Genomic DNA, 230,686 nt, shown 5'->3' with positions numbered 1-230,686 from the left:
AAACCAAACCCTTTAGCTAATTCTGCGGGAATTAGTCCACGCAGCGACACATCATTCACCAGCATGATCAAACGAATCGACTCCTGAGCCTCTGCAACACTTGCGCCCATCGGGACGTCACCAGTTACCACAGCAACTTCGCCTTCGAAATCAATACCCCATTCATCACTGGCAAACTCGATGTTGTCACAAGGACCAATAAAGGCATCAGAGCCTCCTTGGTACATCAACGGATCCGTCCAAAAACTTTCAGGCATTTCAGCGCCGCGAGCTTTTCGAACCAACTCAACGTGGTTTACGTAAGCACTGCCATCAGCCCACTGATAAGCGCGAGGAAGCGGCGACTCGCAGTAATGCGCTTCAAACTCTTCATACCCTGCGACCGTACCGTTGTTCAGTGCGACGTACAGCTCTTCCAGTTGCGGTGCTAGCGCATCCCAGTTATCAAGTGCCACCTGCATCGTCGCTGCCAAATTCATTGGGTGGAAAATTTCTGTCGCAGGTACGCAGCGCGTTAAGTCTTTGCTCACGACCATCAACAAACCGTCACGAGTGCCATTTTTCTTGGTTGCTAATTTCATCCTTGCCTCTTACTTCTCTTGCCAGCTATAGACGTATTCTTTGTTTTCTACTTTTTCCAGTTCATCCGAGAACTGAAGCGCGTGGCGCGTATCGATCATCACCGCGACTTCGTCGGTAAAAGTCTTCTTATGCTCTCGCCCTGCTTTGAAAGCTTTCGGGTGAGGACCATGTGTAAAACCTGCTGGATGGAATGTCACCATACCCGCTTCAATGTTGTCACGACTAAAGAAGTCACCTGCATGGTAGAACAAGACTTCGTCATAATCGTCATTGTTGTGATAGAACGGTACTTTGAGCGCTCCGGGATCACTTTCAATCGGACGAGGAACAAAGGTGCACACCACAAATCCTGCTCCTACAAATGTAGTATGTGCAGAAGGCGGTAAGTGGTAACGATGTGACATAAGTGGACGAATATCACGCCAGTTCACTTTTACTACCGCCAAATCACCATGCCAGCCAATCGCATCCAACGGGTTGAATGGGTAAGTGATAACACTGACTTTATCGTGGCGTTTCACCTGAACCTGTGTTTGATTCTCAGAATATTGATCACGGAACTGATCGTTGATCGACGGCGTTTCCAAAACCGCTGGATCAAACACCGCGTGGTTTCCAACCATGCCTTTTTCGGGCAATGTATAGGCCGCATCGGTGTTTTCGATCATCAAAATGAACATCGGCTCGCTTGGCTCTAAACGCCAGCTCGTTGAGCGCGGGATCATGACATAATCCCCTTCACTCACTTTCAAATGACCATAATCACAATACAGATCTGCCGTTCCTTGGTGGATGAACAGCAGTTCGTCGCCATCCGCGTTTCTCACCAAGAAGTCCATTTTTTCATCCATACGCCAGACACGAACTTTACAATTCGCGTTGTGTAATAGATGCGGGACTGCCCAAGGGGTAATATGGCTGGCTTTCTCGACTAGATTAAAATCGAACGCTCGTGGACGTAGCTCGCCCTCCCACTCAGACCATCCCGTTGGGGCATGTTGATGATGAAAATGTGTTGCGGGGCCAAAAAAACCACTTCGACCTGCCTCACGTTCATAAATTGCCTCTTCCGGGAAGTCAGCATGCGCTTGTTTAGAGCACACTCCCTCCCGGTGAGGGAATGTGATCCATTTATGCATCGCTCAATACTCCTCGGCGAATTTGGTCTTCTTCTATCGATTCAAACAACGCTTTGAAGTTACCCTCGCCAAAGCCTTCATTGCCTTTACGTTGGATGATTTCGAAGAACACAGGGCCGATAACGGTTTGAGTAAAGATTTGTAGCAAGATGCCATCTTTCGTTGGCGCACCATCAATAAGAATCTGCAAATCACGAAGCTTGCTTACATCTTCACCGTGGCCTTCAACACGCTGATCGACTTTCTCGTAATAAGTATCTGGCGTTGGCATAAAGTCCATGCCTCGCTCACGCAAGGTTTTGACCGTTTCGTAGATGTCGTCAGTGGTCAATGCGATGTGTTGAATACCTTCGCCATTGTATTCACGGATAAACTCTTCAATCTGTGATTTATCATCTGACGACTCATTGATAGGAATTCGGATTTTGCCGCAAGGTGCGGTCATCGCACGGCTGACAAGACCAGTCAGCTTACCTTCGATATCGAAATAACGAATTTCGCGGAAGTTACCAATGCGCTCATAGAAACCAGACCAGACATCCATGTTGCCTTGCTTAACGTTGTGCGTTAAGTGGTCGATTTCGTAAAGACCAACATTCGCTTTTGATAAACGCTCATCAGCATCATCATAAAAACGAAAATCGACATCATAAATACTCTGCTTTCCATAACGATCGACAAAATAAAGCAAGCTTTCACCGATGCCATAAATAGCAGGAATGCTTAGCTCCATCGGCCCAATTTCCGTTTTATATTCTTTACCGCCATTCTCTAACGCATGCGCCAGAGCAACGGTCGCGTCTTTCACTCGAAATGCCATGCCACAAACCGACGGACCGTGGACTTTGGCGAATCCCTCAGCTTGGCTATGCGGCTGCGCATTCACAATAAAGCTAATGTCACCTTGTCGATATAACCACGCTTCTTTTGAGCGATGCTTTGCAATTTCCGCAAAACCTAACGATATAAACAGATCTTTAAGCTGTTGAATGCCTTTGTTGTCAGCAGCGGTATATTCAACAAACTCAAATCCGTCTGTTCCTAGTGGGTTATATGCATCAACCATGACTTTCTCCTTGTCTCAGTAGCTTTTGTTTGGACTTATTTTTCTAACTTGGCGCAGGTCTTGAGAAATTGGAATACGTGGGGAGAAATCTTTACCTTGGCGATTTTTACGCACAATTGTAAAATATATGTTACACACAGTGGGCACATCGAACCCACTTTCGTAAACATCAAACAAACTACTTATTTTCAATATATTAGATTGATATTTTCGGCTTTACGCCAACACACAAAATGTAAACAAGTTGTTACCTTGGCATTTTATCTTGGCAACGTAGCTCAAAAAGTAAAAGGGGATGGAAAGTCTATTGCACCCTATCTCTATCCGATTTATTCATTTGATCCTGCAAAACATCAAAAGTAATGTTTCGTGACGCTTCATACAGTTCGAAAGACTCATCGGTCAGAATCGTGTCATGGATACCCCTTTATTGATTCACCTCAGTTTTATTCAAAAGTAACTGTGCCATAAGTGGTGCTCTGTTCCCTATCGAGCCCTAGCCACAGTGCTTCACGCTCGAACAGAAAAAGAGACATCTAATGACACACATCAATCAAGAACGCCTAGTTGAACACTTTTGCCAACTAGTACGTATCGACAGCGAATCAAAAAACGAAAAACAAATTGCAGAAACACTGGCAGAACAGCTAGGCGAGCTAGGCTTTACCGTGCACAAGCTTCCAGTGCCTGAGCACATTTCTAACGGTTTTAACGTGTACGCCCGTTTAGACGGCAAAAAAGACGGCTCTATCCTAATGAGCTGTCATATGGATACGGTCACTCCAGGTATTGGCATTGAGCCAATCATCGAAGACGGCATTATCCGTTCAAAAGGCAATACGATTCTTGGTGGCGATGATAAATCTGGTATTGCTGCCATTATGGAAGCCGTTCGTTGTATTCAAGCGGAAAACCGTGAGCACAAAACGTTAGAACTTGCTTTCACCGTGTATGAAGAAGGCGGTTTATTCGGTTCACAATACTTCGATATGTCACACGTCACTTCAACGGAAGCAATCGTGTTAGATACGGGTGGTCCTATTGGCACTATTGTGACCGCAGCCCCAGGCCAGCAAAAAATCGTGGCAACAATCAAAGGTCGACCAGCACATGCAGGGCTTGCGCCAGAAGAAGGCATCAGTGCGATCATGGTGGCGGCAAATGCCATCAACCAAATGAAGCTGCTTCGCATCGACGAAGAAACGACAGCCAACATCGGTGTAGTGAATGGCGGTCAGGCCACAAACATTGTCATGCCTGAATTAAAAATCGTGGCAGAAGCACGCTCCCTGAATGGCAATAAACTAGATGCTCAGGTCAATCATATGATCTCAACATTAGAGTCTGTCTGTGAAAAACACGGTGCAGAAGTCGACATTGAATCTAGCCGAGCCTACGATGCATTTGTTATTGAAGAAAACCACCCACACGTTAGCGCTATAAAAGCGGCGTTTGCAGAGTTGGGAATTGAGGCTTTCACAAAAGGCACTGGCGGCGGTAGCGATGCTAACAACTTTAACAAGAAAGGTCTCACAACGGTCAATCTTTCAACTGGCATGGCAAAAGTACACACGACAGAAGAGTTTATCGCGGTAAGTGATATGGTCAAAATCACTGAGTTCGTAAAACATTTCCTAGTCAGTTAACGTCGTACCCTTTGAAGAACAGACGAACTACCCTCCCCTTTTAGCGCGCGCTTGAAGGGGATTTTTTATTTGCGCGAAACAAAGCCTACCCCGTAATGCGGACTTAGTGCCGGCTCCATATCAATCCCCCAGCTCACTTTTTGAGACCAAATAGCCCAACATTTGGCACCCTGTTACAACATTGTTAAAACTCGATTGTGTGGACAATTTATACAATATACATTTCTAGCATCTTTCAGGATGAAAAGAGTGAGACAAGGATGAAATTACCTAAGTTGCTTTTGTTAGCGTCGATGATGAGTCCAATACTGGCAACATCAAGCTATGCCGCGCCGTATCCCGCAGGTGTGACCCTCGATGAGACACAAGAAATTACGCTAAACAATGGGGCTGAAGTTACTTCTATTGACCCAGCCAAGCAAGCCGCAGAGCCCGCTTTTAATCTCGGTCGAGACCTGTTTGAAGGTCTGGTCATTCAAGATAAGCAAGGTAAAACCATTCCTGGTGTTGCTGAGTCTTGGTCAGTCAATGACAACAATACGGTTTATACCTTCCACTTACGTGATGCAAAATGGTCAAATGGCGAAACGGTCACTGCGCAAGATTTTGTCTACAGCTGGCAACGCTTACTGAATCCGAGCACTGCTTCACCGTACGCTTGGTTTGCCGCCATTCCAAATATCGAAAACTCGCAAGCCATTATGAAGGGCGAATCCGATCCTGAGTCCTTGGGCGTGAAGGCGCTGGATGAAAAAACGTTCCAGGTAACACTCGAAGAGCCGATTCCCTTCTTTACGAAACTATTAAGTCATCCCGTGCTTGCACCCGTTCATAAAGCGACCGTAGAAAAACATGGCAACCGCTGGACCCAGCCTGAGCATATCGTTACAAATGGTGCGTTTACTGTCTCTGAATGGAAAGTTAACGAAAAAATGGTGATGGTTAAAAACCCACATTACTGGGACGCAAGCAATGTAGTGCTGGAAAAAGTCACCTGGCTACCAATTGGTGATGCAAACGTAGTGCTAAACCGCTACCTAGCCGGTGAGATAGACCAAGCGGTTTCAATTCCTGCCGCTCAGAAGAAAAAGTTAATTCAACAACGCCCACAAGAAGTGGCAAGCACCAGTGCGTCTCTTGGCTCCACATTCTATTACCTCAACACTCAACAAGGACCAACAAAAGACGTGCGGGTCCGTAAAGCCCTCTCATATGCCATTGACCGTCAACTGTTAACGAGTGCTATCTTGAGAAACGGTGGGGTTCCAATGTATACCCTTGTGCCACCTCAAACAGATGGTTTTAAATCTCACACTCCTGAGTTCGCAACTTGGAACCGTCATAAACGTATCGAAAAAGCGCAGCAATTACTGTCAGAAGCTGGATACGATAAAAGCAATCCGCTTAAGTTGACGTTTACCGTACCAACTTTCTCGATGGACGTAAAAATGGCAACGACCATGGCAGGTATGTGGAAAAGCCGTTTGGGTGCGCAAGTCACAATAAAACAGCTAGAACCGAAAGTGTTCTACGCACTTAAAGAGCCGACCGACATTACTCGCGGCGGCTGGACGGCCGACTACAATGAAGCCTCTACATGGTTAGATATCTTTGTTTCTAATGGCGAGTACAACGACTCTCGTTACAACAACCCGCAATACGACGAGTTAATGGCTCGATCAAAGACCATGAGCAATCCATCAGAACTGTATCTACAAGCAGAAAGCATGCTGATTGAAGACATGGCCATTATTCCTATTTATCGTCCGGGTAACGATCAATACCTCATCAAGCCTTACGTGGGCGGCTACGAACTGACAAACCCTGAGTCGTCGTACTACCGCAAGAATGTCTATGTAAAAGCCCACTAAAAGCATGTTTTCGGTCTGAGTCGGCAAGTTCAATGTTTACTTGTCGTTCCTCATATCTCTCGGTGGAGAAGGCAACCTGAGCTCAGACCATTTTTTATTCATAACCGTTCGAAGTGATTTCGGATGACCAAAGGATGATGGATCATGATTTGGTACATTGTTAAGCGATTAGCTATCGCTATCCCCACGCTTCTATTCATCGCACTCGTATCATTTTGGCTGATGCACATTGCACCAGGGGGGCCATTTGATATGGAACGGCCTATGCCAGAAGTGGTACGTGCGAATATCGAAGCAAAATTCCATTTGGACCAGCCCTTCCTTACTCAGTTTTGGATTTACATTGGTAATTTCATACAAGGAGATCTCGGTCCGAGCTTCGTTTATCAAGACTTCAGTGTTACACAGCTCGTCGCACAATCATGGCCAGTTTCAGCAGTATTAGGCGTACTCTCCTTTTGTATTTCCGTTCCACTTGGCATGTTGCTTGGCACCATTGCGGCATTGAACCGAAATAGCCGCCTAGATTACGGCCTGATGACACTTTCGATGACTGGAGTTGTGGTTCCGGCTTTCGTGCTTGCTCCAGTTTTAGTCATGATCTTCGCTATTCAGCTCGGCTGGTTCCCTGCTGGTGGTTGGGAAGGAGGAAAGCTGGCTTTTCTTGTTCTTCCCGTGCTCAGCCTGGCGATTGGCTCCATTGCGAGTATTGCACGCGTCATGCGTGGCGCAATGATTGAAACGCTCAACCAACCATACATTCGAACGGCAAAAGCCAAAGGTTTGTCCACAACCTACATTTTATTCCATCACGCTTTGCGACCATCCTTGATTCCCGTCGTTGCGATGCTCGGCCCTGCGTTTGTGTCTGTCGTGACAGGCTCGGTGATTATCGACATTTTCTTTGGTACAGGTGGCATGGGACAACACTTTGTGTCTGGAGCTCTCAACCGCGACTACGGCCTAGTAATGGGCATTACTCTGATTGTCGCTTCACTCACTATCTTCTTTAACCTTGTGGTCGACTTGCTATATACGATTATCGACCCTCGTATACGCGTTTAGGAGTCCGGCATGTTAACGATCAAAAAACTGGATACACAAGCTCTTCAAGATCAAGTCGTCGACAATATTGAAGCCGTCGAAGGTCGCAGTCTTTGGCAGGATGCATGGACTCGATTTCGTAAAAACAGAGCCGCGATGACATCAGTGTATGTTTTGGCGTTCATTACCTTATGCATCACTTTCGGCCCCTCTCTTGCCGCTTTTGGCCATGATGAAATTGACTGGGAAGTGCTCATCGATCCATACGAGCTAGGAAAACCTTCACTGAGCAGTGGTCATTACTTTGGTACCGATGATCTCGGGCAAGATGTCTTTGCTCGCACGATGCAAGGCGGCAGGCTCTCTATTTTGGTAGGTTTTGTTGGCGCCTTAGTCGCCGTTGTTATTGGTACGATTTGGGGAAGTATTTCCGGCTATCTTGGCGGCGTTGTCGATAGCGTAATGATGCGCATTATTGAGGTGCTCGATTCGGTGCCATTTATGTTTATGGTTATCCTGTTTGTTACCCTTTTTGGCAACAACATCTACCTGATTTTTATCGTGATCGGAATGGTATCTTGGCTGGGCATTGCCCGTGTTGTACGTGGTGTCACCTTCGGTCTCAAAAAGCGAGAATTCATCGAAGCCGCACACTCTATTGGGGTTTCTAAATTGACAATTGTCCGACGCCATGTTCTGCCTAATGTGCTTGGTATCGTGATGGTTTATTCCTCCCTAATGGTGCCTGGATTCATTATGTTCGAATCGTTTTTAAGCTTCTTAGGGCTTGGTGTTCAACCACCGGATACAAGCTGGGGGATCCTGATTTCCGAAGGCGCAAAAACGATTGACGTTGCATTGTGGATGCTGCTTTTTCCCTCTCTGTTTTTAGTTGCCACCCTCTTTTGTTTTAACTTCATCGGTGATGGCTTGCGTGATGCTCTTGACCCGAAAGACCGATAAGGACAAACCCATGCTATCTATTGAAAACATGAACGTGCGCTTCGATACGCCAGATGGGCAAGTGCAAGCGGTCAGTAATCTCTCCTACTCGATTAAAGCAGGCGAAACTCTTGGAATTGTTGGAGAGTCAGGTTCGGGAAAAAGCCAGTCTGTCTTCGCGTTAATGGGGTTAACCGCGGATAACGGCGCTGTGTCTGGCAGCGCGATGTTCCACGATGATGATTTACTCGCGATGTCGAAAAAACAGATCAACCGCATCCGAGCAGAGAAAATCGGAATGATCTTTCAAGATCCGATGACGTCACTCAACCCATTTATGAAAATTGGCAAACAGCTTTGTGAAGTTCTTATGATTCATAAAGGAATGACCCGAAAACAAGCAAAAATTGAATCGATTCACATGTTAGATGCGGTGCGTATTCCCTCTCCCGAAACTCGGATGAACCAATACCCTCACGAATTATCTGGCGGAATGCGTCAGCGAATCATGATAGCGATGGCCTTGTTGTGTAAGCCCGAGTTGTTAATTGCAGACGAACCAACCACCGCGTTAGATGTAACCGTTCAGGCTCAAATTTTGACGCTATTACGAGACTTGCAACAAGAGTTCAATACGGCAATTTTACTGATCACTCACGATATGGGCGTCGTCGCCGAGATGTGTGATCGCGTATTGGTCATGTATGGTGGTCAAAGAATGGAGCAATCAGATACCGAGACATTGTTCGCTCAACCTGCTCACCCCTATACTCAAGGCCTGCTAAAGGCGATTCCTTCTATCACTGAAGATATGCCACGTTTACCGACCATCCCAGGTAACCCACCAAGTGCGTTGATTAACCATCAAGAGTGTCCGTTTAGAGAGCGGTGCGAGCATCGAGAGACGCGTTGCCAATACGAAACCCCACGGTTTTCTCCATTAAACACGAGCCAGTCCATTGCCTGTCACGTTAACGCACCCAGTGTTATCACTCCTATTCAAATAAAAGCTTAAGGAGGCGTTATGAATAAAAAAGAAGTCCTCATGTCTGCTCGTGATTTAAACGTCCACTTTCCTGTGTCGCGTCACCTTATTCCAAGTCGACGTAAAATCGTGAAAGCGGTCAATGGTATCGACTTAGATGTTTATCGAGGTGAGACACTTGGCATTGTGGGGGAATCAGGCTGCGGAAAATCAACGCTTGCACGCGCCTTACTTCGCTTAATTGAACCTACACATGGCGAGTTGACTTGGAAAGGTCAAGACATGCTCGGGTTTAGTAAAAAAGAGCTTTCCTCTCGACGCAGAGAATTTCAGATGGTGTTTCAAGACCCATCCGCTTGTTTGAATCCGAGATTAACCATCTCAGAATGCATCGCCGAACCACTGCTCACCCACGAGCCACAACTTAAACGGGCAGAGGTAGAAAAGCGTGTCATCGCTATGATGGATAAAGTGGGTCTCTTGGCGAGCCAGCGAAACCGCTATCCACATGAATTTTCCGGAGGTCAATGCCAGCGTGTGGGCATTGCAAGAGCGTTAATTCTCAATCCAGATTTGGTCGTGTGTGATGAACCTGTTAGTGCGCTAGATGTATCCATACAAGCTCAGGTCATCAATCTTCTAGACGATCTTAAACAAGAAATGGGGTTAACACTGGTGATGATTGCGCACGACTTAAGCGTGGTGCGCCATATCAGCGACCGCGTTATGGTGATGTATCTTGGTAAACCTATGGAAGTAGGACGTTACGATCAAGTATTTGATGATGCTCAACACCCCTACACCAAAGCACTGTTATCTGCTGTCCCGATAGCTAATCCGCAATTAGCACGTGACCGTGAAATACAACTATTGCCCGGCGATCTTCCTTCTCCACTTAACCCACCGAGCGGTTGCGTTTTTCGTACTCGATGCCCAGAAGCCACAGAAGTATGCGGGCAACAGAACCCAATAAAAACAGGCTCGGAGCAGCATCATATCTATTGCTCAAATATGACTTTAGGAACCATTTAATGAACAATACTAACTCAGTAAACCAACGCCTTACGTTATTGCGTGAGGCAATGTCCTTTCACAACGTGTCTGCATATATCGTAACCAACAATGACCCACATAACAGTGAATACTCAGCGGATCATTGGTTAGCGCGAAGCTGGATTTCAGGTTTTACCGGCTCAGCAGGCGATGTCGTCATTACCCAACAAGGTGGTGGCCTGTGGACTGATGGTCGTTACTATATTCAAGCTGAAGAACAGTTACACGGCACAGGACTTGAACTGTTTAAAGCCAAACAACCAGAAACGCCGACAATTGCCAAATGGCTAGCTACCACGCTCCCTGAAAACAGTATTATCGCGGTTGACGGGCGCGCCATCAGTTACGCTTATTATCAAGGCCTCAAACAAGCCTTTGAAGCGAAAAACATTAAGATCATTCTCGACCTGGATTTACTCGCACCGATTTGGCTTGAAAGACCACCTCGCCCAAGTGCACCCGTATTCGAGCATCCCACCGCTTTTGCTGGCGTTGACACAGAAAATAAGTTAGCGAGAATCCGGTCTTGGTTAACCGAGAACCAAGTAGATAGCTTATTAGTGTCAACGCTAGATGATGTCATGTGGACAATGAATATTCGAGGTGGTGATACGAATTACTGCCCAGTTTCTGAAGCCTATCTAATCGTAGAGCAATCACTTGCGACACTGTTTATTGATAAAGCCAAACTGCCTCAAGACGTTGAAAAGTCGTTGACCGAGCAGAGTGTACACATTCGCCATTACAACTACGTAAGTCAGTATTTGAATCAGCAATGTGAGGGATTATCGCTCGCTTTTAGCCCGACCCACACAGATAGCTTATTGGTGAGTTCGATTGAACGGAATGTGAATCTAAAGCCAATGGCTTGCCCTGTAACGGCAATGAAGGCCATAAAAAATGCGACCGAGCTAACTAGCCTAGAACAAGCATTAACAGACGATGGTGTGGCAATCGTAAGGTTTATGAACTGGCTAGAAGAGCAAGTTCCAAGCGGACTCGTTACAGAATTATCTGCTGAGGCACAACTGAATCACTATCGCCGCCAAACCCGACATTATGTAAGTGACAGTTTCCGCACTATTGCAGGCTTCGCAGCTCACGGGGCAAAAATGCATTATGCCGCCGATGAAGAAAGCAATGCAGTAGTCAATGAAAGCAACTTCTTTCTCGTCGATTCTGGTGGTCAATACCTTGGCGGGACAACAGACATCACCCGTACTTTCCACTTCGGGTCACCGACCATTAAGCAGCGCAAAGATTATACCTTGGTGCTCAAAGCGGTCATCCGACTGACTCAGACTCGATTCATGAAAGGCTCTACGGGTGCCAATCTTGATATCATGGCGCGTGGCGTCTTATGGCAACATGGTATTGATTACAAGTGCGGCACTGGACACGGCGTGGGCATTTGCTTGAATGTTCACGAAGGCCCACAAAATTTCTCGCAAAGCCACCGCGAGGTTGAGCTAAAACCAGGTATGGTCATTACTAATGAACCAGGCGTTTATCGCGAAGGTGAGTACGGGGTAAGAATAGAGAACATTCTTAAAGTTGTAGAAGTAGAACAAAATGAGTTCGGCACGTTCTACGGTTTTGAGACCATCACTCTTGCTCCAATTGCGACCAACGCCCTTGATTTATCAATGCTAGATCAAGCAGAGCTAGACTGGCTCAATCATTACCATTCACGTGTCTATCAGGCGCTTAGCCCTTTTCTTGATGCGCAAGATAAAAACTGGCTGCAAAGCACAACCCAACTTATTGAGAAATAGGATATAAGCCAGTTTTATAACGTTTTCATTTTCATCTCAAACTCCTTGTTTGCCAGCCTTCGGGCTGGTTTTTTTATAGAGATAACGGCGTAAAAACAAAAACGCCCCGCGATGTTAGCGAGGCGCTCCACTTAGTTTAAATGACGTAGTTAAATTGCCCTACTGACGACACTTCTGAACATCAAAATCAACGACGATGGCGGCATTCTCAAAGTCACCAGAGACTTTAACGTAGCCCCAGTAGTTACTCTGATTTGACAACGTAATACACTCTCCATTACCAATATTATCTGACCATCCGTGAAGATTAGTATCATCCGGCCAACCAGAGTTACTGTATTCAAGCTTTAGGTTGCCCGTACCATTCCCCGTCGTTATCGCCAGGTTTGAGCTCTCATTCACCGCTGGTACGCTCAGCCAAATGGTTTGTTGATTTACCAAGCAAACTGGTTCTCCTGCTGTTAAGCGCCCACCGCTTACTTTACTTTGCACCGCGCAGTCTTGTGGCAATGTGTCATTACCGCCCAACGCTGAGATAACAACAGTATGAGTGGCGGTTGCCGTCAAGCCTTCACTGTCTGTCACACTTAAGCTGACCGAATACTCCCCTTCACTCCCATATTGGTGCGTCGGCTTGGTTTGTGCACTTGTCGAGCCATCACCGAAGTCCCATAAGACGCTGACGATCTTCCCGTTTGGGTCTGTACTGTTTTCACTGCTAAATGTAATGCTTTCACCGACTTTCCCCTTGTTGTTTGCGGTTATGACTGCATTAGGTGCACCATTTGAGACAAGGGCTTGCTGCCACTGCTCAAACTCACTTTGATATAAATTCGCCCATTGGGTGATCGTTGCTTTGTAATTGCTCCAATTCCCTTGGCGTGTTTCCACCAGCATTTGGTTTACGTCATCTTTATGATTTTCAAACATAAAACGTACAGCTAAGTACCCCCAACGATAAATTCGATCGACATCAAACCCATCATAAGTAGTCTCGAAAATCTCACTTAAGGTATACGTCGAGCCGTCTAAAATCGTCTCAAGTGCTGCTTGGTTGTCATTTTCTTGAGCGACATACTCTGCAATGCCTTCACTCCACCACACTATTTTTTCAGTTGGATGACTAAACCCTCCATAGAGATCAAATCGACCATCTAAGTAATGCACGTATTCGTGCTCTAGGTTCCAGACAAAGTGATCCGCGTTCGCATAAGAGGCTTCATAAGCAATAAAGTTGGGAATATTCCCCGGCTGGGAAGGGTCGCCCTCCAAGTACATACCGCCATTGTCAGTACTAATATCGAAGATTGGCCCTGCGTACTTACCATAATCAGTGCTTGAATCGAAGATATTGACTTGGAGCTGAGTGTTGTAGTCATCTTTTACTGGCTGTTCACCAGTTTCTAATGACTGATGAAAGTAACCCTCTTCGTAGCCCATTTTAGAACATGCGGCCACGTGTTGCTCTTGCGTCATATTCTGAGACAAAATTCGGATTGTCGGGCTACAAATATAAGTTTGCGATAGCACCAAGCCTTTTAGCTCAGTTTCGAAATTACAAATTCCGAACTCACTACAATCTGCGTAATATGAGGCGGTGTCCGCCGCCGCAAGCCAAACCGCGTCACCCCGACCATACATTTCATACTGTTCAAAGATTCTACTTAGCTGACTCTTCACCACAGAACTCGCGTTACCCGTATACTTGGTCAGACGCCCGAGCTCTCGCCCCGCATTCGCGGCCATAAACTCATCTTCAGCACCGATTGATGACGCCCTTAGAGCAAAATCGCCTAAAGCTTTGGCAAGGTCTGTTTGGTTACCAATTACTTGCACAAATTGCTCGTTCCACTGCCCACCAAACAAAATAGTGAAAACACCATTAACCGCATTGCGCATATACCAGTGCTGGGCGTATTGATCATTCCAACGTGTAAGCCACTGGGTCACTTGCGGTAAGTACGCGTGCTGCAAGCCGGCACTATCCATAGTGATGATGACCTCACTAAGCACTTTGCCGTGACGGTCGCTGTTCTCGTAGAAGTTTGCGTTATTAACAAACGCATCCACTGATTCTTTCACCGCTGGTGTGACCCATTCAATAAATGAGATGTTGTCATTGTAAAACTCGGCGTAATAACCCGCGCGTAAGTATAAGAACAACGTTTCGAGTTCATCGCTCCCGCCACCCGTATACCCCTTCGCCAATGTCGTAGTGTGCTTAGCGATGTTGTACATATGATCGGAGCTAAATACCGACTCTTGAATCCGACTTTCAGCAGAGAATAACTGGTTCACACACGTCGCGCCCTGACTTAAAATTTCGCTGATCAATTGGTTACTACTTTCGGTAATCAATGCCTCCAAATCACAAGCAGTGCTCGACTCATCAAGGCTTTCAAGTGACTGTACTCGAGTTGCCTTAGAGGGCTGAATTGGGAGAGTTGCGGTTGGTTGGTATTCAACTCGATTGGATTCAACACCGTGTGTATGAGCCGAATGTGCATGTTGCTCTGTAACTTGAGAAACTGGCTCGCTTAACGCAAATACGCCAGTGCTGGTTAATGTTGTCGCAATCGCGACACTCAAAATCTTCAGTTCCATCTAATTTCTTCTATATTGAGTTTTCCTTAGATGCATTACGTCTTTTGCATCGCCACTGCCCTTATTACTGCAAGAGCATCTCCATATAATCTACTCGCAAGACAAGTAGAAACATTTTGTTAACAACTGGGTGTGGTGGTATCAGTTTTTGGTACCAGAAGGAACACGGAGTGAGCTTTAAAAATTCGTATTTGTTAAAAAATAGAGATGAGCTAGAGAAGAAACGTGTAGTTAAACGGGTATACCCAGCACGTTAAATGGCTAGGTATACTCCAAAGCGGGTCGGTAAAAATTCGCGAATCAAAGCCCCTAAAGAAGGAATCGGACAATGGGCTAATACTCTGTAGGTTCTAGGCTGCTTTGTGGTCGAAGAGTGCGGTAATTTGTTCTTTTAACGCGTGCAAAAATTCGGTATTTGGTGTGTTTTCAAGGTACATTTCATACTCTTTAGAATTATAAAAGTACTCATGCGCTGATGCGTTAAGGATCTTACTAAAAGACAGTGTTTCCAATTCATCTTCAAGAGCACGGCAACTCAATTCACCATACCCTGAGTCGCTATCTTTAGCGAATTGGGTTTCAATGTTGCTGATATATAAAACACAATCCTTGATAAAGAGCTCAACGTTACTTATGCGCTGTTCGATATCTTTAAGCTGACCGCTGTTCCACTTAGACTTTTCTTGCTCGAGCTTATCAATAAGTCCACTTTCACGTAGTCTGGTATTGTTATCTTTAATTCTTAGTAACTCATCGAGCACTTTATTAAACTCAGACTCAGCCCTAAGTCTTAAGATTTCCAACTCCTTGGAGAACAGCTTTGCTTTTAACTCACTTGCTTGATACAAGCCAGATATAGCAGCATTTCTTTTAACTCCAAACATAAAAATCCACCCAAAAGATACTTACTAAAAAGTAGCACACAAAAAGCAAGATAGAAGACGCGAGGTTTTCGTCAGCACGCTACACATTACTACCTAATCTCGATTGTAACGTAATAAACAGAATTTTCATCACTTAGAACCACCAACTATTTGAATGAAAATCACACAGTTACTTTGATAAAAGTATTTATTTTAGAAAAGGCAATCCCAAGTATGTAACGGTATAAAATTGACACTATAAAAACAAAAACGTTCACACTCTACTACCAAAGTCAAATATCAATGTCAGAGATTGGACAAAACACTCACTATTTACAGTAATGAAAAGCCACTATTTCATTGAGAACCAAAATTTCAACATACTACATCGGACTATGCTGATCATAGACGGGGTTACTGATGAAACGTTAGAATGCCACTACTCTGGTAACCTAGCATAATATTTATGACCGACGCTGATATCGAGCTACAACACCTTTGGTTAGAAGTCCAAGCCGAACGCTGGCAAAACCTGCCACGCTTTTTATTCAGTTACTACTGCTACAAGCACAACCTTGTCAGTAAAACCAACAAAGCTTGCTGGGAGACGGCACGTGCAAGACTGCCCGCTTCAACATCAATAAAAGAGCGAAAAAACGCGGTGGTTGAACCGTTAGTCCCTGAGGAAGCCGTCGTTGGATTATTGAAAACCATCAGCAAAGATGGGGAAATGACGTTTGACGTGATGGGAACCACACTTGATGCGTTTTTACACTATGTTGTGATTAGCAAGGAAGAAAAAGCCCGACTTAAACCAAACATGCCAGCTAGTTGGTATCAGCAATCGAACAAGTCGCCTTTGGCACGTTTCGAGCAGGCTGGCATTAAGCTACAAGAGTGACATGTCAGTCATCGCTGACGATAAACACAAAAGACAAGCGCCTACAATGAGGCGCATTTGGTCAAAAATTGAGGAGCCCCTAAACAAAAGTGCATAGCGAGCAACAAAGAAAAAGTTTGGTTATTCTTGAATGCCTCGAATGCGTACATTACGCCTACGTAGAACTTCTAAAGTCACGAGCAAACACACCGACATAAAAATCAGCAACGTAGCGACCGCCAATATGGTCGGACTAATTTGCTCTCGAATTCCTGACCACATCTGCCTCGGAACGGTTTTTTGTTCTGCCCCAGTCAGGAATAACGCCACCACAACCTCGTCGAACGAGGTGCCAAAGGCAAACAAGCCGCCAGAAATCATCCCCGGACGAATCAGCGGAAAGGTAATGTGTCTGAAAGTATAAACAGGGTTTGCTCCTAAGCTAGCCGCCGCTTTTACCAGGCTATGATCAAAGCCGCTTAAGGTCGCAGTAACGGTAATGACAACAAAAGGCGTACCTAACGCGGCGTGTGCCAAAATGATGCCTAGATAAGTTTGTGATAAGCCAAGGCGTGTGTAGAAAAAGTACATCGCAGCAGCAGAGATAATGACTGGTACGATCATAGGTGAGATCAACAGCGCCATAATCGTATTGCGAAAAGGCAAATTACTACTGGCTAAACCCAACGCCGCCAGAGTTCCTAGCCCTGTTGCAACGAGTGTCGCCATAAAAGCAATGAACGTGCTGTTTTTCAGCGCCAACAGCCACTGATCACTAGTAAACATTTCTTGATACCAGCGAGTAGAATACGCTGCCGAATCAAGGTTTAGCATCCCCTCGGTAAAAGTAAAGTAAGGCGTTGCATTAAACGATAACGGGATGATGGTCAGAATCGGAGCGATTAAAAAGAACAGCACCAACCCACAAAAAACTAAGTAGCCTGCGTAAGCGACTCGCTCTACTTTTGATGCATAGTTTGGTAATGCCATGGTTATCCTCCTACCTTAAGGTTATTCATGCCAACCACACGGTTGAATATATAAAACAGAACCAGTACAACGAACAAAAGCAGTCCACCCAATGCGCCAGCCATCCCCCAGTTCAGTGATGTCTGCATATGATAGGCAATCATATTGGATATCATCTGTCCGCTTCTTCCACCAACCAAAGCGGGCGTAATGTAGAAACCAATAGAAAGAATGAAAGTGAGCAAGGCCCCCGCACCTATCCCCGGTAACGTAAGCGGCATATAAACTTTGATGAACGCAATGAAAGGCGTCGCGCCTAGAGAACGAGCGGCACGGAAATAAGTTGGGCTAATTCCTTTCATTACGCTGTACAGAGGCAGGATCATAAACGGCAGCAGAATGTGAACCATAGACACCACCGTTCCGAAGGTATTGTGAATCATCTGAATTCGTTCGGAAGTAAAACCCGACCAAATAAGGAGATCATTAATGACCCCTTGGTTTTGCAGCAGAACAATCCAAGACGTGGTTCTGACTAATAATGACGTCCAAAATGGCAGCAGCACAATGATTAAAAGTAAGTTCGCGCGCTTATCAGGTAAATTGGCAAGCAGGTAAGCAACGGGGTACGCCATCACCAAACAAATTAAGGTGATTGAAATAGACATCCAAAAAGTTTTAAAGAAAAGGTCGACGTATATTTGGCGTTTTTCTGGTTGGGGCTCAATGTCTCCAAACTCATTCACTTGCAAGTCTAGAGCAGCAAGATAATGACTGAATGTTAATGCGCCACTAAGATTCTTTAACGCCGCCCAATATTTAGGATTAGCCCATCGCTTATCCAGCTTAGCCAGCTGTGTCACCGAGCTCGGCAGCGACGCCAAACGAGACAACTTTCTACCTGTTTTCATCAATAAGCTGCGCATACCAGACACTTCAATATTCATTCGGCTGGCTATTTTCGGTAGCTCTTTGCTTTGATAAAGCGCAAGTACTTCAACAGAGAATGCCTCAATGACTTCTTGATGAGGATGACCTTGATAATCCCAACTTTCTAAGGCTTGAATAGTTTGTGGTAGTGACTGGGATATTTCTCGGTTATCCACGCTTCGATAAAGCATGTCGAGGATAGGAAAAGCAAACGTAAGCAGAATAAAACACACCAATGGCGTTGTGAGCATAATGGAGCGAAGCTTTTTTCGGCGCTCTGCCTTTTGCAACTGCGCTTTCAGATTGGTTTCTTGTTGATGAACTTGACGTTCGATTTCCAATACAGAATCTAATGCGGTTAGCTCTCGACTCATGCTGCTACCTCGCTACTTTGAGTTTGTGTCCCATCAAGAGCATGGCAATTGTCACTTTGCCAACCAATACGACAAATTGAGCCAGGCGTTAATTGCAAGTGTTTACGATTATCGTTAGGTACTTTAACGATGAAGTGACCAACGCTCTCTACTTCGACGACCAGACGGTAATGATCACCGTGATAAATCAATTCTCGTAGGACGCCTGAGACTTGGTTCTCACAAGACGCTTTCTCTGGTTGAATAACAATCTTTTCTGGTCGAATGGAAAGTGTTGTACTCTGCCCTTGCTCAGAGACTCTGACAGGTTTCGCAGTAAATAACTCTTTCCCAACGAGCACTTGGCAATACTTTCCGTTCCACTCTTTGACTAAACCTGAGAGTCGGTTGTTTTCTCCGATAAACTGCGCAACAAACGTATTACTCGGAGATTCATAAAGCTCGGTTGGTGTCGCGAGTTGTTGCACTTCGCCGTGATTAAAAACCGCAATACGGTCGGACATAGTGAGAGCTTCGTCTTGATCGTGCGTCACATACAAAATGGTGATGCCAAGCTTTTCATGCAAATGTTTAATTTCCATCTGCATTTGCTCACGCAGCTGCTTATCTAATGCGCCTAGCGGTTCATCCATCAACACGAGTTTAGGCTCAAACACTAATGCTCGCGCTAGCGCAACACGTTGTTGTTGACCGCCTGATAACTGCTTCGGGTATCGAGTCGCAACATGCTCAAGCTCGACCATTTCTAATACACTCTGAACTTTGCTTTGAATCGTGTCACTGTCGAGTTTTCGCACCTTTAAAGGAAACGCAAGATTCTCGGCAATGGTCATATGTGGAAACAACGCATAGTTTTGAAACACCATACCGATATCGCGCTTGTGTGGCGCGAGATGATTAACGGGAACGCCATCGATATAAATGTCTCCACCGGTCGCTGTTTCAAAGCCCGCTAGCATCATTAAGCAAGTGGTCTTGCCCGATCCTGACGGCCCCAACATAGTAACGAACTCTCCAGGAGCAATATCTAAGTTGAAGTCTTTCACCACCAAATTCGTGCCATCGTAGGTTTTCTTAACGTGTTGAAAGCTGACATAGTCCTTGTTTTCCGTGCTCATGACTTCCCTCTTCTCATTTTTTGAATATTACGAATGAGTAGAGCGTCAGTTAACGCTCTACTAAACAGCACAATTACAGATTGTATTTGGATAGGTCTAAGCGGGTTTCTAACGCATGTTCAACCATTTGAATGACTTGTTGACGCTCTTCATCTTGTAAAAGTTGGCGTGGCGCACGAACTTGTTCAGATCCACGTCCGCAGATTTGCTCGGCCAGTTTAATGCACTGAACCAGCGTAGGAATGGTGTCTAAACGCAGTAGCGGTAAGAACCAACGGTAGATTTCTAACGCTTCAGCATAACGACCTTGGCTTGCCAGTTTATAAATCGCGACGGACTCTTCTGGGAATGCGTTGGTTAAACCAGAAATCCAGCCGGTCGCGCCTAGCATCAATGATTCAAGAGCGATGTCATCAACACCACTGAACACGGTAAAGCGGTCATCAAATTTATTGTAAAGCTCAGTGATACGACGAGTATCAGTGGTCGACTCTTTAATAGCTACAATGCTTTCAAACTCAGCCAGTTTCGCCATGATATCGAGATTTACATCGACACCATAAGCAACCGGGTTGTTGTAAATCATGATTGGCATTTCTGGCGTTGCTTTTGCTAGCGTGCGGTAATATTCGAACGTTTCGCTCTCAGACGTGCGGTAAACCATGGCAGGCATCACCATACAACCATCGATACCAATTTTGTACGCATCCTGCATGTAATCAACAGCTGCTGTGGTAATAGACTCTGCTGTACCAGCAATCAAAGGCACACGGCCATTTACGACTTCGTTTGCCGCTTGCAAGACCTGGCGTTTCTCCTCCGGGTACAACGCGCAGTTCTCACCGACGGTACCCAAGCAGATAATGCCATTCACACCATCTTTAATCTGGTTGTCTATAACCGTTTGCGTTGCGTCTAAGTCGATTGACTGATCTTGACGAAATTGCGTACTGACCGCCGGATAAACACCTTTCCAATCAATTTTCATGAACTACTTTCCTTATGTGTATATTGTATGCAATTTAAATAAACGAGCAAAAATGCTCAGGCATGGCTATCTATGCCATTTTCTAACAACACCGCCTTTACAGCGGCCAAATCAGCCAAAGCACTGCCAACTGATTTGTATAAAGTAATGACCTCATCGTTTTGACGTCCTGAGATTTGTTGGGCGCAAAGCTGCGGTAATTCCCCTTTGATATCCTCTGAAGTGAACACACCCTCTTGAATTGGAATGAGAAGATCACCCGCTTCGGCTAATACGTTAATGCGGCTATCGACATACACCTGCGCTCGTTGCACTGCTTCAGAGTCGCATTCACGCTTGTCCAAGTCATGATTACCGACCAAATCAATATGGGTTCCCGGCGGCACGTCTGCGCCATTAAACAAAGGCTCTGCTGATGCGGTAATACAGCTGATGATGTCAACGTGTTTGATAACGTGGTCCACTTTTTCTACGACTGAAACGCGAAACCGACGCTCATCAGGAAGCGACTGATACTCTGAAGATGACACAATGGCATCTACCGTCGCCTCGGCTTTGTCTGAGTTACGCCCCCAAATATAAACCTGCTTAAGTGGGCGAACCGCAGCGTATGCCCACGCAAAATAAGGCGCAAGATTGCCCGTTCCGCAGATCAACAGACGATCAGCATCGGGACGCGCTAAATAGTCCGCTGCCAACGCAGAAGCTGCGGCGGTGCGCCAAAACGTTAAAACTTTACCGTCCACGAGTGCGAGCGGCTCACCATCGTTTCGTCTGAAAACAAGCAGCTTAGATGCAAGCGTATCTTTGCCGTGCTCAGGGTTATGCGGGAAATACGTAAAGGCTTTCACCGCAATCAACTCCTGGTTCCAAGCAGGAAGTAGCGCAAACGCCTCATATTCTCCCTCTTCTAAGGGCATAACTCGGCGTTGAGGTATTGTCGCTGGCCGCGAGTACATTTCACGCATCGTTTCAATAAGAGACTTCATTGTTAAACATTGCGCGACTTGCTGTGCTTCGATGACTTTCATCATTTCTCCGAAAACATAAATACAGTTGAGGAAAAGTACGGAACCTAGCTTATGGATGAAAACTCGGGCCCATACACAAATTAACACCTAGTTAAGCAGCCAAGTATTAAACTCTTCATTTAGTTCATCCGCGTAGTCTGACCACCATTCATCGTAAATCAGGAAGGCGGTTTGGAAGTTTTGAGGTGCGGTAGGAAGGTTCGCTAAAATGTCTGGGTTCACCTCCGCCGAAGACGATTTACGCGTAGGCCCATAGGCAACGTACTTAGCTTGATCAGCTAATGGTTTTGTTCCTGAAGAAAAAGCGATGAAGTCCAATGCAAGCTTTGTGTTCTCACTCCCTTTAGGTATCGCCCATCCATTCATGTAACCCATTTGACGGTCCCATATAATCCGAAATGGTTGACCTTCATCTTTACGGGCATTGTGAATTCGGCCGTTAAACGCCGAGGCGATCACCACTTCTTTGTCTGCAAGCATTTGAGGTGGCTGGGCACCAGTTGTCCACCACAGCACTTCTGATTTGATCGTATCCAACTTAGCAAAAGCACGCTCACGCCCCGCTTCGGTTTCGAGCAGGCTGTAGACCTCTTCTGGCTTTACACCATCAGCCAATAGTGCCCACTCAAGATTGCCCTGAGGTTGTTTTTGCAATGCACGTCGACCTGGAAAAGTTTTTAGGTCAAAAAGATCGGTCAACTTGCTTGGCAAAGCCTGACCTTTAAACGCGTCTTCGTTCACCGCTAATACTGTGGACACAACGATGGTATTGATTGCGCACTCGTGAATCGCACCATCAATGAAATCCTCTTGTGCTGGTGTTCCATCTGCGCCCGGAGGCAAAATACTTGGGCTCACTGGTTCTAATAGCCCTTCTGCACAACCACGAACAATGTCCGGCTTGTCGAGAGACACCAAATCCCAGCGCACGTTGTTCGCTTCCACCTGCGCTTTAATTTCGGCTAATCCGCCACTGAAATCCTCGGATACGATCTCAACACCTGTTTTTTAATGAAAGGCTTGTGATATGCCTCCACTTGGCTCTTGGTGAATGCACCACCCCAAGATACGACCGTCAATTTGTCTTCAGCATAAGCAAAAGTCCCCAACAGCATTCCTGAAATCAACAGTGCCAATGGTGCTTTGGTCATTCGTGACATGTATTACTCCTTTTGGTTGTTTTTCTGGAGGCATCCGAGTACGGCTGTTGGACACCAGTTTTTGTTAAAATTAAGTTAACATTAACATTTAATATATTTTATACAATATTTAATATTAAATTTTTCAGGCAAATCGTTGTAGTGAAAGAGGTGAAAGATCAATCGATGTCGGCTTTCCTTCGATAAGCTCTAAAAGGAGATCTGCCGTAATCGCCGCTTGAGTTAATCCAAGGTGCTGGTGACCAAATGCCAGTAATACATTTCCATCCCAAATGCTATCAATAACCGGTAACGAGTCGACTGTTGAAGGCCGATTCCCCATCCACTTTTCTCCTTGCTTGAGTGGATGTAACCCCGATTCAAACATCTCATCACCTAACTGAAAAAGCATTTCTGAACGTTTCATATTGGGTGGTGACTCTACATCGGCATACTCAACAGTGCCTGCCAAGCGTAACCCACCTGACATAGGAGTCATGATGAATTTTCTATCGGCAGAGCTAATAGGAAATGGCAATACATCACGCTTGTCATCCACCATTAGGTGATAACCACGCTCGGCTTGAATAGGCACTTTGACTCCGGTTAGTTGCCGTATCAAAGGCTTAGAATGTACACCTGCGGCAACAATGATTCGGTCAAATGAATGTGTTTGAGACTCAACCAGCACATCGCCATTTTTCGCCAACGCAGATACACCTTTTTGTAAAACCTTACCGCCAAGAACTTCAAAGGCTTCACTTAGCTCAGCACAGAGCTGATAAGGGTCTAGCGTATGACCTGTTTCGGGAAAAAAGACTCCGACACGAACCTTATGGCTGAGATCAGGTATCCGCTTTCGAATCGCCTCTTGCGTCCAAACTTGATACGCCACACCGTTTTTAGCCAGTGAGTTAAGCGTACTTTGATAATTCTGAAACAGTTTCTCGTTTTCAAAAGTGAGCAATGAACCATTCATTTTTATTAGATGTGCTTTTCCGATTGAATCAAGCACGCCACGCCAACTTGCCACTGACCGCTCGTTAAGACTCTTAATCGCGTTTTTTGCCCGCTCCGCAGCTGATGGCTTTGTTTGTAATAGAAAACGAATCATCCACCCGATTGTGTTTGGCATATCTTGCCAACGGATCGAAACCGGACTTTTGGGATCTAGCAGAATTTTAGGTAATTGTGGAAGCAGCGCTGGCGTTGCAAGAGGGAAGATTTGCTCAGTCGCGATATGACCTGCATTTCCCTTAGAGCATCCATTCCCCACGCCATTGGGATCAAAAATCGTGACTTGATAACCTTGCTGCTGTAATTTCAAGCCAATTGATAAGCCAATAATCCCCGCACCTATCACAGCGATCCTTTCCTTTTTAGTTTCATCCTTGACCAACATAAATATGCTCCGAGTCACACTTGAAAATGTAGATTGTATACAATATATTTTACATTACGTTAACATCACTATTGTTTAATTCAACCATTTTTTCAGCAAGGAGCGAAAAATGAGACAAGGAACTTTTTTCTGTATTGATGCCCACACCTGCGGCAACCCAGTTAGGCTGGTAGCAGGCGGTGTGCCTCCACTCGAAGGCAATACCATGAGCGAAAAGCGCCAATACTTTCTTGAGCATTATGATTGGATTCGCCAGGCACTCATGTTTGAGCCTCGCGGCCACTCAATGATGTCGGGGTCAGTTGTCTTGCCTCCTTGCAGTGATAACGCAGACGCTTCTATTCTGTTTATTGAAACCAGTGGCTGCTTACCAATGTGTGGCCACGGCACCATTGGAACCGTCACCACCGCTATCGAGAATCGCCTTATCACTCCCAAAAAAGAAGGTCGTTTGATACTTGATGTCCCAGCAGGACAAATCGAAGTGCACTACCAAACAAAAGGTGACAAGGTCACGTCGGTAAAGATATTTAACGTACCAGCTTACCTTGCCCACCAAGACGTAACCGTGGACATAGAGGGCTTAGGTGAGCTCACTGTCGATGTTGCTTATGGCGGAAACTATTACGTAATCGTCGATCCTCAAGAAAACTACGCCGGACTTGAACACTACTCTCCAGATGAAATTTTGATGCTTTCTCCAAAAGTTCGCGAAGCGGTATCTCGAGCGGTTGAGTGCGTACATCCAGAAGATCCAACAGTGTGCGGTGTTTCGCACGTGCTATGGACCGGAGAGCCTACTCAAGAAAACGCCACCGCTCGAAATGCTGTGTTTTACGGTGACAAAGCGTTGGATCGCTCGCCATGTGGTACGGGAACAAGTGCACGCATGGCGCAATGGCATGCAAGAGGCAAACTCAATCAAGGGGAAGACTTTGTTCACGAAAGTATCATCGGCAGCCTATTTCAAGGACGTATAGAAGGCATTACCGAAGTGAATGGCAAAGCCGCTATTTTACCAAGCATTGAAGGATGGGCACAAGTATACGGTCACAACACGATATGGGTAGACGATGAAGACCCATATGCGTACGGATTTGAAGTGAAGTAATAAGGATAGTAAGGAAGAATGATGAACCCACAAGAACCAACCACTTTTTACGCAGTCAACGCCTTTACTGGTGAGCCTCTACCCACAGCGTTTCCGGTACATGGAAAGCAAGAAGTTAATCAAGCGGCCTCAGCCGCCCAAAGCGTTGCGCGTGAGTTTCGCCAACTAAGCAATGCAAAGCGAGCGAGCTTACTTTGCTCTATCGCCTCTGAATTGGAAGTGAAGAGTGAAGAAATCGTTGCTCGTGCTCATTTGGAAACTGCCCTTCCCGAAGCACGTTTAAGCGGTGAAATAGGACGTACCGCGAACCAATTACGACTATTTGCCGAGGTCGTGAGCTCGGGCAATCACCATCAAGCAATTTTCGATACGCCAAACCCAGACCGTCAACCACTGCCAAAACCAGATATTCGCCGTCAGCAAATCGCAATTGGCCCTGTCGCCGTGTTTGGTGCGTCTAATTTTCCGCTCGCATTTTCCACTGCAGGTGGTGATACGGCTTCGGCACTTGCGGCTGGCTGTCCTGTGATTGTAAAAGGCCATACCGCCCACCCTGGCACCAGTCAACTTGTTGCTGAGTGTATTGAGGCTGCACTTGAGAAAGAGTGCTTACCGCAAGCCATCTTCACGCTATTGCAAGGCAACAAACGCGCACTTGGCCAGGCACTCGTTACCCATCCAAAAATTAAAGGGGTCGGGTTTACAGGCTCAGTCGGTGGTGGCCGTGCGCTGTTTAACCTAGCTCAGCAAAGACCAGAGCCAATCCCCTTCTATGGCGAACTAGGGGCGATTAACCCAACATTTATTCTCCCTTCAGCCATACGAGCAAACGCATCATTGGCTGAAGAGTTTGTGGCTTCTATGACTTTGGGCTGTGGACAATTTTGTACAAAACCAGGCGTTGTATTTGTCTTGAATAGCCCAGAAACGCAAGCCTTTATCGAAACCGCTCAAGGGTTAATTCGACAACAATCAACGGCCACTTTGCTAACGCAAGGAATCCGAGAAACATATGAATCCGAAGTGGATAAGCGAGCTTCCGAAACAGGCATTAACGTCACTCGCTCTGAACAAGCAGAAGTGACCAATGTCGCACCAGCACTGTTCGTGACGGACAGTAAAAATTGGCGTAAAAACCCGCAATGGGAGGAAGAAATATTCGGTCCTCAATCGTTAATCGTAATCTGTGAAGATTTCGATGACATGTTGAAACTGAGTGATTCACTGACTGGATCGCTCACCGCAACCCTCCACGCTACCGCTGAAGACGAAGAACAAGTCAAGCAACTGCTTCTTAGTTTGGAAGAAATCGCCGGACGCCTTGTATTCAACGGTTGGCCAACTGGCGTCGAGGTTGGTTACGCTATGGTTCATGGCGGACCATATCCGGCTTCAACCAATTCTGCCTCAACATCTGTCGGTGCGGAGGCTATTCATCGTTGGTTGCGTCCGGTCGCTTATCAAGCTTTGCCAGAATCTTTATTGCCGGATTCATTAAAAGCGTCGAACCCACTGGGTATTCAACGCGCCATAGATGGCAGTGTGTCCCAATAAGATCACCAAATGGCTCAAAAAGGCATCAACTGATGCCTTTTATTTCACTCTACTTCTCAAAACCTTCTTTCCTAGTTGGTTTGTGCCAGAAAAACAATAAACTACTAAAGTAAAATGGATTGGATACAATATTAATTTAACGGGAGACTTCAATGTCACAGAAACCTGTTTTTAAAACGCGCACTCAGCTCGTTGAGGAAGCAATTCGAACTCAGATCTTGAAGGGCGAGTTAAAAACTGGTCAACCTTTACGTCAAGATGCGTTAGCAAAAGAGTTTAATGTTAGCCGAATTCCTGTGCGTGAAGCGTTAGTTCAATTGGAAGCACAAGGACTCGTTAGCTTTGAACCTCACAAAGGTGCGACGGTCACCGAGCTATCTCCAGAGAAAATCAATGAGCTATTTGAACTGCGCGCTGTCGTGGAGTGCCACATTTTAGAGCGTGCGATTCAGAACATGACGGACGCTGACCTAGAACGCGCGCGAGAAGTTCGCGAACGTTTCGAGTCTGTAGTGAACAGTGGCGACGAAGTAGAAGAATGGAGCAACTACAACTACGAGTTCCACAAAGCCCTATATGCGCCAGCCAACATGCCTGAAACTATGGACGTCATTTACAACTTGAACACAAAGTGTGACCGATACATACGTATGCAGCTATTGTTCACAACAGGCATTAAAAAGGCAGAAGAAGAGCACTTAAGCTTGTTTGAAATGTGCAAAAATCGCGATATAGAAGGCGCCAAGTATCTGCTGAAAAAACACATTCTAGAAGCAGGCACAGCGATTCGAAACCTGCTGCTTGAAAGGCAAAATATCAGCCAGTAAACGGAATAACGAATAAGGTGATATTCAAGGATGAATGTTGGACCAAAGTTTTTACTCGCAGCGCTACGACAAAAGATTAAAGAAGAAGGGCTTTGCTACAATTCCTTGTCAGAGAAAAGTGGCATCCCTTTATCTAGTATTAAACGCCACCTACATAATCCTGCTTTAGGTTTGGATAAAGTACTTGTTTATCTGAACCACCTGAATACCGATCTCATCGAACTCGCAACCTTAGCCAACGAGCTTCAGCACCAAAACGAGCAAATGCTAACAGATGAAGAGAGCGCCCTTTTCGTTGAGCATCCTTATTTACTTGATTTTATTTATATGCTGACTTCTCGTGATATTAAACCGCAAGAGATAGCCCATACTTACGGACTTTCTGATACAAGCTTACGATTCTATTTGCGTATCGCGGAAATTCTAGGGTATGTGGAGAACTTCGGAGACGGCTTATTTTACCGTTCTGGTCGTCGATTTATTATGGAAGAAGGTACCGCATTGGACACCTTATTCAAAGAGCGATTTCAACAAGAGTCGCTTTCTCATAACATCAACCCAGATGTGTGTGTGGGTCGTATTAGGCTCACCGAAGAGCAAAAAGTGCAAATAGAGGACGAGCTTTGTAATAAATTAGCGAAACTTAACGCAGTTAACACTTCCAACAACGAAGGTGAACTAACAAATATATTAATGCGCTGCACTCCTGGCGCTCAGATATTTTTCGCAGATGACTTACCGGATATTGATGGAAGCCTGTTAAAGCACGTCGCCCAACTCACTAAATTAAGTTAAAGCATCAGATAAATAAATCAAACAAATCCCAGATAACATCATATATCCCTACCAAACTATTGATTCAAAGCGTTTCCTGAATCTAATTCTGATTTTTTATTTAGCGAACATCGCTTCGTCAACTAAGAGCTTGTCTTAATTTCACACTTACTAATGGTCTTGTTAGCTATTTTGAAATAGACAGAAAACTTAAGTAATGACTAATTTAGCTTAAGTATAAAAGACAACTTTTTTACGTTATTTACCTCACACTATTTAACTATAAATTTGCAGACGAACAAATTAAATTAATACATTCATCTAGCTAATAAAAAAGCAAAACAGATAATTATAATTCTATTATTTATAAGGACATAGAAAAGTGAAATTTAAGTATTCTTTAGCAACGGCAGTCACTCTCGCATTATTACAAGGTTGTGGCGGTGGCGGCGGTGATGGTTCATCTACTCCGTCAACTAGCAGCGCAACCGGACCAACATGGAAAGCCGGTGATTTTAGCCAACCATCAAGCTCGTTTGTCAACCAATGTGAAACCCCACGAGTGGGTCGAGACCCATATAACAATTATGCCGCCTATCCAGATGAATTAGGTTCTGCTTTACACGAAAAACTCTTTTTAAGAGCTTTTACTAACGAAACTTACCTTTGGTATGACGAAGTTCCTGATAATAATCCAGCAAACTACAAAACCGTGACGGATTACTTCAACACATTGGTCACCTCTGCTACTACCACGACTGGTAAACCGAAAGATCGCTTCCACTTTACCGTCCCTTATGAAGATGATATGAAATCATCGCAATCTGGTTTAGTCGCTGGGTTTGGTTTTAACTGGGCATTCCTACGCGGCGTACAACCTAGAGACGTTCGTATCTCCTATACTGAAGAAGCCTCTCCAGCGGATAGAAGCGGCATTGCTCGTGGTGATAAGCTTCTAAAAATCAATAATATTGATGTGGTTAACACCGGTAGTCAGTCCGACATTGATTTTATTAATAGAACGCTGTTTAACCCTGACATCAATCAAGATTACACCTTCACATTTGAGAGTGTTGACGGCCTAGAGAAAACCGTGACGCTTACCGCCTCTGATGTCATGACTTCTCCAGTTAAAAATGCCAAAGTGATCGCACACAATGGTATGCAGATCGGCTATCTACAATACAACTCATTTGAACCAAGCGCTCAAGCCCCACTTATTGAGGCGTTCAGTACGCTCTCGGCAGAGAATGTTGACGAGATCGTCGTTGATTTACGTTACAACGGCGGTGGCTTAGTACTTCAGTCCTCGCAAGTAGGCTACATGCTAAGCGGTGCTGGTCAGAACCGAGTCTTCAGTGAGTTGATTCACAACGACAAAGTGATGCGTACCATTAAAGATGGGGATAACATCTATCGCTTTACGAATCTAGCAATAGACTGGGCAGCACAAAAGTATTCGGACCAAATGCTGCCGACACTGAACAAAAAGCGGGTATATGTGCTGACTTCAGGAGGCACGGCTTCCTCAAGTGAACTGTTGATCAACGCTTTGCGCGGCATTGATGTTGAGGTTATCCAAATAGGCTCAACAACCACAGGTAAACCGTATGGGTTCTCAGCAGAACAAAACTGCGGCACTATGTACTACACTATTCAGTTCAAGTCAGCGAACGAGAAAAACTTTGGCGACTTCTCTGATGGTTTTATTCCTACTCCAAAGAGCCAAATCAATACCGAGCTAGGCTTAAACAATAGAGTGGAAGGTTGCTGGGTCAATGATGACCTAACAAAACCATTAGGCGATCCGTCTGAAGGTATGCTTTCTGCGGCACTAAACTACATGGAAACTGGAACCTGTCCGCCAGTCTCCTCTTCAAGTTTCAACGCCATGCCGCGTAACATTTCATCTCCGGAGTTAAGCGATCTTCGCTCTCCGCTACGAACAGAGGCAATTCATGTTGAGATCAACTAACTTTTTACGAATGCTGATTCGGGTTGCGCTTTTCTTAGGCACTTCGATTTCTTTGATAGGATGCCAAGCTATGTCACAAGAACCCGTTGAAGCATTGAGTAAAAAGAACTCTCCGGAAACAGTCATAGAGATTCAAAACGCGATCGCAGAAATCCAAGGGACACCAGCACCTAGAATCGCAAATAACGTATTTGAATCCTCACCGCATTTGTTGATTGAAAAAGGACGAGTAAAAGGGAACAACAATCAACTGTTGGATGGCAGCTATACGGATCTTCCAGACCAATATACGTTGCAGATAAGAGGTGAAACCTGTGGCTTGTACTATGCCAAAACAGATACTTTTGTCTCTCTCAGTTCACTAGATTGTGAGCCCATCATTAAGTTTTAGATCTCCCAAAATAGAAGCCCGCTGATATCAGCGGGCTTCCTACTTTATTGTTCAGTGTGAAACGGTCAACGTTACTTTAATTCCATCCATGCTTTACGCTGTTGTTTATCCATGTATGACCAAGCTACAAAGCGGCTCACTTTCTGTCCTTGGCTCATTTCAACCACACGAATGGCTTTCACACCCAATTTTTCAAGCTGCTTGCGCATCGGGCGAACGTTGTCTTTTTTGGATATGAGTGTTGTAAACCACAAGACCTGCGCGGCAAAAGCTTGGCTTTCATTCGCCATTTTTCGGATAAACGCCGCTTCTCCACCTTCACACCACAATTCAGCGTTTTGACCGCCAAAATTCAACGCCGGCTTACTTGTCTTTACTTGTGTGGTTTGAGGTTTTAGTCCTTTCTTACGCTGGTTTGCTTTTAGATTATCGATTTTACGCTGGCTGCCCATAGCGGCATCTTCCGCCGAACGGTGGAATGGCGGATTACATGTCGTCACATCATAACGATCATTCGGTTGAATGATACCTAGATAAATATTGGCATCATTGTGTTGCTGTACCAGTGCAATTTTTCCCGTCAAAACACGATTGTGCTCTACGATCGTTTGAGCCGATTGGATGGATTTTGGATCGACATCGCTGCCCGTATAGTGCCAACCGTATTTTGTTACACCAACAATCGGATAAATACAGTTTGCTCCCACGCCAATGTCCAACGCTTTCACTTTTTGGTGCGCGTACTGACCTTTTACTTCACTATCAAGTAGTTCTGCCACTCGGTGAATGTAATCAGCGCGGCCCGGAATCGGTGGGCAAAGGTAGGTGTCGGGAATGTCCCAGAACTCGATACCATAATACGCAGCAAGCAATGCTTTATTGAGCATTTTAACCGCGTTAGGATCAGAGAAGTTTATGGAATCTTCCCCTTTCGGATTTTTGATAACGAATGGCTTTAACTGTGGTTCACTTTCCACAAGTTTTTTAAAATCGTAACGACCTCGATGAGCATTACGCTCATGCAAACCATTCTTCGCTATTTTTATGAACTCGACTTCGCTCTTTCCTGCAGGCTGCGGGGATTTGCGCGCAACTTTTTCTTTAACACGCTTCGGCTTGGCTTTATTCGCGTCTTTATTCTGAGCCGCCTTTGAAGTCTTTGGCTTTGCTTGCTTCGCGTTGTGATTATTGTTCTTCATTCAAATTCGCTTTTAAATCGAGGTAAATCATAAACAAACGAGCATCAAATTCGAGTTGGTGATACTCAGGCTCCATGTAGCAACATAGCTGATAGAACGCCTTGTCGTGGTTTTTCTCACGAGTATGCGCCAACTCATGTACCACCAGCATTCTTAATAGTGGCTCGGGCGCATCCTTAAATACATTGGCAATGCGAATCTCGTTTTTCGACTTCAGCTTGCCGCCATGGTTTCTACTGATAACACTGTGCAAACCAAGCGCGTTGTTTACCGCGTGAATTTTCTTATCGTAGACAACTTTACTGATTGGCGCGGCTTTCTTCATGTAGCGGTTTTTGATTGCCATGGCGTACTCATAGAGCGCCTTTTCGCTTTTGATTTGGTGCCTATCGGGATAACGCTTTTCGAACCAAGGAACAAACTTGCCACTCGCTATCAATGAGCTCACCTGCTCTACGATGTTTTGTGGGTAGCCTTGAATGTATCGAAGTGACGGATGCATAGAATTAACGTCTGTTATGACAAAATAAAGGCGCTCAATATACCTGAGATAAAGGACAGTTTCACCTTAGCTTTCGCCTTTCATTTATGGTGAAAGGCCGTTAAACTTCGCCTCCCAATGATAATGGAGAGAAATTCAATGAAACGTGTCGTTCTTTATGTCAAAGACAAATGCCCTCACTGCAAAGATGCTCAACGTTATCTGGATTCGAAAAATATTAACTATCGTTTGTGCAATGCTAAGATGCAACGCGGTCGCAAAGAACTTGATGCGCTTGGTGCTCGTTCAGTGCCAGTTTTAAAAATTGGTGATCGGGTAATGATTGGCTGGAACCCAAAGAACTTCGAGAAGATGTACAAAGGCGACTAGTGCTCGGACGATGAATCTGCGCTGCGTTTAAACGTAGCGCTTGATAAAGTCGATAAACGTTCGATCTGCTATTGATAAGTACCCCTGCTTGCGCCAAGCAAGTGCCAGATCTAGCGTAACGGGTGGTTCAAACGGTAGGCCAACAACGCCCGACTCATGTTGAGTCACCAATTCCAGTAACGCGGTAATCGCAAACTCTTGTTTCACAATACTCAAAATCAAAGGCAGTAAGTTGGTTTCGAATGATGACTTCATGGTAAACCCATGCTCCTCACTCACCTGATCCAAAAATTCACGGTGAAAATAGCCATGCTGAAACATAACCAAATCGTGTTCAAAGAACTCATCAAAAGTAAGAGATTCTCGCTGGGCTAACTCATGCTCAGGTGAAACAACGGCGACCATTTGGCTAGTAAACAAATGGTCAGTTTCTAGGTCATCAGGCACGTTATCACAACTGATCACACCGATATCGAGTTGACCATTAAGCAGCATACGACGAATCGATTGAGTCCCAGCTTCGACCAAGGTCAATTTTAACTCCGGGAACTGGCTCTTAAACGCCATCACAATTCGTGGAAAGAAATAACTGCCCATCATTGATGGCGTCCCGAGTCGTACTTCGCCTTTCGCTAAACCTTTCAACTCATCAATCGCGAGCTGCGCGTCGTGCAACTGTTGAATCACCCGCTTGGCATGTACAAGTAGCGTTTCGCCCTCTTTCGTTAAGCTGATTTTTTTATCATCACGGCGAAATAGGGTAACGCCCAAAGACTGCTCAAACTTTTTGATAGAAATGCTTAATGCGGGCTGGGCAATATGCAGGGCTTTCGCCGCATGGGTAATGTTTCCGTGTTCAGCGACCGCCAGAAAATGTTTAAGTTGTTTCGATTCCATTAGATCAAAAATATATGGTGTCCATATTTTTAATATATTTTTTTAATTTATAACGAACTGATAGATTGATCACAGTCTCTCCATTTGCTCACATTAGGCAGGATTCATGGTCAGTTTTGGCACACCGGAATACAAACGCATTACGCTCTCGCTAGCGCTTGGTTCCTTCTTGGTTTTTTCAAATTTATACCTACTACAGCCAATGCTGCCCACTTTTGCTCAAATTTTCACGATCTCAGAAACGCAAGTGAACTGGTTATTTGCGGCCTCAACACTCGCTCTCTCTTTTAGCCTCGTTCCAATGGCTGTGTTGTCAGAATCAGTGGGACGAAAGCCAGTCATGATGGCCGGTCTGTTTTCGATTCCTACCCTTTCTGCTTTGATGCTGTTTGGTGACTCATTCCTGTTTTTGGTGGTATGTCGAGCACTGATCGGCGTCGCGCTCGCGGCTTTTGCTGCGGTCGCCGTGGCTTACATGGCAGAAGAGCTCGACAAGCACGCCTTCTCGATGGCAATTGGAACGTACATTGCGGCTAACTCATTAGGCGGTATCGCAGGACGTATTAGCGGCGGCTTATTGGCGGACAATTTCAGTGTTGATGTCGCCATTGAAGTTATGATGGTGTTCACTCTTCTTGGTGTCATTGGTGTTCACTATTTATTGCCAACACAGCGCAACTTCACCCCGTCATCAAGCAGTTTGCGCCATCAAAATCGTGCGCTTATTGGTCATTTTAAAAACCAACGCGTGTGGTTCGCGATGCTGATAGGAGGACTCAACTTTGCTTTGTTCGTAAACCTTTACTCCGTCATGGGTTTCCGTCTGGTGAGTGAACCTCACAATGTGCCCGTCGGGTTGGCCTCACTGATCTTTATTTGTTACTTGGGAGGGACTTTCTCCTCTCGTTGTGCAGGCCACTGGAGTAAACGTTATTCCTCAATCCTCGGTATGTTCTTGGGCGCGATAGTGAGCATGACGGGGATGTGGATTGCTGCGGTTGAAAGCTTGACTGCAATGCTAGTTGGATTGTTGCTGATAAGTTTTGGTGCCTTCTTTACTCATACCCTCGCCTACGGTTGGGTCGGTCAGAATGCCACTCGTGCCAAAGCCACCGCGACAGCGCTCTACTTAGTACACTACTACGTAGGCGGTAGTTTGGGAGGATTCTTACTTCTTTATTGTTGGCAGCATGGTGGTTGGTCGAGTGTTCTTATGGGGGGAAGCGCCGTCTACATAGCGATGTTTGCTGCGATTGCGTATTTGAAACACATCGCCGAAAGAAAGCATACTGACCAAACACCTGACGCTGCGAGTTTAAAGAGTAGCTAAGGTACGCTCATTTGTGTAATACCCTCTGGTTACTTGGATAACCAACTCTGCTATGCTTGCGCTACTTTAATAAAAACCAGAAAGTCGTATGTCAACGCGTTCAACACAAAACACAGATATCGAAGCGATCACTCAACAGGTCGATCAATGGCTCAACGATGTGGTAATCGGACTCAACCTTTGTCCGTTTGCTGCCAAACCGCAACGTAATAAACAAATCAAAATCTTTGTTAGTGAAGCGACTCAAGAAGAAGCGCTTCTTGAAGATATTTTATTGCAGCTGATTGAGCTGAGTAACACAGAGCCCGAACAACTTGAGACCACGTTGGTTGTGGTTCCCAACATGCTACAAGATTTCTGGGACTACAACTTTTATATCGATTGGGTTGAAGGATTAATTAAGCAGCAAAACTGGGAAGGTGTTTTCCAAGTAGCGACTTTCCATCCTGATTACTGTTTTGGCGGCGCAAGGCCTGAAGACGACGAAAACCTAACCAATCGTTCTCCTTACCCGATCTTCCATTTGATTCGCGAAGAGAGTATGGAAAAGGTACTAAAACACTATCCTGATCCTGAATCCATTCCCGATACGAACATCGCTCGTGTTTCCGCCCTTTCAGAGGAAGAACGTAAAAAGCTGTTTCCTTACCTATTTCGTTAAGCTCCACCATTACCCAAAGGCAGATTTATCACCAGTTGGATTCAATGCCCTTGGGGTTCAAAGTGCGGTTTGGTATCATTGCCGCTTCAATCGATTCAATGGAAATTAGAATGCAACTGTCAAAGCTAACCCAAGAGATTTTTGATCACTTATACCGTGATATCACCGAGTTCCGTAGTACGTTCGACTTACCAGTCGCAGACGCTGCAAGCCTTGATGCACAAGCAGATACACTACACACCTCTTTGGCGATCGAAGAGCTAACAGAGCTAGCAGAAGCAGATTGTAAAACTGAGCAAGCAGATGCCATCGTAGACAGCGTGTATGTATTAATGGGCCGTCTCGTTCATCTTGGCCACAGCAAAGTAGAAGACAACCTGGCGATCAGCTACTTAATTGATCTTCTATTAAACGTTGCGGTAAACCGTGGTATCGAATTTATTCCTTGCTGGGATGAAGTACATTCAAGTAACATGAGCAAAGTATGCCGTAACGAGCAAGAGTACTCAGAAACAGAAGCATTCTACGCGGAACAAGGCATCAAGTTGATGGCGGTGCAGAAAGGTGAATACATCATCGCGAAATGCGCCGAAGATTTCGTATCGGAAGGTAAAACCATTCGTAAAGGCAAAGTACTCAAATCTGTTTACTACCGCCCAGCAGATCTAAAACCGTTAACTCAATAAGCGTTGAGTTTGGCTATCTCGATTAAAAAAAAACGACCTCAAGTAGGTCGTTTTTTATTGTCCCTAAATACTAATCCTAATCAAAGATTAAATAAGGTTGTTCATCTACGATGACCTTTTTGACTTGAGTATTGAACACTTCCCCGAGAGCTTCTTCCGTTAGCACAGTATCGGCATTTCCTGATGAGTGCAGCACACCGTTGTTAAGCAGCAATACTTTATCTGCGTGCTTTAATGTGCGATTGAGATCGTGATTAGCAACCAATACTCCAATTCCCTGCGCCGCCATAGCGTTAATCAATTGATAGAGCAGACCCTCTTGCGCAATATCTAACGGTGCTGCTGGCTCATCCAAAATTAAAAACTGCGAAAAAGGATTAATGGTACGCCACACCTGCAAACATACACCTGCTAATCGGACACGCTGCCACTCACCACCGGATAATGTTTGAATACTGCGATGAAGCTTATCTTGCAGTTGTACCAGCTCCACCACCATATTGACGGCATCACGCACTTTGATATCCGCAATCTCAGCACCACTTGGCAGAGATAAAGCGAGATACTGAAACACATCAACATTAAACGCTGGGCGCGATTGCTGACACAAATAACCTCGAACATGAGCTTGCTCTGACAACGGTAAAGTAAGCAAGTTTTTGTTGCCAACGTACACTTCACCACTCATACCCTCTCGGTGACTTAACGTACCAGAAATCGCAGCCAATAAAGTACTCTTACCGGAACCATTAGGCCCAACGACATGTACGATTTCGCCAGCTTTGCACTCAAAAGAAAGAGGCAATAATCGACTACCAACCGACATATGTTTAACGTGCATCATGACTCTTCACCAGCATCCAGATGAAAATAGGTGCGCCAATCGATGTTGTCATGACACCCAAAGGTAACTCTGCGGAGTCCAATAACAGTCTTGCGCCGATGTCAGCAAATACAAGCAACGCAGCACCAGATATTGCAGAAAGTGGCAATAAATAACGGTTTTCCGTACCAAAAGCCAAACGCAACAAGTGCGGCACCACCAAACCAACAAAACTGATGATGCCACCCAAAGCGACTGAACTACCCACCAAAACAGAAATGGCGAGGATCAATTTCCAACGCATTTGATGCACGTCGACACCCAATTGGGTCGCATGAATCTCACCCAGCATCAATTTATCAAGCGACTTGCCTTTACAACATAACCAGATAAGCACCGGTAACATCACCAAAGTAACGGTATGTTGATACCAACTTGCACCGCCAATGCTGCCCATTAACCAATACATCAGTTGGCGTAAACTGAGATCATCACTAAAGTAAAATGCCCACGTCACAATCGCGCTCGATAAAATACCCAATGCGACCCCAACCAAAAGCAATCGAGCCGTCGTCAGGTGCATTGCCCTTGCTATCGCCACCAAAACAAACGTGAATAACATCGAGCCTGCAACCGCTGCCAACATAAAAACAATCGGGGTAGGAAGAACAGGTGACGCGAACATGATTAAGACCATTGCTAAGCTTGCACCACCAGATATACCGAGTACGCCTGGTTCAGCCAACACGTTCCCAAGCAACACTTGTAACGTCGCGCCAGATACCGCTAACGCAGCACCAATAATAGCCGCAGACACCAACCTCGGTAAACGCAAGTCCACCAGTAGCTTATGTTCAAATGCAGATAAAGATTGAAAAGGAGAAAGGAAAATTTCTCCGACCATCAAGTGGATGGCAGAGAGTACAGCGAGCACGATCGACATAACCATCAGGTTACGTTGCCAGCGTCGTTCCTTGTTCAGGATAAGTTGTTGAAAATCCATAGCGGCCGATAAAAACAAACGAGGCTTAACCTTACAGTTAAGCCTCGGTAAATTGCAATTAACTTCTCAAAGCAATGTTGGATTAATCGTAAACCAACTCGCCCTCTTCAAAACGGGTTTTCACTTCACAAACCATCAGAGCTGCACGTTGACCTATTGCGACATGGCGGTTCGGGAAGACAATCGCTTCGTTTTCGTTCTTCGCCATTAATGGTTTGTCGCCATCATGACCAAACACTTCGCCGTGAACAAATGAAGTGAAGTTTTCAACATTGTCGTCGAACATAAAGTCAAAGTCTTCGTTCAGGCGAACGATTGTGCGACTTACGCGATATTTAATGCATGGTTTTGGTAGGTGTTCTGGCTTCGTTTCCGCAATCAAATTACGTAAAGACAAATCAAACGCAGTCAATTTATCGAGGTCATTTTCACCAATACGAGCCACACGACCAAGCTCCATTGTCAGAGCCTGCGCACCAAAGTTCTCGGCACTGTACCAGCTAAACGTACTCGATGGTGAGTTTGACAAGAGCACAGCTTCAATGTGTGCACTGTCCAAGAAATCGATTAATGCCTTGCTTCGCACAGGATGACGAGTCTTAGGACTTACTGCAAACGTATAGTGCTTCGAACCTCTAATCGCGCAGTGTAAATCAAGATGCCAGCGTGTTGTCGGGTCGGTATCCTGATAGAAATCGCGAACAAGCAGCTTTAGCGTATCAGCGATGACAAGCTCTTTTGTCTGTTTGTGTTCTTTTTCGTCAAACAGACGGTTGAGGTTTTCTTCAAGGAATCGCGTGTGCGCCAGAGTGGATTCTGGATGAGCGATAATGAATAGACAACGGGTATCGACCATCTGGAACCCAGATTCTATGTCTTGAATAATGGAATCCACCAGCTCCATCGGTGCCGTTTCATCTCCGTGAACCCCACAAGAGATGATGACGTTCTTCGTATCCTGAGTATAGTTCTCAGGGATCACTTCTAGTACACCACGCTGATAGAGTTTAAGTTTTACACCGTTAGAAAGCACCTGCTCCGCTGGTGCAACATCGATATGAACATCTAACGTGTCAGTTAAAAACGATTGGCGAAAGAGAGACTTCGTCATGCGTTACTCCTTAATAGCACGGCGGGTATGTTAATAAATTGTACAAAGGATTTTTGTTGCTGCGATCTCACTTATGAGTAGAAATCACTATTTCCCTCGAAAATCCGATACCTTTTCGCGCAGGCACTCAAATCAAGCATTGAGGCGTTTAATTTTTAAACAATTACAAAGTGTTAGGGCTGTGAACTTTACCACAGCCCTGATTAAGATCATTATGATTTGATCAAATTTTTGTAGCTATAAAGCAGATTATGCATCAACAATGCGAAAAACTTAGCCGCGCTGTGCGAGCAAACGCTCAAACTCATCGACTTTTTCACGCACTAGCTCAACGCTCTGCTGCCAAAACGTTGGTTGGGTTAAATCCATCGACAGATGCTTTTCGACAACATCTTCCGCCATCATGCAGCCGGTATCGCGCAGCAAATTGATGTAATCGGTGTAAAACGCTTCGCCTTTGGTTTCTCGCTGTGCATAAATACCCTTGCTGAATAAGAAACCAAACAGGTATGGGTAGTTATAAAAACTCACACTATCGATAGAAAAGTGCAGCTTGCTTGCCCAGAAGTACGGATCCGGCTCGCTCATTACGTCGCCATACCATTCTTTCCAAGTTTCAGACATCAACTCACAGAATTCATCTGCGGTTAACTCTCCATCCTGGCGGCGTTCATAGAACGATTTCTCAAACTCGTAGCGAACCGGAATGTTGATCATTAAAGCTAGCGCAGATGACAACTCTTCCCACAACATCTCTAGCTTTTCATCGACGCTCTCCGCTTTCGAAATCAAATGATCACGAACGATGTTTTCTGCAAAAATAGAGGCGGTTTCTGCTAACGTCATTGGATAGTAAGTTTGGCAAAGTGGCAAATCGCGAATAACCCAGTTATGGAACGCATGGCCAAGTTCATGTGCCAGAGTCATCAGGTCTGAGCGGCTACCACTCCAAGTCATAAACACAAGTGGTGTTCGCGTTGCTGGTAGTTTGGTGCAGTATGCACCAAGGCGCTTGCTGGCATTTGGCGCGGCATCAATCCATCCGTTTTGTACCATCAAACGGACAAACTCCGACATCTCAGGGTTTACTGTTTCAAATGCTTCACAAATAACATCAATCGCTTCATCAAAGTCGTAAACCTTCGCTTCACCGCTCAAAGCAGGCATAGCCGCCAGATGATTCCAAGGTTTCATCTCATCCAGATCATGTACTTGCGCCATCAATAAACCCGCTTTCTGACCAATAGCTCGACTGTCTTTGGCTACTGTCATCATCGCATTTAAAGTTTCAGCTTGGATTCGGCTACCATGCAAACTCGGCTCGAGGAAGTGAACTTCACGCTTCGTCGAACGCTTTTTGTTTTCAGTTAAACGCCATCCTGCTAACGCATTCAAAATTGCAGCGAATGATTCTTGGTGCGTTTGCATTGCATCTTGTACGCCTCGCCACGCGGCTTCTTGACGCTCGAATTCAGAACCATAAAGAATGCTTGCCGCTTGAGAAAACCCAAGCTCTTCACTCTTACCATCTGTGTACTCAAGCTTCACTTTCAATGAGCCAGTCAGGTTATCATATAGGTTACCCCAAGCCGATTTACCATCCACACTCATCGCAGCCAGTAACTGTTCTTCTGCGTTGCTAAGACGAGTATCCGCCAACTTTCTGGAGTTCAAGATAGAAAAAGCTTGCCCACTGATATCAGGATTCTCATGATCTAACACGCGCAAGATAAACTCTTCGTCGGCATGCGTTAATGTCAAATCAAAGGGACTGAACGCTTGGGAAAGCTCCGAAAAGATGCGGATCATTTTACCAAGTAACGATTTCGCTTCGGCGTTTGTTGCATCAACAGAAGCATAACAACTCGCAAAATTTGCAACTGTGCCCGCTAAACGACTCGCGGCTTCATTGGTCAAAATCGCATTTTGCATGATCTCTACGTTGCCGCAATCTGCTGATTGTTTATTCAACAGATCAATACATTGTTCCACAAGAGCAATATCGTCTTGAATTCGTGGGTCAGAAAGATCGTTATAAACGATGGACAAATCCCAACTCGGCGTTGTCATTTCTATATTTCCTTTTTATGTAACTGAGTCAATTTTCGCTTCCTGCACCTAGCAGATGGGCTTCCACTGACATCTTCCGTGACTATGCCCATAAGCAGTATCGCTTTGGGCATTTTAATATTTATAAATTAACGAGTTAAAAGAGGTACGCCAATCGAACGAACCGAGGCGTAAATTTGCTCATCTACGGTAATTGTTATATGCGTGACAGAAGCGTTTCCTATCGACAACGTCGAATACCACTTTGGGTTACGCCAATCTAACTCCAATACATGAGCAAGAATCATACGAATGACGCCACCATGCGTGACGATAAGTAGATTGTCATTGATATCGTTGATGATTTGAGACCAAACGCGACATATGCGCTCAGAAAATGTGCTTAAGCTCTCAGCGTTCGGCAACGTATGTTGTGCTGGCGATTGCCAAAAAGCATCTAGCTTTTTCCACTGCTCAGTGAGCATATCAAAAGGCATACCATCAAAATCACCAAATGCCATCTCTTGTAAAGATTCATCCGTCATTACTGGTAATAATTGCTGTTCAGCAATTATATTTGCCAGTTCTTGACAACGTGAAAGAGGAGAACAAATCACTCCACCCACACCTCGTCCACTCTCGATCCAAGCCCGAGCAATGCTTTCTTGGTCAGCAGGCGTAACTTTTACATCTGTTTGGCCATGGAGTCCTGGTGGAGCGTCTACTTTTCCATGACGCACAAGATAGATGTTGAGTGTTTTCATTTCTTCCATCCTACTCTTTAAGAACCAACGGCAAACCAGCAGCAACAAAGGTAACACGATGGCAAACACTGGCTAGTTTTTGATTCATCCGTCCTGCATTATCCACAAAGTAACGACTAACCGCCCCCAAAGGCACAATACCCATTCCAACCTCGTTAGAGACGAATATTAACGTCGCATCTGAGCCACGTACCACCTGTATAAGCTTTTCAATTTCTGCTTCTAGCTTCTCATTGGAACATTCATCACCTAACTCAAATATCCAATTATTAAGCCACAAGGTTAAACAATCGACCAGTACAACATCGGTGTTAGCGAAACTTGTCAGTAACTCAGATAAATGAAGGGGGCATTCATGCTCTTGCCACTCGCCCCCTCGTTGCTTTTGATGATTCGCTATTCGCTCTCGCATTTCTTGGTCAAATGGCAGCGCGGTTGCAACATAATGTAATGAGTGTTGAGAAGTGGTCGATAATTGCTTGGCTGTTTTTTCCGCCAAATGCGACTTCCCAGAGCGCGCGCCACCGAGTATCAATTGCTTCATGAGATGTGATAAAACCCAATCATAGTGAGATAAACAAGCAGTTCCGATAGCTGCTGCGCTGCGCCAAGACAATCCCCCGTAAAGCCGCCAATTCGCTTGGTTAACCAACGTTTGAACATCAAACGAAATACCACGAGAACAAGCGATATAAAGATCGCCTGCGTAATACCAAGCACAAGCAATGTTATGCCACCAGTAAACAACAAAATGGAGACTTCTAGAGAAGACTGGCGACTTGCCAGCGGTTTACTTTTCGACGTATCACTGTCACTGACATAAGGCATGTCATAAATAAGCGTCGCGGCTAGTGCTCGGCTTGCGGTATAAGCGACGACAATGACCAACCAAAACTGCGGCAAGTTAGCCAGTTCACTCCAAAAAACATACTTAGCCAATAACGCCATAATGAGAGTGGCTGCACCATAAGTGCCAATGCGGCTGTCCTTCATAATAGAGAGGCGTCGCTCGACAGTCATGCCACCGCCAATGCCATCCGCCATATCAGTCAAGCCGTCTTCGTGAAATGCCCCTGTTAACAATAAGCTAAACACCATTGTTAATACTATGGCAACCGATTCTGGGAAAAGAATTGAGGTGAGCGAAAATACCAGAGCACAAAGCGCTCCAAGTACGAGACCAACTAACGCGAAATAACGTCCGGCCTGATTCATGCGTTCTTCACTGTATGGCAACGCTTGGGGTACGGGTAAGCGACTAAAAAAACTGATAGCTAATAGAAACAACTCCCACTGGTATCTTAACGATGACGGCGTGACGTTCTCAGAATAATCAGGGACTGACACTATACTGTAACTCCTGCACTCTCAAAGCTCGCCATCTTGTTGTAAAACTGGGCAGCAGCTTTTAACAAGGGTAAGGCAAGAGCGGCTCCGGTTCCCTCCCCTAATCGTAAACCAAGATCGAGTAGAGGTTCTGCTTTTAGGTACTCTAATACAAACTTATGTCCATTTTCTTCGGAGCGGTGGGCAAACAACATGTATTCGCGTGCTTCTTCGTCTAGCAACGTTGCAATATACGCAGCAACCGATACGATAAATCCATCCACTAAAACTGGGGTTTTAAGCCGCTTGGCTTCTAAAAAAGCGCCTACCATTTGTACGATTTCAAAGCCTCCAACCTGTGCGAGAATCGCTTTAGTATCAAGACCTCGACATCGGTTTACTCCCTGTGCAACCAGTTTATATTTGCGGCTCAACTGCTGTTGATTGATTCCGGTGCCAACGCCAACACAATAATCAATATCTAATGAACTCAGCGCCGATAACAGTGCGGAAGCCGAACTGGTGTTACCAATGCCCATCTCACCGAACATCAATAGATTTGAGCCAGACAAAATGGTTTGCTCAGCAATCTTCGCACCATACTCTAAACCTAGCGCCACTTGTTCTGGGGACATCGCTGATTGTTTAGAAAAATTAGCCGTACCGTTACCCAACCGTTGTTCAACCAAGTTTGGATGAAACTTAAATTCTGGAACCAGCACATCAATAGGTGCCAACATGCCGCAATCTATTACTTTGAGTTGGATGCCATTGATGTCGCAAAAGCAGTTGATGGCTGCGCCGCCGGCGAGAAAGTTAGCCACCATTTGCTGAGTGACTTCGCTTGGCGCAATGCTTACGCCTTCCTCTGCAACGCCGTGATCTCCAGCAAATACCAGCATGCTCGGTTTACAGATAGCGATGGAATCAACTGGCTGAGGTTTATCCTGACTTTGAATAAGAGCTAGCTGTAGTGCCACCTTTTCCAATAAGCCTAAAGAACCGACGGGTTTGGTTTTGTTATCTATGCGCGCTTGTATCTCCGCTGCAAAAGAGTCATCCATTTTTTACGTTCCTTTGATGTTGTCTGGGTGAGAGGTGTTCCATTGATTAAGAAATCTTACTCAGCCCCAGTTTTGAGCGTCCACTATTGTATACCCTTGCATCCGCTTGGGGCAGCGCTAATCAGATTTCTGTTAGGAAAGTCTACTGAGTTCGCAGAGCGTCTCACCTTTCGAGCATTCGATTATAAGTAACTCCTTGAAATCCGCTACAATAGCTTAGGCTATATTCCCATATAGGAGAAAGGACATGGATAACAACACCTGCGCCATCATCGCTGGGGCGACTGGCTTAGTCGGTTCAAAAGTCATTACAAACCTCATAAATCAATCAGGTGTTGGTACCTTATATTATCTTTCTCGCCGCCCACTCGATGGCGTCCTAGATGCGGACAATAAGCTTGTTCCTCTCATTGATGCCGACCTCTCTATCCACCAATGGGATGATAACCAACCAACACCGACCATCGGCTTTATCTGTTTAGGCACAACTCTTAAGCAAGCAGGCAGTAAGGATAATTTACGTAGAGTAGATGTTGATCTGGTGTGTAAAGTCGCCCAACAGATGAAAACGATCGGAGTCAAACGCCTTGCGGTTGTTTCTAGCCTTGGTGCAAATAGTAAATCACCATCCCATTACTTAGCCTGTAAAGGACAAATGGAACAAAGAATCGAAGCTATGGGTTTTGAGGAAATCGTGTTTGTTCGCCCAGGCCCGCTTGTTGGTCAACGTCAAAGTCCAAGAACGGACGAGAAGTTAGTGCAAATTCTGTTTAAGGTAATTCGCCCACTCATGCTTGGCAAACTGTCCAACTTTTTACCTATTCGAGCGGAAGATGTCGCCAAAGCGATGATTTATCAACTTTTCAGTTATCAAGAAGATTCGGTGGTTTACTTACAAAGGCAAGAAATGCGTGACTTACTGCATCACTACGAATAACCATTTTGTACATTTAACGTGCTAATTCACACTCTCACGCGACTTAGATCTCGTTTTTATATTCATTTTAGATCTAGCTAATACCCGTTTGTCATTTTTAAAGTTATATCGCGAGCGTTATCTTACGCCCCATAAACAAATCCGTATAAAACCCCGTATAAAAAACAACCGCCATTTCGGCAGGTTGATAAGGTCAGATTATGAATTTTGCAGTGATAGCCTCTCTAGCCGTCTTTGTTGGCATATTGTTCTTTCTATTTAACCAACAACAAAAGAAACACACACTCTCTCGTCTCGTTTTAATCGGTCTTGTTACTGGTTCTCTTTTTGGTCTTGCTTTGCAACTCATTCACGGTGAAGGCAACAGCGCAATTGCTCAAACACTTGAATGGGTAGGCATTGTAGGCAGTGGCTACGTTGGTCTACTGAAAATGGTCATCATGCCACTAGTATTGGTATCGATGATCTCTGCAGTTGTTAAATTGGAAAAAGGTGGATCATTAGGTAAAATTTCTGGCCTGACCATCTCTGTTCTTCTTGTAACGACTGCAATTGCTGCACTCATCGGTATCTTGGTGACAACGACATTTGGCCTTTCAGCAGAGGGTTTAACTGAAGGCGCGCGTGAAACCGCTCGTATCGCCGTTTTAGAAAGCCGTGCCGGTACAGTAAGTGACCTAACTATTCCTCAAATGCTAGTTAGCTTCATTCCAACCAACCCATTTGCTGATCTAACAGGTGCTCGCTCGACATCAATTATCGCTGTTGTGATTTTCGGCGTGTTAACTGGTATCGCCGCTCGTAAAGTGATGATGGAAAAAGCAGAGTTGGAATCACCGATTCGTACTTTCGTAGAAGCTGCTCAATCTATCGTTATGCGATTAGTGAAGATGATCATGGCCCTAACGCCATACGGCATCGCAGCACTGATGGCAAAAGTGGTTGCGACATCAAGCGCAGGCGACATCTTAAACCTACTTGGCTTTATTGTGGCGTCTTATGTTGCTATCGCACTGATGTTTGTTGTTCACGGCGTATTAGTCTCTTTTGTCGGCGTTAGCCCTGCGGAATACTTTAAGAAAATCTGGCCTGTACTGACCTTCGCGTTTACATCTCGTAGCTCAGCAGCAACGATCCCACTAAACGTAGAAGCGCAAATCACGAAGCTTAACGTTCCACCAGCGATTGCAAACCTATCAGCATCGTTTGGTGCCACTATCGGCCAAAACGGCTGTGCAGGTATCTATCCTGCAATGCTGGCAGTGATGGTAGCTCCGACAATGGGTATCAACCCTCTGGATCTTCACTTTATCCTGTCATTGATTGCGATTATCACCATCAGCTCATTTGGTATTGCAGGTGTCGGCGGCGGTGCGACGTTTGCAGCCTTGATTGTTCTTCCTGCAATGGGCTTACCTGTAACCATCGCGGCACTGCTTATCTCTATTGAACCATTGATTGACATGGCACGTACCGCACTAAACGTTTCAGGTTCAATGACTGCGGGTACGATTGCTAGCCGAGTGCTGAAGTCACCAGAAAGCGAAACAGCATTGGAAGAAACACGAGCATAGAACTCAAATTCCTTCCCAAGCAATAAAACGTAAAATATCAAGCCGATGGTTCGCCATCGGCTTTTTCATTTTCAAAAATTCAACTTGCATCTTTCGTTGCTAGTCAAGGCGTTGAATGGTCTAATACTGTTATCGGTTTTGTAAACGGTAAGCAGAATGCACCAAGATAATCAGCCCACTTTTTTCTTCTTTGATTATGAGACATGGGGAACAAACCCCGCGAAAGATCGCCCAAGCCAGTTCGCTGGTGTTCGTACAGATGAAAACTTTAATATCATCGGCGAGCCTTTAGTCATGTACTGCCAGCCACCTGCTGATTATCTTCCGTCTCCTGAAGCTGCGCTTATTACTGGTATTACTCCGCAAAAAACGGTTCAAGAAGGCCTTTCTGAGCCTGAGTTTATCGCTAAGATTCACGCTGAACTCGCGAAACCAAATACTACCAGTTTAGGCTACAACAGCATTCGCTTTGATGACGAAGTGACCCGTTATACTTGTTATCGCAACTTTATCGATCCATACGCATGGAGTTGGCAAAACGGTAACTCGCGCTGGGATTTACTCGATGTGCTACGCGCATGCCACGCCCTTCGCCCAGAAGGCGTAGAATGGCCAGAAAACGAAGATGGCTTCACTAGTTTTAAATTAGAGCACTTGTCTGTTGCTAACGGCATAGAACATAGTAACGCGCACGATGCGATGGCAGACGTGATTGCGACTATCGAAATGGCGAAAAAAGTCAAAGCAGCGCAACCAAAATTGTTTGACTACTTCTTTTCTATGCGCCAAAAGCGCAAGCTCAATGAATTAGTCGACATCGTCAACATGACGCCGTTGATGCACGTTTCAGGCATGCTAGGGCGCGAATGCCAGTACACTAGCTGGATTGTGCCTGTTGCTTGGCATCCAACCAATAACAACGCGGTTATCACTATCGATTTAGCGAAAGACCCTCAACCTATTCTTGAGCTATCCGCAGAAGAGCTACACGAAAGACTCTACACTAAGCGAGAAGATCTTGGTGAATTGCTACCAGTGCCAGTTAAACTAGTTCATTTGAACAAATGCCCTATTCTCGCCCCTGCAAAAACGTTAACGGCTGAAAATGCAGAGTCTATTGGCATTGATCGCCAGCAATGTCTCGCTAATCTCGCTTTGTTGCGCCAACATCCTGAAATTAGAGAAAAGCTGATTAGCCTCTTTTCAGTCGAGCGTAAATTCGATAAAAGTGATGACGTCGATACACAACTTTACGACGGATTCTTCTCTCCGGCCGATCGCGCAGCCATGGATATCATTCGAGAAACCGACCCGAACAATCTTGCCGCATTGGACATTGAATTTGATGACAAGCGCATTAAACCTCTATTGTTCCGCTATCGTGCGCGTAACTTCCCAGGCACATTAGACGAACAAGAACAGAGACGCTGGGCATTACACTGTCGAGAAGTGTTTGAAAGCCAAATTGAAGAGTACATGCTGAATTTAGAAAACTTAGTTCACGAACATGAAAGTGACGAAAAGAAGATTGCGATATTAAAATCCGTGTACCGTTATGTAGAGAGCTTAGCTTCTTAACTCCTCCTAATACAAGCGCACCTTATGGTGTGCTTGTTGTTTATATACTGTCAAAATGATTAAAGAACGATTCTTACAACTGATCCAACTGCTCATTTCAATCTTCCTCATCATGGGGGCACTTGGCATCGGAATTACCATTCAAAAGTTCACTGGCGTTTCCGTCCCAGGAAGTGTCATCGGTATGCTCGTACTGTTTTTCTCCATGACTCTTGGGCTTGTAAAGGTCGATTGGGTCAAACCGGGCGCCACGCTATTTATCCGCTACATGATTTTGTTGTTCGTTCCTATTAGCGTGGGATTAATGCAACATTTCGATATGCTACTCGCTAATGCCCTCCCTATCATTGCTAGCGCAGTTGGAGGCTCACTCATTGTACTGGTCAGCCTCGCTTGGCTGCTGGACTACTTGCTAAAGGAGAAGCACTGATATGTGGTTAGTTGTTACCATTGCGGTTTTTCTTGTCGCGCGCCAAATCGCAATCAAAGTGAATAATCCTCTAGCAAATCCTTTGCTAATCAGTATTGCAGTGCTCATTCCTTTGCTTACTTACTTAAATGTACCGTTTGAAACGTATTATGCGGATAACGAAGGGATCAGTTTTTTACTTCAACCAGCCGTAGTTGCTCTGGCTTACCCGTTATATGAACAACTACCACAGATTAAAGCAAACTGGCGAATCATCACTTTTGCTTGCACAGTAGGCAGTGTGATGTCGATGATGACAACCACCTTGATCGCAGTCGCTTTCAAAGCGGATATCAGTTTAATCGCAAGTCTAGTGGGTAAATCCGTCACTACGCCAATAGCAATGGAAATTTCGAGTCACCTCGGTGGTGAAGCTGCCGTTGCGGCGATCTTGGTTCTGATTGTTGGTTTATTGGGCGCGATTTTGGCATACCCAATTTACAACTTAATTGGAATTAAACACCCGATTGCACGTGGCCTAACAATGGGTACCGTGTCTCATGCCTTAGGCACCGCGACATGTGCAGAGAAACAGCCCATTGATGCCGCGTTCTCATCACTCGCATTGGTTTTATGCGGCATCATCACTTCTATTTTGGCTCCAAGCTTTTTTGCTTTGGCTGTCTGGCTATATCAATAGTTAAGCGCTCTCGGTCTGCCCTCCTTCCGGCAGGCCGTGGCCTTCCCGTTTCTTCCTTATCCCTTCCAGAATTCTGTATTACCTCATCTAACAACCCGTTCTAGTAAGATCGTTAAGGCACTCTGACGAGATACACACTAATAACTTTAACATTCAGTGCAATATTACTGACTCAACGTTGCTTAGATATCTAGGAATAACGTTGTGTGGACATGTAGGCATCGTAATTAACATATCCCAGCGTCTTGGTCATATGAATATATACTGATATGGTTAATTGTGAGACGGAGATAACGCTTCACGTCAGTGCAATCGAATACATGTGTGAGCTCACTCTAATTATGTAACAGAATTATCAATTGCATTATTTATCGTGATCTAACGCACGGAACATTTCTATCCTTCACATAGAATAACTGTCCATGCAATAACAAGGATTCAACATGAAAAGTCGCATTGAACAGGCGCTAGCAGGCGCTCCAGAAGCACTTTCCAAACAACTTGCTCCTATCATCCAAGCTGATGATTTTGATGCTACGCTTTCAGTTCAACAGTTTGAGCAGTTGCTTTCAGCTACCGGTCTATCAGATAAAGAGCTTCGTGTTGCTCTACTTCCTTTTGCCGCAGCATATTCCTATGCTCCTCTTTCTGAATTTTATGTCGGTGCTATCGTTCGTGGTCTCTCAGGTCGCCTTTACTTCGGTGCCAACATGGAATTCTTTGGTGTTCAGTTAGGTCAAACAGTTCACGCTGAGCAGTCTGCAATTAGCCACGCTTGGATGAAAGGTGAACGTGGTATTAAAGATATCACTATTAACTTCAGCCCATGTGGTCACTGCCGTCAGTTCATGAACGAGTTATCTACCGCAAACGAGCTTAAAATTCAGCTCCCAGAACGCGAAGAAAAGTCGCTGCATGAATACCTACCTGAAGCCTTTGGACCAAACGATCTCGGTATCGAATCCGGCTTAATGGCAGAAGTAAAGCATCAGTTCTCATGCGATGATGAAGACACTCTAATTCAAAGCGCTGTTGAAGCGATGAACATGAGCCACTCACCATATACCAACAACTTGAGTGGCTTAGCATTAGAAATGGCTAGCGGCCGTGTATTCCAAGGTGCTTATGCGGAAAATGCGGCGTTTAACCCTAGCTTGCCGCCATTACAAGTTGCGCTGATCCAAGTACTACTTGCGGGTGAAACTTTTGACAATATCAAAGCCGCTGCTCTGGTAGAAAACTCAGAAGGCAAGATCAGTCATTTGGCTGATACGCAATCAACGTTAGAAGCGTTGAATCCAGATATTCCACTTAGTTTTGTCAACGTATAAGCGACAATTTCAGTATAAAAAGCTCTACTGCATGTAGAGCTTTTTTATTGCCTAAAAACCAAAAGCAAACGTTTGCTTTGTCATAAAACTTCAGTATGATCTCCTGCAATTTCTGTCTCACCACTCTATTTTGTAAGGGAACACTATGTTTGGCACTGCAACCAGCGCAAATGCTACCCGTGTATTACTTTTAGGCTCTGGCGAACTCGGTAAAGAAGTCGCAATTGAATGTCAGAGACTTGGTTTAGAAGTGATTGCTTGTGATCACTATGCTAATGCTCCAGCGATGCAAGTTGCTCACCGTAGTTACGTCATCGATATGTTAGATGGAAGCGCCTTAGAAGAAGTTATTACGAAGGAACAACCTACTTACGTCGTACCTGAAATCGAAGCTATCGCAACCGACAAACTGGTAGAGCTTGAAGAAAAAGGGCTGAATGTTGTTCCAACCGCTAAGGCAACCAAGCTAACAATGAATCGTGAAGGTATCCGACGTTTGGCTGCAGAAGAACTAGAACTGACGACATCACCTTATCGTTTTGCAGATACTTTTGAAGACTTCAAAGCCGCGGTTGAGCATGTAGGCATACCGTGCGTAGTAAAGCCAGTTATGAGCTCTTCAGGTAAAGGGCAAAGTGTCATCAAGACCGAAGACGACGTTGCAAAGGCATGGGATTACGCACAGGAAGGCGGACGTACGGGTGCAGGTCGCGTGATCGTGGAGGGTTTTATCGACTTCGATTACGAAATCACTTTATTGACTGTAAGAGCCGTTGACGGTGTTCACTTCTGTGCTCCAATTGGCCATCGTCAGGAAGATGGCGACTACCGCGAATCATGGCAACCGCAAGCCATGTCAGAAAACGCAGTAAAAGCAGCAGAATACACGGCAGAGAAAGTAGTCAACGCACTCGGTGGCTACGGCATCTTTGGTGTAGAGTTATTTGTTAAAGGCGATAAGGTCATTTTCAATGAGGTCTCTCCTCGCCCACACGATACAGGCATGGTCACAATGATTTCGCAGGAAATGTCTGAGTTTGCTCTCCACGTACGTGCATTTACCGGAATGCCGATTAATAATATCGTACAATATGGTCCATCTGCGTCGGCCGTTATTCTTGGGCAAGGGACTTCCACAAACATTCGCTTTGACAACCTAACCAAAGCCTTAGCTCAACCTCAAACGCAAGTTCGTCTATTCGGCAAGCCAGAAATCGATGGTCGCCGTCGTTTAGGTGTTGTCCTTACGCGACGAAAAACCACCGAAGAAGCCGTTCAAGATGCTGTTGAAAGTGCAGCAAAAGTGAATATCACTTATTAAATACGAACCACTTATACAAAAATAGCGCAGCTCAAATTGCTGCGCTATTTCGTTTTACAAACCAAAAAAACCTATTCACTCTCGATTAGGTACACTTCTTCAGAGAAGCGACTTAAGCCTTTTTTCGCAATTTTAGGATGGTTTTCATCAGCTTCATCTACGTTCAAACAGGTAACTTTGTAACCTGAAAATAACTGCTCAATCTCTTCGACTGGCACGCTAAATGGAGGCCCTGCCATCTCTTCTTGAGGATAGTTGAGTGTAACAAGCAAAATACGACCGCCTGGATTCAAAAGTTGCTTGAGACGCTCTACATACTCCTCTCGCATATCTTTCGGTAAAGCAACCAACGCGGCGCGATCATAAATGATATCGGCTTGAGATACTGGTGCAGTGAAAAAGTCCCCAGTATAAATAGAGAGCTCATCAAATTGATAAAGCTCGTGCATACCATTAACAGGCGTCACGGTTGGCGTATAAAAATGTTCAGCAAAAAAGGCACGAACAGCGATATGGCTCAGCTCAACACCTTCAACTGAATCATGCTTCATCGCCAACCAAATCAAGTCTTCTGACTTTCCACACAAAGGCACTAACACTTTGTCTTCACGCTTTGGGTTTGTGTGTTGCCAATATGCAGGTAATAGCGGGTTTACATCTTCCAAGTGAAATCCGATTTGATTACTGGCCCATTTATTATGCCAAAACTCTTGGTCTCTCATTTTACTTTCTACTTGTCGGCTGATTTTCATTTTGAGAAGTAAGACTAACGATTTTTTTCAATTTGTCTATGCCGTTCATCTTTGGTTAATACAGCGGTGATAGGATGTAAACGTTCTTATAGGAACCACGCCTTTGTCTGATAAACAGAATAAAGAAAAGAGAAATGGTGATCTAACGCACGATTCCACTTCAAGACAAAACTGAAACCTTGGAATCTTTCGTAATGACCCCATTAATAAGTTAGTACCTGATTTGCCGAACTTAGCGACCTTTATGTTCCCTATTTTCTAAGTACAAGCAAGTTAAGGAGAGTGAATGAGCTTATTTCTTCGTACTACAGCATTGATGCTTTTGGTACTTAGCCGTGCACCGGCATTTGCCGCACTTCCAATTACCCCAGCGCCGAGTGGCGATCAAAATCGTTCAACAAGCCAAAACGAAGTTTGTTCGAAACTCTTTAAACATAGCCTTAGCGGCTTGTATGGTATTCAGTCAATCGACGCAACTCCAACTCAGCCATACACTGACTTCGACATTCTTTACAGCAAAGCTCACCAAGCACAATTTGAGCTTGAAACTATCTGTAAAAGTACCGCACTTCTTAATGATGCTCAGCCATACTTCGCAGGCGTAAAGTCCAAACAACGAGCAGAAGAAAAAATAGCTTTGGAGTTAGATGGAAAAGTCGAACGCATTACTGACCTAGCCCGTGCCACGATTGTTGCTGAAGACGTCGCGAGCTTAGTCTCCATTTATGAAACCTTAGAGCGTGAAACAACAATTGTTAAAGTAAAAAATCGCTTCAAAAAACCTGGTCCTTCAGGCTATAGAGACTTGAACTTACTCGTTCGTTTACCAAAGACAAATCTGGTTGCCGAAGTTCAACTGCACTTAAAAGCCATCGCAGATGTGAAAAGCGGTCCTGAACACGACCTATACGAAAAAATCCAGAAACTAGAACGCCAAGCGATGATGGAGAAACGCAAACTAAGCGAACTAGAACTCGCTTCTATTCGCAACATGCGTGCACAGTCTAAAAACTTGTACCAACAAGCATGGCAACCATACTTAACAACGCACCTAGAAGCAGCGTAATCCATATCATTAAGATATACTCAAAAACAGAAAAACCACCGCATTGCGGTGGTTTTCGTTTATATGCGACACAAGTTTTACGCAAAAAAAAGACCACGCCTTAGCGTGATCCATTTATTCGGCTTACTGTACTTTCTTCAGGTTTTCTACACGAGCTTTTAACTTCTGACCCGGGCGAAAAGTCACTACACGTCGAGCAGTAATTGGAATATCTTCACCGGTTTTCGGGTTACGACCAGGTCGTTCATTCTTGTCACGAAGATCAAAGTTACCAAAACCTGACAGTTTTACCTGTTCGCCACTTTCCAGTGCCTTACGAATCTCTTCAAAGAACACTTCCACCGTTTCCTTGGCGTCCCGCTTACTAAATCCTAATTTATCAAACAGGTTTTCTGCCAGTTCGGCTTTTGTGAGCGCCATAAAACTTTCCTCAAAGCTATGTTAAACAATGCTACGTTAGTGTAGCGCCAGAGCAGTTTTACCCTACCAATTCAACAACATATCGGGGTTACATCAGGAAGTGTATGACAAGCTTATGATTTTCGCCAACTTTTTTCTTGGCGAACAAAAGGAATAGCACTATGTAAATTATTGTTAAACGCCAACATTTTGATATTTTTGTTTTTGTTTTCTCTTTAATAGGAAAAATATCCAGCCGATAAAACTAAAAGTAGTTTAAATATCAACATTAATCACTATTTAATAAAAATATCAGAGATTGGTTATTTAACAGACACTTGACATAGAACTTGTCGTAAATTCAGTGATTTGTATGTAACTCGATACGTAACAATTGAACTAAATGGTATGACCACCTGGCTTTGTAACTGTGCTTAGAAAGCTTGATTAAACCCACGCTTCTCACTGTTCAGCGATGACGCAATATATAAAGGTTGATAATGTGGTTCTTCGTGTATCTCCACACTAGCTCCTTACACTTCATCTAGGCGACCATGATTAATCAAATCATAAATATTCTTTTCCCTGTTTTTGCTCTTGTCGGCGTCGGCTATTTGGTAGGTCGTTACATCAAGCCTGACTTTCGTCCAATCAACCGCATTAACATTGAGGTTTTCACACCTGCGCTGGTGTTTTCTTCGCTCGTTAGCATGCCGTTAGACTCGAATCAGGGACCACTCCTTTTTGCAGCAATTGTCGCGGTTTTGGTTCCCGCACTACTCATGATCCCTGTATGTCGATTGACGTCACTGTCGTTTAAAACCTGGGCACCACCACATATGTTTCGCAATAGCGGAAACCTTGCTATTCCTTTGTTTACCTATACGTTTGGAGAAATTGCGCTATCCTCAGCAGTACTGCTATTTGTCGTGTCAGCATGCTTGCACATTAGTTTAGGTGTAATGCTACTTAGTCATGGCAACCCTTTTAAGCAAATAGTCAAGATGCCAATCTTTTTAGCTGCGTCGTTGGCTCTGTTTCTCAACGTGTCAAATGTGGGGGCATGGGCACCTTTATACGAAGCGACTGCTCTACTTGGCCAAGCGGCAGTACCCGTGATGCTTTTATCCCTGGGGGCACAAATGTGTCATTTAAGAGTGGATGGTTTAAAGGTTGGTGTATTGTGTACCGTGCAGTCGCTTGCAACTGGGGCGGTTGCATTTGCACTTATTTATTGGTTAATTCCCCTTCCAACGATGCAATTGCAAATGATGGTACTCTTCACAATGCTGCCACCAGCCGTCATGAATTACCTATTTGCGGAAAGGCTGAATATAGAGCCCATGAAAGTGGCGTCAATGGTACTATTTGGCAACTTTTTCAGTATTCTTACGCTGCCTCTTCTGCTTAGCTATACCCTCTCACTCGCCGCCTAGCTGCCAATAAACTTGCGTTAGCGTCTGTTGGCGGAAAAACGATATATGCCAAATCTCGATTAAGCGCTACCTCAAGTTTGGTCCAGATTTTTGAGGTTGTGGGAGGTGACGTAAACGGCCTAGTACGTGAATCACAATAAGACAATGCTCAACATAAAAAACCCTGCCGATTTGACAGGGTTTTTAGTTTCTTAAGAGAGATAGTTCATCTAACGCTTAGTCACGTAGAGACGCACCAAACTTCTCAGAAACGTGAGCAACGATAGCGTCTACCGCACCTGCGATATCTGCATCTTCAAGCGTGCGCTCAACTGATTGTAGAGTCAAAGCGATTGCTAGGCTCTTCTTACCGTCTTCAACGCCTTTACCTACGTACACGTCGAACAGTTTCGCATCTTTAAGGAACTCGCCACCTTGCTCTAAACAAGCATTAACGATGTCACCAGATGCTACCGCTTCGTCCACAACTACTGCGATGTCACGACGGTTTGATGGGAATTTAGAAAGCTGAACCGCTTCTGGGATCACTTTACTGTTGATTGCAGACCATTCGATTTCGAATACGATAGTACGACCGTTTAGACCGAACTTACGCTCAAGCTCAGGGTGAACGGTACCGATCACGCCTACTTCTTTGCCGTCTACGATGATTGCCGCAGATTGACCTGGGTGAAGTGCTGGGTTAGCTTTTTTGCTTTCAGGTGACAGTGCTGCGAAAGAGTACGCTTTTTCGTTCGCAGATAGCTCTAGAATCGCTTCTAGATCGCCCTTAAGGTCGAAGAAATCAACAGTGTTAGTTTCGATATTCCAGTGCTCTTCACCGCGAGTACCAGCAATAACACCTGCAAGCATAGGCTCTTGGCGCATGCCGTTTTCTGCAGATTCACATGGGATGAAACGTAGGCCGTATTCGAATAGACGAACACGTGGCTGTTGACGCTTCTGGTTGTGAACAACCGTGTTCAGCAGACCTTGGATAAGACCAAGACGCATTGCTGACATGTCTGCAGAAATTGGGTTTGGAAGCACTAGAGGCTCAACACCAGGTACCACTAGCTTTTGTTGCTCAGGCTCAACGAAGCTGTATGTGATTGCTTCGTGGTAACCACGGTCAACAAGAAGATCACGAACGCGTTTCAGTGGAAGATCCGCTTCAACGTGGTTGTGCATCTTAAGTGCTGCAGCTGGGTGTTGGTTAGGAATGTTGTCGTAACCGTAGATACGGCCAACTTCTTCAATCAGGTCTTGCTCGATAGCGATATCGAAACGCCATGTTGGCGCTACTGCCATCCAACCTTCTTCTGAAGCTTCAACAGTCAAACCTAGGCGCTCTAGGATTTCTACTACGTCAGCATCAGCAATGTGGTGACCTAGTAGGTTGTCTAGCTTCGTACGACGTAGAGCAACTTTGTTTGGCTTAGGTAGGTCTGCTTCAGACTCTACTGCAACAACAGGTGCTACTTCACCGCCACAAATTTCAACAAGAAGCTGAGTTGCACGCTCCATTGCGCTCACTTGCAGTGCGTAATCCACACCACGCTCGAAACGCATTGAAGAATCAGTGTGCAGACCGTAGCTACGAGCGCGACCACGGATGTGGTCAGGTGCAAAGAATGCACACTCTAGTAGAACGTCTTTAGTCTCAGTTGTTACACCAGACTCTTCACCACCAAAGATACCTGCGATTGCAAGTGCTTTGTTGTGGTCAGCAACAACTAATGTATCTGCGTTTAGTTCTGCTTCGCTGCCGTCAAGAAGTGTTAGCTTCTCACCTTGCTCAGCCATACGAACTACGATGCCACCTTCGATCTTCGCTAGATCGAATGCGTGCATTGGTTGACCTTGCTCTAGAAGAACATAGTTAGTGATGTCTACAACAGGGTCGATAGAGCGAATACCACAACGACGCAGTTTCTCTTGCATCCATAGTGGCGTTTCAGCTTGAACGTTTACGTTCTTAACTACACGACCTAGGTAACGTGGACACGCTGCTGGCGCTTTCACTTCAATAAACACTTTATCATCGATTGAAGGCGCAACTGCTTCTACTGATGGCTCAGTCACGTCAGCACGGTTTAGTACGCCAACTTCACGAGCTAAACCACGGATGCTGAAACAGTCAGCGCGGTTTGCTGTTAGATCTACGTCTACCGTTACGTCATCTAGACCTAGGAATTCACGGAAATCAGTACCGATTACTGCGTCTTCTGCTAGTTCCATGATGCCGTCTGACTCAACATCAATGCCTAGTTCAGTGAACGAACAAAGCATGCCGTGAGATGGCTGGCCACGTAGTTTCGCTTTTTTGATTTTGAAATCGCCTGGAAGAACAGCACCAACTGTTGCTACCGCTACTTTCAGACCTTGGCGACAGTTAGGTGCGCCACAAACGATGTCTAGAAGCTCTTCTTCACCCACGTCAACTTTAGTAACGCGAAGTTTGTCTGCGTCTGGGTGTTGACCACATTCAACAACGTGACCCACTTTAACGCCAGTGAAAGAACCCGCTACAGGAAGAACGTCGTCTACCTCTAGGCCGGCCATTGTAATTTGATGAGTGAGTTCGTCAGTAGTAACCGCTGGGTTTACCCACTCACGAAGCCATGATTCGCTGAATTTCATGTTGATGAACCCTCTGGATTACTTGAACTGTTTTAGGAAACGAAGATCGTTTTCGAAGAACGCACGTAGATCGTTCACGCCGTAACGAAGCATCGTTAGACGCTCAACACCCATACCGAATGCGAAACCAGAGTATTTTTCAGGATCGATGCCTACACTACGTAGTACGTTCGGGTGAACCATACCGCAGCCTAGTACTTCTAACCATTTACCGTTTTTGCCTTTCACGTCTACTTCAGCTGAAGGTTCAGTGAATGGGAAGTAAGATGGACGGAAACGTACTTCTACTTCTTCTTCGAAGAAGTTACATAGGAAATCGTGCAGGATGCCTTTCAACTGTGCAAAGTTTACGTTCTCATCAACCAGCATACCTTCCACTTGGTGGAACATTGGGGTATGAGTTTGGTCGTAGTCGTTACGGTATACACGGCCCGGAGCGATGAAACGGAATGGTGGTTTACCATTTTCCATCGTACGGATCTGTACGCCTGACGTATGAGTACGAAGCATCAAATCTGGATTGAAGAAGAAAGTATCGTGGTCAGTACGCGCTGGGTGATCAGCGGCAATATTTAGCGCATCAAAGTTGTGGAATGCATCTTCGATCTCTGGGCCAGCTTCGGTGTTGAAACCAAGTTCGCCAAAGAACTTCTCAATACGCTCTACAGTACGAGTTACTGGGTGTAAACCACCGTTCTCAATACGACGACCTGGTAGTGTTACGTCGATTGTTTCTGCTGCTAGTTTCGCTTCAAGCTCTGCACGTTGTAGTGCGTCTTTACGAGCTGCGATAGCTTGCTGAACGACGCCTTTCGCTTTGTTGATTTCTTGACCAGCTTCACGGCGTTCTTCTGGTGGTAGTTTACCTAGGCTTTGAAGTTGAGCAGTTAGCTCACCTTTTTTACCCAGATACTGAACACGCACTTCATCAAGTGCGACTAGCGATTCGGCAGCTTCAATTGCAGTGCTCGCGCTAGCAATGATCTCTTCTAGATGTTGCATCGTTTCCTCATCTACCTGTTGGTAGTGTCCATAAGGGAGTGATTGGTTTTTTGATAGCTGTACATAGTAGCCAAACCGGGCACCAATGCCAAATTGAATTACGAAAAGAAGAGGTTATTGAATAAAAAGAGCACAAAAACGTCAAAAATGTCATCTTTCATTAATCTGACGTTAAGTTGTGCCCTTTTGTTTTAGAAATAGTATTGAATAGATAGCTCGATAAAATCGTCATCTCGGGCGAAATAGAGCAAATCGTTTGGCGTTTCATTTTTGAACAACCAAGCATCAATTTGCCACTTAAAGTTATTCGATATTCGGCTCGAGGCTTCTAACTTGGCATTGTAAACATCGGCGTTATCTAAATCCTTTGTGATTCCCGTCAATAATTCCGTTCCGTCCTCGTCGTTGAGCGCCCAACGAATGCCTGCAAACACATCATTTTGACCGATAGTTTGTGCGTTATTCCCACGACTGTCATAGAGGTACTCACCAATAACCCCCACATCCCAAACCGAGTCAAATGCACCGACGAAGGTATACTCAAAACCCGTCACAAGACCGACATGATTATCAGCACTATCTCGATAAACACTTTCCAGTTTCCATAACCAATCGCCAACGATTCCTTGTACATCGAAACCGACATGACTCATCAGAGCGTAGTAAGGCTTTAATTCCCCGTACTCAAAACGAAAGTAAGGATCCCGGTTTGTTCCATATAAATAGCTCAGGCCTACGTCCCAATCGCCAAGCATTTTCGAATATCGAAAAGCCACATCTACCTGCTTTTCTTCTCTGCTTGATTCATAGATAGCATCATCTGAGACAACAGGTTCGGTTCGCAAGCGCCCGTCAGTACCCGCAAACGTTCGCTCCCTAAAGTAAGGTAATAACATTGCATGGACGGTGCCCCAATCTTTGAATGAGGTAAAATGCAACATCGGCTGACCGAGCTTATCTTCACCATCGACGGCTTCAATGGCGTCTGTCTGGTTTACTACATCAACCAAATGGGCGGATTCCGTCACTCCCCAAAAAACCTTACTAATCCCAACTCGAAGCTCATAATCATCCCAGTACGTCAGATAAAGCGCCTCTCTTATGTCTCCATGACTTCGCTCATCGTCTAGACTATCCAAACGATAGAAAGGTGTGAGGGTAAAGCTCGCATCACCATTTTGCATCTCCCAGTAAAATTCTGGCTGCAAAACCAATGACGTTTGCGCTTTTCTCTGACCCTGAGAGCCAGAATCAAAAAACTGACGATGCTCAATATTGACTTGTCCTGCAAGCTCAATGGCGGCAAGAGACATCGAATAAAGAGAGGTTGCTGCGCTAAGCAACAACCCAACATTTGATTGCTTCATTTCTCCTCCACTACCTCACTCGCTTTAACACATTCTTATGAAAATCATTGTCTTCTAGCCCAGTGTTAAAGCGCATTTCACTTGTTGTTAGCTCAGTGCTTTTTCCTGTTTGATGATTTGTCATCGCCATGGTGTGCGCTCGCCAATATTGGTTGAGGTACTGCTTGTAATCTGAGAAAGAAAGCGTTTTTAACAACGACCCTTTGCGATCGTAAAACTCAACTTTCAGTGGGCGATAATGCGCTTTATCTAACCACACCGTTTGCTTGGTATAACCTGAATTTTTGTCTGTAGGGATTTGCTCTATGACGAAAACATCTTGCCCATTTATGGTGTCATCTTTTATGTAATTGAAACGATATTTTTCGATCTCAAAAGAACTGAGATCCTCATACGCAAATTCACTGCCCATAAAAGGGCCTGATTTGTTACGCGAGGAAATACGTTTCACACGCTTCAGTGCTGGAAGGTAAAGCCACTGGTCATCGGCACCCACTGTATGAGAGTGGTTGAGAAACGCGGTGCCTTTCACATCTCTTGGTTCATCAAATATTGTGAGTCCTTTGTCACCATCGTCCTCAACTTCGAGTGATTGGAGGCGCATTAAACGTGTGCTACTTTCTCCTTGTGCGTTCCGCAGAATCATTTTCATGGTAGCAACAGAATCCCCCCACCCTTCATCACGGGCTTTGCGCTCTTGAGCAATTTCTAATCCTTTCGCTTCATCCGCTAACACCGCATGACTCATAAAAAGCGAGACAGAAAGTGCAGATACTTTTAAGGCATTTTTTAGTAAATTCATGTTCAATCCTTTGATTCGTTATGACTGAGTAACAGCCGTGGTTTGAGAGTCAGTTGATTTAAGCTTGTTTCGGCGGTCCACCTCGTCGTAGACGCCTTTGTCAAACAACATCAGTAGAGTCGGTAGAAAGATGAAATCCACAACAAGAGCAATGAAGATAACAATGGCACTCAACTGCCCCATATCGGCATTTAAGCGGAAGCTCGACATCGCCAGAACGGAGAAACCAGCAACAAGCACGACAGTCGTAATCCAAAGCGCGCGCCCCACGGTGCGAAAAGCGTAACGAACCGCTTGTTCCGCGCTATGGCCATCTTTACGAGCGTGTTGGTATTTAGAGAGAAAATGAACGGCATCATCAACCACAACGCCAAGCGTCAACGTCACAACAACAGACAACCCCAAATTAATTTCACCAGAAACCAGCGCCCAAATACCAAAACCAATAAGCGCAGGGGCGATATTCGGGACCAGGCTGATTAAACCGAGCTTGAACGAGCGTAAGGCAAAGATCAGTAATGCCGAAATTAAGACCAGAGTGATAGGCAAGGTTGACAGCATGCTAGCCATATTCGTTTCGCCAATATGCGCAAACATCAGTGATGGACTAGAAGCAACAACATCATACTGAGGCGCGTTTTCGTTAAACCATTGGTAAATACGATTTTCCAAATCAACAAGCTCGACGCTGCCCAAGTTCTCCACGGTGAGAACCATCTTGATTGACGACTTATCAACATTGATTTGGTTGTTCAAATCTAAGCCATACGGTAGTGACATTTCATAAAGCAGCAGATATTGAGCCGCTAATTCTCTGTCTTGAGGGAGCGAGTAATAAGCCTGATCATCTCCATGCATGTTCTTGTTTAGGCGCTTATAAACATCGCTCAAGGTCGCAACATGGTCCGTTTCTGGCTGCAACCTTAGCCAGTCAGTAAATTTACCCACGGTATTGAGAAAATTAGGATCCGCAATACCCTGCGATTCGTTAGTTTTTATCGCGATACTGATGTTCGCCATGCCACTGATTCGCTCTTCCATAAAATCAGCCGCTCGACGAAATTCATTGCTATGACCAAAATATTCGACGGATTCATCGTTGACTTTATTCAGCGGAATCAAACTCGCACTCGCGACAATAACAAGCACAGACAACGGCAATAACGCATGTCGCTTTGACACCACGAAATCCCCTAAGTGATCCATAAAGTGCTTTCTTTCATCAGCAGTGTCTGACTTCATCCTAACAGGAAGGATATGAAGTAACGCCGGAAGTAATGTGATGGACAGGAAACAAGCAATCATGACGCCAAGGGCTGATAGGTTGCCGAAATCTCTCAGGATTGGAGAATCCGACATATTCATCATTAAAAAGCCGATCGCGGTGGTAATGGAGGTAATCAGGATGGGCATGAAATTGAGCGCAATACTTCGTTCAATAGAATGGGCTTTACTAAAGCCGTTTTGCATTGACTGACGCATCGTCGCTATGATGTGTACACAGTCGGCGACGGCAAGCGTCATCACCAAGGTAGGCACATTAACTGTCGCCGTGCTTAAGAACATACCAGCCCACCCTGATAAGCCCATTGTCACCATAACTGAGCCGATAATAACGATGAGTGTCGCGATGACGCTAAGCAATGAGCGCAACATAAGAGTCAGGAAAACCAATATCACTAGTAGCATGGTCGGCACTAGCGTCGCGCTGTCATCTTGAGCTGCGGTCATAAACGCGTAGTTCATTGCAATAATACCGGCTTTGTGGAAATCAGTATCCGGGTACACTTGCTGATAACGCTCAATCATTCCGTTTATGTAGGCAACCACTTCTTGTACTTCAGCGGTTTTATCGACCTCAGGGAGTTGGACCGTAATATTCACGACCGTGACATCCCCTTTTTCGGAAATCAGTGAACTTTTCAGAACCGGTTCACTCAACGCAATACTTTTGACTTTCTCGATTCGCTGAGGCGTCAATTCATATTCGCTATACAGTAAATCTTCGACAAGAAGATCATCTTCAAACGCTTCGGTATGCTGGTAGTTAGCAAGGGAATCAACACGGGTGGAGTATGGGACTTGCCACGCCTCGTCAGTGATCTGCTGAATAAGAGATAAGGTGTTCGGAGTAAAAACAGTGCCATTTTTTGGCGCTATGACCAAAGCAAGACTGTCAGATTTTGCAAAGGTAGTCTGAATTTCATCAAACGCAAGTAACTGCTCATTTGTTCCATCAAAAAAGATGTCGTAATCCCCTCTAAAGTAAAGATTTTTTCCTCCAATAGTTGCTATAACAATCAATAAAACGGTAGCAAGCACAACCAACACACTGTAATTCGTTGGTAGCTTGACCCAGCCAATTCGGGCTTGTTGTTGAACGTTGTGATGTGGCATCACACTCTCCTTTTGTGACGTTTCGTCAAATTTAAAAACTAAAAAAAAACAGCGAATGCTGTGATAACCAGATAACTTCAACATATAAAAATCAGATCGAATTTATTTGGTTATATAAGTTAGTTTTTGAGTAACTTCCTATACTTCTCGAGATCGGTAACTTGAGTACCAACCTCTACTTTTTGACGATTCGTCATAATGGTGTAATAAAAAAGCCAACTAAAATATTAGATGGCCTCTATAACGATTAGCGATTCACAGACTCTAAATAAGCAAGCTCTTCGCTGAACAATTCCTGTTCCACTCGACGCCACGTTTTACGGTAATCCCACTCTGTCGATAAAGGTGACCACCCTAAACCATCAAGTAACATATTCGCGTTATGCAGTACTGAGAATGGATCTTGAATTCGCTGAATACATCGACTGTTCGATGCATTTTGCGCTAGAGCGTTTGAACCGAAGGCAATAGACCAGTTAGCAAATACGATGGCATCAGAACCAATTGCGGGAGAGAACTTAAGGTCCCCACATTCCACCGCATTATTCACCAGCGCATCAGCACCATCTATTACTTGTTCTTCTAAGTTATTCAATTCATTCACACGCTTAGGCGAAGCTTTCTCTAGGACCCAAGGCGTCTTTGCAACAATCGCACAGGTTGATAGTACAGGCTCCATACGAGCGTAAATACGATAACCTACATGCATAGCAATGATTTTTTCTCTGGTATTGCCATTGAACTTAGCGGTACGTTCGAAAAATATTGCCTCGCTTCTCAGCGAGTGAATACAAAGCGCAAGAATCACATCTTCTTTGCTGCAAAAATGATTGTAGATCGTTCCCTTCGAGTAAGGGCTTGCCGCTGTGAGCTTGTCCATCGTTAAGTTGGCAAAGCCTTGCTCTTGAACCAGAGACTTAGCCAATTGAATAAGCTCTATTTCACGATCAGCAATCGCCTGTTGTTTTTTAGTTAGCCCTGAAGACGTACGACATCCGTCTTGCTTGCTATCTTTTTTACAGCGAAAGTTAAACATAATCCTTTGATCCGTATACCAACACACTCCCAATAATTGTAACACGATTCTTGAATACAGGAACGCCACTAAATTTGACGAACCGTCACAAATGACACTTCGTCATAATAGATCAAAAAACAAACATTGCAAGTATGAATTTATAGCTAACCGAAAAATAAGCTTTAATTATATATAACCAAGTAACATCAAGATGCTTGGTTCAGCGAGAATGATTTGATTGTAAGGAAAGGCTAGAGTGGAGTGCGGGGACATAACCCCAAAAATCAGAACCTTAAAAATTGGACAACGAGTGATATTGAAATGATGTTATTCAAAAAAGCCCAAAACACTTAAAGTTTGGATTCAAAACAGTAACTGATAGATGCTCTATTTACAAAGTGTGCTCTGTCTTGGGCTTTTCTTTTACTGCTTCCTTTCAATATTAGAGCTGCAAAACTCAATAACATAATGAGAAAAGCGATTCTCTTTAAGTAAAAGACTGAATTTCTAAATCGAGAGGCTTGGTTTATCACCTGCAGATGCGATGGCATAACGAATATCGTCAATAAATCGCCCTTCTGTCTCGATAATTCCATCAGAGAATGTGACTGGTTGATGTGGCCCTGCAAGTAGAACAATATTAGTAAAATCAGAGACGTTGAAGTTCTCTGCCACAACATTTTTGGAATGAAAATCGATAACCGTTTTTGCGACTTGATCTTCCAATTGCAAAAGCTGCTCTTCGGTAATTTTCATGCGTGCCAAAGCCACACGAACGCATTTATCGTGGGTTGTTGTCTGTTCTTTTATGATTTCCGTATATTTATCATTGAGCTTGGAGTTTTCTGCATAGCTGTAATATAACGGCCCGTGCAACGTTATATTTTTATCTTCATCAACGTAAACAAGATCCAATAACTCCAAAGCTTTTAGGTAATCAGACATGCTCTGCTCAGACAAATCATACTTTTTCTTTAAAATGGAATATCCATCTTTGCCTCGCAGCATTCTCAATTCACGATAAAAATCGTAAAGATGGGGAAATTGAAAAAAAACTTCATCTTGCGTACGGCTAAAGTAATCCTCGTCTTCGCCTTGTAATTGATTCGCAAGCTTTTGTAGTTCATCTAACGTGCAATCAACAGCTCTACAATATTCAAGCAGTTTATCCAAAGCGAGATTTGTGCTTGTTAAGTGTCTCTTAAAAGTGGACAGCGGCATGCCCATTTTCTCAGATAGCTCTCGATATGTTAGCCCTTTTGTTTTAATCGCTTGGCGTAATGCGGCTAGCAAGTATTCGGGAGTCAGATCTCTCATCTACAATTCCTTTTGGCAATGTTACAGCTGTATAGTATTTGTAACAATTTAGAACCGCTTGGCAAGGTATAAGTTCATATTTTTATAAGAAAAACATGAATTAATATACTGAAAGGAGAATTCACACAATAAATGAAAAATTCAATATGAATTCAATTTCATTATGAATACAAAATAATAAACGAAATAAAAGTGAAGCAATTACTCTAAATCATCGCAATTAATTTTAATAGTAACGTAGAGTTGAGAATATAAACCTATTCGCTCTGCAAAAATCTAGAATAATTAACCTAAAAGGAACAGAACGGTAAATGCATAATAATTCACCACTCTCTATTAGCATTTTTGCACTGCTATTCAAGTAGACTAGTCCGCCAGTTTCACTGCAGTACCAAATGCCAAAATTTCCGAAGAACCATCTACGATTGAGCTTGTGGTAAATCGAATCCCTACAATTGCATCGGCACCTTTAGATTCAGCGTCTGCTACCATGCGCTGTATAGCTATATCACGCGCGTCGGTCATCATTTCCGTGTAACCTCGAATTTCGCCGCCAACAATGCTTTTGATACCCGCCATGAGGTCACGACCGATGTGTTTTGATTGAACAACATTGCCAGTTACAACCCCTCTTATTTCAGAGATCTGCTTGCCCGGAATGCTTTCTGTCGTTGTGTAGATCATTTTTAGTCCCTTATAAACGTAAAATATATACCCAAGCCATTTTATTACCAACAGAGCAGCGATCACTAATCAAATCGGGAAGACTGATAGACAAGATTCTGAATGACAAAACTGAAAAATATTTGGGTATATATTTTAGCAATAAAAAAGGAGAGCTAATGCTCTCCTTCTCTTAATCCTAAACTGCTAATTAAAGAGCAGCTTTCGCTTTTTCAACTAGAACTGCAAATGCAGCTTTGTCGAATACTGCGATGTCCGCAAGGATCTTACGGTCGATCTCGATAGATGCTTTCTTAAGACCGTTGATGAAACGGCTGTAAGATAGACCATTTTGACGAGATGCCGCATTGATACGTGCAATCCATAGTTGACGGAATTGACGTTTCTTAGCGCGACGGTCACGGTAAGCGTATTGACCAGCTTTAGTAACTGCTTGGAAAGCTACGCGGTAAACGCGTGAACGCGCACCGTAGTAACCTTTAGCTTGTTTTAGAACTTTCTTATGACGTGCACGAGCTTGTACACCACGTTTTACGCGAGGCATTATGCTTCTCCTAAACTAAACGATTGATAACTAAAAAGAATTAAGCGTATGGCAACATACGGATTACTGCAGCCACTTCACATTTTGGAAGGATTGCATTCGGACGTAGTTGACGCTTGTTCTTAGTAGTACGCTTAGTCAGGATGTGACGTTTTGTAGCGTGCTTGTACTTAATACCACCAGCAGTTTTCTTAAAACGCTTAGCAGCACCTTTGTTGGTTTTCATCTTAGGCATGATGAATAACTCCGCATTGAGTAGGTTTAATAAACAACGTAATTAGGGCGAACAAAACCCAGCCGTTATGCCTTTATCGAAAGGAAAGCGGCTAGGTTTTAATTACTTGATGAGCCGTTAATTACTTCTTTTTAGGGGCTAGCACCATGATCATCTGGCGACCTTCAATCTTCTTAGGGAAAGATTCAACTACAGCAAGTTCTGCAGTATCTTCCTTAAGACGATTTAGAACGTCAACACCGATGTCTTGGTGTGCCATTTCTCGGCCACGGAAGCGAATTGTTACCTTCACTTTGTTGCCTTCTTCAAGGAAACGCGTCAGGTTGCGTAGTTTTACCTGATAGTCTCCAATATCAGTTCCAGGACGGAATTTTACTTCCTTGATCTGGACCTGCTTTTGCTTCTTCTTCTGCTCTTTAGCAGTTTTGCTCTTCTCGAAGAGGAACTTACCATAGTCCATCACACGACAAACAGGTGGCTCGGCGTTAGGACTGATCTCAACGAGATCCATACCAGCTTCTTCAGCAGCTGCAATGGCTTCTTGAATCGATACAACACCAACTGATTCACCGTCAGCGCCTGTTAGTCGAACTTCACGAATACCACGAATTTCACCGTTGATACGGTGCGGGTTTTGTTTTACCGGCTGTTGGCCACGTCTTCCGCCTTTAATAGCTTATTCCTCCAGATTGAGCTTACGGCTAGAGATCTCGTCTTGGATGTATGCAATAAAATCATCCACTTTAAATTTACCAAGATCTTTACCTTTACGAGTACGTACTGCAATTTCGCCAGCTTCCATTTCTTGGTCACCAACAACAAGCATATACGGTACACGCTTCAAAGTATGTTCGCGGATTTTAAAGCCAATCTTCTCATTTCTCAAGTCCGCTTTAGCTCTAATTCCACTTTTTTGTAGTTTTTGTACTATTTCTTGAACATAACCTGACTGTTTATCAGTAATGTTCATAAGAACTGCTTGTTCTGGCGCCAACCAAGTTGGGAAGAAACCAGCATATTCTTCGATAAGGATACCAATGAAGCGCTCTAGTGAACCTAGAATCGCACGGTGAATCATTACCGGTACAAGACGTTCGTTATTTTCACCTACATAAGTAGCGCCTAGGCGACCTGGTAGGTTGAAGTCTAGCTGGACAGTACCACACTGCCAAGCGCGGTCTAGACAATCGTATAGTGTGAATTCAATCTTAGGACCGTAGAACGCACCCTCACCTTCTTGAATTTCGTATGGGATATCCATCGATTCAAGAGACTGCTTCAATGCTTCTTCAGATTGATCCCAGATTTCATCTGAACCTACACGTTTCTCTGGACGAGTAGATAGTTTCACTACGATGTTGTCGAAACCAAATGTTTGGTACGTATCGTACACCATCTTGATGCAGTTTGTTACTTCTTCTTGGATTTGGCTCTCAGTACAGAAAATGTGAGCATCATCCTGAGTAAAGCCACGTACACGCATAATGCCGTGTAGTGCACCAGATGGTTCGTTACGGTGACATGAGCCGAACTCAGCCATACGTAGCGGTAGGTCGCGGTACGATTTTAGACCTTGGTTGAAGATCTGTACGTGACCTGGACAGTTCATTGGCTTAATCGCGTATTCACGGTTCTCAGAAGAAGTTGTGAACATTGCATCAGCGTATTTATCCCAGTGGCCAGAGCGTTCCCAAAGAACACGGTCCATCATTAGCGGACCTTTTACTTCTTGGTAACCGTACTCATCTAGCTTAGCGCGGATGAATACTTCTAGATCACGGAAGATAGACCAACCATTGTGATGCCAGAACACCATACCCGGTGCTTCTTGCTGCATGTGGAATAGGTCTAGTTGCTTACCAATCTTACGGTGGTCACGCTTCGCCGCTTCTTCTAGGCGAGTTAGATGCGCTTTCAGTGCTTTCTTATCGTGGAAAGCCGTACCGTAGATACGTTGAAGCATTTTATTGTCGCTGTTACCACGCCAGTAAGCACCTGCCACATTCAATAGAGTGAAGTGTTGACAGAAGCTCATGTTAGGAACGTGAGGACCACGACACATGTCGATGTATTCTTCATGGTGGTAAAGACCTGGACGATCATCACGAGATACGTTTTCGTCTAGGATTTCCACTTTGTATGGTTCGCCACGTGATTCAAACGTATCACGCGCTTCCTGCCAGCTTACTTTTTTCTTAACAACTTCGTACTTGGTTTTCGCTAGCTCTTTCATACGCTTTTCAATCTTTTCAAGATCTTCTTGCGTTAGAGACTCATCTAGATCGATATCGTAGTAGAAGCCGTTGTCGATGGTTGGACCAATCGCCATTTTAGCTTGTGGGTAAAGCTGCTTAAGAGCGTGACCAAGAAGGTGAGCACAAGAGTGACGAACGATTTCTAAACCGTCTACTTCATCTTTTACTGTGATGATTTCAAGGCTTGCGTCTTCTTCAATTAGGTCACACGCATCAACGCGGTTACCGTTTACACGACCAGCGATCGTTGCTTTTGCAAGACCAGGACCGATCGATTGCGCAACTTCCATAGTAGAAACTGGGTTGTCAAATTGACGCTGACTGCCGTCAGGAAGAGTAATAATAGGCATGCTATGTCCTTTACAGTGGTGTTGCACACCAAGCAACACATGTTATTCAAATTAGAAGCTATTTGTTGAAAATAGTTGAGAGTCAATAAAGGCCTCTCGGTAACACGAATACCGGACCGTTATCGAAAGTGGGATTGTACCTAGCTCACATTTAGATTGCAAAGCGCGATTTTGTTTTATCATAAGAACTTAACCTCAGGCCTCGTTGCGACAATCTGATGATTCTTCTTAAGGGCTCACATAACTTGTAAACGGAGTTACCCCCTCCCAATAGAACTTAAATACACAACTGGTATAATACTTCCTAATACCTATTAACTAACACAAGACCCTGCACACCTAGTTCCACCTCAAAGTGCAATTTAGGTATATAGTTGTTTTATTGAGTAGTTTGCATGTAGGTGTTCATCATGATCTATTTCAAATCGCGCTTTATGGGGCTTCTAAGCACTTCGATATGCTGTGTATCAGCCATGGCATCAAATGACCTGTATGGGCCGCTACGTTCTTACGCACAATCTCCGATGCAAGTGGTTAGCCATACCAATATACTGCGCTCAGGACATAGCCTTCCCTCTGATTTTGTCGAAACCTATGGCTCAGGAACCGTGGCAAGTGTTTGGGCTCATACTGATGAATACGCACTGGATTATTACCACAACCAAATCGAAATTGGCAGCAAGTGGCAAATCAATAGCCGTTGGCAATGGGAACTCAATTATCGGTGGGTTTTTGCCGCTGATAACCATTTAGATGGACTGACGAAAAGCTTCCATAACCTTTTCGGTATCGGACAGAATGGCCGAGACAAAGTAGACAGAGATCGTTTTTACATTTCAATGCCGCAATATGATGTGCTAGAAGATGATTTCGAAGGACAAACGCTTGCCAATAACTTATCTACTTATTTGCAGTATCAAGTGTTTCAGAATGAACATCACGGCCTATCTATCGGTGGCAGCTTATATTTTAATGATGTTGCTCACGGGACTTTTCAAGGCAGTAATTTCGAGCAAGGTTTCCAAATAAATTACAGTTATTTGAGTGACGCCCATGCATTTTACTCGATGGTTGGCATGACTTTTCGCTCAGATGATCGCGCCTTGCTGGATCTACCCTATCGGCATAATACGATTGCCGTTGCAGCTGGGTACCGTTATGCATTGGAAGATAACCACCACCTGATGTTTGAATACCATTGGTATCAAGGATCGACAGAAGGACCCGCAGAGTTTGCTGATGCCTCTAATGAACTGGTATTAGGCTATCGATATCTAATGGAAAACTCCGCGCTTGAGTTTTTAGCCGTAGAGAACGCACGAAACATGGATAACAGTACCGATATCGCTTTCACAATAGGATATCGGTACATATTTTCATCAAGTTGATGAGAGCTATAGATTTAGCGTTGGTGCAACTGCGGCAGCGACTTGAGCATCGGTTGCATTGATCGGCAACGTAAACGAGCGATATTGGTCACCAGCCAAGCTGAGCGAACGGTCAATCTCTGCCAAACAATGCATGACCTGCCCTTCCAGAATAAAAGAGAGCTCAATTTCTTTTGATGAGATAAAGCCGCTGTTAAGGAACTCTAGCTCTTGATAAATACCAGAGCGAGAGGCAAACGAGCCACCGCGCAAAAAGCCTTTTTCAACATCGGCTTTAACCATAGTGAAGCCAGCTTGCTCGATCGCTTGAATAACCCGAGATGCTACTGGTAGTGGTTTCACTTCAATATAGTCACGGTCACGCGGGTCAATCGCAAAATCAATATCTAACGTCGTCTCGACCCAAACATGACATTGATTCTTAAGTGCGCTAACCGCAGTAATTGGCGTTTCATCATGCAGTTTTAGCTCAAACGGAATCTGCTTCTCTTCATTAGGTTGAATCACAAAGGGGTCTACCGCCTTCAGCTGATCAATAGTGAAGGTTTGGTAACTTACGCTATCATCCACTTCGACTTTCATTTCCGTGTTCAATTTAATCGTAATAGCATCAATTTGTTGTTCGACGTCTCCGCCTTTGATATGAACATGCCCTTTCAGCGTCGCTCCTTGAAACACGCTCATTTCGTCTAAAATCGTATCTACTTTTGCAGAACCGATCCCCAGTGATGCTTTCAATTTTTTAAACATGTTTTTCCTTTTTAGCGACTTTTCTTCTCATAATCGTTTGTTTACACAATTGTTTTATACTCTGCAAGCAATAGACCACAAGAAAATGTTCGAATTCCATCATCAATCCAAATAATACTCAGCAGCAAGAGTCATTCAGCCCCACAATAGGATTGTTCTGTCACTAAGTCGGGCGTTCGTCTAGAAATGTTTGCAATTTGTACCTAAATTAAGCAGTATTTGTATAGTCAAATAAAAGGGAACCATTATGTCTGCACCACTCTACATTCAAATCAAACAATTTATCCTCGATAAAATTGATGCTGGAGAGTGGATAGTCGGTCATCGTATCGCCACAGAGATTGAGCTTACCGAGCAATTTGGTGTCAGTAGAATGACAGTGAACAAAGCAATTCGGGACTTAGTTAATGAGGGCCGATTACAACGTCGCCCACGCTTAGGTACGTTTGTGTGTGATCCTGGTGAAAAGTCAGAATCTCCTCTGTTAGACATTCGAAACATTGCCGAAGAAATCAGCGACCGAGGGCGACAATATAGCAGTAAAGTGCTCAAACAAGTTGCCATAAAAGCAGATGACAGCATTGCGACAAAACTCGGCGTCATGCTTGGCACAACGGTGTTTTACAGTGAAATCATTCACTATGAAGATCAAACGCCTATTCAATTAGAACTCCGCTGGGTGAACAGCCAATATGCCCCGAGTTATTTAAATCAAGACTTCACACAAATCACTCCGAATCAATACCTGTCAGATAATTGCCCACTCAACGCTATTGAACATACTGTAGAGGCAATTGTGCCTGACGGCCGTATTAAGCAAGACTTAAAAATGCAAGCTAATGAGCCTTGCCTTCTCTTGAATCGCAGAACGTGGAGCCAAGATAAGTTAGTCAGTACCGCCCTACTTTATCACCCTGGTAACAAATATAAGCTGAGCTCAAAAGTGCTCATTTAATGACAAGATTGGTCCTCTAGATCTACGTTTTGATCACATTTTAGCAACATCAATCTTGTCAGTGTTCTTATTTTGCTCTATTTATTTGTATATACATTTAATGATACAAATAAACACAGGGACACAAACATGGATTTGCTGATTGAAAACGCACGTCTGGTCACCATGCAACCGGGAGAGCGCGGTTATCTGCCAACGTCTCCTGCTCGTATTGGCATTCAATCTGGAAAAATCGTTGCGATCAGCACCTGTGCAATTGGTGAAGACGAACCGCCAACCGAGTCTCTGCTGTCTGCCCAACATTACGCTCAGAGTATCGACCTTCAAGGCAAGTTAGTTCTGCCAGGTTTGATCGACTGCCACACTCATCTTATTTATGCGGGCAATCGTGCCAACGAATTTGAAATGCGCTTAAACGGCGTGCCATATCAAGAAATTTCCAAACAAGGCGGTGGGATACTTTCAACGGTGCATGCGACGCGTTCAGCAACCGAAGCGCAATTAGTTGAGTTAGCGTTGCCACGTTTAGACGGGCTACTCGCGAGCGGCGTCACTTCTGTCGAAGTGAAATCAGGCTACGGATTGACACTGAATGACGAAGTAAAAATGCTCCGTGCAGCCAAAATGCTTGAACAAGAGCGCAAAGTTAAAATCACCACTACACTTCTTTCCGCTCACGCCATTCCGCCGGAGTTCCAAGGCCGTGCAGATGACTATATTGAGCACATTTGTCAGGACATAATCCCTGTCGTCGCAAAGGAAGAGTTAGCCACGAGTGTCGATGTTTTTTGTGAATCGATTGGCTTCAATCTTGAACAAACAGAAAAAGTGTTTATAGCTGCAAAACGCCACGGCTTAAAGGTTAAAGGGCATACAGAGCAACTTTCGAATCTCGGTGGTACAGCCCTCACTGCTCAATACAACGGTTTGTCAGCGGATCACATCGAGTTTTTAGATGAGCAAGGTGTTAAAGCACTTGCTCGCTCAAACACTGTCGCCACTCTACTGCCTGGCGCTTTTTATTTTCTAAGAGAAACTCAGTTACCACCGATTGAGTTGTTGAGAGAGTATAACGTACCGATGGCAATTGCTACGGACGTTAACCCAGGTACATCACCGTTTTCTGATCTCACACTCATGCTGAATATGGCGTGCACACTATTTCGCCTTACACCGCAAGAAGCACTGCGTGGTGTAACGCAACATGCAGCCAAAGCTCTGGGTTATCAAAACTCACGTGGCACCATCAAAGTAGGGTTTGATGCGGACTTCTCTATCTGGGATATCGAAAGCCCTGCAGATTTAAGCTATCAAGTCGGAGCAAAACGTCTGGTAGGTCGTATAGTAAATGGTGAATACATTTCACACGGAGGCCAATAATATGTCTCAATTCGACTTACACTCTCCCCTATTTCATTGGCAAGGCCGTCATGATGCCGAGGACGGCAAACTTGGTCAGCGAATTCATCACGTGGTTCAACGCCAGAAAGCAGATGAGTTAGGGGCAGTTGCGCATGGCGTCTCATTACTGGGTTTTGCTACCGACGCTGGCGTAGCCAGAAACAAAGGACGCATTGGTGCGAAAAAAGCGCCAGATTTAATCCGACGAGCACTCGCTAATTTAGCATGGCACCAAGACGTCCCACTATATGACTTAGGCACCGTGGTGTGCGAAGACGACTTACTGGAAGAGAGCCAATCTCTATGTGCGGCAACCATTTCAAGCGCACTACCTCATACGCCTGTCATCGTGTTAGGTGGCGGGCATGAGATTGCGTGGGCCTCGTTTTCCGGCTTAGCGGAGTATTTTAAAGCGTACTATCCAGAGAAGAAGCCTAAAATCGGTATCATAAATTTCGATGCGCATTTCGATTTACGCGCATTCGAGAGCAGCATCGCCGACATCAAACCAAGCTCTGGCACTCCCTTCAACCAAATTCATCATTTTTGCCAACGCAATGATTGGGACTTTCATTACGCTTGCATTGGCGTAAGCCGCAGTAGCAACACTAAAGCGCTGTTTGAAAAAGCAGATGCGTTAAATGTTTGGTATGTAGAAGACAATCAGCTTTGTTACCTAAACCACAGTTATCACTTAACTCAGCTTCAGCATTTTATTGACGACTGTGACTACCTCTATTTGACCATTGATCTGGATGTATTCCCTGCCGCAACCGCACCTGGAGTCAGCGCACCAGCAGCTCGGGGAGTGAGTTACGACACAGTTGCACCCTTTTTAGATCGAATTCTTCATTACAAAAATAAGTTAATGCTGGCTGATATCGCCGAATACAACCCAAATTATGACGTCGATAGTCAAACTGCACGATTAGCTGCCCGTTTGTGTTGGGATATCGCCAACGCGATGGCGGAAAAGCAACACAAACCATAACGCATCCTAGATGCCACTTATTATTACGACCAAGCAAGTACTTGGTCATCACGAGAAACTAAAGGAGTCTGAAATGACACAGCGCCAGGGACAAGATCCACGACTTGATACAAGCAGAACAATTCGTGCACCTCACGGAGATAAACTGCGCGCAAAATCTTGGCTAACCGAAGCCCCTCTTCGTATGCTGATGAACAACCTCGATCCTGATGTTGCAGAACATCCACATTCGCTGGTTGTATATGGCGGCATTGGCCGTGCAGCACGAAACTGGGAATGTTACGACAAGATTGTTGAAGTACTTGAAAGACTCGAAGATGACCAAACGCTTTTAGTTCAATCAGGCAAGCCTGTTGGTGTTTTCCCTACCCATAAAAACGCCCCACGCGTGCTTATCGCAAACTCAAACCTCGTTCCTCATTGGGCAAACTGGGAACACTTCAACGAGCTCGATAAACAAGGCTTGATGATGTACGGCCAAATGACCGCTGGCAGCTGGATATACATTGGCTCACAAGGCATCGTCCAAGGCACATACGAAACATTCGTATCTGTTGCGAAAAAGCACTTTGACGGCGAAGCAAAAGGCCGATGGATTCTAACTGGCGGTCTTGGTGGTATGGGTGGTGCTCAGCCTCTAGCTGGTACGATGGCGGGCTTCTCCATGATTGCGGTAGAGTGTGATGAATCGCGTATCGATTACCGCCTACGTACAGGCTATGTCGATAAGAAAGCGACGTCTTTAGATGAAGCGCTTGCTATCATCAAAGAATCAGACACACCAGTATCAGTTGGTCTACTAGGTAATGCAGCAGACGTTTTCTCTGAGTTGGTAGAACGTAATATCACGCCTGATGTAGTAACAGACCAAACATCTGCACACGACCCGCTCAATGGCTACTTACCACAAGGCTGGAGCATGTCTCACGCGGCAGAAATGCGTTTGCAAGATGAAGCAATGGTTGTTAAAGCAGCCAAAAAATCCATGGCAGTGCAAGTTCAAGCCATGTTAGAGCTACAAAATCGCGGCGCCGCAACACTCGACTACGGTAACAACATCCGCCAGATGGCCTTGGAAGAAGGCGTAAAAAACGCATTTGATTTCCCTGGCTTCGTTCCAGCCTACATTCGCCCTCTATTCTGCGAAGGTATTGGTCCTTTCCGCTGGGCCGCTCTCTCTGGCGATCCTGAGGATATCTATAAAACCGACCAAAAAGTAAAAGAGCTAATTCCAGATAATCCACACTTACATAACTGGCTAGATATGGCGCGCGAGCGCATTCAGTTCCAAGGTTTACCTGCACGTATTTGCTGGGTTGGTCTTAAAGATCGTGAGCGTCTTGGTCAAGCATTCAACGAAATGGTGAAAAATGGCGAACTTAAGGCGCCTGTTGTCATTGGTCGTGACCACTTAGACTCTGGCTCCGTAGCAAGCCCGAACCGAGAAACAGAAGGCATGATGGACGGTTCTGACGCCGTATCAGACTGGCCACTATTAAACGCACTACTCAATACGGCGGGCGGCGCAACTTGGGTTTCACTGCACCACGGTGGTGGCGTAGGTATGGGCTTCTCGCAACACTCAGGTATGGTTATCTGCTGTGACGGCAGTGAAGATGCCTCAAAACGTATTGCCCGCGTGCTGCATAACGACCCAGCAACAGGCGTGATGCGTCATGCTGATGCGGGATACGATATTGCTAAACAATGTGCAGCAGAGCAAGGGCTAGATTTGCCAATGCTCAACGAAGAACTGAAGAAGCTCAAGTAAGGATGAAAGAGATGTTAAATTTAACGCTAAAGCCAGGTCATATTAGCTTAAACGAACTACGCCAAGTGAGCCGTTCACCAGTCAACCTTACTTTGGATCCTGAAGCCATTCCGGCCATTGAAGAAAGCACACAGGTCGTAGACCGAGTCATCGCGGAAGATCGAACGGTTTACGGAATTAACACTGGTTTTGGACTATTGGCTAACACACGAATAGCACCAGAAGATTTAGAAACACTGCAACGCAGTATCGTTCTTTCTCATGCGGCAGGTATCGGTGAGTTTATGTCAGATGAAACGGTTCGTCTGATGATGGTATTAAAAATCAATAGTCTGTCTCGTGGTTTTTCTGGTATTCGCCTAAAAGTCATTAATATGCTGACCGACCTAGTTAACGCACAAGTTTACCCTTGCGTACCTAAAAAGGGCTCTGTCGGCGCATCAGGTGACTTAGCTCCTCTGGCCCATATGAGCACAGTATTACTAGGTGAAGGACAAGCTCGTCACAACGGTAACATCATTTCTGGGCAAGAAGCGTTAAAAATCGCTGGTCTAGAACCCATTACTCTGGCGCCGAAAGAAGGCTTAGCGCTGCTAAATGGTACCCAGGCATCAACAGCGTTCGCATTAGAAGGTCTGTTTATCGCGGAAGATCTTTTCGCTTCGGCTACAGTATGTGGCGCAATGTCTGTCGAAGCCGCTCTCGGCAGCCGACGTCCATTCGATCCGCGCATTCATCGTGTACGTGGTCATCGCAGCCAAATGGACGCTGCACTGGCCTATCGTCATCTATTGGATACATCAAGTGACATTGGTGATTCGCATACTAACTGTGAAAAAGTGCAAGACCCGTATTCTTTGCGCTGTCAACCTCAAGTAATGGGGGCGTGTTTACAGCAAATCCGCAACGCTGCAGAAGTATTGCAAGTAGAAGCAAACTCCGTATCAGATAACCCGTTGGTGTTTGCTGAAGATGACGACATCATCTCTGGCGGTAACTTCCACGCTGAGCCTGTTGCAATGGCAGCTGACAACCTAGCACTGGCGATTGCTGAGATCGGCAGCCTGTCTGAACGTCGTATGGCATTGCTTATCGATAGCGCATTATCAAAATTACCACCGTTCTTAGTCGATAATGGTGGTGTGAACTCTGGTTTCATGATTGCCCAGGTCACCTCTGCTGCGCTAGCAAGCGAAAACAAAACGCTCGCTCACCCAGCGTCAGTAGACAGCTTGCCAACATCAGCAAACCAAGAAGATCACGTTTCAATGGCAACCTTCGCGGCTCGCAGATTGAAAGAAATGGGAGAAAACACTCGCGGTATTCTAGCGGTCGAATACCTATCAGCAGCACAAGGCCTAGACTTTAGAGCACCAAACAAGTCCTCTGAGCGTATCGAGATTGCCAAACAAATGTTGCGTGAAAAAGTATCGTTCTACGATAAAGATCGCTACTTTGCGCCGGACATTGAACAGGCCAATACTCTGCTTAAGCTGGCTATTCACAACACGCTCATGCCAGAGAGCCTGTTACCAAGTGTTCAGTAATCCAGCATTACTAGCACTTAACCTAAAAACCGGATGATAATTTGAAGGCTCCACGTTTCGCGTGGAGCTTTTTTATCTCCTCATTAAACGTATTCCTAGCGATCTTTATGAACACTTGCATATTGTTATTGCTATACTTTTAAAAACAGCCGGCGTAATAAAGTCGCTGTTTATTGCTTTCACAAATAAAAGCGTTGCTAAAGTATGCGTTTTTAACGATTTATCCGCCGAAATAGTGTCTTATTGTTAGGATACGGTGAAGTTTTCACTGGATGGACCATTGCTACGCAGATATTCGCATATAATCCCACACAGTTTTGGTTACTACGTAAAAATTATGTTTCTAACACCTTATTTTTCAAACACTAATCACCAGTTTCAGTTCACTCGCGAACAAGCAAGCCACTTTGCAAAACGTGTCGCAGGTGACTACAACCCAATCCACGATGAAGATAACAAACGTTTTTGTGTCCCTGGGGACTTACTTTTCGCAGTGCTTCTTAGTAAAGAAGGCGTCAGCCAAAAGATGCGTTTTAACTTCTCTGGCATGGTAAACGATGGTGTAGCACTTCATATTGAAAATAAGTGTGAAAAAGAAAGCGCCGTTGTTGACGAGGCAGGTAAAGAATACTTACACATGTCCCGTGAAGGTGAGACTAACCACGATCCGGCATTTATTGAGCATGTCGTAACAAATTACGTGCAATTCTCTGGCATGAACTTCCCTCACATCATGGTTCCTCTTATGGAAGAGAAGCAAATGATGATCAACTGCCAACGTCCATTAGTTATTTATGAAAGCATGGAAGTTGAATTTTCACGCTTAGACCTTACGCATCCTGAAGTGGATTTCACTGGCGCAACGTTCGACGTGGAAGGCAAACGTGGGGTAGTCACCTTAAACTTTGCGTTCAAAGAAGACGGTGAAGTCGTTGGCAAAGGCATCAAGCGCATGGTTGCAAGCGGCTTGAAGCCATATGACCAAGAAGCGGTTGATGACCTTGTACGCCGTTTCAATGAACGTAAGGATTCATTCCTAGCAAAGTTCGTTAAGGCAGCCTAATCGACTGCCTCAACTCAAGAAGCGCAAAAACGTATTTAAATAAAGAAAGCCCAAAACTGATGTTGGGCTTTCTTTTTACTTCTTATCCAAATAAAACCGAACTCGACGCTCAAATCCAGCGGCGGACGTGGTTTTTATAATCCACATACTCTTCACCAAACAATCGCTCTAGCACACGTTCCTCTGGCTTGATTTGAAATCGATTCATATAACTGACAAATACAACGCTACAAAGCACCACACTCAAGTGCTGCCACCACAAACCAATTGCAATGATTAGAAGCAGTAGCGCCATATACATCGGATTGCGCGAAAAAGAAAATACGCCAGTTCTCACCACGGAAGAGGCCGTGTCAGGCTTTACAGGGTTAACCGTCGTTTTTACTTTATGGAATTCATACACACCAGCAATGCCCATATAACCAGAGAGCAAAGTTAACCCGCCAACCACAACCTCGACAAAGGGCACGCTAATATTCAGGCTCGGCACCAGAACTGTCAGTCCATACATGAGTAGTATGACCAACAAAAACACCGCAACAGGTGGGACTTTGAGTTCAAGTTTTCTCAAGATTCATATCCTTTGAAATTGTTGTATGTGACTTCTAAAAAAGCCCAGTAAAACTGGGCTTAATTTGATGTGATTATATCAAAGTTAACAGCGCCTGAACGGGATGTTTGGGCTTTGTTCCTTCAAAGCGTTTTACTTGGCTGCGGCAAGAGTAGCCAGTAATCAAACATCTCTCGTTATCTAACTTATCTAAGCTTGGCTTCCAGCTTAAATTGTAAATGTCTTTCGACATCGACAACTTATCGACCTCGTGACCAAACGTACCCGCCATACCACAACAACCAACAGGAACCGTATTTAAAACTGCACCAAAGTGAGCAAAAATAGCGCCCCACTCTTTTTCCGCATTCGGCATTTTGGTTTTTTCAGTACAGTGCGCAAACAGATACCAAGGTTCCTGCGCCTTATGCTCTCCGCTTTCAAACGCTTCTAGTCTTGGGTAAAGCCATTCGTGGGCCGTTAGTACATCGAAATCACCTCGCTTACTGCCAAGTACTTCAGCGTATTCATCTCGATAACACAGCACCAATGCAGGATCGACACCAACTAAAGGAATATCCAGATCCGCTACCATCGCCAAGAACTTCGCTGTATCGGCGGCTGTATCCTTAAACTGACGTAGAAAGCCTTTAATGTGTTGTGCTTTACCATTCGGCTTAAATGGCAGAAGCACCGGATGCATACCCAGCTTTTTCAATAATTTAACGAAGTCTTCTACGACATCGGCGTCGTAGTAGCTAGTGAATGGGTCTTGAACAATTAAAACATGCTTGCTCTTTTCAGACGAAGACAAACCGCTGAGCGCTTGCAGATCATAAGGCGTTGTCAGCGACTCTACTCGTTGTTTCAATGTAGGTACTGATAACAACGGCGCATCGACATACCCAACTGTTGAAGCCGTTAAGCTCTTGACCCACGACTGCTTCAAAACACCGTTTACGACACCTGGCGCTTTCGCCATCATCGGCAGCATAGTCTCTATGTTCGCAACCAGATAATCTTTTGCTGGACGTTGGTAACGAGAGTGATAAATGTTTAAAAAGCGTGAGCGGAAACTCGGAACGTCGACTTTAATCGGACACTGGCTCGCACACGCTTTACACGCTAAACAACCATTCATCGCTTCATACACTTCGTGGGAGAAATCGTATTCGTGACGACGATTGATAGAATGACGTACGCGGTCAATCATGGTTTTGATTGATGTTTTGTTTTCTAGCGTTTGCTTTTCTAAGTCAAGGATATCAATGCCTTGTTCAGTGAGCTGACGCAACCACTCGCGAACCAAACCCGCACGACCTTTCGGTGAATGACGACGATCGGCTGTTACTTTCATCGATGGACACATTGGCGAGCTGGTATCGTAGTTAAAACACAAACCGTTACCGTTACACTCCATCGCTTGCTTAAAGCTGTCACGTACTTGAACGTCAATCTGACGGTCATAGTAACCACGTTTGGTATCGGTAACTTTTACTAACTCTGCATCGCTATCAAGCGGCGTACAGATTTTGCCCGGGTTCATTTTGTTGTGTGGATCGAATGCCGCTTTCACACGTCTCAGTTCAGTAAACAACTCGTCGCCGAAAAACTCAGGGCCATATTCTGAGCGGAAACCTTTGCCATGTTCACCCCACATCAAACCGCCGTATTTCGCCACCAGCTTGACCACTTCATCAGAAACTTCGTGCATCAATGCTTCTTGGTGCGGGTCACACAAATCCAACGCAGGACGTACGTGAAGCACCCCGGCATCGACGTGACCAAACATGCCGTAATTCAGAGACTTGCTGTCTAACAGCTCTCGAAACTCTACAATGAAGTCCGCCAGGTTTTCTGGTGGTACACAGGTATCTTCAGCGAATGCGACCGGTTTCGCGCGGCCTTTTGCTGCGCCTAACAAACCCACCGCTTTTTTACGCATGTTGTAAATACGCCCGATACTCGCTACATCGTTACAGACTTGGTAACCGATGATGCCCGCTTCTTCTGTTTCCAGCATGGTATCGAGCTTGGCGGTCAGCGCTGCAACCTGATCAGCGACTTCCTCTTCGTCCTGACCTGCGTATTCCACCATATTGATGCCAAGCATCTCTTTATTTGGAACATCGGTAAGTAAATCGCTCACAGTGTGCCAAACGATATCTTGCTTCGCGAGATTAAGCACTTTTGAGTCAACGGTTTCTACAGATAGCGCCTTCGCTTCTACCATAAACGGTGCATTACGCAGTGCAGAATCAAAGCTGTTGTATTTAACGTTAACCAAAGTACGCGCTTTCGGGATTGGCGTCAGGTTAAGCTTTGCTTCGGTAATAAATGCCAATGAACCTTCAGCGCCGCACAGTACTCGTGTGATATCGAAACGGTCACCGTCTTCATTCAAGGCATTTTTTAAATCGTAGCCCGTTAAAAAGCGGTTAAGAGGAGGGAATTTATCTACGATCTGCTGGCGTTTTTCACGACATACGGATTCCGTTACTCGTAACGCCTTGGCAGCAAACTCGCCTTCTTTTGGGTAGCCGTTGGACAGATCTGATTCTAAAACTGAGCCATCAGCAAACACCGCTTGTAGCGACAAAACATGATCGGATGTTTTTCCGTATTTCAGAGAACCTTGACCAGAAGCATCGGTGTTGACCATTCCGCCAATTGTTGCACGGTTACTGGTAGATAAGTCTGGAGAGAAGAAGTAACCGTAAGGGCGAACCGCATCATTTAGCTGGTCTTTCACTACACCAGTTTGTACACGAACCCAGCCTTCTTTCTCATTAATCTCAAGCACTTTGTTCATGTGGCGAGACATATCCACCACAATACCTTTGGTTAGCGACTGACCATTGGTCCCTGTGCCGCCACCACGAGGTGAAAAGGTAATTCGTTCGTACTTTTCTTTATTGCTCAGTTTCCCGAGGAGAGAAACATCTTCTGTCGTTTTGGGATGAACGACAGACTGAGGAAGTTGCTGGTAAACACTGTTGTCAGTGGCAACCGCTAGTCGGCTTGAATATTGGCTTTCGATATCACCAGTGAATCCGGCGTGCTCAAGCTCTTTCAGAAAACTAAGAACAAGAGGATCGACATCAGTTTGCGAGTGTAATCTTGGTAACATTTGCTTCCTGCCCCTACGACGCTGAATCCGATCAGCTGCGGGTTATGTAATTATTTGCTCACTTCTCATACAAGTTGGCGTTCAACGAAACAAAACACCACAAAAGAGTAAGTGAAGTAATATTCTTTGAATTTCGTCACTTTACAACATTTAAAAAGACGAGCAAATCAGAATCTCGATACAATAATTAAACTTATGCTTTATTTTTTCACGCTTGATGCCTTACATTGGGGAACGAATCGCGTTTCTAGATGAGTTTTCAGAATGAAAAAAAATAAAATTGTGACCACTGAAGATATCCTTCTCAAACTTTGCCAGTCTGTTTCTGGCGTCCTTACTTCGGCGACATCTTCTCAAGTAAATTACTCTGCAATGGTGCAAAAAATCCACAAGACTAGCCTCAAGCCAGATTTTGGCTGTTTTGTTCTGTTTGATGGCGGGTTTACCGGGCTGGTCGTAATTAATTTTACGGCAAAAGCCGCATTAGAGATCTACACCAACTACATGCGTAATATGGGTATGCCAGAAGAAGAACTGGCAATATCTCATACTTCTGACGAGGTGGGAGATGTTCTGGGTGAACTAATGAACCAACTGGTTGGAGATTTCACCAATAAAATTCGTAAAGAGCTGCAAACGAACATCACACAAAACCAGCCAAAAATGATGGCGCTGAATAAGCAAGTCATCTTACAAGTGGATACCAACCTTGACCGCCCTCAAGCTCGCCGAGTGACGTTCTCCACCGAAAATAACAACATTTTCTACCTAGAGTTGGCAATGGACAAAACTGAGTTCATCCAACTAGAAGAGTTTGAAATCGCAGAAGACGAAAATCCAGACGATATTTTAGAAGCAACACGTAAAAATATGGCTGAGAAAGAATCTAAATCGTCGAGTTCAAACGATGACGCCGATGATTTACTCAACCAGCTCGGGTTGTAATTCCAACTAATCTTAATGAAGAATGGCTTCTTAGACACAAGTACGACTTCATACTGATTATGACGAACTAAAACGCCTAGCCTCGCCTTCCGCGGGGCTTCTTTTTATGTCCATAAACCACCTTCACTCCCACCTTGTATTTCGTTTTTATGTCAAAAAAGGTAATATGTCTGACTTCATAAATTTTCTGCTTTCGTTACTGGTTGTCGATGGATAAACAAAAAGCTCTGAAAAAAATCGCCAAGTGCTTAGAACTGGGCAATTCCGCTAATGTTAATGAGGCTGCCAATGCTATCAAAATGGCACATCGCCTCATGCTCAAATATGGTCTGGATAAAGACGATATTGAGTTTATCAGAATGGGGAAAACACAATCTTCCCACCTACTACCAGCGAATATCAGTTCTACCATATTGCGAGTGATTCGCGGCATTAACACTAAATTCGGTGTTGAAGCGGTGTTGTTGAATCACAAAGGGCTCAAACGTGTCGAGTTTATCGGTGAAGCAGATCGCGCGATTTTTGCTGCATTTGCTTTCGATATTATTTATCGCGAGATGAACGAAAGTACCGGACAATTCCGAAACAGCTTCGCAGGTACGGGCACCTCTTCTCAAGAGGTGACTCGCCGCGTGAACTCATTTGTATCTGGTTGGGTAGAGGGCGCGATAGAGAAACTTCCAGTCATTTCCCCAGACGAAGAGTCGGCCAACAAAATCAATGATTATATTGATAAAGAATTCCAAAACATTGACCGCGAAACCTTCAAGAAGCAACTGAAAGAAGCGATGAAAAACCTAACCGAAGACTACGAAGTGGGCTTAAAGAAAGGTAGAAGAGTCTCCGTTAACCGTGGTGTTGGCGGCGAGCAAGCGCGTAAAATGTTGGGCAATCCATCGAAATAACCAGAACAGCAATTGATTAACGTAGGTCCCAATATTCCAATGTGATTGGGACCTACTTTTTAAAGTTGTGATAGTAACGATAAGAATTTTCTTACAGAAACTCTTATCAATCTTACTTTCTCATAACAAATATCAATGCTTACTTATTCATAATTCGCATCCCATTATGAGGCATGGTTTCGCCTCAGTTTTATACGGAGATTTTCCCTTGAAAAAGATGCCTATTGCACTAGCTCTAGTGCTAGCTCTTACTGGCTGTCAAGCCACTCAACGCCAAAATGCAACAACGGGTGAATACGAAACTAACTCAACCACGCAAGGCGCGCTTATTGGTGCTATCGCTGGTGCAGCAATCGGTCTAGCAACGGGCGATGACGCTAAAGAACGTCGTCAGCATGCACTCATTGGTGCGGCCGCAGGCGGAGCGACTGGCGCTGGCGTTGGTTACTACTTTGACCAACAAGAAGCAGAATTGCGTCGCGCTTTGCTAAACTCTGGTGTACAAGTTCAGCGTGTTGGTGAGAACCAGCTTTTACTGCGTATGGAAAATGGTATCGGCTTCTCTTCAAGCTCTTACCAGCTTGATGCTAGCATTCATAATACGCTACGCGGTGTTGCTCGCATCTTGGTTGAATACCCAGATACCAGCCTTGTTATCGACGGTTACACTGATAGCACGGGCAGTGAGTCATACAACCAAACGTTGTCTGAGCGTCGTGCAGAGTCCGTACGTCAATTCCTAGTATCTCAAAACGTTGCACCTGGTCGTGCAATTGCACGTGGCTACGGCGAACGTAACCCAATTTGCTCAAACCAAACTTCTGAAGGTCGTGCGTGCAACCGTCGTGTTGAAATCCAGATCTTGCCACTGAAGTAATTTGGTTGCACCATAGCGGTAATAATAAAAAATTACCGGAGCAGGCCTAACCATAATCGTTAGGCCTGACATATCAATGTCTGTCAAAACGTCTGCCCTACTCTGCTTATTTAGCCTCTGCTTTTCTGGTTACTCGCTTGCCTCTCAAGCTCCAAATGACCCCATAGAACAATACGAGTACGCACAACAATTATTGGCATCAAACAAAGCTGAAGCCTCAACAGAAACACGCTACTGGCTAGAGCAATCCGCCAACCAAGGTTACCTCCCTGCGCAAAAACAGCTCGCGAACGACTTTGCTAAAGGGATAAATGGCGAAAAAAATGAAACACAAGCGTTATATTGGCTAACCTCTATCGCACTCAATGACCCAACCGATCGTGGCTTTCTTCTCGCCGATTTTATTCAGCGCAATCAAGATAAGGTCACAACTTCTCAATTGACTGAAGCCTTGTATCAAATGGCTTCTCAGCATAATCCAGCAGCAGAACAAGCATATAATCAACTGTTAGAGCAGCGCTTCAACCAACTGCGAGCTAAACAAGTCTCGCAAATAAAGTCGCTCGATAAAAAGGCTGAACAAACACAAGAAGAGAAAAGCACAGTTGCAAACCCCAAGGTAGAATACTCGCAGTTTTTATGGCTGATCTGGCTAGCGGCGATACTCATCATCTGCGGCTTAAGTTTTCTCGTGATCAAGAAACTTAAGCAGAATAGAAAAGCGCGTGAAGCCAAAGAGGAAAGCCAAAATCAACGAATGGCGGCAAAAGTTAAAGAGCTAGAGTTTACGAATAAGCAACTGAAGCGTCAGTTAGAGAAAGTATTCAAAGAATTTAAGAAATCCAAAACCCAGGCAGAGAACCATAAGCTAAGCGTCGCATGCGCCATGTTTGGCTACACACCACAACACATCCCTGATTTACAAGCAATAAAGCTACGCTATAGACAGCTATCAAAGCTTTATCATCCGGACACAAGAGGCAGTGAAGAAGAAATGAAGCGACTCAATCATGCCTTTAAGCTTGTCTCACAAAATGTTACAAAACAGTAAAAACAGGTCAGGAAACTTTGGCTAGCATGCTTCTAGAGCCATATAATCAAGCGCCGCAATCGATCTCCCTCTCAAACAAATTAACAGACATTTAACTTAAGTCTCGCTTTTATGCCATAATGCTCAGCGCAAAATAACACCTAACGACTCAAATTAATCTAGGTGGGGAGAAAATCAATGTTCACTGAAGAAGGCACCTGTGATTGGTGTAAAAAACCTAGTCTTGTAACTCGTCACGATTATTTAGATGGCAAGCACCATTACTCATGTAAAGCTTGTTACGACATGGCAAAAATCGACGTGCGCCTATTTAACCAAGGCGAATTGCAAATGCGCGAACGCTTGCAACGAGCGAGCTAAGCAAGACGGAATCAACGGAACTGATTTTCAAAAGCGCCTTTTAAGGCGCTTTTTTGATCGGCCAAGCCCTATTTCCAATCTCTATCTCGTATTCCCTCCTATCCTACATAGCATGTCGCATCGGTTATCAGCCCCTCTCCTACTGTATACAAACCACTGCCCGTGAAAAAACACCTGTATATACAGTAGTAACCCCTTGTATGTCTCTCGTCCAATTTTCTACTCATCTCACATTTTTAAATTGATGTTAGACATATCAGAAATGAAAAATAACCAAATAAATTCAGACACTTAAAATAAAATCCTTTTGTTTCCTTCTCAAAAAAACGCAAATAACTTTTGATAAACGGGTTGATCAGGTCGTCAAAACAAACTACTGTATACACATACAGCATGTATAAAGGAACAGTAAGATGCAGTTACAAAGTCAATCTCATACATACTCTCGTTACAACGTATTGGCACAAGCAACTCAGCCCATGGCCGTTTCGGATCAGCTTCTATCTAAGCTGGCTGTTTTATCGCAGCAGAAACAATGGATTTTGTTTACAGCAGACTGCCCTCGCCCTGACTTTGAACAACTCACTGCTTCTAATATTTGCTGTAGAAACGTGATTCAAATGAAGCCTTCTCAACAGCTTTCAGAAGTCGAGATCGTGATCAAAGCCATCCGATCAGGTAATGCCAGTGCTGTTGTCGCATCAAATAAAATTGCACTTATGAATCAATCTATGTTGCGCGACATGGCGCAGCGCTATCAGTGTGAGGTTTTTTTCGTCGAAGGCAGAGTTAATAAGTACCACTAATAAGTTCGACGTTATCCATCCTGCATCTCGCCTCCTTTTTAAGGGGGCTTTTTTTGTATTAAAGAAAATAAGCAAACGTTTGCTTTTTCTCTGGCGAGTTAAAATAGTTCTGGTATGATGCCCACATTCGATTTATTCAGCGCCCACATTTTGCTGAATATCTTCTCTTTCTGACGTTTGATTAAGATGATAGGAATGTCGCAATGAGCCTTGCTAATCAAGTACTTGCCGTCAATGACGACCTGCCAATTCGCACCCATAAACCCGTTCACAGCGGAAAAGTTCGTTCAGTTTACTGGTTAACTGAAGAAGACAGTGCCCGACTGATCAAAGAAAAAGGATACGATGTCGCTCCAGATGCGCCTTTGGCTATCATGGTGATTAGCGACCGAATCTCTGCATTCGATTGTATTTGGCATGCTGAAGGTGGTCTTAATGGTGTCCCGGGTAAAGGGGCTGCGCTTAATGCGATTTCTAATCACTGGTTCAAACTGTTCAAAGAAAATGGCTTAGCAGATAGCCATATTCTAGACATTCCTCACCCTTTTGTTTGGATTGTACAAAAAGCCAAACCGGTAAAAATAGAAGCCATCTGCCGCAAATACATCACGGGTTCGATGTGGCGCGCTTACGCAAATGGCGAGCGCGAGTTTTGTGGAATCCAACTTCCTGAAGGGTTAGAAAAAGACAAAGCACTGCCAGAGTTGCTCATGACCCCATCCACAAAAGGCATTCTAAAAGGTATTCCCGGTGTGCCAGAAGCGGATGACGTGAATATTACTCGTCAAAACATCGTAGACAACTACGAAGCATTTAACTTCTCAAGTGCCGACGATATCGCACTCTACGAAAAACTGCTGAAAGAAGGCTTTAACGTTATCAGCCAAGCGTTAGAAGAAATCGACCAAATCTTTGTCGATACCAAATTCGAATTTGGTTATGTTCATGATGCCGCTGGCAATGAAAAGCTGATTTACATGGATGAAGTGGGTACACCAGACTCGTCTCGTATATGGGATGCTAAAGAGTACCAAGCAGGTCACATCGTAGAGAACTCAAAAGAAGGTTTCCGCCAGTTCCTACTTAACCACTTCCCTGACCCAGATATCTTGCTAAACAAAGAACGTATGCCAGAGCGCGAAGCACTCGCTCGTGATAATGCTTTACCCGTCGAATCTTTGATGGCGATTTCGAGCACCTACATTGGTATTGCCGAGAAGATTACAGGCAAGCCGATTCATTTGAGTGAGAATCCGAAAGCGGAAATCATCGAAGTTCTGAGCAAAGAATACGGATTGATTGACTAGCACTGTCGCTAGATTAGCTAAACGCTTTTCAATAAAAAGTCCGCACTAGCCTGCGGACTTTTTTCGTATTAAGCTCAGTTTAGCCGATATTTAACGTAGTGCCATCTGTTGTGGAGGCTGACTTGGTCGTCACCTGATATGTTTTGTCTTTAATCGTTGATACGAAATACCAAGTCGACTTTGCCTTATCGGGCGTAAAAGTAACGCGCATAAAGCCACGCTGTTTGATGTCTGCCCACTGTAATTCTGACACTAAGTGCGGCAACGTGTATTCCATTTGAGCGATCGCAACAGGATCTAACGCTAGGTAGGCCTCTAGCCCAGGGGAACTCACCGAGCTAGTTGCAAACTCTATCCCGATAGGATGCTTAGATACGTCTTTCAGCTCACTTGCCCATGCATTGTGCGTATCTCCTGCCAAGCAGACAAAGTTACCACTGTTGGCTTTGGCCAGTTGATAAACTTTCTCTCGCTCAACGTAGTAACCATCCCATGCATCTAGGTTATACGGGAGAGAAATGGTATCTGAACTTGGGTCAGAGAGGTAACCCGTAATCGCAGAGTTTACTGCTAATAACGCCTCTGTTTTTTGTTCTTCAGTGGCAGTAAACAATTGAAACATAGCGGCCATAACCGAACTTGGCAACTCCATACGAGACATTAACACTTGTTGCCCTAGCACATTCCAAGTTGCGTCGTGCGTACTGAACGCATCCATCAGCCAAGCGAGTTGGTCAGCGCCTAACAGCTCTCGGTCTTCACTGCGCGACTGAGCAACTAAACCGCCAATAGCTTCCATCGTTGGTGAGCTGAGCGAGAAGTAATCCAACGGTTTATCACGCCCCACAAGTCGCGTGTCGAGCATCATCAAATTGACTAAACTTCCAAACGAAAACTGACGGTAAATCAGCATGTTTGAGAAAGTGTTTTCACGAACGGGCAACCATTCTGTCCACGCGGCAGCCGCAGCTGCACGACGATCATTAAAGCTACCTTCCTCTTCTTGATGGTTTTCCGCACCATTTTTCCAAGTATCATTTGCAAGCTCATGGTCATCCCAGACAGCAATCATTGGTAGGCTCGCATGTAACGCTTGCAGATCAGCATCTTGGCGATATTGCGCATACCGTTTTCGGTAATCATCTAAGGTAATGCATTCAGTGCCTTTGCTTGGCTCTCGCCCTAGTGCCTCAGCATCTTCACTAGCGTAGCCACCAGCACCATACTCATAAATGTAATCACCGAGATGAAGCACCACATCAAACGGGTCCTGTTCATGTTGATTTAAAATCTCTCGATACACATGGAAATAGCCTGCAGGATAGTTTGCACAAGAAACAACCGCCATGGATGCCTTTTCTACACCATCTTCTGGTAATGTTTGAGTTTGCCCGACTTCGCTAGTTACATCACCAACCATGAATCGATAGTAGTAACGAGAATTTGCGTTGAGATTTTGAACATCGACTTTTACCGTGAAATCTCGGCTCGTGTCCGTGGCAAAAATGCCACTTTGTACGATATCAGTAAAATTTTCATTAGAAGAAACTTGCCAGCTTACATCTGCGTAGCTCGCTGAGGTCGTAACACGAGTCCAAATGATTACTTGTGTTTGAGTAGGATCTCCACTCGCCACTCCGTGCTCAAAGGTAACCGCAACAGATTCACTAGCATCGCTACCACAGCCCACCAGCCCGGTAACAATAGCCGTTGAAGAGGCAGCTTTCATAAAGTCTCGACGAGACAAAGACATATTGACTTCCTTTCTTATTGTGTTTGTTTTTATGCCCAAATGACGTGGTGACTCAATCATCCTTGTGTGCCAATAAGGGACGTTAATTCGAACTTACAGTACCAACCACTTAGTCGGTAATTTGTCCTAAAAACACAAAGTTAGAAGCTAGTTATGACAATTGCATTTCCAAACGTTACATTTTTGTTAATTTAAGTGCAAATACTCTATATTCATCACACTTCCAAGACCTGTGACAAAAACCTCAAAATAAAAAAGCGACCTACTTTGAGGTCGCTTTTCATTGCACTATTGTTAAGTAGTACATCGATGAAGTGGAAATACTCAGCCTAAAACTTGATGTTAAGGACATCTTGTTCTGACGTGTCCACTTTCAACTGACTGCGAGATTCTATGTACTCGATTTGCTGAACATCGAGCGAATATGGCATAACGACTCGCAATTCATTGATCCCTTCATGTTTAGCTAACTGGGTTAAGCGGACCAAATTGGATTCATCACTTTTACGAGAAGACATCGATTTTAATGCAGCATCCCACAACCGATCTTCAGGCTTGCTCAATTCCGCAATGTTCTGCTTCCACATCAAACCGAAAATAGGCGCGATGGTGGCAAATGCCTCTAAAAAGGTCCATTTTTTACTACCTGTCGCCCCTAAAAAGCTAGTGTAGTCGAATTCAATGCACGTCTTTCCTTGTTGATCCATTCTATGCCCCCGACACTCGAAAATGAGATATACCAAATATCGTTCAACTGTTTTGATATAGCAATGGGATATAAAACATTCGTCTTTTATGCACTAATTTACATGCAAAAGGAAATATTAAAACCAGCTTTGTAACAACTGATGTACAGCTTCGCCATATATAAGCATTCAATTGATTAATATTTCAATTAAGAAACTAAAAACAACACGTAAGTAACGATATCAATATGAAATCATTATAGATTCACCAAGAAAATATCAACTCTTGTCACAACGTCATCCGCCTACCTACTTCACATCAATCACTCGACTGGCCTTTTTATACTGTATCTTCCAACCAGCCCAGCGTGGCAACTCCCAACGCTTCGGGTCTCCCTTACGGTTTCCCTCTCGATAAACGACCTGTACTAGCTTGCGAGACGCGTAATACTCAACATCCAGTTGGAGTTCTGGCAGCGAAAGTTCTAAAGGGTACTGCTCCGTGAAATCGTCGTATTCCCATTCTGGAACACCGTTAAATGTTAAGTCTTCCGGTTCAAACAACGCCATATCATCGACATTTTCAACGCCTAATGTTTCCAACTGATCCTTTAACCAGCTAGAAAATGTCAAGGAGGCCAAGTCGTTAACCTCTTCTCCTTCGACATTAAGGCCCAATGCGTTGTAGAGTTTCCAGTGTTGGATTTGTTGTTTTCTTTGAGAAGCAAATCCTGGTAACAGTGTCTCGTCTTCTATCATTTCGACAATAGACTGAACAGCAACATCACCTTGTAACGCTTGATGTTCAGAACAGATTGTTCGCCCGGCGTAGACCAAATGCATTGTTGCTCTTGGCGTCTCTTCTTCATAATTCGTCTCACCTTGTTGCCACTCCCCAAATTCAAGTTCGCGTAATAATGTCAGCGGGATAGGCATCATGACCGATGCGAGGTTTAGTGTTTGCTTAACACCTCGTCCTGGCACGCTATGGCTATCTAGCACAATGGCCGCTTCTTCTTTATCAGGAAAGCGGCTGTTACGCCCAACCAGCATCTCGACTACGCCATTTCCTAGAGCATCTCTTCGACGAGCTCGTCGGACAAACACAAGCTCAGGGTGCAATGAGGCGATGGAGAAAAAGAGCGCTTCACGTTTATATCGAGAGGCAACGTCAAGTTCCGGTAATTCAAATACTTCTCGCATTTGTTTTGCTAAACCTTGTGCCTCTTCGAGTGCGCTGGCATCAATGACAATACCAGGGAGTCGCTCCCCCCGAACCAAACGGATTAGCAAAGAGGCATCACATCCGTATGGCTCCTCTTGAGATAGAAGCTCAGCGACTTCACCACTTTGTCGCTGATAGAGTTGAGCAGGCACAGATAATGCTGCTGCCAAGTCAATCATTGCTTCCTTCTCTGGCCTCGCTTGAATTCTGGTAACGAGATCGGCAAACAGTGCATCAATAGGTAGTGGGTATACTTTTCTACCGTGCTGCGTGACATTGCCATCCTCATCAATCGCTTCCATAGATAACAACGTCGAATGAGATGCCTCTAGCGACTTTGGGGGAATTGAGTCGAGAAAATCGAGTGTTGAGAGACGATACCCACAACAAGCTGCTGCCAGCATGGGCTCGACGAGCTCTTCTCTGTGTAATTCTGGAGGTGTCACCAACTCTAAAGGCGCGTGCTCACCATATAGACGAATACAAGCCCCTTCGGCAACGCGACCTGCTCGCCCCATTCGCTGCGCGGCACTGGCCTTAGAAATGTTGGTTAGCGTCAGTGCTGTACGTCCATTTCGTTGTACAGTTCTGCGCTCTAAGCCGCTATCAATGACAACTCGGATGTTAGGTATCGTTAAGGAGGTTTCCGCAACATTGGTTGCCAATACGACTTTTCGTTGTTTTTGCGTAGTTAACGCGCGGTGCCGTTCTTCATCACTAACCGAGGCATGAAGTTTGACCACCATGACATCGCCGCAACTTTGTAACATCTGAGCACATTGGGTGATCTCTTTGCGTCCAGGCAGGAAAACAAGAATATCGCCATCTTCATCTTCCAATGCTTCTTTTACCGCTCTGAAAACCTCTTGTTCACATCCCTTCTTATTCGGTAAATAACGGCTGTCTAAAGAACGATGTGTCACCGTGACTGGAAAGCAACGCCCTTCAAATTGCAGACGCTTCGCATTCAGGTAACGCGCTAGCTTTTCGCCCTCCAGCGTAGCGGAAGTGACGATCAACCGATGTTGATTTTCTTGCTTCAAAATTGCGGTTAATAGATCAATATCCCAGCGTCGCTCGTGAAATTCGTCCACTATCACGATATCGAAGCCTGCTAGCTTGTTTTCCGCAAACCAACGCAGTGCGACTCCCGGAGTCACAAATACAACTTCGGTTTTTTCATCAAAGTAGGCATGAAGCTTGATCGCGTAACCGACTTTGCGACCTATTGGCTCACCAGATTGCTCCGCAAGATATTCAGCCAACGAGGTACAAGCAATTCGACGTGGTTCAATAACCAGCACGCGTCCGTGTTTTGCCGCCCACATAGGCAAACGGGTAGATTTACCTGACCCGGTTTCGGCTTCCACCACGAGATGGTTTTGGTTCACATGTTGGTCAAACTCAGCTTGCAGGCTGTCGATAGGTAGTTGAAACATAGAAATTGGATTTGATTTGATGATGCAGAACATTATACCCAAGTAAAAAAATCCTGCTTTAGGTATCTCTAAACAACCAATATTGCCGATATTTTCGGCGGTATCTGAGTTTTTTTGCGACATTACATTGATGTGCATCAACGCATGTTTACAACTAAATGGTGAACCCGTTAAAATTTGGTGCGCATCCTTCAACCCTACATAAGGCACCCAATGAACAACGATAAACGCCCACTATATATTCCATATGCGGGTCCGGCTCTTTTAGCAACCCCTCTTTTGAACAAAGGCAGTGCATTCTCTGCTGAAGAACGTAGTTCATTCAACTTAGAAGGCTTGCTTCCAGAGTCTACCGAAACAATCCAAGAGCAGGTGGAACGTGCCTACCAGCAATACAAGAGTTTCGAAAGCGATATGGATAAGCACATTTATCTGCGTAATATCCAAGACACCAACGAAACACTGTATTACCGCCTAGTGCAAAACCACATTTCTGAGATGATGCCTATCATCTACACGCCAACTGTCGGCGCAGCATGTGAAAACTTCTCTAACATTTACCGCCGTGGTCGTGGTCTATTCATTTCATATCCGAACCGTGACCGTATTGACGACTTGCTGAATAATGCAGCAAACCACAACGTTAAAGTGATTGTTGTGACAGATGGTGAACGTATCCTTGGCTTGGGTGACCAAGGTATCGGCGGCATGGGTATTCCTATTGGTAAACTGTCACTTTATACCGCGTGTGGTGGTATCAGCCCTGCTTACACGCTACCAATCGTGCTTGATGTGGGTACCAATAACCCGCAACGTTTAGCTGATCCGATGTACATGGGTTGGCGTCACCCTCGTATTACGGGTGCAGAATACGATGCATTTGTAGAAGAGTTTATTCAAGCAGTACAGCGCCGTTGGCCTGATGCCTTGATCCAGTTCGAAGACTTTGCTCAGAAAAATGCGATGCCTCTTCTTGAGCGTTACAAAGATCGCGTGTGCTGCTTCAATGATGATATTCAAGGCACGGCGGCCGTTACTGTTGGCTCTCTACTTGCAGCCTGTAAAGCAGCAGGTACTCAGCTGTCTAAACAGCGTATCACCTTCTTGGGCGCTGGCTCTGCTGGTTGCGGTATCGCAGAAGCGATCATCGCACAAATGGTATCGGAAGGGATTTCTGACGAGCAAGCTCGCTCACAAGTTTACATGGTTGACCGTTGGGGTCTGTTACAAGAAGGTATGCCTAACCTTCTTGATTTCCAACAACGCCTGGTGCAGAAACATACCAATACGAAAGAGTGGGAAAATGAAGGAAATGGCTTCTCACTCCTCGACGTTATGCGTAACGCCAAACCAACGGTACTGATTGGTGTTTCTGGTGCTCCTGGCCTATTTAGCCAAGAAGTCATCGAAGAAATGCATAAACACTGTAAGCGTCCGATTGTCTTCCCACTATCGAACCCAACAAGCCGCGTAGAAGCAACACCTAACGACATCATTCGCTGGACAAATGGTGAAGCACTGGTTGCAACAGGTAGCCCATTTGAGCCTGTGGTTCATGAAGGTCGCACTTACCCTATTGCCCAATGTAACAACAGCTACATCTTCCCAGGCATTGGCCTTGGTGTACTTGCTGTAAACGCAAAACGTGTCACCGACGAAATGCTAATGGAATCGAGCCGTGCGCTCGCAACATGCTCTCCTCTAGCAATCAACGGTCGTGGTGCACTACTTCCACCGTTGGAAGAGATTCACTCGGTATCGAAAAAAATCGCGTTTGCTGTTGGTAAGAAGGCAATCGAACAAGGTGTGGCATTAGAAATTACTGATGAAGCATTAAACGTAGCGATTGAGCAATCGTTCTGGCAGCCGGTTTACCGTCGCTACAAACGCACTGCGTTTTAAGCTTGAGACATTTCGTTTAATAATTAGCCCCTACCATGTAGGGGCTTTTAATTTTTTATCATCCTAACCAGATTTTGGCATAAATGGGCTTCTCTCTTTTTGTTTCTATCAGATATGATGAGAACTACATTTTTAGTTAAGGATATAAAACGTTTTGTTGTTTTCTCGCATAAGATCAAAGTGGAAGCTGAAATTTTCCTGGAAGCGACTTGCTTTGATTTTGTCGATCTCTGTACTTAGTCTGCTTGTTTCTGTTATTGCCATCGACCGGTGGGTGGTTTTACAAGCCAAAGAAAGCATTTTCACTGAATACGAACAAATACCTCAACATGAGGTTGCTGTGGTTCTCGGTACCAGTAAATACATCGGTAAGATCCTCAACACTTACTACACTCATCGCATTAATGCGGCGATTGAGCTTTACAACCAAGGCAAAGTAAAACAGTTTTTATTGAGTGGCGATAACGCCCATCGCTCCTACAACGAACCGTGGACGATGAAACGCGACTTACTTAAAGCCGGTGTGCCTGAGGAAGTGATTCACCTTGATTATGCTGGCTTTCGTACTCTAGATTCGATTGTGAGGGCGAAAAAGATTTTTGCTTCGGAGCGCTTTCTGATTGTGACTCAGCGCTTCCATTGTGAGCGAGCGCTGTTTATTGCCGATGCTTACAACATTGATGCGCAGTGTCTTGCGGTAGCAGGACCTACGACAAACAAACAAAAAACATCAATGCGTATTCGAGAGTTGCTCGCCCGTGTGAAAGCCTTTTTAGACCTCTACATTATTAATACGCAGCCCAAGTTTCTTGGTCCTCAAGAGCCTATCGTTGCAGTAAAAGAGCCGGAAAAAATCTCTAATGAGCCTCTGCAAGTTCCCGTCGAATAGAGGAACAACGCAGCTCACAAGGCTAATAACATTTCTATAAAACAAATGGGTAGTTTTCTACCCATTTCCGATTCTCAACATCACATTTTCTAATTTGCTCTACGATTCAGGCAAAACTCTTTTTTACATTCCAAGTAACATTTAATCAATAAATAACTACAAGTCAGTTACTTTGCCATAAAAAAACCGACAAAAGGCAATGCAAAAGGAGCACTACCCATGACCGCACTCGCTGTGACATTGAAGAACTGGTTCTTCACTCGCAACAGCATGATTTTGAACGCGAATATCGTATTGTTCATTATCTTGTTTAATACCCTACCCTTTGAGCCACAAGTAGTAACCGGCCTGAGCATCTTAGTTTTTGTTGCTATTCTTTGGCTAACCGAAGCGATTCACGTCAGCATAACCGCGCTGCTCATACCATTACTTGCGGTATTTTTAGGCGTGTTTAATACTCAGACCGCACTGAACAACTTCTCCAACTCCATCATCTTTCTATTCTTAGGTGGTTTTGCACTTGCTGCAGCTTTGCATAAACAGAAGTTAGACCAAGCTATTGCTGATAAAGTGCTGTTACTCGCACGAGGTAAAATGTCTGTCGCTGTATTCATGCTATTTGGTGTGAGTGCTGGCCTGTCAATGTGGATTTCAAACACCGCCACTGCCGCTATGATGCTGCCCCTTGTACTGGGTGTGATGACAAAGCTAGACGCCAAGAAAAACCACAACACCTTTTTGTTTGTTCTGCTCGGCATCGCTTACAGTGCTTCGATTGGTGGTATTGCAACGCTGGTTGGTAGCCCACCAAACGCCATTGCAGCAGCTGAAGTCGGCCTAAGTTTTACTGAGTGGATGAAGCTCGGTGTGCCTATCTCATTAGTACTAATGCCAATCGCTATTCTCGTTTTGTACACCATGACTAAGCCTGACCTTAGCCACAAGTTTGACCTTGACCATCAACCAGTCGAGTGGACAAACGGCAAAATGATTACGCTGGCGATTTTCTTACTGACCGTGACTTTGTGGATATTCAGTAAGCCAATTAACGCTATGCTAGGTGGCTTCGCTAAGTTCGATACCCTTGTCGCAATAGGTGCGATCCTTCTGCTTGGGGCTTCTCGCGCCGTCGAGTGGAAAGATATTGAGAAAACAACCGACTGGGGTGTGTTAATCCTATTTGGTGGTGGTATCTGTTTGAGTAACGTCCTAAAAGCAACCGGAACAAGCGTATTTTTGGCTCATAGCTTGTCAGGCTTCCTTGAGCAAGCCGGTATTCTTCTGACGATTCTTGCAGTGGTTGCTTTTGTTGTCTTCTTGACTGAGTTTGCAAGTAACACCGCTAGTGCTGCACTGCTGGTCCCTGTATTTGCAACCATCGCAGAGGCCTTAGGCATGTCTCCGGTCATTCTCTCTGCATTAATTGCCGTCGCTGCATCTTGTGCATTTATGTTACCTGTTGCAACACCTCCAAACGCGATTGTGTTCGGTACGGGTCATATCAAGCAAAAAGAAATGATGCGAATTGGTTTCGTCTTAAACATTGCCTGTATTGCTGCACTAACGCTTTTCGCTTGGTTGTTCTGGTAAAAACAGCAAGTTCGATTAGCACTACACTGCTGCTCACGGTAATCACATCGATGACCCAAACTTCCCCCTAAGTGGTGTTCAGCAGTTTCCCTCTTGGTGGCCAGTTGGCCACCTTTTTTAATTCCTTTGAGTGACGAATCGTTAGGCTTGCTTCTTTTCGCAGGCAAGCAAACCATAATGAACCTCGACCCGGTTGCGACCATTGCGCTTCGCTTGGTAAAGCACTTCGTCTGCTCTCGCCATGGTTTCGGAGACGCGTTCATTTTGCATCTGGGCAACGCCAATGCTGCATGTTAATGATTCACCGTGTACCCACAAATGACTCTCCACATTTTTGCGAATCATTTCCGACTTCTTCACAGCTTGCTCAATATTGGTGTCAGGGCAAAATACAACAAACTCTTCTCCCCCCCAACGAACAAGTCGGTCATCTGGGTAGATGGAACTTGCCACCACCATGACAAATTCGCGCAATATGTCATCCCCCATTTGGTGCCCAAATTTGTCATTCACCTTCTTAAATTTATCCAAATCCATATAAAGGATACTGAATGTACTATGCCCCCAGCGAACTTGCCGTGATTGCTGCTCAAGCCAGTGCTGCACTGCGTGACGGTTCATCGCTCCCGTCAACGCATCGCGATGCGCCAACTCTGCAAACTCATAGTTTTGAGCTCGCAACGTACCATTCACCTTCTCTAAATGACGATGACGTTTTTTCGCTTTTTCATAAGCGACTCGATTTTTTCGTAATTCGTGCAGCGAAAATGCCAGTCCAAGCGCCATCCAAGAGAGTAAGAGCGCATACAGCAACGTTTCTTGTGCAAGGTAAGCGCCTTCAAACTCAATTTTATCAATAACAATTTTGTGCTCACCAAGTGCCGCACCAGATCCGGTCGCGATATCAATACGTGTGATGTTTGAAAATTCAGGTGCAGAGTGTTCAATCGCGACGTTGTTGTCTACTAACCACCACGTCATCACCTGTAAATTTTTAATCGGAATTTCGATGATGTCGTTTGAACCGGACGGAGAAAACTGCATGCCATTGTATTTAATCGTGTACTCGTTGTCTGGTTTGGAATACTCAGGGTTATAGTTGCGCAGATATAAACGCAAATCATGGCTCGGATTGGCCCCCACCCCCGCCTCTTCATATCTCACTTTCAATCGAATCGTATGGTAATTGGAAAGGTCAATCCCCTGTGTTGGCGTTGTGGAATCGGTATAAACAGAGATTCCGCAATAAGGCCAAGCATACGCGCTTTGCTTTAAGTCACAGCTGAGAACTAGGCTTTGCTTATCGTAAATAATATCAGCCTCACTCAAGCCACCTTCGCTGGCGTCTTTAGTCGCATAGATATTGAAATGTTCTGGTGTAATGGTCAGCTTTCGTGTATCGCCAAGAACACTATAAAGCGCAACCAAACTAATAGTGCAAATAGAGAGGGCAAAGATAAATTTATGGATCCACTTCATGGGCGAGTGACCTGCTCAGCTTATATACAACACAATGTACTCAATGATTTTTCGAACTTCAAACAAAGTCATTTATCAAGAAACAAAATTACTTTTAGTCTTCGTTCTTACTTTCGATACATGGTAACGTGTTTTGAACCGTTATCACGTTTTTAAATCTCTCAAAAATGCGGTTCACTTGTTATTTGCGAAGCATTTCACAGCCGTATTTCCTAACCCATGAAGGCCAGTGCATAACACTTCAGAGCGATACATTTCGCTTTAATGTGTCTGTCAACCCTGCATCTCATCACCACTTCGGATATACTGTGCAAAAACACAATAATGAGTAATGTCATGTCATTAATTGCAACTGGTACGCTAAATAAAATGCGTGCATCTCTGGACGGTGCTGTCAGTTACCGTCTACCTGTTGGTGAGGAAGAAATTGATCTATCGCCGTTTCTGGGTAAAACGCTCACACTGACTCACACGGGCAATATTTTTTGTTGCTCATGTGGTAAGAAAACGAAAAAGAGTTATTCGCAAGGCCATTGTTTTGTCTGTATGAAAAAGCTAGCAAGCTGCGATATGTGCATCATGAAACCAGAGACTTGTCACTACGACCAAGGGACTTGTCGCGAGCCACAATGGGGCGAAGAGAACTGCATGGTGGATCACTTTGTCTACCTATCCAATACATCCAGCTTAAAAGTTGGTATCACTCGTCATACGCAAATCCCAACTCGTTGGATTGATCAAGGTGCGACTCAGGGTTTGCCAATTTTTAAGGTAAAAACTCGCCATATCTCCGGTTTAATTGAAGTTGAACTGGCGAAACATATCGCAGATAAAACCAATTGGCGCACACTGCTGAAAGGCGACGGTGAACCAATGGCACTGCAAGATCGTTTTGCTGAGCTATTACCTTTAGTCAAAGACAAGATTGCTGAGATAAAACAGCAATTCGGTGAAGATGCAATTGAAGTATTAAGCGAAAGCATTACCGACCTTAGCTATCCGGTGCAACAGCACCCAACTAAGATCACCTCGCATAATTTCGATAAAAACCCGGTTGTTACTGGTACTTTGCAAGGCATCAAAGGTCAATACCTCATTTTTGACACTGGCGTGATCAACGTAAGAAAATTCACTTCCTATGAAGTGGAAGTAAGCACCTAGTTTTATATGTAGCTGGTTTATTGAAATAAAAACGAAAAAGCTCGAGTTTGACTCGAGCTTTTGTTTTTCTATCAGGAAGATATGATCAGTTACGCATCAAGGATGTTTTCTAGTACATCGAACAACATATCGACTTCTTCTATTGTGTTGTAATGCATGCAACCAATTCGTACCACACCACCCGACTCTTCTAGACCAAGTTGACGAACTAAGCCCAGCGCATAAAAGTGGCCGTTCCAAACACAGATGTTGTGTTCACCCAGCGTTTTCGCGATGAATTCTGGAGAATATCGGTCGAATGTTAGCGCAAAAGTTGGTGTGCGGAGTTGGCTATCTTCTTTCGCAATGCCAAATAGATTGACACCATCTAGTGCACTCAGACGCTGTAAGAAACGCTCACTCAAGCGTTGCTCATGTTGTTTATACAATTGGTAACTTTGCTCCAATCGTTGACGAAGAGGTAGACCGGCTTCACCAAATTGAGCCAGATACTCAACCGCAGCAACGACACCAGCAAGACCTTCAAAACTTTGCGTTCCCGTTTCAAATCGGCCTGGGCCAATATTGGTAGCAGGCTCGACTTTGTACGGACGAATACTGTGCAGCCACTGGTCGGCAATGTAAGCAACACCAACGTGCGGTCCGAAAAACTTGTAAGCAGAGCACGCTAAAAAGTCACAACCCAACGCTTGAACATCAACCAAGTGATGCGGCGCGTAATGAACGGCATCCACATAAACTTGTGCCCCGACGTTGTGCGCCATGCTTACTACTCGCTGCACATCCACGATAGAACCAGTCGTATTCGATGCATAGGTCACCGCTACAAGGCGCGTTTTATCAGAAAGAAGACTGCTTAAATGCTCCAAGTCCAACGTACAATCATCTTCGTTGATACGAACCTGATGAACCGTAACGCCTTGATCTTCTGCCGCTTGTTGCCAGCTGGACACATTCGAATAGTGGTCCAAAGCAGAAACAATGATCTCATCTCCCTCTTGCCAATCTCGGCTAATCGCACGACTAAGCTGAAAGGTTAACGATGTCATGTTCGCACCGAAGACGATATTGCCAGATGACGGCGCGTTAAGCAGAGCTTGCGCTGACTCGCGTGCATTTTGCATCACGTCAACCGTCTTTTGGCTAGAAAAATAATGCCCGCCTAAGTTGGCGTTGAAACGACCTAAATATCCCACCATGCTATCTAGCACTGATTGAGGTACCTGTGACCCGCCTGGACCATCAAAAAACGTCACAGGCTTGTCGTTATGGTATTGAGCGAGTGCCGGAAACTGCTCTCTGATCAGATTAAGATTGAAGTTCATTGCGCTTATCCGTAGCCGTGAGTACAAACACATCCATATGACCCGCTTCATCATCAATGACAGAACGGATTGGGCATGCGTTGTGCCACAGTTTACTGTCTGCCAATATTGCAACCTCACCCGTTTCTAACACCTTACGGAAAAATGGGGCTTGGTTATGACTGCTGTACAGCATGATGTCGCCACCAATGATGTTATGACGTCCCACGCCAACCATTGCAATGTGATCAAAACCGTCTTGGTGTACACCTTCAGGTGCCACTTGAGTTTCTTCTTCTAGCGCTGTGATTCGGATTTGGTGAATTTCTATTTCCTGGCCGTTAGGCAGATGATTCGCATTGACAAACAATTCGCACATTTCTCGGAAACCATCACTGGTGAGAATATCCTTCTCAATCGGCTCAAATTGTCTTACAACATCACCTTGGAATCGGTTGATATCAGACGATTGAACAAAGCTGTTTTTGTTTAAGTCAATGACTTTGCCATTATCAAAACCAACCACAGAATAACGTCTTAGTCGATACTGACCATCTGCATGCTCGGTACGAGGCAGTTCTTCAAACGATGGGGAAAGCTGCTCAATTGCTGCCATGCTGAGCTGTGTTAAATGCAGAGTATTCTCACGTGAATGTAACATCATTGTCTCCTTTAATGAGGCACATTAATTAACATTTAATTTACACACTAGATTACGAAAATATTCTGCAATTGCCAGCTTTTAACGTTGATAGCTTCAACAAAATAACAAAAACAACATAACAAACCAATCCAAAGCAAAAATACAGAGCCATGTTTCAGTTTTGCGCTTTGGCGATATTTGAAACTAGACTTCTCTACTACGAATAGAATTTTATGCTAGAAGTCAACGTTCTTTATCAATCTTTAGTGGGTTCTAATCTATAACCAATTATTCGATCACAATCGTTGTTTATGCTTTTAAAGCACTAAGAATTTCCATACAATCGAGGGAAATGTTCAGCCCTTTTTGGAGCCATAATGAGCGACGTAAAACATTGTAAACTATTAATTCTTGGTTCTGGTCCAGCAGGATACACAGCTGCCGTCTACGCAGCGCGTGCCAACCTAAACCCTGTGCTTGTGACGGGAATGCAACAAGGTGGTCAGCTAACCACCACTACTGAAGTTGAGAACTGGCCCGGCGACGCTGAAGGTCTGACAGGTCCTGCATTGATGGATCGCATGAAAGAGCACGCCGAGCGTTTCGAAACTGAGATCGTGTTTGATCACATCAACGAAGTAGAACTATCACAACGCCCATTTCGTTTAAAAGGCGATTCTGGCGAGTACACATGTGACGCATTGATTATTTCTACGGGTGCATCAGCAAAATACCTTGGCCTTGAGTCTGAAGAAGCATTTAAAGGTCGCGGCGTTTCTGCTTGTGCAACCTGTGACGGTTTCTTCTACCGTAATCAGAAAGTTGCAGTTGTGGGCGGTGGTAACACTGCTGTTGAGGAAGCACTTTACCTATCTAACATTGCGTCAGAAGTTCACCTGATCCACCGCCGCGATTCATTCCGTGCAGAGAAGATCCTTGTGAAACGTCTGATGGATAAAGTTGAAAGCGGTAATATCGTTCTTCATACCGATCGAACTCTCGATGAAGTACTTGGCGACGACATGGGCGTAACTGGCGTTCGTATTAAAGACGTCAACACAGGTGCGACTGAAGACCTTGAAGTGATGGGCGCGTTTATTGCGATCGGCCACCAGCCAAACACACAAATCTTTGAAGGCCAAGTAGACATGAAAGATGGCTACATCATCGTTAAGTCTGGCCTAGAAGGCAACGCTACACAAACTAGCATTGAAGGTGTATTTGCAGCAGGCGACGTTATGGACCATAACTACCGTCAAGCTATCACATCAGCAGGTACAGGTTGTATGGCGGCATTAGATGCTGAGCGTTTCTTAGACTCACTTGGTGACAAATAACTTTTCACATTTGTGTCATATCCTTAAAGCCCAGCGGTATTCCCGCTGGGTTTTCTTTTGTATACTACCGCCTCATTAAAACAATTATCATTAAGCCTTCACGATGGATAAGAAAAAGCAAAGCAGCTTGAATAAGTGGCTTAAGCAACAAAGTAAGTTAGCCAAGCGCTGGCTTATGATTGCGATAGGCCTAGGCGTACTTTCAAGCGTGTTTTTATTGGCTCAAGCAGCCCTGCTCGCCTCCATTCTGCACCAGTTAATCATTGACCAAGTCGACAAAGCCGACCTCATTTGGCATTTTGTTGGGCTTGGTGGCACGGTTATCGGTCGAGCTGCTTGTACCTGGGGTCGAGAGCTTGCCGGTTACCGTTGCGGTGAGCAAATTCGAGTTTATATTCGCCAACTCATTTTAGATAAAGTTCATAAACTTGGGCCAGCTTACATCAAAGGCAAACCTGCCGGCAGCTGGGCGACGCTCATCTTAGAGCAGGTAGAAGATATGCAAGATTTCTTCTCTCGCTACTTGCCTCAGATGTCATTATCGGTACTAGTGCCTTTCATTATTTTGGTTGTCGTATTCCCAGTAAACTGGGCGGCAGGCTTGATCTTCCTCGTCACAGCACCACTAGTGCCTATTTTCATGGCACTGGTTGGGATGAAAGCCGCAGAAGCAAACCGTAAAAACTTTAAAGCGATGCAGCGTTTGTCCGGTCACTTTTATGACCGCTTGCAAGCAATGACGACCATTCGCTTATTCGATAGAACAAAATCTGAAACTGAAACTCTGAAGGGTGCTTCGGAAGTCTTTCGTACTCGCACCATGGACGTTCTGAAAATCGCGTTTCTATCTTCTGCGGTTTTAGAGTTTTTCACTTCCATTTCTATCGCAATTACCGCCGTCTACTTTGGCTTTAGTTATATCGGAGAGCTCGATTTCGGCTACTACGGCACAGGTGTTACGCTGTTTGCTGGCTTGTTCATTCTGATTCTTGCGCCAGAGTTTTATCAGCCATTACGTGATTTGGGCACTTTCTATCATGCGAAACAGCAAGCGGTTGGCGCAGCAGAAAGCATTGTCGAGTTTCTGGATTTAGAAGTCGATCAAGTCAAAGATGGCACCCAAGCGTTAGATAAGAGTAGTCCCATCCATATTGAAGCGGACGAGTTAACCATTTTTAGTCCGGAAGGTAAGCAGCTCGCAGGTCCCCTATCCTTCTCTCTTGAAGCCAACAAAAGTACGGCTTTAGTTGGACCAAGTGGCGCAGGTAAAACAAGCTTGGTCAACACCATCCTCGGTTTCATGCCTTATCAAGGTAGCTTGAAGATTAATGGTTGTGAATTGTCACAACTGGATCTCGCCACATGGCGAGAGGCCGTAAGCTGGATTGGTCAAAACCCAATGCTATTACATGGCAGCATTCGAGATAACGTCACGTTAGGCAAACACAACATTCAAGATGCAGACGTTCATTCTGTTTTGAATGACTCTCATGCTGCTGAATTTGTTGAAATGCATGGGTTGGATTACCCGATATCTGACCGCTCTGGTGGTTTATCTGTCGGCCAAGCCCAGCGTTTAGCGTTGGCTCGCGCTATGCTACAAAATGGTCGTTTTTGGTTATTAGATGAACCGACCGCAAGCTTAGATGCTCGTAGTGAAAAACTCGTCATGGAAGGCATCAACAAGTACGCACATGCCACAACGAATTTGATAATTACTCACCAGTTGGCACCTTTACAAAGCGTATCGCAAATTCTTGTTATGCAGGACGGCCAGATTGTTCAATGTGGTGATTACGACACACTGTCGACAGAAGATGGCTTATTTAAAGACATGTTGGAAGCGAACCTCGCACAACGTGAAACAGACAAGGGGAACTTAGATGCGTGATTTACTCCCTTATCTAAAACTCTATAAGAAACATTGGTTTGGTCTTTCTCTAGGTATGCTATTGGCATTTCTGACCTTAGCTGCATCTATTGGCTTATTAACGCTATCGGGTTGGTTTATTTCAGCCGCAGCGGTGGCAGGCTTGACGGTTGCTCGTGAGACCTTCAACTACATGTTACCAGGTGCCGGGGTACGCGGCGCTGCAATGGCTCGAACCGCAGGTCGATGGGGAGAACGTGTCGTCAGCCACAATGCGACGTTCAAGTTACTTACCGATCTGCGTATCTTCTTCTTTAAGAAACTTGCACCACTGATTCCGGGTCGTGTCTCTACGATGCGTGATGCTGATCTGCTCAACCGCCTAGTGGCGGACGTTGACGCGATGGATCACGTTTACCTTCGACTTATCAGCCCTGTCGTGATTGGCATTTTTGGCATATTGAGTTTAACGGCTGTCCTGGCGTTCTTTGATTGGCATCTCGCGCTGCTGCTTGGCTCGATTCTTACCGTCATGTTGTTTGTATGGCCAGTGTTGTTCTATAAACTTGGTAAAAGTAATGGCGAGAATCTCACTCATCATAAAGCGCAATTGCGAGTGGCGACTCTGGACTGGCTTCAAGGCTACAGCGAACTGAGTATCTTTGGAGCAGAAGAGCGTTATCGCAATCTCATTCTAGAGAAGCAAAAGCAGCTGCTGTCTAATCAGTTTGTAAACGCGAATTTAACGGGCATGGCTTCAGGCCTGCTTATGCTTGTGAACGGTCTTACACTGGTTGTGATGCTTTGGTTTGCTGCAGACGGCGTAGGAGGTCGTGCTCCTGATCCTTGGATTGCGTTGTTTGCATTTGCAACGATGGCAAGTTTTGAAATTTTGATGCCTATTGCGGGCGCGTTCCAGTACCTGGGTCAAACGTTGACTTCTGCTCGTCGTTTAAATGAAGTAATTTTGGCTGAACCTGACGTTGTCTTCCCTGAGCAATCGAAACATAAAGGCACAACGTTAGACATTGAATTCGACAACATTGACTTCACTTACCCTGACGGTCAGCAAAAGGTGCTGAAAGACTTGTCACTCTCACTACCGTTGGGCACTAAAACAGCCATTGTAGGTCAAACAGGTTCAGGTAAATCAACACTGATTCAGCTTCTTTGTCGCTACTGGGATGTAAACCAAGGTGAAGTTCGAATCGGTGGTACAAAACTGCAAGATTGGAGCGAGTCTGACCTGCGAGAAGCAATGACAGTGGTCAGTCAACGCGTTGATGTACTGAATGGAACACTGCGTGACAACTTACTTATGGCCGCTCCAGAAGCAAGTGATGAGCGACTGTCTGAGATTCTTCAAAAAGTCGAACTTGGTGGCCTTCTTGAGGCTCCAGGGTTAGACGCTTGGTTAGGCGACGGTGGTCGTCAGTTATCTGGTGGAGAGAAACGCCGAATCGGTATCGCTCGCGCATTGCTACGTGATGCGCCAATCCTACTCTTGGATGAACCAACTGAAGGTCTCGATAAGCGTACGGAACAGAAAGTGATGGCGCTTTTCAATGAGCACTTTGCTAATAAGACAGTGATATTCATTACACATCGACTAATAGAATTAGAAAGCATGGATAGCATCTGTTTGATGGAACAAGGTGAGATCATCGAGCAAGGCGATCATCCAACGCTACTCGCTCAGAAAGGGCGTTACTACCAGCTATTACAGTCTCTATAATTCGATTTTCAGTGACGAGAAGGGCTCATCAAACGATGAGCCCTTTTGTTATTCCTGTATTGTTAATTGGCTAGTTAAGTACGTATAAAAGGCTGATTTACCGACCTGATTTTTTGAGATAAGCCGCCATTTCATCTTCCGGAACCATGCCTCCACCTGTTGCCCAAACAAGATGCGTTGCGTTTCTGAGTTTTTCTTCGTCAAATTGCATTCGAGACTGATAAGCATGATTATTCGAGACGTGCACTACCCCAACCATACCGGCTAATGCAGAAGGCTCTAGATTAATGCCTTCTAGTTCACTTAACTCACCCAAGTGGTGATACATACGAGCATCATCAATGGTGTAAAAGCCATCAATTAGCCTTTCCATCGCTCTACCGACAAAGCCCGACGCACGCCCTACTGCCAATCCATCAGCAGCGGTCATGTTGTCGATACCCAAATCTTGTACCGCAATCTCGTCATGCAAGCCGGTATGTACGCCCAACAACATGCACGGAGAGTGCGTTGGCTCTGCGAAAATACAATGAACATGATCACCAAACGCGACTTTCAAACCAAACGCCACGCCACCAGGCCCACCGCCAACACCACAGGGTAGATAAACAAACAGCGGATGATGCTCATCAACCACAATTCCCAAGTCATCAAACTGCTGCTTAAGACGCTCACCCGCAACAGAGTAACCTAGAAACAACGTCTGCGAGTTTTCATCATCAATAAAGAAGCAGTTAGGATCTTGCTCTGCTTCTTTACGACCTTGCTCAACGGCAACACCATAGTCTTGCTGGTACTCCACCACTTTGACGCCATGTGATCGGAGCTTATTTTTCTTCCACTCCCGCGCATCAGAAGACATGTGAACCGAGACTGAAAAACCAAGCTTTGCACTCATGATGCCAATGGACATACCGAGGTTACCCGTTGACCCAACCGCAATACTGTACTGCTTAAAAAACTGCCGAAACTCATTGCTGAACAATTTGCTGTAATCATCGGTTTCGCAGAGTAAGCCAGCTTCAAACGCCAACTTTTCTGTATGGGTGAGCACTTCATAAATGCCACCTCTCGCTTTGATAGAACCAGAAATTGGCAGATGGCTGTCTTTTTTGAGCATTAAACGGCCCAATATTGGCGTGTCGTATTGCTGCTCCAAACGCACTTTCATCTTGGGAACATCCACCACAGAAGACTCAATAATGCCATGCGAAGCTTCCGTTTCGGGAAACGCTTTCATCAAATAAGGCGCAAATCGTGCAAGCCGTTCACTCGCAGCTTGAATATCTTTTTCATCTAGCCCCACATAACGCAAACCTTCTGCTAAAGAGGTTATGTTTGGGTTAAACCAGCAAACCTCCTTAAGATCGATAAGTGGCGCCAAGATTGGGAACTGCTTGCTCAGCGCTTCAATATTCGCCTTGGTCATTTTACCTTCCTGGAATGATGTGAGTTGAGATAAACAAAAGCGCCGCAATTGCGACGCTTTAATGAATAACAGTGAATTTGATTTTATGCGTAGTTTTTCTCAAACTCTTGCATAAAATCGACTAACGCTTGTACACCTTCTAGCGGCATGGCGTTATAAATGGAAGCTCGCATACCACCAACGGCTCGGTGCCCTTTTAGTGATTTCAGCCCTTTGGCATCTGCTAGTTCAAGGAACGTCGCATCCAGTTCAGGTTTCGCAAGTTGGAATGGCACATTCATCAAAGAACGGTTTGCTGAGTGCACGCCATTACGGTAGAAATCAGACTGGTCGATGTAATCATACAGTAGTGCGGCTTTAGCGCGGTTCACTTGCTCGATCGCTTTTACCCCACCCTGCGCCTTTAACCATTTGAAAACTAGGCCAGACAGGTACCATGCAAAGGTTGGTGGCGTGTTGAACATTGATTCTTTTTCAGCCAGAACAGTGTAATCCAAGATACTTGGCAGTACCTGCTTCGCCATACCTAACAAGTCATCGCGCACGATAGCGATAGCAATGCCTGAAGGACCAATGTTTTTCTGAGCGCCCGCATAAATCACACCGTATTTCGATACATCAATCTCACGAGAAAGAATCGTCGAAGACATGTCAGCGACGATTGGCTTGTCAGTGACAGGAAGATCGTTAATCTCGATACCATCAATGGTTTCATTTGGACAGAAATGCACGTAAGCCGCTTCTGGAGCAATTTTCCATTCGTTTGCAGGTAGAACGGCTACTTTTCCGTTAATTTCTGTTTTTGCATCAAATACGTCTGGTTCGCAGTATTTTTTCGCTTCAGCTACCGCACTTTCAGCCCAATAACCACCGTCGATGTAAGTTGCCGTCTCGGCATCACCAAGTAGGTTTAGAGGAACAGCAGCAAACTGAGCACGAGCACCACCCTGGCAGAACAGCACTTTATAGTTGTCCGGAATATTCAGAAGATCTCGTAAATCTTGCTCGGCTTCTTCTGCAACTTTGATGAACTCTTTGCTTCGATGGCTAATTTCCATGACCGAAGTACCAAGGCCTTGCCAATCGATTAGTTCCTGTTGTGCTTGCTGCATGACTGCTTTCGGCAGACCCGCTGGCCCTGCACTGAAGTTAAATACGTTGTCCGTATTTTGTTCCATGATGCTCATTGCTCCTGCTATGTAAATATTACGAAATTAATATCACGTTTTCGCAGCGATAAAAACAAGAAAAGAGGTCTTACGACCTCTTTTTAAAGACTAAGCGTTAAATTGGATTAATTCCGCAACAATACTTGGCTACTGTTGTTGCATCAAGGCAGGCATAAGTAGTGCCACCAATGGGAACTCATGTCCATTTTCGAACTTCAATTTGCCTTCACCGATTTCTGCTTTGAGTTGATAACCGCCCTCAACTTTCTCGATCAGCTCCATGATGAGCAGCTCATCAATTCCTTCTTGAATAAATGGGTAGTGCGTCACTAATTCGTCAGAGAAGTAAGTGCTGAGCTCACCAGTAGTCGCCGTCATCAACTTCATTGGGTCTTGAGTAATGTGGTCAGTACCTTCAGGAATGGATAATTGCCACTCGTTATGGAACTTACCGTCACCAAACGCAAGTGAAAGCTCATTCACTGATAAATCAAAGCCTTTGCTAAACAGCGTGTCAACATGCGGCAATAAGCTCGCAATTTCCTGCTCGTCTAACATTGGAGAGCTTTGATAGATAGACATAATTTGGTCAAATGACTGGCTATCCACATCTGCAATTGAGAAATCCAACTTAAAGTTATCGACATCCGTACCATCAGTTAAACGCAGTTTCTTAGCATCTAGGTTCAGCTGACTGTTCAGCTTATCACCAGACTCATTCATCGTAGTGTTGCCGCGGTAACTTGCATTCTCAATCAAAAAGACAGGCGTTAAGTTCGAATCAACCACATCCAGCTTCTCTAGAGAAAAAGATTGCTCACCCAGCCAATAGCCTTTTGCTTGCTTACCTTTACCCTGACCTGTCAATGCATTCAGATGAAGCTCTTCACCGTTTTCAAAATCCACTTGAACAGAAGGAACAGAAACTTGGTAATTGAGATCACCCAATACCGTCACATCCCCTGTCACTTTTGCAGGGCTTGTAGAAACAGAAACACCTTGCGCTTCGTTACGATAATGCCAACTGTCTAGGTCAAGGGTGAATGCCGTGTTGCCATTTAGTTGAGTCTGACTGTGCATCGTGAGAGGCAAAAAGTCATTGTCCACCAATTTTGAATCTGCTGTTAGGCTTGTTAGACCGTGGCTAACATCGCTGGTTACGTCAAACGTCGTTGGCATACCATCACGCTCTAGCTGCGTTTTAAGCTCAGGATCAACAACTGAATAACGAGTCAGCACGACTGAAGACAAATAGCCACGCTGATACTCGACCACTTCGCCTTTAATCATTTCATCATTCATATTGGTAATACCATCTTCAATGATGGACTGACCAATTTGTCCGACAGCCAATGGCCAACACAGCGCTAATGAGATAGCACCACCAATGGCGCCGATTTTTTTAAGATTTTGCATAACGTCACTTATTAGGTATTTTCGGTCAGTCTACCCCAAACCACCTGCAGAGAAAACATTGAGACAAATCAGACTATTGATGCTTATTCTAGTCCATTAATCAGGAATCATACTTGGCTCCCACTCATCATGTCCTTTTATTGTTAAAGTTTGCGTGGCGAAGTTTTAACCGGAGCTAAAACATCTGTGAATCGTTATGCTGTGTTGTGTCTCGACAACAACCCAATCAGTGCTGAACAATTTCGATTGGAGCTGTCTGCCTTCTCAAGTAAATTTGATATCTTTTCTGTCGAGTCGATAGAAGAGGCTCAAAGCGCTTTAGAGTATCTAGAAGAAAGAGAACAGACTGTTGCTTTAGTCATAGCGAGCCATCACGCTCATTTTAATGGCGTGGATTTTCTTATTGGTTTAGACCGGATGCCGCATACCGAGCAAGCAAGAAAAATTCTTATTAGCTGCTCGTCTGATATAGAGGCAATTCTCACTGCCGTTAATGAGGGCAGGCTCGACCACTGCCTCACTAAACCTTTGCCAGATCACGTCTTATTTAACACAGTGCAAAAAGAGCTGACCCAATTTATATTGCGAAACGGTAAAGAAGACCTGCTAAGTTACAGTCAGATATTGGATCATCACAGCTTGTTGCGAGCGCACATCAATAATCAGATGAGCCATTATCAAGCGGGCTTTTTACACGACTACCACTCGATGTCTGATGCTGAGTTAGCCGAGCAAGTGATCTCCGCTCTCCAGCAGTTTTTCAAAGATAACGACGAAACAAGAGCGTGCCGTACATACTCACCTGAACACTTATTAACCGTAGAAGGCGAGCCAAATAGCTTCTTGTGGTTTATCACCGATGGTGAAGTGGCTCTGTACAAGCGCGATGAGCAAGGCATGCAGCGAGAGGTTGTACGCCATAATAAAGGTAATATTGTCGGAGGTATGTCGTTTGTTACTGGAGAATGTTCTTTCTCGACAGCCCTAACGCTGACAAAGACAGAGGTCATCAAACTCGATCGCAACGTATTCAATAAAGTGATGCAAAGCGACTCAAACTTGCTGCCTCTTTTTACAAACTTGCTCTTACGCCACTTCAACCGCCGATTACAAAGAAGCATCAATACCAAGTTGCAACTTCAAAAAACGCTCGAATCGCTGGAGTCTGCCCACCAGCAACTCATTGAAAGAGAAAAAATGGCGATGCTCGGCCAGTTGGTTGCGGGCGTGGCGCATGAACTAAATAATCCGATAGCAGCGATATTGAGGGGCGTAGAGAATTTAACGCATACGCTAGAAAGATTACTTAACGAAGTACCCAGTTCCGATATACAAACCAAAGGCATTGAGTTGTTGAGCAAAGCTCAAACCGTAAAACCCGCTTCAACCGCTGAGCTCAGATCACGCATTAAAGCACTTAATCATGCCCTTCCAGATCGAACATTGGCAAAGAAAGTGGTGAACCTTGGTCTAGAGTCAGATCACGAGTTACTCACTCAACTAACGAAAAAACAGCAAGTATCTTCTCATGTTCTCGATACTCTTGAGCAATACCACAAAGCAGGTTCTACTCTTCGCTCAATTAACGTCTGTGCTGCGCGAATTGCAGATATGGTGAAAAGCCTTAAAGGTTACGCACGCTCAGATGATGAAGCCCAGCACTATGCTGATATTCATGAAGGTATTGAAGACACCTTGGTGATCTTCGAAAACAAACTAAAAATGCATCAGGTTTCCACTGATTATGCGGATTTACCTCCTATCCTTTGTCAACCAATCGCACTCCAACAGGTATGGACGAATTTGGTCTCTAACGCCATTGATGCATTTCCGGAAAAAGGCGTTTTAAAAATACAAACACGTCTTGCAGAAAAAGATCATACACATTACGCCGTTATCTCGTTTGAAGATAATGGGTGTGGCATTCCTGAATCGCAAAGAGAAGCCATTTTCGAGCTCAACTTCACGACGAAAAAAGAAGGCAACTTTGGTTTAGGCATTGGGCTGTCCATCTGCCAGCAAATCGTGACAGCACATAAGGGATGGATTGACGTCGAATCAGAACTCGACAAGTTCACACGAATGACAGTCTGGTTACCAGTCATCGAAAAAGGAGATGAAATATGACCAAGTATTTAATTTTATGTGTCGATGACGAACGAGAAGTCTTGGATAGCGTGCTCCAGGATCTCGCTCCCTTTGAGGAACATTTTATTGTCGAGGGAGCGGAATCAGTCACTGAAGCAAGGCAAGTGATCGAGGAGATGGCGGAAGAGGAAGTTCAGCTTGCGCTCATTTTATGCGACCACATTATGCCGGAGCAAACTGGGATTAGCTTCTTAATCGAACTCAGTCAAAATGGTGACACAAAAGCGGCCCGCAAAGTCTTACTTACAGGACAAGCCGGCTTAGAAGACACCGTTGAGGCCGTCAATAACGCAAGTCTGGACTATTACATAGCCAAACCATGGAGAGGTGAAGAGTTGAGAAAAGCAATCGTGTCTCAGCTTACTGCTTTTATGATTGCAAATGATGATAACTTACTATCTTGGACTCAAGTCCTTGATTCTGAGGCGATCCTCAATGCCATGGCTGAACGCAGAGCAAGCTTCGGCGAGTAATATGCGTGGCTCTAGCTTGAATGTCACCAAAGCCAGCTGATCCACGTTATTTCGCGCAATAGCGCGAGTATGGAAAAGCATCACTATTTATCCGATTGATGCTCTTAGACGTTATGTATATGGCGTAGTTTTTGCTTAAACCCACTAACTATTAAGTTAATTGACAAAACATCGACACATTTTTGTTGGTCGTGGACCTTCCTTTTTATTATGATGTCGGACAAATCAGATTACGGTTCAAGTGGTTGCTTGAATCCATGGAAATAATGAACAAGGTTTATCGTTAGTTATGCGTAAAACACTATTAGCCGCTGCCTTACTAGTGGCATCAAGCCATGCCCTAGCCGCAAACGACCGCAATGCGCCAGCAACTATGAGCAACTTTAGCTACGACTATTTCGAAGCACGTATTGGCGCAAGTCCTGTGACATTTGGTGCTGGATTCAGCAAATCAATTCACCCTAACGCACATGTTATTGCTCGTATCGACTCTGAGTTTGAAAGTGATTTTGACTCAGCCGCTGGTTTTGGCTTTCATTCGCCACTAAACAACTGGGCTGACCTTACAGGTGAAATGCTAATGCGCGTTGTACAACCTTCAAGCGATAGCAGCACTGACGTAGGTATGGAACTGAACTTAGGTGTTCGTCAATGGTTAGGTCCTCAATTAGAAGTAGGCGGCAAAGTCGGCTACGTTTCTATTGATAACGATGACGACTGGACCGGTGCAGCATACGCTCGTTTCCACTCAACTGAGCTTTTCTCTCTAGGTGCTGAAGCGCGTATCAACGACTTTTATGGTGATCAGGTAATGTTCACCACGCGTTTTAAGTTTTAAGATTTGTGCTTTAAGAAAAGAGCAAATTAAAAAACAAAAACCGAGGCCCATGCCTCGGTTTTTTGTCTAATCTAATGACTAACTCAATGAAGTGGTCAAAAACTTCAATGTCCTTTTTCCGCTTTCAACACTTGCCTTTACGACCCGCTAACTCCATCAAAACGAGTCAATCATCGTGCGTTCAGCTTGCTTACTCACACAGCGCCAGTAACTGCTTTTTACGCGGCTCTTGAATCAGTTTCCAATGAACACCGTCAGTGGCACCAGCGAATTTCCAAAGCAACTTAACATCAACGTCATTGCCATAAGCCACTTTAACTTTGTTGAAGACTTTTACAGGTCCAAGTTCTAAAAAGGTTTCTACGTCATCAACACCTGCTTTCTTGACCATTCGCTCAAGAGTTAACTGCATATTTGGCAGATCTCTCAAACGTCTACTGGCAGAAGACTTTTGATATTTTCGTTCCTTAATTGAGTATTCAATTGATTTTTGTACCAGTTCATCGAGTCCTGCATATCCGGATTCAAACAAATCTGTTACGTCATAATAATTTACGGTTGCCGTCGTCTGTTTTTTGACGTGCTTATATTTTTCGCAATTCAGTTGAGTAAACACTTCGTCCAATCCATTACCACCACGTAAGTAGCAGCAATCATTGCTGACAAGCGCAAACATAGCATCATCGGTGAATAAACCGATACCACCGAACATAGAACGTTTTTGATACTCACTAAAGTTGCGTACATATTTAAAAAAAGCTTGGTCTGTCATGTCCATTGACCTCTTTAATCTGAATAAATTACCCCGATTAGCGATGTCACCAGATAAACAGCAGCTTATAGCGAATTATAAATGTCGATTTGTTGGCGATATTTTTGTGAGTTGTGCTCACCAACTTGCTTAATCATACTTAACGTTGAAAAATAAGTTAGGACATAGGTCACATATAAAAAAGTATATATTCAGCATACGTGATTAGTTTCACACTTATTATTCATGTGGTGATATTTTTTTGACGCACGGCATGCCCAAAACACGCCATCATTATGATCTCGCTGGCAATTACGAGCACGTGATACGCATTTAATTGATAAAGAATACGCTGTAAGGGTACACTGTACGAAAGATCTCAAGTACAGCGTCACAATGGAACATTTATCATTTTTTTGGCTGCCAAATAATAAAGATAAGCTTATAAACGCACTGGAATCCGAGTTTGCTCAGCTGGTAGAACAGTCCATCTCAACGGGTAAGATTTCATTACCCCCTATTCCTGATGTCGTGCTTAAAATTCAGCAGTTATGTGTCGAAGAACACACCACTATTTCAGATGTTGCTAACTGTTTGTTAGAAGATCCCGGCTTGGCGGCGGTCGTTCTGCGAGTAGCAAACTCTGTAATTTTCAATCGCAGAAACATTACCTGCAACGACTTAACTACCGCGGTATCTCGCCTTGGTATACTGCGCGTGCGTGATATTGTTACCGCACAAGCGATTGAACAACTTAAACATTCAGTAAATTTAACCAAAGAATGTAATGCCATCTTGGTGAAAAGTGCAGCGGTATCCCGAGAACTCGGTGCCGTCATGGTGATATTGGTTCAAGCGTTTCGTAAACACGAGCCAGGTACTTATGGGCACTTGGAGCAAGAAAAAGCATTGCTGGTTGGTCTGCTAGCCGATATCGGTTTGTTTTGTCTAATTAACGAGTACCACCTGTACTTAGATAGAGGCAATTACCTAGATCCTGAAATTGCGTTGCAAATCTTCCAAACTCGTTGTTCAGCAACAAGCAAACTGGTGCTCGAGCGCTGGGGATTTGACAATGACTTTAGAGAGGTCTCCTCAAACGAGAAGTACGAGCAAACGCGACCGGAAGTGAGTTATTTAGACATTGCAAGAATCGCGCATCACCTATTGATGTTCCGCAATCATGATGAACGCATTGATGAACACGAAGTTGAATTCAACTTAACAGGTGCAGAGGTCTTGTATGAACTCAGCAATATGAGTGATACTGACTTCAATGACCAAATACGTGCAGTGCTAAGTGCTAGCGGCTTGTAATTTATCGTTTTCTCACACCTAATTCGCGATAAACGATTCGCTCAAGGCTGAGCAGCGTTTGGTATTTGGTGAAATATCTCTCTAATTTCAACCGATAAATAATTTGATTTATGTGTGTTGGTATTATCTCAAAAAAGGAATCATAGAGCTTTATGTTCTCAGGGATGCTATTTATTTTCGCTCCACTTGTTGTGGGGTATCTAATTCCTATATCTCGAGCCTCGTTACTGGAGAAGATCAATCAATCAACGTCCTACCTTATTTACGTCATTTTGTCGTTGATGGGACTTAGCCTAGCAGCGCTCGATAACTTAAGTAGCAACTTACAAAGTATTCTTCTCTATGCGAGTACTTTCTTTTTATGTTTAAGTACCTGTAATCTGTTGGCGCTGCCTATTATCGATAGGATTATTCCTCTCCAGACCAATCAGAATCAAAAGAAGCTGCCGCTATCCTCGATGGCTTTAGAATCAGTAAAGCTGATTGTTGTCGTTGGTGGCGGGCTAGTAGTTGGTCTGCTGTTACCCATCGATTTAAGTTGGGTGGATACAGCGAGCGAATGGATACTCTTCCTGCTCCTATTTTTTATTGGTATTCAGCTTCGCAATAGTGGTCTTACTCTTCGCCAAATTCTATTAAATAAACAGGGTATGGCCATTGCGGCAGTTGTGATCGCAACATGTATGCTTGGTGGCGTTATTGCAGCGATACTTTTGGACCTTCCTATCTATCAAGCCCTCGCGATGGCTTCAGGCTTTGGCTGGTATTCACTCGCAGGAATTTTGATGGGAGACGCTTTTGGCCCCGTGTTTGGGGGGGCATCTTTCCTGATCGAATTGATGAGAGAGCTGGTCGCGCTGGTAGCCATTCCTCTCTTTATTCGTAGCTATCCGTGCACAGCAATTGGTTATGCAGGGGCAACAGCAATGGACTTTACCCTACCTGTTATTCAGACTACAGGTGGTGTGCGTTGTGTCCCAGTTGCCATCGTTAGTGGGTTTATTTTGAGTTTACTGGTACCAGTTATGATGCTTTTCTTTGTATCACTTGCTAGCTAGATCTCAGGTTTTCGCTTTAACATCCATTACAATACGGCAAAAATTCAAATACCCAGTTAACGTCAAAGTGATCAAGATTTTGGCAATAATCCGCTTTCTTTTTATCAATTAGCCCAATGATTTATCACGACTAAAGAGAAAGAAGGGTGAAACATCAACTTATGTGCCTTGCGTTAATAAAGGGATAACAACCAGAAGGAAGAAGAATGAAACGCTTTGTCGTTGCAGCGCTCCTCGCTACAAGCTCAACTTTTACGTTTGCCGCAGATCAACAATGTCTTGCTAGCAAATACGACGGCTATGTTGATGCCTCACTACAGTGGTATCAAGATCTTGTTGATTTGACGGTTACCCAGTATCCAGATCTAAAAGAAGTTAGCCAGTGGTTCTTGGACGGCCGTAAACATCACTTTGAATTAAACCGTGAAGCAGTTCACTATTTTCTAGAGAACGATCCTAGCCGTGTTGCAACAGAACAGCCAATCGAAGCATGGCTAAAATTGGAACAACACGACGTTAAGCAGCTAGCAAGCCGAAGTGATAAGTTAGGTGAAGTCGCAAAACAAACGTTTAGTGACCGTCAATCGACTAACCATCCAAAAAACTACGAACTCCGTTCAGCATTCGCCGACCTGCTTAGCCATCCACAACAAATTGATACCGCGCTTAATAAGTACAATCAGTCAATAGAGAAGATTGAAAAGCAGAAGTGTGATTAATTAATCGTTGAGGATGCTCGAAAACGCCGAGTGTTTTAACACATTAAAATCAACGATTTTTTAATGCGAAGATTGTAGCCCTCACCTAAAATTTTCATTTCAGCAACATGGGTTTCAACAATTAAAACGGGACTTTGCGCCCGTTTTAGTTTAGATTGTGCCGCTCGCATTACCAAAATAACTACAAAGATTCTTTGCTATGGTTAAGGAACAAAAAACCGCTGACGTTAGCTTTGAGAGCTTGCTAAAGATCTTCACTGTCCCAGAAGGTCCTGACTCAACGTTAACCAAAATTGACGAGAGCCTCTCGCGAAATCTAAATCAATTTCTTCGTGAACACATCGTGGCAGAAGAAAAGCCTTTACGCGAAATCGAAAAAGACTTTTCTTCTGCTCAGATTCCTGAGCAGCCAGAGTTCGTGTCAGATCATACAGAACACTTACTCGACACTTTGGTGTCGCACTCCGTTCACACTTCTTCACCAAGCTTCATTGGTCATATGACATCGGCGCTGCCTTATTTCTTGATGCCACTGTCAAAGATCATGATCGCCTTAAACCAAAACCTGGTAAAGATAGAGACTTCTAAAGCCTTTACCCCGCTTGAACGTCAAGTTTTGGGCATGCTACATCGCTTGATCTATGGTCAGAGCGATACGTTTTACGATCAGTGGATGCATAGCGCAAACCACTCATTGGGCGCATTTTGCTCCGGCGGTACCATTGCCAATATCACTGCACTTTGGGTAGCACGTAACAAGGCGTTAAGAGCCAATGGTTCATTTAAAGGCGTTGAGAAAGAAGGCCTATTTAAAGCCATGAAGCATTATGGCTACGATGGATTAGCGGTATTGGTGTCTGAGCGTGGTCACTACTCCCTTAAGAAAGCAGCCGATGTACTAGGTTTAGGTCAAGAAGGCTTGGTTGCGGTTAAAACGGATGCCAACAACCGTATTATTGTCGACGACCTTAAAGCGAAAATTGTTGAACTAGAGAAACAAAACATCAAGCCTATTGCTGTTATTGGTGTAGCTGGTACAACAGAGACAGGTAATGTCGACCCGCTACCTGAAATCGCAGAAGTCTGCCAAGCTCACGGTTGTCATTTCCATGTGGATGCCGCATGGGGTGGCGCAACACTTATGTCTAATCACCACCGTCACCTTCTTAACGGTGTGGAAATGGCAGACTCAGTAACCATTGATGCGCACAAGCAACTCTACATCCCGATGGGCGCTGGTATGGTTCTGTTCAAAGATCCTGACGCAATGAAATCCATAGAGCATCACGCTCAATATATCTTGCGTAAAGGCTCAAAAGACCTAGGCAGCCATACATTAGAAGGCTCTCGTTCGGGCATGGCAATGTTAGTCTATGCCGCAATGCACATCATCAGCCGCCCTGGCTATGAGCTGCTGATAGACCAAAGCATTGAAAAAGCTCGCTACTTTGCAGATTTAATCAAGCAGCAAGATGATTTCGAATTGGTTTCTGAACCAGAGCTTTGTCTCCTCACGTACCGCTACTTGCCGCCATTCATCCGTGAGGCATTAGCAAAAGCGGAAGGTTCACAAAAAGAACAACTGAATGAACTGATTAATGAATTAACACAGTTTATTCAAAAGCGTCAGCGCGAAACGGGCAAATCGTTTGTTTCACGTACAAGACTGAACCCAGACCAATGGCAGCGCATGAACACGATTGTGTTCCGAGTGGTTTTGGCTAATCCGCTGACGACCAAAGAGATTTTGAGTTCTGTGCTTGATGAACAGCGTGAAATCGCCAAGCAAGCACCAAATTTGATGGAAAGAATTCAGCAGGTGGTCACTGATATCCAATCGTCTTAATGGCCCGAAAGAGTTACATCAATTTGAAATTTTTTTTCGTTTTGATGTAACTCAAACATCATTCTCGTGCGACTGGCGCAACAAAACATCGATTACACATCCAATTCTGTAGTTTTTACAACATTTTGTTTGAGGCCTGTCAAATTCTCACTAAATAGTATCCGTTATTGGTTTAGACTGATTGAAGATCAGGTTTATACTGATTCTATGGCGCTGGTTGTTTTCGTTAACGCCCCACTCTACTCTGGAATCTTCGTGTTTCCTTTCGTTAACAGAGCCAGCGAGTTGTTCTCTATACCCTCGTGAACACTATGAATACATTAGAAAAAATTCAAAAAAACCTGGAGAATTTCAGTAAGTCAGAGCGCAAAGTTGCGGAAGTAATTATGGCGTCTCCACAAACTGCAATTCATTCAAGCATTGCAACGTTGGCTAAAATGGCTGATGTTAGTGAGCCCACTGTAAACCGCTTCTGTCGTCGTCTGGACACCAAGGGCTTTCCAGATTTTAAGCTTCACTTGGCACAGAGCCTAGCCAACGGTACCCCTTACGTTAACCGTAACGTGGAAGAAGACGATGGCCCAGACGCGTACACCCATAAGATTTTCGAATCGACCATGGCGTGTTTAGATGTCGCGAAAAACAGCCTAGATCCAATGCAAGTGAACCGTGCGGTCGATTTGCTAACGCAAGCGAAGCGCATTTCATTCTTTGGCCTTGGTGCATCATCTTCTGTAGCCCGAGACGCACAAAACAAGTTTATTCGCTTTAACATTCCAATTACTTGTTTTGAAGACATTGTCATGCAGCGCATGAGTTGTATTAACTGCAGTGATAATGATGTTGTGGTTCTTATTTCTCACACAGGTCGAACGAAGAGTCAGGTCGAAATAGCAAACCTTGCTCGTGAAAACGGCGCGACGGTCATTGCGATTACAGCAAAGGACTCACCGCTAGAAAAGGCAAGTTCACTCGCTATTACGCTTGATATTCCTGAAGATACCGACGTTTATATGCCAATGGCGAGTCGAGTTGTACAGATGACGGTGATTGATGTACTGGCAACCGGCTTCACACTCCGCCGTGGTACAGGTTTCCGTGAGAACCTAAAACGCGTAAAAGATGCGTTGAAAGACAGTCGCTATGACAAACTAAGTCAGTACTAAGTCCTGCTGTTTAGTGAAAGATTTAATAAAGGGGAGCTCAACGCTCCCCTTTTTTCAATGTGCTTTAGATCAATACATCAACCCAAGTCGTTCACACTCGATAAGTCCGTTCTTGATTCAAGCACTTCTACAGAGCTCACGTGTTGTGTGCTCTCTGCCACACACTCTCCACTGCAATCACAGACTTGCTGCAATATGTATATCAAACGTTCCTGATTAAGGGGTAGCGGGTTGCCTTTGATCGCCATCGACTTAAGCGCATCGTTCGCCACTTGTTCAAAAGAAGTTTGGCATACTCCGAATTGGCCAAGTAACGGCAACGCTAACTTATCTAACACCATATTTACCCAAAGAACCCCATCGTGCTCATTCGCGTTCGCACGATCGGTAACCAGTTGGGCAAGTTTACGATAACGATTTATCACATCATTCCTACCAGCGAGCTTCGCGGCGTTAATATTTTCCTGCATCACGTGCGGTGCAAGACGCGCCGTGATCACGCTGTGGGGAGCATCTAACTTACCTCCTAACGCCGACGCAAGCCCATGCGCAGCACCTAATTTGGCATTAGTAATGGCCATGCCACCGAGCAACGCAGCGAATGATAAATCCGAGCGAGCCTTATGATTATCTTGCTTACAAGCAGCAATCACTGAACGGCTTAAACGACGAAGTCCCTCTTCGCACACCATATCTGTAAGAGGGTTTGGCTCACCACACACATACGCTTCCATCAAATGAGTGAACGCATCCATCGCGCCACGCCCGGATGTGTATTGATCGGTTCCATAAGTGAGCGTCGGATCCACAATGGCAACGTCTGCCAGCATATCAGGGCTTCGAAGACTCACTTTCACTTTATCTTGTCCAGACTTCAACACCGCATTTCGAGTCACCTCTGAGCCCGTGCTTGCTGTCGTAGGAATTGCAATAAAATGAAGAGGTTTTGCCTTTAATGGTACGTTTCTTCCTACCACTTCGACGTAATCGTAAACATTGCCTTGATTAGGAATAATAGCGGCTAGGGCTTTACCCATATCGATGACACTGCCACCGCCAATAGCAATCACCATATCAGGCTGGAATTTTCTACCGAGTACCGCGGTCTCTTCTACCATTGTGATATAAGGTTCGCCATTGATTGCTACGTGTTGGTAACGCATATTTTGAGCTTTAAGGTAGTTAATGATGGGCGTGGCTCGTTGGGTGTCCTTCCCAGTTACCAGCAAAACACTGTAGCCAAATTGGTTGATAACGGATAATGAAGACTGAAGTGCACCTTCACCAAATATAATCCTTGTTGCAGTCATAAACTGAAACATACACATCCTCCCAAAATAATATACCCAAATAACCTCTTGCCCTCTGATTTAACACTTATGTAAGAGTTGAAGTCATTTGCGTATAGCCAGATTAGATTGCTATGTTTTTGAATAAAAAAAATTGACCAATTCCACCTTGCCATCATTAACCCCTTAAAATGTATGTTTTTTATGCGTCACTTCACATACTTTAGAGCCATAGAATAAGGGAGCGCGTTTAGTTTTTATTCGATAGATTTCACCTATAGAACCAAGAGGTAATTGCCGCTTTATTTCCGTATCTGGATCGGGCATAGTTACTGCAACAAAAGAGAGCGCACTCAGCCGCTATGTTTTGTACGCTTTCAAAAAAGAATAGATTTAGGAGAAATAAGATTATGTTCGTTGTTATCTTTGGTCGCCCTGCATGTCCTTTCTGTGTTCGTGCAAAAGAACACGCAGAAACGCTAAAAGCGAAGCGTGACGACTTCAACTACCGTTACGTTGATATCCATGCTGAAGGCATTTCTAAAGCAGATCTTGAGAAAACAGTTGGTAAACCAGTTGAAACTGTTCCTCAAATCTTTATCGACCAAGAGCACATCGGTGGCTGCGACGAGTTCGAAGCATACGCGAAAGAGCACCTAGGTCTATTTGACGAGTAATCAAGACAGTTTTTAAGAAAGCCGCTTCATGCGGCTTTTTTATTATTTTTCAGTTGGTTATTACCTTACGTCAACTAATGGTAAAACCTAAAAAAATTCACTTATCTTTTTGCTATATTTAGTTACAATTCGCAATTCTTAATCTTTTTGGCACACACTTTACCGAGCCACACAGTGAACATAGACGTCGTATACCTTCTTGAGCAAAACCCTATCCTTCTAATCTTCGTCGTATTAGCCATTGGCCTTGCCATCGGAAAAATCCGATTTGGCAAATTACAACTAGGCAACTCCATAGGCGTTCTAATTACCTCGTTGGTAATGGGTCACCTTGGCTTCTCATTCAATGCAGAAGCATTAACCATTGGCTTTATGCTGTTTATTTATTGCGTTGGCATTGAAGCTGGACCAAACTTTTTTGGCATATTCTTCAGAGATGGTAAGCATTACTTTATCTTAAGTATGACCGTTCTCGTGTCCGCAGTCAGCTTAACGTATGGCTTGAGCCACTATTTCGGCCTCGATTTTGGCTTGTCAGCCGGTATGATGGCTGGCGCGTTGACAGCAACACCTGTACTGGTTGGTGCACAAGACGCTCTGAACTCTGGCCTTGCGACTATACCGCGCAATATGGATTTTTCTTTGGTATTAGAAAATCTATCCGTGGGTTACGCGATGGCTTATCTGGTCGGCTTAATTAGCATGATCATGTTCGCGAAGCTATTGCCAAAACTACAGAAGCAGAACCTGTCTGATTCTGCGCAGCAAATTGCTCAAGAACGTGGCCTTGGAAATTCAAGCCAAAGAAAAGTGTACTTACCGATTATTCGTGCTTACCGAGTCGGTCCAGAATTGATTGACTGGACTGACGGCAAGAACTTGCGTGAACTAGGCATTTATCGTCAAACTGGCTGTTACATTGAGCGAATCCGCCGTAACGGTATTCTCGCCCATCCAGATGGTGATGCCATTTTGCAAGAGGGTGATGAAATTGCACTGGTTGGTTTCCCTGATAGTCATGCTCGCTTGGATCCTAGCTTCCGCAACGGTAAAGAAGTATTTGATCGTAACTTGCTTGATTTGCGCATCGTTGAAGAAGAAATTGTCGTAAAAAGTGACGCTATCGCAGGCAAGCGTTTATCTGATTTAAACTTATCTGAGTTTGGCTGTTTCTTAAACCGCGTGGTACGGGCGCAAATAGAAATGCCGATGGACTTAGACATTGTGCTCGCTAAAGGTGACGTCCTTCAGGTGAGCGGCGAGAAAAGCCGAGTACATGGACTCGCGGAAAAAATCGGTTTCATCTCGATCCACAGTCAAATGGCCGATTTACTCGCTTTTTGCAGCTTCTTTATTTTGGGTATTCTGTTTGGCCTCATCACGATGACATTCGGCCAGGTTTCGTTCAGCTTGGGTAACGCGGTAGGTCTTTTGTTATCTGGTATTACACTTGGTTTCTTACGAGCAAATCACCCTACTTTCGGCTATGTCCCGCAGGGGGCGCTGAATATGGTCAAAGATTTGGGTTTGATGTTCTTTATGGTGGGAATAGGTCTAAGTGCAGGCGGAAAGATGTTCGAGCACTTGACTCAAGTTGGTCCAAAAGTGATTGGTTTAGCATTCATTGTTAGTGTTGTGCCTGTGGTATTGGCCTATTTAGTGGGCGCACACATACTCAAGATGAACCGTGCCCTGCTCTTCGGTGCCATTATTGGTGCCCGAACTTGTGCCCCAGCTATGGATGTCGTCAACGACTACGCTAAATCCACCATCCCAGCTCTTGGCTATGCGGGTACCTATGCGATTGCCAATATTCTGATGACGTTGGCAGGTACAATCCTGATAATATTAAGTTAATAACTTTGACTGATGAAAGCAAAAAAGGCGCTCAATGAGCGCCTTTTGTATATCGGTTGTCTAATCAGTCATTCGATTAGATTTGGATAAAATCAGCTTCAACCGCTGGATTTACATCCGCTTCGTAATCTACGCCTTCAACACCGAAACCAAATAGTTTCAAGAACTCTTCTTTGTACTCTACGTAGTCAGTCAGTTCTTTTAGGTTCTCAGTCGTAATTTGAGGCCATAGTTCACGACAGTGCTGCTGAATGTCGTCACGAAGTTCCCAGTCATCCAGACGTAGACGGTTCATCTCATCCACTTCTGCTGCACTACCATCTTCTTTGTACAGACGTTGGCTGAACATACGGTAGATTTGTTCCATACAGCCTTCGTGTACGCCTTCTTCGCGCATTTTCTTGAATACCATTGCAATGTACAGTGGCATAACAGGAATTGCGGAACTTGCCTGAGTTACAACAGATTTAAGTACAGCAACATTTGCACTGCCGCCTGTCGCTGCTAACTTGTCGTTTAGCGCTTTCGCCGCACGATCTAGGTCCATTTTCGCTTTACCTAGTGCGCCATCCCAGTAGATTGGCCAAGTTAGCTCAGTACCAATGTAGCTGTACGCGACTGTCTTACAGCCTTCAGCAAGAACACCAGCATCAGACAGTGCATTGATCCAAAGTTCCCAGTCTTCACCGCCCATAACGGTTACTGTGTCTTTGATTTCTTCTTCTGTTGCAGGCTCAACACTTGCTTCGATGATCACATCTTTGTTGGTATCAACAGCAGTTGATGTATAAGTTTCACCGATAGGCTTAAGCGCTGAACGAACTAGCTCGCCAGTTTCTGGCATTTTACGTACTGGGGAAGCCAGTGAGTAAACCACCATATCGATCTGACCTAAATCTTCTTTGATCAGTTCGATAGTTTTCTGTTTCGCTTCATTTGAGAAAGCGTCGCCGTTTAGGCTTTTTGCGTACAGGCCTTCTTCACGCGCTAGCTTTTCAAAAGCAGCTGCATTGTAGAAACCTGCCGTACCTGGCTTCTTCTCAGTGCCTTCTTTTTCGAAGAAAACACCGATAGTTGATGCACCGCCACCAAATGCCGCAGCGATACGAGAAGATAGACCGTAGCCACTTGATGCACCGACAACAAGAACGCGCTTAGGTGCGTTTTTGATTGGGCCTTGCGCTTTAGTGTACGCAATTTGTTCTTTTACGTTAGCTTCACAACCAACAGGGTGCGTTGTAGTACAGATAAATCCACGAATTCTAGGTTTGATGATCATATTCAACTTCCTTTAAAAAACCTTGTTAGGATAAAAGTTTCGTCGGGATTTCGCATCTAATTTCTGTAAAAATGCTCTGAAAAGGCAAGTGGTTGGAGCACTATCCCAACATCCACTCAGCAAGAACACAAAAAAGCACCTCATTGAGGTGCTTTTCTTAGTATTAACGGTTTACTATGCCGCCGGGTTCAAATGCGACTTTTTTGGGCAATCGGTTCGTACTTCAGAAAAGTCATGACTAAAGTGGTCAACTTGAATCGCCTTGTAACGCAATTTGTCTGCCGCCATGATTTGGTCAATTTCTTGCTCAGTTAACACGCCAGCTTCAAATGCTTGCTGCAAACGGTCGTGTAGCAGACCTTTACGAGCCACTTTCCCATCCTTCGCCGCCTTCATAAGCTTACGCTCTAATGGTTTGATTTCGTACATTGCGAGGAAGGCATTCTCCATTAAGCCTACGCTGTCGTCGTCGGATTTTCCGATGTAGCAAAGATGCGTGAGTCGATCACGTTGTGCTCCTGGCGTCATCATCGCTTCCGCCAGATTCACACACAGTTCATCGCTTGGCTTATTAAAATGATTACCAAGTGGGAACAATAACCCTTTCAGCACACCGCCAACGTATTTCACAGGGAAGTTGGTATAAGCCTCATTTAATGACTTAGATGCGTTATACAAACAATGTTGCACGGCGTAGTGGACAAAATCTAGATCGCCTTGTTGACGTCCTTCATCTTCATACTTTTTCAGTGCGGCAGACGCCATATATAGATAACTTAAGCCATCACCCAGACGTGCGGAAATCATTTCTTTACGCTTCAAATCACCGCCTAGTGTTAACATCGCGAAGTCAGCACTAACGGCAAGCGCTCGGCTTAATCTTGTGATTTCTTTATAGTACTGCTGTGTTGGGCCACTCATGTGCGCTTTTACAAACCGAGAACCAGTTAGCGCCGCGCCAAATGCACCAAATGTATTGCCTACCGCATGTTTGATGTGTTTAAAGAGCAAGTTGTCAAATTCTTTCGCCCCTTGTTCAGAATCTGGATTCGCCGCGGCTTCCATTTCTTTCAGTACATATGGGTGACAACGAGTCGCACCTTGACCAAATATCATCAGGTTACGAGTCAGAATATTCGCGCCTTCAACAGTGATCGCAACTGGGATACCGAGATAGTGTTTAGCAAGATAGTTCATTGGGCCATCTTGAATCGCACGACCTGCATGAATATCAAACGAATCATTTAGAATAGTACGCGCAATTTCCGTCATGTGGTACTTGGCAATCGCGGTTACAATCCCAGGTTTTTCTTTCATATCGAGAGAAGTCGTCGTCAGCGTACGTGTTGCTTCTAGTAGATAAGTAAGGCCACCAATACGCCCCATAGCTTCTGCGACACCCTCAAACTTACCGATCGACATACCAAACTGTTTACGTACGTAAGCATAAGCACCAGTTGTACGTGTAGTAAGGTGGCCAATCGCTGTGCCAAGCGCTGGGAGAGAGATACCACGACCAGCAGAAAGACACTCAACCAGCATACGCCAACCTTTACCTGCGTAATCAGCGCCACCGATCAACCAGTCCATAGGGATGAAGACATCTTCACCACGAGTCGGACCATTCATGAATGCAGAACCCAGAGGATCATGGCGCTCGCCTATTTCGACACCTTCATGGTCAGCGGGGATCAGTGCACATGTGATTCCAACCTCTCTCTTATCACCAAGTAGCCCTTCTGGATCCTGTAGCTTAAATGCTAATCCGAGCACTGTCGCCACTGGCGCAAGTGTGATGTAGCGTTTATTCCAGCTAACTCGCACGCCAAGCACTTCTTTGCCTTCGTGAGTGCCATAACAAACTACGCCTTGATCTGGTATACCACCGGCGTCAGATCCCGCTTCGGGCCCTGTTAATGCAAAACAAGGAATGTCGGTACCATCAGCAAGACGAGGCAACCAGTAATCTTTTTGCTCTTGCGTGCCATAGTGCGATAAAAGCTCACCTGGACCAAGAGAGTTCGGTACCATTACCGATACAGCGGTGCTGATGCTACGAGTCGCAATACGAGAAACAATGGTTGAGTTCGCTAAAGCGGAAAATTCACGACCACCATACGCTTTTGAAATGATCAGTGAGAAAAATCGCTCTTTACGTAAGTACTCCCATACTTCAGGCGGTAAATCCCTGTCTTCTTTGACAATCTTCTGGTCATCAAGCATTTCTAGAAGGGTTTCAAGCTCATTATCCATAAATGACTGCTCTTCTGCTGTCAGTGTAGGCGTTGGATAATGATGCAATGTTGTGAAGTTTGGCTTGCCTGAGAATAGTTCGGCATCCCACCATACACTACCCGCTTCCATCGCCTCTTTCTCGGTGCTAGAGAGAGGTGGCAATACTTTTTTGAACACTTTAAAAGCTGGGTCACTAATCCATTTTCTTCGTAGAGAGCTCATAGTTCAGATCCTTTTGTTCACGTAACCGCTCTGGGCATAATTTTATTATTGGTTTAACTTTCTTATTTGTCTTGTGCCAACTGCTTCGCTGACATTCCTGCTGACAAATAAGGAATCAGTAAATCGACGACAGATTTCACATCGACTTCCTTTTCAAATTTACTTTCAGCAAGCTCCGAAAGAGCTTGGCTTGAAGCCATCGTAAATACGCAGGTACCTAGCGTGAAGTGCAGTCGCCAAAACAGCTGCTCCTCACATAGTTCCGGGTTTGCCTTCATTATCGAGAAGGTGAAGAGGTTAAGTACCTCTTCATATCGAGTGGTGATGAACCAACGCAGATGACCTTGTACGTCTGTGTAACCACGGCCAATTAACAACATGAATAATGCAGTACCATTGGGGCGCACATCATTTAATGTACGCAAAGGTAAACGCAATGACTCAAAGACGTCGTCCATGTCGTAGCTATCACGCGTGTTTAACTCGATTAGTGAGGTTTTAATGCTCGGCATGAGCGCTTCTAGGTATCTATCTAAAACCGCTCTAACTAGCGTTTTTTTATCGCCAAAGTGATAATTTACCGATGCTAAGTTGACGTTCGCTTTACCTGTTATCGTTCTTAGCGAAGTATCATTAAAACCATGTTCAGCAAAGAGTCCTTCTGCGACATCGAGTATTTTTTCTTTTGTTGATGTTCTCGGGGCCATTTCAATCACTCGTATTAAACAACTGTTTGAAAATATACTCCTGAAACTTTAGATTAACAAATGATTAACATCACACTTTCACCAATTGGTCTGACCAGAACTTAGAAGGTGTGATCTAATCTTTTGAATTTAAGTCTAATAAGCAAATGATGCTCGCCTGAAGAAAATGACCAAGTTTCGCAAACCATCGTATTTGAAACGCTAGCAATGTCGTTAGGCGGTCGGAGCAGGAGGTGCGGGTTTGAAATGCAATTTAAGTTTATAGCTACTATAGAAAAGAGGGCTATCGAGTTTCAAACCGCCATTAAGTTGGTTACGCTGTTCGCCTCTTCTCTTACTTCTTTACGATACAAGCGGGCAGAAAGAATTAAATCGAATTTTTTTGAAAAAAAATGGAACTGTTTGGAAAAGGTTCGGTCTGAATAAATGTAACAACTAGGGCATTTTAAGTTTCACTGGCCGTCAAACTTGTTTCCATCTAATTGTTACGTTGCTGCTTTTTTCTTATTAACTCCTATGTTTGTATCCGCCCAGTCAAATTTTCGGCTGGGCTTTTTTTCGCCCGCAGATCTACCAACCTACCTTTTTCGATGATTCCGTTCATCTCCATGGGCTAGACATCCGCTTAATACGAAAGTGTCGCTATTAAGTCGCTGATGTACTGAACTATGGGTATAAAAAAGCCTCCCGATTGGGAGGCTTTACAAAATAGCGCATTTTTTATCTTACGCTTGCGCTTTCTTAGGCAAAGAAAAGTGCAGTAAGGCATAACCAAGTAATGCGGCTGTTGTCGAGCCCATTAAGATACCGAGTCGAGCATAGGTATCAAATTCAGGACTTACATTTCCGAACGCTAAAGAGGAAATAAAGATAGACATTGTAAAGCCAATACCACACAACACAGATACCGCAAAGATATGCTTGAAGTTAACGCCTTCAGGTAACTTAGCAACGCCCATTTTTACCGCTGCCCAGCTAAAGGTAAAGATACCTAGAGGCTTACCAACCAGTAGACCCAAAGCAATACCGAGTGGCAGCATTGAAGTTAGACCTGACATCGATACGCCTTCTAACGAAATCCCCGCATTGGCAAATGCGAATAGAGGCAGAATACCAAATGCCACGTATGGGTGAAGCGCGTGCTCCATATGTTTAAGTGGAGAATGTTCGCCCTGCTTTCCCTTTAGTGGGATAGCAAAACCAATCACTACACCTGCCAATGTTGCGTGAACACCAGATTTAAGCACCGCGAACCATAAGATCGCACCGACAATCATGTATGGCGTAAGTTTTGTTACTTCCTTCGCATTCAACATGAATAGGACACCAGTCATGATGAAGCCAACAAGCAACGCCATGGTCGACAGGTCACCGGTGTAAAATAGCGCGATAATAACAACCACACCTAAATCATCGATGATAGCAAGCGCCAGCAAGAACACTTTTAGGCTTACTGGTACACGCTTACCTAATAACGCCATGATACCTAAAGCAAAAGCGATATCTGTCGCCGCTGGAATTGCCCAACCAGAAATCGCCTCAGGATCGTTGGCATTAAAGGCTACGTAAATAAGAGCAGGAGCTAACATACCGCCGACCGCTGCAATCGCAGGGAAAATTGCGGTTTCTTTTGATTTTAACGCACCTTCAAGTAGCTCTCGCTTAACTTCAAGGCCAATGAGTAAGAAGAAAACAGCCATTAGGCCGTCATTAATCCAGTGAGAAACTGACATACCAAATACATAAGTATGCAGTACAGATTGATAAGTTTCGCCCAGCGGTGAGTTAGCAATGGTCATCGCAATTGCCGCGGCAATCACGAGAAGAATACCACCAGCTGATTCCATTTTGAAAAAGTCACGAATGACATCGTTCATGGTTTCGTCCTTATATTTATTATCTTAATAAACGATTAACAAAGAATGATAAGAGTGTATAGCGGTCGAAAACTTTAGAATAATCGCTTCTTCAGAGTATAAACTTCGATTTTTCCGATATGAAGTTTACTATACATCGTATTTTCCAACATAACACTCAATTTTGATCACAGCGCGTACTTGTTGTTATCGCGCCAAATGTTTATCAAGATTATGAGAAAATCAGCATAACATGGCATGTACTGTCATGATAACCCCATACTTTTGAGAAAAATTCAGGAAGTTTCATCCACTAAAAAACCACCCATTGGGGTGGTTTTTATCAGAATTTAATAACCAGTGAGCTGCATAAAGCCCCAAGCCTCGTTGGAGCCAGAAGCTAAGGTAGGACCTTCCCAATACGGTATAACAAAAGGAAGCCACATATCTGATTTGATAATACGAGTGGTCAAGTTAATTTGATGCTTTGGAATATTAATAATCCACTGCAAAGGCAGCCTTCTTCCATTTGATAAACTGGTCACTTGCATTGGTTTAATACTGATATCATCGTCTGAGAGATTGATGACTTTACCTGAGCGTGTGGACAAGGTGCCAAACACATGCGGTGTTTGTCCATGGTGGCGGTAGCGGCTGACTGTCAGTGCTCGACCATCATCTAAATTGAATACAAACCAATCCCACCCCTGTTGCCCTTCACCAATTAAGCCACTGCCCCACTCTTTCTGAGCCCAAGCAGAGCCAGCAACAGAGAAGCGTTTGCCATTAATGTTCAAACTCCCTTTCACCTTTAAAAATGGCGCACTAAAACTGAAAGAGGCAACAGATTGCAACGCGTGTTTAACCTGAAAACCTTTGTCTCCATTCACGACAAAGGGGCCATTTGTCATAGTATTAAGATCTAAACCAAACGTATCGGTAGTCACATTCAAGTTACCAGGGAAAGGCGTTGCACCAAGTGAACGCCACGTCCAATTATCAATCCATAACCTGAAAGGACGATTAGTCATGCCAGCTTGGCCTATCCCGCCTCTCGCTACACGTTGCTCTTTCCAGACGTGTGAACCATGGCTAACGACAACATGTGAAATGTACAGTTGAGGGTTTTGCCATCCGCTGGTTTCTCGCTCATCCGTCGCGACCCTGAAGTAGCTCCATTGAACATTGTATATTTTCCCTTGTTCGTCTTTCAGTTTCGCAAAGTAGTGCCACCATTCATGTTGGTACTCGGGATGAAAGCGAAAATCTGACGGTAAAGAGACATGCTCGTCAGGTAATACAGGTTCGAAAATCGTTTGATTTTCACGCGTTAGAATAGAATTAAGCTCGCTTTCTTGTGTCGCTGTCGCTTCCAACCAAAAAGTTGAGTAAAAAGCAGCACCGGTCAAAAAGGCAAACGTAATAACAATCATCGTTGAAACTAACAAGCGTTTTTTAGAGCCCACTTTTTTCATTACAACGCATCCCTTAATGACTTCATTGGCGTACTCTTAATCATTCTAATAACTGGCAATGCGCCAGCAATCATGATGGCAAGCATCGCCCAAGCAATAGTTTGAGCATATTCCCAAGGGATCGTTTGAAGCTCCAGAGACCAGCCGAATGATTGCTTAATGATAATATCAACGATCAAGTGTGCAAGTGCCAGACCAAGTGGCACCGCAATAATCGCGGAAATGGCCCCGAAGACAAACAACTGCAAACCACCCAATGCGACAAGTTCCTTTCCGGATACCCCCATACATCTCAGCAAAGAGAAGTGCCGCTGCCGCGACAGTTCGCCCGCCAATGTCGCGAAGAATAAACCAAACACAGCAATAATCAGTGTGATGTTGCCCAAGGTTCCTGCAATAGCGAAGGTATGATCAAATACCCTCATTGCCTGACTATAAATATTACCATTATCAAACACACGGTCTTGCGGGAGGCGGAATACATTTTCTAAGCGATTTTTCAGGCCCTCCCCATTAACGCTATCTTTTAACACCACACCAAGGCCAACATTACCCGTCCCTGCAAATGCATACAGCCAATTCCGGTGCGACATCATCACCTGGTTATACGGGTTTCCATAATCGTAATAAACACCAACGACTTGCCAGTCTCCACCTAGTGGTTCCTGCAAGTTAATGAAGTCCCCTGGGCGAATATCCAGTTTTAAGGCCATCGATTCACTCACCATCAAGCTCTTGGTCGCGTGCAGTTGATACCAGTAATTCGGGACACCTAGTTTTACCGTCAGTGCATCTAGCTCACCTTCAGAAGAGCCTGTACTCACCACTTGCAAAGCACCATGTTCGGTTGGCATATCTTTTTCCCAACGCCACCAAACCGAGTTGACTTCTGGTTGGTTTTGCAGCCACGCACTCATCCGAGCTGCTGAGTTATTTGTCGGATAGATATAAATATCCGCTGCTAATCGCTGGCTGAGCCATTTATCGGTTGTATCCCTAAAACTGCCTACCATCGTTTCTACGCCGATATTTGCCGCCAGTGCCAACATAAACGCCATTGTTGCCACACCGCGATAACTCATGCTTGCAGCCGCATCGGCAAAAAACCAACGTACACGTACCCAACGCATGGTGTAAGAAAAGCTCTGGAACATATGCCACATAATAAATGGCATAAACAAGGCCACACTAACCAACATCAGCGCAATAATGGCAAAGCCAGTTTCTTGTGTTTTCGGTGCTTGATACACTGCGATTGCCGCGACACAAAACGCACACGCAGCAAGAGCCTGCCAAGAGAACTCACGCCCTGCAAATCGCATTAATGACAGTCGAGAAGATAGACGAATTGGCTGTGACTTCAACAAACGAATCAATGGCCACAAACACGATATTAATGCGCCCATCGCTGCCATGATCAGACTATATAAGCTGGACTGCCAAGACCATCCTATTGTTAAGCCTACGTTGGCATCGTACAAATCGCTCAGGCTCGATGAGACTGCAGGGATCAGTTCATTTGCCAAGATCAAACCAAAAAAGTTACCACACGCCCACGCAATAAAGACGAGCAACGACAACTCTAACAACAATGCTTGAGCCAACTGCGTTCCGTTGACCCCCGTCTGTCTCAAAATACCCACCAAACGTTGTCGCTGAATAAATGACAAAGACATCGCTTGATAAAAAATAAACAACCCGACCAAAAATGACAGCATCCCCATCGCAGTGAGATTCATGTGGAATGCATTAGTTAACGACTCAAGCTCCGTACGCGTATTCCTAACGAGCGTCATGCCATTGGGAAGCATATTTTTCAGTGCTATTAGCTTTTCCTCTGGCATTTCACCACAAGAAATCGCAGATAAACCTGAGCTCCGCTTGAGCATACGCAACAACGATATATCAGTAACCAACCGAGTCCCTGAGAGCATTTTGTTTTTATCGACTTGAATCGGTCCGAGACGACTTCCGTCATTCATCTCAATAAAGTCCCCATCCTGCCAACTCATGTAAGCGGCCAAATCTTGACTAACTAGAATGGGATAAGGAGGTTTCATTAATGATAGAACGGGCATCTCACCCAAAGATTTGCCTTGCTGCAATGGAATCATCGCGACAGGATCAATCCCCACCAGCATCAAGCTCATATCGGTTTTAGCATCTAGATGTAGCACGTCAAACGGCGCACATTGGTTAAACCCAGCTCGGCGCAACTGGATATAGAAACCTTGAGGGATTTTATTGGCAGAGTGTTTAGTTCGGATTCGGTATGGCAAAGGATTGGAGAAAAGCTTTTCTCCTGTCGCATAACTTTGTTTTGCATGCTGATTGATAGAAGTAACACCAACAAGAAGGGACACGCCTAAGGTTAACCCTAGCCAGACAAGAATAATTTGTAGTGGGTAACGACGGTAATGACCGAGTAGTGCCTTAACTACGGGCCATAACATGCAGTTGCCCTCCTTGAAGTCGAATCTTACCTTCCATATGGGCCGCCACTTTTTCACTGTGCGTCACTAACAGCAAAGTACACTCCAGTTGGCGAGCGAGACTCGTCAATAAGCGCATTACCGCTTCTGCGTTTCGCTCGTCTAGGCTACCAGTTGGCTCATCAGCGAGTAGGATTTTAGGTTCCATATAGAGTGCGCGAGCAATAGCAGCACGTTGTTGCTGACCACCAGATGCTTCTTCCGGGTAACGGCCTAGCAGAGGCATTAAATCCAGAGCAGAAAGAATTTGACGCCACAACTCTTTATCTTCTGGCAAACCTTTTAACTGACGACAAAAACGAATATTGTCGGCAATATTGAGCGTAGGAAGCAGGTTGAACTGTTGGAAGATATTACCAATATTGTTGCGGCGGTAAAGGGTTCTCAAATGCTCTGGCGCATCATGCATGGCAAAATTTGGAAACTGAACTTCACCAGAGTCTGCAGTATCCAGTCCGGCAATTAAGTTCAGCAAAGTACTTTTACCCGAACCACTTTCTCCCATTAGAGCGACTTGGTCACCTTGCTGTAATGTTAATTCTGCCCCTTGTAATACAGGGTGAAATTCTCCCCCGTCTACATAGCCTTTACATAGGTCTGACAGTTTTAACATTGATTATGCCGCTCGGATGGTATTTAAAAATTGGGATCAGAATCTACACTAAAATCCTGTTAGTAGAAAGTATTTTGAATGCTTGATCACACTATGAGAGTACAAATGCAACTCGATTCACTTTCTGTTCCTAATTTTGTTGACGTATTGAGCAGATTTTTGCAGCTGCAGAAAGCTCTGTTTACCTCTATTGACCGATAAGGTTTTTCATCCATTTTCGGCTCACCATTCTTGGCAGACAAATCGTCCACTTCACAACTTCCTCGGTCAAAAAGAGTAAGTAAACCCATTGTGGGTCCCAACCGAGCTGAATCGCTGCAAATGCCGCGAGTGGAATCCCGATCACCCACTGCGCAAGAATGTCTTGATACAAACAAAACTTAACGTCACCACCTGCACGTAATACCCCAACAATGACCATCATCGGCACCGAGCGTAGTACGACACCTAAAGCAAGAATCACCATAAACTGTTCAGCTAACTGGCGAGTATCCGCTGTCAGTGCACTAAACGCATTAAGGATCCATTGATTGGACACTATCAATACAACAGCGACCACAAATGCGATAAACACATTCAAAATGACCGTAGCCCAAGCTTGGTAATACACAGGTTCAAAGTTTTTCGCGCCGAGTTGGTTACCCACTAAAACCGCAGCTGCATTCGATAGGCCAATCATCATAGCGAGAGCGATTGACTCAACGGGCGTCATCACCGACAACGCTGCCAAACCTTGCACACCCGCTTGCCCCATGATGGCATGGTAAGTGAACAATCCACCAGCCCATGCCAAAAAGTTAAATGTGGTCGGTAAGGAAAGGCTCAAGAAACGCGTTATTTTGTCTAAAACCAAACCTGCGCGTATATCATCCCAACCAAATGCAATTATGTGTTTCTTCAGCCATAAATAGCCAAATAGACAACCGACTTCGATAGCGCCACTGATAACCGTTGCAATGGCTGCCCCTGTAATCCCTAAAGCAGGAAAACCTAAGTGACCAAAAATTAACACCCAGTTGAAGAAAACATTAGACAGAATTCCTATACCACTAAAAAATGTGCTCAGCCCCGGTTGGTGCATCGCTCTCAAGCCCACCGACATACTAGCGACACACGCAACAGCAAACATGCTAACGGATGAAATAATTAGATAGCTGGCCCCTAACTCAATCACCTCTTGGGAGTCCGTGGTCAAACCCATGATTGGCTGTGGGAAAATAACAAACAAAGCAACGGCAATGGCGGCAAACACCATGGCTATCATCCATGTTAAAGCGGTACTGCGACGTACCCCGACTTTATCGCCTGCCCCCCAATATTGTGCGGTCAGTAATGCACCACCCGTCGTCACCCCAACTAACATGATGGTAGTAACAAACGTCGCGCGCGCCGCTACCCCAACAGCGGCTATTTCAGCTTCACCAAGTTGGCCGAGCATAAGCACATCGACGAGGCTTCGGCTAGAAAACATCATGCTTTGCAGTGTAATTGGTAGCGCGATCGCGAATAAGCGACGTAAGAATGCTTTATCTGCATGTATTGAGAGTTGAGAGAGAAAAGTCACAAGCGCTCCAACGACAACTTATTGATAGAATGGGGAAAGTGTCTCATGATTATACTCTGTGGTGTTTATTCCACCAACGATTAAAAGGACAGATAATGAAAAAGGTGTTGGTGCTAGGCGCCTCGGGTTACATTGGTTCTCAACTTCTTCCGTTACTCTTAGAAAAAGGTTACGTCGTCACGGCCGCGGCGCGACATATCGATTATTTGGAGTCAAGGACTCGGCCCCATCCTAATTTAACGTTGCGATATCTGGACCTAGCCGACGCAGAAGCCACGCTCGCTGTGGTGAACGATTTTGACTTGGTATTTTTCCTAGTACACGGAATGGCACAAGGCGATGACTTTGTTGAGTACGAGCTAAACCTTGCTTTGAACTTTAAATACGCATTGGAGCAAAGCCGTGTCAAACATGTCATTTATTTAAGTGCCATCCAACCGCAAACCGGAAACTCGCGCCATTTAGCCGCACGCAAAGCAACGGGCAAAATTATCCGACAGTCTGGCGTTCCAGTAACTGAATTGCGTGCAGGCGTCATCATTGGCCCCGGCTCCGCGGCTTTCGAGATCATGCGAGATTTTGTCTACAACTTACCTATTTTGATCGCGCCTAAATGGGTCGACTCAAAAGCCAACCCCATCGCCCTACCCAACCTCAATCACTATTTATTGCAGTTGGCCGAAGCATCACCCCCAGAAGAAAGCCAAATTTATGAAGTTGGTGGGCCAGATACACTCAGCTACCGCGAGCAGTTTAAAGTCATTTGCCGAATCACCAACAAGCCCTATCGGCTGTGGTCGACACCGTTGCTTACCCCCAAAATGGCATCGTACTGGCTCGGCTTGGTCACCTCTGTACCAGCAAACATCGGCAAAGCATTACTCGCGGGGTTAGAGCATGACTACATTGCCGATTCCAAAGCGATTGAAGCACGATTTCCGCAAACGCTGATCAACTACGAGCAAGCGGTATCCGATACCATTCAAGATGAAGGCACGTTTGTGCGCAGTAATGTTTGGGGCTTTGAGCCAGCGGCACTTCGTCGATGGCAACCGGGGTATGGCTACTACCCAAAACAAGCCGGTGCGAGCATAAAAACTCAAGCCTCCGCTGCGGCATTATGGAAAGTGGCTCAAAAAATCGGGAGTCGCGAAAAAGGCTATTACTTTGCCAACATTTTGTGGCGCACACGTGAATGGCTCGACATCTTTTTTGGTGGCGGGAAACCGATTCGCGTTTCTCCTCCGGGGCCGGAGCTCAAAGTCGGCGATTTTATTGACTCTTGGAAAGTGATTCGCTGCGAAGAAAATCAGTTCCTCTCCCTGTTTTTTGGGATGAAAGGCCCAGGGCTTGGACGTTTAGAAATTACCATCAAAGACCATGGTGATGAACGAGAACTGGATATCACCGCTTGGTGGCACCCACAGGGGTTTCTCGGGCTGCTTTACTGGTTTGCCATGATGCCAGCCCATCTATTCATATTCAAAGGCATGGTCAAAGCCATCGCGAAAGAAGCCGAAAGTATCAGTATTACTCCTCAGGTGGGACAGTCTCTGGAGAATCTAGAGAAATAGGTAGGTGATGAGCAATCCCCGCATGGCAATCAATGCACGATTGCTCTCGACTTTCCATCATTTGATGTCGACGCGCAACGGTTCGTCCTTGCGCTTCGAAATCCATCTTGTCAACGGAATGGCAATATCGACACTGTTTTGATTTATTCTCGATAAACTGCTGTGTGACTTCAGCAGCCAACCTCGGACGATGCTCCGCCTCGAAGTTCTCTAACGTAATTTCTCCAGTCAGTTTGTGATAGATGTCGGCTGTAGCGCCGATTTTCAATGCAATTTTAGCAAAAAACTCCCTAGGGACATGGCAATCACTGCACGTAGCGGCAACCACACCCTGAGCATTTTTGAAGTGTGGAGATGCTTGGTACTCCTCAACTATCGTATCCATCCCAATATGGCAACTGTAACAAAACTCGTTGCGATTGGTGTAATCCATACCAAAGTGAAAAACACTGAGGGCCGCCCCACCAAGGATAAACGCCAATAAGCCACCAATTGGTATGCCGAGCATCCATTTTCTGTTTGGTTTACGCCATAAACTCATTGGTGTTCATCCCAAAGCAGCGCTAGCGATAACTCGCATAGTATTCTACGAGCGCGTTTAAATCATCGGCACTAAGCCCTTTGAACGCCTCATCCATTTTTTTATCAACGGAGCGTTTGCCTTGCTTAAACTGTTTCAATGTCGTGGCGAGATAGCCCTTCTGCTGACCAGCTAAAATCGAAGCTTCATCCAGAGCGTTACTGCCACCATCCGAATGACAGTTCTCGCAACTTTTCGCGTGGATAGCCTTACCTTTCATCGCTAACGCTTGATCAAAAGACTGCTTAGCTGGCACAAACTCAAGCCCAGCATAATGCTTTGCTAACTCTTCAATCTGCGCCTCAGATAAAGATTTAACTATCGACACCATGTCGCCTTTTTTGCTTGTGTCTCCGTATACGTGATTAACCGAAGCTGAGGGTCTGCCTTCAAGGTAACGCAACATCTGGTCAAAAAAGTTGAACTCGGGAATCCCTGCGATGGTAGGAATATTCGTGTCTGAGCTAACACCGTTTGGCCCATGACAAGCTTCACATTCGTATTGTGAAATTAGCTCACTTGGTGACGCTAAACTGTGGGAGGCCAAAACTGAGCTAATGACTAACACCGAGGAAAATTTTAGAGAGAATTTAATTAGTTGGTGCATATTAGACTGACTCCGTAGTAATTATCTTTATTAATCAAAACCAGACAACGAATAAACGATAAGAAAATCAATTTATAAATGCGACTTAAAACCAACGATATCCAAGATAAAAATATTAAGCCGTCAACTATTTAAAGTATCGTAGTTCAATACCCTTACTTTTTCTGCGCTGACCTCTTCAATCGCAGAAAATCCAACCCAAACAATTGATTTAAAATGACAATAAATTCAACCCCAAAATTCACATACAAAAATAGTGGTTTATTTTAATAATATTTCATATTGCGTCTATACTCTTACAAGCCATGTGTTTCGATTTATTCAAGCGATGTAAATATGGATATTTTTTCTTTTGCCTTGAATATGAAATTAATATTTCAATCAATCGTTTATTGAAATATTCAACCATTCCCATGCATTCCCACTTACTTTAGGACGAATCGAGAGGGACTATGAACGGTTTAAAGTCGATCGCTACATTAATATTGTTTATTTTACTGCTCACCGGATGTGGTCCAGACAGCAAAAACGATCAGAATACACCACCACCTGCACTTGATGATTTCGAGATCAGTGTTTCCAAGCCATCATTGGTCACTCAAGAATCCGGAGAAACCAAACTGGTGGTCAATTTTACCGTCAAAGACGCCAGTGGCAGACCTCATGAGCTAGACGAAACGAGAGATTTTCGCATCGCACTTCTTAAAGCAATGCCCTCTCGTGTCGATACACAAAACTCGAGCGATCCAGCCTTTGCCTTCAATGGGCGTCATGGAAACACTTATTGGAAGAGTTTCCATCACTCAAGCAACACCGCAAATAACCGTGCAAGCATGGAGAGTGTTTGGGATGGAACATTAGTAAAAACAGACGAGGGATATCGCTACACGTTTGCCATTCCTGACGTTTTGAAAGTGTCCGATCCTTATACTGCCGACTCTTCTAGCAACAATGGTTTTATCGCTTGGGATGCGAATAAACTCCACCGAATCGTCATGGCGTATGGCGAGCAAGGCAACGGTTTTACCTACGTGTTTGAATGGATGCCGCAAGAAAGTTCAGATGCGGTTGTCTCTCGCAATGTAATAGAAAAAGGCACCTGTGAAAACTGTCATATGGGCGAACCGCTTCATCATGGACCGGGCTATCGCTCAATTGATAACAACATTGCCGTTTGTACCGCTTGCCACAATGACAGTAACCCTAGCGCTGCGCCAGCCAGACGCCCTCTCGCTGCCATTGTTCATCAATACCACGGTAATGTTTTCAAATTAGGTAGCGACAGAAATAATACCGACACTTACAAACAGCCTGTCGACGAGAATGACGTGCTCGTTACCGACATCAATGGTTTAGTCATTGAAGGCAACCTTTTCCCCCAAGATGCCCGCAACTGTACAACCTGCCATTCAACCGATGTCGCGAAAGCATCAGACGCCAACAATTGGTTTGAACACCCAAGTCAAGTTGCCTGTGAGACCTGTCACTTGTACCGAGACAGAGGCGCGCATGATAACCAAATCGGTACGGTTTGGGTAAGAAACGGCGAGCCACAAAACTCCTGCTCGGGCTGTCACCGGCCTTATGACCGAGATGACAATGGCGATCCAATCATCGGTCAAGACGCAAGCCGAAGTGCTAAAACGGTTCACGTAATGCGTTTAGAGAATCTTGCAAAGGCACGTGATTCGCTTGAAATCAACGTTGAAAGCGCGCGATTTATTGATGACCAGTTTGAGGTTGAACTAAGAGTGTCGAAAGCGGGCTCAGGTATTGGATCCATCAACGAACTGACCCCTTTCATTAATGAACATGGCCACCTCAATTTGTTGCTGAACTGGGATAACGGCCAAGGCCCGATGGTCGCAAACAACAGTCTCAACGTCGCCGATGATGGCGCACTTGGTGACGGCTGTGAGGCTCAAGGAGAAGGCCTATTCTTGTGTCATAAAGACTTCACTGACGCTGCGATTAAGCCAATCTCCAACTCTACGTTGACGGTTAACATCGCCGACATGCCACTTTGCGCCAACCGTAGAGATGGCGAGCTCGCCGAATGCGTCACGTTTGAAGGCATCGATCTTATCAAATCGCCTTTCGTCATTGCCGCCAATAACGCATCTGGCTCGTTTGATGTGTCTGGTATCAACAAGCAACACAAACTGCCAGTGGGCGCGGACATTTCATCGTGTAACGATTGTCACAAAGAGCTGACTATCCATAAGCTCGGTGAGCATCCACATGCTGCCACCGACTTCCAACAATGTAAAAATTGCCATAACTCCGAACGTTCTGCGTTTTACCCTGGAATGGCGGCTGATCTAAAGTACCACGTGCACTCATTCCACGCCTTTGGCTCCGCTCATAGCGGTGAAGCGTCTTTCCCTGGCGCAGTCAACAACTGTGAGTCCTGCCATACCAATGCTCAATACAACTTACCTAGCCAACAAAATACGCGCCCTTCTCTGGCGAGTGGTAAATACTTTAGTCCTGCATTAGTCACCTGTGGCGCGTGTCACTTAGAGTCATCTTTAGCTAATGCTGACCCGGATACCGTGGCAGGAGATGCGCCTCTGAACCATATGCTGAATCACGGCGCGGTATTTGGAGCAGACACAGCAGCACAAGCAACGGGCTCCGAACAATGTGCGACTTGCCATGCTATTGGTCAGTCACAAGGGGTAGATAAGGTTCACAAGGTATACGACTACCGTTGAATTCGTCATTGAACACAATGCTTTGACAACTAAGGATAAGAAAAGGAAGAGCTATGAAAGCAATGTTTCTGCGGTGGTTGGTAGCTGGGATACTTGGGTTAGGCGTCATCTTCACCGTCAGTTCGGAAGATGTCGCCAAGCCAGAACCCGAAGCGGCGACGTTAACTCAAGAAGAAATGGAAACCATATTAGACACCAAGTTTTCCGAGGGGAAATATTCACGCCGCGGACCAGATGGCTGCCTTCGTTGCCATGACGATACATCAGATAAACCTGCAACGGGTATTTTCGACAACATTCATGGCAAGTCCGCAAACCTGCATGGGCCAATGAATGATAAACAGTGTGAAGCATGCCATGGCCCAGCGAACAATCACGAGCGCAATCCACGAAAAGGACAAGTTCGTGAGCCAATGATCACTTTTGGACCAAACTCCCCTGTTCCGGCCGAAAAGCAAAACAGCGTGTGTTTATCTTGTCACCAAGATGCGAAACGCTCGACTTGGCATAGTAGCGAGCACGCTTTTGAAGGGCTGTCTTGTGCAAGCTGTCACCAACTACATCAAAAAGACGATCCGATGATGGTTGCCGAAATGCAAGCAGACAAATGCACCGATTGTCACTCCCGCACCAAATCGGATATCCACAAACGCAGTCGTCATCCTATCATTGACGGCGTCATGACTTGTTCTAGCTGCCACAATCCACATCAGACATTAAATGAAGCGAGCCTGAACTGGTCAACCGTCAATAACGCTTGTTACGAGTGTCATGCAGAAAAACGCGGCCCATTCTTATGGGAGCATGAGCCTGTAACTGAAGATTGTACATCCTGCCACACACCTCATGGTTCAGTGAACAAAGCCCTGCTCAATAAACGGCTGCCAATGCTATGTCAGGAATGTCACCGTGTGCCACATGCAAACGCAGCCATTCCTGAAAACGACTTGAGAGTGCGCGGCGGAAGTTGTTTGAACTGCCACAATCAAGTGCATGGCTCTAACCACCCACGTGGTCAAACATTAAGTTATTAGGAGGGAGGCATGAAACTATCTCAACTGTGCATGGCTATTTCCCTTGCTTTTGCTGTGCAAGCGCACGCCAACGATTATTCGTTACAACGTTCTCAACCAGCCGACACTAGCCGCTGGCAGTGCAGTGAATGCAGCAGCGATGGCACGTGGAGTGGAGAAGTCAGCGCTGGCGTCGGTTACCTTAACAACGATGGTTCCTCGCGATTCTATAATTGGAATCCACCCGTTTACGGTACAAACTCTGACAATAAACACTTTAACGCGAGCCTAAACGCCGATATCGAACAATATGAAGACGATGGGTTCTACAATCGAATCGTCGTCGAAGATCTTGGTTTACAACGCTTCTTACTGCAGTGGGAAATGGGCCAGTACGACGGATTACGTGTCCTCGGCAGTTATAGTGAAACGCCGTATTTCTGGAATCAGTCCTCACTCAGTGCGTATCATCCAAGAGAGGATGCACTCGTCAGTGGTGACCTATCGAAATATGAAAACTCAGTGACGCGAGAGACGTTTAAGTTAGAACTCAAGTACACACCACATACGCCATGGAAGCCATATGCATCCATGAAGCACGAACGTAAAGAAGGCACAACTTCGCTTTATTCATCGACTATTCCGGGTTACGCCAACGCGCCGGGATTCATACCCAAAGCCGTCGAACATGAAACCTTAAATACTCAAGTAGGAGTAAGCTACATGGAAGATTTGTGGCTGGTGGATATTGCGTATCGCGGCTCGTTTTTTAGAAATGACAAGTCCGCACTTTATTACGGCAGCACTACCAATCCTTACGCTAACCACCTCGCGTATGAGCCTGACAACGACTTTCACCAGTTTGCTGTCACGGGGAATTATCGGTTGAATCAACAGACGTTCAGTGGCCGCTTACTTTGGTCACAGACGTCTTCTGAAGGCGGGTTAAATCCATTCCCGCAGTCCCCCGTAAACTCCAATACATTCCATGGCGAAACTAACACTTGGCAAATGAGCGCGGATTACCACAACAAACTTTCGCGAGACACTGCTTTCGCCATTTCTGCGGACTATTCAGATAAAGACGATAACTCCGATAGAAACACCATCATCGGATCGACGAGAGAAAAATACGACCACACCAAAACCAAACTGGAAGCAACACTCAAGCATCGTGTTACTTCTGATGTGAAATTGAATACGGGTTACCATTTTAGACAAGATGAGCGAAGTTATGCTGATAGGAAACGTACCGATGAACAACGCGTTTTTGTTGGGGCCCAGTACAGACCAAATAGACCGTGGCAATTAGGCGGTAAAGTCTCCTACTCTTTTCGCGATGGCTCTGATTGGCAGGACGACAGCAGCGACTCGCCTAATTTGCGCCAATACTATTTAGCCGATAAAGAGAGGATTGAGCTCCGTGGCGACAGCGGCTATGACGTAACAAACGATGTCCAGTTACTTGCTGAGCTTTGGTACGGAAACGACGACTATGTTAAACCCGATATAGGTTTAAGCGAAGGAGAAGATTACGGCTACGATATCAGCGTCAACTTCAATTTACTCGACGGACTAAACGGGCATGTTTTTTACAATCAACAGATCATCCGCTCCGAGCAACAACAAGCAAACTCTGACGTTGTCGGTTGGAATCGCTACACCACCAAACTCAAAGATGACATCACAACCATTGGCTTTGGTGTGAGTAAAGAGCAGCTACTAGACGACAAACTTTCTATCTCGTTTGATTACAGCTACAGCCAAGCTGATGGAAAATCTTCAACCACATCTGGTGGCTACCAATATCCTGATAACGAGGCGAACTCGTACCGATTTGAAGTCATCGCTGACTATGAAGTATCTGAAAATCAAAACGTGCAGCTCAACCTCCGTTATGAAGACTACTCAGAAGAGGATTACTTGTTTAATAACGAAACCGAAACGATGGGCGACGTTTTGCAAAGCTATGAAGGTTTATATGGTGGCGTCTATTGGAAATATCGCTTTTAAATACAGAGTGACGTGACAAAAAAAGCATCAGACGTTTCAAACGCCTGATGCTTTCGTATTTCAACTCTACTGCTGTGAGAAGTTGATTAAGCTTGGAAGCTCAACGGAATCTCAGCCAATTGGTTACCTTCGTTTGCAGGAAAGATAAGGTACTCGCCGTGGTATTTCACCATCGATTTGTAGTCCGTCACTTTATGCACCATAAAGCCCGCTTGCGCTGCTTTCTCAACAAACTCAGCATGGTTGCCACGTACAAACCAGCTCATTGGTTTGACGAGCAACTCACCGTCGAAGCAGCTTTCGCATTGATCTGCACATAGCGCCAAAGAGTTTTGACCTTCCGTGAAGATTTGGATTTTGCCACAACCAACCAATTGTTCAGAGGTAGAAACTTCCCAACCTGCTTGCTCCATCACATCTAAAAATGCTTCGACGTCAGAGTCTTTGATCACTTTTGAATCTTCATCTTCAGGAAAAAACTGAGCGTAAAAAGCGGAAATACGCTTGAAGATAAACAACAAACCAGCGTCATTACCCTTTGAACGACCCGCTTTTTGCCAACGTGTTAAGTCATCGCCTACGGCTCGACCGAAACGCTGAGATTTAAGTGCTTTGGTAACCCAGCGCACTAAATAATGGTTATTCGCAACAGGGGCATTGGCTAACTTACCTGAGCGATGCTCTTGATCTAACTCTTCAAGTGCTGAGTTAACTAAGTTTTGAATTTCTTTGGTGTAATTCGACATTACGCCTTTCTTCCTAAAGTCCAATAAAACAGTGCTGAAAGCACAGAACAAGCAAACATCACAATGATCATCGGCCACGCCACATTACCTGGTAGTGATGCCACCAGCGCGCCAACCAATGAGCCGATACCGAATCTTAACGTCCCCGCCAGAGACGAAGCTGTACCCGCCATTGATGGGTAGCCACTTAAAAGCAGCGCCATAGCGTTACTACCTATCGTCGACAATGTACCGATAAACAGCACAACAAAAGGTACGATGCCCCATAATCCGAAGTCCATTAACCAACTTACGAATAAACCAATCCCCGCCAAAAGTTGCACGAACAACCCAAAACGAAGCATGGCATGAGAGCCAACTTTCTTCACCAAGCGACCATTAATACTGGTCATTATGATCATCGCAACAATGTTCAAACCAAATAAATAACCAAAGTGGTCTGGTCGAACACCATATAAATCAATATAAACAAACGAACCCGCGGTCAGAAATGCAAACATTCCGGAAAATGAAAACGCTCCAGAAAGCATCAAACCTATCGCTTCAGGGTTGGAGCATAATCTGGCGTAGTTTCTCATCGTAGTGCGAAAACGAAGCGGCTGACGATTTTCTGGTTTCAGCGTCTCTGGAATTTTCCAAAGTACCAGTAGAATTACCACCACGGCGAAAATGGCTAATACCCAAAAAATAGAACGCCAACCAAACCAAATCGCTAAGTGACCACCGATCATAGGCGCGACCAAGGGTGCCATGGTGATCACTAAGGTGACGAAAGACATTGCACGGGCAAAGTCTTCACGGTCAAACATGTCACGCACGACGGCTTGGATAATGACAGCCGCTGCCGCGCCAGCAAAACCTTGCGCTGTTCGCACATAAGTCAATGCATCGATGCCGTTTGTGGTCGCACTCACTACCGCCGCTAATCCAAAGAAAAGCACACCCAAAATCAGTACAGGTCTACGGCCAAAACTATCGGCAAGCGGCCCATGAATTAACTGGCCAATCGCAAAACCTGCCGTATAAGCCGTCAACGTAATCTGAACCGCGCCAGGCGCGACCCCCAAATCTTTCGCAATTGTCGGCATTGCAGGCAGATACATGTCGATCGCCAAAGGCGTCAAAGCACCAATCGCTCCTAATACAAGAAACAATAGAAAACTGATTTGGGATTGCGGAGCGCTTTGAGCTTTTTCTGTCATTCTTTTACCTCTTGTTGGAGCCCTTTCGTCAATACTTTCAGAGCAAAGTGAACGTAACGGACGGTTCTCATATCGCTGAATCTAGAAGCCAAAGGCCTGTTCTATCAACGTTCGAGAATCATAAGGGCAAATATGTACCAAGGTGTGACCTTGACGAACTCGACATAGAAAAGCGTGTGAAAGCGAAGTGTGTTTATGGGAAATAAACACAATGCAGTAAAAATGATGGAATTGATTCCACCATTTACTCACCACTGCCGAAGGCTTTGCAATAAGAGTATGCATGGCTCAGCTAAATGCAAAGGCATATCACTCAGATGAGTAAGCACACCGGAATTGTCTAGGCACTAATTTTGGTAGGAAAATTAATTTTGAGCCAATTCCTACCAAAAAACTAGTTCCAATTGGGAACTAAAGAATTTCCCATGCCGATAATTAATTCCAAATAGAATCAATTTCTTCCTGCGTGAGGTAGCGATAATCACCAGGTTCTAGTGCCTCATCGAGTTCAATCGAACCAATACGCTCACGATGTAAGTACTCAACTTTATTTCCTAACGCCGCAAACATGCGTTTCACTTGGTGATACTTACCTTCCACAATAGTTAACAATACTTCATTCTCTGCCTCGTTCACGATCTCCAAACGAGCAGGCAATGTTGCTTCTGATTCATTGCGCAAAATGATGCCTTGTTCGAGCTTTTCCGCGTAATCAGGCTGAATCGCATCGACAAGCCAAACACGGTACGTTTTCTCACACTTATGCTTCGGTGAGGTAATGCGGTGAGACCACTTACCATCATCCGTAATCAACACCAAACCGGTTGTGTCGACGTCTAATCGGCCCGCAAAGTGAAGGTTTTCAATTTTAGGCTCATCGAGCAATGCGAATGCAGTTTGGTTGTAGCCATCTTCATGTGAACAAACAAAGTCAGCAGGCTTGTACAACATAATGTAACGAGGGCCAGGAGCACCAATAACGCGGTCTTCCCACATTACTTCCGCACCTTCAGGTACTTTAAATGCACCACTTTTTTGAACCTCACCGTCAACGGTGATGTCACCACTTTTGATGATCTTTGTTGCCTGTTTGCGTGTTGCACCCAGAGCGTCACACAAATATTTATCTAAACGCATGAATACCTCATTGAATTATACCCAAGTAACCTCCAAATCTCGGTTTAAAGGTCACTTGGGTATAAAAGTCAGGTATTATAGCGTTCCTCGTTCGAATAGTTGAGCAATTTCACATATTTTCATGTACACACTTCGCCCTTATCAAGCCGACTCGGTTAAAGCAGTCATTCATTACTTTCGTAAACACTCGACACCAGCAGTGATCGTGCTGCCTACTGGTGCCGGAAAAAGCTTGGTGATCGCAGAGCTTGCTCGCCTTGCGAAAGGACGAGTGTTAGTCCTTGCCCACGTAAAAGAGCTGGTCGAGCAAAACCACGCGAAGTATGAAGGTTATGGTTTAAAAGGTTCCATCTTCTCAGCAGGATTGGGGCGAAAAGAAACTGACCAGCAAGTCGTGTTTGCTTCGGTTCAATCGGTCGTACGTAACTTAGATTCGTTCAAAAACCAGTTTTCTCTGCTCGTTATTGATGAGTGCCATCGTGTGCCGGATGACAAAAACAGCAGCTACCAAAAAGTTATTACTCACTTACGAGAACTGAACCCAGGCATTAAGGTTCTGGGACTAACTGCAACGCCCTATCGTTTAGGAATGGGCTGGATTTATCAGTATCACACCCGAGGTCAAGTACGCACCGAAGAGCCTCGATTCTTCCGCGATTGTATTTTCGAACTGCCGATCCGTTACTTGCTCGACGAAAACTTCCTCACTCCAGCCCGCATGATGGACGCGCCCGTTTTGTCTTACGACTTCTCGCAACTGAAACCCGCAAACACCGGACGCTACAAAGAAGCAGAAATGGACATGGTGATCGATAAAGCCAAACGCGCCACTCCGCAAATTGTTGAGCAAATCATGCAATATGCGAGAGAACGTCAAGGTGTCATGATCTTCGCCGCGACTGTCCGACACGCACAAGAGATCCGCAGTTTACTGCCAGAAGGCGAAACTGAAATCGTCATTGGTGATACACCTACGCCGGAACGTGACGCGATCATCCAAGCGTTCAAGAATCGTCAAATAAAATATTTGGTCAATGTTTCGGTACTGACTACCGGGTTTGATGCGCCGCATGTCGATTTAATCGCGATTTTGCGACCAACAGAGTCAGTCAGTCTATACCAGCAGATTGTAGGGAGAGGATTACGCTTATCAGACGGAAAATCAGAATGTTTAGTGCTTGATTACGCAGGCAACAGCTACGATTTATACCAACCTGAAGTCGGTGATCCCAAACCAGACTCTGACAGTGAAATTATCACGATTCCCTGCCCGGCTTGCGGATTCAATAACAACTTCTGGGGTAAGTTGGATAGTAACGGTTTCTTGGTTGAACACTTTGGCAGACGTTGCCAGGGTTACTTTGAAGATGAAGACACAGGCGAGCGTGAACACTGTGGCTACCGTTTTCGTGCCAAATACTGTGGTGAATGTGGTGCCGACAACGATATTGCTGCGCGCATTTGTCATGAGTGTGACGCAACGCTTGTTGATCCAGATAAAAAATTAAAAGAAGCCCTTAATCTGAAAGATGCATTGATATTTGAATGCACAGAAATGGACCTGTCAGTATTCAAGTCCAGTGATGGTAAATCTCAACTCAAGGTGACGTATTCTGGTGAACCATACCAAGGAGAAGGCAATGCGTTAGTTCATGAGTTTTGGTCATTGAGTACCAAAAAACAAAAACAAACGTTTAAAGACCAATTTGTGCGCCCTCACTTGGCAGACAAGCATCGCCCTTTTGAAGAGGCTTCACCGACACGTGTTGTTGCCAATCAACATCGTTTCCGTTTACCTCAGTTTGTTATTGCAAGGAAATCCGGTCGCTTTTGGAAATTGCGAGACAAAATTTTTGAAGACGAGTTGAAATGACGTCTGCAACATTTAGTAAAACTGAACTCGATGATTCACTCTCTGTTCATCTATATCCGATATACTGCGGCTAACGTTCTAGAAAAGGTTTGACTATGTATAAAGCAACGACTTCTCAACATTCTGCGTTACTTTTCGGCCTTATCACGACATTGATGTGTGCACCAAGTTTCGCCAAGCATGACGACTACTATGCATCACAAAATGGTCACGCCATCGTGCAAGATGTCGAAAAGCCTGGAACACGTATTGAATTCGATGAAGATCAAGATGAGGTCTATCGCGCGGTTCAACAAGGATATATACGACCATTTTCGGACCTTTACGCCGCAGTAGAAAACGACCTATACGGCCGTATCATCAAGGTCGAGCTTGAAGAAGATGATGATGCTTGGGTGTATGAACTGAAAATCCTGTACGACAATAGCGTCTTGAAAGTTGAGTATGACGCCGCCACGCTGGAAATGCTTGAGATCAAAGGTCGCAGCTTTAACAAAGCGTTAAAGCCACAAAACAACTAAACTGGTCTAATGCGTAATCCCGACGCAATGCGTAGCTTACTTCGATAACACTCCCAACATAATAAGAATCACCAATATGAAAATACTTGTCGTTGAAGATGACCCTCGTTTAGGCGAGCAAATCATCGAAACATTAGAAAGTACCGGCTGGGTACCAGAATTATCTCAAGATGGCATAGACGCGCTGTATCGCGCGACATCGGAAGAATGGGACGCTATTGTTCTTGATCTAGGACTGCCGAAATTGGATGGCCTCACCGTGCTAAAAGGCATTCGAGATGAAAACATCAATACCCCGGTCGTTATCCTGAGTGCTCGCGATACCCTAACGCAGAGAGTTGAAGGTCTAAACGCAGGTGCAGACGATTACCTAACTAAGCCGTTTGAAATGGTTGAGCTTATCGCTCGTATTCGCGCACAACTACGAAGAGCATCAGGTAACGCCTCTCCTGTGATGCAAATTGGCGACTTGAGCTTGGATACGCGCACTTCTAAAGTAATGTGGCAAGGGCAAGCAGTAAGCTTAACGGCGCTGGAGTATAAAGTGGTCGCTTACTTTATGCATAACCCAGAAAAAGTTATTTCTCGCACCGAACTCGTCGAGCACATTTACAAACAAGACTTTGATCGTGACTCCAACACAATCGAAGTTTTTATCGGCCGAATTCGCAAAAAAATCGCGCCAAAGATCATCAAAACTGTCCGAGGGTTGGGATACCAATTAAATGCCGAATAAGAACAGGCTATCGTTGAACGCAATAAAACGACTGAGTATCAAAAGTCGCCTCGTTTTAGCGGCGATCGTTTGGTTGACGGCAATGATCCTCGCAGCTGGTGTGACGATACCGACCCAAGTGTACAACTATATGGTTGACGACACTCGCTCACAGCTGAGCATTTTTATGGATGAAATCGCCGCTCAGTTAGAAGTCGATGAGACTGGGCACCTCTCACTCGCTGCTCTGCTCTCAGATCCTCGATTTAACCGACCTTACAGTGGTTTATATTGGAGTGCCTCTACTGAGACGAGTCTCGAGCGTTCTCGTTCTTTGTGGGACAAAAAAATCGAATACAAAGGTCTGGATAACGATGCTTACGGCGCGAGAGGCGAAAGGCTGATTACCATCGAAAAAGCTCTGTACTTACCAGATTACGATGGGCCTATCCATATCATTATTGGTATTGACGAAGAGCCTATCAAAAGCACCCTGCAAACGCTAATCGGGCAACTCTGGCTTATTTTAGGCTTATTATTCGCAGGGGTTCTTGCCGTCATTTTGCTGCAAATTGCATGGTCATTGAGTCCGCTTACAAAGTTACAAAAAGAGTTGGCCGAGCTGAAGTCTGGTAACAAAAAGAGTCTAGAAGAAACCTATCCGAAAGAGATTTCTCCTCTTATCTTCGACCTCAACGCTCTGCTTTTCCATTATCAGGAATTGTTAGAACGAGCTAGGAATCATGCAGGCAATCTTTCACACGCGCTAAAAACCCCACTTTCTGTCCTAAAAAATGAAGTACAGACGTTAGAACCTGATACGCAATCCCGCCTGCGTACTCCGATCAATCAAATACAAGATCATATCGATTACCATCTGGGCCGTGCCCGCATGGCGGGGTCTATGAATATTTTATCAGTGAAATCGAACCCAGCAGAGCGTGTGGATGCTATCTCAATGGCGTTTGATAAAGTGTATGCGAGCCGAGATATCTCCTTAATTAATGAACTTGATTCAGAGCTGAATGTAGCGGTAGAGCAGACCGATCTCGACGAAATGCTGGGTAACTTGCTTGAAAATGCCTATAAGTGGGCCAACAACATGATTCGTGTGCACTCCTCTCAGGATAAAGACAATATACACATCATCATTGAAGATGACGGACCAGGTATCCCTAAAGAGAAACTGAGTCAAGTAATCAAGAGAGGCGTTAGATTGGATGAAGCAACCCCTGGTTCAGGTCTTGGTCTAAATATAGTCAGTGAAATGGCACACAGTTACCGAGGTCAATTAACACTGGAAGCGAGCGCTTTAGGTGGCTTAAAAGCATCTTTAGTCTTACATCTCAGCCGAACATAAAGCATATAACGCATAAACTTTGTTCTTCGGACCATGATTAGTAAACCGATGAAAATGAAGCCGATGTGAACAAAATCCAAGCAAAGCGTTAAAAGGGATAGCCTTACACCTAGCCAAATCATACCTTTTTGTTGATTTGGATACGATTTGGGTTGCCCATTTATAAGTGGAATGATAGTATCCGCGCTCGCTTGAACAGTTCCTGTTTCAAGCTTTACCACGAACAACAAGGTCGCATTGTTGATTGTGAACATTTGATTTTTACTAATTTGAGAGTAAATACTATGAAATTCGAAGCAGTAGTACGTACTGAACTAGGTAAAGGTGCGAGCCGCCGCCTACGTCACGCTGGCAAATTCCCTGCAGTTGTATACGGCGGTGAAGAAGCAGCAGTAGCTATCGTTCTTAACCACGACGACATCGTAAACCAAATGGACAAGCCTGAATTCTACGAAGGCCTAGTTCTAGTTATCGATGGCAAAGAAGTTAAAGTTAAGCCACAAGACGTTCAACGTCACGCGTTCAAGCCAAAAGTTGAACACATGGACTTCATCCGTATCTAATTCCCTACCAAGGAATTAATCGGATTAAATCCAAACCTTTTGCATTAAAGATAATCGGACTTACCAACCGAGACATCTAAAAAATTTCAAAACCCCGGAGTCTTACCACCTCCGGGGTTTTACTATATGTGGCATATAACAATTGATTTACGAACGGGCAATGTACTTCACTAAAGTGAGATCCGTCAGCGTCATACGGTCAATGATTTCCGCCTCTTCCTCTCCAGTACGTACAAAACCACACTTCTTGTAGAAGTTAAGCCCCTGTTTATTGGTATCCAGTGCTTTCAGGCTTATCTGCATAACGGGCGTAGAGAGTAGACGCGTTTCTAGTTCATCTAACAGTGCACTCCCTGCCCCTTGCCCATAATGCAAAGGAGAGACATAGCAACATGTTACCCACGCCGTTTTATCTTCACAGGTGTGGTTAGGTAGTTCGTAACTTAAAAAGCCGACGATTTCCCCTTGTCTCTCAACCACGATCAATTGGGCCAGTTGCTCAGTCATGACTCGCGTCCACATCCTTTCTCGGCGCTCAATCGTAAACTGATCGATGTAGCTCTGTGGCATTAACCCTTTGTATGCTACCTGCCACGAATCAACATGTATCTTGGCGATTTGAGTTGCTTCCTCTCTGACTGCGTTCCTTACTGTGTATCTCATTACTATCCTTTCTTAAAATTCGCCACTTACAAATTCTTTCAACCCTACTCTTTGAATCGAAGCTCAAAGCGAGCAGCCACAGATGCAACGCTTTACATTACTCCATTTCATTTTCATTAATTCAATGATAGTGCACATCGTAATATTCGAGAAAACGCCACGTTATTTACGTTTCACTTTCGCTCATTAGATTGAATCTATTTGTTTTAACATCCGGGTATCGAAAGCGGGATAAACACGGTAAGGTATCGAATAAGAATAAATAAACGATATCTAAGGCATAAGATTTCTAAACGGTCGCAATTATAGTAAAGAGAGAAATACCATTTCTGGTTGTATTAAACAGAGTAAGCCAATATCAAACGAGTTTGGGTTTTACAGTGTTCATTTTATATACAAAACATTTCCCTCATCATCAGAGCGAAAATTTATAACGATTTGTGTCATAGCTGCTAAGAAAAACATGAACTTGGCAAAGTAATCACCAAAATCAGCGCTATACTTCGCAAAAATACGCATTGATTCACACAAACCACATTCATTCAATTGGCCACTTCACAAAATAACCCCCTCCCTCTAATTTCAATATACTAAAAACTATTTCTGTTTAATTGGAGACGTAGTTTGCAGGCTTATTAATTCATGTCTCCGATAGAAGTATAAATAAGAGATAGATCACTAAAGTTTCACATTAATTCCGTATATTTCACGCCGTAACAATAACAAAATCACAAAGAAAGGATCCCTTATGAAGTTTTCCAAATCTCTTTTGGTAATGGCAGTGGGCGCTGCGCTAGCAGGATGCGGCTCAGACAGCGATAATTCTCCAGTAACCTGCGAGACTGCAGATTCTTGTACTAAGTTCACCGTTCTCCACACTAACGATAACCACGGTCGCTTTTGGCATAACAGCGACGGCGAATATGGCATGGCTGCGCGTCACACTTTAATCGAATCTATTCGCGCAGAAGTCGAAGCAAAAGGCGGTGAAACCATTTTGCTATCTGGCGGTGATATTAATACCGGCGTACCAGAATCAGACATGCAAGATGCGGTTCCAGACTTCGTAGGAATGAACCTACTTGGTTACGATGCAATGGCTGTCGGTAACCACGAGTTTGATAACTCACTAGATATTCTCGACATGCAAGCTGAGCTAGCTGACTTCCCTATGCTGGCTGCGAATATCTATAAGAAAGATACCAATGAGCGTTACTTCGACCCTTACAAAGTATTTACTATCAACGGCCTTAAGATCGCTGTTATTGGTCTAACCACCCAGGACACGGCGAAGCTAGTTAATCCAGACAACGTATCAAACATCCACTTCGAAGACCCTCAAGTTGAAATCAAAAAAGTACTTAAGGAAATCGAAGAAAACGAAAAAGTAGACCTAGTATTTGCAACGACGCACATGGGTCACTACCAAGATGGTAACAATGGTAGTGAAGCACCTGGGGACGTGAAGCTCGCTCGCTCTCTTGAAGAGGGACAACTAGACGCTATCATCGGTGGTCACTCACAAAACCCAGTGTGTATGGAGCCAGGTACCAATGAGTATGCTGATTTCAAACCTGGTGATGATTGCGCGCCAGACCAACAAAAAGGCACTTGGATTATGCAAGCGCATGAGTGGGGTAAATATGTGGGTCGTGCGGACTTCGAATATTACGACGGCAAGCTTCACTTAGCGAATTACGCACTGATTCCTGTAAACCTTTTGGACGATAACGATGAAGTGATCGGTGAACGCATTCAACAAGATGCGACGGTAAAAGCGTTACTACTGCCATACCAACAGCAAGGTCAAGAGTTATTAGATGAGAAGATTTCTAATACAACGGGTAAGTTAGAAGGTGATCGTAACGTAGTTCGCTCTCAACAAACTAACCTAGGTCATCTACTGGGCGAGGCATACCGTACATACAAGACGGTAGGTGCTGACTTTGGTGTGATGAACTCTGGCGGTGTGCGTGATTCAATCCAAGATGGTGACATCACTTACCGTGATGTACTTACAGTCCAGCCGTTCGGTAACTTCGTGACTAAAGCAACTATGACAGGTAAAGAAGTTAAAGAATACCTAGATGTGGTTGCGACGAAATCTGCAGGCTCTGGTGCTTACGCTCAACTAGATAACATCACTTTAGATGTAAATTGTGATGCTGGTTCAGTAACCATTACCGACATTAACAATAAAGGCTTCGATCTAGACGCAACGTACACATTCTCTGTAATCAGCTTCAGTGCTGCTGGTGGCGATAACTATCCAATCATCGATGTTCAATCTACCCAGCTAACCGATGCATACGTTTTACGTGAGTTCTTCGTAAATAACCCACAGATCTCTGCGGATAGCTACAACAAGAACTTAGAAAACATCAAGTATTTCAGTAACGGTCAAGCTGTGAAAGGTTGCCCAGCAACTAATAGCTAAAAACACCTTACACTCTGACGTGAAGAGCTTTTAGAAGTTGTTCCGTCAGAGCCACCCTAAAAACCGAAGCGTGACGCTTCGGTTTTTTTATTTTCGTTAAAGTGCTGAAAATTATCGCCCTTCATAAAGTGTTCAAAAATTATTCATTTGTGTTGTTGACGCCCATGTGCTGGGCTTCTATGTTTGATAAGGTCTTTCGAAAATACAGATTCATCAACTAACTTTTCGCTATGAAGTTTCGTAGCTTAGTGGATGATTCTAGGAAAGATGTGAATGGCGTTACAAACACTGCTCTCAAACAATTTGTCTTTTTGACCTAAAACGAAGGTGATTCGCCGCCAAGCGTTCACCAATGAGCAGCGATCTGGACGTCAATATGTTCAAACTGCTGCCATCGAGTTCAGGAGGTCAAAAATGAAACGAGCCAGCAATAGCTACAGACTTCAAATGATCAAAGAAGTGGTTACCCGTAGAGAGCGCGAAGCTTGCACGGACCCTATGGCGAGATACATTCATCAGCTGATGGATGAACGCCCGACAAGTAAATTAGATGTTGAATTCAATCATCGATTTTCAGGAAGCCACTTTGACGAACATGCTGGGGGATGGGTCAGTGACCGTTGGTCAATGAAGTAGCGCGAATTTAGCGAACTTGCCTACACGCACCGCATAGTAAGAGCTAATACAGTCCCGGCTCATCATTGATTATTGCCGAGCCGGGATAATTCGAAATTTAAAAGAGATTTTGCTGTGGTGATAATTCTTCTTGAGACTCTTCTGCCTTTCCCTTCCCTGCCAATACCTTTCTTCTATAGCGCTGACGGCATAGCTTAATTACATGCAACTGTTGAGCAGGCGTATAAGTGAGCCAGTTAAATCGCTCTTCTCTTTTACGCATACATCCTTTGCAATACCCTTTTTCGTCCACACTACAAATACCAACGCAAGGGTTTGGGACGGTAAAAAACTCTAGTTGCTCCATGCTCTAACCGTTTTTTGCTCGCTGTGCTGTAATGATATTATAACGACTTCAATATACGCTCCCAACAGTGCTATACATCTTGCACCTTGAAGCCGTTTGAGTATATAAACTGGACTCTGTCACAGTAATACGAAACTATTACCTTATGCTGACAAAAACAGTGTTTTATTACCTATACTTACCACGTTTTCTAAAAACGGAGTCTATAAAATGAAGCTTAGCCTAAAAACGTTAGTTACAGCAATCTCTCTTCCTGTTCTTATGACTGCATGTGCTAGCAACGGTGACAATGTGAAAGAAATTACGGCTCAAGATTTACAGCACCATAATTGGGAGCTGGTTCAGATTGATGGTAAAAACATCGAATTAAAAGAACGTCAGCAAGCGCCTCGCTTAGAAATCGGAGAAAATCTGACTGCAAATGGTAACGCGGGGTGTAACAACTTCTTTGGTCAAGCTGAACTAAAAAACAATCAACTACGCATCGAAAAAATGGGAATGACCATGAAGATGTGTATGGATGACCAAATGAAAGTTGAGCAAGCGATGTCTGAAACTCTTACTGAATGGAGTGATATAACGCTAACCAAAGAAGGGCTAATGCTTAAAAATGACGTTCACGAACTAACGTTTCAGTTGCGTGATTGGGTAAACTAAGTCCCATTTCATATTCTAAGAGCAGCCATAAAATGGCTGCTTTTTTTATGTCTCCTAATCCATATCAAAGCAGGCAGGATGTCTGTTTCGCACGTTTCGGTTAGCAAAATCGTTTAAAACGACAAACTCTTTCCCTCTTTACGCCCTCAACGCCACGTCTACGACGCGGGTTCAGTCTTCCAAATCAACATATCGAAGTTGTTTGAGAACAATAATTTTCAATTACTTGAAAGAATATCGTCAAACAGGCGGTCCGCTCTTGTATACCTAAAACGACACCAGAATTGTCCTTTCTTCGTTTTGCTTCACATTGAGAATAATTCTTTGAATCAATGAGTGATTCCGTTTGGGATTGGCATTGATAATAGAGAGAGATGGATTACTATCCTTGTAACAAAGCGGAGCGACTTGTTTAGACGTCAATAACGCCGGAAACGAGAATAAAAAGACATAACACGGAATAGATATGAAAAAGCTACTCAGTACCGTTGGCATTTTAGCCACCACTTTCGCGACATCTTCTTTTGCCAACTCATCGGTTGCTAGTGAATGGCAAAAAATCGAACAACAAGCCGACGGACAATCCGTCTACTTTCATGCTTGGGGCGGAAGCCAAGAAATTAATCGCTACATCCAGTGGGCGAGTAGAGAGCTAAAATCGCGTTATAACGTGACGCTAAACCACGTTAAAGTCACCGATATTTCTGAGACCACCACTCGACTTATCGCAGAAAAAGCCGCAGGTAAAAACAGCGGTGGCAGTGTTGATATGGTTTGGATCAATGGCGAAAACTTCAAATCAATGAAGGATAACCAATTGCTGTTTGGTCCTTTTGTTGAAGGTTTGCCAAGCTGGCAATACGTCGATAAATCATTGCCAATTGATGTGGATTTTTCAGAGCCGACTGAAGGTCTGGAAGCACCTTGGGGTGTGGGGCAATTAGTGTTTATCCATGATGAGCAAACCCTGCATAACCCTCCAAAATCATTCGCAGAAATGCTGAGTTACGCAAAAGCGTTTCCAAATCGCCTAACTTACCCTCGCCCACCAGAGTTTCATGGTACAAGCTTTATTAAAGCACTGTTGATTGAGTTGACCAACAACGATCCCGCTTTACAAAAACCAGTCACTGGTGAAACATTTGAGCAAATCACTCAACCGCTGTGGGCTTATCTAGATGAGTTCCATAAAGTCGCTTGGCGCGGTGGTAAACAGTTCCCAGGCGGTACAGCAGAAACCCTTCAACTACTGGATGATGGTCAGACTGACCTGGCAATTACCTTTAACCCGAACGCGGTTTTCTCTGCTCAGTCGAGCGGTAACCTTGCAGAAACCACCAAAGCGTATGCGATGGACGCAGGTGCACTCTCAAACATTCACTTCTTAGCGATTCCTTGGAACGCAAATGCCAGTGCCGGTGCGCAAGTTGCGATAAACTTTTTATTGAGCCCTGAAGCACAATCTCGCAAAGGTAACCTTAACATCTGGGGCGATCCTTCAGTGCTAAGCAGCCAATACCTAACAGGTTCGGCTAAACATACTCAACAATTCAAATCTATCGCTGAGCCGCATCCAAGCTGGCAATCTGCCTTAGAAAAAGAATGGTTGAAACGCTACGGAAATTAATAAGAGCCCATGTTAAGAGCGCTATATTTAGTCATTATCGCAGTTTGTATTTTGCCTACCATTCCGGGACTACTCGGAGTGGTGGTCTCTGCGCTCGGTTATGTGCCTCCTATCGGCTTGCACCACTTTTCTTTAGATGGCTTTAACGCTGTTTTTGATTGGGAGGGTGTTTGGACATCCATCGGGCTTACTTTCTACTCTGCCATTTTCAGTAGCTACTTGGCTTGCTTGATCACATTTGCGATTTTGCAAGCATCGTGGGGCAGCAAGTTTTGGCGAAAAATTGAAGTAAGCCTCTCGCCACTTCTTGCCATGCCACACGTAGCGTTTGCGATTGGCTTTGCGTTCTTGTTTGCCCCAACTGGTATGGGCGTTCGTGTTCTCAACCAACTGTTTGGTTACGATCCCAATGCGCAAACGGTGAATGACTTAGCATTGCTGATTAAAGATCCGCATGCACTCGGTTTGATCATCATGCTTGCGATTAAAGAAGTACCGTTTTTATTGTTGATGAGTATTCCAATTCTTCAGCAATTGAAAGTCGATAAGATTGAAAAAGTCAGTCATTCGATGGGCTACAGTTCGGCGCAAGCGTGGTGGAAATGCGTGTTCCCACAGTGGATAGCAAAACTGCGCTTTCCAATGCTGGCGGTATTGGCTTACAGCTTGTCGGTTGTTGATGTTGCATTGATTATTGGCCCTACCAACCCACCAACATTTGCGGTTTTAGTGTGGCAGTGGTTTAACGACCCTGATTTATCGCTACTACCAAGAGCTGCCGCAGGCGCGGTCGTGTTGTTTGTGATCGCTAGCCTTGTGATTGGATTTGCACGCTTAATGGAATGGTGTATTACCAAAGGCTTCAAACGCTGGCAGTACTCTGGTCGAAACGGGTTTCGTTTACCCGGTAAGACCCTGTTTTCACTGATTGCGCTACTCGCACTTCTAATGATTCCACTCATGGTGGTATGGAGCTTTGCTCAACGCTGGCGCTTTCCAGATTTACTACCGAGCCGCTATAGCCTGCGTTTTTGGGAATACGAGTGGCACAGCATTCTTGGCACACTGGAGCAGAGCATGCTGATTGCTGTTATCAGCGCGACCGTCGCTCTAGCCCTTGCCTTGATCGCACATGAGTATCGACTTCGTTATCGCTGGCAGGTGCCCGGTTACATCATCGCCATCCCAATGCTGATTCCTCAGCTATCGGTGCTATTCGGTATGCAAGTAGTGACACTGTATTTTAACAGTAACGCGTATTTCTTTTGGGTATGCTGGGCGCATGTGTTCTTCGCATTCCCATTTATTTACCTCTCGCTAGACGGCCCGTGGCGCAGCTTCGACAACGGCTTAACTCGCGTCGCACTCAGCTTGGGTAAATCACCGATGCAAGCTTGGTTAAAAGTGAAACTGCCAATCCTCCTACCTGCAATTACATTCGCATGGGCGGTCGGTATTAGCGTAAGTCTGGCGCAATACCTACCGACACTGGTGCTAGGGGCTGGGCGCATTAGCACCATCACCACCGAAGCCGTTGCGCTATCCAGTGGTTTTGACCGACGTGTCACCGCGATTTATGCCATTTGGCAAGCACTCTTGCCGTTCTTGTTCTTCTCTTTTGCGATACTACTAAGCCGCTTACACGTGAAGTATCGCCGCTTGTCTATAAAAGGTTTACTACTGAATGAGTCTTTGTCTCGAAAACCTCGCCATCCGTAAAACCAATGGCGACACGCTTTTCTCAGCGTTCAACATGACCGTAGAGAAAGGTGAAATTGTTACTCTGATGGGACCAAGCGGTTGTGGTAAATCCACTTTGTTGGATGCCATTGCTGGACACCTCTCCGCCGAGTTCAACTACTCTGGCTCCATTACGCTTGATAACGAAAAGTTGGATGCCCTCCCTGCACATAAGCGGCAGGTTGGTATTCTGTTCCAAGAAGATTTGCTCTTCCCTCACTTAACGGTATGGGAGAATCTTGCATTCGCGCTACCAAACTCAATCAAAGGTGAGGAGCGTAAAGCACACGCCATGCAAGCACTGAAGAACATTGCATTGACCAAACTTGCCGAATCCTTCCCAGATCAAATCTCCGGAGGACAACGCGCCCGTATCTCATTGACTCGTATGCTGCTGGCAAAGCCGAAAGTTGCGCTACTTGATGAACCCTATAGCAAGTTGGATAAAGACCTGCGTGTACAATTTCGCAACTGGGTAGTCGAACAATTACAGCAAGCGAACATCCCTACTTTGATGGTAACGCACGATGAGGATGATATTCCTGATGGCAGCCGCTGCCTAAACTGGCCATGGGAGACAAACCATGCTTGATAGCCTGAGTATAAAGCTCATCCGCAAACCGCTGGCACTCAGTGCGACATACCTCAACAAATGTGGCATCACCGCAAATCAAACGACAGTATTTGGTTTTGTGCTTGGCTGCTTTGCCCTACCGGCTTTGATCGCCGAACAGTACTTGTTGGCGTTGCTGTTTATTTTGCTGAACAGAATCTGTGATGGATTAGACGGTGCACTGGCGAGGATTCAAGGCATTACCGATGCCGGAGGCTTTCTCGATATCAGCTTGGATTTTCTGTTCTATTCCTTGATTCCTTTTGGTTTTGTGTTGGCAAACCCAGAACAAAATGCCATTGCAGGGGCATTTTTGATTTTTTCCTTCGTCGGCACTGGGAGTAGCTTTTTGGCTTTTGCCATCATGGCAGGAAAACAAGGCATCGATAATCCGGTATATAAACACAAATCTCTCTACTACATGAGCGGCTTAACCGAAGGCACTGAAACCATTGGTTGTTTGGTGCTATTTTGTTTGTTACCGCAACACTTTGCCGTCATTGCTTATATCTTTGGTGCAGCATGTTGGTTTACCACATTCACACGTATTTACTCTGGGTTTCATACGCTTAAAGGCCATTAAACCACTTAGAAGTTCACGTTTTCTTGAGAGAACAGCCGCTAAGTACCTGTTTTATATAACACTAAAGCATATATTAAATTGGGGTATATACTCTTTGGATGGAGAGAAATCATTCGGAGGCTATATGAAAAAATACGTCAAGCTAGGTATGCTGCTCATCATGTCTTGTATTGTTATGCTTAGCGGCTGTACCTCACCTAACCCGTACGGAGATGCATACGGCTCTTCAGACACGCGCAAAGTTCAGCAGGTTTACTACGGAACGATTGAAAAAGTTGAACCCGTAACCATTGATGCCTCTACCCAATCCAACGCCATTGGCACAATCGCTGGTGCCGCCGTGGGTGGTATATTAGGCTCAAAAGTCGGGGGCGGCTCTGGCTCGGATATCGCAGCTATTGGTGGTGGTCTGCTGGGTGGTTATGCCGGCAGTAAAGCCGCTGAAGCAACCGCGAAACGAAACGGTGTGAATCTGACCATTCGCTTAGAAGATGGAAAAATAATATCTGTCGTTCAAGAAGCAAACCCAAACATGATTTTTCAGCCAGGCCAAGCGGTTCAAATTAACATGTCTGGTAATGAAGCAAGGGTTGTTCCTCGCTAATTTGAACTCGGTTACTCCTTTCCATTGGTCTGCTGTTTTGGTTCAAAGAGCTTAATCCGCGCAAGCGTACGTTGCTTACTCATCGGCTTGCGCGATTCTATTTGTATCAAGTTTGATCGTCGTCAATGGAACATCAATCTCCCACACCTTTCGATGTTCAAATGACATCAAGTTGCTAGCATGAGCCCATTCCAGATAACTTTGGGCTTGTTATGACTCCGACTGTTGACCACGTACTCCTTAATATCGCGCTAAACCTCAGCTCTAATCGCTCTCACGAGCAGCAATATCAAAACCTCATTGATGGGGTCGCGCAAGTATTCCCATGTGATGCGAGCTGCCTGTTTATCTTCGATGAGGATGGGTTTCTGACTCCTGTCGCGGTAAAAGGCTTATCCAGCTCGGTCTTAGGTCGTCGCTATTTCCCCAAAGCACATCCACGCTTAGATGCCATTATTCATAGCCGTGCACCTGTGCGTTTCGATGCCGATTGTGCGCTTCCGGATCCTTTTGACGGCACACTATTAACCGAAGACCAGTGCATTGATGTTCACGATTGCATGGGCTTTAGCTTGCATGTGGAAGGCCAACTTGTTGGCGCACTAACTATGGATGCCCTAACGGTGGGCGCGTTTGATGACATTGACCCTGTCGCTATCGAAACCTTGGCGGCTTTGACCGCTGCAACATTGCGTAACATTGCTCAATTAAAAGCGCTCAAAGCGCAAAACCAGAAGCAAAAAAGCGTCACTCAAACCCTTATCCAGCAAGCCCGTTCTCAACATGGCGAAATGGTGGGCTTGAGTCCGCAGATCAACCAGTTACGAAACAATATTGCGACCGTTGCTCAATCAGATTACGCAGTACTTATCACAGGAGAGACCGGTACTGGTAAAGAACTGGTCGCGCACTCGGTGCACGCACAATCTCATCGTAGCGATAAGCCGATGATCTACGTAAACTGTGCAGCCCTGCCTGAAGGGTTGGCAGAGAGTGAGCTGTTTGGTCATGTCAAAGGCGCATTTACAGGAGCTAATAGCCACCGTGCCGGTAAGTTTGAACTGGCAGACGGTGGAACGATTTTCCTTGATGAAGTGGGCGAACTGCCTTTGATTTTGCAGGCAAAATTGCTGCGCGTGATTCAGCAGGGCGAGCTGCAACGTGTAGGTAGCGATCAGCATTTGATGGTCAATGTGCGCATCATTGCCGCGACCAATCGACAGCTGGAAAAAGAAGTCGAAGCTGGCGCATTTCGAGCAGACCTTTTCCACCGTCTGAACGTGTTCCCAATCCAAGTCCCCCCACTGCGTGCCCGTGACGGTGATATTCCCGTTTTAGCAGGATACCTGTTAGAAAAAGTACGCCAACAATTTAATGCGCCCAATCTGCACGTTCATCCTAAGGTGTTGACTCAACTGGAGTCTTTACCTTGGTACGGAAACGTACGCGAGCTCGAACATACGTTAACTCGCGCGGCTTTACACGCCATTCAACAAGGCGCGAGCACAATCATGCTTAACCATTTCGACACCTCATTGGCTCTCGATGATGTAAAAAACACATCGCATTATCTGCCTAAAGAAAGTCAGCCAATGCGGGAGCTGATAGAAAGCTATCAGCGTGATTTAATTGAACATGCTTTGAGCCAAACTGGTGGCGTTTGGGCAAAAGCAGCGGAGTTTTTGCAAATGGATCGCGGGAACTTATATCGGATGGGAAAAAAACTTGGGATCAATAAATAACCAACCACAAAAGGTCGATGTAATTAAGACATCAGCCGCGTTGTCTTAATCACATCAACCATTCATCTAAAACCGATAAAATTAAATATAAATCAATAAGATAACAATTGGCACGCATTCTGCTCTCTAGTGGTCAACATCACGACTATTAAAACAATCACTGGAGAACCCAATATGTTCTGTATTCAATGTGAACAGACAATTCAAACCCCTGCTGTTAAAGGTTGTTCTTTTGCACAAGGCATGTGTGGCAAAACTTCTGAAGTATCAGACCTACAAGACGTGTTGGTTTACACACTGCAAGGGGTTTCTTTTTGGGCATCAAAAGCACTTGAATTCAATATCATTAACGATGAAATCAACCAATGGGCACCAAAAGCATTTTTCTCTACATTGACGAACGTAAACTTCGACCCTAAACGTGTCCTAGAGCTGACTTCTCAAGCTGCAACGTATAAAGCATTGCTAAAAGAGCAAGTGATGTCTGCAGCAACGCTTGCCGATACCGAAGTCGCTGACATTCCTGCGGTTGCTCACTTTGAGCTACCAAACAGCGCAGAAGCGATCTTAGCTTTTGCTCCTCAAGTCGCGGTTAACCGTGGTAAAGACCAAGTACATGAAGATGTTATTGGCCTACGCCTACTTTGCCTATACGGACTTAAAGGTGCCGCAGCGTACATGGAGCACGCACGTGTTCTTGAGCAAACCAACAACGATATCTATGCCGAATACCATGAAATCATGGCGTGGTTAGGTACTGATCCTGAAGATCTCGGTGAACTACTTGATTGCTCAATGCGCATTGGCCTGATGAACTATAAAGTGATGGAAATGCTCGACCAAGGTGAAACAACGACCTTCGGCCATCCAGAACCAACCACAGTGAACGTCAAGCCAGTAAAAGGCAAATGTATTCTTGTTTCTGGCCATGATTTGCATGACCTAGAAAAAATCCTGCAACAGACTGAAGGCAAAGGCATCAACGTTTACACCAACGGTGAAATGCTGCCTGCACACGGCTACCCTGAGCTGAAGAAATACCCTCATCTTGTCGGTAACTACGGCAGCGCATGGCAAAACCAACAGAAAGAGTTCGCAAACTTCCCTGGCGCAATCGTAATGACGTCAAACTGCTTGTTGAATCCAAATGTAGGTCAATACGCAGACCGTCTATTCACCCGTAGTATTGTTGGCTGGCCTGGTGTGGCTCACATCGAAGGCGATGATTTCAGCCAAGTGATTGAATGTGCTCTAGCGCAAGACGGTTTCCAACACGATGAAATCGAACACCACATCACGGTTGGTTTTGGTCGCAATGCACTGATGAACGCCGCCCCTGCGGTTATCGACCAAGTGAAGCAAGGCAACATCAAACACTTCTTCCTAGTCGGCGGTTGTGATGGTGATAAAGCGGAACGCAGCTACTACACCGATTTTACGGCTGAAGCACCAGAAGACACGCTAATCCTGACGTTGGCGTGTGGTAAGTTTCGCTTCAACAAGAATACGTTCGGCGATATCAACGGTATCCCTCGCCTATTGGATGTGGGCCAATGTAACGATGCGTACTCTGCAATCCAGCTTGCACTTGCACTGGCGAAAGAGTTTGACTGTGACATCAATGAACTACCACTCACGCTTGTGCTTTCTTGGTTCGAGCAAAAAGCGATCGTTATCTTGCTAACACTATTTGCATTGGGTGTGAAAGGCATTTACACAGGCCCTACTGCACCGGCGTTCCTAACGCCAAACCTAATCGCCATCATCCAAGAGAAGTTCGATATGCGCAGTATTGGCAATGTTCAGGATGATCTAAAAGCCATCCTAGCAGCCTAATAAACCTGCTTGTTACGCGCCTCCTTACGTGGAGGCGCTATCTATTTCGAACTAAAAATAGCCACAACCAAAGAGATTGTTATGTTTTTTGAATGGCAAGGTAACCAACCCGTCACACTCCGTTGCATCGACAAATACTTCGAAACACACGACACCGTCAGCATCAAATTGGCCGAACTAACCGAATCACTTCTGTTTCAGTTTAAGCCTGGCCAGTTTATTAACTTGGGCGTCGAAATTGATGGAAAAATGGAGTTTCGTGCCTATTCAATCAGCTCGATCAATGAAGACGATCACCTTCAACTCACCATCAAACGAGTATCTGGCGGTAAAGTATCGAACTACATCGTTGACTCGCTGCTGCTTGGTGATACCGTTCAAGCATTACCACCAGCGGGCGAGTTTAACTGCATTGACCACCCACCCGTTTTACGTAATGGCGAAACAAAAGCCTTGCTTATCAGTGCAGGTTGCGGCGTCACGCCCGTATTTTCGATGGCAAAGCACTGGCTGAGTAATCAAGATGAAAACGACAACGATGTGGACATCGCATTTCTTCATATCGCACGCAGCCCAGAAGAGACGATTTACTACGATCAGCTAGAAACGTTCGACGCTGTGTATCCCAACTTCCATTTAAAGCTGTTGCTTAAAAACCGCGAAGGAACGTCACACCCACAAGGTCGTTTGAATGCCGACTGGCTTAAAGAGCTTGTTCCTGATTTCAAACAGCGCACCGTTTACCTGTGTGGTCCAAGCCAGTTTATGCAAGATGTTCACGGCTATTTGAATGACCTTGGTTTTGACATGACGAACTTCTACCAAGAGAGTTTTACGCCAGCGACTGGCGCAGAAACATCGGTATCCGATGAAGCTGTTTGTGTATCTGTTCCTGACTTTGCTCAAACCATCGATGCGCAAAAAGGTCAGGTACTGGCCGATGTGCTTGAAGGCGCAGGTTTACCATTAATCGTCGCTTGTCGTAGCGGCATTTGTGGCTCATGCAAATGCAAGGTTCGTCAAGGCAACGTCTCTTCCACCAGCCTAGAAACATTAACGCCAGAAGAAATTGAACAAGGCTATGTGCTCGCCTGCTCATCAACCATCGAAGCGGATCTTGAAGTGCAGATCGGTTAGTTTTCCAAATACAAAAAAGCGCCGCGATACGTCTGTCTAGTTGTTTCGCGGCGCTTTTTTTGATGTTACTTCTGTTGCAACAAAAGTCTTTTAACTAAATAACAACACTTTCAATGCTGCTTCGCTGTCTACGTCCATAAACTCTGGCGGGTTATCCAGACGATCACGGAATGTCAACTCTGGCGCTTCTTCTTTCATGCTTTCAATCAAGAAGTCGCTTGTCACAGATGGCGAGTTCACACATGCCATCACTTGACCACCGTCTGCCAACAAATCCGGCAATCGACGTAGAATCTTTTTGTAATCTTTCGTCAGCGCAAAGCTGCCTTTCTGGAATGAAGGCGGATCGATGATAATCAAGTCATACAGACCAGATTTTTTAATCTTACCCCACGATTTAAAGATATCGTGCCCCATAAAGCTTACCTGGTTGATGTTATGACCATTTAGCTTGTGGTTCTCACGACCTTTAGACAGCGACGCTTTTGCCATGTCGACGTTAACCACTTTATCTGCGCCACCCGCAATGGCAGCGACAGAAAAGCCACACGTGTAAGCAAACAAGTTGAGCACGTTTTTATGCTTCGCATTTTCCCGCACCCAATCACGACCGTAGCGCATGTCCAAAAACAGACCGAAGTTTTGGTTGCGGCCAATATCCAATTGGTATTTCAAACCGCTTTCTTCAACGACAGGGCGAGCGTCTAATTCACCGACAAGCACTTCTGAAGGCGCACCATCGGCATAACGATGCTGAAGAACCATAGTGCGACCTTGCTTGTCTGCCCACAGTTGTGATTGTGCAAACGCATTGAGGCCGCTTTTCAGCTCAGCGAGAAACGCGTCGTCGACTTCTTTAAACAAGTTGATGATCAACTGACCTTGTAACCAATCACAGGTGATTTGCTCTAGGCCCTCAAAACGGCGGCCACGACCATGAAACAGTCGACGAATTTCATTCGGAGCTTGCGCGAGCTCGGTTTCTAGATGCTGAAAAAACAGCGGAAGTTGTGATGCTTGCATCGAGTTCTCTTATTAGTTTTCTTTGTGACGGTTATTTGATCGTAGGCCAGTTCAGTTCCCAAGGGGAAAGCCAAGTATCCAAACCCTGAGAGACGGTCTCACTGTGCCATTTTTTACCAAGCATTTTGTGTTCTCGTGGGTCGCAAACAAAGCGATATTGCTCATCTCGGTATTGGAAGCAAAGTGAAAATGCATGCAGATAACCGCGATCAGCCTCATTGCCTGCATTGTAAATCGGGTCACCAACAATACCTGAGCCAACCGATTTTAATGCCACGCGGATTTGATGCGTTTTACCAGTGTGTGGCTTACATAAAAATAGGCGCTCTCCTGGCTCTGCCGCAAGAGAGAAAAACTGGGTAACGGCTGGGTTATTTTTGCTGTTGACCAGCTTCCATGATGAACGGCGCGAACGCTCCATATCACCAACGACCAAACCTTGTTTCTTTTTCGGCTTTTTAGAGCCAATCGCCAGATAGAACTTTTCCACTTGGCGGTCAGCGAAGGCTTGCGATAACGCACTGGCCGCTTTGGCGTTGCGTCCGAGGAGCAGAATACCCGATGTCATTTTATCCAAGCGATGGATCAGATAGAGCTGCTCATCACCACTCTGCTTGGCCACTTCTTGCAGCAGCATTGTGTCGCCATCGTCTTTATGAACAGAGACGTTGGGATGCTTATTGATGATCAGAAAATCGGGATGGGTATGTAGAATATCGAACATAAAAAAACTGGCTCCACGTTTGGAGCCAGCAGTATACATAAGTTATCGGACAAAGCTATCGAGGCTTGCCCCAAGGCCTGAGCTAGAGCTTTCTAGAGAAAATACCAGCAAGACCAATGATCGCGATACCCAGCAGCATGATTTCACCTTTGCCACTGTCAAAGCCAGACTTAATCCCCATGAAGGCAACAATAGCAATCGCAACAGGAATCAGGTATTTAACTAGGTTGTACCACAATCCAAATAGCGGGAAAGATACTTCGCCGTCATTAGTGATCTCTTTTTCTAGCTCAGCACGGCTTAGACGCCATCCTGCAAAGATACAAACCAACATACCACCAACCGCTAGGAAGATTTTGTCCGTTAGCAAGTCGAAGATATCAAAGGCACCGGTACCAAACAGCGTTGGTCCCATTCCACCTAACGATAGTGACGCAAAAATACATAATGCCGCCATAACTGCACTTGCAGACAGAACTGCGTTAGAACGCTTCATGCCTTTCTCGTCGATTAGGTAAGACACGACAACTTCCAATAGTGATACTGAAGAAGTTAATGCCGCCACCGTCAAACCGATGAAAAATAGCAACGCGAATAGCAACCCAATCACACCACCCATTTCAGCAAATAGCTGAGGAACGACAACGAATACAAGACCAGGGCCTGCCGCAGGCTCCATGCCAAAGGCAAACATAGCAGGGAACATAGCAACACCAGCAAGAATCGCTACACCTGTATCCATCGCAGTAACCATACCGGTTGTTTGAACTAGGTTCTCTTTCTTCTTCAGGTAAGAACCGTACGTCATCATACAGCCCATACCTAAGCTAAGTGAGAAGAACGCCTGCCCTAGTGCAGCAAGAACCACGTTGCTGTCGACTTTAGAAAAGTCCGGCATGAATAAGAACTCAAGGCCAGCCATTGCACCTGGCAGCATCAAGCCTTTAACAGAAACAACGATTAGGATTAAGAACAGAAGCGGCATCAGAACCTTACCGGCTTTCTCAATACCACCCGAAATCCCTTTCATCACAATCATGACGTTAAGGAACAGGTAAACACCCATCCACATTAAAGGTTGAATCGGATCTGAGATGAAACCGCCAAAGCTGTCGCCAATTGCTTCTGGCGCGCTGAGTAGACCACCGCCCACTTTAAAGATGTAGGCCAATGCCCAACCACCAACCACTGGGTAGAAGCCCATGATCAAAAGACCACTGAAGACTCCCATAACGCCAGTGAACGTCCAGCGTCGGTCAGTTGTTTTGAATGCACCTACGGCAGAAAGACCTGTCTTACGACCAATAGCGAACTCTGTCAGCATCACGCTAAAGCCGATAAAAATAACAAAGATAAGGTAGATAGCAACGAATGCACCGCCGCCACTCTCACCCGCTGTGTAAGGGAATTTCCATATATTGCCTAAACCGACAGCGGAACCCGCTGCTGCCATTACGAAGCCTAGTTTAGACCCCCACGTATCACGTGGTGCTGCTGTATTAGTTGTAGCCACGCTTTTTCTCCAAAATTAGTTTGTTGTGTATGCATAGAGATAGGCGTCTAAAAAGTTTATGTAAAAATTATTGTACACTTATAAAATAAGCGTTCGACGCACTATGTCTAGAAAGTAAAGCAGCTCCCCTTTAAAATTGGAACCCCAAAAAAGTACATTTATCGCACAAGTGTCGAGTTACGCAGGTTAAATGCTGCTTTTTTGTTCAAAAGTTAAAGAATGGCCTTATTTTTCACATTAAAATAACAGAATCAGCTGTTATGAAATTCGTTCCTCATATAAGGTCAATCCCACGTCTAAATGGGAAATCTATTCCCCCAACCCACTTTTATGCTTAATATCCTAGAAGGGCATATTACTCTGAGCGTATATGGACAAGTTTTATCACTTTCTTACTTTAGCTGGCATCGGGCTATATTGGTTACTGGTCGCAGGTGTGACCATTCGTGTCGTTTTAAAGCGCCGTGCAGTGAGCGTGTCTTTAGCTTGGCTAATGATCATTTATATCCTTCCCGTTCTGGGTGTCGCATGTTATTTCCTCTTCGGTGAACTGAACTTAGGCAGAAAGCGAGCCGAACGTGCGAAAGAGATGTTTACACCATTCGAGAAGTGGTTCAGTCAGTTGAACGACTGTAACGCGCACAACCCAGAAACGATGGGAAGGCACATCTACCGAATTGATGAACTTTGTAACAACCGCCTTGGTCTTCCCGCATTGAGCGGTAATACATTGTCGCTGCAACAGTCACCTAATGAGATTTTGCATTCCATTATTGAAGACATCGAAAACGCGCAGAGCAGTATTCGAATGGTATTCTACATTTGGCATCCAGGTGGTTTGGCTGACTCTGTCGCTTCTGCACTTATCCAAGCGGCTAAACGCGGCGTCGATGTCAAACTATTGCTCGATTCAGCAGGTAGTCCACGTTTTTTCAGAAGTCCTTGGTATCGAATGATGCAGGATGCTGGAATTGAAGTTATTCAAGCGCTAGAAGTGAAGATGTGGCGTATTTTCTTACGTCGTCTTGATCTTCGCCAACATCGCAAGATCATCGTAATTGATGATGAAATTGCTTATACAGGTTCAATGAACTTGGTTGACCCGGCTTACTTCAAACAAAACAGTGGCGTCGGGCATTGGGTGGACATCATGGTTCGCATTACGGGACCAACGGTAAACGTATTGAGTGCTATCCACTGTTGGGATTGGGAAGTCGAAACTGGCGAACGTCATTTACCGAGACTACCTGAATGCAAGATCGATGAGAGTGAATTCCAACACCCTATTCAGGTTGTGCCTTCTGGCCCTGGTATGCCGGAATATCTGATCTATCAAGTATTAACATTGGCAATCAACCAAGCCAATCGCTCGGTACGAATTACAACGCCATATTTCGTGCCCAATGCAGACTTACTTGAAACGTTAAAGATGACAGCACAACGAGGCATTGATGTTGAACTCATTATTCCACATAAAAATGACTCGATGATGGTGCAATGGGCGTCACGCGCGTTTTATAGTGAGCTTTTGTGTGCAGGAGTCAAAATCTATGAGTTTTATGGTGGTTTGCTGCATACGAAATCCGTCGTAATTGACGACCAATTCTGTTTAGTTGGCACCGTAAACATGGATATGCGCAGCTTGTGGCTGAACTTCGAAGTTACCCTCGCCGTTGACGACGAAGAGTTCACAAAGCAAATGTCTTGGTTACAAGATAGCTATATTAAGCAATCTCACACTGTTGTATTGGAAGAATGGGAGAAAAGAAGCCTATTTTCTCGATTCTTAGAGCGAGTGTTCTATCTCTTCAATCCACTCCTCTAATACCTCAAATACACCGACTAAAAAAACCTCCAGCGCTTCAAATATCTTGCTGGAGGTTTGTTCTACTTACGTTTTCCACCTTAGCGATACACTCTAAGCCTACAACTCAACCTTTCAGCTTTGACGCCTTCACTCGATAATCTCGGCTATTATTGGGTGATAGTTGACTTTTCCCTTGCAAACGTTATGTCGTCCATGTTTTAAATAATCAAAATCGTAATATTTAAGACAGGGAACTTTTATGTCAGAGGGCAAAAAAACCAAGCTCATTACCGCTGGCCGCGATAAAAAGTGGACAAACGGTGTTGTAAACCCACCCGTTCAACGCGCTTCAACCGTGGTATTCAACACGGTTGCAGAGAAGAACCAAGCCACCATGAACCGCACCAATAAAACATTATTTTATGGTCGCCGTGGCACCAACACTCACTTCGCTTTTCAAGATGCAATGGTTGAGATTGAAGGTGGATCAGGTTGTGCTCTCTACCCTTGTGGCACGGCAGCAATTTCAAATGCGATTCTCTCTTTCGTCGAAACTGGCGATCACATTCTGATGGTGGACACTTGTTACGAACCAACTCGTGATTTTTGTAATATCATCATGAAGAAAATGGGCATCGAAACTACCTATTATGATCCGATGATTGGAGAAGGTATTCGTGATTTGATTCAACCAAATACCAAAGTCCTTTTCCTAGAATCTCCGGGGTCAGTCACAATGGAGGTGCAGGACGTACCAACATTGGCGCGCATTGCTCATGAGCACGATATTATTGTGATGCTTGATAACACATGGGGAGCTGGCGTGAACTTCTCACCATTTGAACATGGTGTCGATATTTCCATTCAAGCCGCCACCAAATACATAGTTGGTCACTCTGATGTAATGTTAGGTACAGCCGTAGCTTCCGAAAAATACTGGCCTCAACTGCGTGAACAAAGCTACTTGATGGGCCAGTGCGTTTCTCCTGACGACGCATACCTAGGCCTTCGTGGTATTCGCACACTGGATGTTCGCCTAAGACAACACGCAGAAAGTAGCTTGAAAGTCGCCAAGTGGCTGACTTCTCGTCCGGAAGTTGATCATGTCCGCCACCCAGCATTGGAATCGTGCCCTGGCCATGAGTTTTTCAAACGTGACTTCACTGGTGGAAACGGCTTGTTTTCATTTGTTCTCAAAACGTCTTATCCAAAAGCGACGACGGCTCTGCTTGACGGTATGAAACACTTCAGTATGGGTTATTCTTGGGGCGGGTATGAAAGCCTCATTCTAGCTAACGAACCAAAGAGCTTTAACAGCTTGAGAACCGTAGCGCACCCACACTTTGAGGGCACTTTAGTTCGTATTCATATTGGCTTAGAAGACGTGGATGACTTGATCGCCGATCTAGAGGCTGGTTTTGCACGCTATAACGCGTTAATTTTAGAAAAAGAAGTCTCTCTAAAATAGTAATTGAATCGCCCTGCTTCGCGGGGCGTTTTTATAACTCGCTGACTTAATTAGAATTACCTAACATTCCCACCACCTATTCATTAATGTTAATCATTTGTGTTGTTTTTCAATTGAGCAGTCACAGAATGAAATAATGTGCCACAAATAGGCTTTCCAAATTTAGAGTTTCTCTCCTACTTTTTATCATTCATAAGAGGTCATACCACAAGGAGATAGTTTTGAAACTCAAATTCATAGCGCTAATGCTTTTTACCTTAATTACCGTCCCAATAACCTCCGTACACGCCGCAACGGGTTATACCCAAACCAAGTATCCGATTGTTCTGGTTCATGGATTATTTGGTTTTGATACCCTCGCAGGCGTAGATTACTTTTTCGGAATACCACATTCCTTAACGAAAGACGGCGCTAAAGTTTATGTAGCGCAGGTATCCGCGACCAACAGCAGCGAAGTTAGAGGGGAACAACTGCTTGCTCAAGTAGAAACCTTACTTGCTGCAACAGGCGCAGAGAAAGTCAATCTCATCGGTCACAGTCATGGTGGTCCAACAACGCGCTATGTTGCCTCTGTCCGTCCAGACCTAGTTGCATCAGTTACGAGTATAGGTGGCGTTAATAAAGGGTCTAAAGTGGCAGATTTAGTTCGTGGCACCGTATCTGAGGGTTCTGGTAGTGAGCAGCTCGCGGTAAAACTGGCGCAAGGCTTAACCACTCTTATTAATCTTCTATCAGGCGGTTCTGATCTCGACCAAGACCCTTTAGCCTCACTAGCAGCATTAACCACGGAAGGATCATTAGCGTTTAACCAACACTACCCAGAGGGAGTCCCTACCAGTGAATGTGGTAATGGTGACTTGCTGGCTTCAAATGGCGTTTATTACTACTCATGGACCGGATCATCCACTTTTACAAACGTTTTCGATCCGACCGACGCTGCCATGATGGTACTTGGCTTAGCCTTTGATGGGCCAAATGATGGCTTAGTTGGTGCGTGCAGCACACATTTGGGCAAAGTCATACGTGATGATTATCAAATGAACCATTTGGATGAAATTAACGGTCTACTCGGTATTCATCATCTTTTTGAAACCGATCCAGTCACGCTTTATCGCCAACATGCAAATCGTCTCAAACTTCAAGGTTTATAAGAGGTCATCACAATGAAGAAAGTCGCTCTCACTACTTTTATCCTGCTCTCAATATTTGGCATGGGAGCGCTTTCTCTATTGCAAAGCGACAAACAACAAGAGATAACCTCTAGCCATTCGCAATCTCAGCAAGACATAGCCGCCGATGTCTCTTCCCCAAAAGACTTCTTCGAATATTCTCTTAGCCGGCTGGGCGAAGAAGATCTCGATACGATCAAAGCGGAAGTCAATGATGACACTTTAGCAAAGCAAACTCTGAATATTGACGCTAAACTCTTCCAAACTTACCTTTCCTACAAGCAAGCGCTCTCTGCATTAGAGCCTTTTGAGCATAACCAACTAACGCTTGAACAGCTAACCAAACTGAATGAAGCGATACTGAATTTACAACTTCAATACTTTAGCGAGGTGCAGATAACCCAATTGTTTGACGAAGAAAACCGACTTCGCCAACTTGCATTGGAAAAACTGACGATTAAAACACAGGCATCGGATATCGAGAGTCAAACACACCTTCTCAATCAAGCGTTATCAGAACAACCAGATTACATCCGAGAAAGTGAACGCAATAACGCATTAGCGGAGCAACTCGAGCAAGCTTCTCAGCTTGATTCACAAGATAAGTACATCGCCCGTGTTGCACTGGTGGGAGACGCTGGAGCGCAAAGGCTGCAAAAGCTTGATGAGCAAAGAGCATCATTTGAGACTCAACTCGCCACTTACTTAAAACAGCGTCAAGATATTCTGAATAGGGATTTTCTAGGGCAAGGTGAAAAACAGGCAGAAATCATTGCTTTAAGAAAACAAAGCTTCGATGCCACTCAATGGCGTCGAATCGAAGCTTTGGAACGTATTCATGATAGCCAGAACTAACAACATAATCTTAATAAGCCAAATGTTACTTATTCTGCTTTTTAGGACATCCAACGATATGGTCATCCACCATGCCGACGGCTTGCATGAAAGCATAACAGATGGTTTCACCGACAAACTTGAAGCCTTTCTTTTTAAGGAATTTACTCATGGCTTTGGATTGCTCTGTCGAAGCTGGTACGTCACTCATATGTTGCCATTGATTAATGATTGGTTCGCCGTCCACGAACTGCCACAACGCGTCTGATAAACTTCCGTATTCAGCAATTAACGCTTTGGCCGCTTTGGCATTACTGAAAACCGAGTTAATCTTTCCGCGATGCCTTACAACATCGAAGTTTTCCACGATGTATTCAGCGCGTTCTTCATTTCTTTGTTCCAACGCATCTAGGTCGTAGTTCTCGAACGCTTCTCTATATCCTTCGCGCTTTTTAAGAATGGTGATCCAACTAAGCCCAGCTTGCGCACCTTCCAACGTAATAAATTCAAACAGGGTTTGGTCGTCATATACTGGCACGCCCCATTCGGAATCATGATATTCGCGCTCCAATGGGTGATTCATCGCCCACGCACACGTTTTTTGTTCTGTCATTATTCTTCCTTAAAAAGCGCCTCTAACTGATGAGCTAGAGGCGCGATACTTTTTCATCGTTATATCAGTAGCACTAAGCCTGTTTCGGTACTGCCACTTTATGGAATAAACGATACAACACTGGCACGACAATCAGTGTCAGGACTGTCGCAAAGCCCAAACCAAACATAATCGTAACCGCCATTGGTTTGAAGAAAATATCTGGTAATAGTGGGATCATACCAAGGATCGTCGTGATTGCAGCCATACACACAGGACGAACACGGCTTACCGCAGCATCAACGACCGCATCATAAGCCTCTTTACCTGATTTCATTTCTATCTCAATTTGGTCCAGTAATACGATGCCATTTTTGAGCACCATTCCCGATAAGCTTAAGAAGCCGAGCAATGCCATAAAACCAAACGGCGTGTTGAGTGCCAACAAACCGGTGGTGACACCAATTAACGCCAGCGGCACGGTAAGCCAAACAATGAGTGGCTCTTTGATAGAGTTAAATAGGAATACCGTGATCAAGAACATGAACAAGTACCCCATTGGCATGGTAGTAAACAGCGACTCTTGAGCATCACCAGAAGATTCGTATTCACCACCCCACTCTAGTGAATAGCCAGGAGGCATTTGAATCGCTTCGATTTGGGGCTGTAAACGTTTTTGCAACGTCGATGCGGTTTCTTCACCTAGAATATCAGGGTCTGCCATCACAGTGAGCATACGCTTACGGTTCTTACGTACGATGATAGGATCCTCCCAACGCATGTCGTAACCCATTGTGACTTGTTGAAGTGGGATAAACTCACTCTGTGCTGGACTCCATATTTTCATGCCTTCAATGTTACGAATATCAATACGTTCATCTTCAGGTAAGCGAGCCACGATAGGCATGAGCGTCGTGCCGTCTCGGTAAAGGCCTATCGTCATTCCAGAGAATGACATGGACAAGAAGTCATCGACATCTGATTTGGTAATGCCATAGCGACGTGCCTGACTCTCATTAAACTGAGGTTCAAGAACTTGGGTTCGTTCACGCCAATCATGCCTGATATTTGTTGCCTGAGGATCGGCGTACATGATGTCCTTGACCTGAGCGGCTATCGTACGAAGGACGGTTGGATCAGAGCCGATAATGCGCGCTTCAATTTTTGCACCACCACCAGGGCCTAACTCAATCTGTTTGAGCTTGTAATTGATTTCTGGGTAGTTGGCTTTTAAATACTCTCGAAACTTCGCCATTAATGGTTTTAACGCTTCGTAATTTTCCATACGAGTGGTTATCTCACCATAAGCCGCATAACTTTTCTCTGGCGCGTACGTTAACATGAAGCGCTGTAAGCCTTTACCCGCGGTCGTCGTGATATGGTCAACATGCTCTTGCTTAGCTAACCAACTTTCTAACTCTTTAAGCGTTGTGTTGGTTGCTCGAATATCAGTTCCTTCCGGCATCCATACATCTAACTGAAAAATAGGCGTTGTCGAAGATGGGAAAAACGCTTGCTTCACAAAGGTGAACCCGTAAACACTTGCCGCTAATCCCGCAATCAGCACCACAACGGTAAACCAAGCACGACGCATACAAAACTGAAGAAACTTTTTATAAATAACGAAAATAACCCCGTTATATGGATCATTTTCTTCCCCTTCACCTTGTTTAATCTTCTGGCCTTTAAAGAAGATGTCAGCAAAGAATGGTGTCAACGAGATAGCGGTAAACCAACTCAACATCAATGAGATCAGCAGAACCGTAAACAAAGTGCCACAGTATTCACCCGTCGAGTCTTCAGACAGTCCAATGGGCGCAAATGCAGTTACCGCAATCACAGTTGCCCCAAGTAATGGCCACTTGGTTTGGGTAACGATATCAGTCGCCGCTTGGAGTCGAGTTCGCCCTTTTTGGGTACCAATCAAAATCCCCTCAACCACAACGATTGCATTGTCCACCAACATACCTAACGCGATAACCAAGGCACCTAATGAAATCCGCTGCAAATCTATCGCGAGATACTTCATGAAAATGAACGTACCCAACACCGTCAGCAGTAAAATTAAACCGATAAGCAGACCTGAACGTAGCCCCATAAAGAACAGAAGTACGATAATGACGATACCGACAGCTTGAGCCAAGCTGACAACAAAACCGCTAACCGATTTATCCACTTCTTTAGGCTGACTGTAAATTTCCGAGATTTCGATACCAACAGGTTGTTGGTACTTTAGCTCTGCAAGGCGATGATCAAACGCTTTTCCGACTTCAACGACATTGACGCCTTCAGCAAAAGAAACACCCACGTTTAGTGCGAGGCTGCCGTTAAAATTAATAATATTATTCGGGACTTCTACATAACCACGTTTTATTTCCGCTACATCTTTCAAGAAGATGAGCCCCTGAGCTCCCGACTCAGTAATCAACAAATCGCCTAGCTCATCCACACTCTGGAATTCGCCAGTCGGCTGAATTCTGATGTACTCGTCACCAATTCTGATCGCCCCTGCGTCAGAAACCACGTTTTGCGTCGAGAGAAGATTAAAGACCGTATCGGGAGAAAGTCCTATACTGCTCAGCTTTTTCATCGATACTTCGATGAAAACTTGCTCTTGCTGTTGCCCGGATACCGAAACTTTACTCACGCCATCAACCAGTTCGAGCTCTCGGCGTAAGTAATCGACGTAATCCAGTAGCTCTTTATAGCTATAACCGTCACCAGTCACCGCTAACAAAATCCCGTAAACATCACCAAAATCATCGATCACTTGAGGTTCATTCACACCCGGAGGCAACGTCCCTTTAAGGTCATTCACTTTACGGCGTAACTCATCCCAGATTTGTGGCAGATCATCAGGGCCATAATTGTTCTTCATCGTGACCGTGATTTGCGATAATCCTCGGCTGGAAATCGAATTCACTTCATCAACATAAGTAAGCTGCTGAATCGCTTTTTCGATCGGATAAGTCACTTCTTCTTCGACTTGTTGCGGCGTCGCACCAGGGTAAGAGGTCACCACCATGGCATCTTTGATGGTAAAAGCAGGGTCTTCAAGACGCCCTAGCCCAAAGAATGCAGCGATACCACCAATCAAAAAGATCAGTGCGACCATCCAACTGATGACGCGATTTCGGATGAAGTACGCAGCAATACCGGTCACATCATCATCACTTTGAGGCGCTGATTTATTAAGATCGCTCATAGACCGGCCTCCTGCGTAGCCATTTCCTGTATCACTTCCACTTTCATGCCATCCCTTAACCGAGAAACACCGGCAATCACAACTTTGTCTTTCAGCATGAGACCATCAAGGATTTGAATGGATGTTTTAGATGCTTTACCTGCTCGAACCTGTCTGCGCGATACCGTGTTGTCATCATTCAGTACCCAAACAAATTTATTTTCGCGCCCCAGCTCGTCACCGTCCGCATTAAAAATGGCTTCAATGGGAACATTAATTCCTAAATTGAGATCCAAGCCAACGTTCTTATCTTTGGAGGTCACCTCAACGGCCATCCCATCTAGGATGTATTCTTCTTCCGGCATAGGAAGCGATAATGTGACGGTAAACGTACCTGTTGTTGGGTCTGGCTCAGTCGTAAATTCTTTCACGGTCGCGTTGTACTCGTTACCACTAGGCACGCGCACCAATGCCTTTATCGCGGTAAGCCTTTCTTCCGTTGGCGGTTGGTTAACATAGAGCCGGTCTGGAAGTTGAATCAGCACCTCTACTCGCTCCAAACTATGAATATTGACGATATGCTGTCCGACTTGGACATTTTCGAATTGCTCGATATTAACTCGCGAAATGATCCCATCCACAGGCGCTTTTAAGGTAGTAAATGATAAACGGAGTTTCGCTAACTTAAGCTCAGCCAGAGCGATTTGTCGTTGTGCTGCAATTTCATCAAACTGAGACTTAGCTAATAGACCTTTGTCAACTAAAGGACGTGAACGGCGATACTGACTGTCAACAACAGAAAAACGCGCACTCGCATTATCTACATCCAACTCATAGTCAGTAGGATCCAACGTTGCGATAACATCACCCTTCGTGACTTTATCGCCCTCTTTTACCATGATGCGGCTGACTTCTCCTGTCACTCGGAAACTCAAATGAGAGCGATCCGCTGCATTCGCAACCGCAGGGAAATATAAGTTGTCATCCACCTTATTTCCCGCTAATGAGGTAACTCTTACACGCGGTGTCTCAAGAGCTTTTTCTGGTGCCTTATCGCCACAACCAACAAGAAGAAACGTTGAAAATAATGCCGCTAGAGAGATGATTCCTTTCATATTACAACCCTCTTTCCTTAATCCAGGCTCTTACCTTAATTCCGGGTTCAATTACACTAACACCAGAGATAATGATTTGATCGCCATCGTTAAGCCCAGCTAACACTTGGTTTTTATCATTCATTTCAATAGCGGCTTTGGACACAATGCCTTGCTCATCAACACGCCAAACGTACGTTTTGCCGTTCTCTTCTAGCAGCGCGGAATTAGGAATTTTTGTTGCACCAGCATTTTTTGATAGGAGGTAAGCATTACCAGACATGCCCGGTAAAAGACCTATTTCTGATGGTCGCTCCATAACCATAGTGACTTTGTAACTACCGGTTTTAGGATCGGCTTCTGTATCGATTTCTTGAAAGGTCAAGTCAAATGACTGCTCGGGGAAAGCGTCAAAGACCATTCTGGCAGAGACATCGCTACCCTGCGTGTAACGGTTTAGCAGATAGTCAGGGACTTGGAATATCACCTTAAGCAGTTGGTTGGATTGGATATTCATCACGCCTTCTTTTGCGGCAACATACTCATGGTTTTCTGCTGGAATATACGAAATCGTACCATCATATGGCGCGACAAGTTTGGTATACCTTAAATTTGCCTTTGCTTGATTCCACTGAGCTTTGGCTGAGTTGTGATTCGCTTTTGCCTCATCAAAGTCTTGTTCGGACACCACTTGGTCTTTACGTAACTTTTGGTATCGCTTGTACTGCACGTCTGCGAGCGCGAAATTTGCCCGAGCTTGCTGTTCAAGCAGAGAATATTCATCAGGGTTTAATGAAGCCAATACATCGCCTTTGCTAACGACTTGACCTTCATTCACCTCAATCGTTTGAAGAAGTCCAGGAACTCGAAACGTCAGTACCGCTTTATCACCAGCTTCCGTCGTGGCAGGAAAGTGTCGTTCAAATTGGGCATTGCCAACAGATACTGTAAATAGCTTTACGGGGCGGGATTCAGGTTCTGGAACAGGGGGAAGTTCTTTACCACACCCCGACAACACAGCCGAGATGGCGACAGGAATGAGCAATCTTCTCATTACATTCATCCATAAAAAATTAAGGGATTATTTTTAAAGTAGATGAATTCTGGGCGAACTTCCAGAGTTGAAAAGATTAATAGTGCTTTAAAATTAGTAATTTGTGACAAAAAAGCAGGCTTTGCGCCTGCTTCGTTTAAATCTTCTTTGGATGCGGAGTGTTTAGAGCTTGCTGAACTCCCGATTCACCCTATATGTATCAGACGTAACATACGCTTCCATGTTACGGATTTTGCCATCAAGACGGTCAAAATCGCGTTCCAACACACTGAGCAATTGGTCCGGACTTTGTCCTTTCTGCCAAGGCTTACTTTTAAGTGTGTGCTCTTGTTGCGCTCGGATATTTTCAGAATACGTCACTGGTTGCTTTTCTAACATAAACGCCATCGCGACGTATGCTAACAGCACCAAAAACGTACCACCCAACAGCGCTGCAGAAATCACTACAATACGAATCAACCAAACCTCTGCACCAAAGTAGTTGGCAATTCCGGCACAAACACCGGAGATTTTGCCATTTACTGGGTCACGATACAGCTCTCGATTAGTCATACTTGCGTCTCCATGTTGGTGACTCAGCATCCAAGATGCGCTCCAATGTATCAACTCGGGACTGCATCGCTTCCGCTTTTTCAGATAGTACCTGAAGGCGCTCTAAATCTTGGCTCGACAGTGCACTATCTGTTTTGCGTTTGCTGCGATAGTGTAAGAAGAGCCATAGTGGAGCGACAAAGATTAAAAAGACAATCACTGGTCCTGCTATAAAAAATGTCGACATAAATGGCTCCTTTGTTATTTATCTTTCGATGACATCTGTTCTTTCAGTTTTGCCAACTCTTTTTCGATTTCGTCTTGAGCTTGAAGCTCTGCAAACTCTTGCTCTAGCGATTTTGCATTACCAGTTTGTGCGTACAAATCTGCTTCTGCTTCCATTTCATCCACTTTACGTGAGTACTGCTCAAACTTCGCCATCGCTTCATTAGTACGGCTAGTGTGCAGGTGTTTTTGCACATCACGACGGTTAGAGGCTGTTTGGTTACGAATTGCTAGTGCTTGCTGTTTTGCACGCGTTTCTGCGATTTTGCTTTCTAACTTACCGATCTCGCCTGTAAGCTTGTCGATCGTTTCTTCTACTAACGTCTGCTCAGTGTGAAGGCCTTTAATCACTTGCTCAAGCTTTTGCTTTTCAATTAATGCTGCACGAGCCAAATCTTCACGCTGTTTTACCAACGCTAGGCTCGCTTTTTGGCTCCATTCGCCAATTTGCTCTTCTAACGTTTCAACTTTACGAGCCAACTCTTTTTTGTCTGCAATCGCTTTAGCCGAGTTAGTACGCACTTCAACAAGTGTGTCTTCCATTTCTTGAATGATAAGACGGATCATTTTTTCAGGATCTTCCGCCTTGTCCAGTAATGCACTGATGTTTGAGTTAACGATATCTGCAAATCGAGAAAAAATACCCATAACGGAACTCCTCTTTTTTCCTATTAAAACTCGACAAGGTGGTGATTGACCTTGCGTCTCCCTGAATACATTACAAGTAGCATGCCAACTTGAAATTACATTTAAAATCAGCAGTTTATGCATTTTGTTGTCGTTATGCACTATTATGCTATGATGTTTTTCACCAACTGTTGGTGAAATTCACCAACTCCATATGTAAATCATGGCTCGGCTGTTAAATAAGAAGGACTTTATGAAGCAAAACCTGATTGGTGAATCACCTGCTTTTCTCGCCGTACTAGATAAAGTATCACAACTTGCGCCTATTGAGCGTCCAGTCCTCATTATCGGTGAACGAGGAACGGGTAAAGAACTCATCGCTCAGCGTTTGCATTATTTATCAAGACGTTGGGATAAGCCACTACTATCACTCAACTGTGCGACCTTAAGCGAAGGACTAATAGATTCAGAGCTATTTGGCCATGAATCCGGTTCTTTTACAGGTTCTAAGGGCAAGCATAAAGGACGTTTCGAACGCGCCGAAGGCGGCACTTTGTTTCTTGACGAATTGGCCACCGCACCACTTTTAGTTCAAGAAAAGCTGTTGCGTGTCATCGAATATGGTGAATATGAACGAGTTGGCGGTCATACCGCTCTCAATGCGGATGTTCGACTTGTTTGTGCAACCAATGCGGACTTACCAAAATTGGCGGAACAAGGCGATTTCCGTGCCGACTTACTCGATCGTTTAGCGTTTGACGTCATCATGCTGCCTCCTCTTCGTGAACGAAAAGAAGACATCCTGTCTTTAGCAGAGCACTACGCGATGAAGATGTGCCGTGAACTTCAGCTCGAATATTTTGTCGGTTTTACCTCAAAAGCACAGCATTCGCTTCTTGAATATGAATGGCCAGGTAATGTCCGTGAACTAAAAAACGTGATTGAACGTGCTATTTACCAACATGGTCTCAATGCCGATCCAATTGATGAACTGATTTTCAATCCTTTTGAAACAGTTTGGAATAACACGCTTGGTCATAATGCCGAGCAAGCCGAACAGCAGCAAGAAGAGGAAGCACCAAGCAGCGCAGTTCAATTCCCTCTAGACTATAAACAGTGGCAAGAAGAGCAAGACATCCACTTACTCAATCGCGCATTAGAAGAGGCCAAGTTTAATCAACGACAAGCAGCCGAGTTACTTGGTTTGAGCTACCACCAATTACGAGGGATGGTTAGAAAATATGGTTTAGTCGGGCAAAGCTAGCTTGGTCGAAGGTGCTTGATCGGTTAGCGAGCGAGAGACAGCGCTCTAATTTGTATGTCTTTCAAGCATAACACCTTACAGTGTATGGATTTTATGTTTGGAGCGAGTTCACAAAGGTGATAAATTAGCGAGATCATTTTCGCTTGTTAGCTCTGAAAGAGTAAGATCAAATGAAACAAGCAAGATCCAATGAACATTTCATATTATGAATGCTTTTATAAGATTATCGCTGAGCCTTATTGGGATTAGCCTACTGACCGCTTGTGGTGATGAAATTGACCACAATGACATTCGCAAAGCTGGCTTTGTGTTTTGCGGACAAGGTAAGCCAACCACGTTTAACCCTCAGCTTATTGATAGCGGTATTACCGCAGAGGCACTGAGCCCGCAGTTGTACGATACGCTGCTCACGCTCGATCCTAAATCACATCAGCCAGTAGCAAATATCGCTGAGAGTTGGTTTGTGAATGAGTCAGGAACGGAATACACGTTTAAGCTTAAACGTAATGTTCAATTCCAAACCACGTCCTGGTTCACTCCCACTCGCCCATTGAATGCAAAGGATGTGGTATTTAGCTTCAAGCGAATCATTGATGTAGACCATCCTTTTCACCAAGTAGGTGGTGGTTTTTATCCATGGTTTGCAGGGTTAGATTTTCAAAACCTGCTGCAAAACGTGACTGCGATTGACGAGCATACGGTAAGGTTTACCTTATCTCAGCCAAATTTTTCCTTCTTGGCAAATATTGCCACCAGCCATGCTGTCATATTGTCTGCGGAGTACGGACAGCAACTGGCAGCAAAAGATCATAAAGAAGAAATCGACCAACTTCCTATCGGTACCGGCCCATATCAGCTAAAAGAATACCAAGTGAACGACTTGATTCGTTTGGAACGTCACTCTAACTACTGGAAGTCACCCGCGAAAATGGAACAAGTGGTGTTCGATATCTCTCATCGAGGCACTGGTACCTTGGCGAAACTTTTAAGAAACGAGTGCGATGTGCTCTCTTCGCCTATTTCGAGCCAAATACCCGTTATTCAAGAAAATGACAATCTTGAGCTAACTGCTACGCCAGCCAACAACGTTTCCTTTATTGCGATCAACACTGAAACGACCGCACTGAGTGATGCTCGCGTCCGCCAAGCACTTAACTTAGCGATTAACCGTCAGAACATTTTAGATTCGGTTTACTACGGAACTGGCTCGCAAGCTTATACATTGCTACCGCCTAATTCATGGGCCTATCAAAAGGACAGCGTAAAAATTCGTTATGACCGTAACTATGCATTAGCACTACTCCGTGATGCTGGCTATGAAGACGGTCTAGAGCTGACCATGTGGGTACCACTTGAACCACGCGCCTTTAACCCAAGTCCTCGCAAGACCGCGGAGCTAATCCAAGCGAATTTTGCCGATATTGGGGTTGAGTTAACGTTGCTAACCGATGATAGATTCGAACGTGTGGATTTAGAGAACATCAATGACATCGATTTACTTTTAACTGGTTGGATTGGTGATACCGGGGACCCTGACAACTTTTTCCGCCCGTTATTATCTTGTGAGTCTGATCGCGTTGGCCTCAACGTATCGATGTGGTGTAACGATGATTTCGATTTCTTGCTCGATTTGGCATTGGAAACCCAAGAACCGCGTTACCGTCTGAACTTATATCGCCAAGCGCAGAACATTTTAAATCAAGAATTCCCGGTAATTCCTCTGGCGCATGGTGTGCAATTCCGTGTTCACGACAAATCACTGACAGGCTTCAAATCAAGCCCTTTCAATGCCCAACCGTTTGATAGAGTTGAGAGAATTCACTGATGTTTTGGTATACCGTTCGACGCTTTAACCTATTTTTCATCACTTTGATGATCCTCACATTAGTGGGCTTTTCTCTGCTGCGCCTTGACCCTCTCTCGCACTGGGCAAACGTTGATTTTTGGTCTGGTTGGCAAACTTACTTAATCAACCTTTCTCAGCTTGATTTTGGCATAAGTAAAAACGGCAACGCGATTTATGACGAGCTCGCCGTCGTATTCCCGGCCACTTTGGAACTGTGCTTTTTTGCCTTTTTGGTGTCCCTTTTGATCGGTATTCCGCTTGGAACCGTTGCTGGGATGAAGCAAGGTAAATGGCTCGACACCAGCATTTCATTCATGTCGATGTCTGGTTATTCCGCTCCAATTTTTTGGGTGGCTCTGCTACTTATCATGGTTTTTTCATTGGAATACCAACTCTTTCCCGTGGCAGGACGATATGACCTGCTTTACGAAATTGATCATGTAACCGGATTTGCCATTATCGACGCATTCATGGCGAAAGGTGAATACCGCGCTCACGCACTGCAAAGCGTCATTGAGCATATGGTGCTGCCATGTTTGGTGCTCGCTTTGGCTCCAACCACGCAGGTTGTCGGACTAATGCGTTCTTCGGTGGCGGAAGTGATGAGCCAAAACTACATTCGTGCAGCGAGAATCAAAGGTCTCTCTAACCGCGAGATCGTTACTCAACATGTCTTGCGTAATGCGATACCGCCTATCATCCCCAAAGTCGGTGTTCAGCTTTCCAGTATGATTACCTTGGCTATCATCACTGAATCTATTTTTAACTGGCCAGGTATTGGTCGTTGGTTGTTAGATGCATTGGCAAACCAAGATTATGCATCAATCCAAGCTGGCGTGATGGTGCTTGCGACTTTGGTTCTCACCGCTAATATTCTCTCTGATTTGATTGGCGCGATGATTAACCCTCTAGTTCGAAAGGAATGGTATGCTAACAAATAACGTTTATCAGGAAGAGCGCATTCCAACTCAGTTTGAGCGATTTTGGCGAAGTTACCGCGCCAACGGGCTAGCCATGTTTGGCCTATGGTGCTTGGTATTTATCGTCCTAATTACCATTTTTGCACCACTGCTTGCGCCGTTTGATGCCCAAGCACAGTCAGGCGAATTGCTTGTGCCGCCATCATGGGCCCCAGCTGGAACGGTTGATTACTTTTTGGGAACCGATGACTTAGGCCGAGACATTCTGTCACGCTTGATCATGGGCTCTCAACTTACATTTGGTGCAGCCGTTGCCATCACTGCGATTGCCGCGGTCGTAGGTTGTTTGATTGGCGTATTAGCAGGTATGACGAAAGGCTTACTGTCGAGTACCCTCAATCACTTGCTCGATACCGTCATGTCGATCCCGTCGCTCTTATTAGCAATCATTTTTGTGGCATTTCTAGGCTTTGGTGGGTTCAATATTTTACTCGCGATCTGCTTGGCTTTGATTCCGCGTTTTATTCGTTCTGTTTATATCGCAGTCCACACCGAAGTTGAAAAAGACTACATCATGGCAGCACGTCTTGATGGCGCGAACGATTTCTACTTGTTGTGGAGTTCAATTCTTCCCAACATATTGACGGTTATTGCTGCTGAAATCACGCTCGCGCTCTCTGCTGCGATTTTAGATATTACTGCGCTGGGTTTTCTTGGCTTAGGCGCACAAGCACCAAGTACTGAGTGGGGAGCGATATTAGGTGACTCTGTCGAGTTGATTTATATTGCACCTTGGACCGTAACCCTACCCGGCCTAACCATCATGTTTACCGTTATTACCCTAAACTTAGTAGGTGAAGGTGTACGTCAAGCGCTTAATGCGGGGATCGAATAATGCCGTTGTTAGATATTCGACATTTGACTATTGAGATTGAAACCCCTCAAGGGTTGGTCAAAGCCGTGGACCGAATGAGCCTAACTTTGAATGAAGGCGAAATTCGTGGTCTTGTAGGTGAGTCTGGTTCAGGGAAAAGCTTGGTTGCAAAAGCGATTGTTGGGGTAAGTAAAGATAACTGGCGCATTACCGCAGACCGTATGCGCCTTGGCAATATTGACTTGCTTCAGCTTACGCCAAAAGAGCGTCGACGCGTCATTGCCCGTGATATTGCGATGATTTTCCAAGAGCCATCAACCTGTCTTGATCCTTCAGAAGAAGTGGGACGTCAATTGATCGAGTCCATCCCATCTCGCGCGTTTGAAGGGAAATGGTGGGAGCGATTTAAATGGCGTAAAAAACAAGCCATCGCGCTTCTGCATAAAGTAGGCATTAAAGATCACAAGCGTTTAATGGGTAGCTACCCTTATGAACTGACTGATGGTGAGTGCCAAAAAGTCATGATTGCCATGGCGATAGCGACCAAACCAAAGTTGCTGATCGCAGATGAACCAACGAACGACTTAGACCCGATTACCCAATCGCAAATATTGCGTCTGTTGAGCCGCATGAACCAACTTAATAACACAACCATTCTGCTTATCGGCCACGACTTAGCGACCATAACACAGTGGGCAGGACGTATTACGGTAATGTATTGTGGTCAGTCGGTGGAGTCTGCCGATACCAGTAAAATCATTGCGGCACCCAAGCACCCGTACACCGATGCCTTGCTTAAAGCGATGCCAGACTTTAATGATTGGGTACCACACAAGCAAAAACTCCAATCCCTACCGGGCTCGATTCCGCCATTGCAGCATCTGCCCATCGGTTGTCGACTCGGTCCACGTTGCCCGTATGCGCAGAAACAATGTGTTGAAATTCCACACACCAGACGAATTAAGAATCATAAATTTAACTGCCACTTTCCATTGAACACGGAGAAAAAGTCATGAGTGCGTTACTTGAAGTCGATAATTTATCGAAGCAATTTGTTACGCGCTCCCGTCTGTTCAAACGTCAGGTTAATGAGGCAGTTAAACCGGTAAGCTTTACTTTAGAACCAGGGCAAACTATTGGTTTTATTGGTCAAAACGGGTCAGGAAAATCTACACTAGCTCGTATGCTTGCTGGCGTTGTTGAACCAAGCTCCGGAGAGATCCGTGTGAATGGCGAACGATTAGAGCACAAAGATTACGCGACACGCTGCAAGCTCATCCGCATGATTTTCCAAGATCCAAACACATCGTTAAACCCACGTATCCAGATTGGTCGTATTTTAGAAGGCCCATTAAAGCGAAACACCAACATGCCGCCAGATGCACGCATGCAGCGTGTGAAGAACACCCTACTCCGCGTCGGATTGTTGCCTGAACACGCCTATTTTTACCCACAAATGCTAGCGGCAGGTCAAAAACAGCGCGTGTGTTTAGCTCGTGCGCTTATTCTTCAACCTTCCATCATTGTCGCTGACGAGGCGTTAAACGGTTTGGATATGGCAATGCGCTCACAGATCATTAACTTATTCCTCGAGTTGCAAGAAGAGATGGGATTGTCATTTGTGTATGTATCTCAACACATTGGCATTGTTAAGCACATTACTGACAAAGTGATGGTGATGCATGAAGGTGAAGTGGTCGAGTTTGGCGAAACTAACCAGGTACTCACTAGCCCAGAACACCCGATTACTCAACGCCTAGTCGAAAGCCACTTCTATAAGGCGCCAAGCCACCAAACAAAATAGCCTATCAAAGATGTCATCGCACAAATGTAAAGAAGCCTGCATTAAAGCAGACTTCTTTATTAAATGGACACGAATCGAAAAATTAGCGGCGGCTCGCTTGTTTGCGCAGTTCGAAATCAAACTCGTCAGGAAACAATACGACCCCTTCTTCATTTTGATTTGGGAATACAACAACAGATAATTCGTCATCTTCCAGACCAGATGTCCAACGACTGTGCCACTTGTTTAGAGAGATCGCTGCTGGCTCGCAATCTTCCCAATCACCATTAGCCCATTGCAAAGCAAACTCTTCGTTTGGCCATACTGGTACACAATCATCATCTTCTGTATTTAACATGACACAGCCATGTTCATCTTTCAGAATCCAAACTTTACGATTCGCCACAATCTCTTTTACGCAGTACTTTAAGCGTTGCTCTTCGTTGTAGCGATTGATGGTATCCATCTGCTCTTGGGTGAGTTGCTCAGACATATTCGTCTCCTGTTTCCCATAGAAAAATGCCCGCAGCTAGGCGGGCATTTAAAGTATATGCTAGAAAATTAAGCTAGCTCAGTTTGAAGCCAAGGCCAACCTTGCTTCTTACGGCTTAGCGTGTTTTCCATCATTAGCATGCCGTCTTTTTCGTGCTTGACAAGCTTCTCAGCCCACTCACCTTTGTATAGAAGACGAGTTTGGGCAGTCGTGATGTCTGTTAGCATTACAGCAGCAAATGCAAGGTTATCTTTTTCGCAACGCGCTTCTAGATCCGCTTCTAGTGCTTCGATCATACCGTCAACTTGCTCTAGTGTTGCAAGCTCAACCTGACCTACTACTACGTCACGACCGTTGAATGGGTAACCTTTAAGGTCTTTCTCAACAAGCTCAGCCGCAGATAGACCTTCGATGTTTGTCTTAGCAATTAGAAGATCTTTAGTGAATGCGTCAACATCTTGTACGTCTGCGATTACCGCTAGCTCAGCAACGGCATCTTTGTCTTTTTGTGTACAAGTTGGAGAAGCGAAGCCTACTGTGTCAGATAGAATTGCTGACATCATTAGCTTAGCGATTTGTGGAGTAATCGCGTGACCTTCAATCTTGAACATGTTGAATAGAACAGTGTTGGTACAACCAACAGGCCAGATCCATGCTTCCATTGGGTTTACTGTCATCACGTCACCTAGGCGGTGGTGGTCAACAATACCCGCAATTTCAGCTTCTGCGATATCGTCCGGTGCTTGTGCTAGATCTGAGTAATCTACTAGCCAAACGGTCTCACCCGCAACTGATGTGCGAAGCTCAGGAACTTCAGCGCCAGCAACTTCTAGGATGTGCTGAGTTTCACGGTTGATTTCGCCTTGGCGAATTGGCATAGCTTCAACGCCACGCGCTTTTAGAAGTTCAGTTGCAACGAGTGCACTACAAATACTGTCACTGTCTGGGTTCTTATGACCTACAACTAGAATCATGTTTCTTCCTATTCAAGTCAATTTTATACGCCGCCTAATACAGTTAATTAGGGCGTGTTTGCTCACAAAGGCCGATACTTTACCTGATTTCAGAGAGTTTGACACGAAGAAAAGTTCACAATGCTATTGCGAATAAATCTCATTTACATATAATGATAATTATTCCTATTTGCATTTGAGTAAACGATGAACGCGACCCAATTTTTACACTCTGCACAACAGTTGTTTCAGCCTACTCAGTTTCGTTTAGCTTATAAGCGATTGCTGATCCCTATCGTCATGCTCATTTTGCTAGGCAATGAAAATACACGTGACGTTGCCGTACAGACGCTATCCGACTCATTCTGGGCGGTGTCATGCTATGTTGCCGCCACATTGGCTATTTATCATTATCTTTCAAACTTTATGTCGAAAATCAATCGAATTACTGAGCTATACCATCGCTCGCGTAATCATCAGGTTTTCTTTGCTTCTTTATTGGGCGCATTGCCTGGCTGTGGTGGCGCTATTGTTGTGACAACGCAATTTATTAGTGGCCGAGTGGGATTTGGTGCGATTGTCGCGGTACTTACTTCAACAATGGGTGACGCTGCCTTTTTACTTCTTGCCGCCAAACCAAGTGTTGGATTAGGCGTGGTTGGATTAGGCATAATCGTGGGTACTCTTTCAGGGCTGGTCGTTAATGCTTTTCATGCTGATAACTTTCTGCGCCCAGAGCCAAAAGAAGCACCTCAGACACATGCTTGTTGCCAACACCAGACAGACCGACACACGCCTCTTGAACAACGTGCAATCAATCTACAAGGCGCATTTTGGAAATGGCTTATTGTGCCTGCCAGCGTCGTTGCTGTGTTAATGTCTTTCCAAATCGATATTAATCAGCTGTTGTCTTTGCAGGCCAATACCATTGAATGGCTGGGCGCTATCTTCGCGGTGATCACAATGTCGTTGTGGGCGATGACAAAAGAGCTCGGCGATTATCAGTCAACGGTCTCTGAAGATGAAAAAATCGTGGACTCACACCCAATTCAAAAAGCGGCTCAAGACACAAACTTCGTCAGTGCTTGGGTGATCGTCGCTTTTCTGGCGTTTGAACTGACGACCTATTTTTCTGGGCTCGACCTCGTAGAAACCTTTTCTCATTGGGGAATTTGGATGCCATTAGCTGGCCTAGCCATTGGTATGTTGCCTGGTTGTGGTCCGCAAATTCTAGTCACCAGCCTGTACATTTCTGGTGCAGCGCCACTTTCGGCGCAGCTGGCCAATGCGATTTCTAACGATGGTGACGCCCTATTCCCCGCCATTGCTATGGCACCGAAAGCCGCTTTGGTCGCGACTATTTATTCGTCCATTCCTGCTTTTATCGTTGGATACGGGTATTACTTTTTATTCGAATTCTAACGCTCAGGACGTCAAAACAAGAAAGGAGCCACAGTAGGCCCCTTTCTTGTTTTTATAATCGAACGATTTGGTTCACGTTATGCCGTGACGATCGCTTTCGCATTTAACCCTTTATCAACGCTAACCATTAATAACTGACAAGGTTCTTGGTTTAGCTTTTCTCCTGTCCAGTAATCATACCAATCCATCGGTTGATCAGACGTCAGCGTAAATTCCATCGCCCCGTAGCTGGCATAGTTAAACAAGCAGTGAAGGTCATTCTTCGTCGTTAGTTTTAAAAACGCATGATTTAAACTCAAAGCCGTGAACTTTGCTGACTCTTGGTTACGTTGTTGACGTAGCATGAGCTTAGCCAATGTCTTCTTTGCAAATGGCGTAATCTCGGGGAGCGGATCGCCAGACAGCAGCAAACCACCACACGCCAATAACACCGTGCGATGAAATTCATACTCTTCTCTGGATGCGGCTTGATTAGCTAATGACGTGAATGTCGCGCAATCCGGATCAATTTGCCACAGTTTTCGATGCTGCCAACTACGATAAAAGGTTTCTTTGGCTATCTGCTCGAAACGACGACTATGGCGTTCTACGTCATCAGAAACACGCATTGCATCCACAAGCCCTAGAGATGGCCACATTGGCGCGTTGCAACCTAAAAGCCACGCATCACCAGCGCCTTTAGCAATCGCTTCCATTCCTAAGCGATACGCCTCAACGCCTGTAATACCAGATTGTTTACGCACACCTTTCAAGGTGCCCCAATAGTTCGCGTCTAGCTTGAACAATTCAACGCCCCACTCTTGTCTCATGACAGAGACCACATTCGTCAGATGGTCTTGCACTTCTGGGTTTGAGGTATCGAGTATGTACCAAGGCGTGCAGCGCCAACCACCGTATGTGACATCTTCTGCTTTAAGTAAGCTTCCATCTTTGTGACGAACAAACCACTCTGGGTGTTGTTTGAAGATCTCCGACTCAGGTTGAGCAATAAAGGGTGCCATCCAAATCGCCGGCTTTTTGCCTTTTGCACGGATACTATGAATGAGCTCTTTCACACCACCAGAAAACTTATCCGATGGGATTAACCAATCGCCCATAAAGGCTTGATAGCCATCATCCAGAAGTACCCACTCTAGGTCTTCAAGCTTATCTTGCATGCAATCAACGTTCTGCATGATGTTTTGCTCTGTCACGTCTGCGTAGTAGGCATACCACGAACACCAACCGACAGGCGCATCTTGTGTCACACCTTGGCGAACAGGATGATGCTCTGCAATCATCTCACCATAGATTTGATAAAGCTCAGACAGAGATTGGCCACAGAGTACCGCCACGGACTCAAGTTGATTACTTTCCCAATCCGCCACTTGAGTAAACTCACCATCAATCGCGGCAGATAAAACCCAATGTCCATCACGCAGGACAACATCAAAATAGCCCGCAAAACGGTGACATGAAGTAAATCCAAACAAGGTATAGCCAGCCGAGCCTTCCACCACTAAATAGTTGTAGTAACGCTTAGGGGCATCTTTGGGATAGATTCGATAAGAAGGGTTGTTGTCTGGACAGCGACCAATATCAACGGGATGGCTAATCGTTCCCGCTGTTTGCGCTAGCATTTGGAAGCCATCACCAATCACGTTGGCCTCGTGCTCGTATAAAAACGGCATCTCGAACAACACTTCACGGTCGGTAAACGTTTTATTGTGAAGCCCAGCAAAAGAAAAATGTAATTGATTACCCTCAACTTCAACTTGGAGGTCGTTGTTATTCACAGTGATCTCAATGTGATTTGCCAATTGAATGCTCTGAGCCATAAAGAGTCTACTCACTTAATTATTATTGTTTAGCTTGGTTCATTATCCCCTGCTTGTCCCACCCAATTCGTTATCGACGTCACGAATCCTACTGTCGTTTAGCGTCACAAATTTATTATTGAGATAACGCTCACTGAAATTTTGGTTAAAAAAATACCAGCCCGAAGGCTGGTATTTCGATTGATGTGAATTGCATTAATTAAGCAACTTCGATTGGACCACCGAATGAAGTCACTGGCGGTACTTTGCCGGTGAACTTCTCGAAGTCTACGATACATGTGTTCGCAGAAGTCGCCTGCGCAAGTTCAGAGGAGCCAATGTCTTGCGTTAGCGTGTTAGGGTCACCGTAAGTACAGATTGCGCCCTCTTTCTCGTTTAGAGGACCGTACCATGCACCTTCTTCGATACGAATAACGCCACGTGGGTAGCTGTCAGTAAGAACAGCACCAGCTAATAGCTGACCACGACCGTTGAATACGCGCACTAAGTCACCGTCTTTGATGCCTTTCGCTTTCGCATCCGCTGGGTTGATGTAAACAGGCTCACGACCTTGCACCGCGTAAGTTGCACGGAACTCTTCAGATTCACACATTTGAGAGTGCAGACGCTTGTCTGGGTGACAAGACTGCAACCAGAATGGGTATTTATCTGAACCAGGGCCACCGTGTGAACGCTCTGATTTTTCGAACCACATTGGGTGTTCTTGACAGTGTTCGTAGCCGTAACGGCCGATCTTACGAGACGTGATCTCGATGAAACCAGACGGCGTACCTAGTGGGTTAAGCTCAGGGTCTTTACGGAAGTCCGCATGACGAACCCAAGGTTTACCTTCACCGAAGTCTAGTACGCTCTTCTCCCAGAACTCGTTGAATTCTGGCATTTCAAACTTACCTTCGTTCGCTTTCTTACAATCGTTGTAAAGGCTTTCGATCCATTCCATCTCGCTCATACCACGAGTGTATTCTTCGCGGCGACCAAAACGCTGAGTTAGTTCACTCATGATTTGGAAGTCAGGCTTAGATTGGAACAATGGATCGACGAGACGATGCATTGCAATCAGACCTTTGTTCGAGTATGAACCGTATACGTCGATGTCGTTACGTTCCCATTGCGTACACGCAGGTAGAACGATATCCGAGAAACGACATGTTGCAGTCCAAGCAAACTCGATCGTTACAACCGTTTGAAGTTTGCGGAACGCTTTCTTCATGCGGTTACGATCTTGATGGTGGTGCCATGGGTTGCAACCCGAGATCACCATCATCTTGAAGTCTGGCAGTTTCACTTTACCGCCGTTGTAGTTGATCTCTTTGCCTGGTTCTAGCAGACAGTCGATCCAACGTGCAACTGGGATAGTACGGCTGTAACCGTTAAAGTCGTTGTTGTCCCACTTCGGCTTCATACCTTGGTCAAGGTTACGAGGGAAACCACCAGGGCCCGCGAAACCAGTTGAAGGTACACCGATACTTGAGTAGTGGTGACCGTAAGAGATACCACCGCCAGGTAAACCGATTTGACCAACCATTGCAGCAACCACAGCCGCCGCCCAGTATGGTTGCTCACCGTGCTCTTGACGCTGGATACACCAACCCATCAGGATCTGTGTACGACCACTTACTAGCATACGCGCGAATTCGCGAATCTTGTCCGCTTTCACGCCACAGATAGCCGCAGCCCACTCTGGTGTTTTCTCTACTTTATCTTTTGTCTTACCTTGAACGTATTGAATAAACTCTTCAAAGCCTAGACAGTAAGTATCAATGAACTTCTTATCGTACAAATCTTCGTTGTACAGTACGTGCGCCACAGCAAGCATGAACGCTACGTCTGTTAGCGGGTTGATGTACAAGTGATCGTTCTCTAAGTAGCGCTGAGTCTTGTTCTTCACTGGATCTACAGATAGAACGTTGATCTCACCTTTCGCTACTTTTTCTTTTAGTTGTGCTAGGTACTTGAACGACTCATGCGTTTCACAGTTCCAACCTACTTGAAGGTTTTTCACTGGGTCGTTAGCCCAAAGAACGATGTTGTCAGAGTTCTCTAGGATTTCAGACCAAGACGTACCTTGTGCGTAAACTTCGGTTGAACCAAGTACGTAAGGCATGATGGTTTGACCTGCCCCCGTCGAGTAGTCACCTACTTTCGTGATAAAGTTGCCGTGCATACCCACTGCACGTTGCATGTGCGCGGTACAGTTGTTGAATGAACCTGTTTGGTTCCAACCTGTTTGACCTGCGTGTAGCGCCCATGGACCGTAGTCTTTTTGAATACGTTCTAGTTCGCGGTAGAACAAATCTAGCGCTTCATCCCAAGTCACGCGGATGAAACGGTTGTTACCGCGAGTATCCGCGCTGTATTTATGTTTCTTCAACCAATCTAGACGAACCATTGGGTAACGAACACGTGAAGGGCTGTAGATAATACCCTTGATGCCGTTCAACATTTCTGTTGGGTTTTTGTCTAGCTCTAGCGGCTTGATCTCTTGAACTTTACCCGCGTAGATGTGGGCGCGGAACGCGCCCCAATGAGAACCTGTTACTTTCCAAGTACCGGTCGTCTCAACAGCATTGGCAGAGGCTGATGCCAATAAGCTAGGACCAATAACTGACGCTGCACTTGTGGTTGCTACACCTTTAAGAAAACTTCTTCGTGTAATAGCCATTTAAATTACTCCAATCCGACGCTTATTAGTGGTGACCTTCAGCATAATCTGAAGAGTGTTTCTGTAGATACTTCAAGATCAGGGCTTCACTGTCTGTATCTAGGTTAACGAACGCCAACATACCGTCGAACATACCTGGCCAGGTGTTCGCGTCGAAGTGCGCTTCCGCAGGTTGCGTGTGACATACTGAACAGTTGGTTTTGTACGCTTCACGAGATTTTTCCCAAACAGGATTGATGTCGTTCAGCATAGACTCTTTCTTAAGCCATACTTTCGCTGCCACTTTTTCCCATGGAAGACCCGTTAGCTCATCCACTTTTTTCTCACCAGTCGTCACAATGTTGCTATCTGTCGCTGCTTCTTTCATCAGAGACGCAGTCGCAATGTTCTTACCGAAGTCTTCTTGAATTACGCGACCAAAACCTTTCGCTTTACGCCAGCCATCGATTTCGATTTCAACAAACTCGCCTTTGTCTTCAAGAACTTTAACGGTCGATGCTGGGTTAAGAAGACCGGCTTCTTTAGTGCCTTGTGCATCAAAGTAAATAGGTAGGTGACGAACACTCACTAGTTGCTGGCCTACAGAGTAATCTGTATTTGAAGTCATACCTTCTAGGTCACCCACGATACCGCCGATGCTGTCCATACCTGCTGGCAGGTTATGCGCGATACCTTTATGACAGTCAACACAGCTTTGATCTTTCTCTGCTGCTTGCTTCATTTGGATACGAGCGGTTGGAGACATTTGCTCGAAATCCATCGATTCGTAGTTGTGACAGTTCTTACACTCTAAAGATTTGTTTGCCGAGAAACGATCCCATTCGTGTTTCGCAAGTTCGATACGACGCTCTTCGAACACACCCGGTTCGTCGTAGTTGCCAAATACCTGTGCAAATACCTCTTTAGATGCCTGCATTTTACGAGCAATTTTGTCTGTCCAGTTATGAGGAACGTGACAGTCAGGGCAAGTAGCACGAACGCCTGAATGGTTTTTCCAGTGAACCGTTTCTTGCAGCTCAACGTACACGTTGTCACGCATTGTGTGACAACTAATACAGAATTCTTCTGTGTTGGTTGCTTCTAGAGCGGTGTTAAAGCCACCCCAAAAGATAACACCAGCAATGAAGCCGCCCATAGTCAGCACACCTAGGCTGATATGTACAGCTGGGCGCGTCATGGTACGCCACAGTTTAATGATTAATGATTTCATTATTTGCTCTCTTAAAATCTTTTCAAAAGTGTGGTTATGAGCTCACAGGCTTACATGCCGTGCGCGCCTGGAGGTCCAAAGAAGAACACTTGCAACATCCAAACGATGAACCCGTAACCGCCGACAAAAGCCACACTCAGAATTGGGAAGAGAACAACTGCAATGAAGAGGAACGACTTCCACTCCAGGGAGCGTTTTTCACCACTCTCAATTTTATTAACATCACTCATACATTTGCCTATTTTGTATCTAGTGTTATTGAAAAGCCCGCGTAACCAAGCTTAAGTTTTTTACAATCTCTAATGGAAAATGTTAGACCATACTAATAGTAAGGTTCAATCAAATAAGAGCTCTCAGGCCTTGTAATTCAACACTTTTTTGAGCTCATCCAGAGATGTGATTGATTGATGTTATTTATTAAAAAACATGAACAGATGTGACAAAATAAGTCTTTTAACTAATTGTTAAAACAACAACATTTACCAAACATAAGTTACATTTGGATAGTAATTAACGGGTCATAAATTGGCTTAAAAACCCGTCAAAAGATAATAAATTGTAAATAAAATGATGCTAAATAATGACAAGAATAGCGCTGAAGGTTTACGTTGAGAACATCAAAAAATGCACATTGATGTTCATATAAAGGAGGAGCTTAGTTACAATTATTCGCGGATTTTCGAGGAGCGATTATGGATAGCGTGGTGGATATAAGTTGGACCAAACTGGCATTGTTTGGTCTGATTTTGTTGGTTCCCTTCTTTATTAATGCCCGCTACAAATTAGGGATTGCGAAAGACACGATAATCAGTGTTATTCGTATGACACTTCAGCTCATATTGATTGGCGTGTATTTAGAATATCTTTTTCAATTAAACAGCTTACTTATCAATATACTTTGGCTTGCCATCATGCTACTGATTGGTGCAAGCTCAATTGCAGGAAAAGCTCGTCTACCTAAAAAGCCACTCATGCTTCCTCTGCTTACAGGCTTAACCTGTGGTCTAATTCCACTTCTTATAGCGATTACCGCAGGCCTAGTGCAGCCATCCCCTATTTACAACGCCCAGTATATGATCCCACTTGCGGGCATGCTATTGGGTAACAGCTTAAGTAGTAACATCATCGCACTGCAGAATTTATTTACGGCTTTTGAACAGAGACAATCAGAATACGAGGCTGCTATCTCACTTGGTGCCTCTCCTCGTTATGCATCATTCCCCTTCATTCAAGAGGCCCTTAGAAAGTCACTTGCTCCAACTTTAGCCTCTATGGCCACTACAGGGCTGGTTACCTTGCCAGGCATGATGACTGGTCAAATTCTAGGTGGCGCAAGCCCGATGGTTGCAATTAAATATCAGTTGGTGATTATGCTGGCTATTTTCGTCATGTTGAGTACCTCCGTCGCTATTACGCTGGAGATGACACTGAGCTGGGTACAAACGAAAGAAGGCCGGATCAAAATAAAAATCCAACAATCAGAACCTACCAAAACTCATAGATAGTTTAAGCGTGTGAACAAAGCCAGTGAAAGGGCTTGTATTATCAAGTCAAACGCACTTTTAACTGAATAACTCATTCATTCTTTAAACATTCATCAAGACGCTTTCTGGAGAAAAGTCAGACAGAATTCTCTCGAGTATAAGCCTCTAATTTTATGAAATTTTCTTTGCAAGTTTAGATACGCACGGCCTTTGAGACAGGTTATCCACAGAAAATGTGGATAAACACCCCAAACCCATACGCAACCAGAAACATAGCAGCATAAGTGATCAATCTAATCGTCATGCTTTGATCACTTGCCTGACATATTCTAATTTTAGAGTAAAGATAGTGACCACAAACTTGGAGAGACGTACATGGATGTCTTAATGATCAAAGAAAATTACGATGAACTCCTATCCGATGCACCTCTGGACTGGCTCGTTCAAGAACCAAAGGAAGTGACTTCTCATTGGCTCCCAACCGATTTTGGCATCAATGAAGAGCTGATTTAACTCACTCGATTTGTGTGAAACTTATCGACATGAATAAAAGAAAGGCGAACCATTTAGGCTCGCCTTTCTTTTATTCTTTTAGATTTATCGTAAATGCTTGTCTTCATCACGTAGATAAATCATCCAATACCACATACCAACGAATACACCGCCACCAATGATGTTCCCTATCGTTACAGGGATAAGGTTATTTACGATGAACCCCATCATGTTTAAGTCCGCATAGTTTGCAATATCCGCCCCTGTCATTTGCCAAAATGCTTCCGGTGCAAAATATTTGATTCCAATCGCCATGGGGACTTGGAACATGTTCGCAATACAGTGCTCGAAACCTGCCGACACGAACATAGCTACTGGCAGAATCATGACCGCTATTTTGTCAGTTAATGTACGTCCACTAAACGTCATCCAAACAGCAATACACACCAGCACGTTACACATGATGCCAAGCGCAACAGCAGCAAAGAAACCATGGTGCAATTTGTGTTGAGAGATCGCCATCGCGTTGAGGCCAACTTGGCCGTGATCAAACATATACTGCTTGGTGACCAACATGCATGCTACCAACAAAAGAGCACCAACCATGTTGCCGAAATAAACCACAAACCAGTTTTTGATGAGCGCTTGCCACGAGATCTTTCCACTGGCTCGCGCTACCAATGTTAATACTGAGCTAGTGAAAAGCTCACCACCTGTAACGACAACAAGAATCAAACCAAGGCTGAAGGCTAGGCCACCGATTAGCCTGGTAATACCCCATGGAAGGTCGCCTGCACCTGTTGTCACCGTGGTGTAAAAGATGAACGCAATACCAATATGAAGTCCGGCAGAAATTGCCAATAAAAAAGATTTGATCGGTGCTTTAGTTGCTTTACCTACCCCCACTTCAGCCGCGCGTTCCGCAGCCTGAGGCGGTAATAGTGAGTCAAACTGATTGAAGTTCATTGTGGTGTAACATTTAGAAACAATTAAAGAGGCGCGGATAATCGCTCCATTTCCCTACTTTTTCAAGCGCTATTTGACATGTTTACTAAAAATGTTGTTATCGAGAGATCAACCAATAAAGGTCAACTATCATTAGCAATCGTAACTATCATTGATACTTAACAAGTATTCTGCCTTTCGAACAAAGATCCTGCGTTATATCAGCCTGATAGCGCCATACTTAACACTTCTTATCGTTTAATGTTGCTCAACTCTTCTTTTCAGACTAGCTTGGTAAAAAAGCGTAAAGGAATCATTTATGAAATATTCAGCTGAACATATCGCCGAATTGAACCTACTTCTTCAGTTCGATTTAAGTAGTGCTGCAACTGGTATTAAAGTTCATACAGACGCGTCAGAAGAAATGCAGGCAGCCGTTGCTCGTCTATACGAGAAGCAACTTTGTACACAGCCTGATGGTGGTTATTTAACAGATGAAGGTATTGAAGTAGCAGAGCATGCAGATAAGATTTTAAGAGTCCTTTCTGTGTAATTTGAACAAAAACGCCACCGAATTCGGTGGCGTTTTTTATTGGTCCCTGCATTTTGTTCCTGCCGAAACCTGAGGCGCTAATCGTTTTTTCATTTTACTAAATGGCTGAACCTTGTCGTACAACCAATTAAAGCCTGTGGCATAAAATAGGAAGAACACTAGGAAGCCAGCTTCCAATACCAGAGCTTGGAGAAGCGTAATTTCTAAGAACCAAGCAATGACGGGTATAGAGATAAAGATCAATCCTCCCTCGAATCCAATTGTATGCCCAAAACGCATCGCTAAACTTCGCTCAGTTCGATTGCTGCCAAACCACTTATCAAAGTACAAGTTGTAGATGTAATTCCACACGACGGTATACATGCTCAACCCAATCCCAACCAACGCGAGATCACTCGATCCCTTTCCGGTGATCAATGAAGCCGCTGGCACAATGATCGCGAGTGCGATTAACTCAAAAAGTACTGCATGAAAAATTCGTTCGTTACGAGTCATATTTCTCTGTCCAAATAGTTCTACTCAATGCTTAGAATTTTATCTATTATTCAGATAACAAAAAGTTAGATACCATCGGCAAAAGCGATATGTTTACCATCGAACAACTGCAAGCTTTCATTGCTACATCAGAAACCGGATCATTTTCAGGCGCGGCAAGAAAACTGGGGCGAGCTCAATCCGTAGTCAGCCAACACATCATAAATATGGAGGTCGACTGTGGTGTTGATCTATTTGATCGCTCTGGTCGATATCCGAAATTAACCGAGAGTGGCCTCGCGCTCATACCTTATGCACAAGCGGCAATCAGCCAACTAGACCGATTGAACAACAGAGCATCACAGCTTTTTTCAACACCAACGAATAAATTGGTTTTAGCCATTGATGAAGGGATTCCTCTGACTCGCTTGCCCGACGTGCTAAAAAATTTAGAGCAACGCTTTCCACACTTGCAAGTTGAATGCTTAACAGCTTCAAGTCCGGATATCATTGAATTGGTCAAATCGGAGCGCGCCACTACTGGGATTATTTTGAGTGACTTACAAATGCCAAGACATATCGATTTCACTAATCTTGGTAACATTGCGTTCGATGTCTATGTCTCTTCAACACACGCTCTGGCACAGCAACGCGTAACTCACATTGATCAACTCAAACAACATCGTCAACTGGTCATACGCTCCAAAAACGCAGAGCCATGTGGTCTCAATCAAGCATTCAGCCCGGATATCTGGTACGCTGATAACTACTATATTTTGTTGGAATTAGCGAATAAAGGGTTTGGTTGGTGCTTTCTTCCGGAGCATTTAGTCGCGTATTCACCGAACACACTGAAAAGAGTTGGGGATGATTTCACAAAGCTGGCTTGGCAAGTCAATGTTGACCTTATTCAACATCAGAAATGGCATTCAGATCCCCTCCATCAACAAGCCAAAGCAGAGCTGCTCAATCTATTCGAGCAGACATAAATAAGTAAGTAGGAAGACCCAAATGGCAAATACATTGATCGTAGGTGCAGGCTGGCTCGGAACTCCGCTAGCAGAAACTTTGATGAAAGACGGACACCACGTTGTCGTTACTCGTCGTAACCAAGCTCGGTTAAACGAGTTACCCGCTTCATTAACTCACTCCGCATTATTCGATTTTAATCAACTTAACGCGGCGAAACGGCTAGATGAGTTGCTTAAGCAACATCAAATTACTCACGTTGTCGGTGCTTTTCCCCCTGGTTTTCGTAAAGGACGCGGACAAGAATACGCCCAACAATGGCAAATGCTCGCAAACGCAGCAAAGCAAAACAACGTTGAAAAGCTCGTTATGATTAGCTCTACAACGGTGTATCCCAACCTAGCTTCTGATATGGAAGAAGCAGATGCGTCACTCTCTTTAGCAGCCGACAGCCCTTATTTCTCTGACAATGCACGTATTATGCTGCAAGCCGAGCAGCATGTTATCGACTCTAATATTAGCTTCGTCATTATGCGTTGTAGCGGGCTAATTGGGCCAGATAGGCACCCTTCTCGCTTTGCAATGAGACTAAAACAAGTCAGTCGTAAAGCGCCTGCTAATATGCTTCATCAAGACGATGCGGTATCGGCGGCCAAATTTGCTTTAGATAATTTAAGCAACCAAGTTATTAACGTGACCACACCGCATACCGTCAGCAAGGCGGAGTTCTACCAAGCCGCTATAAATAAGAGCGAAAGTGAGATACCTCTTCCACCAGTCACAGAACAAACAGATAAGCGCATTCTCGCAGACAAACTACTCTCACTTGGCTATCAATTTCATTTCAACTCAACTTTGGACGCGCTATGAAACTCTATCGACACATAGAAACACTTTGGGATTACATGCAACTCAAACATGAGCTGAAACCCGCAGACTGTTTGTTTGTGATGTGCAGTAACGATGTGCGTGTAGCAGAGCATGCAGCAAATCTGTACCACCAAAAGTTAGCGCCTTTGATTGTATTTTCAGGGGGAGAAGGTCGTTTTACCGATGGACTGTTTGAAAAAAGCGAAGCGGAAACTTTTGCCGAAATTGCCAAGATGTCAGGTGTGCCCAGTGAAGCAATTTTGCTCGAAACTGAATCCACCAACAGTGGAGAAAACGTTCGCTTTACTGAGCAACGATTGAAAAAAGAAGGAAAACATTGCTCATCGTTTATTCTGGTGCAAAAACCATTTATGGAACGCAGAGCTATAGCGACATTTGAAAAACAGTGGCAGTCACCCTACTCCCAGCTCCAAGTAAGCTCTACGGCTCATCCGTTTTTTGAGTATATTAATGAAGACATGCCATTAATGATGGTGCTAGAAGCACTAATGGAAGATTTCTCTCGTGTAAAAAGCTATCCAGAGAAAGGATTTCAAACCGAGCAGAACATCCCTCAGCAAGTCGAATCGTCTTACCAGGTTTTGCTAGAGAGATTTGGTTTTGACTTAGTCTAAGCCCTTTCTAGCAGACAACAAAAAGCCACCGATTACGGTGGCTTTTCTGTATTAATACGGATTATTTACCGAGTGCTTCTTTGTAATGCTGACGGCACACGGAGACATATTTGTCGTTACCGCCGATCGCAACTTGATCGCCCTCTTTAATCGCCACGCCATGTTCATCGGTACGAATAACCATATTCGCTTTGCGACCGCAGTGGCAGATCGTTTTGAGCTCAACCAACTTGTCTGCCCAAGATAACAGGTACTTACTGCCTTCAAAAAGTTCGCCTAGAAAATCGGTGCGAAGGCCGTAACACAATACTGGAATATGCAGTTTATCAACAACTTCAGTAAGTTGGTAAACCTGCTCTTTCGACAAGAACTGACACTCATCAACAAGAATACAGTGACGTTTCTCAACCTCATTCAGAGCTGCGATCTCTTGATATAAATTGGTATCCTGACGAAACAAATGTGCATCAGATTGAAGACCAATACGAGAGCTCACTTTACCGACACCAAAGCGATCATCTAGTGCCGCCGTAAAAATAACTGGCGTCATGCCGCGTTCTTGATAGTTGAAAGAGGATTGAAGAAGCGTTGTTGATTTACCCGCATTCATTGCTGAGTAATAGAAATACATCTGAGCCACAGAGCATTACCTAAAGTTAAAGTTTTAATTTATGGAAATGGAAAATAAAAGGGCTGAATTATCAGCCCTTTAAAATTGAAAATTCAATTACTTACGACGCCACGTTGTGCCTTCTGGACCATCTTCCAGAACAATGCCCATTTCGGTCAGTTTGTCACGAGCCATATCTGCATTCGCCCAATCTTTCGCAGCGCGAGAGTCGTTACGCAGCTTGATAAGAGCTTCGATTTCAGCCACTTCATCATCGTTACCTGCATCACCTTTTAGGAAGGCTTCTGGATCTTGGTGAAGAATACCGATCACATCTGCTAGTTCACGCATTAGCGCACCTAGCTCGCTCGCTTTCTCTAGGTTTTCTGTTTTCAAACGGTTAACTTCGCGCGCCATGTCGAACAGAACTGAGTACGCTTCTGGCGTATTGAAGTCATCGTTCATCGCTGCTGTAAAGCGAGATACATACTCTTCACCACCAGCAGGAGCAGCATTTAGATCCAAACCACGTAGAGAAGTGTATAGACGCTCAAGCGAAGCGCGTGCTTGGTTTAGGTTCTCTTCGCTGTAGTTTAACTGGCTACGGTAGTGACCAGACATAAGGAAGTAACGAACCGTTTCTGCATCGTAGTGACCAAGTACGTCACGGATAGTAAAGAAGTTGCCTAGAGACTTAGACATCTTCTCGCGATCTACCATCACCATGCCACTGTGCATCCAAGTATTTACGTACTTAGTGTCGTGTGCACAGCATGATTGCGCGATTTCGTTTTCGTGGTGTGGGAACTGAAGATCAGAGCCGCCACCGTGAATATCAAAGTGATCACCTAGGATTGAAGAGTTCATAGCAGAACATTCAATGTGCCAGCCTGGACGACCAGGGCCCCATGGTGATTCCCACGTAGGTTCACCTGGTTTAGACATCTTCCAAAGAACGAAGTCTAGTGGGCTGCGTTTGGCTGTTTCGACATCAACGCGCGCGCCCGCTTGCAGCTGATCCAAATCTTGTTTAGACAGTTTGCCGTATTCGTCAAACTTGCGAACCTCAAACATTACATCGCCATTATCCGCAACGTAAGCAAAGCCACGTTCAATCAGTTTTTGAACAAGTTCGATGATTTCTGGAATAAACTGGGTTGCACGAGGCTCAATATCTGGGCGCTTCATGTTTAATGCGTCGAAGTCTGCGTGCATTTCACCGATCAAGCGCTCGGTCAATGAGTCACAAGACTCGCCATTTTCAGCCGCACGTTTAATGATCTTATCATCGATGTCTGTGATGTTGCGTACAAACGTTAGATCGTAACCTAGGTAACGAAGGTAACGTGATACCACGTCAAAGGAGACAAAAGTGCGACCGTGACCGATGTGACAGAGATCGTAGATGGTAACTCCACAGACATACATGCCGACTTTGCCAGCTGTAATTGGTTTGAATTCCTCTTTCTGTCTTGTGAGTGTGTTATATATCTTTAACATGATCTCTATCTATGATTGTGAATGAATAAAAGAAGGTCGAGTATATCAACTCCGACCTGGTTAGGTAATAGCAATTAACCGATAAAACGATAATCGGCTAAACTTCAAGCACAAAACGAAGAATTTCCTCTTCCTGAGTTTTTAAAGCACTAGAACTTAGGCTAGAATCTCGGGCTCAACACAACACAGTAAAGGAAAGTAGCATGATCACCCTTCACACTAATTTTGGTGACATCAAGATTCAACTAAACGAAGAGAAAGCGCCAGAGACTAGCGCAAACTTCCTTCAGTACTGCCGCGATGGCTTTTACGACAACACTCTTTTCCACCGTGTTATTGACGGTTTCATGATCCAAGGTGGTGGCATGGAACCTGGTCTACGTGAAAAAGCATCACGTGCACCTATCAAGAACGAAGCAAACAACGGCCTAAGCAACAAAGTGGGTACACTTGCTATGGCGCGTACTATGGAGCCGCATTCAGCAAGCTCTCAGTTCTTTATCAACGTAAACAACAACACATTCCTAGATTTCCGTAGCGAAAGCCTAGATGGTTGGGGTTACTGTGTATTCGGTGAAGTTGTAGAAGGCATGGACATCGTAAATAAGATCAAAGGCGTTAGCACTGGTTCTTACGGCATGCACCAAGACGTACCTCTAGAGGACGTAGTAATCACTGGTACAACAATTGAAGAATAATTCGTAAGAATTATTTCTAAGAGATAAGTTAATGGGGAGGCATCGCTTCCCCTTATTTCTATGACAACATTATTTATTTCCGATCTTCACCTCACCCCATCGCGTCCGGATATTACGGAATGTTTTGTGACGTTCATGCGAACAGAAGCAACGAAAGCCGATGCACTTTATGTATTAGGCGATCTGTTCGAGTTTTGGGTTGGAGACGATGACAAAACTCCTTTTGCCAATCAAATCCGTACAGAGTTCCAGCAACTAACAAAGACTGGCGTTCCTGTTTATTTCATTCAGGGCAATCGCGACTTCCTATTGGGAAAACGCTTCTGTAAAGAGACAGGCATTACATTATTAGATGAAGTTAGCCTCATAGACCTTTATGGTACTAAAGCGGTTATTCTCCACGGTGACACCTTGTGCACTGACGATATTGATTATCAAAAATTCCGTAAGACTGTTCATCAACCTTGGTTGCAATGGCTGTTTAATCACATTCCTTGGTTTATTAAGAAGAAAATTGTCTCAAAAGTTCAATCCGATATTCGTGATGATAAAATGAGCAAGCCTTTAGACATCATGGACGTCAATCAAAATGAAGTCGAGAAAGTGATGTCTCAGAATTGCGTCAACTTAATGATTCATGGTCACACTCATCGCCCGAATACACATTTTTTTGACGTCGATGGCGTTAAAAAGACCCGGATAGTTTTAGGGGATTGGTATACGCAAGGCTCAGTTTTACAAGTAAATTCTGATGGCTTTGACCTACAAACGAGACCATTCATACAGAATTTGCGTTAAGCATGTAGAGCGTGTAGAAGATTCACGCTCAAGTCGTAGATATTTTGTAAAAAATCGCTATTATCATAATACTAAGTTAAACAGAACGAAGTACCTAATTGAAGTATTCTTACGTAGCTCGCCAACCGATTCTGGATAGAGAAAAACGAACCATAGGTTACGAACTTCTCTTTCGAGACGGTCCTAAAAATACCTTCCCTGAAGTAGAACCAGAGCTGGCTACTAGTCGACTGCTATCCGATCATTTTTTGTCGACGCATTACAACACATTAGGGAACAAACTTGGCTTTGTTAACTTTCCGCATCAAAGCTTGGTGAATCTAGTCCCAACTCTGTTTCCCAAAGAGTCTCTCGTCATTGAAGTCCTTGAAGATTGTGAACCGACAGAAGAGTTGCTAGAAGCAATCAAGCACCTTCATGAATGCGGATACAAAATTGCTTTAGATGATTTTGTGCCGACGAAGGCTTGGAAACGTTTTCTTCCATACGTTTCCATGATCAAGTTTGACATTCGACTCGTACCGATCAAGAAAGCCGCTATTTTTATTCAGGCATTAAGCCCATTTAAAATCGACTTTCTTGCTGAAAAAGTTGAGACCTATGAAGAATTTGAGCAAGCTTTAGAAGCCGGCTTTAACTATTTTCAAGGATATTTTTTCAGCAAGCCTGAGATGATCCAGAAAAAACGGTTGAACCCCGCGTTTCTTACCGTCATACAGCTGTGTAAAGAGATTGCAGATAAGCCCATCGACTTCAATGAGGTTGAACGTCTGTTTTCGATTGATGTGACGCTGTCATACAAGTTGCTTACTTACGTAAATTCAGGATATACATTAACGACTAAGATCAAATCGTTCAGACAGGCACTTATTTATCTGGGTGAAGAGCGACTACGACGCTTTATTTCCTTAGTTGCAATTGCATCCGTTCAAGAGGATAAACCTGACTCTCTTTACTCTTTAGCGATTCAGCGTGCAAGAATGTGTGAACTGTTACTTAGTCAAATGAACACTAGGTATGACCCTGGGCAGGCTTTTTTGACAGGAATGTTTTCTTTACTCGGATCTTTGCTCGATCAACCGCTCTCGGATGTCATTGAAGATATCCCCGTTGACGAAGATATAAAACTCGCATTAACCAGTCGAAAAGGCGTACTTGGCCACTTACTTTCAATGACGATCGCCTACGAACAAGCAGACTGGGAATTAGCTGAGCGGTATTGCACCATTCTTAAATTAACCGAGCCTCAATTAGCAGACGCTTTTAATCAATCTACTGAGTGGGCTCAAGAACTGCTGTCTCAAACGCCCTAAATCGCTATAATGCCCCAAAGAATACTGCTGCCTCACTTATGTGAGGTTGTTTGTTTTTACCGCTTAATTAATCGAGATTTCATTTTATGGCTTCTTCTTGTCCTTGCGGCTCTAACCGCACCTACCAACAGTGTTGTGAAATTGCCCACAATAACCATGCTGACGTTACCACTCCGGAGCAGTTAATGCACTCTCGTTACAGTGCGCATGTGCTAGGTCTAGTAGATTACGTGGTGAACACGTACCACCCAAGCTGTAATGCAGAAGAACAACGAGAAGGCATTGCCCAATCTATCGACAGCGATTGGTGCAAACTTGAAGTATTAAAAACAGAAGCTGGCAGTAATGACAATGAAGGCTTTGTCGAGTTTAGCGCTTATTTTGATGAAGACGGCAAACGCTACTGTATGACAGAACGTTCTCGCTTCGTAAAAGAAAATGGGCTTTGGTACTACATTGACGGCACATTTCCTGAAGAAGAGCCAGAAGAAGAACCAGAACAGGATCCACGTTTGAACCAAACAGTAAGCAGTCTCAAGGTCGGCCGTAACGACCCGTGTATCTGTGGAAGTGGTAAGAAATTCAAGAAGTGTTGTGGGTAATCGCACCCACGCTTAGCTTATTGAGCCCGCTTTAATGAGATTCCTGATCTCACCTAAGCTCGTCGGAATAACGTGAATATGTACTTTCGTTTGAAATAGATAACGCGACTTCAAATACCATTAGAAAATATACCGTCATTCTGAACAGCGAGGGACGAGCGTGATTCAGAATCTAATCGCCACCAGCACTGTTGCCGGTTTTTACCCCCGAATCAAGAACACTAAATTAAAAAAGCCCTTAGACTTGAGAGCATAGGGGCTTTCACTTATCTATAAGCAAGTTTACTTATGACGCTCTTTCAACTTGTTCACTACGTCATTCATCGATAAGCCTTGGTCTTGAAGCAATACCATTAAGTGGTAAATCAAGTCTGCTGATTCACACACTAACTCCGCCTTATCGCCCGACGTCGCCGCAAGCGCGACTTCAACGCCTTCTTCGCCCACTTTTTGCGAAATACGCTTGGTGCCACGGGCATAAAGACTGGCAGTATAAGAGGAATCTGGGTCGGCACTCTTGCGGGCAGCCAGTAGCTGCTCAAGTTGATGAAGCCACACCATTTGTGACTCCTCTTGAGGGTCCACATCCCAGCAAGTTGTGCTACCCAAGTGGCACGTAGGACCAATGGGATTCACTTTTACCAGTAGCGTATCGTTGTCGCAATCTAGCTGCATGTTCACTAGTTGCAATACGTTGCCGGAGGTCTCCCCCTTCGTCCAAAGACGCTGCTTGGTACGAGAGAAAAACGTCACTTGACCTGTTTCGCCCGTTTTTGCCAACGCATCTTGGTTCATGTAACCCATCATCAGCACTTGGCTTGATTGGAAGTCTTGTACGATGGCAGGTACCAGACCATCCACCTTTTCCCAGTTGATTCGCTCAGCTAGCGAACTTACTTCGGCGGCTTTCACACTCATAGTCGTACCTCAATGCCTTGTTGTTTCAAATACAGCTTTAATTCACCGATATTGATGACTTGTTTGTGGAATACCGACGCGGCAAGCGCGCCATCCACATTTGCTTTTTGGTATGCTTCCGCAAAGTGCTCCATAGCACCTGCACCACCCGATGCAATCAATGGCACGTTACACACTTCACGCACCATATTAAGTTGTTCAATATCGTAGCCGTTACGCACACCGTCTTGGTTCATCATGTTCAGTACGATTTCACCAGCGCCGCGTTTTTGTACTTCTTGCACCCAATCACGCGTTTCCCATTGGGTTGCTTTGGTGCGTTCTTCATCGCCAGTAAACTGGTAAACCTGATACTTACCTGTCTCTTTGTCGTAGTATGAATCGATACCAACGACGATACATTGCACACCAAACTTATCAGCAAGGTCAGTAATCAGTTGCGGGTTCGCCAATGCAGGTGAGTTGATAGACACCTTATCTGCACCAAACTCAAGAATGCGCGCTGCGTCTTCTGCTGATTTAATTCCACCAGCCACACAGAAAGGAATATCAATCACTTCAGCAACGCGAGCGACCCAACTTTTATCGACGACACGACCATCACTTGAAGCAGTAATATCGTAGAACACAAGCTCGTCAGCGCCTTCTTCTGCATAACGCTGCGCCAGAGGAACGATGTCGCCAATGATCTCGTGGTTACGGAACTGGACGCCCTTCACCACTTGTCCATCACGAACATCAAGACATGGAATTATTCGCTTTGCCAGCATGCAAATGCCTCCTCTGCTGTGAACTTACCATCTAATAGTGCACGACCGACAATCACGCCAGCCACACCGCTGCCTTTTAGCGCTTCGATATCCGCTAATGAGCCGATGCCACCTGAAGATTGGAACTGCACTTGTGGGTACTGTTTACATAGGTCGACGTAAAGCTCAACGTTTGAACCTACTAACGTACCGTCACGAGAAATGTCCGTGCAAAGCACGTGTTGTAGACCTACCGTCAGGTAATCGTTGATTAGAGCTTCGATAGTCACGCCTGAATCTTCTTGCCAACCAGAGATCGCCACTTTACGCGTGCCGTCTTGGTCGATGTTGATGTCTAGCGCGAGAACGATTTTCTCTGCGCCGTATTTTTCCATCCAACCTTTCACAAGCTCTGGCTGTTTTACTGCTGTAGAGCCAACGACAACACGCTGAGCACCAGCTTCTAACAGATCAATCACGTCTTGCTCTGTACGCACACCACCACCGATTTGGATGTTCGCTGGCGTGCTTGCTAGTAGCTTTGCAATCAAAGCAAGCTGGCGTGCTGTCGTGTCTTTCGCGCCAGTTAAATCCACCAAGTGCAGCCAGTTAGCACCGGCTTGGTGGTACAAGTTGAACTGCTCTGCTGGGTCGACTTTGTACTCGGTTACTTGGCCGTAATCACCTTGATAAAGGCGAACCACCTGTCCTTCAATTAAATCAAGAGCTGGAATAATCACACTAAATCCCTTTTATAATTCTAAGAAGTTTTGAATAAGCTTCGCGCCCGCTTTTGAAGAACGCTCAGGGTGGAACTGCACACCGTAGTAGTTGCCGCTTTGAACCGCAGCAGTGAATGGATTTCCGTAATCACATTCAGCAATGGTGTAGTCTCCAACTGGCATCGCAAAGCTGTGCACAAAATAGAAGTACTCACCCTCTTCAATACCTTTGAATAACGGATTGCCTGCTTTTGCAGAAACGGTATTCCACCCCATGTGCGGCAGTGGCAAATCGCCGGTTTGAAGCAGCTTCACTTCGCCATCACAAAGTCCAAGACACTCAACTAACTCGTCTGCTTTCTGGCCTTTTTCTTGAGACACTTTGCCCAGCAATTGCATGCCTAAACAGATACCTAGCAGTGGCTTTTCTACCTGTTTTACCAAGCTGATAAGGTCACGCTCTTCTAGGTTCTTCATCGCTTCACTGGCGGTTCCCACTCCCGGTAGAAATAGCTTGTCAGCCGCCAATACAACTTGTGGATCTTTTGAAATCGTTACGTCATAACCTAGGCGTTCAATAGCAAACTTCACCGAAGAGACGTTGGCACAGCCAGTATCGATAATGACAACTTTCTGTTCTGTCACTGTTTTTCTCCTTGCTAAGGTTAGCCTTAAAGTACGCCTTTACTACTCGGTAGCTCAGTGCCTTCTACTTTGATTGCTTGGCGCAGAGTACGACCAAACGCTTTAAATAGGCTCTCAATGATGTGGTGATCATTGTTGCCCGCAGAAGAAAGGTGCAGTGTACACGCTAGTGTGTCAGTCAGAGAGCGGAAGAAGTGAACCACCATCTCTGTTGAAAGGTCCCCCACTTGCTCACGACTAAACTGCGCGTCGAACTTAAGGTAAGGACGACCAGATAGATCTAGTGCACATTGTGCCAAGCACTCATCCATTGGCAGGCTAAAGCCAAAGCGACCAATACCACGTTTGTCACCCAGTGCTTCTTTCAATGCTTGACCCAAAGCAAGAGCGGTATCTTCGACCGTGTGGTGATCATCAATGTGTAGATCACCTTCTACTTTGCACACCATCTGGAATCCACCGTGCGTCGCAATTTGATCCAACATGTGGTCGAAGAAACCAAGACCCGTTGAGATATCGTTACCGCCTTGCTCATCAAGGTTAACCGCAACTTTGATGTCCGTTTCTTTCGTGGTACGAATAACTTCAGCAACACGAGCTTTCACCGTCAGATCTTTCAGGATCTGTTTCCAACCCATGGTTTCTGGGTTGTATTGAATACCACGAATTGCCATGTTTTCTGCAAGTTGAAGATCGGTTTGACGATCGCCAATCACAACAGAGTTTTTAAAATCAACTTTGCCACCTTGAAGGTACTCTTTCACCATGCCTAGCTTAGGCTTACGGCAAGAGCAGTTATCTTCTTCAAAGTGAGGACAAATCAACACGTCATCGAACTTCACACCTTGAGACTCGAAGATCTCCATCATCATGTTGTGTGGTGCATCAAAATCTTCTTGTGGGTAGCTGTCAGTACCCAAACCATCTTGGTTAGTGACCATCACTAGACGGTATCCCGCATCCTGCAACGACAACAGGCTTGGGATAACAAATGGCTCTAGTTTTAGCTTATCTAAACGGTCTACTTGAAAATCAACTGGCGGCTCAACAATTAAGGTGCCATCTCGGTCGATAAATAGGATTTTTTGTTGCTTGCTCACTCGAACTTCCTTATTACTAATCTTGTTTCGTTCTCGGCATAAACCGAGAACGTTGAGAATTCTATTTATGAATAGTAGTTTCTAATGAAACCCAGTGTCTTTTCACACTCGTCGCGGTTACCAACACTGATACGCACGCAGTTCTCAATTGGCGAGTTACGCAGGATAATGCCCGTATCCCAAGCGGCTTTGAAAAGAGCATCGCCATCTGGGAATTTCACCAATAAGTAGTTACCCCACCCTTCAAAAACCTCCAGACCCGGAATCATCGACAAACCAACTTGTAAGTAAGCTCGGTTCGCGTTCAAATCGAGAACTTGGAACTTCGCTCGCGCTAGGCCTGCTTCAGAGAGCGCTTGAGTAGCAATTTCAGCAACGGGAACCGGTACTGGATATGGTGCGATCACTTTAAGAAGGACGTTAATCAGTTCTTCGTTTGCTAGCGTAAATCCGCAACGAAGACCAGCAAGCGCGAAAGCTTTCGACAGAGTACGCAGAATCGCTAGATTTGGATATTCTTCCAATAAATCTACTGTTGACGCTTCTGGACAAAAATCGATGTACGCTTCGTCCATGACCACGATTGCGCGGTCTTTTGTCATCTCAAGCAGAGAGACAATATCGTCACGCTTAACTAAGTTACCCGTTGGGTTGTTTGGCGAGCATACGAAAACCAGTTTCACGTTATCTAGATTCGCTTCGATACCTGCGAGGTCTAGTTGCCAATCTGACGTTAGCGGCACCGTTTTGCGCTCTACACCGATGGTTTCTGCACTGATGGCGTACATACCGTAAGTTGGTGGGCAGTATAAAATCGCGTCTTCACCCGGTTCACAGAAAGCACGAATCAATAACTCAATACCTTCATCTGCACCGCGAGAAGTCAGCGTTTGTTCTGGCTTCACTCCAGCATACGCGGCGTAAGCAGAAATCAGCTCTTTCGGCTGGCATTCGCTGTAACGATTAAGACGAGCAAAGTCTGTTTTGTATTCATTGTTGAATGGCGATTCGTTGGCGTTCAGCCATACGTCACCTGTACCACCAATTCGGCGAGCCGAAAGATAAGGTGTTAGTTGTTGGACTTGTTTACGCGCTAGCTTTTCCATCTCTTTACTCTCTTATTCTTACTTACTTGCTAATTTTTCTACACGGATAGTAACAGCACGTTTGTGGGCGTCCAGACCTTCTGCTTCAGCCATGGTGACAACCGTTGGCGCAAGATTTTTAAGACCGTCAGCTGAAAGCTCTTGAACCGTCATTCGTTTAGAAAAATCAGCCAAACCTAAGCTTGAATATGTCCGTGTGTAACCGTAAGTAGGAAGAACGTGGTTAGTGCCCGATGCGTAATCACCTGCAGATTCAGGCGACCAATCACCAAGGAAGATCGAACCTGCGTTGTCTAATAGAGGCAGAAGCTCGCGTGGGTTCTTAGTCTGAACAATTAAGTGCTCAGGGCCATAATAATTAGAAATAGAGATCGCTTGGGTGATCGATTCAGCAATAATGATTAAACTCGATGCGAGCGCTTTTTCTGCAATCTCTGAACGAGACAACTCTTTCAATTGACGACGAACGGCATCTGTCACCTGATCTGCAATAATGGCTGATGGCGTCACAAGTACAACTTGAGAGTCAGGTCCATGCTCTGCCTGACTTAGAAGGTCCGCCGCAATAAAATCTGGGTCCGCTGTTTCATCCGCAATCACAAGAACTTCCGAAGGACCCGCTGGCATATCAATCGCTGCGCCACGGAAATCATTGCTCACCTGGCGCTTTGCTTCCGTCACGTAAGCGTTACCCGGGCCAAAAATCTTATCAACTTTTGATACGGTCTCTGTACCATATGCCATTGCAGCAACAGCTTGACCACCACCGACGTTGTACACTTCATCAATGCCACACAATTTTGCTACGTAAAGGATTTCGTCAGCGATTGGAGGCGGAGAGCAAAGCACAACTTTACGACAGCCAGCAATTTTCGCAGGCACGCCAAGCATCAAAACCGTCGATGGCAATGGCGCGCTACCACCAGGAATGTACAAACCCACTTTTTGAATTGGACGTGTTACCTGTTCACAAAGCACACCCGGTTGAGTTTCGACTTTAATTGGCTGTGGCTTTTGCGCTTTGTGGAATTTAGAAATATTGGCATAAGCTTGCTCTAATGCGTTTTTCATTGATTCAGACAAGCGCTCTGAAGCGGCTTTAATTTCCTGAGAAGAAACACGAATGGACTCAGGTTTAACGCGATCAAACTTTTCTGTCAGCTCGTTGAGAGCAGAGTCGCCTTCATTTCGAACTTTAGCGATAACCTCAGACACTGCTGCAGTGATATTTGCACCTTCTGCAATAGCAGGACGTTCTAAGATCGAATCTTGCTGCTCTTCACTTAAAGATTGCCAAACGACTGTTCTCATGATGTTTACTCCATCATTTTTTCAATTGGTAGCACTAGGATTGAGCTAGCACCTAACTCTTTTAGCTGTTCCATGGTTTCCCAGAACAGGTTTTCAGAACTCACTAAGTGAACAGCCATTTTCTGCTTATCTGCAGAAAGAGGAAGAACCGTAGGATCCTCAGCACCAGGAAGTAGTGCTTTGATTTGATCGAGCTTTTCAGCTGGCGCGTGAAGCATGATGTACTTAGACTCTTTCGCTTGTTGTACGCCTTGCATGCGAGTCAGTAGTTTTTCAATCAGTGCTGTTTTGTCTGCATCAAACTCACCGATACGTTGAATCAGCGTCGCTTTAGATTTAAAGATCACTTCCGCTTCTTTTAAGCCATTCGCTTCTAACGTTGCGCCAGTCGATACCAAATCAGCAATAGCGTCAGCTAGACCTGCGCGAGGTGCAACTTCTACAGAGCCAGTTAGCATACATGTGGAGAATGGAACGCCTGCTTCATCCATGTAAGCTTTTAGGAGTTGAGGGTAAGTTGTGGCAATACGCTTACCAGCTAAGTCTTGTGGACCGTTGTACTCTTCATCCTTGTCGATAGCGATAGACAAGCGACAACCGCCAAAATCCAGTCGACGAAGTTGAACAAACTCACATGGCTCACCCAAAGCTTTGCGATCAAGACGAACTTCTTCTAGTTCGTTTTCTCCGATGAAACCAAGGTCAACCACGCCATCCATGATCAAGCCAGGGATGTCATCGTCACGAACCAAAAGCAAATCAATTGGCATGTTCTCCGAGTGAACCACTAAACGCTCACCCATTACATTAAATTTTACGCCGCACTGTTTTAGCAGAGCTTGGCTCTCTTTGCTAAGGCGACCTTTTTTCTGAATTGCGATTCTTAAGCGTTGTGTTTGCATTGCTTTTTCCCTGTGCAAGATTTTGATATCTAAGTAATTTTTGAATTAATAAAACTAAAAAACCCTCGAGAGATTGGAGTCTCCCGAGGGTTTAAAATCTGCTTTTACTTTGATTTCACCTCCGGGAGTTTCCTGCCTCCCGGGTATGCGTGCATCGCCCGAAAGACTAGATTGGGTGATGATGGTGATGAATGTTCATTACAAAATTACGCATACTTATTTAAGGCTCTATTGAGTTGCTTCGTTAGTAACCACACTAACCAAGGATTCTATATTTTTCAATACTGAATTTAGCATTTTCTAACTATTTTTATAATTACTTGATTTTAAAGGATTTAAATTTAATTTCAGTTGAGTATATGGGTAGAAATTAGGTTTCTATTCAACCCTATTCTTAAAGAAAAAGAAGAATAGTATGAATTTTCATCAAAACAACTATTTAGATCTCACCGCCCTTAGTAATTGACATCATTCTCAATAAAGAGACATCCACTCACGTTTGAGACGACTCATTCAAAACTATTATTTGAGTGGGGCAAAAAATAGTGATTAACCATGAAACTGCGTAACGGTAGTAACAAACAAGCTGTGGATTTCAGCGATACAACACTATACCCATTAATCGGCAATAGTGCATGTATCCAAGAACTTCGCACGGCAATCCAAAAGTACGCTCAATGTGATGCTGAAGTACTCATTCAGGGTGAAACAGGGGTGGGCAAAGGTCTCTGTGCTCGTCTTATTCATCAGTTGTCGAACAGACACTCGGCACCTTTTGTTGAAGTTAACTGCGGCGCAATTCCAAGTGGTCTTATTGCGTCCGAACTTTTCGGTCACGAAAAAGGAGCATTTACAGGAGCGATTTCAGATCGTATCGGTTTTATTCAAAAAGCACATAAAGGTACCCTATTCCTAGATGAGATTGGTGATATGCCGCCGGATCTACAAATCCACCTTCTGCACTTTTTAGAGAGTAAGCAAATCCATAAAGTCGGCGCTGATAAATTCATTGACGTGGACTGTAGAGTCATTGCTGCGAGCCACGTGGATTTGAAAAATGAGGTTGTACAAGGTGGATTCCGTGAAGATTTATTCTATCGGCTTAATATCTTGCCATTAACTATTCCTCCACTGAGAAAGCGTGGGAAAGATATCCTTATGTTATCAGAACACTTCTTGACAGATTTGTCTCATGGTCAGGTACAAAAAATGTCGGATAAAGTGAAAGCCAAGCTCCTCAAGCATCGTTGGCCAGGTAACGTAAGAGAACTGCGAAATGTAATCCAACGAGCGATTGTCATGTGTGAAGATCACACGCTTCTCGTCGCTGACTTGGGCCTTGATAATAATGAAAGGCAATTACTTCCTTCAGTGGACCAAATTGATCTTGACTACCTACTGCAAGCTATCGAAGAAAATAAGCACAATATGAGTGCGGCTGCACGTCATCTTGGTATTTCAAGAACGACGCTTTATCGTCTAATAAAGAAATACAACTTAAATGTTTAGTTGCTGTACAGGTGTAACGTGACACTGTGTAACAGACAACTCATCATATATCATTTACTTAGCCCCTCATCATAAACCTCTTGATATTGCCGCCTTTAAAATCAACAACTTAAACTAGGCATAGTCTTTGCTTAGTGCTAAGAAGAAGTCGGTTGATAGATTTTCTATCACAGCACAGAAAGGAGTGCTCAGAACACAAATAGCTCGCTTTTAACACGAAACGATTATCCCCAAAAACGCGATTGCCCCCCTCACCTAAATCGCGTTAAAAAAAAGCTCCGCTAAATTTAGCGGAGCTTCCTCTTTATTAAAAACACTGAGCTGTACTAGACATTTTGACACGATGCCATTTTAGACTTCGACAACCAAGAAAGTGCTCCACATACAATAATAAATGTGATTGATGCAGCGATGAATGAGAATGCAATTGACGCAGTCATCCCCAAAGTAATGAAGCCAACACAGGAAACTAGCGCCACGGACAATGCATAAGGCAACTGGGTCGATACGTGATCAATATGATTACAACGTGCACCAGTCGACGACAGAATAGTGGTATCGGAGATAGGTGAACAATGGTCACCAAAAACGGCACCGGCTAAAACTGCACTTAGCATTGGGAGCATTAGCGCAAGATCGGTTGCACCAGCCATATCACCCGCGATTGGAAGCATAATGCCGAACGTACCCCAAGAAGTACCGGTTGAAAATGCCATTAGACCAGACAACAAGAATAGGATAACCGGTAGCCAATGTGGATTAATATTGCCCTGCGCCATTGTAGAAAGGTAAGAACCCGTCTTCATGTCACCGATAACCGAACCGATAGTCCAGGCAAATACCAGGATTAGAATCGCGCCAAACATAGACTTAGCACCAATCCAAAGTGTGCGTGCAATTTCACCCATTGGAAGACCTTGCTTCACAACAGTAAACAGTGCAACTGCTAAGCCAAGCAAGCTACCGTAGATTAGTGATGTGCCTACATCTGTATTTTCAAACGCACCTAGAAGCGCAAACTCTTTGCCGTCAGCAGCCAATGCTTGGCCACCCGTGTAAAGCATAGAAGCGATAGTCGCAATAATCAGCGTCACGATAGGAAGTACCAAGTCTGACACTTTACCCTTTTCGCTTTCACGGATATCTAGCTCTTCGTTTAGATCATGCGCTTCTTGCGAGTCGTTTTCTTTGTCTTTATCAAAGCCGCGGCCTTGAGATGCAGAGATTTCATGCTCACGCATCTTACCGATATCGAGGCCAAACCACGCCACAGCAAACACCATAAGCAGTGCAAAAACTGCGTAGAAGTTCATTGGAATAAGACGAACGTACGCGCCAAGAGCCGAATACTCAGTGATCCCATGTGAGACTAAGATACCGCCGATAATCGTAATAATGTAAGCACCCCAGCTAGAAGCAGGCATGATCACACACATTGGTGCAGCAGTTGAGTCTAGAATGTATGCAAGCTTCGCGCGAGACACATAAAAACGATCGGTTACTGGACGAGAAATGGCACCAACAGCAAGACTGTTAAAGTAATCGTCGACAAAAATGAATACGCCTAAAAAGGCAGCAAGAAGTTTGGAGCCGCGTTTACTCTTCACTCGAGATTGTGCCCATTCGGCAAATGCACGAGTACCACCAGATAGCGTTAATAATGCAGTTGTCATACCTAATAAGATTAGGAAACCAACAATGCTCATGTTCCAAGTGTTAATTCCGCCATCTTCAATAAAGACAGAAGAAACTTGAGAACTCACGTAACTAACGGTATCACCGATAGACCAGCTATTAAGTAGAACCGCACCCAGCACGATACCTACACCTAAGGAAACTAATACACGTCGAGTCAGAATCGCCAAAGTCAAAGCGACAATAGGTGGCAATAATGAAACAGGAGAACTAGAAAAATCTATTAAATTCATGATCTTCAAAAACCAAAGTTTGGCTAGAGATCTACTGCAGACAAGTCACGTAGCATACGATACGTGCTCATGTTGAACTTAGCGACAGGGAAGCGAACACTCCACCCAACCCTACAGTAGCGCTCCATAGTTTAATGTGAATATATACTATGGCAGTGTTGTTCCTTTCAGATACAACCCCAGCAAGTAACTTTGATGAGTTACTTACTTCGGCAATCTTCGCCTTCCACTATTATTCATTGGCATCACCCCAATAATAGCTACTCTTCGAGACCGCGCCTCTACGGCAACAACAAACAATTAACCACTAACTGTACAAATTAACAACAAATTGTCTGCAATATTGCATCAGGTAGCAGCCATTGTACTTATGATGAGAGTCAATGCAACACATCAAACTAAATTAAACAAATAAATAATGACTGAGATAATTTATAAACCTTGTCTACTTCAAGTTAGTTTTGTGCAACTGAAATCACATCATTTTTGTTATTTATGAAACATTATTACTACCTTAAAAATATCATGGTTTATCTTGTATCAATAAATTAAGGATATATGACACTCCATCAAAGATGGACGCTTCATATTTTTAAGTAATAACTCAACTTTTTTTATAAAAACCAAGCTGGCTCTATCTCTATACAATAACGAGTGTTGATTTCAATTCTCATCTAATAAGATTTATTTCGAGTGTAATAATATTTATTGCTTTAAAAAAATAGCTAAATTTAAACAAAATCTTGATTTAGTATTTGCACATAAGGAAAAGATAAAGTTAAATATAAGGACTCTTTGTTTATTTATAGATTGGCATTATTTAATCGTAACGATAAAAAGTGCCCAACACATTAACCTTTTAATAGGAATCGTTATGTCAGAGCTGACTAAAACCCTTCTAAATATCCGTAGCCTTCGTGCATTTTCTCGTGAGCTGACTCTAGAACAATTGGAAGAAGCTCTAGATAAACTAACTACTGTCGTAGAAGAGCGTCGTGAAGCAGAAGAAGCAGAACGTGCAGCACAAGCTGAGCAAGAAGCTAAGCTAGCAGAGATCGCAGAGAAAATTGCTCAAGACGGTATTGACGTAGAAGCGCTTATTACTGCGCTATCTGGCGAAACTAAGACGAAAGGCAAAGCGAAGCGTGCACCTCGTCCAGCTAAATACAAATACACAGACTCAAACGGTAATGAGAAGACTTGGACAGGCCGAGGTCGTACACCTTCTGCAATTCAAGAGCAACTTGATGCAGGTAAATCTCTGGATGATTTCCTGATCTAAATTCGCGCTATTTTTAAAAGGCTCCTATTGGGAGCCTTTTTTATTTGTAATGATCCAAATAAAAAAGGCGCATTTTTTAATGCGCCTTTTACTTTAGTTATAGAATAGTTAATTAAACTACTGTGTATTAACGTTCCCAGTATGCTTCTTCTAGGCTATCTTCTCGCTCAGGAAGCCCACGTGACAAACGTGGAGAATGTTGCACGAGAACTTCGTAGCTCGCACGGTTTGCGTATTTACATACTTGAGAAAAAGAAGAGTAAGTTAAATATTCGTTACTGTGCTTGCTTGAATTAGGCACATTTTCTTTATGGTATTTGTTTGCCGCCATATCATGAAGAACAGCAGATAACGCAGCATCACCTGCACCATTGGTATTCTTGATTTTTTCTGGACCACCCATATATGGCGAGATATGTGAGTACACTTTTATTGGTGTTTCACATGTATCTTTTTTCGCCGGACGACTAAATTCATAGCGATTAAATTCAGCGATTGACCCCGGAAGTAATGGTAAAGAAGTTTCGCGCTTCGCGCTGTCTTCCGTATAACCCGCCATAAATAGGCCTACAGGCCCCGCGGTGCACAATACTAGATCTGCCCACTCCAGTGTTTTATCAGATGCAGCAAGTGGGTCTGACTCACCCGTCAGAGCTTCTGCTTCATCTTCATTCATCGCAACGACTGAAACGTTATCTCGAATGAATTCTTGCCAATATTTCGGGTCATCTTGAATAACGAACTTCGTCCCAAGAGTCAGAACAACAGGTACATCATTCTTTTTCGCGTACTCAATCGCTTTCATTGTTGCTTCAGGCATTGGGTCGCCTTCTTTACAACGCACTAAATATGACGTTAGTACAAGCGCCGATGCATTTTTAAAGATTTTTTCTGGAATGCTATCAGGATGCAGCTGGTTCATTTGCCCTTCACTGATCGCAAAAGTACGTTCACCGTCTTCTGTGATAAGAGCGAAACAACGACCGATAGCGCCATCAACACCTTGTAGGTAGTTCAAGTCCATGCGGCTTGATGTATTACAAAGGTAACGGTAGCCATAGCTGCCAATTTTGATATCCTGGCTCATCACTCCAAGCAGCGTAGAGCGATCATCTGCTAGCACAGAGTAGTTGTGTAGCGTGTTACCAATTGTGCCACCCGCATACTCATTGGTAATTAAGTTCTCTTCTTTAAGTTGCTGGTACAACTCTTCTGCTCTTTCGTCATCAATAACCAAAGAGTGACCTTTACTCAGACCGTACTTTTCAATCACATCCGTTGTAACTTTAGCTTCAATATCAACCAAAGTTTGGTCAATACCAATGATGTGAGTGCGCGTCATCTTCTTGCTTTCTTGTGCTTGGCTCACCAGCGGGTCACGAGCATGAACAGGAAAATAGTGCTTCGATTTGCGTTGTCCAGGAAATTTCATATTGTCAGTCTGAGTAAGGGGATGAAAAGGAGAACGGATTCTATACCGCTAATAATAAAGCGGCAATAAAAGCAATTATAGCAAACGTTTGCTAGCCACTTTTTTCTTCTAGACTCCTTATTCACCTTCCATAAAACTTAGATCTGGCAGTTGCTCAAGGTGCTCGCAGTAACGCTTTAGGTTGAACTCACCTTCATTTTTCATCACATCGAAAATTTCAATCGACATGGCACATGCCATCATTGCAACCGCTTCTTCTCTAGGTGTCCCTGTCATCATTAAGCGCATTAGCGTCTCTTTAACTTTTAATGGATTGCCGTCCTCAAGTTGGTTTTCAACAATTTCAATCAACTCGGCTTCTTGCATAAACTGGTTTTCTTCGGTCATTTGGACTTTCCTCTTGGATTTTTGACAACTATGCCATATATACCTCTTCTATACTTGCGAAATTGCCCGTTCGAATTTCTGTTGAAGAAAAATGCAGCGAAACGAATTGTGATTTCGATCTCGGATCTGTCACCGGTCTGTGGATTCTGATAGAATCTGCATCCCGTTTATTTAAGTGGTGTTTAGTAATGTCTGATAACAGCCAAAAGAAAGTCATCGTCGGTATGTCCGGCGGCGTTGATTCATCTGTTTCTGCGTATCTTCTCAAGCAACAAGGCTACCAAGTAGAAGGCCTGTTCATGAAGAACTGGGAAGAAGATGACAACGAAGAATATTGTACAGCAGCAGAAGATCTTGCTGATGCTCAGGCAGTATGTGACAAGCTAGGCATTCATCTACACACCATCAACTTTGCTGCCGAATACTGGGATAACGTATTTGAGTACTTCCTTGCTGAATACAAAGCAGGTCGTACACCGAACCCTGACATTCTTTGTAACAAAGAAATCAAGTTCAAAGCGTTCCTAGAATTCGCTGATGAAGTGCTTGATGCTGACTACATTGCAATGGGTCACTACGTACGTCGCTCTTTCCCGGATAACGGTGAGAAACCAGCGATGTTGCGTGGCCTAGATGGCAACAAAGACCAGAGCTACTTTCTATATACACTCAGCCACGAACAAATTGGCCGTAGCCTCTTCCCTGTTGGTGATTTAGAGAAACCTGAAGTACGCCGTATTGCGGAAGAGCAAGGTTTAGTAACAGCGAAGAAGAAAGACTCGACAGGTATTTGTTTCATCGGTGAGCGTAAATTTACCGACTTTCTAGGTCGTTACCTTCCTGCTCAGCCTGGTAATATCGAAACGCCAGAAGGCGAAGTGATCGGTCAACACCAAGGTTTGATGTACCACACATTAGGTCAGCGTAAAGGTCTACACATCGGTGGCCGTAAAGGCGGCGGTGGTAACGAAGAGCCATGGTTTGTTGGTGAAAAAGACCTAGAGCGTAACGTGCTAATCGCAGTCCAAGGTAAAGACCACCCGATGCTAAAATCAGAAGGTCTACTTGCGTCACAACTTCACTGGGTAGATCGTGAGCCAATTCGCGATGTTATGAAGTGCACAGTGAAAACTCGTTACCGTCAGGAAGATATTCCTTGTACAATCATCCCGATCGATGATGAAAACATTAAAGTGATCTTTGATGAACCACAAATTGCAGTGACGCCTGGTCAATCAGCAGTGTTTTATAAAGATGACGTATGTCTAGGTGGCGGCATCATCGAGCAACGCATTAAATATTCTCAAGCTTAGGAGTCGTTACGTGGCGAATACACTTTATGACCGTACTATCGCTTTCGCTGGTATTTGCCAAGCTGTCGCTTTGGTTCAACAAGTTGCGAGAAACGGGCATTGTGATCAAGATGCTTTTGAAACATCAATCAAAGCTATTTTGAGCACAAACCCTGCTAACACCGTTGGCGTATTCGGTCGCGAAGCCGATCTAAAGCTCGGTCTGGAGTGTCTGGTTAAAGGGATTGATAGCACCCCATCAGGCAGTGAGATCACTCGTTACATCATTAGCTTGATGGCGCTAGAACGTAAGTTAAGCGCTCGCAACGATGCCATGTCCCAGCTTGGTGACCGTATCCAGATGGCCAAGCGCCAGTCAGAGCATTTTGAACTGCTAGATGATCAAATGATCAGCAATTTAGCGAGCATCTACTTGGATGTTGTTAGCCCTATTGGACCACGCATTCAAGTAACAGGCACGCCTTCTGTACTGCAACAAACGGCCAGCCAACACAAAGTCCGTGCTCTACTGCTATCTGGCATTCGTAGTGCTGTTCTGTGGCGCCAAGTAGGCGGTAAACGTCGTCATCTAATTTTTGGCCGAAAGAAAATGGTCGAACAGGCTCAAATCCTGTTAGCCAGAATGTAGAATACTTTGCTAGCTCGCGTTTATCGCGAGCTACTTTTTTTCGAATAAAACAAATCCCGCGCAAACGTTTGCGCAATATTCGTGACAATTGCCACAGTTAT

Annotated in this window: 199 protein-coding genes, 1 pseudogene, 1 riboswitch and 1 other annotated feature (1 of these 202 only partly in view); of the genes and pseudogenes, 103 read left to right on the top strand and 97 right to left on the bottom strand. The window is 44.7% G+C overall.

The genetic code is table 11. The features are described 5' to 3' along the window. The 3 genes in view from ACZ5ZC_RS14570 to hppD are tightly spaced (at most 9 nt apart) and all read right to left on the bottom strand, a layout consistent with a single transcriptional unit that may run on beyond the window. Positions 1–581, bottom strand: the 5' portion of a protein-coding gene (locus ACZ5ZC_RS14570; protein ID WP_170902090.1) for a fumarylacetoacetate hydrolase family protein. It extends 457 nt beyond the left edge of the window; only the first 581 of its 1,038 coding nucleotides appear in the window; its start codon is at positions 579–581; its stop codon lies off the left edge, out of view. 9 nt (positions 582–590) lie between these two features. Continuing rightward, entirely contained in the window at positions 591–1,721 is a 1,131-nt protein-coding gene (locus ACZ5ZC_RS14565) for a homogentisate 1,2-dioxygenase (protein ID WP_031780345.1), read from the bottom strand. Continuing rightward, positions 1,714–2,787 carry a 4-hydroxyphenylpyruvate dioxygenase gene (gene hppD / locus ACZ5ZC_RS14560; RefSeq protein ID WP_005377835.1) on the bottom strand — a complete coding sequence of 358 codons (1,074 nt, stop codon included), beginning with the start codon at positions 2,785–2,787 and terminating at the stop codon, positions 1,714–1,716. The genes ACZ5ZC_RS14565 and hppD overlap by 8 nt, the downstream gene beginning before the upstream one ends. Positions 2,788–3,326: 539 nt before the next feature. Between hppD and ACZ5ZC_RS14555 the strand changes: the two genes are divergently transcribed. The 7 genes from ACZ5ZC_RS14555 to ACZ5ZC_RS14525 all read left to right on the top strand — a co-directional run bounded on the left by ACZ5ZC_RS14555 (position 3,327) and on the right by ACZ5ZC_RS14525 (position 12,103). Beyond that, the gene (locus ACZ5ZC_RS14555) at positions 3,327–4,433 is read left to right on the top strand and encodes a M20/M25/M40 family metallo-hydrolase (RefSeq protein WP_464932026.1); all 1,107 of its coding nucleotides are present in this window, start codon (positions 3,327–3,329) and stop codon (positions 4,431–4,433) included. A gap of 260 nt (positions 4,434–4,693) precedes the next feature. After that, on the top strand, positions 4,694–6,304 hold the full coding sequence (locus ACZ5ZC_RS14550; RefSeq protein WP_464932025.1) for a peptide ABC transporter substrate-binding protein: 1,611 nt from the start codon (positions 4,694–4,696) through the stop codon (positions 6,302–6,304). A 144-nt stretch (positions 6,305–6,448) separates the two neighbouring features. Continuing rightward, positions 6,449–7,369 carry an oligopeptide ABC transporter permease OppB gene (gene oppB, locus ACZ5ZC_RS14545; RefSeq protein WP_005377838.1) on the top strand — a complete coding sequence of 307 codons (921 nt, stop codon included), beginning with the start codon at positions 6,449–6,451 and terminating at the stop codon, positions 7,367–7,369. Positions 7,370–7,378: 9 nt separating this feature from the next. Beyond that, positions 7,379–8,311: an ABC transporter permease subunit gene (locus ACZ5ZC_RS14540; RefSeq protein WP_005377839.1), complete on the top strand. Its 933-nt coding sequence runs from the start codon at positions 7,379–7,381 to the stop codon at positions 8,309–8,311. A gap of 10 nt (positions 8,312–8,321) precedes the next feature. Next, entirely contained in the window at positions 8,322–9,305 is a 984-nt protein-coding gene (locus ACZ5ZC_RS14535) for an ABC transporter ATP-binding protein (protein ID WP_464932024.1), read from the top strand. A 9-nt stretch (positions 9,306–9,314) separates the two neighbouring features. Then, positions 9,315–10,307, top strand: a complete 993-nt coding sequence (locus ACZ5ZC_RS14530) for an ABC transporter ATP-binding protein (RefSeq protein WP_158173840.1) — start codon at positions 9,315–9,317, stop codon at positions 10,305–10,307. Next, complete coding sequence (locus tag ACZ5ZC_RS14525) at positions 10,307–12,103, top strand: aminopeptidase P family protein (protein WP_464932023.1); 1,797 nt, start codon at positions 10,307–10,309, stop codon at positions 12,101–12,103. Before ACZ5ZC_RS14530 ends, ACZ5ZC_RS14525 begins: the two co-directional genes overlap by 1 nt. A 159-nt stretch (positions 12,104–12,262) precedes the next feature. On the opposite strand, the gene ACZ5ZC_RS14520 is transcribed toward ACZ5ZC_RS14525, so the two are convergent. Beyond that, positions 12,263–14,707, bottom strand: coding sequence for a collagenase (locus tag ACZ5ZC_RS14520; RefSeq protein ID WP_464932022.1), 2,445 nt, complete (start codon positions 14,705–14,707; stop codon positions 12,263–12,265). Positions 14,708–15,057: 350 nt separating this feature from the next. Further along, on the bottom strand, positions 15,058–15,591 hold the full coding sequence (locus tag ACZ5ZC_RS14515; RefSeq protein WP_012841894.1) for a hypothetical protein: 534 nt from the start codon (positions 15,589–15,591) through the stop codon (positions 15,058–15,060). A 445-nt stretch (positions 15,592–16,036) separates the two neighbouring features. On the opposite strand from ACZ5ZC_RS14515, the gene ACZ5ZC_RS14510 reads away from it, so the two are divergent. Beyond that, positions 16,037–16,471, top strand: a complete 435-nt coding sequence (locus ACZ5ZC_RS14510; protein WP_199803895.1) for a hypothetical protein — start codon at positions 16,037–16,039, stop codon at positions 16,469–16,471. Positions 16,472–16,591: 120 nt separating this feature from the next. On the opposite strand, the gene ACZ5ZC_RS14505 is transcribed toward ACZ5ZC_RS14510, so the two are convergent. The 7 genes and pseudogenes from ACZ5ZC_RS14505 to ACZ5ZC_RS14475 all read right to left on the bottom strand — a co-directional run bounded on the left by ACZ5ZC_RS14505 (position 16,592) and on the right by ACZ5ZC_RS14475 (position 24,401). Next, positions 16,592–17,440, bottom strand: a complete 849-nt coding sequence (locus ACZ5ZC_RS14505; protein WP_074191226.1) for an ABC transporter permease — start codon at positions 17,438–17,440, stop codon at positions 16,592–16,594. Between the two features lie 2 nt (positions 17,441–17,442). Then, complete coding sequence (locus ACZ5ZC_RS14500; protein ID WP_464932021.1) at positions 17,443–18,723, bottom strand: ABC transporter permease; 1,281 nt, start codon at positions 18,721–18,723, stop codon at positions 17,443–17,445. Then, on the bottom strand, positions 18,720–19,841 hold the full coding sequence (locus ACZ5ZC_RS14495) for an ABC transporter ATP-binding protein (RefSeq protein ID WP_114322417.1): 1,122 nt from the start codon (positions 19,839–19,841) through the stop codon (positions 18,720–18,722). The genes ACZ5ZC_RS14500 and ACZ5ZC_RS14495 overlap by 4 nt, the downstream gene beginning before the upstream one ends. A gap of 73 nt (positions 19,842–19,914) precedes the next feature. Further along, complete coding sequence (locus ACZ5ZC_RS14490) at positions 19,915–20,829, bottom strand: dihydrodipicolinate synthase family protein (protein ID WP_054867358.1); 915 nt, start codon at positions 20,827–20,829, stop codon at positions 19,915–19,917. A 56-nt stretch (positions 20,830–20,885) separates the two neighbouring features. After that, complete coding sequence (gene lhpI / locus ACZ5ZC_RS14485; protein WP_464932141.1) at positions 20,886–21,860, bottom strand: bifunctional Delta(1)-pyrroline-2-carboxylate/Delta(1)-piperideine-2-carboxylate reductase; 975 nt, start codon at positions 21,858–21,860, stop codon at positions 20,886–20,888. Positions 21,861–21,947: 87 nt separating this feature from the next. Further along, positions 21,948–23,020 (bottom strand): annotated as a pseudogene (locus ACZ5ZC_RS14480) (ABC transporter substrate-binding protein). 124 nt (positions 23,021–23,144) lie between these two features. Next, a complete protein-coding gene (locus ACZ5ZC_RS14475) occupies positions 23,145–24,401 on the bottom strand; it encodes an NAD(P)/FAD-dependent oxidoreductase (protein WP_464932020.1) in 1,257 nt (418 codons plus the stop codon). Between the two features lie 109 nt (positions 24,402–24,510). Here ACZ5ZC_RS14475 and ACZ5ZC_RS14470 point away from each other — a divergent pair, with 109 nt between their 5' ends. From ACZ5ZC_RS14470 to ACZ5ZC_RS14445, 6 genes are all read left to right on the top strand, one after another. Then, on the top strand, positions 24,511–25,512 hold the full coding sequence (locus ACZ5ZC_RS14470; protein ID WP_005389764.1) for a 4-hydroxyproline epimerase: 1,002 nt from the start codon (positions 24,511–24,513) through the stop codon (positions 25,510–25,512). A 21-nt stretch (positions 25,513–25,533) separates the two neighbouring features. Beyond that, complete coding sequence (locus ACZ5ZC_RS14465; protein ID WP_464932140.1) at positions 25,534–27,066, top strand: aldehyde dehydrogenase (NADP(+)); 1,533 nt, start codon at positions 25,534–25,536, stop codon at positions 27,064–27,066. A 152-nt stretch (positions 27,067–27,218) separates the two neighbouring features. After that, a complete protein-coding gene (locus ACZ5ZC_RS14460; RefSeq protein ID WP_054867356.1) occupies positions 27,219–27,893 on the top strand; it encodes a GntR family transcriptional regulator in 675 nt (224 codons plus the stop codon). A 30-nt stretch (positions 27,894–27,923) separates the two neighbouring features. Continuing rightward, positions 27,924–28,688, top strand: coding sequence for a transcriptional regulator (locus ACZ5ZC_RS14455; protein WP_464932019.1), 765 nt, complete (start codon positions 27,924–27,926; stop codon positions 28,686–28,688). 361 nt (positions 28,689–29,049) lie between these two features. Next, positions 29,050–30,642, top strand: coding sequence for a S41 family peptidase (locus tag ACZ5ZC_RS14450; RefSeq protein WP_464932018.1), 1,593 nt, complete (start codon positions 29,050–29,052; stop codon positions 30,640–30,642). A gap of 70 nt (positions 30,643–30,712) precedes the next feature. Then, the gene (locus ACZ5ZC_RS14445; protein ID WP_005397755.1) at positions 30,713–31,033 is read left to right on the top strand and encodes a hypothetical protein; all 321 of its coding nucleotides are present in this window, start codon (positions 30,713–30,715) and stop codon (positions 31,031–31,033) included. A 71-nt stretch (positions 31,034–31,104) separates the two neighbouring features. Here the strand turns inward: ACZ5ZC_RS14445 and rlmF are convergent, their stop codons facing one another. Next, positions 31,105–32,232 (bottom strand): 23S rRNA (adenine(1618)-N(6))-methyltransferase RlmF, encoded by a 1,128-nt coding sequence (rlmF, locus tag ACZ5ZC_RS14440; protein ID WP_464932017.1) that lies wholly within the window; start codon positions 32,230–32,232, stop codon positions 31,105–31,107. After that, positions 32,219–32,734: a M48 metallopeptidase family protein gene (locus ACZ5ZC_RS14435; protein WP_054867354.1), complete on the bottom strand. Its 516-nt coding sequence runs from the start codon at positions 32,732–32,734 to the stop codon at positions 32,219–32,221. Before ACZ5ZC_RS14435 ends, rlmF begins: the two co-directional genes overlap by 14 nt. A 138-nt stretch (positions 32,735–32,872) precedes the next feature. Between ACZ5ZC_RS14435 and ACZ5ZC_RS14430 the strand changes: the two genes are divergently transcribed. Continuing rightward, a complete protein-coding gene (locus tag ACZ5ZC_RS14430) occupies positions 32,873–33,103 on the top strand; it encodes a glutaredoxin family protein (protein ID WP_005377871.1) in 231 nt (76 codons plus the stop codon). Positions 33,104–33,130: 27 nt separating this feature from the next. Here the strand turns inward: ACZ5ZC_RS14430 and ACZ5ZC_RS14425 are convergent, their stop codons facing one another. Then, on the bottom strand, positions 33,131–34,000 hold the full coding sequence (locus ACZ5ZC_RS14425) for a LysR family transcriptional regulator (RefSeq protein WP_104969346.1): 870 nt from the start codon (positions 33,998–34,000) through the stop codon (positions 33,131–33,133). Positions 34,001–34,106: 106 nt separating this feature from the next. On the opposite strand from ACZ5ZC_RS14425, the gene ACZ5ZC_RS14420 reads away from it, so the two are divergent. The 3 genes from ACZ5ZC_RS14420 to ACZ5ZC_RS14410 all read left to right on the top strand — a co-directional run bounded on the left by ACZ5ZC_RS14420 (position 34,107) and on the right by ACZ5ZC_RS14410 (position 36,677). Continuing rightward, positions 34,107–35,330, top strand: a complete 1,224-nt coding sequence (locus tag ACZ5ZC_RS14420) for an MFS transporter (protein WP_464932016.1) — start codon at positions 34,107–34,109, stop codon at positions 35,328–35,330. An 88-nt stretch (positions 35,331–35,418) separates the two neighbouring features. Then, positions 35,419–35,991: a DUF1415 domain-containing protein gene (locus ACZ5ZC_RS14415; protein WP_054867352.1), complete on the top strand. Its 573-nt coding sequence runs from the start codon at positions 35,419–35,421 to the stop codon at positions 35,989–35,991. Between the two features lie 110 nt (positions 35,992–36,101). Then, a complete protein-coding gene (locus ACZ5ZC_RS14410) occupies positions 36,102–36,677 on the top strand; it encodes a nucleoside triphosphate pyrophosphohydrolase family protein (protein ID WP_005397767.1) in 576 nt (191 codons plus the stop codon). A 76-nt stretch (positions 36,678–36,753) separates the two neighbouring features. Here the strand turns inward: ACZ5ZC_RS14410 and btuD are convergent, their stop codons facing one another. The 8 genes from btuD to cobT form a co-directional block, all read right to left on the bottom strand. Further along, complete coding sequence (gene btuD / locus ACZ5ZC_RS14405; protein WP_082245220.1) at positions 36,754–37,521, bottom strand: vitamin B12 ABC transporter ATP-binding protein BtuD; 768 nt, start codon at positions 37,519–37,521, stop codon at positions 36,754–36,756. Next, positions 37,508–38,503 carry a vitamin B12 ABC transporter permease BtuC gene (gene btuC / locus ACZ5ZC_RS14400; RefSeq protein ID WP_253644044.1) on the bottom strand — a complete coding sequence of 332 codons (996 nt, stop codon included), beginning with the start codon at positions 38,501–38,503 and terminating at the stop codon, positions 37,508–37,510. Before btuC ends, btuD begins: the two co-directional genes overlap by 14 nt. Before the next feature lie 82 nt (positions 38,504–38,585). After that, complete coding sequence (locus tag ACZ5ZC_RS14395) at positions 38,586–39,614, bottom strand: succinylglutamate desuccinylase (protein ID WP_054867350.1); 1,029 nt, start codon at positions 39,612–39,614, stop codon at positions 38,586–38,588. Between the two features lie 273 nt (positions 39,615–39,887). Beyond that, positions 39,888–41,684 (bottom strand): M3 family oligoendopeptidase, encoded by a 1,797-nt coding sequence (locus ACZ5ZC_RS14390; protein ID WP_054867349.1) that lies wholly within the window; start codon positions 41,682–41,684, stop codon positions 39,888–39,890. Positions 41,685–41,812: 128 nt separating this feature from the next. Then, positions 41,813–42,427 (bottom strand): alpha-ribazole phosphatase, encoded by a 615-nt coding sequence (gene cobC, locus ACZ5ZC_RS14385; RefSeq protein WP_054867385.1) that lies wholly within the window; start codon positions 42,425–42,427, stop codon positions 41,813–41,815. A gap of 10 nt (positions 42,428–42,437) precedes the next feature. Beyond that, a complete protein-coding gene (gene cobU, locus ACZ5ZC_RS14380) occupies positions 42,438–42,971 on the bottom strand; it encodes a bifunctional adenosylcobinamide kinase/adenosylcobinamide-phosphate guanylyltransferase (protein WP_464932015.1) in 534 nt (177 codons plus the stop codon). Then, positions 42,968–43,774 carry an adenosylcobinamide-GDP ribazoletransferase gene (locus tag ACZ5ZC_RS14375; RefSeq protein WP_464932014.1) on the bottom strand — a complete coding sequence of 269 codons (807 nt, stop codon included), beginning with the start codon at positions 43,772–43,774 and terminating at the stop codon, positions 42,968–42,970. Before ACZ5ZC_RS14375 ends, cobU begins: the two co-directional genes overlap by 4 nt. After that, complete coding sequence (gene cobT / locus ACZ5ZC_RS14370) at positions 43,774–44,817, bottom strand: nicotinate-nucleotide--dimethylbenzimidazole phosphoribosyltransferase (RefSeq protein ID WP_048626282.1); 1,044 nt, start codon at positions 44,815–44,817, stop codon at positions 43,774–43,776. The genes ACZ5ZC_RS14375 and cobT overlap by 1 nt, the downstream gene beginning before the upstream one ends. A gap of 247 nt (positions 44,818–45,064) precedes the next feature. On the opposite strand from cobT, the gene ACZ5ZC_RS14365 reads away from it, so the two are divergent. The 7 genes from ACZ5ZC_RS14365 to purT all read left to right on the top strand — a co-directional run bounded on the left by ACZ5ZC_RS14365 (position 45,065) and on the right by purT (position 52,667). Beyond that, positions 45,065–45,754 carry an NAD(P)H-binding protein gene (locus ACZ5ZC_RS14365; RefSeq protein WP_182018907.1) on the top strand — a complete coding sequence of 230 codons (690 nt, stop codon included), beginning with the start codon at positions 45,065–45,067 and terminating at the stop codon, positions 45,752–45,754. A gap of 200 nt (positions 45,755–45,954) precedes the next feature. Next, entirely contained in the window at positions 45,955–47,328 is a 1,374-nt protein-coding gene (locus ACZ5ZC_RS14360) for an L-cystine transporter (RefSeq protein ID WP_054867346.1), read from the top strand. A 156-nt stretch (positions 47,329–47,484) separates the two neighbouring features. Next, positions 47,485–48,906, top strand: coding sequence for an exodeoxyribonuclease I (gene sbcB / locus ACZ5ZC_RS14355; protein ID WP_005397785.1), 1,422 nt, complete (start codon positions 47,485–47,487; stop codon positions 48,904–48,906). 55 nt (positions 48,907–48,961) lie between these two features. Further along, complete coding sequence (locus tag ACZ5ZC_RS14350; protein ID WP_005397786.1) at positions 48,962–49,336, top strand: CidA/LrgA family protein; 375 nt, start codon at positions 48,962–48,964, stop codon at positions 49,334–49,336. Position 49,337: 1 nt separating this feature from the next. Continuing rightward, positions 49,338–50,015, top strand: a complete 678-nt coding sequence (locus ACZ5ZC_RS14345) for an LrgB family protein (RefSeq protein WP_005377888.1) — start codon at positions 49,338–49,340, stop codon at positions 50,013–50,015. Between the two features lie 443 nt (positions 50,016–50,458). Continuing rightward, positions 50,459–51,346, top strand: a complete 888-nt coding sequence (cdd, locus tag ACZ5ZC_RS14340; protein WP_005397788.1) for a cytidine deaminase — start codon at positions 50,459–50,461, stop codon at positions 51,344–51,346. A 145-nt stretch (positions 51,347–51,491) separates the two neighbouring features. After that, positions 51,492–52,667: a formate-dependent phosphoribosylglycinamide formyltransferase gene (gene purT, locus ACZ5ZC_RS14335; RefSeq protein WP_054867345.1), complete on the top strand. Its 1,176-nt coding sequence runs from the start codon at positions 51,492–51,494 to the stop codon at positions 52,665–52,667. A 71-nt stretch (positions 52,668–52,738) separates the two neighbouring features. Here the strand turns inward: purT and ACZ5ZC_RS14330 are convergent, their stop codons facing one another. Beyond that, complete coding sequence (locus ACZ5ZC_RS14330) at positions 52,739–53,389, bottom strand: thiopurine S-methyltransferase (protein ID WP_041853041.1); 651 nt, start codon at positions 53,387–53,389, stop codon at positions 52,739–52,741. 316 nt (positions 53,390–53,705) lie between these two features. Here ACZ5ZC_RS14330 and ACZ5ZC_RS14325 point away from each other — a divergent pair, with 316 nt between their 5' ends. Next, positions 53,706–54,485, top strand: coding sequence for a RelA/SpoT domain-containing protein (locus tag ACZ5ZC_RS14325; RefSeq protein WP_134646795.1), 780 nt, complete (start codon positions 53,706–53,708; stop codon positions 54,483–54,485). A 123-nt stretch (positions 54,486–54,608) separates the two neighbouring features. Here ACZ5ZC_RS14325 and ihfA read toward each other — a convergent pair whose 3' ends face one another. Continuing rightward, positions 54,609–54,905: an integration host factor subunit alpha gene (gene ihfA / locus ACZ5ZC_RS14320; RefSeq protein ID WP_005377899.1), complete on the bottom strand. Its 297-nt coding sequence runs from the start codon at positions 54,903–54,905 to the stop codon at positions 54,609–54,611. 533 nt (positions 54,906–55,438) lie between these two features. Between ihfA and ACZ5ZC_RS14315 the strand changes: the two genes are divergently transcribed. After that, positions 55,439–56,320 carry an AEC family transporter gene (locus ACZ5ZC_RS14315; RefSeq protein ID WP_047008656.1) on the top strand — a complete coding sequence of 294 codons (882 nt, stop codon included), beginning with the start codon at positions 55,439–55,441 and terminating at the stop codon, positions 56,318–56,320. A 216-nt stretch (positions 56,321–56,536) separates the two neighbouring features. On the opposite strand, the gene pheT is transcribed toward ACZ5ZC_RS14315, so the two are convergent. The 12 genes from pheT to thrS form a co-directional block, all read right to left on the bottom strand. Beyond that, positions 56,537–58,942, bottom strand: a complete 2,406-nt coding sequence (gene pheT, locus ACZ5ZC_RS14310; RefSeq protein ID WP_054867344.1) for a phenylalanine--tRNA ligase subunit beta — start codon at positions 58,940–58,942, stop codon at positions 56,537–56,539. Between the two features lie 18 nt (positions 58,943–58,960). After that, entirely contained in the window at positions 58,961–59,944 is a 984-nt protein-coding gene (gene pheS, locus ACZ5ZC_RS14305; protein ID WP_005385470.1) for a phenylalanine--tRNA ligase subunit alpha, read from the bottom strand. A 191-nt stretch (positions 59,945–60,135) separates the two neighbouring features. Beyond that, a complete protein-coding gene (locus tag ACZ5ZC_RS14300; RefSeq protein WP_464932013.1) occupies positions 60,136–61,311 on the bottom strand; it encodes a hypothetical protein in 1,176 nt (391 codons plus the stop codon). A 10-nt stretch (positions 61,312–61,321) separates the two neighbouring features. After that, a complete protein-coding gene (locus ACZ5ZC_RS14295) occupies positions 61,322–62,113 on the bottom strand; it encodes an outer membrane lipoprotein-sorting protein (RefSeq protein WP_464932012.1) in 792 nt (263 codons plus the stop codon). A gap of 18 nt (positions 62,114–62,131) precedes the next feature. Beyond that, positions 62,132–64,510, bottom strand: coding sequence for an efflux RND transporter permease subunit (locus ACZ5ZC_RS14290; protein WP_464932011.1), 2,379 nt, complete (start codon positions 64,508–64,510; stop codon positions 62,132–62,134). A gap of 247 nt (positions 64,511–64,757) precedes the next feature. Next, positions 64,758–65,546 (bottom strand): TetR/AcrR family transcriptional regulator, encoded by a 789-nt coding sequence (locus tag ACZ5ZC_RS14285; protein ID WP_005395898.1) that lies wholly within the window; start codon positions 65,544–65,546, stop codon positions 64,758–64,760. 489 nt (positions 65,547–66,035) lie between these two features. After that, positions 66,036–66,845 (bottom strand): helix-turn-helix domain-containing protein, encoded by an 810-nt coding sequence (locus tag ACZ5ZC_RS14280; protein WP_006741660.1) that lies wholly within the window; start codon positions 66,843–66,845, stop codon positions 66,036–66,038. Positions 66,846–67,211: 366 nt separating this feature from the next. After that, positions 67,212–67,529 carry a heavy metal-binding domain-containing protein gene (locus ACZ5ZC_RS14275; RefSeq protein WP_005377919.1) on the bottom strand — a complete coding sequence of 106 codons (318 nt, stop codon included), beginning with the start codon at positions 67,527–67,529 and terminating at the stop codon, positions 67,212–67,214. Between the two features lie 190 nt (positions 67,530–67,719). After that, the gene (gene rplT / locus ACZ5ZC_RS14270; protein ID WP_004727974.1) at positions 67,720–68,073 is read right to left on the bottom strand and encodes a 50S ribosomal protein L20; all 354 of its coding nucleotides are present in this window, start codon (positions 68,071–68,073) and stop codon (positions 67,720–67,722) included. Between the two features lie 40 nt (positions 68,074–68,113). Continuing rightward, positions 68,114–68,308, bottom strand: coding sequence for a 50S ribosomal protein L35 (gene rpmI / locus ACZ5ZC_RS14265; RefSeq protein ID WP_005377932.1), 195 nt, complete (start codon positions 68,306–68,308; stop codon positions 68,114–68,116). 121 nt (positions 68,309–68,429) lie between these two features. Further along, positions 68,430–68,981 (bottom strand): translation initiation factor IF-3, encoded by a 552-nt coding sequence (infC, locus tag ACZ5ZC_RS14260; protein ID WP_074191168.1) that lies wholly within the window; start codon positions 68,979–68,981, stop codon positions 68,430–68,432. A 3-nt stretch (positions 68,982–68,984) separates the two neighbouring features. After that, entirely contained in the window at positions 68,985–70,913 is a 1,929-nt protein-coding gene (gene thrS / locus ACZ5ZC_RS14255) for a threonine--tRNA ligase (RefSeq protein ID WP_005395892.1), read from the bottom strand. A gap of 410 nt (positions 70,914–71,323) precedes the next feature. On the opposite strand from thrS, the gene ACZ5ZC_RS14250 reads away from it, so the two are divergent. Further along, positions 71,324–72,301 carry a DUF3187 family protein gene (locus tag ACZ5ZC_RS14250; protein WP_046874835.1) on the top strand — a complete coding sequence of 326 codons (978 nt, stop codon included), beginning with the start codon at positions 71,324–71,326 and terminating at the stop codon, positions 72,299–72,301. Between the two features lie 6 nt (positions 72,302–72,307). Here ACZ5ZC_RS14250 and ACZ5ZC_RS14245 read toward each other — a convergent pair whose 3' ends face one another. Then, the gene (locus tag ACZ5ZC_RS14245; RefSeq protein ID WP_464932010.1) at positions 72,308–73,051 is read right to left on the bottom strand and encodes a sporulation protein; all 744 of its coding nucleotides are present in this window, start codon (positions 73,049–73,051) and stop codon (positions 72,308–72,310) included. 247 nt (positions 73,052–73,298) lie between these two features. Between ACZ5ZC_RS14245 and hutC the strand changes: the two genes are divergently transcribed. The 6 genes from hutC to ACZ5ZC_RS14215 all read left to right on the top strand — a co-directional run bounded on the left by hutC (position 73,299) and on the right by ACZ5ZC_RS14215 (position 80,779). Next, entirely contained in the window at positions 73,299–74,006 is a 708-nt protein-coding gene (gene hutC / locus ACZ5ZC_RS14240) for a histidine utilization repressor (protein WP_464932009.1), read from the top strand. 129 nt (positions 74,007–74,135) lie between these two features. Continuing rightward, the gene (gene hutI / locus ACZ5ZC_RS14235; RefSeq protein WP_464932008.1) at positions 74,136–75,386 is read left to right on the top strand and encodes an imidazolonepropionase; all 1,251 of its coding nucleotides are present in this window, start codon (positions 74,136–74,138) and stop codon (positions 75,384–75,386) included. A 1-nt stretch (position 75,387) separates the two neighbouring features. Continuing rightward, a complete protein-coding gene (gene hutG, locus ACZ5ZC_RS14230; protein ID WP_464932006.1) occupies positions 75,388–76,398 on the top strand; it encodes a formimidoylglutamase in 1,011 nt (336 codons plus the stop codon). Positions 76,399–76,471: 73 nt separating this feature from the next. Further along, positions 76,472–78,169 carry a urocanate hydratase gene (gene hutU / locus ACZ5ZC_RS14225; protein WP_464932005.1) on the top strand — a complete coding sequence of 566 codons (1,698 nt, stop codon included), beginning with the start codon at positions 76,472–76,474 and terminating at the stop codon, positions 78,167–78,169. 11 nt (positions 78,170–78,180) lie between these two features. Next, a complete protein-coding gene (gene hutH, locus ACZ5ZC_RS14220; protein WP_012841910.1) occupies positions 78,181–79,716 on the top strand; it encodes a histidine ammonia-lyase in 1,536 nt (511 codons plus the stop codon). Between the two features lie 337 nt (positions 79,717–80,053). Continuing rightward, on the top strand, positions 80,054–80,779 hold the full coding sequence (locus ACZ5ZC_RS14215) for a DUF3581 domain-containing protein (RefSeq protein ID WP_464932004.1): 726 nt from the start codon (positions 80,054–80,056) through the stop codon (positions 80,777–80,779). 109 nt (positions 80,780–80,888) lie between these two features. On the opposite strand, the gene ACZ5ZC_RS14210 is transcribed toward ACZ5ZC_RS14215, so the two are convergent. Continuing rightward, positions 80,889–81,350 carry a methyltransferase family protein gene (locus tag ACZ5ZC_RS14210; RefSeq protein ID WP_053807257.1) on the bottom strand — a complete coding sequence of 154 codons (462 nt, stop codon included), beginning with the start codon at positions 81,348–81,350 and terminating at the stop codon, positions 80,889–80,891. Positions 81,351–81,423: 73 nt separating this feature from the next. Further along, entirely contained in the window at positions 81,424–84,459 is a 3,036-nt protein-coding gene (ydiJ, locus tag ACZ5ZC_RS14205; RefSeq protein ID WP_464932003.1) for a D-2-hydroxyglutarate dehydrogenase YdiJ, read from the bottom strand. 264 nt (positions 84,460–84,723) lie between these two features. Between ydiJ and ACZ5ZC_RS14200 the strand changes: the two genes are divergently transcribed. The 7 genes from ACZ5ZC_RS14200 to ACZ5ZC_RS14170 all read left to right on the top strand — a co-directional run bounded on the left by ACZ5ZC_RS14200 (position 84,724) and on the right by ACZ5ZC_RS14170 (position 90,710). Then, a complete protein-coding gene (locus tag ACZ5ZC_RS14200; protein ID WP_006742601.1) occupies positions 84,724–85,404 on the top strand; it encodes a DUF3334 family protein in 681 nt (226 codons plus the stop codon). Positions 85,405–85,613: 209 nt separating this feature from the next. After that, entirely contained in the window at positions 85,614–86,309 is a 696-nt protein-coding gene (locus tag ACZ5ZC_RS14195) for a DUF2786 domain-containing protein (RefSeq protein WP_005395879.1), read from the top strand. 208 nt (positions 86,310–86,517) lie between these two features. Then, complete coding sequence (locus tag ACZ5ZC_RS14190; RefSeq protein WP_005395877.1) at positions 86,518–87,186, top strand: YiaD family glycine zipper/OmpA-like lipoprotein; 669 nt, start codon at positions 86,518–86,520, stop codon at positions 87,184–87,186. A gap of 76 nt (positions 87,187–87,262) precedes the next feature. Continuing rightward, complete coding sequence (locus ACZ5ZC_RS14185) at positions 87,263–88,237, top strand: J domain-containing protein (RefSeq protein ID WP_464932002.1); 975 nt, start codon at positions 87,263–87,265, stop codon at positions 88,235–88,237. A gap of 177 nt (positions 88,238–88,414) precedes the next feature. Then, positions 88,415–88,597, top strand: coding sequence for a hypothetical protein (locus ACZ5ZC_RS14180; protein ID WP_005377960.1), 183 nt, complete (start codon positions 88,415–88,417; stop codon positions 88,595–88,597). A gap of 413 nt (positions 88,598–89,010) precedes the next feature. Next, positions 89,011–89,403: a SulA-like leucine-rich domain-containing protein gene (locus tag ACZ5ZC_RS14175; protein WP_048626264.1), complete on the top strand. Its 393-nt coding sequence runs from the start codon at positions 89,011–89,013 to the stop codon at positions 89,401–89,403. Between the two features lie 203 nt (positions 89,404–89,606). Then, positions 89,607–90,710 (top strand): phosphoribosylaminoimidazolesuccinocarboxamide synthase, encoded by a 1,104-nt coding sequence (locus ACZ5ZC_RS14170; RefSeq protein WP_006742604.1) that lies wholly within the window; start codon positions 89,607–89,609, stop codon positions 90,708–90,710. Positions 90,711–90,789: 79 nt separating this feature from the next. On the opposite strand, the gene ACZ5ZC_RS14165 is transcribed toward ACZ5ZC_RS14170, so the two are convergent. From ACZ5ZC_RS14165 to ACZ5ZC_RS14155, 3 genes are all read right to left on the bottom strand, one after another. After that, positions 90,790–92,463: an alkaline phosphatase D family protein gene (locus tag ACZ5ZC_RS14165; RefSeq protein WP_395200560.1), complete on the bottom strand. Its 1,674-nt coding sequence runs from the start codon at positions 92,461–92,463 to the stop codon at positions 90,790–90,792. Between the two features lie 329 nt (positions 92,464–92,792). Further along, positions 92,793–93,170, bottom strand: coding sequence for a hypothetical protein (locus ACZ5ZC_RS14160; RefSeq protein ID WP_005377965.1), 378 nt, complete (start codon positions 93,168–93,170; stop codon positions 92,793–92,795). Between the two features lie 288 nt (positions 93,171–93,458). Beyond that, positions 93,459–95,813: a helicase-related protein gene (locus ACZ5ZC_RS14155; RefSeq protein WP_464932139.1), complete on the bottom strand. Its 2,355-nt coding sequence runs from the start codon at positions 95,811–95,813 to the stop codon at positions 93,459–93,461. A 213-nt stretch (positions 95,814–96,026) separates the two neighbouring features. Between ACZ5ZC_RS14155 and ACZ5ZC_RS14150 the strand changes: the two genes are divergently transcribed. The 3 genes from ACZ5ZC_RS14150 to ACZ5ZC_RS14140 all read left to right on the top strand — a co-directional run bounded on the left by ACZ5ZC_RS14150 (position 96,027) and on the right by ACZ5ZC_RS14140 (position 100,194). Next, positions 96,027–97,715, top strand: coding sequence for an NAD-dependent malic enzyme (locus tag ACZ5ZC_RS14150; RefSeq protein ID WP_005395857.1), 1,689 nt, complete (start codon positions 96,027–96,029; stop codon positions 97,713–97,715). Positions 97,716–97,869: 154 nt separating this feature from the next. After that, positions 97,870–98,604 carry a SanA/YdcF family protein gene (locus ACZ5ZC_RS14145; protein WP_031780501.1) on the top strand — a complete coding sequence of 245 codons (735 nt, stop codon included), beginning with the start codon at positions 97,870–97,872 and terminating at the stop codon, positions 98,602–98,604. Positions 98,605–98,823: 219 nt separating this feature from the next. Continuing rightward, a complete protein-coding gene (locus tag ACZ5ZC_RS14140; RefSeq protein WP_005395853.1) occupies positions 98,824–100,194 on the top strand; it encodes an SLC13 family permease in 1,371 nt (456 codons plus the stop codon). A 141-nt stretch (positions 100,195–100,335) separates the two neighbouring features. Here the strand turns inward: ACZ5ZC_RS14140 and ACZ5ZC_RS14135 are convergent, their stop codons facing one another. Next, positions 100,336–101,673 (bottom strand): GGDEF domain-containing protein, encoded by a 1,338-nt coding sequence (locus ACZ5ZC_RS14135; RefSeq protein WP_464932001.1) that lies wholly within the window; start codon positions 101,671–101,673, stop codon positions 100,336–100,338. A 336-nt stretch (positions 101,674–102,009) separates the two neighbouring features. Between ACZ5ZC_RS14135 and ACZ5ZC_RS14130 the strand changes: the two genes are divergently transcribed. Then, positions 102,010–102,834 carry a DUF2797 domain-containing protein gene (locus tag ACZ5ZC_RS14130; RefSeq protein ID WP_054867336.1) on the top strand — a complete coding sequence of 275 codons (825 nt, stop codon included), beginning with the start codon at positions 102,010–102,012 and terminating at the stop codon, positions 102,832–102,834. 89 nt (positions 102,835–102,923) lie between these two features. On the opposite strand, the gene ACZ5ZC_RS14125 is transcribed toward ACZ5ZC_RS14130, so the two are convergent. Further along, the gene (locus ACZ5ZC_RS14125; protein WP_152812336.1) at positions 102,924–104,159 is read right to left on the bottom strand and encodes a cysteine desulfurase-like protein; all 1,236 of its coding nucleotides are present in this window, start codon (positions 104,157–104,159) and stop codon (positions 102,924–102,926) included. Then, complete coding sequence (locus ACZ5ZC_RS14120; protein ID WP_005393193.1) at positions 104,143–104,799, bottom strand: 2OG-Fe dioxygenase family protein; 657 nt, start codon at positions 104,797–104,799, stop codon at positions 104,143–104,145. The genes ACZ5ZC_RS14125 and ACZ5ZC_RS14120 overlap by 17 nt, the downstream gene beginning before the upstream one ends. 359 nt (positions 104,800–105,158) lie before the next feature. On the opposite strand from ACZ5ZC_RS14120, the gene trxB reads away from it, so the two are divergent. The 3 genes from trxB to cydC all read left to right on the top strand — a co-directional run bounded on the left by trxB (position 105,159) and on the right by cydC (position 109,723). Then, positions 105,159–106,118 carry a thioredoxin-disulfide reductase gene (trxB, locus tag ACZ5ZC_RS14115; protein WP_005393195.1) on the top strand — a complete coding sequence of 320 codons (960 nt, stop codon included), beginning with the start codon at positions 105,159–105,161 and terminating at the stop codon, positions 106,116–106,118. A gap of 103 nt (positions 106,119–106,221) precedes the next feature. Next, positions 106,222–108,009 carry a heme ABC transporter permease/ATP-binding protein CydD gene (cydD, locus tag ACZ5ZC_RS14110; RefSeq protein WP_395208330.1) on the top strand — a complete coding sequence of 596 codons (1,788 nt, stop codon included), beginning with the start codon at positions 106,222–106,224 and terminating at the stop codon, positions 108,007–108,009. Continuing rightward, positions 108,002–109,723 (top strand): heme ABC transporter ATP-binding protein/permease CydC, encoded by a 1,722-nt coding sequence (gene cydC / locus ACZ5ZC_RS14105; protein ID WP_182018934.1) that lies wholly within the window; start codon positions 108,002–108,004, stop codon positions 109,721–109,723. Before cydD ends, cydC begins: the two co-directional genes overlap by 8 nt. Positions 109,724–109,820: 97 nt before the next feature. On the opposite strand, the gene ACZ5ZC_RS14100 is transcribed toward cydC, so the two are convergent. From ACZ5ZC_RS14100 to ACZ5ZC_RS14090, 3 genes are all read right to left on the bottom strand, one after another. Next, positions 109,821–111,152, bottom strand: a complete 1,332-nt coding sequence (locus ACZ5ZC_RS14100) for a D-serine ammonia-lyase (protein WP_464932000.1) — start codon at positions 111,150–111,152, stop codon at positions 109,821–109,823. An 83-nt stretch (positions 111,153–111,235) separates the two neighbouring features. Beyond that, positions 111,236–112,330, bottom strand: coding sequence for a 3-phosphoserine/phosphohydroxythreonine transaminase (serC, locus tag ACZ5ZC_RS14095; RefSeq protein WP_005393203.1), 1,095 nt, complete (start codon positions 112,328–112,330; stop codon positions 111,236–111,238). Positions 112,331–112,468: 138 nt separating this feature from the next. After that, entirely contained in the window at positions 112,469–113,737 is a 1,269-nt protein-coding gene (locus ACZ5ZC_RS14090) for a DUF945 family protein (RefSeq protein ID WP_005393205.1), read from the bottom strand. 186 nt (positions 113,738–113,923) lie between these two features. Here ACZ5ZC_RS14090 and ACZ5ZC_RS14085 point away from each other — a divergent pair, with 186 nt between their 5' ends. The 3 genes from ACZ5ZC_RS14085 (at position 113,924) to ACZ5ZC_RS14075 (ending at position 117,196) form a co-directional block, all read left to right on the top strand. Beyond that, entirely contained in the window at positions 113,924–115,864 is a 1,941-nt protein-coding gene (locus ACZ5ZC_RS14085) for an ATP-binding protein (protein ID WP_464931999.1), read from the top strand. Continuing rightward, positions 115,861–116,358 carry a response regulator gene (locus ACZ5ZC_RS14080; protein ID WP_012841921.1) on the top strand — a complete coding sequence of 166 codons (498 nt, stop codon included), beginning with the start codon at positions 115,861–115,863 and terminating at the stop codon, positions 116,356–116,358. The genes ACZ5ZC_RS14085 and ACZ5ZC_RS14080 overlap by 4 nt, the downstream gene beginning before the upstream one ends. A gap of 289 nt (positions 116,359–116,647) precedes the next feature. Next, on the top strand, positions 116,648–117,196 hold the full coding sequence (locus tag ACZ5ZC_RS14075; protein WP_005393208.1) for a hypothetical protein: 549 nt from the start codon (positions 116,648–116,650) through the stop codon (positions 117,194–117,196). Positions 117,197–117,386: 190 nt separating this feature from the next. On the opposite strand, the gene ACZ5ZC_RS14070 is transcribed toward ACZ5ZC_RS14075, so the two are convergent. Then, the gene (locus ACZ5ZC_RS14070) at positions 117,387–117,974 is read right to left on the bottom strand and encodes a TfoX/Sxy family DNA transformation protein (RefSeq protein ID WP_005393210.1); all 588 of its coding nucleotides are present in this window, start codon (positions 117,972–117,974) and stop codon (positions 117,387–117,389) included. A gap of 369 nt (positions 117,975–118,343) precedes the next feature. Between ACZ5ZC_RS14070 and ACZ5ZC_RS14065 the strand changes: the two genes are divergently transcribed. The 5 genes from ACZ5ZC_RS14065 to ACZ5ZC_RS14045 all read left to right on the top strand — a co-directional run bounded on the left by ACZ5ZC_RS14065 (position 118,344) and on the right by ACZ5ZC_RS14045 (position 124,053). Next, a complete protein-coding gene (locus ACZ5ZC_RS14065) occupies positions 118,344–119,264 on the top strand; it encodes an HDOD domain-containing protein (RefSeq protein WP_005393212.1) in 921 nt (306 codons plus the stop codon). 152 nt (positions 119,265–119,416) lie between these two features. Beyond that, positions 119,417–120,322, top strand: a complete 906-nt coding sequence (locus tag ACZ5ZC_RS14060) for a LysO family transporter (RefSeq protein WP_047008634.1) — start codon at positions 119,417–119,419, stop codon at positions 120,320–120,322. 206 nt (positions 120,323–120,528) lie between these two features. Beyond that, a complete protein-coding gene (locus ACZ5ZC_RS14055) occupies positions 120,529–121,041 on the top strand; it encodes a hypothetical protein (RefSeq protein ID WP_012841922.1) in 513 nt (170 codons plus the stop codon). Positions 121,042–121,240: 199 nt separating this feature from the next. Next, positions 121,241–122,887 carry a pyridoxal-dependent aspartate 1-decarboxylase PanP gene (gene panP / locus ACZ5ZC_RS14050; protein ID WP_006742621.1) on the top strand — a complete coding sequence of 549 codons (1,647 nt, stop codon included), beginning with the start codon at positions 121,241–121,243 and terminating at the stop codon, positions 122,885–122,887. Positions 122,888–123,198: 311 nt separating this feature from the next. Continuing rightward, positions 123,199–124,053, top strand: coding sequence for a MurR/RpiR family transcriptional regulator (locus tag ACZ5ZC_RS14045; RefSeq protein WP_005378021.1), 855 nt, complete (start codon positions 123,199–123,201; stop codon positions 124,051–124,053). Positions 124,054–124,130: 77 nt separating this feature from the next. Here ACZ5ZC_RS14045 and ACZ5ZC_RS14040 read toward each other — a convergent pair whose 3' ends face one another. Next, positions 124,131–125,375, bottom strand: coding sequence for an iron-containing alcohol dehydrogenase (locus tag ACZ5ZC_RS14040; protein ID WP_065645318.1), 1,245 nt, complete (start codon positions 125,373–125,375; stop codon positions 124,131–124,133). A gap of 377 nt (positions 125,376–125,752) precedes the next feature. Here ACZ5ZC_RS14040 and ACZ5ZC_RS14035 point away from each other — a divergent pair, with 377 nt between their 5' ends. After that, a complete protein-coding gene (locus ACZ5ZC_RS14035; RefSeq protein ID WP_005378026.1) occupies positions 125,753–126,019 on the top strand; it encodes a GrxA family glutaredoxin in 267 nt (88 codons plus the stop codon). A gap of 174 nt (positions 126,020–126,193) precedes the next feature. After that, a complete protein-coding gene (locus ACZ5ZC_RS14030; protein ID WP_006742623.1) occupies positions 126,194–127,876 on the top strand; it encodes an aspartate:alanine antiporter in 1,683 nt (560 codons plus the stop codon). A 76-nt stretch (positions 127,877–127,952) separates the two neighbouring features. Here ACZ5ZC_RS14030 and fabV read toward each other — a convergent pair whose 3' ends face one another. The 8 genes from fabV to ACZ5ZC_RS13990 all read right to left on the bottom strand — a co-directional run bounded on the left by fabV (position 127,953) and on the right by ACZ5ZC_RS13990 (position 140,319). Next, entirely contained in the window at positions 127,953–129,155 is a 1,203-nt protein-coding gene (gene fabV, locus ACZ5ZC_RS14025) for an enoyl-ACP reductase FabV (RefSeq protein ID WP_006742624.1), read from the bottom strand. Between the two features lie 174 nt (positions 129,156–129,329). Next, positions 129,330–131,612 carry an acyl-CoA dehydrogenase gene (locus tag ACZ5ZC_RS14020; RefSeq protein ID WP_258680834.1) on the bottom strand — a complete coding sequence of 761 codons (2,283 nt, stop codon included), beginning with the start codon at positions 131,610–131,612 and terminating at the stop codon, positions 129,330–129,332. 62 nt (positions 131,613–131,674) lie between these two features. Continuing rightward, the gene (gene psrA / locus ACZ5ZC_RS14015) at positions 131,675–132,319 is read right to left on the bottom strand and encodes a TetR family transcriptional repressor PsrA (protein WP_005393225.1); all 645 of its coding nucleotides are present in this window, start codon (positions 132,317–132,319) and stop codon (positions 131,675–131,677) included. A 725-nt stretch (positions 132,320–133,044) separates the two neighbouring features. Further along, the gene (gene nhaA, locus ACZ5ZC_RS14010) at positions 133,045–134,196 is read right to left on the bottom strand and encodes a Na+/H+ antiporter NhaA (protein WP_006742626.1); all 1,152 of its coding nucleotides are present in this window, start codon (positions 134,194–134,196) and stop codon (positions 133,045–133,047) included. Positions 134,197–134,525: 329 nt separating this feature from the next. Next, the gene (locus ACZ5ZC_RS14005) at positions 134,526–135,650 is read right to left on the bottom strand and encodes a lipocalin-like domain-containing protein (protein WP_258680832.1); all 1,125 of its coding nucleotides are present in this window, start codon (positions 135,648–135,650) and stop codon (positions 134,526–134,528) included. After that, a complete protein-coding gene (locus tag ACZ5ZC_RS14000; protein ID WP_005393229.1) occupies positions 135,650–138,103 on the bottom strand; it encodes an ABC transporter permease in 2,454 nt (817 codons plus the stop codon). The genes ACZ5ZC_RS14005 and ACZ5ZC_RS14000 overlap by 1 nt, the downstream gene beginning before the upstream one ends. After that, positions 138,084–138,755 carry an ABC transporter ATP-binding protein gene (locus ACZ5ZC_RS13995; RefSeq protein ID WP_005393230.1) on the bottom strand — a complete coding sequence of 224 codons (672 nt, stop codon included), beginning with the start codon at positions 138,753–138,755 and terminating at the stop codon, positions 138,084–138,086. Before ACZ5ZC_RS13995 ends, ACZ5ZC_RS14000 begins: the two co-directional genes overlap by 20 nt. A 187-nt stretch (positions 138,756–138,942) precedes the next feature. After that, the gene (locus tag ACZ5ZC_RS13990) at positions 138,943–140,319 is read right to left on the bottom strand and encodes an MATE family efflux transporter (protein WP_464931998.1); all 1,377 of its coding nucleotides are present in this window, start codon (positions 140,317–140,319) and stop codon (positions 138,943–138,945) included. 95 nt (positions 140,320–140,414) lie between these two features. Here ACZ5ZC_RS13990 and ACZ5ZC_RS13985 point away from each other — a divergent pair, with 95 nt between their 5' ends. Next, positions 140,415–141,893, top strand: coding sequence for an SDR family oxidoreductase (locus ACZ5ZC_RS13985; protein WP_258680830.1), 1,479 nt, complete (start codon positions 140,415–140,417; stop codon positions 141,891–141,893). Here ACZ5ZC_RS13985 and ACZ5ZC_RS13980 read toward each other — a convergent pair. Continuing rightward, positions 141,850–142,434, bottom strand: coding sequence for a NapC/NirT family cytochrome c (locus ACZ5ZC_RS13980; RefSeq protein WP_012841927.1), 585 nt, complete (start codon positions 142,432–142,434; stop codon positions 141,850–141,852). The two genes, ACZ5ZC_RS13985 and ACZ5ZC_RS13980, sit on opposite strands and share 44 nt — an antisense overlap. Before the next feature lie 22 nt (positions 142,435–142,456). After that, a complete protein-coding gene (locus ACZ5ZC_RS13975) occupies positions 142,457–143,080 on the bottom strand; it encodes a c-type cytochrome (protein ID WP_257889865.1) in 624 nt (207 codons plus the stop codon). 452 nt (positions 143,081–143,532) lie between these two features. On the opposite strand from ACZ5ZC_RS13975, the gene ACZ5ZC_RS13970 reads away from it, so the two are divergent. Genes ACZ5ZC_RS13970 through ACZ5ZC_RS13960 form a run of 3 tightly spaced genes read left to right on the top strand, consistent with a single transcriptional unit; the run spans position 143,533 to position 148,823 of the window. After that, a complete protein-coding gene (locus ACZ5ZC_RS13970; protein WP_464931997.1) occupies positions 143,533–145,797 on the top strand; it encodes an OmcA/MtrC family decaheme c-type cytochrome in 2,265 nt (754 codons plus the stop codon). 53 nt (positions 145,798–145,850) lie between these two features. Beyond that, positions 145,851–146,831, top strand: coding sequence for a DmsE family decaheme c-type cytochrome (locus ACZ5ZC_RS13965; protein ID WP_274009478.1), 981 nt, complete (start codon positions 145,851–145,853; stop codon positions 146,829–146,831). A gap of 9 nt (positions 146,832–146,840) precedes the next feature. Then, the gene (locus tag ACZ5ZC_RS13960; protein ID WP_464931996.1) at positions 146,841–148,823 is read left to right on the top strand and encodes an MtrB/PioB family decaheme-associated outer membrane protein; all 1,983 of its coding nucleotides are present in this window, start codon (positions 146,841–146,843) and stop codon (positions 148,821–148,823) included. An 86-nt stretch (positions 148,824–148,909) separates the two neighbouring features. On the opposite strand, the gene ACZ5ZC_RS13955 is transcribed toward ACZ5ZC_RS13960, so the two are convergent. The 3 genes from ACZ5ZC_RS13955 to rsuA all read right to left on the bottom strand — a co-directional run bounded on the left by ACZ5ZC_RS13955 (position 148,910) and on the right by rsuA (position 151,908). Continuing rightward, positions 148,910–149,569 (bottom strand): DUF2913 family protein, encoded by a 660-nt coding sequence (locus tag ACZ5ZC_RS13955; RefSeq protein WP_005393239.1) that lies wholly within the window; start codon positions 149,567–149,569, stop codon positions 148,910–148,912. Continuing rightward, a complete protein-coding gene (locus ACZ5ZC_RS13950) occupies positions 149,569–150,771 on the bottom strand; it encodes a Bcr/CflA family multidrug efflux MFS transporter (RefSeq protein ID WP_005393240.1) in 1,203 nt (400 codons plus the stop codon). Before ACZ5ZC_RS13950 ends, ACZ5ZC_RS13955 begins: the two co-directional genes overlap by 1 nt. A gap of 435 nt (positions 150,772–151,206) precedes the next feature. Continuing rightward, a complete protein-coding gene (gene rsuA, locus ACZ5ZC_RS13945) occupies positions 151,207–151,908 on the bottom strand; it encodes a 16S rRNA pseudouridine(516) synthase RsuA (protein ID WP_033905117.1) in 702 nt (233 codons plus the stop codon). Positions 151,909–152,029: 121 nt separating this feature from the next. On the opposite strand from rsuA, the gene ACZ5ZC_RS13940 reads away from it, so the two are divergent. From ACZ5ZC_RS13940 to rplY, 5 genes are all read left to right on the top strand, one after another. Further along, entirely contained in the window at positions 152,030–153,781 is a 1,752-nt protein-coding gene (locus ACZ5ZC_RS13940) for a DNA repair helicase RadD (protein ID WP_167426701.1), read from the top strand. Between the two features lie 95 nt (positions 153,782–153,876). Then, positions 153,877–154,302 carry a PepSY domain-containing protein gene (locus ACZ5ZC_RS13935; protein ID WP_054867323.1) on the top strand — a complete coding sequence of 142 codons (426 nt, stop codon included), beginning with the start codon at positions 153,877–153,879 and terminating at the stop codon, positions 154,300–154,302. Between the two features lie 76 nt (positions 154,303–154,378). Then, a complete protein-coding gene (locus ACZ5ZC_RS13930; RefSeq protein WP_005378073.1) occupies positions 154,379–155,038 on the top strand; it encodes a response regulator transcription factor in 660 nt (219 codons plus the stop codon). Next, entirely contained in the window at positions 155,028–156,377 is a 1,350-nt protein-coding gene (locus ACZ5ZC_RS13925) for an ATP-binding protein (protein WP_464931995.1), read from the top strand. Before ACZ5ZC_RS13930 ends, ACZ5ZC_RS13925 begins: the two co-directional genes overlap by 11 nt. A 284-nt stretch (positions 156,378–156,661) precedes the next feature. Next, positions 156,662–156,940 carry a 50S ribosomal protein L25 gene (gene rplY, locus ACZ5ZC_RS13920; protein ID WP_005393245.1) on the top strand — a complete coding sequence of 93 codons (279 nt, stop codon included), beginning with the start codon at positions 156,662–156,664 and terminating at the stop codon, positions 156,938–156,940. A gap of 147 nt (positions 156,941–157,087) precedes the next feature. Here rplY and ACZ5ZC_RS13915 read toward each other — a convergent pair whose 3' ends face one another. Beyond that, complete coding sequence (locus ACZ5ZC_RS13915; RefSeq protein ID WP_031780335.1) at positions 157,088–157,603, bottom strand: GNAT family N-acetyltransferase; 516 nt, start codon at positions 157,601–157,603, stop codon at positions 157,088–157,090. A 748-nt stretch (positions 157,604–158,351) separates the two neighbouring features. Between ACZ5ZC_RS13915 and ushA the strand changes: the two genes are divergently transcribed. Together ushA and ACZ5ZC_RS13905 are read left to right on the top strand one after the other, a co-directional pair. Further along, complete coding sequence (gene ushA, locus ACZ5ZC_RS13910; RefSeq protein ID WP_041852973.1) at positions 158,352–160,040, top strand: bifunctional UDP-sugar hydrolase/5'-nucleotidase UshA; 1,689 nt, start codon at positions 158,352–158,354, stop codon at positions 160,038–160,040. Positions 160,041–160,454: 414 nt separating this feature from the next. Then, a complete protein-coding gene (locus ACZ5ZC_RS13905; RefSeq protein WP_005393249.1) occupies positions 160,455–160,676 on the top strand; it encodes a hypothetical protein in 222 nt (73 codons plus the stop codon). Positions 160,677–160,773: 97 nt separating this feature from the next. Here ACZ5ZC_RS13905 and ACZ5ZC_RS13900 read toward each other — a convergent pair whose 3' ends face one another. Then, positions 160,774–161,022 carry a DUF1289 domain-containing protein gene (locus ACZ5ZC_RS13900; protein ID WP_048626242.1) on the bottom strand — a complete coding sequence of 83 codons (249 nt, stop codon included), beginning with the start codon at positions 161,020–161,022 and terminating at the stop codon, positions 160,774–160,776. 210 nt (positions 161,023–161,232) lie between these two features. On the opposite strand from ACZ5ZC_RS13900, the gene ACZ5ZC_RS13895 reads away from it, so the two are divergent. The 9 genes from ACZ5ZC_RS13895 to ACZ5ZC_RS13855 all read left to right on the top strand — a co-directional run bounded on the left by ACZ5ZC_RS13895 (position 161,233) and on the right by ACZ5ZC_RS13855 (position 171,561). After that, positions 161,233–161,679, top strand: a complete 447-nt coding sequence (locus ACZ5ZC_RS13895) for an META domain-containing protein (RefSeq protein WP_464931994.1) — start codon at positions 161,233–161,235, stop codon at positions 161,677–161,679. Between the two features lie 466 nt (positions 161,680–162,145). Continuing rightward, positions 162,146–163,306, top strand: coding sequence for an ABC transporter substrate-binding protein (locus tag ACZ5ZC_RS13890; RefSeq protein ID WP_256955008.1), 1,161 nt, complete (start codon positions 162,146–162,148; stop codon positions 163,304–163,306). 9 nt (positions 163,307–163,315) lie between these two features. Continuing rightward, on the top strand, positions 163,316–165,025 hold the full coding sequence (locus tag ACZ5ZC_RS13885) for an ABC transporter permease (protein ID WP_464931993.1): 1,710 nt from the start codon (positions 163,316–163,318) through the stop codon (positions 165,023–165,025). Beyond that, the gene (locus ACZ5ZC_RS13880) at positions 164,991–165,638 is read left to right on the top strand and encodes an ATP-binding cassette domain-containing protein (RefSeq protein ID WP_054867319.1); all 648 of its coding nucleotides are present in this window, start codon (positions 164,991–164,993) and stop codon (positions 165,636–165,638) included. The genes ACZ5ZC_RS13885 and ACZ5ZC_RS13880 overlap by 35 nt, the downstream gene beginning before the upstream one ends. Beyond that, entirely contained in the window at positions 165,631–166,242 is a 612-nt protein-coding gene (locus ACZ5ZC_RS13875) for a CDP-alcohol phosphatidyltransferase family protein (protein WP_256898947.1), read from the top strand. The genes ACZ5ZC_RS13880 and ACZ5ZC_RS13875 overlap by 8 nt, the downstream gene beginning before the upstream one ends. Positions 166,243–166,366: 124 nt before the next feature. Continuing rightward, positions 166,367–166,846: an outer membrane lipoprotein gene (locus ACZ5ZC_RS13870; RefSeq protein ID WP_005393265.1), complete on the top strand. Its 480-nt coding sequence runs from the start codon at positions 166,367–166,369 to the stop codon at positions 166,844–166,846. Positions 166,847–167,058: 212 nt separating this feature from the next. Next, a complete protein-coding gene (norR, locus tag ACZ5ZC_RS13865; RefSeq protein WP_464931992.1) occupies positions 167,059–168,588 on the top strand; it encodes a nitric oxide reductase transcriptional regulator NorR in 1,530 nt (509 codons plus the stop codon). Between the two features lie 174 nt (positions 168,589–168,762). Next, positions 168,763–170,424 carry a hydroxylamine reductase gene (gene hcp / locus ACZ5ZC_RS13860; RefSeq protein ID WP_140094220.1) on the top strand — a complete coding sequence of 554 codons (1,662 nt, stop codon included), beginning with the start codon at positions 168,763–168,765 and terminating at the stop codon, positions 170,422–170,424. An 81-nt stretch (positions 170,425–170,505) separates the two neighbouring features. Next, positions 170,506–171,561 carry an FAD-binding oxidoreductase gene (locus tag ACZ5ZC_RS13855; RefSeq protein ID WP_054867318.1) on the top strand — a complete coding sequence of 352 codons (1,056 nt, stop codon included), beginning with the start codon at positions 170,506–170,508 and terminating at the stop codon, positions 171,559–171,561. Positions 171,562–171,651: 90 nt separating this feature from the next. Here ACZ5ZC_RS13855 and ACZ5ZC_RS13850 read toward each other — a convergent pair whose 3' ends face one another. The 3 genes from ACZ5ZC_RS13850 to ACZ5ZC_RS13840 all read right to left on the bottom strand — a co-directional run bounded on the left by ACZ5ZC_RS13850 (position 171,652) and on the right by ACZ5ZC_RS13840 (position 174,761). Next, complete coding sequence (locus ACZ5ZC_RS13850; protein ID WP_464931991.1) at positions 171,652–172,584, bottom strand: class I SAM-dependent methyltransferase; 933 nt, start codon at positions 172,582–172,584, stop codon at positions 171,652–171,654. Positions 172,585–172,615: 31 nt separating this feature from the next. Then, complete coding sequence (locus ACZ5ZC_RS13845; protein ID WP_104974250.1) at positions 172,616–173,308, bottom strand: TIGR01621 family pseudouridine synthase; 693 nt, start codon at positions 173,306–173,308, stop codon at positions 172,616–172,618. An 82-nt stretch (positions 173,309–173,390) separates the two neighbouring features. After that, positions 173,391–174,761 carry a sodium-dependent transporter gene (locus ACZ5ZC_RS13840; RefSeq protein WP_043884644.1) on the bottom strand — a complete coding sequence of 457 codons (1,371 nt, stop codon included), beginning with the start codon at positions 174,759–174,761 and terminating at the stop codon, positions 173,391–173,393. Positions 174,762–175,191: 430 nt separating this feature from the next. On the opposite strand from ACZ5ZC_RS13840, the gene cls reads away from it, so the two are divergent. The 4 genes from cls to ACZ5ZC_RS13820 all read left to right on the top strand — a co-directional run bounded on the left by cls (position 175,192) and on the right by ACZ5ZC_RS13820 (position 180,120). Continuing rightward, a complete protein-coding gene (gene cls, locus ACZ5ZC_RS13835; RefSeq protein ID WP_005393277.1) occupies positions 175,192–176,646 on the top strand; it encodes a cardiolipin synthase in 1,455 nt (484 codons plus the stop codon). Between the two features lie 241 nt (positions 176,647–176,887). Continuing rightward, on the top strand, positions 176,888–178,096 hold the full coding sequence (locus ACZ5ZC_RS13830) for a cystathionine beta-lyase (RefSeq protein WP_170891312.1): 1,209 nt from the start codon (positions 176,888–176,890) through the stop codon (positions 178,094–178,096). Between the two features lie 221 nt (positions 178,097–178,317). Further along, on the top strand, positions 178,318–179,247 hold the full coding sequence (locus tag ACZ5ZC_RS13825; RefSeq protein WP_025998621.1) for an esterase/lipase family protein: 930 nt from the start codon (positions 178,318–178,320) through the stop codon (positions 179,245–179,247). 12 nt (positions 179,248–179,259) lie between these two features. Further along, a complete protein-coding gene (locus tag ACZ5ZC_RS13820; protein WP_054867315.1) occupies positions 179,260–180,120 on the top strand; it encodes a lipase secretion chaperone in 861 nt (286 codons plus the stop codon). A gap of 25 nt (positions 180,121–180,145) precedes the next feature. Here the strand turns inward: ACZ5ZC_RS13820 and ACZ5ZC_RS13815 are convergent, their stop codons facing one another. The 7 genes from ACZ5ZC_RS13815 to pspA form a co-directional block, all read right to left on the bottom strand. Further along, positions 180,146–180,712, bottom strand: coding sequence for a DNA-3-methyladenine glycosylase I (locus ACZ5ZC_RS13815; protein ID WP_182033833.1), 567 nt, complete (start codon positions 180,710–180,712; stop codon positions 180,146–180,148). 73 nt (positions 180,713–180,785) lie between these two features. Then, positions 180,786–183,896, bottom strand: a complete 3,111-nt coding sequence (vmeI, locus tag ACZ5ZC_RS13810) for an efflux RND transporter permease subunit VmeI (RefSeq protein ID WP_046874793.1) — start codon at positions 183,894–183,896, stop codon at positions 180,786–180,788. Beyond that, positions 183,893–184,990, bottom strand: a complete 1,098-nt coding sequence (locus ACZ5ZC_RS13805; RefSeq protein WP_182036707.1) for an efflux RND transporter periplasmic adaptor subunit — start codon at positions 184,988–184,990, stop codon at positions 183,893–183,895. Before ACZ5ZC_RS13805 ends, vmeI begins: the two co-directional genes overlap by 4 nt. Before the next feature lies 1 nt (position 184,991). Next, positions 184,992–186,023 (bottom strand): efflux RND transporter periplasmic adaptor subunit, encoded by a 1,032-nt coding sequence (locus ACZ5ZC_RS13800; RefSeq protein ID WP_464931990.1) that lies wholly within the window; start codon positions 186,021–186,023, stop codon positions 184,992–184,994. A gap of 162 nt (positions 186,024–186,185) precedes the next feature. After that, positions 186,186–186,575, bottom strand: a complete 390-nt coding sequence (gene pspC / locus ACZ5ZC_RS13795; RefSeq protein ID WP_012841944.1) for an envelope stress response membrane protein PspC — start codon at positions 186,573–186,575, stop codon at positions 186,186–186,188. Next, entirely contained in the window at positions 186,568–186,801 is a 234-nt protein-coding gene (gene pspB / locus ACZ5ZC_RS13790; protein WP_054867313.1) for an envelope stress response membrane protein PspB, read from the bottom strand. Before pspB ends, pspC begins: the two co-directional genes overlap by 8 nt. Before the next feature lie 14 nt (positions 186,802–186,815). After that, complete coding sequence (pspA, locus tag ACZ5ZC_RS13785; protein WP_005393294.1) at positions 186,816–187,487, bottom strand: phage shock protein PspA; 672 nt, start codon at positions 187,485–187,487, stop codon at positions 186,816–186,818. A 232-nt stretch (positions 187,488–187,719) separates the two neighbouring features. Between pspA and pspF the strand changes: the two genes are divergently transcribed. The 6 genes from pspF (at position 187,720) to ACZ5ZC_RS13755 (ending at position 194,174) form a co-directional block, all read left to right on the top strand. After that, complete coding sequence (gene pspF, locus ACZ5ZC_RS13780) at positions 187,720–188,730, top strand: phage shock protein operon transcriptional activator (RefSeq protein WP_046874789.1); 1,011 nt, start codon at positions 187,720–187,722, stop codon at positions 188,728–188,730. A gap of 205 nt (positions 188,731–188,935) precedes the next feature. Further along, positions 188,936–190,555, top strand: coding sequence for an ABC transporter substrate-binding protein SapA (sapA, locus tag ACZ5ZC_RS13775; protein ID WP_464931989.1), 1,620 nt, complete (start codon positions 188,936–188,938; stop codon positions 190,553–190,555). Then, positions 190,555–191,517: an ABC transporter permease gene (locus ACZ5ZC_RS13770; RefSeq protein ID WP_046874787.1), complete on the top strand. Its 963-nt coding sequence runs from the start codon at positions 190,555–190,557 to the stop codon at positions 191,515–191,517. Before sapA ends, ACZ5ZC_RS13770 begins: the two co-directional genes overlap by 1 nt. After that, on the top strand, positions 191,504–192,391 hold the full coding sequence (locus ACZ5ZC_RS13765) for an ABC transporter permease subunit (protein WP_005378123.1): 888 nt from the start codon (positions 191,504–191,506) through the stop codon (positions 192,389–192,391). Before ACZ5ZC_RS13770 ends, ACZ5ZC_RS13765 begins: the two co-directional genes overlap by 14 nt. Further along, complete coding sequence (locus ACZ5ZC_RS13760; RefSeq protein WP_005378126.1) at positions 192,391–193,386, top strand: peptide ABC transporter ATP-binding protein; 996 nt, start codon at positions 192,391–192,393, stop codon at positions 193,384–193,386. The genes ACZ5ZC_RS13765 and ACZ5ZC_RS13760 overlap by 1 nt, the downstream gene beginning before the upstream one ends. Beyond that, positions 193,383–194,174 (top strand): peptide ABC transporter ATP-binding protein, encoded by a 792-nt coding sequence (locus tag ACZ5ZC_RS13755; protein WP_006742848.1) that lies wholly within the window; start codon positions 193,383–193,385, stop codon positions 194,172–194,174. Before ACZ5ZC_RS13760 ends, ACZ5ZC_RS13755 begins: the two co-directional genes overlap by 4 nt. Before the next feature lie 82 nt (positions 194,175–194,256). Here ACZ5ZC_RS13755 and ACZ5ZC_RS13750 read toward each other — a convergent pair whose 3' ends face one another. Both ACZ5ZC_RS13750 and ACZ5ZC_RS13745 read right to left on the bottom strand, forming a co-directional pair. Beyond that, complete coding sequence (locus ACZ5ZC_RS13750; RefSeq protein WP_464931988.1) at positions 194,257–194,646, bottom strand: DUF2750 domain-containing protein; 390 nt, start codon at positions 194,644–194,646, stop codon at positions 194,257–194,259. Positions 194,647–194,714: 68 nt separating this feature from the next. Further along, positions 194,715–195,620 carry a manganese-dependent inorganic pyrophosphatase gene (locus tag ACZ5ZC_RS13745; protein ID WP_005393312.1) on the bottom strand — a complete coding sequence of 302 codons (906 nt, stop codon included), beginning with the start codon at positions 195,618–195,620 and terminating at the stop codon, positions 194,715–194,717. Between the two features lie 186 nt (positions 195,621–195,806). Between ACZ5ZC_RS13745 and ACZ5ZC_RS13740 the strand changes: the two genes are divergently transcribed. Beyond that, on the top strand, positions 195,807–197,021 hold the full coding sequence (locus ACZ5ZC_RS13740) for a putative manganese transporter (RefSeq protein ID WP_464931987.1): 1,215 nt from the start codon (positions 195,807–195,809) through the stop codon (positions 197,019–197,021). Positions 197,022–197,098: 77 nt separating this feature from the next. On the opposite strand, the gene ACZ5ZC_RS13735 is transcribed toward ACZ5ZC_RS13740, so the two are convergent. From ACZ5ZC_RS13735 to torE, 4 genes are all read right to left on the bottom strand, one after another. Further along, positions 197,099–198,838 (bottom strand): glycoside hydrolase family 36 protein, encoded by a 1,740-nt coding sequence (locus ACZ5ZC_RS13735; protein ID WP_104974260.1) that lies wholly within the window; start codon positions 198,836–198,838, stop codon positions 197,099–197,101. 199 nt (positions 198,839–199,037) lie between these two features. After that, positions 199,038–201,500, bottom strand: coding sequence for a trimethylamine-N-oxide reductase TorA (gene torA, locus ACZ5ZC_RS13730; RefSeq protein ID WP_041156583.1), 2,463 nt, complete (start codon positions 201,498–201,500; stop codon positions 199,038–199,040). Between the two features lie 25 nt (positions 201,501–201,525). After that, positions 201,526–202,710, bottom strand: coding sequence for a pentaheme c-type cytochrome TorC (gene torC / locus ACZ5ZC_RS13725; RefSeq protein ID WP_031780338.1), 1,185 nt, complete (start codon positions 202,708–202,710; stop codon positions 201,526–201,528). A 50-nt stretch (positions 202,711–202,760) separates the two neighbouring features. Beyond that, complete coding sequence (gene torE / locus ACZ5ZC_RS13720; protein ID WP_005378141.1) at positions 202,761–202,940, bottom strand: trimethylamine N-oxide reductase system protein TorE; 180 nt, start codon at positions 202,938–202,940, stop codon at positions 202,761–202,763. Between the two features lie 462 nt (positions 202,941–203,402). Between torE and ACZ5ZC_RS13715 the strand changes: the two genes are divergently transcribed. Together ACZ5ZC_RS13715 and ACZ5ZC_RS13710 are read left to right on the top strand one after the other, a co-directional pair. Further along, the gene (locus ACZ5ZC_RS13715; protein ID WP_054867307.1) at positions 203,403–204,215 is read left to right on the top strand and encodes an ABC transporter permease; all 813 of its coding nucleotides are present in this window, start codon (positions 203,403–203,405) and stop codon (positions 204,213–204,215) included. A 354-nt stretch (positions 204,216–204,569) separates the two neighbouring features. Next, positions 204,570–204,707 (top strand): hypothetical protein, encoded by a 138-nt coding sequence (locus ACZ5ZC_RS13710; protein ID WP_005378145.1) that lies wholly within the window; start codon positions 204,570–204,572, stop codon positions 204,705–204,707. Between the two features lie 84 nt (positions 204,708–204,791). On the opposite strand, the gene focA is transcribed toward ACZ5ZC_RS13710, so the two are convergent. Continuing rightward, positions 204,792–205,652, bottom strand: a complete 861-nt coding sequence (focA, locus tag ACZ5ZC_RS13705; protein ID WP_005393324.1) for a formate transporter FocA — start codon at positions 205,650–205,652, stop codon at positions 204,792–204,794. Positions 205,653–205,950: 298 nt separating this feature from the next. On the opposite strand from focA, the gene ACZ5ZC_RS13700 reads away from it, so the two are divergent. Continuing rightward, positions 205,951–206,184, top strand: coding sequence for a TIGR02647 family protein (locus ACZ5ZC_RS13700; protein ID WP_005378148.1), 234 nt, complete (start codon positions 205,951–205,953; stop codon positions 206,182–206,184). Between the two features lie 36 nt (positions 206,185–206,220). On the opposite strand, the gene ACZ5ZC_RS13695 is transcribed toward ACZ5ZC_RS13700, so the two are convergent. Continuing rightward, positions 206,221–206,679, bottom strand: coding sequence for a PACE efflux transporter (locus ACZ5ZC_RS13695; protein WP_005390910.1), 459 nt, complete (start codon positions 206,677–206,679; stop codon positions 206,221–206,223). 89 nt (positions 206,680–206,768) lie between these two features. Here ACZ5ZC_RS13695 and ACZ5ZC_RS13690 point away from each other — a divergent pair, with 89 nt between their 5' ends. From ACZ5ZC_RS13690 to ACZ5ZC_RS13680, 3 genes are read left to right on the top strand one after another with little or no spacing between them, the layout of a single operon-like run. Next, on the top strand, positions 206,769–207,647 hold the full coding sequence (locus ACZ5ZC_RS13690) for a LysR family transcriptional regulator (protein WP_005390908.1): 879 nt from the start codon (positions 206,769–206,771) through the stop codon (positions 207,645–207,647). A gap of 22 nt (positions 207,648–207,669) precedes the next feature. Then, positions 207,670–208,497 (top strand): NAD-dependent epimerase/dehydratase family protein, encoded by an 828-nt coding sequence (locus ACZ5ZC_RS13685; RefSeq protein ID WP_046874782.1) that lies wholly within the window; start codon positions 207,670–207,672, stop codon positions 208,495–208,497. Beyond that, positions 208,494–209,132, top strand: a complete 639-nt coding sequence (locus ACZ5ZC_RS13680; protein WP_301577783.1) for a YdcF family protein — start codon at positions 208,494–208,496, stop codon at positions 209,130–209,132. Before ACZ5ZC_RS13685 ends, ACZ5ZC_RS13680 begins: the two co-directional genes overlap by 4 nt. Before the next feature lie 61 nt (positions 209,133–209,193). Here the strand turns inward: ACZ5ZC_RS13680 and ACZ5ZC_RS13675 are convergent, their stop codons facing one another. Both ACZ5ZC_RS13675 and cysS read right to left on the bottom strand, forming a co-directional pair. Further along, positions 209,194–209,772 carry a thymidine kinase gene (locus tag ACZ5ZC_RS13675; RefSeq protein ID WP_005378154.1) on the bottom strand — a complete coding sequence of 193 codons (579 nt, stop codon included), beginning with the start codon at positions 209,770–209,772 and terminating at the stop codon, positions 209,194–209,196. A gap of 87 nt (positions 209,773–209,859) precedes the next feature. Continuing rightward, the gene (cysS, locus tag ACZ5ZC_RS13670; RefSeq protein ID WP_005390902.1) at positions 209,860–211,242 is read right to left on the bottom strand and encodes a cysteine--tRNA ligase; all 1,383 of its coding nucleotides are present in this window, start codon (positions 211,240–211,242) and stop codon (positions 209,860–209,862) included. 203 nt (positions 211,243–211,445) lie between these two features. Here cysS and ACZ5ZC_RS13665 point away from each other — a divergent pair, with 203 nt between their 5' ends. From ACZ5ZC_RS13665 to ACZ5ZC_RS13650, 4 genes are all read left to right on the top strand, one after another. Further along, on the top strand, positions 211,446–211,940 hold the full coding sequence (locus ACZ5ZC_RS13665) for a peptidylprolyl isomerase (protein WP_005390900.1): 495 nt from the start codon (positions 211,446–211,448) through the stop codon (positions 211,938–211,940). A gap of 60 nt (positions 211,941–212,000) precedes the next feature. Continuing rightward, a complete protein-coding gene (gene lpxH / locus ACZ5ZC_RS13660) occupies positions 212,001–212,738 on the top strand; it encodes a UDP-2,3-diacylglucosamine diphosphatase (protein WP_006743038.1) in 738 nt (245 codons plus the stop codon). Positions 212,739–212,836: 98 nt separating this feature from the next. Continuing rightward, entirely contained in the window at positions 212,837–214,051 is a 1,215-nt protein-coding gene (locus tag ACZ5ZC_RS13655) for an EAL and HDOD domain-containing protein (RefSeq protein ID WP_464931986.1), read from the top strand. 86 nt (positions 214,052–214,137) lie between these two features. Next, complete coding sequence (locus ACZ5ZC_RS13650) at positions 214,138–214,653, top strand: YchJ family protein (protein WP_054867304.1); 516 nt, start codon at positions 214,138–214,140, stop codon at positions 214,651–214,653. A gap of 282 nt (positions 214,654–214,935) precedes the next feature. On the opposite strand, the gene hisIE is transcribed toward ACZ5ZC_RS13650, so the two are convergent. The 8 genes from hisIE to hisG form a co-directional block, all read right to left on the bottom strand. After that, entirely contained in the window at positions 214,936–215,571 is a 636-nt protein-coding gene (gene hisIE / locus ACZ5ZC_RS13645) for a bifunctional phosphoribosyl-AMP cyclohydrolase/phosphoribosyl-ATP diphosphatase HisIE (protein ID WP_256953276.1), read from the bottom strand. Then, entirely contained in the window at positions 215,568–216,341 is a 774-nt protein-coding gene (hisF, locus tag ACZ5ZC_RS13640; protein WP_054867303.1) for an imidazole glycerol phosphate synthase subunit HisF, read from the bottom strand. Before hisF ends, hisIE begins: the two co-directional genes overlap by 4 nt. Beyond that, the gene (hisA, locus tag ACZ5ZC_RS13635; RefSeq protein WP_054867302.1) at positions 216,323–217,060 is read right to left on the bottom strand and encodes a 1-(5-phosphoribosyl)-5-[(5-phosphoribosylamino)methylideneamino]imidazole-4-carboxamide isomerase; all 738 of its coding nucleotides are present in this window, start codon (positions 217,058–217,060) and stop codon (positions 216,323–216,325) included. The genes hisF and hisA overlap by 19 nt, the downstream gene beginning before the upstream one ends. Before the next feature lie 12 nt (positions 217,061–217,072). Next, on the bottom strand, positions 217,073–217,687 hold the full coding sequence (hisH, locus tag ACZ5ZC_RS13630) for an imidazole glycerol phosphate synthase subunit HisH (RefSeq protein ID WP_047008596.1): 615 nt from the start codon (positions 217,685–217,687) through the stop codon (positions 217,073–217,075). Between the two features lie 26 nt (positions 217,688–217,713). Then, positions 217,714–218,787, bottom strand: a complete 1,074-nt coding sequence (hisB, locus tag ACZ5ZC_RS13625; RefSeq protein ID WP_464931985.1) for a bifunctional histidinol-phosphatase/imidazoleglycerol-phosphate dehydratase HisB — start codon at positions 218,785–218,787, stop codon at positions 217,714–217,716. Between the two features lie 65 nt (positions 218,788–218,852). Next, the gene (hisC, locus tag ACZ5ZC_RS13620; RefSeq protein WP_464931984.1) at positions 218,853–219,893 is read right to left on the bottom strand and encodes a histidinol-phosphate transaminase; all 1,041 of its coding nucleotides are present in this window, start codon (positions 219,891–219,893) and stop codon (positions 218,853–218,855) included. Positions 219,894–219,911: 18 nt separating this feature from the next. Continuing rightward, entirely contained in the window at positions 219,912–221,204 is a 1,293-nt protein-coding gene (hisD, locus tag ACZ5ZC_RS13615; RefSeq protein ID WP_005390871.1) for a histidinol dehydrogenase, read from the bottom strand. 5 nt (positions 221,205–221,209) lie between these two features. After that, positions 221,210–222,106, bottom strand: a complete 897-nt coding sequence (gene hisG / locus ACZ5ZC_RS13610) for an ATP phosphoribosyltransferase (protein WP_005390869.1) — start codon at positions 222,104–222,106, stop codon at positions 221,210–221,212. Positions 222,107–222,159: 53 nt separating this feature from the next. Next, positions 222,160–222,297, bottom strand: a sequence feature (His leader region). Positions 222,298–222,661: 364 nt separating this feature from the next. Here hisG and ACZ5ZC_RS13605 point away from each other — a divergent pair. After that, entirely contained in the window at positions 222,662–223,615 is a 954-nt protein-coding gene (locus tag ACZ5ZC_RS13605; protein ID WP_005390867.1) for a sigma-54 interaction domain-containing protein, read from the top strand. A gap of 326 nt (positions 223,616–223,941) precedes the next feature. On the opposite strand, the gene tet(35) is transcribed toward ACZ5ZC_RS13605, so the two are convergent. Next, positions 223,942–225,543: a tetracycline efflux Na+/H+ antiporter family transporter Tet(35) gene (tet(35), locus tag ACZ5ZC_RS13600; protein WP_005390865.1), complete on the bottom strand. Its 1,602-nt coding sequence runs from the start codon at positions 225,541–225,543 to the stop codon at positions 223,942–223,944. Positions 225,544–225,652: 109 nt separating this feature from the next. Then, a riboswitch (Lysine riboswitch) is annotated at positions 225,653–225,835 on the bottom strand. Positions 225,836–226,417: 582 nt separating this feature from the next. On the opposite strand from tet(35), the gene ACZ5ZC_RS13595 reads away from it, so the two are divergent. Then, on the top strand, positions 226,418–226,825 hold the full coding sequence (locus ACZ5ZC_RS13595; protein WP_054867299.1) for an H-NS family histone-like protein: 408 nt from the start codon (positions 226,418–226,420) through the stop codon (positions 226,823–226,825). A 127-nt stretch (positions 226,826–226,952) separates the two neighbouring features. Here ACZ5ZC_RS13595 and ACZ5ZC_RS13590 read toward each other — a convergent pair whose 3' ends face one another. Continuing rightward, the gene (locus ACZ5ZC_RS13590) at positions 226,953–228,257 is read right to left on the bottom strand and encodes an inosine/guanosine kinase (protein WP_005390861.1); all 1,305 of its coding nucleotides are present in this window, start codon (positions 228,255–228,257) and stop codon (positions 226,953–226,955) included. 117 nt (positions 228,258–228,374) lie between these two features. Continuing rightward, positions 228,375–228,644, bottom strand: coding sequence for a hypothetical protein (locus tag ACZ5ZC_RS13585; protein ID WP_005390859.1), 270 nt, complete (start codon positions 228,642–228,644; stop codon positions 228,375–228,377). Positions 228,645–228,832: 188 nt separating this feature from the next. On the opposite strand from ACZ5ZC_RS13585, the gene mnmA reads away from it, so the two are divergent. Both mnmA and hflD read left to right on the top strand, forming a co-directional pair. After that, a complete protein-coding gene (mnmA, locus tag ACZ5ZC_RS13580; protein ID WP_005390857.1) occupies positions 228,833–229,957 on the top strand; it encodes a tRNA 2-thiouridine(34) synthase MnmA in 1,125 nt (374 codons plus the stop codon). Between the two features lie 10 nt (positions 229,958–229,967). Then, a complete protein-coding gene (gene hflD / locus ACZ5ZC_RS13575; RefSeq protein ID WP_005390855.1) occupies positions 229,968–230,585 on the top strand; it encodes a high frequency lysogenization protein HflD in 618 nt (205 codons plus the stop codon). The last annotated feature ends 101 nt before the right edge of the window (positions 230,586–230,686 follow it).

Source organism: Vibrio sp. JCM 18905 (assembly GCF_055393305.1).
The sequence above is the reverse complement of the archived record's forward strand: the minus strand, read 5'-3'. Positions and strand labels throughout refer to the sequence as shown.

What these genes read in the sequence shown, in the direction of transcription:
- ACZ5ZC_RS14565 (WP_031780345.1), bottom strand. Translation starts at nt 1,721, where the DNA reads ATGCATAAATGGATCACATTCCCTCACCGGGAGGGAGTGTGCTCTAAA.
- hppD (WP_005377835.1), bottom strand. Translation starts at nt 2,787, where the DNA reads ATGGTTGATGCATATAACCCACTAGGAACAGACGGATTTGAGTTTGTT.
- ACZ5ZC_RS14555 (WP_464932026.1), top strand. Translation starts at nt 3,327, where the DNA reads ATGACACACATCAATCAAGAACGCCTAGTTGAACACTTTTGCCAACTA.
- ACZ5ZC_RS14550 (WP_464932025.1), top strand. Translation starts at nt 4,694, where the DNA reads ATGAAATTACCTAAGTTGCTTTTGTTAGCGTCGATGATGAGTCCAATA.
- oppB (WP_005377838.1), top strand. Translation starts at nt 6,449, where the DNA reads ATGATTTGGTACATTGTTAAGCGATTAGCTATCGCTATCCCCACGCTT.
- ACZ5ZC_RS14540 (WP_005377839.1), top strand. Translation starts at nt 7,379, where the DNA reads ATGTTAACGATCAAAAAACTGGATACACAAGCTCTTCAAGATCAAGTC.
- ACZ5ZC_RS14535 (WP_464932024.1), top strand. Translation starts at nt 8,322, where the DNA reads ATGCTATCTATTGAAAACATGAACGTGCGCTTCGATACGCCAGATGGG.
- ACZ5ZC_RS14530 (WP_158173840.1), top strand. Translation starts at nt 9,315, where the DNA reads ATGAATAAAAAAGAAGTCCTCATGTCTGCTCGTGATTTAAACGTCCAC.
- ACZ5ZC_RS14525 (WP_464932023.1), top strand. Translation starts at nt 10,307, where the DNA reads ATGAACAATACTAACTCAGTAAACCAACGCCTTACGTTATTGCGTGAG.
- ACZ5ZC_RS14520 (WP_464932022.1), bottom strand. Translation starts at nt 14,707, where the DNA reads ATGGAACTGAAGATTTTGAGTGTCGCGATTGCGACAACATTAACCAGC.
- ACZ5ZC_RS14515 (WP_012841894.1), bottom strand. Translation starts at nt 15,591, where the DNA reads ATGTTTGGAGTTAAAAGAAATGCTGCTATATCTGGCTTGTATCAAGCA.
- ACZ5ZC_RS14510 (WP_199803895.1), top strand. Translation starts at nt 16,037, where the DNA reads ATGACCGACGCTGATATCGAGCTACAACACCTTTGGTTAGAAGTCCAA.
- ACZ5ZC_RS14505 (WP_074191226.1), bottom strand. Translation starts at nt 17,440, where the DNA reads ATGGCATTACCAAACTATGCATCAAAAGTAGAGCGAGTCGCTTACGCA.
- ACZ5ZC_RS14500 (WP_464932021.1), bottom strand. Translation starts at nt 18,723, where the DNA reads ATGAGTCGAGAGCTAACCGCATTAGATTCTGTATTGGAAATCGAACGT.
- ACZ5ZC_RS14495 (WP_114322417.1), bottom strand. Translation starts at nt 19,841, where the DNA reads ATGAGCACGGAAAACAAGGACTATGTCAGCTTTCAACACGTTAAGAAA.
- ACZ5ZC_RS14490 (WP_054867358.1), bottom strand. Translation starts at nt 20,829, where the DNA reads ATGAAAATTGATTGGAAAGGTGTTTATCCGGCGGTCAGTACGCAATTT.
- lhpI (WP_464932141.1), bottom strand. Translation starts at nt 21,860, where the DNA reads ATGAAAGTCATCGAAGCACAGCAAGTCGCGCAATGTTTAACAATGAAG.
- ACZ5ZC_RS14475 (WP_464932020.1), bottom strand. Translation starts at nt 24,401, where the DNA reads ATGTTGGTCAAGGATGAAACTAAAAAGGAAAGGATCGCTGTGATAGGT.
- ACZ5ZC_RS14470 (WP_005389764.1), top strand. Translation starts at nt 24,511, where the DNA reads ATGAGACAAGGAACTTTTTTCTGTATTGATGCCCACACCTGCGGCAAC.
- ACZ5ZC_RS14465 (WP_464932140.1), top strand. Translation starts at nt 25,534, where the DNA reads ATGAACCCACAAGAACCAACCACTTTTTACGCAGTCAACGCCTTTACT.
- ACZ5ZC_RS14460 (WP_054867356.1), top strand. Translation starts at nt 27,219, where the DNA reads ATGTCACAGAAACCTGTTTTTAAAACGCGCACTCAGCTCGTTGAGGAA.
- ACZ5ZC_RS14455 (WP_464932019.1), top strand. Translation starts at nt 27,924, where the DNA reads ATGAATGTTGGACCAAAGTTTTTACTCGCAGCGCTACGACAAAAGATT.
- ACZ5ZC_RS14445 (WP_005397755.1), top strand. Translation starts at nt 30,713, where the DNA reads ATGTCACAAGAACCCGTTGAAGCATTGAGTAAAAAGAACTCTCCGGAA.
- rlmF (WP_464932017.1), bottom strand. Translation starts at nt 32,232, where the DNA reads ATGAAGAACAATAATCACAACGCGAAGCAAGCAAAGCCAAAGACTTCA.
- ACZ5ZC_RS14435 (WP_054867354.1), bottom strand. Translation starts at nt 32,734, where the DNA reads ATGCATCCGTCACTTCGATACATTCAAGGCTACCCACAAAACATCGTA.
- ACZ5ZC_RS14430 (WP_005377871.1), top strand. Translation starts at nt 32,873, where the DNA reads ATGAAACGTGTCGTTCTTTATGTCAAAGACAAATGCCCTCACTGCAAA.
- ACZ5ZC_RS14425 (WP_104969346.1), bottom strand. Translation starts at nt 34,000, where the DNA reads ATGGAATCGAAACAACTTAAACATTTTCTGGCGGTCGCTGAACACGGA.
- ACZ5ZC_RS14420 (WP_464932016.1), top strand. Translation starts at nt 34,107, where the DNA reads ATGGTCAGTTTTGGCACACCGGAATACAAACGCATTACGCTCTCGCTA.
- ACZ5ZC_RS14415 (WP_054867352.1), top strand. Translation starts at nt 35,419, where the DNA reads ATGTCAACGCGTTCAACACAAAACACAGATATCGAAGCGATCACTCAA.
- ACZ5ZC_RS14410 (WP_005397767.1), top strand. Translation starts at nt 36,102, where the DNA reads ATGCAACTGTCAAAGCTAACCCAAGAGATTTTTGATCACTTATACCGT.
- btuD (WP_082245220.1), bottom strand. Translation starts at nt 37,521, where the DNA reads ATGATGCACGTTAAACATATGTCGGTTGGTAGTCGATTATTGCCTCTT.
- btuC (WP_253644044.1), bottom strand. Translation starts at nt 38,503, where the DNA reads ATGGATTTTCAACAACTTATCCTGAACAAGGAACGACGCTGGCAACGT.
- ACZ5ZC_RS14395 (WP_054867350.1), bottom strand. Translation starts at nt 39,614, where the DNA reads ATGACGAAGTCTCTCTTTCGCCAATCGTTTTTAACTGACACGTTAGAT.
- ACZ5ZC_RS14390 (WP_054867349.1), bottom strand. Translation starts at nt 41,684, where the DNA reads ATGACAACGCCGAGTTGGGATTTGTCCATCGTTTATAACGATCTTTCT.
- cobC (WP_054867385.1), bottom strand. Translation starts at nt 42,427, where the DNA reads ATGAAAACACTCAACATCTATCTTGTGCGTCATGGAAAAGTAGACGCT.
- cobU (WP_464932015.1), bottom strand. Translation starts at nt 42,971, where the DNA reads ATGAAGCAATTGATACTCGGTGGCGCGCGCTCTGGGAAGTCGCATTTG.
- cobT (WP_048626282.1), bottom strand. Translation starts at nt 44,817, where the DNA reads ATGGATGACTCTTTTGCAGCGGAGATACAAGCGCGCATAGATAACAAA.
- ACZ5ZC_RS14365 (WP_182018907.1), top strand. Translation starts at nt 45,065, where the DNA reads ATGGATAACAACACCTGCGCCATCATCGCTGGGGCGACTGGCTTAGTC.
- ACZ5ZC_RS14360 (WP_054867346.1), top strand. Translation starts at nt 45,955, where the DNA reads ATGAATTTTGCAGTGATAGCCTCTCTAGCCGTCTTTGTTGGCATATTG.
- sbcB (WP_005397785.1), top strand. Translation starts at nt 47,485, where the DNA reads ATGCACCAAGATAATCAGCCCACTTTTTTCTTCTTTGATTATGAGACA.
- ACZ5ZC_RS14350 (WP_005397786.1), top strand. Translation starts at nt 48,962, where the DNA reads ATGATTAAAGAACGATTCTTACAACTGATCCAACTGCTCATTTCAATC.
- ACZ5ZC_RS14345 (WP_005377888.1), top strand. Translation starts at nt 49,338, where the DNA reads ATGTGGTTAGTTGTTACCATTGCGGTTTTTCTTGTCGCGCGCCAAATC.
- cdd (WP_005397788.1), top strand. Translation starts at nt 50,459, where the DNA reads ATGAAAAGTCGCATTGAACAGGCGCTAGCAGGCGCTCCAGAAGCACTT.
- purT (WP_054867345.1), top strand. Translation starts at nt 51,492, where the DNA reads ATGTTTGGCACTGCAACCAGCGCAAATGCTACCCGTGTATTACTTTTA.
- ACZ5ZC_RS14330 (WP_041853041.1), bottom strand. Translation starts at nt 53,389, where the DNA reads ATGAGAGACCAAGAGTTTTGGCATAATAAATGGGCCAGTAATCAAATC.
- ACZ5ZC_RS14325 (WP_134646795.1), top strand. Translation starts at nt 53,706, where the DNA reads ATGAGCTTATTTCTTCGTACTACAGCATTGATGCTTTTGGTACTTAGC.
- ihfA (WP_005377899.1), bottom strand. Translation starts at nt 54,905, where the DNA reads ATGGCGCTCACAAAAGCCGAACTGGCAGAAAACCTGTTTGATAAATTA.
- ACZ5ZC_RS14315 (WP_047008656.1), top strand. Translation starts at nt 55,439, where the DNA reads ATGATTAATCAAATCATAAATATTCTTTTCCCTGTTTTTGCTCTTGTC.
- pheT (WP_054867344.1), bottom strand. Translation starts at nt 58,942, where the DNA reads ATGAAATTCAGCGAATCATGGCTTCGTGAGTGGGTAAACCCAGCGGTT.
- pheS (WP_005385470.1), bottom strand. Translation starts at nt 59,944, where the DNA reads ATGCAACATCTAGAAGAGATCATTGCTAGCGCGAGCACTGCAATTGAA.
- ACZ5ZC_RS14300 (WP_464932013.1), bottom strand. Translation starts at nt 61,311, where the DNA reads ATGAAGCAATCAAATGTTGGGTTGTTGCTTAGCGCAGCAACCTCTCTT.
- ACZ5ZC_RS14295 (WP_464932012.1), bottom strand. Translation starts at nt 62,113, where the DNA reads ATGAATTTACTAAAAAATGCCTTAAAAGTATCTGCACTTTCTGTCTCG.
- ACZ5ZC_RS14290 (WP_464932011.1), bottom strand. Translation starts at nt 64,510, where the DNA reads ATGCCACATCACAACGTTCAACAACAAGCCCGAATTGGCTGGGTCAAG.
- ACZ5ZC_RS14285 (WP_005395898.1), bottom strand. Translation starts at nt 65,546, where the DNA reads ATGTTTAACTTTCGCTGTAAAAAAGATAGCAAGCAAGACGGATGTCGT.
- ACZ5ZC_RS14280 (WP_006741660.1), bottom strand. Translation starts at nt 66,845, where the DNA reads ATGAGAGATCTGACTCCCGAATACTTGCTAGCCGCATTACGCCAAGCG.
- ACZ5ZC_RS14275 (WP_005377919.1), bottom strand. Translation starts at nt 67,529, where the DNA reads ATGATCTACACAACGACAGAAAGCATTCCGGGCAAGCAGATCTCTGAA.
- rplT (WP_004727974.1), bottom strand. Translation starts at nt 68,073, where the DNA reads ATGCCTCGCGTAAAACGTGGTGTACAAGCTCGTGCACGTCATAAGAAA.
- rpmI (WP_005377932.1), bottom strand. Translation starts at nt 68,308, where the DNA reads ATGCCTAAGATGAAAACCAACAAAGGTGCTGCTAAGCGTTTTAAGAAA.
- thrS (WP_005395892.1), bottom strand. Translation starts at nt 70,913, where the DNA reads ATGCCTATTATTACTCTTCCTGACGGCAGTCAGCGTCAATTTGACAAC.
- ACZ5ZC_RS14250 (WP_046874835.1), top strand. Translation starts at nt 71,324, where the DNA reads ATGATCTATTTCAAATCGCGCTTTATGGGGCTTCTAAGCACTTCGATA.
- ACZ5ZC_RS14245 (WP_464932010.1), bottom strand. Translation starts at nt 73,051, where the DNA reads ATGTTTAAAAAATTGAAAGCATCACTGGGGATCGGTTCTGCAAAAGTA.
- hutC (WP_464932009.1), top strand. Translation starts at nt 73,299, where the DNA reads ATGTCTGCACCACTCTACATTCAAATCAAACAATTTATCCTCGATAAA.
- hutI (WP_464932008.1), top strand. Translation starts at nt 74,136, where the DNA reads ATGGATTTGCTGATTGAAAACGCACGTCTGGTCACCATGCAACCGGGA.
- hutG (WP_464932006.1), top strand. Translation starts at nt 75,388, where the DNA reads ATGTCTCAATTCGACTTACACTCTCCCCTATTTCATTGGCAAGGCCGT.
- hutU (WP_464932005.1), top strand. Translation starts at nt 76,472, where the DNA reads ATGACACAGCGCCAGGGACAAGATCCACGACTTGATACAAGCAGAACA.
- hutH (WP_012841910.1), top strand. Translation starts at nt 78,181, where the DNA reads ATGTTAAATTTAACGCTAAAGCCAGGTCATATTAGCTTAAACGAACTA.
- ACZ5ZC_RS14215 (WP_464932004.1), top strand. Translation starts at nt 80,054, where the DNA reads ATGTTTCTAACACCTTATTTTTCAAACACTAATCACCAGTTTCAGTTC.
- ydiJ (WP_464932003.1), bottom strand. Translation starts at nt 84,459, where the DNA reads ATGTTACCAAGATTACACTCGCAAACTGATGTCGATCCTCTTGTTCTT.
- ACZ5ZC_RS14200 (WP_006742601.1), top strand. Translation starts at nt 84,724, where the DNA reads ATGAAAAAAAATAAAATTGTGACCACTGAAGATATCCTTCTCAAACTT.
- ACZ5ZC_RS14195 (WP_005395879.1), top strand. Translation starts at nt 85,614, where the DNA reads ATGGATAAACAAAAAGCTCTGAAAAAAATCGCCAAGTGCTTAGAACTG.
- ACZ5ZC_RS14185 (WP_464932002.1), top strand. Translation starts at nt 87,263, where the DNA reads ATGTCTGTCAAAACGTCTGCCCTACTCTGCTTATTTAGCCTCTGCTTT.
- ACZ5ZC_RS14180 (WP_005377960.1), top strand. Translation starts at nt 88,415, where the DNA reads ATGTTCACTGAAGAAGGCACCTGTGATTGGTGTAAAAAACCTAGTCTT.
- ACZ5ZC_RS14175 (WP_048626264.1), top strand. Translation starts at nt 89,011, where the DNA reads ATGCAGTTACAAAGTCAATCTCATACATACTCTCGTTACAACGTATTG.
- ACZ5ZC_RS14170 (WP_006742604.1), top strand. Translation starts at nt 89,607, where the DNA reads ATGAGCCTTGCTAATCAAGTACTTGCCGTCAATGACGACCTGCCAATT.
- ACZ5ZC_RS14165 (WP_395200560.1), bottom strand. Translation starts at nt 92,463, where the DNA reads ATGTCTTTGTCTCGTCGAGACTTTATGAAAGCTGCCTCTTCAACGGCT.
- ACZ5ZC_RS14160 (WP_005377965.1), bottom strand. Translation starts at nt 93,170, where the DNA reads ATGGATCAACAAGGAAAGACGTGCATTGAATTCGACTACACTAGCTTT.
- ACZ5ZC_RS14155 (WP_464932139.1), bottom strand. Translation starts at nt 95,813, where the DNA reads ATGTTTCAACTACCTATCGACAGCCTGCAAGCTGAGTTTGACCAACAT.
- ACZ5ZC_RS14150 (WP_005395857.1), top strand. Translation starts at nt 96,027, where the DNA reads ATGAACAACGATAAACGCCCACTATATATTCCATATGCGGGTCCGGCT.
- ACZ5ZC_RS14140 (WP_005395853.1), top strand. Translation starts at nt 98,824, where the DNA reads ATGACCGCACTCGCTGTGACATTGAAGAACTGGTTCTTCACTCGCAAC.
- ACZ5ZC_RS14135 (WP_464932001.1), bottom strand. Translation starts at nt 101,673, where the DNA reads ATGAAGTGGATCCATAAATTTATCTTTGCCCTCTCTATTTGCACTATT.
- ACZ5ZC_RS14130 (WP_054867336.1), top strand. Translation starts at nt 102,010, where the DNA reads ATGTCATTAATTGCAACTGGTACGCTAAATAAAATGCGTGCATCTCTG.
- ACZ5ZC_RS14125 (WP_152812336.1), bottom strand. Translation starts at nt 104,159, where the DNA reads ATGAACTTCAATCTTAATCTGATCAGAGAGCAGTTTCCGGCACTCGCT.
- ACZ5ZC_RS14120 (WP_005393193.1), bottom strand. Translation starts at nt 104,799, where the DNA reads ATGTTACATTCACGTGAGAATACTCTGCATTTAACACAGCTCAGCATG.
- trxB (WP_005393195.1), top strand. Translation starts at nt 105,159, where the DNA reads ATGAGCGACGTAAAACATTGTAAACTATTAATTCTTGGTTCTGGTCCA.
- cydD (WP_395208330.1), top strand. Translation starts at nt 106,222, where the DNA reads ATGGATAAGAAAAAGCAAAGCAGCTTGAATAAGTGGCTTAAGCAACAA.
- cydC (WP_182018934.1), top strand. Translation starts at nt 108,002, where the DNA reads ATGCGTGATTTACTCCCTTATCTAAAACTCTATAAGAAACATTGGTTT.
- ACZ5ZC_RS14100 (WP_464932000.1), bottom strand. Translation starts at nt 111,152, where the DNA reads ATGACCAAGGCGAATATTGAAGCGCTGAGCAAGCAGTTCCCAATCTTG.
- serC (WP_005393203.1), bottom strand. Translation starts at nt 112,330, where the DNA reads ATGGAACAAAATACGGACAACGTATTTAACTTCAGTGCAGGGCCAGCG.
- ACZ5ZC_RS14090 (WP_005393205.1), bottom strand. Translation starts at nt 113,737, where the DNA reads ATGCAAAATCTTAAAAAAATCGGCGCCATTGGTGGTGCTATCTCATTA.
- ACZ5ZC_RS14080 (WP_012841921.1), top strand. Translation starts at nt 115,861, where the DNA reads ATGACCAAGTATTTAATTTTATGTGTCGATGACGAACGAGAAGTCTTG.
- ACZ5ZC_RS14075 (WP_005393208.1), top strand. Translation starts at nt 116,648, where the DNA reads ATGCGTAAAACACTATTAGCCGCTGCCTTACTAGTGGCATCAAGCCAT.
- ACZ5ZC_RS14070 (WP_005393210.1), bottom strand. Translation starts at nt 117,974, where the DNA reads ATGGACATGACAGACCAAGCTTTTTTTAAATATGTACGCAACTTTAGT.
- ACZ5ZC_RS14065 (WP_005393212.1), top strand. Translation starts at nt 118,344, where the DNA reads ATGGAACATTTATCATTTTTTTGGCTGCCAAATAATAAAGATAAGCTT.
- ACZ5ZC_RS14060 (WP_047008634.1), top strand. Translation starts at nt 119,417, where the DNA reads ATGTTCTCAGGGATGCTATTTATTTTCGCTCCACTTGTTGTGGGGTAT.
- ACZ5ZC_RS14055 (WP_012841922.1), top strand. Translation starts at nt 120,529, where the DNA reads ATGAAACGCTTTGTCGTTGCAGCGCTCCTCGCTACAAGCTCAACTTTT.
- panP (WP_006742621.1), top strand. Translation starts at nt 121,241, where the DNA reads ATGGTTAAGGAACAAAAAACCGCTGACGTTAGCTTTGAGAGCTTGCTA.
- ACZ5ZC_RS14045 (WP_005378021.1), top strand. Translation starts at nt 123,199, where the DNA reads ATGAATACATTAGAAAAAATTCAAAAAAACCTGGAGAATTTCAGTAAG.
- ACZ5ZC_RS14040 (WP_065645318.1), bottom strand. Translation starts at nt 125,375, where the DNA reads ATGTTTCAGTTTATGACTGCAACAAGGATTATATTTGGTGAAGGTGCA.
- ACZ5ZC_RS14035 (WP_005378026.1), top strand. Translation starts at nt 125,753, where the DNA reads ATGTTCGTTGTTATCTTTGGTCGCCCTGCATGTCCTTTCTGTGTTCGT.
- fabV (WP_006742624.1), bottom strand. Translation starts at nt 129,155, where the DNA reads ATGATCATCAAACCTAGAATTCGTGGATTTATCTGTACTACAACGCAC.
- ACZ5ZC_RS14020 (WP_258680834.1), bottom strand. Translation starts at nt 131,612, where the DNA reads ATGAGCTCTCTACGAAGAAAATGGATTAGTGACCCAGCTTTTAAAGTG.
- psrA (WP_005393225.1), bottom strand. Translation starts at nt 132,319, where the DNA reads ATGGCCCCGAGAACATCAACAAAAGAAAAAATACTCGATGTCGCAGAA.
- nhaA (WP_006742626.1), bottom strand. Translation starts at nt 134,196, where the DNA reads ATGAACGATGTCATTCGTGACTTTTTCAAAATGGAATCAGCTGGTGGT.
- ACZ5ZC_RS14005 (WP_258680832.1), bottom strand. Translation starts at nt 135,650, where the DNA reads ATGAAAAAAGTGGGCTCTAAAAAACGCTTGTTAGTTTCAACGATGATT.
- ACZ5ZC_RS14000 (WP_005393229.1), bottom strand. Translation starts at nt 138,103, where the DNA reads ATGTTATGGCCCGTAGTTAAGGCACTACTCGGTCATTACCGTCGTTAC.
- ACZ5ZC_RS13995 (WP_005393230.1), bottom strand. Translation starts at nt 138,755, where the DNA reads ATGTTAAAACTGTCAGACCTATGTAAAGGCTATGTAGACGGGGGAGAA.
- ACZ5ZC_RS13985 (WP_258680830.1), top strand. Translation starts at nt 140,415, where the DNA reads ATGAAAAAGGTGTTGGTGCTAGGCGCCTCGGGTTACATTGGTTCTCAA.
- ACZ5ZC_RS13980 (WP_012841927.1), bottom strand. Translation starts at nt 142,434, where the DNA reads ATGAGTTTATGGCGTAAACCAAACAGAAAATGGATGCTCGGCATACCA.
- ACZ5ZC_RS13975 (WP_257889865.1), bottom strand. Translation starts at nt 143,080, where the DNA reads ATGCACCAACTAATTAAATTCTCTCTAAAATTTTCCTCGGTGTTAGTC.
- ACZ5ZC_RS13970 (WP_464931997.1), top strand. Translation starts at nt 143,533, where the DNA reads ATGAACGGTTTAAAGTCGATCGCTACATTAATATTGTTTATTTTACTG.
- ACZ5ZC_RS13965 (WP_274009478.1), top strand. Translation starts at nt 145,851, where the DNA reads ATGAAAGCAATGTTTCTGCGGTGGTTGGTAGCTGGGATACTTGGGTTA.
- ACZ5ZC_RS13960 (WP_464931996.1), top strand. Translation starts at nt 146,841, where the DNA reads ATGAAACTATCTCAACTGTGCATGGCTATTTCCCTTGCTTTTGCTGTG.
- ACZ5ZC_RS13955 (WP_005393239.1), bottom strand. Translation starts at nt 149,569, where the DNA reads ATGTCGAATTACACCAAAGAAATTCAAAACTTAGTTAACTCAGCACTT.
- ACZ5ZC_RS13950 (WP_005393240.1), bottom strand. Translation starts at nt 150,771, where the DNA reads ATGACAGAAAAAGCTCAAAGCGCTCCGCAATCCCAAATCAGTTTTCTA.
- rsuA (WP_033905117.1), bottom strand. Translation starts at nt 151,908, where the DNA reads ATGCGTTTAGATAAATATTTGTGTGACGCTCTGGGTGCAACACGCAAA.
- ACZ5ZC_RS13940 (WP_167426701.1), top strand. Translation starts at nt 152,030, where the DNA reads ATGTACACACTTCGCCCTTATCAAGCCGACTCGGTTAAAGCAGTCATT.
- ACZ5ZC_RS13935 (WP_054867323.1), top strand. Translation starts at nt 153,877, where the DNA reads ATGTATAAAGCAACGACTTCTCAACATTCTGCGTTACTTTTCGGCCTT.
- ACZ5ZC_RS13930 (WP_005378073.1), top strand. Translation starts at nt 154,379, where the DNA reads ATGAAAATACTTGTCGTTGAAGATGACCCTCGTTTAGGCGAGCAAATC.
- ACZ5ZC_RS13925 (WP_464931995.1), top strand. Translation starts at nt 155,028, where the DNA reads ATGCCGAATAAGAACAGGCTATCGTTGAACGCAATAAAACGACTGAGT.
- rplY (WP_005393245.1), top strand. Translation starts at nt 156,662, where the DNA reads ATGAAATTCGAAGCAGTAGTACGTACTGAACTAGGTAAAGGTGCGAGC.
- ACZ5ZC_RS13915 (WP_031780335.1), bottom strand. Translation starts at nt 157,603, where the DNA reads ATGAGATACACAGTAAGGAACGCAGTCAGAGAGGAAGCAACTCAAATC.
- ushA (WP_041852973.1), top strand. Translation starts at nt 158,352, where the DNA reads ATGAAGTTTTCCAAATCTCTTTTGGTAATGGCAGTGGGCGCTGCGCTA.
- ACZ5ZC_RS13905 (WP_005393249.1), top strand. Translation starts at nt 160,455, where the DNA reads ATGAAACGAGCCAGCAATAGCTACAGACTTCAAATGATCAAAGAAGTG.
- ACZ5ZC_RS13900 (WP_048626242.1), bottom strand. Translation starts at nt 161,022, where the DNA reads ATGGAGCAACTAGAGTTTTTTACCGTCCCAAACCCTTGCGTTGGTATT.
- ACZ5ZC_RS13895 (WP_464931994.1), top strand. Translation starts at nt 161,233, where the DNA reads ATGAAGCTTAGCCTAAAAACGTTAGTTACAGCAATCTCTCTTCCTGTT.
- ACZ5ZC_RS13890 (WP_256955008.1), top strand. Translation starts at nt 162,146, where the DNA reads ATGAAAAAGCTACTCAGTACCGTTGGCATTTTAGCCACCACTTTCGCG.
- ACZ5ZC_RS13885 (WP_464931993.1), top strand. Translation starts at nt 163,316, where the DNA reads ATGTTAAGAGCGCTATATTTAGTCATTATCGCAGTTTGTATTTTGCCT.
- ACZ5ZC_RS13880 (WP_054867319.1), top strand. Translation starts at nt 164,991, where the DNA reads ATGAGTCTTTGTCTCGAAAACCTCGCCATCCGTAAAACCAATGGCGAC.
- ACZ5ZC_RS13875 (WP_256898947.1), top strand. Translation starts at nt 165,631, where the DNA reads ATGCTTGATAGCCTGAGTATAAAGCTCATCCGCAAACCGCTGGCACTC.
- ACZ5ZC_RS13870 (WP_005393265.1), top strand. Translation starts at nt 166,367, where the DNA reads ATGAAAAAATACGTCAAGCTAGGTATGCTGCTCATCATGTCTTGTATT.
- norR (WP_464931992.1), top strand. Translation starts at nt 167,059, where the DNA reads ATGACTCCGACTGTTGACCACGTACTCCTTAATATCGCGCTAAACCTC.
- hcp (WP_140094220.1), top strand. Translation starts at nt 168,763, where the DNA reads ATGTTCTGTATTCAATGTGAACAGACAATTCAAACCCCTGCTGTTAAA.
- ACZ5ZC_RS13855 (WP_054867318.1), top strand. Translation starts at nt 170,506, where the DNA reads ATGTTTTTTGAATGGCAAGGTAACCAACCCGTCACACTCCGTTGCATC.
- ACZ5ZC_RS13850 (WP_464931991.1), bottom strand. Translation starts at nt 172,584, where the DNA reads ATGCAAGCATCACAACTTCCGCTGTTTTTTCAGCATCTAGAAACCGAG.
- ACZ5ZC_RS13845 (WP_104974250.1), bottom strand. Translation starts at nt 173,308, where the DNA reads ATGTTCGATATTCTACATACCCATCCCGATTTTCTGATCATCAATAAG.
- ACZ5ZC_RS13840 (WP_043884644.1), bottom strand. Translation starts at nt 174,761, where the DNA reads ATGGCAGCAGCGGGTTCCGCTGTCGGTTTAGGCAATATATGGAAATTC.
- cls (WP_005393277.1), top strand. Translation starts at nt 175,192, where the DNA reads ATGGACAAGTTTTATCACTTTCTTACTTTAGCTGGCATCGGGCTATAT.
- ACZ5ZC_RS13830 (WP_170891312.1), top strand. Translation starts at nt 176,888, where the DNA reads ATGTCAGAGGGCAAAAAAACCAAGCTCATTACCGCTGGCCGCGATAAA.
- ACZ5ZC_RS13820 (WP_054867315.1), top strand. Translation starts at nt 179,260, where the DNA reads ATGAAGAAAGTCGCTCTCACTACTTTTATCCTGCTCTCAATATTTGGC.
- ACZ5ZC_RS13815 (WP_182033833.1), bottom strand. Translation starts at nt 180,712, where the DNA reads ATGACAGAACAAAAAACGTGTGCGTGGGCGATGAATCACCCATTGGAG.
- vmeI (WP_046874793.1), bottom strand. Translation starts at nt 183,896, where the DNA reads ATGAGCGATCTTAATAAATCAGCGCCTCAAAGTGATGATGATGTGACC.
- ACZ5ZC_RS13805 (WP_182036707.1), bottom strand. Translation starts at nt 184,990, where the DNA reads ATGAAAGGAATCATCTCTCTAGCGGCATTATTTTCAACGTTTCTTCTT.
- ACZ5ZC_RS13800 (WP_464931990.1), bottom strand. Translation starts at nt 186,023, where the DNA reads ATGAGAAGATTGCTCATTCCTGTCGCCATCTCGGCTGTGTTGTCGGGG.
- pspC (WP_012841944.1), bottom strand. Translation starts at nt 186,575, where the DNA reads ATGACTAATCGAGAGCTGTATCGTGACCCAGTAAATGGCAAAATCTCC.
- pspB (WP_054867313.1), bottom strand. Translation starts at nt 186,801, where the DNA reads ATGTCGACATTTTTTATAGCAGGACCAGTGATTGTCTTTTTAATCTTT.
- pspA (WP_005393294.1), bottom strand. Translation starts at nt 187,487, where the DNA reads ATGGGTATTTTTTCTCGATTTGCAGATATCGTTAACTCAAACATCAGT.
- pspF (WP_046874789.1), top strand. Translation starts at nt 187,720, where the DNA reads ATGAAGCAAAACCTGATTGGTGAATCACCTGCTTTTCTCGCCGTACTA.
- sapA (WP_464931989.1), top strand. Translation starts at nt 188,936, where the DNA reads ATGAATGCTTTTATAAGATTATCGCTGAGCCTTATTGGGATTAGCCTA.
- ACZ5ZC_RS13770 (WP_046874787.1), top strand. Translation starts at nt 190,555, where the DNA reads ATGTTTTGGTATACCGTTCGACGCTTTAACCTATTTTTCATCACTTTG.
- ACZ5ZC_RS13765 (WP_005378123.1), top strand. Translation starts at nt 191,504, where the DNA reads ATGCTAACAAATAACGTTTATCAGGAAGAGCGCATTCCAACTCAGTTT.
- ACZ5ZC_RS13760 (WP_005378126.1), top strand. Translation starts at nt 192,391, where the DNA reads ATGCCGTTGTTAGATATTCGACATTTGACTATTGAGATTGAAACCCCT.
- ACZ5ZC_RS13755 (WP_006742848.1), top strand. Translation starts at nt 193,383, where the DNA reads ATGAGTGCGTTACTTGAAGTCGATAATTTATCGAAGCAATTTGTTACG.
- ACZ5ZC_RS13750 (WP_464931988.1), bottom strand. Translation starts at nt 194,646, where the DNA reads ATGTCTGAGCAACTCACCCAAGAGCAGATGGATACCATCAATCGCTAC.
- ACZ5ZC_RS13745 (WP_005393312.1), bottom strand. Translation starts at nt 195,620, where the DNA reads ATGATTCTAGTTGTAGGTCATAAGAACCCAGACAGTGACAGTATTTGT.
- ACZ5ZC_RS13740 (WP_464931987.1), top strand. Translation starts at nt 195,807, where the DNA reads ATGAACGCGACCCAATTTTTACACTCTGCACAACAGTTGTTTCAGCCT.
- ACZ5ZC_RS13735 (WP_104974260.1), bottom strand. Translation starts at nt 198,838, where the DNA reads ATGGCTCAGAGCATTCAATTGGCAAATCACATTGAGATCACTGTGAAT.
- torA (WP_041156583.1), bottom strand. Translation starts at nt 201,500, where the DNA reads ATGGCTATTACACGAAGAAGTTTTCTTAAAGGTGTAGCAACCACAAGT.
- torC (WP_031780338.1), bottom strand. Translation starts at nt 202,710, where the DNA reads ATGAAATCATTAATCATTAAACTGTGGCGTACCATGACGCGCCCAGCT.
- torE (WP_005378141.1), bottom strand. Translation starts at nt 202,940, where the DNA reads ATGAGTGATGTTAATAAAATTGAGAGTGGTGAAAAACGCTCCCTGGAG.
- ACZ5ZC_RS13715 (WP_054867307.1), top strand. Translation starts at nt 203,403, where the DNA reads ATGGATAGCGTGGTGGATATAAGTTGGACCAAACTGGCATTGTTTGGT.
- ACZ5ZC_RS13710 (WP_005378145.1), top strand. Translation starts at nt 204,570, where the DNA reads ATGGATGTCTTAATGATCAAAGAAAATTACGATGAACTCCTATCCGAT.
- focA (WP_005393324.1), bottom strand. Translation starts at nt 205,652, where the DNA reads ATGAACTTCAATCAGTTTGACTCACTATTACCGCCTCAGGCTGCGGAA.
- ACZ5ZC_RS13700 (WP_005378148.1), top strand. Translation starts at nt 205,951, where the DNA reads ATGAAATATTCAGCTGAACATATCGCCGAATTGAACCTACTTCTTCAG.
- ACZ5ZC_RS13695 (WP_005390910.1), bottom strand. Translation starts at nt 206,679, where the DNA reads ATGACTCGTAACGAACGAATTTTTCATGCAGTACTTTTTGAGTTAATC.
- ACZ5ZC_RS13690 (WP_005390908.1), top strand. Translation starts at nt 206,769, where the DNA reads ATGTTTACCATCGAACAACTGCAAGCTTTCATTGCTACATCAGAAACC.
- ACZ5ZC_RS13685 (WP_046874782.1), top strand. Translation starts at nt 207,670, where the DNA reads ATGGCAAATACATTGATCGTAGGTGCAGGCTGGCTCGGAACTCCGCTA.
- ACZ5ZC_RS13680 (WP_301577783.1), top strand. Translation starts at nt 208,494, where the DNA reads ATGAAACTCTATCGACACATAGAAACACTTTGGGATTACATGCAACTC.
- cysS (WP_005390902.1), bottom strand. Translation starts at nt 211,242, where the DNA reads ATGTTAAAGATATATAACACACTCACAAGACAGAAAGAGGAATTCAAA.
- ACZ5ZC_RS13665 (WP_005390900.1), top strand. Translation starts at nt 211,446, where the DNA reads ATGATCACCCTTCACACTAATTTTGGTGACATCAAGATTCAACTAAAC.
- lpxH (WP_006743038.1), top strand. Translation starts at nt 212,001, where the DNA reads ATGACAACATTATTTATTTCCGATCTTCACCTCACCCCATCGCGTCCG.
- ACZ5ZC_RS13650 (WP_054867304.1), top strand. Translation starts at nt 214,138, where the DNA reads ATGGCTTCTTCTTGTCCTTGCGGCTCTAACCGCACCTACCAACAGTGT.
- hisIE (WP_256953276.1), bottom strand. Translation starts at nt 215,571, where the DNA reads ATGAGTGTGAAAGCCGCCGAAGTAAGTTCGCTAGCTGAGCGAATCAAC.
- hisF (WP_054867303.1), bottom strand. Translation starts at nt 216,341, where the DNA reads ATGCTGGCAAAGCGAATAATTCCATGTCTTGATGTTCGTGATGGACAA.
- hisC (WP_464931984.1), bottom strand. Translation starts at nt 219,893, where the DNA reads ATGGAAAAGCTAGCGCGTAAACAAGTCCAACAACTAACACCTTATCTT.
- hisD (WP_005390871.1), bottom strand. Translation starts at nt 221,204, where the DNA reads ATGAGAACAGTCGTTTGGCAATCTTTAAGTGAAGAGCAGCAAGATTCG.
- hisG (WP_005390869.1), bottom strand. Translation starts at nt 222,106, where the DNA reads ATGCAAACACAACGCTTAAGAATCGCAATTCAGAAAAAAGGTCGCCTT.
- ACZ5ZC_RS13605 (WP_005390867.1), top strand. Translation starts at nt 222,662, where the DNA reads ATGAAACTGCGTAACGGTAGTAACAAACAAGCTGTGGATTTCAGCGAT.
- ACZ5ZC_RS13595 (WP_054867299.1), top strand. Translation starts at nt 226,418, where the DNA reads ATGTCAGAGCTGACTAAAACCCTTCTAAATATCCGTAGCCTTCGTGCA.
- ACZ5ZC_RS13590 (WP_005390861.1), bottom strand. Translation starts at nt 228,257, where the DNA reads ATGAAATTTCCTGGACAACGCAAATCGAAGCACTATTTTCCTGTTCAT.
- ACZ5ZC_RS13585 (WP_005390859.1), bottom strand. Translation starts at nt 228,644, where the DNA reads ATGACCGAAGAAAACCAGTTTATGCAAGAAGCCGAGTTGATTGAAATT.
- mnmA (WP_005390857.1), top strand. Translation starts at nt 228,833, where the DNA reads ATGTCTGATAACAGCCAAAAGAAAGTCATCGTCGGTATGTCCGGCGGC.